Origin of the sequence: Pseudomonas sp. S49 (assembly GCF_009866785.1) — a bacterium.
Taxonomy (GTDB): domain Bacteria; phylum Pseudomonadota; class Gammaproteobacteria; order Pseudomonadales; family Pseudomonadaceae; genus Aquipseudomonas.
Genome location: NZ_CP019432.1, coordinates 4,436,295 through 4,666,980 on the forward strand (window position 1 = coordinate 4,436,295; position 230,686 = coordinate 4,666,980).

A 230,686-nucleotide genomic window follows, 5' to 3' on the forward strand; every position below is an offset into this window, starting at 1 on the left:
CGGCGACCGCTTGCCGTGGGCGCATGATGGTGAGGGAGACAATTACGAACCGCTCAGACAGCCATGCTGGCAGGTGCATGTGTACGGTGACACCAGCGACGAAATGATCGCCTGGTGCCAGGAACATCATTTGCCGCTGCATGTGTTCGACTGGCGCCCGGCGTTTGAAACGGCGGGGTTGGGGCGTAATGGCTTTTATCTGCTGCGCCCGGATACCTATGTGGCGATTGCCGAGAACAGCGCGGACCCGAAAGTCATCGAACGCTACTTCCGCGATCACGGCATCCGGCCTTACTTCAACTGCCCCTGACACACTACAAATCAAATGTGGGAGCGAGCCTGCTCGCGAAAGCGTCGTGTCAGTCAACACTAATGTCAGCTGATAAACCGCTTTCGCGAGCAGGCTCGCTCCCACAGGGGTAACACGTTGGTCGTCAGATCCCGGCCAATGCCAGATCCATCGCAAAGTAAGTGAAGATCAAATCAGCACCCGCACGCTTGATCGCGCCCAGGCTTTCGCGCACCACACGATCCTCATCGATCGCACCGGCCTGTGCGCCGAACTTGATCATCGCGTACTCGCCGCTGACCTGATACGCCGACAACGGCAAGTTCGAGGCTTCGCGGATGTCGCGGATGATGTCGAGGTACGCACCGGCCGGTTTGACCATCAGCGCGTCGGCGCCTTCCTGCTCGTCGAGCAGCGATTCGCGCAGGGCTTCGCGGCGGTTCATCGGGTTCATCTGATAGCTTTTGCGATCGCCTTTCAGCGCGCTGCCACCGGCCTCGCGGAACGGGCCGTAGAGTGCCGAAGCAAATTTGGTCGAGTAAGCCATGATCGGAATCTGGGTGAACCCGGCCGCATCCAGCGCCTGCCGAATCGCCCGCACCTGACCGTCCATCGCCGCCGACGGCGCGATCACATCAGCACCGGCACGCGCCGCCGCCACGGCTTGCTTGCCGAGGTTGATCAGGGTCTGGTCGTTGTCGACTTCATGGTTGTGCATCACGCCGCAGTGGCCGTGATCGGTGTATTCGCAGAAGCACGTGTCGGACATCACGATCATCTCCGGCACTGCGTCTTTGGCAATGCGCGACATGCGCGAAACCAGGCCTTCTTCGCGCCAGGTGTCACTGCCGTTGCTGTCCAGATGGTGGGACACGCCGAAGGTCATCACCGACTTGATGCCAGCACGGGCATAACGCTCGATTTCGCTGGCCAGTTTGCGCTCGGGAATGCGCATCACACCGGGCATGCTTTTGATCGGGACGAAGTCGTCGATTTCTTCCTCGACGAAAATCGGCAGCACCAGATCATTCAGACTGAACTCGGTTTCCTGGAACAGGCTGCGCAGGCTCGCATTGCGGCGCAGACGGCGGGGACGTGCTTCGGGGAACTGACTGGACATGGGGCCTTTCCTGAAAACGGCAGATGAGACGAAAGTCGTAGGGGCGAAGCTTATGCCTTGCGGGGGCTGGCGTACAAACCTGGATCAATCAAGAGTGCATTACCGGGGGTGTAATAATCCCTCGGACTTTGCACATTCCCTTGTAGGAGTGAGCCTGCTCGCGATAGCGATGTGTCATTCGACATCAATGTTGACTGACACATCGCTATCGCGAGCAGGCTCACTCCTACATGGGGTTTGTGTTTAGTCAGGAAGGAATGGTCAGGCCTCGAACCACGGCCGGACGCGCGAGGAATCGCTCCAGCACACGGGTAACGTTCGGGAAGTTGCTGATGCCCACCAGATCACCGGCCTCATAAAACCCGATCAAATTACGCACCCACGGAAACGTGGCGATATCCGCAATGGTGTAACGCTCGCCCATGATCCAGTCACGGCCCTCGAGCCGGCCATCGAGCACTTTGAGCAGGCGTTTGCTTTCATCGACATAACGATCACGCGGACGTTTGTCTTCGTAGTCCTTGCCGGCGAACTTGTTGAAGAAACCGAGCTGGCCGAACATCGGGCCGATGCCGCCCATCTGGAACATCAGCCACTGGATCGTTTCGTAGCGCAGCACGCCTTCCTGCGCCAGCAACTGACTACTTTTGTCGGCCAGATAAATCAGGATCGCCCCCGACTCGAACAGCGGCAGTGGCTGGTCCCCGGGGCCGTGCGGGTCGAGGATCGCCGGGATCTTGTTGTTCGGGTTCAGCGAGAGAAACTCAGCGGACAACTGATCCTGGGTATCGAAAGCAACCTTGTGCGGCTCGTACGGCAGGCCGATTTCTTCGAGCATGATCGAGACTTTGACGCCGTTGGGCGTCGGCAAGGAATAGAGCTGAATCCAGTCTGGGTACTGCGCCGGCCATTTCTGGGTGATCGGGAACGCGGACAGATCGGTCATGGGAAGCATCCAGTCACAAATTAAGGGCTGATCATAATGTAGGCGCCGCGCAGGCCGCGATCTTTTGATCTTGAGCCTTTGCAGCCTGCAAAAAATCGCAGCCTGCGCCAGCGCCTCCATGAACCGTAACATCCTGTCGTTAACCTGCCACCAGGCCGCTGAACATAGCCGTTAGAGTGCTGCGCACTCTGACGATCGAACCAAACGGCCCTCAGGGGACTCTGAGCTATGCCTTTATTGCAAAGGAAGCCGTTCACGACAGGGAAAACACCCGGTGCTGGGAGCCCGTGGTGTAAAGGTTTGTCAGCCTTAATTGAATCAGCTGAAGAACTTTCTATTTCATGACGAACCTTATGCGTTTCGCCAAACGCTTCAAACATCGCGCGTATGTGGCCCTGCCTTCCCTGCTGGCTGTCAGTGCGCTGTTCCTGTCGCTTGAGTCCAGCGAAAGCCGTGCGCAACCGGTGGACGGCACCCAGACGCTGGTGTTCCTGCGCCACGCAGAGAAACCCGAGGGCGGTCTTGGTCAGCTCAACTGTCAGGGCCTGAACCGCGCCATCGACCTGTCGACCCTGCTGCCGGAAAAATTCGGCAAGGCCGATTACGTGTTTGCCGCCAATCCGACGCGCAATGTCGAGGAAGGTGAGCTGGACAACTCCTACAGCTACATCCGCCCGCTGATGACCATCAGCCCGGCGGCGATCAAGCTCGGTCTGCCGGTGAACATCGAGTTTTCGGCCAATGACACCAGCGATCTGGCCCGCGAACTGCTGGAAGACAAGTATCACAACTCGACGATCTACACCGCCTGGTCGCACGGCTATCTGCCAGAGTTGATCAACAAGGTGGCGGGCAAAGCAGTCGGCGAGAAGCAGAACATCACCGAGGACTGGGCGGGCAACGACTTTGACTCGCTGTATGTACTGACCCTGACCTGGCACAACGGCAAGGCCAGTCTGCAAAGCCACAGCTACAAGCAGGGGCTGGATAACGGCAAAGATACCTGTCCGACCTGAGTTTTGTGTGGCCTGGCCCGGCCCTTTCGCGAGCAGGCTCGCTCCCACAGGGGATTTGTATTTCACGCAGATCCAATGTGGGAGCGAGCCTGCTCGCGAAGGGGCCCGCCGCTACAACCTCAAAGCGTCTGATTCACCCGCTCACGCAAATACTCAAGCACCGCCTCACGCTCCCCGGCAAACTCGATCCGCCCGCCCTTCTTCTCACGCTGAAACACATACATCGGGTCGTAATAGTCGCGCAGCAATACACCGATCCACTCACGGAAGAGCTCGACCGAACCGTTGCGCGCCTGTTCGGACAGCGCCGCTTCCATCTGCAAATACATGCGTTGATAGCGCTCGCCACCCAGTCGTCGCTGAATATTGTTCAGGCTGGAAATCAATCGTTCCGCATACAAAGCAAAACCGAGCTCGCCATGCACAGCGACGAACTCGGCATGCAGGTCGATTACATAATCCTGCAGGATCCGCTCGACCCGATTGTCGAGGCTGTCTTCTAGCCAGACCAGAGGCGCCGCTTGCATGCCCCGATAAAGTGACAATGGCAAAGCACAGCTACCGACCACCCGACTCTCGTCTTCCAGGACAAATTGCCTGATCCCGCCGGCACGTTTTTTCAGCACATCAACGGCCAAGCGATTTTCGAAATCGATGTTCGTCGGTTGCCCGGTGGCACGCTTGCCAAAACTCGAGCCTCGGTGATTGGCATGGCCTTCCAGATCGAGACTATTGCTCAACTGCACCAGCGCCTCAGTCTTGCCCGTGCCAGTCATACCACCGAGCAAGACCAAGTCGCATTCGGCCACAGCCTGATCGACCGTCTCCAGAAGGAACGTGCGCATTGCCTTGTAGCCACCGCCGACACGCGGGTAATCGATGCCACCCTCATCCTTGATCCATTGCTGGACGATCTGCGAACGCAGGCCGCCGCGAAAACAATACAGATAACCATCGGGATTGTTACGGGCAAACTCGACCCAGCCTTGAATGCGTTGCTCCCGTATCTCGGCGGACACCAGCCGCTCACCCAAGGCTATCGCGGCTTGCTGCCCATGCTGTTTGTAACAGGTGCCAACCTGTTCGCGTTCACGGTCGTTCATCAGCGGCAGATTGACTACCCCGGGGAACGCACCGTGGGAGAACTCGATCGGCGCACGGGCGTCCATCATTGGCCGGTCGTTGAGAAAAATGTCACGGTAGTCAGTGCAGTCGCGGAGCATCAAATCACCTCGACTGCGTTCGTCTGTCGCTCAACCAGTTCGCCGATTGGCGCAAGGTTCAGGCCCAGTTCGGCGGCGACAGCAAGGAATTCTTCATTGCCTTCAGGCGTCACGGCGATTAGCAGACCACCGCTGGTTTGCGGGTCGCAGAGCACGCGTTTATGCAGCTCCTGCACACGGCCGACCTTGCTCGCGTAGCTGTCGAAATTGCGCAGCGTACCGCCGGGCACACAGCCCTGATCGAGGTAATACTCGACGCTGTCCAGACGCGGCACCCGGTCATAGGCAATGCGTGCGGTGAGCTTGCTGCCGTCCGCCATTTCCACCAGATGCCCGAGCAGGCCAAAACCGGTGACGTCGGTCATTGCCGTGACACCGGCGAGTTTGCCGAAGCGGCTGCCGGGTTTGTTCAGGGTGCACATCCAGTCGCGGGCCACGCCGACATCAGCGACACGCAATTTGCCCTTCTTCTCGGCGGTGGTGAGGATGCCGATGCCCAACGGTTTGGTCAGGTACAACAGGCAACCGGCGGTGGCGGTGTCGTTGCGCTTCATGTGGCGCTTTTCCACCAGTCCGGTGACGGCGAGGCCGAAGATCGGCTCCGGCGCATCGATCGAGTGCCCGCCCGCCAGCGCAATGCCCGCCGCGTCGCAAACGGCACGGCCGCCGCGAATCACTTCACGCGCCACTTCCGGCGCCAGCACATTGACCGGCCAGCCGAGAATCGCGATGGCCATCAGCGGATCACCGCCCATTGCATAGATGTCGCTGATCGCGTTGGTCGCGGCAATGCGGCCGAAATCGAACGGGTCATCGACGATCGGCATGAAAAAGTCCGTGGTCGACACCACGCCGCGCTCGGCATCGATCTCGTACACCGCCGCGTCATCGCGCGAGGCATTGCCGACCCACAGTTTCGGATCAAGGTTCTGCGCACCGCTGCCGGCCAGAATCACTTCCAGCACCTGCGGGGAAATCTTGCAGCCGCAACCGGCGCCGTGGCTGTATTGGGTCAGACGAATCGGCTCGCTCATGGGGGAGTCTCAGGCTGTTGATGGGGGCGATTCTAGCAGAGGTCCAAATCAGTCCGGCGGTGTCAATCCCTCTTAAGATAACTGAAGGCATATTGACATCACCCTTCAACCAGGGAGAATCGCGCAACGCTTCATTCAAAGTCAGGGACTACTATGAAACAACGCGCCTCCAAACCAACCGAAACTGGCTCCTTTATCGATTCTTGGCGACGCGAACCCGAGCCCTTTTGTCCAGAAAGTTTCAACACGACATTTATTTTCTCCTCTATCACCAGCGCGGTCGGCCGCGCATTCGATGCGACCCGCGAGACCGTTGCAGAAGCCGCTGACATCGTTGGAGACAAAGTCGGCGATCTGTATGGCGCCACCGTCGAAACGATTTCCGATGCCGCCGATGCGGTGACTGACGTCGTGACTGAAGCAGCCGAAAAGGTTGGCGATGCCGTATCCGATGCCTACAACTCCACTGTCGAAACCGCCTCCAACGCCGCCGACGTTGTGGCAGACGTTTACACCGCGGCCGTTGAATCCGTTGTGGACGCTGCTGACAAAGTGGGCGATGTCCTGAGTGATGCTTACGATTTCACCCGCGAAACCATCACCAGCGGTTACGACAGTTCCCGGGACTATGTAGCCGACTTCGGAACCTCGATGGCGACCTATTGGAATGCCAAAAAAGAACTGGAAGAGCGCAAGGAAAAAAATGCTGAAACTCGCGGCGAGAACCGCGAAAAGGCGAAGAGTGAGGTCAGGGAAAGGCGCTTCTGCGAGGCGCTCGCAAAAGCCAAGGCATGCATTGACAGCCATGAAGCCTATTTCCGCATGCTGATTGCCATGCAAGCCGTTGCACAGGCGAGCGCCGCGTGCAATGGCGGCGCCAGTGAAGAGGATAAGCAGCAAATCAATGAGTTCCTGCTGGGCATGGGTAGCGACTTCCTGCCCGCCAAAGTTCAAGCAGCGATGAATCTGCTCGCTAGCAATCCTCCGACGCTCAAGGAGGCTTTCATCCGAGCGCGAAAAACCGGAATTGAGGCGCAAGCGTTGTTCGATGAAATCATCGATTTCGTCACGACGCTGAACGGTGAAATGAGTGAGCCGCAGAAAGCGTTTCGCTCGGGATGGGCGCAGTTGTCTGCCGCTGCTTGAAAGGAGAACTGCCATGACGGATCGAATCGAACGTTTCAAAGCCCGGCAACGCCAGCAAGCAACGGTTGCCAGTGCGACCCGCCTCGTCGGGTTGCCCGAGGCTGACCTTGCTCGACAATTGCTTGAGGAGCCCCTGAGCCCTCTGCTGTTGGAGGGCGATTTTCTTGCCGCTGATTTTTCGGTGGAGCTTGACGTCACGGATGATGAAGCCCAGGAAGCGCTCAAAGGCTACTCGCAAGCGTTCAATCAGGAACGTTTCGAGCAACTCATCGGGGACAGTAGACGCGAGGTGTTGCAGGCTATTGCGGTACCTTTCGGGTTGGGTCGAGTGCTCGCGGTTTACGATAAAAAAGGCGGCAACGTCGACACCATCAATAACGCGAGGAATGAGGTGTACGCCAGCGATGCTGCTGCCAGGAAGTACACCGACTTGCCTGCTTATGATTCGGACAAATTTCACAAGGACAAGGCTTACACCGACAAAAACGCCAAAGACACGCTGGCTCAGCAATCGGGCACCCTCAAGGACGCCTACACAAACGAGACCTTCGGCCAGAACAAGAAGCAGGATCCGCGCAACCTCGACCACACCATTTCAGCCAATGAAATTTATACCGATCCGGGACGAGTGCTGGCCGATCTCGATGCACCGAAACTGGCAAATGTCGACTCCAATCTGAATCCGACGAAGAAAGCGCTTAACCAGTCAAAAGGTAAATTGAGTGCCACCGAACTTGTTGAAAAGCTGCAGACGCAGTCGGTCAGTCGTCGGGAGGAAATGCAGCGGCTGTCGGAGAAAACCGAACTGACGCCTAAAGAAGAAAATCGCCTCAATCTGCTCAAACAGCATGAAGCCATCGCGCAGAACCCTGATCTGCTGCTGGCGAAGGACAAGGCAGCACGTGCCGAGTATGAAAAGAAACTCAACGACGCCTATTACAAAAGCGACAAGTTCAAAGCGGACCTTGCCAGGACCAGCCTCAAGGAAGGCGGCAAAATGGCGTTTCAGCAAGCCTTCGGCGTCATGCTGATCGAGTTTTTCAGCGCAACGTTCGACGAACTGATGGACCTGTACCGCCATGGCCGAAGCCACGAATCGTTGGTCCCGGAGCTACGCGCGCGCCTCGGGCGCGTTGCCAAACGAGTCGGCAATCAATGGCAAACGGCGCTGGCTGCCGGTGGCGCAGGCTTCGTGGCCGGCGTACTGGCCAACCTGGTCACCACCCTGATCAACGTCTTTGTCACCACGGGCAAACGTGCTGTGCGCATGTTCCGTGAAGGATTCCTGTCGTTGCTCAAGGCACTGAAGACACTGTTGCTGCCTCCTGAGGGACTCACCCTGCGTCAGGCAGCACACGAGGCGATCAAGATCACTTGCGCCGGAGGTGTGATCATTGCCGGTGTCGCACTTGAAGAAGTCATCGAAAAACAAATGCTGCTGATTCCCGGGCTCGGCACTGTGGGGGCGATTTTGTCTGCGGTCATCGTCGGCGCACTGACAGGGCTGGCCAGCACTTTTGTTGTTTACCTGGTGGACAGGCTTGATCCTCTAGGCGTGAACCGCGACCGCGAAATCGTCGAGGTGGGTGAAAGGCTTGACCGGAGTCTGGCGCAGGCGATGGAAGAAAATGACCGGTTGCTGCTTGAGTTGGAAAGCAGTCTGGCGACTTGATCCAAGACGTAGCTAACGCCTTCTTTTAAAGAGTGGTGAAGTACACCATCCACCACAAGGTAGTTGTAACCATCCAACTACCTTATAAATATATCCAGGGATATACGTGTCCGAACTAATTGAGAATCTCGCAAAAGCCGGTTCGTTTTCAGTCAAGCTCATCATCGCACTTGGAATTTTCATTACATGGGGATATTGCGCTTTTCTTATCAACTTCTTCCCTACCGGACTTAATCTTGCCGACAGTCTTGTCTTTATCTTTATTGCTTTAGGATTTGGCTTCTTGTATTCCTACTGGCTAGGAGCAAGCTTTCTGGCTTTTAATTTTGCCTATTCAGCAATAAAAGAAAAAAACGGATTCGAAAAAATATTCGCTGCAATCTTCAGCTTCATATTTTTTGCCGCACTGGGACTCGTTGCCTATCTTCTCGCTGACTGGACGGCACTCGCAGCATCCGCTGCAAGCGGCTTTATGCTGCACATTTCTATCAATTTGTGGAAATCCGACTTACCAGGTGAAGACGCGGCTACCAAGCGAAAAAGAACATGGCAAAGAGTGCTTGTGTTTTTCCTGGCGTTCATCATACCTGCAGCATTGGTGCCTCCTCTTCTGGGAAAATTCATTGATGGCACTTTTGGCTTCATTGGTGTGCAGCAAAAAAATGTTTCCCTCGTGCTAAGTGAAGACAATCAGAAAATTGTAAGCGATGTCGCAAAAGAGCTTAATCTTTCAGTGTATGGCTGTACGAAAGACGGCAACCAAACCAACATTGTTCATCACTTCAATGTTCTTTGGCATGGATTGGGAGAACGCAGCTTGGTCCAGTTGCTTACCTACAATAACGAAAGCCAAAAATGGGATAAAAAAGTTGCAAAAATCGAGCTTGATCGCAGCGGCGTGAAGGTATTGACGCAAGAAAACAAGAACGACAGTTTCAATACCTGCGTGACACTCAATACCGATACTCTTTTTGACATTTATGTAGACAAAATCAGCGACGATGGAAAAGCCCGGCTGGGTGAATTCGCTACGGATACAAGAAACAAGCTTGAAACCGATCATCTGAGAATACTGTCGGCCACCATTACTGGTCACACCGACAGGCTACCAGTGCTAAAGGAAAACGATTCCAATGTCGCTCTCTCCCTGCGTCGCGCTAACAGCGTGTATATGGAAATCAAAGATCTGTTTAACGCAGACAAAAATGTTCACGTGAAAATGTTGGGTCAAGGTTCTTTGCAACCCAAGTCAGAATGTCCGCGAAATATAAGTATTCCCGAACAGAAGGAATGTCTGGCAGTGGACCGTCGCGTTGAAATCGAACTGAAAGTGCAAATGAAAGAAAAAGATCCAGTGCCCGCCGAGAATGACGCATTGAGCAAGGCTAAGGCGGCTGACCACTCGGATACGAAGACGCAAGCGTGCACTGACGAAAAAATTTCTGCCGACGCGTCTCCTGCCGCTGCCAAGCAGAACCCCACGAACTGCGGACCGGCACCCGTCACGCCATAGCAAACCATGCGATGTTTTGAACCCCAAAAAAAACCGCCCTTACGGGCGGCTAAAAGTGCTTCGACCCTAAATCAGAAGCCAAGGCTGAAGCTGATGGTCATCGCATGGTCATTGCTGTCGTTCGACAGTTGTCCGGAATAGCCGACCCCGAGTTTGCCGGTCGGGCTGATCTGGAAGTCGACTCCCGCTTCAACGATGGCGCTGTCCTTGGCGATCGGCACACCTTGGGTGCTGAACGAGGCGCCGCCGTCGATGAAGGTCAGATCAGCATCAGGCTTGGTGTCGCCGAAGGCATGGCGCCAGCCGATGGCCGCGCGCGGGGTGAATTGCCCGCCGTTGGCCAGGGTGATGACTTTGCCGGCACGTACGCCGAGGGTCGAGAAGGTGATGTCTTGGTCGGCATCGGCCTCCAGGCGCCCTGCTCCGCCTTTCTCCTTGGCTTTGTCGGTGTCGTAGTTGACGTAGGCGAGCCCTGCGAACGGCTCGAGGGCAATGCCACCGGCTTCAATGGTGTAACCGACTTCACCGAACACCTGCGCGCTGCGTGCGTCGTAGTTGGCTTTCAAGCGGTCGTTGTAGCTGCCGACGCTGACGTTGCGTTTGGTCTCGATGTCGTGCCAGCTGTAAGCCGCGCCGAGGCGCACCGCCAGGGCATCGAACTGCGAGTTGAGGTACGCCGCCAGGTGGTAGCTTTCGACGGTGGCATCCGAGCGACGGTCATGGGCATCGAGGTCGCTGCGGGTGTAACCGGCGGCCATGCCCACGCGCCACTGGTCATCGAGTTGCTTGTCGGTGCCGAGCATGAAGCCGCTGAGGTTGCGGTCGAGCTTCGCCGCGTTGCTGTCGCCATCCGACTCGCCCCATGCGCCGAGTGCACGGGCCCAGCCGACCATTTCGCCGTGGCAACCGTTGCTGCTCAGTTGGTTGCCACTTGGCGCCAGGGCGCGGCGTGGATCATCCGCCGCGCTGCATGACGGTTGGCGCATGCGATCGTTGACCGCGTCACGCACGTAGCGCGAATCCTCAAGGATGGCGCTGGCGGTGCTGGCGTGGATCTCACCGGACAGACTGTCGAAGGCGTTACGCGCACCGGCGACACTGAGGTTGACGATCTCGTTCTGCAACGCCGCGCCGGCCGGGCCGTTGTTCGACAGCGCGGTGGCGGTTCTGAACTGGTTGTCAGTGGCGGCGACATCGGCAAAGGAATTGCCGTTGCGGCTGACCACCAGATTCACTGCGTTGGCGTCATACACCAGTGCGGTATTGAGGAACGCGTATTGCGGCAGATCCGCAGCGCTGAAGGTGCCATTCACGCCACCGCCCGCGGTGATCAGCGAGTACGTGGTGTTGCCGGTGAACGGTGCCAGCGAGTTCACTTGCAAGGCGCCGCCCAGATTTGCGGTGCCGCCGATTGCCAGTGGCGTCGCGGTTGGCGAACTGACGGTCAAGGCCAGCACACCGTCGCTAGCGTTGGTCAGGTTACCGGCCACGCTCAGGGTGCCCGCTTCGGAGCCCGAGGCGACAACGCCATGGTTGACCACCGAGCCGACACTGCCGTTGCCGCTCAGACCGGCGCCGTTGGCCACGGTGACTTGCCCACCCAACGAAGCGCGCGCCGCAAGGCTGCCGACTTGCAACACACCTTGATCGACCGCGACCGTGCCGCTGAACGGATTATCACCGGTCAACAGCAAGGTGCCGGTACCGCGTTTGAGCATCGCGCCAAGTCCGCGCAGCGATCCATTGAACTGACCATTGAAGTTCTGCAAGAAGAGCAGCGATGCGTTGTTGAGGATATTGCCCTGCAGGCTGGTGGTGTTACCGACCAGCGTACCGCCGCTGACCGTGGTGCCACCGCTGTAAGTGTTGGCGCCACTGAGCACCAGCGTGCCGGAGTCGAGTTTCTCGATCCCGCCAGTGCCCACCAGCGGCGCGGAGATTTCCGCACTCGCGCCGGCGTTGACGCGCACCGGTGCGAGGCTGCCGTCCGTCCCGTTGACCGGGGTCAGCGTACCGCCAGCCCCCGGAACCAGGCTGTAGCCGCCGGCGAGGAATTGCAGGCCGGTGAAGTTCTGATTGCCCTGCACGGTCACCGTACCTGCCTGACCGCCGAACACCGCGAACTGCCCATTTGAAGCCAGGGCCTGAGTACCGCTCGGATCGGTCCAGTTGGTGTCCGGTCCCCACACACCGCTGCCGCCACCGATGCTGCCGTCTGGATTGGTGGTGCCACCGTTCCAGAACTGCACCTCACCCGGGGTGCCTTGCACCAGCAGGTTGATCTGATTGGCAATCGCAGTTTGCAGGGTCAGATTGGCCGCCGACACCGGCAGGCTGCCATACACCAGACCGTTGTCGGTCAGACTGCCGCCGTAGCTGAACAGTTGATAAACCCCGGTGCCGAAGCCGCCGGCGTTGCTGATGTTCAGCGTACCGTCGAGGGTCAGATTGCCGGCGACATTGACCACGGTGGTCGAACTGGCCGCCGAGCCGAGGCTGAAGTCCAGATTGGTCCCTGAGGACAGTGCCAGCGAACCGACCGACAACGGCGTCGCGGTGCCGCCACCGGCCAGCGTCGCACCGTCAGCCAGTTGCACAGCGCCACCGAGCTGACCGCCACCGCCGATGCTCGCGCCGCTGGCGACACTGACGTTGGCGCTGTTGAGCACACCATTGACGATCAGGTTGCCGGCCTGCACCGACGTGTTGCCGGTAAAGCTGTTGTTGCCAGCCAGCAGCAACTCACCGGTACCGGTTTTGTTCAGCGTGCCGGTACCGGTGAGGTTACCGGTGTAGCTGCCGTCGGCGTTTTGTTCGAAGGTCAGCGTTGCGTTGTTGACGATCGCACCTTGCAGGCTGCTGGTGTCACCGCGCGTAGTGCCGGCATTCAACGTGGTACCGCCGCTGTAGGTGTTGGCGCCGCTGAGCACGAGATCGCCGGCACCGTTTTTCACCAGACTGCCGGTGCCGGTCAGAGCACCGATCAGCGTGGTGTTCTGATTGCCGGCCAGGGTCAGTTGCGCGCCAAGGTTGACGGCGTTGGCCAGTTGCAGCGCCGAGGTGCTGTCGAGCGTGCCGTCACCGGTCACGTTAAGCGCAGCGCTGCTGATCGCACTGTTGTTGCCAAGAACCAGCGTGCCGCCAGCGAGCTGAGTGCCGCCGCTGTAAGTGTTGCTGCCGTTGAGGGTCAGGCTCGATGCGCCGGCCTTGATCAGGCTGCCGCTGCCGCTGACCACGCCGTCGAGGGTCAAGGCATTGGAGCCGGCAACGGTCAGACCACCGTTGACGACCACGTCGTTACTGAGGCTGACGGCCGCGTTGCTGTCCAGCGCTGTGCCGTCGGCAGCAGTCAACACGCCAGTGCCGAGCGCCGCGTTGTTGCCGACCACAATCTTGCCGCCATTGAGCGCCGTGCCGCCGGTGTAGCCGTTGGCCGCGTTGAGCACCAGCGTACCGCTGTCGTATTTGCCCAGCGTGCCGCTGCCGTTGAGCGCAACGCCGATGGTTGCCGTGGCGTTCGGGTCAACCCGCACCGTGGCATTGCCCAGCGAACCGTTGACCAGATTCAGCGAGCCCGCCGTGCCATTCACCAAGCTGTAGCCGTCAGTGACGAACTGCATGCCAGTGATGGTTTGTGCGCCGTTGACAGTGACCGTGCCGGCCGCGCCCTGGAACACCGCGAAGCTGTTGGTCCAGGCTTGGTTGGTGGTGCCGTTGACGTCGGTCCAGTTGGTGGTGCCGGTGCCCCAGGTGCCACTGCCGCCCTCCACCGAACCGTTGGCCACCAGTTGATTGCCGTCCCAGAACTGCACGGTGACGCCCGGTGCAGTCACCAGCAGGTTGATCTGATTGGCCAGTGCGGTTTGCAGTTGCAGATCGCCCGGGCTGACGCTACCCGGCAACGTGCCGAAGAGCATGCCGTTGTCGGTCAGGCCGCCGGTGTAGTCGATCAGGCGATAGACGCCGCTGCCAAAACCACCGATGTCGCTGACATTGAGGGTGCCGTCGAGGGTCAGGTTGCCGCCGACATTGACCAGCGCATTGCCGCCACCGGACACCGGTGTGCCGAGGCCGACGTCGAAGTTGGAATTGCCGTTGAACAGCAGCGAACTGACGCTCAGCGTACTACCGGTGACGCCCGCCAGATGACCGCCATCGGCCACCGTCACGGCACCGGTCAAGGTGCCGCTGCCACCGAGATTGCCGCCGCTGTTGACCAGCACGTTGCCACTGGCCAGTGAGCCGTTGACCTGCAAGGTGCCGGCGTTGACGTTGGTGTCACCGGTCAGGTCGCTGATGCCGCTGAGGGTCAGGGTGCCGCTGCCGAGTTTGCTCAGGCTGCCGTCGCCGCTGAGGATGCCGGCGAAGGTGCTGCTGACATTGTTGCCGCCGAGGCTCAGCGTATTGCCCGTGCCGATCAGCGCCGTGCCGCTGCCAGTAAGGCTGGCGAGGCTGCCCGATACACCGAGATTCAACGCCGCGCCGCCCGCGAGATTGACCGTGGCGTTGTTGCCCAGCGCCGCGCCGCTCAGTGTGGTCAGGCTGCCGGACGCCACATCGAAGGTGCCGCTGAAGGTGTTGTTGCCGCTCAGTGTCACGTCGGCCAGACCGTTCTTGGTCACCGTGCCGGCGCCGGCGATCACGCCGCCGAGGGTCAGGTTGTTGTTACCGGCCAGGGCCAGATTGGCATTGACGTTGAGGTTGTTGGCCAGCACCAGTGGCGCGGAGTTGTCGAGGGTCGAAGCGCCGGCCACCGTCAGCGCGCCGCTGCCCAGAGCGCCGCCAGTGCCAAGGGTCAGCGTACCGGCATTCAGTGTGGTGCCGCCGGAGTAAGTATTGATGCCATTGAGCGTCAGGTTCGACGCGCCGTCCTTGATCAGCCCGCCCGCGCCGCTGACGACACCTGCGAGGGTCAGGTTGTTGCTGCCGGTGTTGCTCAGATTGGCGTTGAGCACGACGTTGTTGCCCAGGCTCAGCGCGCTGTTGCTGTCCAGCGCCGAGGCGCCGGCTACGGTGAGGTTGCCCAGACCCAGCGCCGAGTTGCTGCCGGCGGTCAGGGTGCCGGCGTTGAGGGTGGTGCCGCCGAGGAAGTTGTTGTTGCCGCTGAGGGTCAGATTGGCGGCGCCGTTTTTGCTCAGGCTGCCGGCGCCGTTGACCGTACCGGCCAGGGTCAGATCCGCCGTGCCACCGACGCCGAGGTTGCCGGCCAGGTTGACCGCGTTGTTTACCGAAACCGCAGTGCTCGCATCCAGCGTGGTGCCGCCCGCCGCGTTCAACGTGCTGGAACCCAGCGCCGAGTTCGACGCCAGAATCAGTCCGCCGGCGTTCAGCGCCACCGGCCCGAGGAAGGCGTTGTTGCCGCCGAGGGTCAGGTTGGCCGTGCCGGTTTTGATCAGGCCACCGGTGCCGCCAATCACGCCGTTGAGGGTCAGTGCATTGCTGCCGACCACGGTGAGGTTGCCGTTCAGCGTCGCGGCGTTGGCCAGTGTCACCGCCGCGTTGCTGTCCAGTTGCGTACCGGCATTCGCCGTCAACGTTCCGGTGCCGAGTGCGGTGTTGCTGCCGACGATGATTTTGCCGCCGTCCAGTTGCGTGCCGCCGGTATAGGTGTTGGCACCACCGAGCACCAGGGTGCCGGCGTCGAGTTTATTGAGGATGCCGCTGCCATCGATATTGGCATTGATGGTCGCCGTCACGCCCGGATCGACGCGCAACGAAGTGGTGCCGCCGGTGCCGTTGACCGCTGTGAGTTGCCCCGCTGCACCGTTGACCAGGTTGTAACCGTCGGTGAGGAATTGCATGCCGGTGAACGCTTGCGTGCCGTTCACCGTCACCGTGCCGGCGGTGCCCTGGAACACCGCAAAATCACCCGCCCACGGCTGGTTGACCAAACCATTGGCGTCGGTCCAGTTGGTGCCGACCGCATTCCACGTGCCGCTGCCGCCATCGACCACGCCGTTGGCGATGGTCTGGCTGCCGTCCCAGTAACGGATGTTGCTGTTCGGCGCGGAGACTTGAATGTTGATCTGATTGGCCACGCCGGTCTGTACCAGCAGATCGCCGAGACCATAACCGACCGGCACGCTGGCCACGTCCAGACCGAGGTTGGTCAGGGCGCCGGTGTAGTTGAACAGGCGATACACGCCGACGCCGAAACCGCCGGCATCGCTGACATTAAGATTGCCGTCGAGGGTGAGGTTGCCACCGACATTCATCAGCGACGCGGTCGACGGTGTGCCCAGTGCCACATCAACGTTGCTGCCGGCGCCAAGCGTCAGAGCACTCGCCGACAAGGTGTTGCCCGACGACAACGCCAGATGCCCACCGTTGTTGATGTTGACCGCGCCGAGCGCCGAGCCGGTACCGGTCAGCGTGCCACCGGTATTGACGTTGACTTGCGCACTGCCCAGCGAACCACTGAGGTTCACGATACCGCCATCGATCGCGGTGTTGCCGGTAATGCCGTTGATCCCGGTGAGGTTCAAGGTGCCGGTGCCGACTTTGACCAGGCCGCCGCTGCCGCTGAGATCGCCGTCAAACGTACTGGTGACGTTGCCGCTGCCGACGGTCAGGGTATTGCTGCCGGTCAGTTGCACACTGCCGCTGCCGGTCAGCGCGCCGAGGCTGGCATCGCTGCCCAGATTCAGCCCGGCGCCGGCGCTGATGTTGACCCCGGAAGTGCTGCCCAGCGCATTGCTGTTGAGCGTGGTGACGCTACCGGACACGATATTCAGCGCACCGGTAAAGGTGTTGCTGCCAGCGAGGGTCAGATCCGACAGACCATTTTTGGTCAGGCTGCCAGCGCCGTCGATGATGCCGTTCAAGCTCAAATCGTTGTTGCCGGCGACGGTCAGGCCGGCGTTGAGCGTGATCGCATTACCGATGCCGAACGAGGCGCTGTTATCCAGAGTCGCCGCACCGCCGACGATCAATGTGCCGCTGCCCAGACCGTTGGCATTGCCCAGAGTCAGCGTACCGGCATTGAGCGTGGTGCCGCCGCTGAAGGTGTTGTTGCCGTTGAGGGTCAGGTTGGCTGCGCCGTCCTTGATCAACTGGCCGGTGCCACTGGTGACGCCGCCGAGGGTCAGGTTCTGCGTGCCACCCACGGTCAGCGCCGCATTGAGGGTGACGGCGTTGTTGAGGCTGACCAGCGGCGAGTTGCTGTCCAGTGTCGCGGCGCCACCGACGGTCAATGCACCGGAACCCAGCGCCGAACTGTTGCCGACGGTCAGGGTGCCGGCGTTCAGCGTGGTGCCGCCGAGGTAATTGTTGGCGGCGTTGAGAATCAGATTGGCCGCGCCGTCCTTCACCAGACTACCGGCGCCGCTGACCAGACCGGTCAGGGTCATATTCGCCGTGCCACCGATGTTCAAGGCGCCGGCAAGTGCCACGGCATTGTTCAGGCTGACCGCCGTGTTGGCGTCCAGCGTGGTGTTGGCCGCCGCGTTCAACGTACCGGAACCCAGCGCGGTGTTGCTGCCGACGGTCAGTTTGCCGGTGTTCAACGCGGTGTTGCCAAAATAAGTGTTGGCGCCATTGAGGGTCAGGTCGGCAGCGCCGTTCTTGGTCAGTCCACCGATACCGGCGACCACGCCGCCGAGGGTCAGCGCATTGGTCCCGCCCACAGTCAAGGTGCCGGCGAGGTTGACGTTGTTGGCCAGCGTCGCGGCGGCGCTGGCATCGAGGGAGGTGCCGTTCGAGGCGTTCAGTGTGCCGGTGCCGAGGGCGGTGCTGGAACCGACAATCAGTGAACCGGCATTCAGCGCCGTGGTGCCGGTGTAGGTGTTGTTGCCGTTGAGGGTCAGGCTCGATGCGCCGGTCTTGATCAAACCGTTGCCGCCACTGATCACCCCACCGAGGGTCAGCGCATTGGCGCCGCCAGCGGTGAGGTTGGCGTTGAGAATCACGTTGTTGTTCAGGGTCACGGCCGAACTGCTGTTGAGCGTGCCCGCACCTTCCACCGACAAGGCGCCGGTGCCCAGTGCCGCGCCGTTGCCGACCGTCAGGCTGCCGGCATTCAGCGTGGTGCCGCCGCTGTAAGTGTTGGTGCCGTTGAGCGTGAGGTTGGCGGCGCCGTTTTTCACCAGTTGGCTGGCGCCGCTGATCACCCCGCCGAGGGTCAACGCGTTGCTGCCGCCGATCCCCAGGCTGTTGTTGAGAATGACCGCGTTGTTCAGCGTCACCGCCGCATTGCTGTCGAGGCTGGCCACGCCGCCAACGGTGATATTGCCGCTGCCGAGCGCCGCGTTGGCACCCGCCGTGATCGTGCCAGCGTTCAACGCGACGGCACCGAGGAAGGTGTTGGCGCCGTTGAGAATCAGGTTGGCCGCGCCGTTTTTGGTCAGCCCGCCGCTGCCGCTGACGATGCCGCCGAGGGTCAGGTTGGCGCTGCCACCGACGGTGAGGTTGCCGCCGAGCGAAACCGCGTTGGTCAGCGCCACCGCCGTGCTGGCATCCAGCGTAGTGCCTGCCGCCGTGGTCAAGGCACCCGTGCCCAGCGCGGTGTTGGAACCGACAATCAGCGTACCGGCGTTAAGCGCAGTACCGCCAGAGAAGGTGTTGTTGCCACTGAGGCTGAGGTTCGCGGTGCCGTTTTTGATCAGATTGCCGGTGCCGCTGATGACGCCGCTCAGGCCCAATGCCTGCGTGCCGCCAAGGGTCAGATCGCCTGCCAACGCGACGGCGTTGGCCAGGGTCACCGCCGTGGTCGCATCCAGTGTGGTGCCAGCCGCCGCATTCAGCGCGCCGGTCCCCAGCGCGGTGTTGCTGCCAACGAACAGGCTGCCGGCATTGAGCAGCGTGTTGCCGCTGTTAGTGTTGTTGCCGCTCAAGGTCAGGCTGGCGCTGCCGGATTTGGTAATCCCGCCGGTGCCGGACAACACGCCACCGAGGGTCAGCGCATTGCTGCCGAGCACGTTGAGTGCGCCGGTCATCGCGATGTTATTGGCCAGGGTGACGTTGGCGGTGCTGTCCAGACTGGTGCCGGCGGCGGTATTCAGCGCACCACTGCCCAGCGAGTTGTTGTTGGTCACCAGCAGGCTGCCGGCGCTCAACGTGGTGGTGCCGGTGAAACCGCTGTTGGCGCCGCTGACGGTCAGGCTGCCAGTACCGGTTTTGGTCAGGCCACTGCTGCCGCTGATCAAGCCGCCGAGGGTCAGCGCGCCAGTGCCACCGGCGGTCAAGGTGCCGCCGAGGCTGATGGCGTTGGCCAGGCTGATGGTGCCCGGCGCGCTCAGTGTCGTCGCGCCGGTGACGTTGAGGGTGCCAGTACTGAACGCCTGATTGTTGCCCAACTGCACGGTGCCGCCATTGAGCGTGGTGTTGCCCAGATAGGTGTTGGCGGCGCTGAGATTAAGCTGGCCGGTACCGGCCTTGGTGAAACCGCCGCTGCCGGAAATCACCCCGCTCAGGGTGGTGGCGTTGCCGCCTTGCACGGTGACGCCGCCGGCACCGAGGGAAATCAGATTGCTGATGTTCAACCCGGCATTGCTGGCCTGCAGAGTACCGCCGTTGGAGGTGATTACGCCGCTGCCGAAGGTGGCGTTGTTGTTGAAATTCGCGATACCGCCGTTGAGCGTGGTCGCGCCACTGACCAATGGCCCCTGCAAGGTCCAGGTGCCGCTGTTGAGGGTCAGGTTGTTGAAGTTGATGTAGGTGGCGCTCGATGCCGTGCCAGTCCCGGTGATACCGCCGCCGACGCCAGCCGGGTTTTGCAGGATCAGGCTGTTGGTGCCGCCCGCACCGCCATCGACCGTACCGGTCGGGGCGAAGGTCAAGTTGATGCCGATCAAACCGCCGAGGCCGACGCTGATCTGTACACCGTCACCGACGTTGACGCTGGAGCCGGTCACCGCAGTGAAGGTGTTGGTGCTCGCCGCGCCCATCGACACACCGCCGGTAATCGCACCGGCGTTGGTGAAGGTGTTGCCCGCCGCCGAGGTTTCGAACGCGATCCGGCCGTTGATCACACCGGTGCTGCTGTTGGTCATGTTGACCTGCGAGCCACCGTAAACGCCTATCACCGGGGTATCCGCCAACGTGATGCCGCCGATCGAGAGTCCGGTCGAGGTGATGGTGCCGTTGTTGGTGATGCTGGTGGTGCCGGTTGCCGCGTTGTTAACCGAAAGGGCCAAGCCGTCGATGCTGGTCAGGTTGAGCCCGAGCAGCATGCCCGTACCACGGATGATTCCGCTGGCGTTGTTGAGCACACTGACCGTGCTTGTTGCGCCAGTGCCGATGAATGCACCGCCACTCAATACCGAAACCAGACCCAGCAGCGCCGGGTCAATCGTCCCGGAGTTGTTCAGCGAGATATTCACCCCGGTCAGGTCCATCACGTGGCCGCCGAGGGTCGCGTTCATCTGCGCCCCGCTGTTGACGTTGACCGTCAGGCCACTGGTGGCACTGGAGAAGTTGTTGAGAAACAGCGGCAGACTCGGCACGCCGGTACAGGTCACCGTCGAACCCGCCGTGGAGCACGTGGCCAGCGCAGGTGCGCTGACCCCGCCGAACAGCAGCCCGGCGACGCTCAAGTGCACAGCAAGGGAAAGAGGGGAAAAGCGCGAAACGAGGGCGACACCAAACCTTGCTTCCACGGGCTACTCCTTGTCGTGGCCAATTTCTTCCTTGAGGGCGCGCAGAACCGTGCTTATTCCACACGCGAATCAAGACTGCGACGGTCATCACAAAACCGCGTTATTGGGGACAACGCTAGTAGACGCCCGGCAATGGGGCACGGATTAAATGGTGTTAATACTTTAATACTAGAGGGGTCTGGAATCGGTGTTTCAGCCAGCCAGCACTGGTCTTGAGGGCGATACAAAACCTGTGGGAGCGAGCCTGCTCGCGAAAGCGGTGGGTCAGCTGAGAGCTACTTTTCTGATATTCAGCCTTCGCGAGCAGGCTCGCTCCCACAGGGGGCTTGGGGTGCGCAAAACCGTACCTGACCGCCCCATCAGCAAATGCTGCGAAACCTTCGAAATTTCAGAGCATTGAGAAAACTGGTACGCCTTGTGCAAACGTTTGCGTAACGTCAATACCAACGTTTTCGTAACAAAACCGTACAAGCCCACGGAACACGGGCCTCGATCCGCAAAAAAAGGACTTTGAATGCCCATCGCATGCCCTTTTCGCGCACCGTTTGCGCGCACGCTTGCTGTTTCCCTGCTACTGACTGGCGTTACCGGACTTCTCAGCCACAGCGCTGTGGCGCAACCGGCAGCCAAAGAAGAATCCGCCCAGGGCGAAGCCCTCAGCCCCGAAGCCAGTCCGCCGAAAAAAGGTGCCTATCTGTCGGACTGGTATAACCAGGACCTGATGTTGATTGGCAGCAAGGACATCAGCTTCGGCCCGCAACCGGCCGACGATATCTATCTGGAATACGAGTACTTCGGCCGCAAAGGTCCGTTCGAACTGTACGGCTATGTCGACATTCCGAAGATCTTCAACATCGGCAACAGCCACGACAAAGGTGTGTGGGATCACGGCTCGCCAGTGTTCATGGAGCACGAACCGCGTATCTCCATTGATTACCTCGCCGGCCGCAGCCTGGCCATCGGTCCGTTCAAGGAATGGTACGTCGCGTTCGACTGGATCTACGACCACGGCAGCCGCAAGGAGAACCGCGCCAACACGCTATACAGCGGCTTCGGCACCGACATCGACACCCACTCGCGGGTCAATCTGTCGGCCAACCTGTACGGGCGCTATCAGTGGGAAAACTACGGCGCCAGCAACGAATATTCGTGGGACGGCTACCGCGCGCAGCTCAAGTACATCGTGCCGATCGACAAATTCAGCAACGGCGCTTCGCTGACCTACATCGGTTTCACCAACTTCGATTTCGGCTCGGACATCCATAAAGACAACCCGGCACGCACGGCCAATGCGACGGTGGCGACCAACGTCCTGCTCTACTCGTTCACCCACTTGCGCTTCACCCTGGTCGGCCGTTATTTCCACAACGGCGGCAACTGGGAGGACGGCAGCGAGCTGAATTTTGGCGATGGCAATTTCCGTGCGCGTTCAAACGGCTGGGGTTACTACGCCGGCGTCGGTTATCAATTCTGAATCGAGGAGTTTTCCATGCAAGCAATGATGCGTTTGACCCTGGCCGGCGCGGCCCTGCTCTCTTCCACCGCGTGGGCCGCAGAGGCGCCGATTCAACCGAAAGTCATGCTGATCACCATGTTCGCCCCCGAGGCACAAAACTGGATTGATCGCCTGGAGTTGAAGCAGGAAATCCGCGTGCCGGGCCTGTCCGCCGAGTACCCGAGCATCCGCTGCAACACGCAGCAGGTCTGCCTGCTGACCACCGGTATGGGCCAGACCAACGCGGCCGCTTCGACATTGGCGTTGGCGCTGTCGCCGAAATTCGACCTGCGCAAAAGTTACTTCCTGATCGCCGGCATTGCCGGGATCAGCCCGAAACACGGGACCATCGGCACGGCTGCGTGGGCGCATTATCTGGTGGAGTTCGGCACGCAATGGGAGATCGATTCGCGCGATGCGCCGTCGAGCTGGCCGACCGGGTATCTGGGCATCAACACCAAGGGTCCGAACGAAAAACCGCCGCTGGACTACAAGACCGAAGTCTTCGAACTCAACCCGAAATTGCAGGCCAAGGCCTTCGCCCTGAGCCACAAGGTCGAGCTGAGCGAAAGCAAAGAGTCCGCCGCGTGGCGTCTGAAATACCCGGCGGCCCCGGCCAACCAGCCGCCGGTGGTGACGCGCTGCGACACACTGGCGGGCAACACCTGGTTTTCCGGCACGCGCCTGAGCGAACGGGCCGAGGTCTGGACCAAACTGCTGACCGACAACAAGGGCGAATACTGCACGACGCAGCAGGAAGACAACTCGACCTATGAGGCGTTGCTGCGTGCCAGTCGTGAAGGTCTGGTCGATGTGCAACGCCTCGCCGTGGTGCGTGCCGGCTCCGACTTTGACCGCCCGGAGCCGGGTGGCAGTGAAGTGGACAACCTGCTCAAGTACGCCGATCAGGGCGGTTTTGTGCCGGCGCTGGAGAACCTCTATCGCGCGGGTAATCCGCTGGTGCAGAACATCCTCAAGCATTGGTCGGCATGGGAAAACGGCGTCCCGCAATCCTGAGCCCGACACCGATCTACTGTAGGAGTGAGCCTGCTCGCGATAGCGGTGTGTCAGTTTAATCATGAGTGACTGATACACCGCTATCGCGAGCAGGCTCACTCCTACACGGGTTTGCGGTGGGTCAGGGAATTAGGATGACCTTGTCGCCGCTGCCCTGATTCACATCCGCATAACGCTGTAGTCCCTCGGTCAACGGCGCTTCGACCAGCCCTTGCGGCAACGGCAACAACCCTTCATCAAAGAACCGCCCGAACTGCTCCAGCATCGCCGCACAGGCTTCTACGCCATACAGCAACGAATTGATCCCGACCACCGAACCGCCCTTGCGATACAGCGCCAGTGCCGGCAATTGCACATGCCCGTCCACCGGCGCGGCGATGATCGCGATCCGTCCGAAGGTGGCCAATGCCGCCACCGACGCCGGCAGCCAGAAACCGGTGGTGTCGAAGATCACATCGGCGCCGCCGCGATACACCGCATTGACTTGCGCACCGAGGTCTTCCGGCTTATCCAGCTGAATCGTCTGATAACCCTGTGCCTGCAAATCCGCGATCTGCTCCGGGCGCCGCGCCGCCGCCAGCAACTGCGCACCACGCACCTTCGCCAGCGCCAATGCTGCGGTCGCTACTGCCCCGCCGCCGATCACAAGCAAACGCGTTTCGGCCGTCACCAGACTGCGTTCCAGCGCATCCCACGCTGTGGTGTAAGGCACGCCGAGGCTGGCGGCCTGAGTAAAACTCAGGTGCGACGGTTTGTGCGCCACACCATTGGCCGGCAGTTTGACGAATTGCGCGTGAGTGCCGTCGGCGAAAAAGCCCAGCTCACGGCCAGTGCCCCAGACTTCCTGACCGATCAAGGCCTGCGGGCCTTCGACGACAACGCCGGCGAAATCGCGGCCGGGAATCCGTGGCAGCGTGGTGTACGGAAAACGGCCGAGGACGTTTTTCACATCGCTGGGGTTGAGGCCGGCCGCCTTGATCTGCACCAGCACTTCGTCAACGCCGGGTACCGGGGTCGGTACATCGACGTAGCGCAAGGAAGACAGGTCGCCGGTTTTATCGAATTGCAAAGCTTTCATGGACACATCCACCGAAGGAGAAAAAGGGAATTCAGGACAACCAGCCCGCGACCAGTTGCCGGCCCATCGGCCACAGCTGCTCACCGGCCAACATGCCGAGTAAACCGACCAACGCGATGGCCGGTGGCGCCGGAGAACGAAAATCCAGCGCGCCGTACAACAGGCCGACGCCCAGACCAATGGCCAGCGAAATCAGGTAGTTCATGGGGAGTAACTCCGCCCGTTGAAAGGAATGGGCAAAGTTTAGGGAACCGGCCGGGATGGCATCGGCCAAGGACTTCTGAATTTCGGACAAGTATCGGATGCACACCACAGAACCCTGTGGGAGCGAGCTTGCTCGCGAACGCGGTGTGTCAGTGAAGGATGAGTCAGCTGACCCACCGCATTCGCGAGCAGGCTCGCTCCCACATTGGATCTGCGCTGGTTTGATTAATCCTGTTCCACTACGAATTGTGAGGGGGCGACACCCAATTCACGGCGGAACATGTCGCTGAAGCTACTGGGTGAATAGCCGAGCTCCCGGGCAATCACACTCACCGCCACGCCCTGAATCAACTCCGCCACCGCTGTCGCCAGTTGCACCTGCCGCCGCCATTCGGCGAAACCCATGCCGAGGCTGTCCTTGAACAACCGCGCCAGGGTGCGCACGCTGGCTCCGGCATTTTCCGCATGTTGCTCGAATGGAATCTCCAGCGACGGCGCCGCCATCACCGCCTGACACAGATTCATCAAGCGCCGGTCGGAGTCGTCCGGCAGCGGGATCTTCAACTGCGAACGCCTTGCGCGTTTCAGCTCCAGTAACGCCAACCCGACCAACGCCTCGTAATACGCCGGATCACCGCTATCACCCTGCTCCACCAGCCCGACAATCAACTCACGCAGCAAACCGCCGACCTCGATCACCTGCACCGTCGTGTCCAGCGTCGCCGCCAACGCCGGGCGCAGGTAGATATTGCGCATCTGCAGATCCGACACCACCCGAATCCCGTGCGGCACGCCGGGCGGCAACCATACCGCCCGCTGTGGCGGCACCACCAACGCTTCGTGCGGCGTCTCGACCCACATCACCCCGCTCATCGCATACAGCAACTGGCCCCAGACATGCTCATGCGGCTCGATAAACAAGCCACGCGGATAGGTACGCGCCACACGTTGCACGGGCACATCGGTATCACTGAGATCGGGCGGTGCGGCAAGGGCCATGGCGAGCATTCATTGGGGTTGGCGGGAACGCCATGGTAACCAGTGCGCCACGGCGTCGCCAACGATAGAGACCGTCGGACAATCCGAATGAATTTTCCCGGTGCGCCGCGATCCCTCTATTACCACAGGGAGGAATACGGGCTTTATGAACAACGCAAAACTCTATGTCATCGAATACACCCTTCACGGCACGCCCAAGTCGTTCATTATCCGCTCGGACAAGATGGACAACGCTGAGGCGTGGCACTGGGCGAGCTGCGACGCCGGCGTCGGTCGCATCCCGCGTTTTGGCCGTGAAAAAGTACAGAAAACCAGCAAACCGATGGCGGAAAAATTCGGCGTCGAAAACGTGGTCTGGCGAACCACCAGCTAAGCTCTGCCCAGCGATCGGCATCATTCGGGGGAATGCACCATGACCAACATCATCAGCCCGGCGCATCTGGACTACGGCCTCGATACGCTGTTCGGGCGTATTACCAAAAGCGTGGATTGCCGCGTCGGGCTGGAGGCGGTCGAAGGTGACCCGTTTCGCTTTGCCTTGCGAGTGCCGGCGCCGCTGCCTGAAGATCTGGACCAGGCGAAAACCGTCGTGGTCAGGGTTGAAGGGCGACGGCTGCAAGGCACCGTGAGGCATACAGAGCGGCTGGATGATGAAAGTATGAAACTGGAAGTGGAGCCTGATTAGGCTCCACTTTTTTATGCGTCGTTCGTCATCCGGGGGCGCATTTACAGCCCTTGGTTGAGCATTCTTCGCCACTCTTGTGGTGGTGAGCGCAGGCCTCGCAGCAATAGTGTTTGCCGTGAACTGCGTAGGAATGATCGCCTTCCTTGATGGTGCATTTGCAGTTGGGACAATCGCATTTTCTATCGGGCATGGGACAGACTCCTTGGGTGGGGGTTGTCTGGGGCTTGAAGGGCAAGCCGTGATAACCAGTGTAGAAGCTGCCGGAGATTTGGGGGGTGGGGGCATATCCGTTGCTGCGGGTGCTGCCGCTGGCGGTTTCGCTCTTACAGCGAGTCCCTTTTTCAAACGCCAAAAAGGAACCAAAAGGCTTTGCCCCGGCGTACGGCACTTCGCTGAGGCTCAGTGTTCCCTCGCTACGGTGTCCATCCGGGGGCATCGCCTACGGTTTGCTTCGCTGCACCTCCTCTCGATGTGTGCGGCTTCGCCGCACGGCGCTACGCGCCTACCCCCGGATGAACACCTTCGCTCGGCCTGCCGAAGGGGCAAAAGATCAAAAGCCAAAGCCAAAGCCAAAGCAGGATCAAAAACCAGATCAAGAGCCCCTCACCCTAGCCCTCTCCCCAAGGGAGAGGGGACTGACCGAGGTGTTTGGGAGAGCTACGCCGACGTGCGATACCGAGTTGAACTCAAGCTTTGAAAAGCCCAAAAATCGGCCCCCTCTCCCTCGGGAGAGGGCTGGGGTGAGGGGAAGCACCACCACAAATCCAAAGCCGACCACGCCCCGCTCTTCACCACTCAATAGGCCGAGTGTCAGCTCGCCTGCTCTTGATCTTGACCCACGGGCGACGTCGGAAGGCTGAGTGGAGGGATTGATCCGGGCGTGGGAGCGTAGCGACCGTTTGGCGCAGCCAAACACAGCGAGAGGAGGTGCAGCGAAGCAAACCGTAGGCGCTGCGCCCGGATCGATCCCGCAGCGAAGGAACCCCGAGCCCCAGCGAGCGGGCCGCACGCAGGAGCAAGCGTTTTTTTGCTTACTTTTTTTAGGCGTTTGTAAAAAAAGTGAGTCGCCGTAAGGGCGAAACCCTAAGCAGCCGTTACCGCAGCAACGGATATGCACTCAACCCAGATCAACCCAGGTCACCCAGCCTGACGCGAACTCCTATACATAAACACCAAAGCCACCCCCAAACACACCATCGCCAAAATCCGCGAACCAGACAGCTCAATCGCCGGATTCCCCAACCAGCCAAAATTATCAATCAACATCCCCATCCCCAACTGCCCGACAATCACCGCCACCGTCGCCACAGCCGTCCCCACCACCGGCACCGCCCCCACCATCACCATCATGTAGACCACGCCAAACAACGCCCCGGTCAACTGCCACTTCGGCACATCCAAAAGACTCACCGCATGCGCCGGCTCAAAAAACAGAATCAACAACCCCGTCGAAACAGCACCAACGACGAATGTCAGCAAACTACTGCGCAACACCCCGACGCTCTCGCCCAGACGCCCATTGATCGCCGCCTGCACACTCAACACCGCACCGGCCAACACCACCACCGCCAACAAAATAATCAGACTCATCACTCACCCCCGCGCAATCAAAACCAAAGCCACCACAATCAACCCCAACGCCAGCCACCGCTCGGCATTGACCTTCTTGCGAGTCGCGCCGAACCAACCGAAATGGTCGATCAACACACTCTTGCCAACCTGCCCGGACAAGATCGCAATCATCGTCATCGCAATGCCGATATGCGGTGTTGCCAGGGTCAACACCACCACATACATCGGCCCCAGAAACCCGCCGATCAACTGCCAGCGCGGCAGATCAGTCAGGGCCGGGCCTTTTTGCGGGCCAGCGAACAACAGCAGCAAAAACAGAATCGCCGAGCCAACCCCGAAGATGCTCAATGTCGCCCACAGATTCCCGACCTGCACACCCAACGGCCCGAGCAACCCCGCCTCCACCGATAACCCCATGCCCGCCAGAATCACCAGCGGCAGTAACAACAGGCGCAGCCCGGCCTTCTTCACCGGCGCCGCAACGGCGACCTCATCCAACGTCTGCATAAACAACCTTCCACTCAAGTAAACGATGGCGCGGATTATCGGCTGGCGAAGCTGTGCGATAAATGGGAGCATCCGGACAACACTTTTGCGCAAGTCGCACAGCAGGACGAACGATGCACGGGCTAAACGAACTCGGATTCAAGGCACTCAGGCTGTTTGTCGCGGTACTCGACCACGGCAGTTTTTCCGAAGTCGCCCGTCGCGAAGGCGTGGCGCCCTCGTCGATTTCCCGGCAGATCCAGTTGATGGAGCAGGCGCTGAACCAGCAATTGCTTTACCGCCACACTCGCGCCGTCACGCCGACCGAAGCCGGGCGCATGCTCGGCCATCATGCGCGGCTGGTGCTGGTGCAACTGGAAGAAGCCGAACAGGCGTTGCAGGAACAGCAAAGCGAACCCACCGGTCTGGTGCGCATCAATGCCCCGGTGGTGTTCGGCCAGCGGCATCTGACGCCATGGCTGGGCAAGCTGTGTGCGCGTTATCCGAAGCTGCAACTGGATATCCAGCAGACCGACCACTACGTCGATCCATTGCAGGAAGGCGCCGACCTGCTGTTCCGCATCGGCCCGTTGCACGACTCGAGCATGCAGGCGCGGATTCTCGCGCCGCATCGCTTTCAGGTCGCGGCCAGCCCGGCGTATCTCAAGCGCCACGGTACGCCGCAAAAACCCGAAGATCTGGCGCAACACCAATGCCTGGCTTACAAAGGCGCGACCGGCCAGCAACGCTGGTTTTTCCGCCGCGACGGCGAGGACTGGACGCCCTATTCGGTCAAAGGCCCGATCACCGGCAACCACGCCGACACCCTCACCCAAGCCGCTGAACAGGGTTTGGGGCTGGTGATGTTTCCGTCTTGGCTGATTGGTGAAGCGGTGCGCGACGGCACGCTGGTGCCGGTGTTGGGGGAATATCAGGTGTCGAACAGTCTGGAGCCGCAGCAGATTGCGGTGTTGTGGCCGGGGAGCCGGAGGTTGTCGGTGAAGGTGCGGACGGTGATTGATTTCTTTGTCGAATGCTTTGGTGAAGTGCCCTACTGGGATCGACCTTGAGGGGCTGAAGATCAAGAGCCCCTCACCCTAGCCCTCTCCCGGAGGGAGCGGGAACTGATTGGGGGATGCTGTGGAACTACGCCGACCTGGAACAGCTTTACCGAATCCATAATCGACTGAATCTTTCAGGTCGATGTATGACGCAAGACACCTCGGTCAGTCCCCTCTCCCTCCGGGAGAGGGCTAGGGTGAGGGCCTTTTCAGGCTGTCAGATCCGGAACTGACCCACGAGTTTGCCCAGCCGCTGCCCCAACTCCGCCAGACTGCGCGAAGTCTGCGCACCCAACTGCGTTTCATCGGCCACGCTGTCCACCGCCACCGCAATCTGATGCACGCTGCGGTTGATCTCTTCGGCCACCGCCGTTTGCTCTTCCGCCGCACTGGCAATCTGCGCGTTCATCGAGTTGATCGTCGCAATCAACGATGCCATCGCATCCAGCGACGCCCCGGCCTGATTGGCCTGTTGCGAAGTACCGTCACCCGCCTCGCTGGAACGGCGCATCGCCTCGACCGCCGACTGCGTGCCCGCCTGCAAGCGATCGATCATCCCTTGAATTTCCTGAGTGCTGATCTGCGTGCGGCTGGCCAATGCCCGCACCTCATCCGCCACCACGGCAAAGCCGCGCCCGGCTTCACCGGCGCGCGCCGCTTCAATCGCGGCGTTCAGCGCCAGCAAGTTGGTCTGTTCGGCGATCGAACGAATCACCCCGAGCACACCAACAATCGAGGTCACGTCCTGCTGCAAGCTATCGAGCGACACGCCGCTGCTGCGAATGTCATCGACCAAGGCATGAATCTGTTTGATGCTGCCCGCCACCACACGCTTGGCGCTCTGGCCTTCTTCGTCAGTCTGCTGGGCGGCGACGGCGGCGTTCTGCGCGCTCTTCGCCACTTCCTGTGCGGCGGCGGACATTTCATTGATCGCCGTGGCGACCTGATCGGTCTCATGGCGCTGACGCTCCATCGCCTGATCGGAACGCTGGGCCTGATCGGACACCTGCGTCACCAGCCCGGTCAGTTGCGTGGTCATCTCGGTGATCTGTCGCACCAGGCCATGGATCTTGTCGACGAAGCGATTGAACGAGCCGGCCAGTTCGCCGAGTTCATCCTGGCTGGTGATATTCAGTCGACGGGTCAGATCGCCCTCGCCTGCCGCGATGTCATCGAGGTTGGCTTTCATCAGGGTCAACGGACGCAAAATGGTATTGGCCAGCAGCATTCCCGCCGCCGCGATCACCAACAGCACTACCACGGCCACGCCGACGATGCTCAGCACCACGCCTTGCATGCGTTCCTGCACTTGGGTTTCGACCTGTGCGACTTGCGCTTCAATGCCGTCAAGGTTGACCGACGTACCGACCGCCATGTCCCATTTCGCCAGATATTCGGTGTAACCGAGTTTCGGCACCAGCACCTGCGCGTTACCCGGCAGCGGCGAGCTGTATTGCAGATAGTGCGTGCCGTCCTTCGCCACTTTCACCAGCCCGAGATTGACGTAGACGCCGTTCGGGTCGCGGTTGTCCTTGAAGCTTTTGCCCACGCCTTCGGGGTCATTGGCCTTGAACAGGCGCACGGTCTCGGAGTCGTAGCCGAAGAAGTAGCCGTCCTTGCCGTAGCGAATACCCGAAAGCAACTTGATCGCCTGCGCCCGCGCCTCGTTGTCACCCGGCGCGGCCGCGTCGTACAGCGGTTTGATCGTGGTCATGGCCACGGCGACGTAACTTTGCAGGGTGGCTTTGGCATCGCCGAGCAGGCGCTCGCGGGTCTGTTCGACCTCTTTGTGCGCTTGTTCCTGGAGGATGAACAGCGTGGTCAGGCTGATGACCAGCGCAAAGAGCAACACCGGGAGAACGGCGAGGGACAGGACTTTAGCCTTGAGGCTCAGGCGCATTTTTGGGGCTCACTCTTTTGGTTTTATTGGCGTGGTTAAAGGCTTTAACGGCACGCCAGATCAAAAGTTGAGCTTCGATATGAGGATCGTTCCCACGCTCTGCGTGGGAATGCAGCCCCGGACGCTCCGCGTCCAACAACGTGACGCAGAGCGTCACAAGAGGCATTCCCACGCAGAGCGTGGGAACGATCACCGGCGGGGTTCAGAGGACCATCGCGGCCACCCAGCCGAACGCCAGCAGCGGCAGGTTGTAGTGCAGGAACGTCGGCACCACGGTGTCCCAGATGTGGTGATGCTGGCCGTCGATGTTCAGACCGGAGGTCGGACCGAGAGTCGAATCCGAGGCCGGCGAACCGGCGTCGCCCAGCGCACCAGCGGTACCGACGATGCACACGATAGCGATCGGGCTGAAGCCCAGTTGCACGCACAGCGGCACGAAAATCACCGCCAGAATCGGTACGGTCGAGAAGGATGAGCCAATGCCCATGGTCACCAGCAACCCCACCAGCAACATCATCAAGGCACCGATGCCCTTGCTGTGATCGATCCACGCCGCCGACGTTTGCACCAGCGTCTGCACTTCGCCGGTAGCCTTGATCACTTCGCCGAAACCGGAAGACGCGATCATGATGAAGCCGATCATCGCCATCATCTTCATGCCTTCGGTGAACAGATCGTCGGTCTCACGCCACTTGACGATGCCGGACGCCGAGAAGATCAGGAAGCCAGCCAGCGCCCCGATAATCATCGAGTCCAGCAACAACTGAATAATGAACGCGGCGGCAATCGCCACACCGGCAATCATCAGGCTGAGCGGGTTGTACTGCACCGCCACCTGTTCAACCTGCTCGATCTTCGCCAGGTCGTAAACGCGTTTTTTGCGATAACTGATAAACGCAATGCCCAGGCCCACCAACATGCCCAGCGCCGGAATGCCCATGGCGTGGGTGACATTGATGCCGCTGATGTCGACGCCGCTGCGCGCAACATTCGCCAACAAAATCTCATTGAGAAAAATGTTACCGAAACCCACCGGGAGGAACATGTACGGGGTGATCAGACCGAAGGTCATGACGCAGGCGATCAGGCGGCGGTCGAGTTGCAACTTGGTCAGTACATAGAGAAGTGGCGGCACCAGCAGCGGAATGAACGCGATGTGGATCGGCAGGATGTTCTGCGAAGCGATCGCCACGACCCACAGCAAGCCGATCAGCAGCCATTTGACGCTGCCACCGCCGGTCGCATGCTGGCGATCAACCATCGCCAGCGCCTTGTCAGCCAGAGCGTGGGCCAGGCCCGACTTGGCAATCGCCACGGCGAACGCGCCGAGCAACGCGTAGGACAACGCCACCGTCGCCCCGCCGCCCAGGCCGCTATTGAACGCCTTGAGCGTGGCTTCGATGCCCAGACCACCGGTCAGGCCGCCGACCAGCGCGCCAACGATCAAGGCGATCACTACGTGCACGCGGGACAGGCTGAGAATCAGCATGACGCCGACTGCCGCTATGACTGCATTCATTTCACTACCTCAAAAAACACTGCGGTGGAAAACACACCGCCAGACAGGATGAGTCCGCCAGCGTTTGATTGGCGGATTTGCAAAGAGGGTCTTATTAGAAGGGCGCGCACTGTGCCGCAGCGAACTTCCCTTGTCAAAGCCGACACCGCCTCCAGTGATCGTTCCCACGCTCTGCGTGGTAACGCCTCAATGGACGCTCTGCGTCCGCTTTGGGACGCGGAGCGTCTCGGGCTGCATTCCTTTGCTGCGCGTGGGAACGATCAAGAACAGGGTTTCCAGCCCCCGGATGCGGCAATTGGTCATATTGTGTTTCAAGGATAAAGAATGCCGAAACGCGGCCGTTACAGTGCAAAGTCTCAGATATTTATCGAATAAGGACGTCTCCATGTCGCTCAGACAACTTTCCATCCAATGGAAAATCACCCTGCTCGCCGGCCTCTGCCTGGCCGGTATCGTGACCCTGTTGGTCGGTCTTTCGCTGTATCGCATGGAGCACAGTTCTGCACTGGTGAAAGCTTCGAGCATGGAAATGCTCACCGAGTCGGCGCAAGCGCGCATCGAGTCGCAAGGCGAAGTGCAGGCTGCCGGCATCCGCCAGCAGTTCATGGACGCCTATCAGTACGGCCACGGTTTCTCGCGCCAGGTTTTGTTCCTGCGCGAGCAGGCCGAGAAGCGTTTTCTCGATGCTTTCGATCTGCGTGAAGACATGACCCGTCAGGTCAAATCGGCGTTGCAAGCCAACCCGGAGCTGCTCGGCCTGTCGCTGGTGTTCGAAGCCAACGCACTGGACGGCAAGGATGAACTGTTCGCCGATCAGGCTGAACTGGGCAGCAACGACAAGGGCCGCTTCGCCCTGTACTGGTCGCAACCGACCCCAGGCAAAGTCACCTCGATGGCCCTGCCGGAAAGCGACATGGCCGACACCAGCACCGGCCCCAGCGGTCAGGCGGCCAACGCCTGGTTCACCTGCCCACGCGCCACGCTCAAGCCGTGCGTGATCGAACCGTACTTCTATGTGATCGACGGGCAGAAGGTGCTGATGACCAGCATCGTCTTCCCGCTGATGGTCAACGGTAAAGTCATCGCCTCGCTGTCGGTCGACATCAACCTCAACAGCCTGCAAGCGATCAGTCAAGGCGCGAGCAAGAAGCTCTATGACGGCCAGACCGCCGTGAGCATTATCAGCCCCGCCGGCCTGCTCGCCGGTTACAGCCCGGATGCCGGCAAACTCAGCCAGCGTCTGGATGCCGTGGACACGATCAGCGGCGCCGAACTGCTGAGCAAACTCGCGTCCACTTCCAGCGTGAGCAGCCTGCACAGCAAAGGTCAGTTGAAAGTGCTGTCGCCGTTCCCGCCGATTCCCGGCGGCCCGTCGTGGGGCGTCTTGCTCGATGTGCCAGAGAAAGTGCTGGTCAGCCGTGCCGAAGCGCTCAAGCAACAACTGGATGCCAGCAACACTTCCGGCACGCTGATCGAATTGAGCCTGGGCGTATTGGCCGCATTGATCGGCCTGCTGCTGGTGTGGCTGATGGCACGCAGCGTGACCAAGCCGATCCTCGGCGTGGCGCACATGCTCGAAGACATCGCCAGCGGCGAAGGTGATCTGACCCGTCGCTTGGCCTACGACAAAAAGGACGAACTCGGTCAACTGGCCGGCTGGTTCAACAAGTTCCTCGACAAGTTGCAGCCGATCATCGCCGAAGTGAAGCGTTCGGTGCAGGATGCGCGCAACACCGCCGACCAGTCCTCAGCGATTGCGACCCAGACCAGCGCAGGTATGGAACAACAATACCGTCAGGTCGATCAGGTCGCCACCGCGTCTCACGAAATGAGCGCCACCGCGCAAGACGTCGCCCGCAGCGCCGCACAGGCTGCCGAAGCGGCCAAGGATGCTGATCGCGCTACCCGTCAGGGCCTGACCGTGATCGACCGCACTACCGCCAGCATCGACACCCTCGCCGCCGACATGAGCGCAGCCATGGTGCAAGTCGAAGGCCTCGCCGCCAACAGCGAGAAAATCGGCGCGGTGCTGGAAACCATCCGCGCCATCGCCGAGCAGACCAACCTGCTGGCGCTCAACGCCGCGATCGAAGCGGCCCGTGCCGGTGAGGCCGGCCGTGGTTTTGCCGTGGTCGCCGACGAAGTGCGCAACCTCGCCCGCCGCACGCAAGAGTCGGTGGAAGAAACCCGTCAGGTGATTGAGCAGTTGCAGAGCGGTACGCAGGATGTGGTCGGTTCGATGGGCAACAGCCATCGTCAGGCTCAGGGTAGCGTTGAACAGGTTGGCCAGGCAGTGACTGCGCTGCGTCAGATTGGTGATGCGGTGACGGTGATCAGCGACATGAACCTGCAGATTGCCAGCGCCGCTGAGGAGCAGAGTGCGGTGGCCGAGGAGATCAACAACAACGTGGCGACGATTCGCGATGTCACCGAGTCGCTGTCCGGGCAGGCGAATGAGTCGGCGCGGGTGAGTCAGTCGCTCAATAGTCTGGCGAATCAGCAGCAGAGTTTGATGGATCAGTTTCGGGTGTGATTCGAAGGTTGTGGGGTGTCAGTTGGATTCCCCCCTCACCCCAGCCCTCTCCCCCCAAGGGGGGCGAGGGGGAAAGGGAGCCGATCTCCATGTCATTCAAAACCTGAGTTCGACTCCATATTTCAGATCACGATGATGCTTTCAAAACCTGAGTTCGGCTCAGCATTTCAGATCACGAGGATGCTTTCAAAATCTGAGTTCGGCTCGGTATTTCAGATCACGAGGATGCTTTCAAAGCGTGAGTTCGACTCGGTATCTCACGTCGGCGTACCTCTCCCAAACAACGCGGTCAGTCCCCTCTCCCTCCGGGAGAGGGCTAGGGTGAGGGGCTTCTAGAAGGCTCACCGCCGAGGCAACTCGATCACCACCTTCAACCCGCCCCACTCACTCTCGCCCAACACCAGCAACCCGCCCCAAGTGTCGACGATGTCGCGCACAATCCCCAATCCCAAGCCATGCCCGTGAGTCTGTTCATCCAGCCGCGTGCCACGACTGAATACCTGAGCGCGCTGTTCTTCGGGAATCCCCGGGCCGTCATCTTCCACGCTCAAGGCAAAGCCATCCGTGCGTTCGATCACACTCAGGCGCACCTCGGCATCCGCCCATTTGCAGGCGTTGTCCAAAAGATTGCCGAGCAATTCGAGCAAATCCTCACGATCCCACGGCAACTGCAACCCCGCCGGCGCGACATAACTCAACGCCAGATGCTCGCCGTGAATCATGTTCAACGTAGCGAGCAACCCCGGCAGTTCCGCGTCGCAATCAAACAGCGCGCCCGGCAACGCATCCCCGGACAGCCGCGCACGGTTCAGTTCGCGATTGAGCCGTTGCTGCACCTGCTCCAGCTGTTCCTTGAGCACCTTGCGCAACTCAGGATGAGCATCGAGTTTTTCACTGGACGCCAGGCTCAACAACACCGCCAGCGGCGTTTTCAACGCGTGCCCGAGATTGCCCAAGGCATTGCGCGAGCGCTTGAGGCTGTCTTCGGTGTGCGCCAGCAAATGGTTGATCTGCGCCACCAGCGGTTCCAGCTCCACCGGCACCTGATCATCGAGTTGTGAACGCTGGCCCTGCTGCAACTGCGCGATCTGTTCGCGAGCCCTTTCCAGCGGTTTCAACGCGCGGCGCACGGTCAAGCGCTGCAAGAACAGAATCAACAACAATGCCGCCAAACCGAGGCCGAGGCCGATCTGACGCATGCGCTGAAAGCTCTCGCGCACCGGCGTGTAATCCTGCGCGACGCTGATCGAAATCGACTGGCCCAAGCGTCGATAATCCGAGCGCAGCACCAGCAACTGCTGACCGTCCGGGCCCAGTTGCAGATTGCTGTGCAGCCCGGGATGGTCGAGCAACGGCAGATCCTGATCCCACAACGAACGCGAGCGCCAATGGCTGTCGGCAAAATCGATACGGAAATAATGCCCGGAAAACGGTCGCTGATAGGCCGGCGACAGATGCCGCTCATCCAGTTGCAAGCCTTGCGGTCCGCGCACCAATGCCACCAGCAGACTTTCGCTGTCGTTGCGCAGACCCGCTTCGAGATAGCGCTGCAAACCCACTTCGAACAACCACAGACTGGTTTGCGCCAGCACCACGCCGACGATCACCATGACGCTGATCAACCCCAGGCTCAAGCGGCGCTGGATTGACCTCACGAAGCTTGCCCGCCGAACAGGTAACCCTGGCCGCGACGGGTTTCGATCACGCTTTTGCCGAGCTTGCGGCGCAGGTGATTGACGTGCACTTCGAGGACGTTGGAGTCACGTTCGGTTTCACCGTCGTAGAGGTGTTCGGCGAGGTGGCTTTTGGAGAGGATCTGTTCCGGGTGCAGCATGAAATAGCGCAGCAGGCGGAATTCAGCGGCGGTCAGTTGAATGTCGGCGCCATCGCGAACCACGCACTGACGGCCTTCATCCAGATGCAGCCCCGCAGCCTGCAAGGTCGGTTGATTGGACTGGCCCTTGGAGCGGCGCAACAGCGATTGAATGCGCAACTGCAACTCTTCGGGGTGAAACGGTTTGGTCAGGTAATCATCGGCACCGGCCTTCAGGCCTTCGATGCGCTCGGCCCAGGAATCGCGCGCCGTGAGGATCAGCACCGGAATCGCCAGGCCGCCGGCACGCCACTGCGCCAGCACCTCAAGCCCCGGCACACCGGGCAGGCCGAGGTCGAGAATGATCAGGTCATAGGGCTCGCTGCTGCCCTGATACAACGCATCACGACCGTCCGCCAGCCAATCCACCGCGTAACCCTGGCGTTGCAGGCCGGCGAGAAGTTCGTCGGCCAGCGGTACGTGGTCTTCCACCAATAGCAAACGCATCGATCAATCTTCCTTGTCTTTCACAAGTTCGCCGGTATCGGCCTTCAAGTGCAGCTCACGGGCGACACCTTCGACGGTCAGCAGCTCGACTTCATAAATGTAGACGTCGTGTTTTTCTTCCAGCTCGACTTCCAGCAGTTTTGCGCCGGGATAGCGATCCATCGCCTGCTGCAGCACTTGCTCCAGCGGCAGGATCACACCCTTCTCCCGCAGACTCAGGGCCTCGTCCTGATCGAGGTCGCGGGCCATTGCTGCCGAGCAGAAAATCACCAGCGCCAATGCCGTACGGCTAGTGGCGCGAACATTAACCTTCATTACTTATCCTGATGATCCTTGAGAACCTGCCCAGTCACCGCGTCTAATTCCAGATCCCAATCGACGCCCTGCGCATCGCGCATTTCGATCTGGTAGATGTACTTGCCGTACTGCTCTTCCAGCTCGGTGTCGGTGATCGTCGAACCCGGATGTTTGGCCAGCGCGGCGGCGTTGAGCTTCTCGAAGGAGACGATAGTACCAGCGTCGCGCAGACGCAGGGCTTCGTCAGGGCCGAGATCGCGGGCATGGGCGAGGCTGGCGGTGCAGCCGATGATCGAGGCAATGGACAGGGCAGTCAGGGTTTTCATGGAGTCTCCGTATTTTTATGTGTTGCTTACGGTGGGCACCTTAGCGGGATGAACTTAACTGAAACTGAATTGCCATCATTGCTCCAGCTCAACACATTAACTCCTGTGGGAGCGAGCCTGCTCGCGAAAGCGGTGTGTCAGCCGGCATTGATATCGACTGACACGCCCTCTTCGCGAGCAGGCTCGCTCCCACAGATGGCCGCAGTGGTTCTATAATCCTTCGCTTGCTAACGATCGAGACCGGTATGACCGCCATCCACATCAAATTCCCCGCCCTCACCCTCAAGGCCGGCCCGCGCGCCATGGCGCGTATTCGTGCGCAAGGCCTGAACGCTGCCGACGTCGGCACCCTGCCCGGCGCCGCCGGTGGGCCGAAGGCGTTGGGGATTCAAGGGCTGGATCTGGCGTTGTTCGGCGAATGGCTGCCGAGCGCACCGCGTGAACGCTCGCTGATCGGCGCCTCGGTCGGTTCCTGGCGCTTCGCCAGTGCCTGCCTGCCGGACGCCGCCGAAGGCATCCGCCGTCTCGGTCATCTGTACGCCGAGCAGAACTTCAACAAAGGCGTGACCATGGCCGAGATCAGTCAGAGCTCGCAGCGCATGCTCAACGACCTGCTCGACGACCGCGACGCGAGCATCCTCGACAACGCCCATTACCGCTTGAACATCATGGTGGTGAAAAGTCAGGGGCGTCTGGCCGATGACCATCGCGGGCGCCTCGGTCTGGCGCTGGGCTCGGTGATTGCCGACAACTTGCGCGGTCGCGCGCGGCTGTCGCGGCACTTCGAACGCCTGATCATCCACGACCCGCGCCTCGCCCCGCCGGTCAATGCGCTGAACGATTTCCCGTCGCGCTTCGTCGCCCTGAACACCGGCAACCTGCGCCAGGCCCTGCTCGCCTCGGGTTCGATCCCGATGGTCATGGAAGGCGTGCGCGATCTGCCGGGCGCCGGTGCCGGCACGTTCCGCGATGGCGGTCTGCTCGATTATCACCTCGACCTGCCGTACAGCGGCGACGGCATCGTGCTCTATCCGCACTTCACCGATCGGGTGATTCCGGGCTGGTTCGACAAGACCCTGCCATGGCGCAAGGCCTCAGTGGAACGCTTGCAGGACGTGCTGTTGCTCGCGCCATCGAAGGAATATCTGGCGCGCCTGCCCTACGGCAAACTGCCCGACCGGAATGACTTCAAACGCTTCATGGGCGATGCGCCGGGCCGGCAGAAATACTGGCACGCGGCGATGGACGAGAGCCGTCGCCTTGGCGATGAATTCCTTGAACTGACTGCCAATGGTCGCCTCGCCGAGCGCTTGCTGACCCTTTAGTCAGCACGGCCAAACACAAGCTGGTAAACTCGCCGCCTGCCCGAATCGCTGCGGCGAACGCCATCTGAACAGAGCCAAAAATACCGTGGAAATCTTCAAAGAGTTTACCTTCGAATCCGCCCACCGCCTGCCGCACGTCCCGGACGGCCACAAGTGCGGGCGTCTGCACGGTCACTCGTTCAAAGTGGCGCTTCACCTCAGCGGCGACCTCGATCCGCACACCGGCTGGATCCGCGATTTCTCCGAAATCAAAGCGATTTTCAAGCCGCTGTACGAGCGTCTCGATCACAACTACCTGAACGACATTCCCGGTCTGGAAAACCCGACCAGCGAAGTACTGGCCAAATTCATCTGGAATGAAATGAAGCCGTTGCTGCCGGAACTGAGCGCGATCCGTATTCACGAGACCTGCACCAGCGGTTGTATCTATCGCGGTGAGTAACTTCTGACACCCCAACTATCCCTGTGGGAGCGAGCCTGCTCGCGAAAGCGGTGTGTCAGCCGACATTGATATCGACTGATACGCCCTCTTCGCGAGCAGGCTCGCTCCCACAAGGAAACAGTGATTTGCCAGAGAACAGCCTTCACGGCTGTTTTTTACGCCTATGCTTTTTGGCTCCCACCCGCCAAGAGGACAGGCCCATGACGGACTGGCTGCTGGATCAGGTCTTTGACTTCAACGGGCACCACATTCGTTACGCCGTGCGCGGCGATGGCCCGCCGCTGGTGTTCGTGCATGGCACGCCGTTTTCGTCATACGTGTGGCATCGGATCGCGCCGCACTTTTTCGCCACGCATCGCGTGCATTACTTCGACCTGCTGGGTTATGGACGCTCCGAACAACCCGACGCCGACGTCTCTCTCGGTGTGCAGAACCAACTGTTGGCCCAACTGCTCGATCACTGGAATCTGCAACGCCCGGACGTGGTGGCCCACGACTTCGGCGGCGCCACCGTGCTGCGCGCGCATCTGCTCAACGGCAAGGATTACCGCAGCCTGACCCTGATCGACCCGGTGGCGCTGACGCCGTGGGGTTCGCCATTCGTGCAGCATGTGCGTCAGCATGAAGCGGCCTTCAGCGGCCTGCCCGACTACATCCAGCGCGCCATCGTGCCGACCTATATTCGCGGGGCGATTCACCGCGATATCCCCGACGACGAACTCGCACCCTACGTGCAGCCATGGCTCGGCGATCCCGGGCAAGCGGCGTTCTATCGGCAGATTGCGCAGATGGACGAGCGCTATACCCGTGAGGCCGAAAGTTTGTACCCGACGATCCGCTGTCCGGTACAGATTCTCTGGGGCGAAGACGATCAGTGGATTCCCATCGAACGTGGTCGAGCGTTACATCAAATGATCCCGGGATCACAATTCCACCCGATTGCCAACGCCGGCCACCTCGTCCAGGAAGACGCCCCCGAAGCCATCGTCGCTGCCCTGATGCGATTTCTCTCACCTTGATCGTTCCCACGCTCTGCGTGGGAATGCCTCAACGGACGCTCCGCGTTCGGCTTTGGAGTGGGACGCGGAGCGTCCCGGGCTGCATTCCCACGCAGAGCGTGGGAACGATCTACCAGAACGCCTTCGCGAGCAGGCTCGCTCCCACATTGGGCTTGGGTGTATTCAGGTGCACCGCTTTCGCGCCAATCCGCGCGACTCGTCTATACATAACCCGCGCCACACGGCATTTGGCACGACCGCTGCAACCCTCCCCCGCGTCTCCTCTCTTCCAGCAAGGACCGCCCCATGACGCAGAACGATCCCGGCAACGATTACCCCCTCAGCGAAGTCCCCATGCATGCGCGCAAAGGCCTGGCCTCCACGGCGATGGTGTTACTGGGCTTCACGTTTTTCACCGCGACCATGTTTGCCGGCGGCAAGCTCGGTGTGGCGTTCAGCTTCGGCGAGATGATGGCGGTGATCATCGTCGGCAATCTGTTGCTGGGTCTGTATGCGGCGGGCCTGGGTTACATCGCTTTCAAGAGCGGCCTCAACTCGGTGTTGATGGGCCGTTTCTGTTTCGGCGAAGTCGGCAGCAAGCTCAGCGACCTGATCCTCGGTTTCACCCAGATCGGCTGGTACGCCTGGGGCACCGCGACTGCAGCGGTGGTGCTCGGCAAATACTTCGATCTCGACGAAGGCACGGTGCTCGGGCTGATGGTGTTGTTCGGTCTGGTGTTCTGCGCCACGGCCTATGTCGGCTATCGCGGACTGGAGATTCTGTCGTACATCGCCGTGCCGGCGATGATGTTGCTGCTGATGCTATCGATGTGGGTGGCGACGGTGAAAGTCGGTGGTTTCGAAGGCTTGCTCAGCGTGGTGCCGAGCGGTTCGCTGGACTGGTCGACCGCAATCACCCTGGTGTTCGGCACCTTCGTCAGCGGCGCCACGCAGGCGACCAACTGGACACGTTTCTCGCGTTCGGCGCGGGTCGCGGTGCTGGCCAGCCTGATCGGATTTTTCATCGGCAACGGTCTGATGGTGTTGATCGGCGCGTACGGCGCCATCGTCTATCAGCAACCGGACGTGGTTGAAGTGCTGCTGTTGCAAGGATTCGCCATGGCGGCGATGGCCATGCTGTTGCTGAACATCTGGAGCACTCAGGACAACACCATCTACAACTTCGCCGTCGCTGGTTGCAACCTGCTGCGCACCGGCCGACGCAAAACCGTGACCCTCGCCGGTGCGGTGATCGGCACTCTGCTCGCGCTGCTGGGCATGTACGACATGCTGGTGCCCTATCTGATTCTGCTCGGCACGGTGATTCCACCGATTGGCGGGGTGATCATGGCGGACTTTTTCTACCGCTGGCGCGGGCACTATCCGCGTCTGGCCGACGCACGGTTGCCGGCGTTCAACTGGCCGGGGCTCGGGGCCTATGCGGTCGGCACCGTCGCCGCGTTCAACTCGCCGTGGGTCGCGCCACTGGTAGGGATCGCCGCTGCCGCGCTAACGTATGTCATCGTCACCGGCGTGCTCGGCGCTCGCAGCGCGAGCGCGCCACTACAAGACTTATAAAAAAGGATTCGCCTGATGCACATCATCAACGCCCGTTTGCGCAACCAGGACGGTTTGCACGAATTGCACCTTGAAGACGGCCTGATCCGCAGCATCGCCCGGCAGACCGAAGCGCCCACCCTCGGCCCGGATGACCTCGACGCCGGCGGCAACCTGGTGGTGCCGCCCTTCGTCGAACCGCACATCCACCTCGACGCCACCCTCACCGCCGGCGAGCCACGCTGGAACATGAGCGGCACGCTGTTCGAAGGCATCGAATGCTGGGGCGAGCGCAAGGTCACCATCACCGAAGAAGACACCAAGACCCGCGCGAAGAAAACCATTCAGGCGCTGGCCGCCCACGGCATCCAGCACGTGCGCACCCACGTCGATGTCACCGACCCGCAACTCACCGCACTCAAAGCCATGCTCGAGGTGCGCGAGGAAAGCCGTCACCTGATCGATCTGCAAATCGTCGCGTTCCCGCAGGAAGGCATCGAGTCGTTCCGCAACGGCCGCGAGTTGATGGAGGAAGCGATCCGCATGGGCGCGGACGTCGTCGGCGGGATTCCGCATTTCGAGTACACCCGCGATCAGGGTGTCAGTTCGGTGAAGTTCCTGATGGACCTGGCCGAGCGCACCGGTTGCCTGGTCGACGTGCACTGTGATGAAACCGACGACCCGCATTCGCGCTTTCTCGAAGTGCTCGCCGAAGAGGCCCGCAGCCGCGACATGGGCGCCCTCGTCACCGCCAGCCACACCACGGCGATGGGCTCCTACGACAACGCCTACTGCGCGAAACTGTTTCGTCTGCTCGGCCATTCCGGAATCAGTTTTGTCTCCTGCCCGACCGAAAGCATTCACTTGCAAGGGCGCTTCGACAACTTCCCGAAACGCCGGGGCGTGACCCGCGTGAATGAATTGCTCGAAGCCGGGATGAACGTGTGTTTCGGTCAGGATTCCATTGTCGATCCGTGGTATCCGCTGGGCAACGGCAACATCCTGCGGGTGCTCGAAGCCGGACTGCATATCTGCCACATGCTCGGTTACCGTAACCTGCAAAGTGCACTGGATCTGGTCACGGATAACAGCGCCAAAGCCATGCACCTGGGTGAGCGATATGGCCTGGAACAGGGGCGTCCGGCGAATCTGTTGATTCTGTCGGCGGACAGCGATTACGAGGTGATCCGCAGTCAGGGCTTGCCGTTGTATTCGATTCGCGGCGGCAAGGTGTTGATGAAGCGGCAGATGCCGGTGGTGGAATTCAGTGGTGAGCTGAGCTGAGAGGCGCCCCGTAAATCCAATGTGGGAGCGAGCCTGCTCGCGAAGAGGTTGGCAGATCCGGCATCACCGCCTCAGACATAGCGCTTTCGCGAGCAGGCTCGCTCCCACAGGGTTCGGTGTTTGAACATGATATTTGTATTCAACACAAAACCCTGTGGGAGCCGGGCTTGCCAGCGATGGCGTGTTTGAATTCAGCCCATCAACCGCGCCGTACCGAACAATCTGACCCTCAGCAATTCACCGTCTGCTGCTTCGAGCAAAATCGGCGCCGTACCGCCGGGCATGACCACCTGCACTTCTCCGGCCACAACCCAACCCACCCGCCACGCCGCCGATGCCACGGCACTGGCGCTGGTGCCGGATGAGGCCGTCGGCCCTTCGCCACGCTCGAACACCCGGGCGAGGACCCTCTGCGGTGACTCCAGCACGACCCATTGCAGATTGACGCCTGCCGGGCATGGATCACCGGCACCGACGGGTGTGGCGTAGGCAATTTGGGTCAGGCCTTCGTTCAGTGGCGATTCACGCATCTGTTCATTGCTTGGCAACGCCGCTGCATCACCGAGCAGCGTGACGCAATGCGGGTTGCCAATGCGTACGAATTGGCTGTGCGCCCAGTCGGGATCAAGTTGTGCCAAGGGGTGGACGTGGCTCACGTCTCGAGTGTTGAACTCAATGCCCTGAACCGTCTGCGCAGCGACGGCATCCGGCCCGAAACCGGGTTGGCCGAGATCGAGCCAGAAGCCTTGAACGCCTTCGACAACAGCCGGTTTTACTGAGGTTTCCACCGCGTTGCCCCTGTCATGATGCACGCGTAACAAGGCGCCCTCCTCCGGCATCAATCCTTGCTCGGTCAGTGCCTGCGAGAAAATCGTCAGGCCATTGCCACTGCGCTCGGCGAGCGTGCCGTCGGTGTTGACGATCAATACGTCGAACGGCGCCGACGTCTGGAACGGGCCGATCAGCAGGCCATCGCTGCGGTGGGATTTGCTGTTCGCCGGACGTTGGCCTTCGGGCCAGTCGCAGCAGAGTTTGATTGCCGCTGCGCTCCAGGACTGACGCGACGAGGCGCATTCGGTGGCGCTGGCGGGCAAGGCAATGCCCTCTGAGCGCAGCGCTTGCGGAGAAACCACGCCATAAATATTGCCCCGTGCATCGTAGAACTGAGTCATCCGTGTTTGCCCCTGTCACCGAAGAAGGCCACTGTAAAACGCAATCCCTTGTGGGAGCGAGCCTGCTCGCGAATGCAGTGTGTCAGTCGATATATTTTTCAGCTGACACTCCGCCTTCGCGAGCAGGCTCGCTTGTATGGTAGGACTTGAAGGGAGGAGGAGGGACAAGGCTCGATTCTGACTGTTGACGCAGCACAGACCGTGGGAGATTTCGCCCCTCCTCCTTTCACCCAAGCGCCGATAAAGAATGCATCTGGCTAGACCGACGATAGGAACAAGCCTGCGCCTCTGGGTGAGCCCTTCAAGTGCTCAAACCTTATCCCGGAGGAAATCCTGTGGCAATGCCAGTCGCTCTATCAAATCCGATCGTTGGCGTGGATGTCGCCAAAAATGAACTGGTGATTTATCAGGCCGATAGCGATCTGCTTGAAGCGATTCCCAACACCAAAACATCCATCAAGCAGTGGCTGAAGGCCTTGCTCGGCCCCGTGTCTATTGCCATTGAGGCAACCAACATCTACCACCTGGAATTCGCTGATTTGGCCTATGCGGCCGGTTGCACGATTTACATGGTGGGCGGCTATGAACTCAAACATTACCGCGAAGGCGTGAAGATCCGCGCCAAAACCGACGCCTTGGACGCCAAGTTGCTGGCCCGTTACCTGAAGAACGAAGCCGAGGAGTTGCGCCCCTGGACCCCGCCATCACCGCTGTACCGCCAGCTCCTGAGCCTTTTCCGCCGCCGCGCGGCTTTGGTCCAGGCAAGGGTCGGCCTGGTGCAGAGCTGGTCGAATGAGCCGCTGTTGAAGGCAGCTTTTGCTGAACAAATAAAATCCATGCAGCGGCTTGAAACGATGATCGAAAAGACGATCAACGATCAGCTCAAACAAGCCGGTTTGCTCGGCCAATTGAAGCGTTGCCTGAAAGTTGAGGGCATTGGATTTCTGACCGGAGCGCGCCTGCTCACGGCGTTTCAGCGGGGGGAATTTAGCAACGCGGATGCGTTTATCGCCTTCCTGGGCATGGATTTACGGGTATCGAAATCAGGGCAAAAGGACGGTCGCCGCAGCTTGACCAAGCGCGGAGACCCCGAGGCCCGCCGACTTTTGCACAACGCAGCGATGTCGGCTAGCCGTACGATAGCCTGGAAAGGGTTTTACGAAGCCCAAAGAGCACGGGGTTTCAGCACCACGCAGGCGTTGGTGATGCTGGCTCGCAAACTTGCTCGGGTGGTATTCGCCTTGCTGAAAGGGCAAAGCGAATATCAGACAAAAGTCAGTTGAGGGCTTCCCCTCAACCATAGAATCTCCCACAGGGGGATGTGCATGACCGCTTATTGGTGAGTCTCTGTTCCCACAGGTTAGGATGTCGTCTGCACATCCCCGAACACCCGCGATCGAACCTCATCGCTGAATCACTGTCCTTCGGGGACGCGAAGTTTTTTGCCAAGGATCGATATGACCAGCCTCAACCCTCAAGACACCTTCGTCCCCGGACGCCTGCAACAGATGTCCACGCGCATCGCCTTTTTCATCGCCGGACTCGGCATCGCCGCGTGGGCGCCCTTGGTGCCGTACGCCAAGGCCCGTGCCGGACTCGACGAAGGCACGTTGGGGTTGCTGCTGTTGTGCCTCGGCGTCGGTTCGATTCTGGCGATGCCGCTGGCGGGGATTCTGGCCACGCGCTTCGGCTGCCGGCGCGTCGCCACCGGTGGCACCTTGTTGATCTGCGCGGCGCTGCCGTTACTGGCGACGGTGTCGTCGATACCGGCGTTGATCGCCACACTGTTCATGTTCGGCGCCGGCCTGGGCACGGTGGATTCGACGGTGAACCTGCAAGCAGTGATCGTCGAACGCGCCAGCGGCAAGAACATGATGTCGGGTTTCCACGGTTTGTTCAGTCTGGGCGGGATTGTCGGCGCGGCGGGGGTCAGTGCCTTGCTCGGCCTTGGTTTGACGCCTCTGACCGCCATGCTGGTAGTGGTCGTCGTGCTGATCGCGGCATTGTTCAAGTGCGTGCCGCACATGTTGCCTTACGGCAGTGAAAGCTCCGGCCCGGCGTTCGCCATCCCTCACGGGATCGTGCTGTTTATCGGCGGGATGTGCTTCATCGTGTTCCTGACCGAAGGCGCGGCGCTGGACTGGAGCGCAGTGTTTCTGGCGCAGGAACGCGGGATCGACACGGCGTACGCGGGATTGGGTTATGCAGCGTTTGCATTGACCATGACGGCCGGACGTTTGATGGGTGATCGGATTGTGCGGCTGGTCGGTGCAACGCGGATCATTCTGTTTGGTGGTCTGTTGGCGGCGGCCGGTTTGTTTCTGGCGACATTTGCGCCGAGCTGGGAAGCGGCACTGGTCGGTTACGCGCTGGTCGGTGCAGGTTGTTCGAACATCGTGCCGGTGCTGTACACGGCGGTGGGCAAGCAGACGGTGATGCCGGAGAGTATCGCGGTACCGGCGATTACCACGCTCGGTTATGCAGGGATTCTGGCCGGTCCGGCGGTGATCGGCTTTGTGGCGCATGCCAGCAGTCTGAGTTTTGCCTTTGGCTTGATGGCGGTGTTGTTGGTGGCGGTGGCCATTGGCGGCAAAGTCCTTAAAGTCTAAAAGCTTCGCGAGCAGGCTCGCTCCCACAGGATTTCAGTGATCCATGTGGGAGCGAGCCTGCTCGCGAAGAAGGCGCCGCGGTTTATCAAAAACCGACGCTAGCCTGCACAAAGAACGTACGCGGCGCGCCCACATACATCCCCGAGTTGTTGTCGCTGGAGCGGGTGAAGTACTGCTTGTCAAAGACGTTTTTCACCCCGGCGCCCAGCTTCAGGTTCGACACCTGCGGCCCGAAGTCATAACCCCCACGCACGTTCCAGGTCACGTAACCCGGAATGTCGCCATACTGCCCGTCCGCCGTGCCTTCGGTGATGTAGTTGCCGTTGAAACTGCCATCGGCATTCACACCGGTACCCGGCGAGCGCTGTTTCGACTGGGCGAAACCGTCGAGGTTGTAGGTCCAGCGGTTGATGTCGTAACGCAAACCGACGGTCGCCACCTGCCGCGAATAGAACGGCAGATCACGCCCCTTGAAGCCCGGAATCTCGCCCTCATAAGTCGCACGGGTGTAAGTGAAACCAGCATTGGCGGTCAAGCCATCGAGGCGTGGATCCAGTGCCGCCATGTCGTAGTGCACCGACGCTTCGATGCCTTGGTGCTTGGTCGCGCCAAGGTTGGTCCAACCCACGTCGTTGCTGATGTATTGCAGTTCGTCGTCGAAGTCGATGTAGAACAGCGTCACTTCCCCGCCCCACACATCGTCGTTGTAGCGTGTGCCGATCTCGTAGGTCTTGGCCTTTTCCGGCTCCAGACCATTGGCGGTCTGATCACCCGAACCACCTTGGCCGAGCTGGAAATACTGCAGGCTGCCAAACGAGGTTTCGTAGTTGGCGAACAGTTTCCACGCGTCCGACAGGTGATACATCACGCTCAGCGCCGGCAGCGGTTCGTTGCTTTCGATGCTGCGGTTTTTCGCCTGCACCGGTTTGCCGGCCGTGTCGAGCACCGCGCGGTCATGCCAGTCGGTGCTGATATGTTCAAAGCGAATGCCAGGGGTGATGGTCCAGTTGCCGACGTCGATTTTGTTGTCGAGGTAGACCGAGTTGGCCTCGGTGCCGCCCGTGCGGTCCTGGAACACATGGCCGTCGGAGGTCGGCGTGAGCACCGGCTGATTGTTGACCAGCGCCACACGGCTCGACGATTCGTGCATCGCCTCTTTCAAGTAACGGTAACCGACGCTGACTTCCTGGGTGGTCGGGCCGACATCGAATACCCGCGACACCCGTGGCTCGATGCCCAGCGTGTAATACGAACGCGGGTAAGAGCTGAGGGTTTTCTGATCGCGGGCGGCGATGGTGCTGCCACGGAAACTGTCGGTGTAATAGGTGAGGATTTCCGCCTGGGTGCGTTCGTCGATCTGACGGATCCATTTGAACGACACGTCTTTGCGCCGACCGGTGAATTGGTCGTAGTCACGCACCGAGTCATACGGTTTGTCGTCGTACTGCTTTTGCGTCAGACCGCCGGGCATGTCCGCCGTGGCGTCGTAGTAGTGAAAGTTGAGACTGAAATCGTCCTGATCGGTCGGTGCCCAGTGAGTCTTGAGCAGCACGTCGTCGATGTCGTTGCCGTTGTTGCGCTCGCGGTAGCCGTTACCGTTGACGCCGGAATACAGCAACGCCACGCCCATGCCGTTGTCGGCGGTGCCGCCTAGGAACGCGGTGTCGATGTGTTTCCAGCCACCGTACTGAGTGGTTTCCAGGGTAGTGCCGATTTCACCGGTGGCTTTTTCGGGAATTGCGCGGGTGACGAAGTTGATCACGCCGCCAACGTTCTGCGGCCCGTAACGCACAGAGCCAGCGCCACGGACCACGTCAATGCTGTCGAGGTTGCCCGAGGAAATCGGTGCCATCGACAGTTGCGGCTGGCCGTACGGGGCAAACGCTGCCGGCACCCCATCGATCAACACCGTGGAGCGCGGCGACAGACGTGAAGTCAGGCCGCGCACGCCGACGTTGAGGGAAATATCGCTGCCGCCGGTGCCGTTGGAATCCTGCACCTGCACGCCCGGCACACGCTTGAGCACGTCGCTGACGTTCATCGCGCCCTGCTCGACCATCGCTTCGCGGCGGATCACCGTGCGCGCGCCGGGGTGGTTCTGCACCACGGCGGCATTGGCATCGCCGAGCCAGTCGCCGACCACCTTGATGTCGGTCACGCCCAGTTCGAGCGGGCCATTGTTGGCGGCGGAAGTTGCCGCTGGCGACAGGGTCACCGAACCTTCGTTGATCTGATAATCCAGACCGCTGCCCTGCAGCAATTGGCGCAACGCCTGCTCCGGCGAAATATCGCCGTCGACTGCCGGCGCCTGTTTGCCGGCGACCAGGTCCGGGCTGAAAAACACTTGCAGCGATGTCTGCTGGCCCAGTTCGCTCAGGGCCTGGCCCAATGGCTGCGCACGGATATGAATGGCTTCACCGGCGAACGCCAGTGGCATGGCTGCGTTGACCGCCAGCGCAAGGGCCAGCGGCAGCCAAGGGGATTTTTTGTTGTTGGCAGGGGTGTTTTTCACGTCGTACGTAGTCCTGTGGATCGCAAGAGTGTGCGGCTGTTAATGCAAACCAGTTGCAGTTGAACAGGAAGACGATGAACTCGAAAAAAACCTGAATTTTATTTTGCGATTATTTCCTGACTGCCATCCGCAAGGGTGCGAACGGCCACCGGGAGGATGCTCGGCAAGGCTTTGAGCAAGGCGTCGGTGTTGTCGGATTTGAACACGCTGGTCAGGCGCAGACTGGCCACGGCCGGGTTGGCGACGGTCAACGGTTTGTCGCGATAACGCGACACTTCGGCTGCGACTTCACTGAGGCTGGCATTATTGAAGACCAGTTTGCCGCTGCGCCACGCCGTCAGTTGCGTCGGGTTGACTGCATAGACTGCGGCGACTTTGCCTTGCGCATCGACGTGAGTGCCGAGGCCCGCGGTCAGGCTGATGAACTGATCATCCGCTGCATCACGCCCCTGCACTTTCACCGTGCCCTGCTCCACCGCCACGCGGGTTTGCGTGAAGTCGCGGCGCACATCGAAACGCGTGCCAGTGACCGTGACTGTGCCGTTGCCCGCCTCGACCACGAACGGTCGCGAGGTGTCGTGTTCAACGCTGAACATCGCTTCGCCTTCGGTCAGCTCGATGACGCGACGATCCTGTTCATAGCGCACCTGCAAGCGACTACGGCTGTTCAGATCGATCACCGAACCGTCCGGCAGCGCCACATGTTTACGTTCGCCCAGCGCCGTGGCGAACTCGGCGCTGTAGCCACCCGGATGATTCAAGCCACTGAACAGTCCCAGCCCGAGCGCGACCGCCAGCACACTGGCAGCCACGGCATAACGCAGCAATGGACGGCGTTCGCGGCGGTTTGGCGGGGTTTCAACAAGGGCTTTGAGGCGTGGCGCCGGGAGCAGATCGGCGGCCGACCACAAGCCTTGCAGCAACTGGAATTCGTCACGGTGCTGCGAATGTTCATTCAGCCAGGCGTCGAAGCGCTGTTGCTCGTCGGCATCAATGGCCGGCTCCTGCAAACGCACAAACCAGCGAGCCGCGTCATCGCGCACCGTTGTTTGCCCGCACGCGCAATCATGAGTATCCATCATGGAATGTCCTGTCTGGCCGGGAATATAAAGACACACAGCCCCCTGTAGGAGCTGCCGAAGGCTGCGATCCTTTTGCCATGACGCACATTCACGATTGCAACCCGTCCAGCCGATCACGCAGATGCCGCAGGGTGCGGATCATATACTTTTCGACCATGTTCTTGGACAGCCCGAGGCGTTCGGCGATTTCCGCCTGGGTCAGGCCTTCGATCTTCTGCCAGACGAAGATCTTGCGGCAGTTGACCGGCAGCTCGGCGAGCGCTCGTTCAATAGAGTCGGCCAACTGGATCGCATGCATGTAATGCTCCGGGTCGCCGGACGACGACTCACTGTGATCAAGGGCCTGCGACTCCATGGCGCCGCGCCGATCCTCACGCCGATAACCGTCGACCGCAATATTGCGCGCGGTCTGGTGCAAATACGCCCGTGGCTGCTGCACCGCCGCCGAATCGGACTCAAGGACCCGCACAAAGGTGTCGTGCGCCAGATCCTCGGCCTGCGCGCGATTGCGCAGACGGCGAGTCCAGGTGCCGATCAACTCTTCGTAATGCTCGAAAAAGCCGGGTCTGCGGGGACGCATGGGGGTTTGGGCGGCGTGCTGAGAAAAGGGCGTGAATAGTAATGCTTCGTATTAAGGCAAGGCAATGCATTCCTTGCCGTACCGACGATGTAGTGTTTCAAGAAAAATTACAAAAATGGCAAATAAATGATCCATACAGATTCGCTAAATAATTGTTTTTTCTATCGAAATCCTATTACCGAAATGCAAAAAAACATGCGAAAGCATGCTCCTGCGGCGTGCTGGAAAGGGGATTCAACATAACCGATGACCTAAAAAACGAACCATCTAACCTGAACGGCTACTTGGATGAGTAACGAATAGGTGTGTGCACTGCGCATTTCCCTATCGATAAACACTTAATAAAAATCTGCCGGAATGTCAGGCCGCTCAACCGTCGCTTGTTTGTAGGCATGTAATCCAGGTTGTTTGCTGACCAACTCCAGTTCCCGCATCAGGCCTCGCACCTTGAACCGCCCCATTTGCTCGCCGTCTTCTTGCATCATCGACACGATGCTGCGGCTACCGGCGGCGCTTCGACTTTGCGTAAACAGTTCGTTAACCCGGCTGCGCAACCGAAGCCGCTCAACGTCGGGATTTCGCCTGAGGCGGTGGGCGTAGTCACACGAACGAGTGACATCAAAGACTGCGCAACGCGGACTCGAGCACTCCAAGCGAACGGCTTGCTTCGGTATGGCTATAGCCTTGATCGAGCACGAGGCCTGCGGCCTCGCGTTTGAATTCAACGGAAAAGGAACGACGTTGTTTGGTCATCAGACACCTCTATCTGGCGAGCATTCTCGCCTGAATGGGTGTCCGGTTTCATTAGACCACTGCATTGCCAACTCGGAATGAGACAGTTAGTCGCATACCGAGGCAATGGGGCCAAAGATGAAATCAGATGATCAACTGATCACTGCGCCTTTCGGGCCGCTTGCAATCAGCGCAGCACCACAAGCGGTTTTCATACCGTCTAGAGCGATGGGCGTGCCATCAACGGTGTAGGTGCTGCTGCCTTCAGCAATAGGGAAAACACCCTTGCAAAGTGGGCAACTCACCTTGTGACCGACCCCGGCAATCGGCTTGCCGTTGAGGTCGGTCCGGGAGAACGCTTCGAGGACCTTTCCACCGTGAGTGGTGGAGTCGCCCAAGCGAATAGCGTCTTTCATGTTGTCACTCCTTTGACTTGTCAGATGGCTCAAGCCATCAGCACGGTCGACGAGCTGGCGACTCGTATTCAGCAGTCCCTCGTCAGACCCTGCGCACTAGCTCGAGCTCGTCCCAATCCGGCTCAAGATTACGCTCTGTCAGGAAGTCGGAGACGTCCAGAAATGTTTCGCCGAGAGGCTCCGCCTCAACTGTTTTCCACAGTGAATCGCACTCGGTACAGACGAGGACTTCTTCGCCTGTTTTTTTCACTTTAACGATGGCCAGATCGCCGTACTCGCCACAAGTTGGACATTGCATATCAGTTCCTATTTCACTGGAAAAGCAGTGATGACTTTGTTGGTGTTGTGCTTTGTAACGATCCTGACTTTCGTCTCGCCCTGAGTTCCGACTACCCGTCCCATGTTCGCGTGGTATACATCGTTTTTACCAGACGGCGTCGCAGCTCCCCGCTTACCCCACGCCTCGTCGACAATCGCCAGCGATTCGCCGGTCTTACACTTGAATACCGAGTGTTTAGGTTTGGTTGTATCGACCTTCTCATGGGCCAATACGTGTTTTTTACGATGTCCGTCTACAGAACCTGATTCATAGACCAACCCTCCCGGACTGGTCCATGGACCTTTCTTCTTCGCCAGCCCCAGCGGATCGACCCATTCAATCGGGTTGGGGGCGTATTGGTAAAGATTCAGTCCACCATTGAAACCGATCGGATCCTTGCTGAGGAAACGGCCAACCGCGGGGTCATAGTATCGGTATCGGTTGTAGTGCAGGCCCGTCTCGTGATCGTGGTATTGCCCTTGAAAACGAAACGGATTGGTCAGCCCATGCTGCTGCGCCGAAACCGAACGCTGCTCCTGTATCTCGCCCCAAGCCTTGTACTGGCCACTCCAGGCGATTTCGCCATTCTGGTCGGTGAGTTCCAATGGCGTACCCAGATGGTCGCATTGATACCAGGCGAGTCCATCGATCGGCAGCACATTGGGGCTGTAAGCCCAAAGCGGGTCGTCGTCGACGTTGTATTCGCCTCGGTTTTCAGGCAATCCACTGAGAACAATCGCGGCATTGCGATGAGCCTGGACCACCGGGACATGACTACCGGGCTCATAAACATAATGCACCGTGCACCCAAGGTTGCCGTCAATCTGACCGGGACTGCTTTCCCAGGCAAGATTGTCACCGTCCCAGCCGTACAGGGTAAAACCACATCCAATCTCACGCTGTATGCGAGCGTGTTCGTTACGGTTCCACTGAGAACCCGCTTCCGGACGGGCCTGATGATGCGCCTGCGAATGCTTTTGAATGCGGCGCCCCAAGGCGTCGTATGCAAACTCCACCGATAGGCGCGCATCTTCGAAATGCACCAGGCGGTCGAACAGATCCCAACGCATCCGACAGCGACTGCCATTTTTCCAGCGCTGGATCTGATTACCACGCCCGTCGTACTCGTAGTGAGTACCCGCGTACTCGCGCAACAAATTATCGAGCCGTCGGCTTCGCAAGGGTGCCTGATCCAGCGGACGACGCACCTCTGCATGTTTTTCATCAAGAAGATTGCTGGCGGGATCGAAGGAAAATGTTTCGATCCCGTAACGGGTCGTCGCGCTGAGCAATCGTCCTACGGGATCATAGGCATACTCGCGCTCTCCACGACGGGTGTCACTGGTTTGGGTCAACTGGCCTGCGGCATCGTATTGGTAATCACGCTTGAACAGCGTTGATTTATCGCCACTACGTGACAGCAACTGCTCCTGCAGGCCCCCCATTGCGTCCCATTTCTGAGCTTGCAGCAAATGATTACCCTGATGCCGAGCGACTTCGCGATGCAGGTCGTCCCGCTCGTAGCCGATCAGATCATGCTCGTCGAGACGCAGTCCTGCCAGATGACCACTGCCGTAGGTCAACCAGCTGACACGATGACCATCGGGGCGAATCGTGGCAACACGCTGATTAAGTGCGTCGTACTCATGCCTCCAGACGGCAACCAGCGGTTTTTCCAGACGCAGGTAATACTGGTGCTCTTGAAGCACGTTGCCCGCCGGATCATGAAACCACTGCAACCGGCTATCGGCGTTGCCGGCCATGATCAGGCTGCCATTTGCGTCATAGGCAAAAGTTTCGCTCTGTGACTGACCGCCCGATGTGGCGCAGCGTTCTATCAGGCGCCCCATTGGGTCGAAGCTCACAGCAATGACACGATCATCGTTCAGAACACTGGACAATCGCCCTGTTTCAGAATCGTACTGATAGCGAGTGCCGTGTCCATCAAAGCCGGTCTCCTCCAGCAAGCGCCCAAACGGGTCATAGTGGAAATGTGCACGTCGCTCGTTCTCGTTTTCCAGTACAACCAACCGACCGAGTTTGTCCCAGCGGTAACGCAGTGTCTGTTCAGCGGCATCGACTCGCTCGGCGATCAGACCCGCAGCCGTATAGCTCCAGGTTGTGCAGCGATCCAGGCCATCGGTATGCGCCAGTAGACGCCCCTCGGCGTCGCGCTCAAAACGCTCCTGCGTTTTGTCCGGGTTCTTGATCAATACCAGTTGGCCCAAGCTGTACTGGTACTCAGTGCAGTGTCCGGCGGCATCGGTAAAACAACTCACCTGTCCAAGCGAGTTGTATTCCCAGGTACTGGTCTTGCCCGAGCAGTCAACATGTTCCAATAACTGACCAGCATCGTTGTAATCCAGGGTTTGTTCGTTGCCGTTGGCATCCTTGATTGCCGTGGGCAAACCCGCCGCGTTATAGGCGTACTCGGTTTTATTACCGAGCGGATCGATGGCTTCCACCAGATTGCCGTGATCATCGTAAGCGCGTTGCCACTGACCACCCTCTGCATCACTGATTTTGATCAGTTGATCCTGATCGTCGTAGGCAAAGTGCACCACGCTGTTGTCAGCACGAATATGCTCAAGAACGTTGCTGCGCTCGTCATAACTGTAACGATCAGTCGTTCCATCAGCATGAACATGGCGTATCAGGTTTTTCGCCTCATCGCGGAAAAACCACTCAGAACGTTCATCCGGATGTCGAATACGGTACGTGTATCCGAGGATGTCGTAGTAATGCCACGTCTCATTGCCGTAAGCATCCGTGACATAGGTCAGGCGAATGTTCTCATCCCACTCCAGCCGGGTATCGAAGCTGCCATCGTCGGCCCATTCACGTACAGCCTTGGCATCCGCACCCTGGCCCTGCCACTCAATGTTCATGCCGCGGTCAGTACGGTCGGTGTAACGGGTGATCAAGTGCGACTGGTATTGATATCTCCAGGCTGCACCATTTTCGTCTTGAGCCTGGACCAGATCGCCAGAAACATCATATTGGTAAGCGCAGAGCTGACGCTGGGGTTCGCCTTCACGAATTTCCCAGAGCCCCATCAATCGACCATGTTCATCAATCAGAGTCCCTAGATGGGTTTTAACGTCAGCAATATCGTCCTGGTAGGTGATGAGGTCGGACAAGACCGGTCGCTCACCATGGCGATGCTCATAATGCAGCATGATCCCCGCACCGTTACGCAACACCACTTGAATCAGTACAAAGTACTTGCCTCGGCGCAAGTAGGTCTCATGGCGCTCGAACCCACGAGACAGAAGCAACCGATCATCACTGACTCGCGTCAACGTCATGTTTTCAATGGCGTTGTAGTGCAGCCCCGCAATCTTCGGTAATGGAAAGACGTGGGTGCGACCGTCAGCGTCATGGAACATCAACCCATCATCACGGCAGTCAAAACGGGTTGTCAGCGCCGTGATCCACCGAGAGCCCAACTCACTGTGATCGTAGGCATCGAGCCGCGAGCAATAGGTACGTGTCCACTCAATCGCAAATGCACCAGGCAGGCTGAAGTCAGTATGACTGACCGACTCCGAGCCAAGCGCGAAGCTGATGCTGCGCTCAGTGCTGGCAATAACTCCGTTCTTGCATTCCTCACAGTGATTGGTCGCGGGAGCTTGCTGACTTGTGACTTCCAGACGCCCCTCAGCCGCCAGATGTTGAGCCTTGGACGTTGCATCAGGCTTGACACTGGTACCCTGACCGTGCCCTTTACGCTTGCGCCACGTCACAACAGAACCTGCGAGCATCTGCAGCAGCCAGCCGATGGAGTGCTGCACGCCCGGATCGCCGAGCTTCTTCATTTGGACTTTCAGATCCACACCCAAAGTGCGAAGCATGGACGTGTTGCTCAGCACCAAAGCCTTGGCACTCTCCGGCAGCAGGTTTTTCGCCGCGCTGTTGGCAACACCTTTGCCGGCTGCTTTGTACGCGCTGAAAGCGGCGCCAAAGATATTACTGATGGCTGCCTTCGGATCGTGCAGTAATTGCCCGCCGGCGGCACTCATCTTGACGCTCGCCGCATGCATATCGCCTTTCGCGTCGAGTTTGCCGTTGACCACCGTCTCCAGCCCTTTGGCGATCTCGTTTACCGCTTTTTGGCCGAGCTCGCCGGCGTCGTCCAGAATGCTGGCAAGCTTGGGCTTTGCCTGTTCGACAAAGTCATCGATCGTACCGACGATGGTGGCATTCAAGTGTCCGATCAGGACTTCAATCAGCGAATCACCCAACAACATTTTCGCACTGTTGCGCAGTTCTTGACGCACCAGGGACAACGTCGGACGCAAGGTCATCCGCGCGGAGGCCATCGTCGGTGGAGCCGGCAATACGCCGATCAGATTGATGCCAAGACTGACCCAGTCCAATATCTGACGTTGCTTGCTTTTGGCTAGGGTGACAACGTCCCCGAGCGCATCAACCAATGCCATGATATTGCCGACTACCGGGAGCGCCCCAGCGACGTTCTTGACCCGTTCGAGCGTGACTACACCTCCACTGATCGATTGCAGCCAGGCGTCGAACCTGGCGGCACCGCGCCCGACATCCTTGATGTCGATGGCGTTCAGTGGAACGATGGCAACCTGAGGTTCACGTTTTACAGCAGCTACTTCATTAGTCATGACAGCATCTCACCCGCCAACAGGCCCGGGGTTTTCAAGGAAGGTTTAGGCAGACTCGGTGCAGGCAGGCTCGGCAAGTTGCCCGCCTTGCTCGCCGCCCCAAGAACCCCCGACGCACTTGGCATTGCCGCACTCGCCAGCTTCGGCAACCCGGCCACCCCGCCCTGCACCACGCCTTTCACTTGCTGCGCCGTTTGCATCGCACCTTGCGCGGTCTGCATCGCACTCATCCCTGTTTGCGCCATGTCCTTGCCCTTCTCCAACATGTCCCAACTCTTGCTCGGCAACACCTGCGCGACCATCGCCTGCACCTGACTCGGCACGTCTTCGGCCCCCGGCGGATTCAACGGCCATTCAGGCTTGCCGATGTAGCTGCCATCGCTCCAGGTGTCTGCTGGATCCTTGCCGAACAGCACGCGCGCCGGCCCCGGTGCAGCGCCGGCGACGCTGGCGAAACCTTTGCCATCAAGCTTGCCTTTGATGCTTTTGCCCAGGGCATCGATGACTTCGTAATCGCCCTCCTTGATGCCTTGGCGCCCGGCGTATTGGTTGAACAATTCCAGATTGCCCTTGCCCGGTTTCGGCGGTTCCGGGAATACCCCGGCGAGACTTTTCGCGCCGGTGTAGGCGAAGTTCGCCGCGTGTGCGGTGTACGGGCCGCTGGTGGCGTGGGTGATGCCGCCGGCGTTGTAGGTCGTGGCGCTGCCGCCGCCCTGGATCACCAGTTCGGTTTTCGCGGTGATGGTGATGCGATCGGCGTTGGCGGTGATGTTGAGTTTGGCCAGCAGGTTGATGCTGTCCTTCAGCGCACGCACATCGATGTCGCCGGACGCCGCGACCAGACGCCAGCCCATGCTCTGCACGAACAGGCGCATGCCACGACTGGCGCTGGCCAGCAGGCGTTTGCCGATCGACAGGCTGGTGTGGCCGGTGCTGCTCAGCGCCAGGTGTTCGCCGGTGGCAATGTGGCTGGAGCGTGGCGTGGTCAGGGCGATGCCGGCCGGGCTGGCGAGGACCAGATGCGGCTCGGTGAATTCCGGGAATTCGTTGGCGGTAAGGTTCGCCGGTCCGCTGCCGAGTACGCCTTGATGCTGGGCGTGCAGTGCTTTGGCGACGTCGTCCTGATCGCCAGCCTCTTGGGCCTGTAACTCTTTGGCCTGAACGGCAAAACCGTCTTGCTGATCGCTGGCCGTCGCTAGGCGCTCGGCGGTTTCCGGCAAGTCCTTGTGGTGTTTGGATTCGTTCGGCCGCGGCTCGGTGGTGATGAGCAGACCGGCACCGGCACGCACGGCACCGTGGCGGTCGGTTCTTAGCTCAAAACCTTCACCGCGCGGCTGACCGCCGCTCGGGCGCGGATGGGTCAGGTAACCAAGGTTGATCGCACTCGCGCCGTGATCACTGCGCAGCGCGATGCTGATCTCGCTGGTGGTGTCGTCAATGCGCAGTTCGTTGGCGCGACTACCCTTGTATTCCTTGCTCTTGACCGTGGCCAGGGTCTTGAAATCCGGCAGTTTGTACGGCGGCAGATTGGCGCCGTGGTACAGGCAACCGGTGATCAGCGGCTGGTCGGGATCGCCTTCGAGGAAGGTGATCAACACCTCCATGCCGACCCGTGGAATGTTGATCGAACCGAAGGTTTCCGCCGCCCAACTCGACGCGACGCGCATCCAGCAACTGGTCATGTCGTCGTGTTTGCCTTCGCGGTCCCAGAAGAACTGCACTTTCACCCGGCCGTACTGGTCGCAGTAGATCTCTTCGCCTTCCGGGCCGCAGACCACGGCACTTTGGGTGCCGAGTACTTTCGGTTTCGGGTGATCGAGCGGCGGACGGTACGGCACGTCCCACGGGATGGCGCTGAAGCGGTTGCGGTAGCCCTGGTGGAAATCGTCCTTGAGGTCGGTGGTGTCGCTGGTCACCGACTCCTCCAGCACTTGCGGTTGCTTGCCTTCGTGGCAGATTTCGGTGAGCAGCCACAAGTCATTCCACGTCGGGTTGGCGTGCTCGGTCAAGGCGAGGAAATGCCCGCTGACCAGAATCGGCTGATCGCTGTTGCCCTCGGCCAGACGATAGTCGCTGCGATGGCGTTCCAGCGCGCGATTGGCCAGATGCTTGCCGCGCTCGCGGTCAACGAAACGGCCCGGGTAATCGTAGTCTTCGAGGTCCGGTTGCGCGCTGCTTTTGGCGTCGCTTTCCAGCTCGATCTTCGGTTTGACGAAGTCGTAATCACGCCGCGTGGTGCGGCTGGTGCGGGTGGCCAGACGCAGGCCGAAACGCTTGACCACCGGTTTGTCGGCGACCAGTCCGGAGTCCTGCTGATAGGCCACTGGCGCGAGTTTCGGGAACACCGTCTGGTCATCGCCGAAGGTCAGTTTGTGCCCGCTCGACGTGTGCTGGAAGTGGTAGTGAATCCCCTCCTCCTCGCACAAGCGCTGGATGAAATCCAGGTCCGACTCGTCGTACTGCACGCAGTAAATGCGCTCGGGATAAATCGCGCTGAGCTGGAAGTGGTAATCGCTGGCAAGGATGCCGTGTTCTTCCAGCACCTGGCTGATGATCTGCTGCACCGTCATCTGCTGGAAGATGCGCTGGTTGACCCGATGCGCGAGGTAGGCCAGTTGCGGGCGCAGGGAAATCTTGTAGCGCGTCAGGCGTTTGCCCGCCTCGCCCTGGGCGATGCTGTAGACCAGCCCGTGGATGCCCGTGCCGGTTGGCGACAGCTGAAGAAACGCCAGTTTGTGCAGCACGCTTTCGAGGTTGATCGAGGCCTTTTCGCTGACCAGTTCCAGCTCGAATTCGAACGGCGTGTTGAGTGCCTCGCGACCGGTGAACGACAGCACTTGAAAGTCGCTATCGCCGCCATCGACGGTCAGGTTGAAATGAGGCTGGTTGGCCGGTGAGAACATCCCTTGTTCCTCGCGCAGTGCTGCGACGGTCGCCAGCGCTTAAAGGAGCCGGCAACGTAAATTCTTTAAGTAATGAAGGTGCCTCGACCGGCATAACCGGTCGAGGCGGTACAACCATCAGCCGTGATTAAACAACTGGAGCACGCCAGTCATCGGAACCCGAAGTACCGGATACTTCGTGGGTCCAGGTGATTTTGCGGTAGGTGAACTGCACTTCTTCCAGGTGGGTGAAGTGCGAGTTGCCTGGATCCTGGCAGTTGTGCATTTTGTTGTTGATGGCGACGATGATCGCGTCTTCCAGTTTGGTGGTGTAGTAGTGCTCTTGGGTGCCTTGAGCAGAAGTACGGAACCACTGGATAACGATTTCGCTCATGCGCTCGCCGGAGGTCAGCGCCGCTTGCAGCAGAGGCGAAGCCTTGTCGTAGACCTTGGTGATCACCACTGGCTTGTGCACGCGCTGACCGGTTGGCTGACCGGATTGTGGATCACGCGGGATGATCACGTCGTGGGTGAAAGCCTGAACCATAACCTGGTCTTCGTGGCCTTCCTGGTAGGTGTTGCCTACGGAGTCAGCGGTGAATGCGCCTGCAGTGATCAGGCCTTGTTTTTCGCCGGTAACCGACATGTACGCTGGTGTTGCCATGGGAGGTGCTCCTTGCTGGATCAGCGGATGAGTCATAGGTGAAATCACCTAGGAGGCGGCTATTTGCCACCAAATTACATGCCAACTTTTTTCGGGCCTTATAAACCGGGGCTTGCGAGAAATTTCCTCGCGAAAGCCGGGTTAAATCCGCGGAAATAATCGAAGAGTGCGCAAGAAGTTGCGCAGTGGTGTGCAAGAAGTTGCGCACTTTGCTGCAGACCGCGACCTGATTGGGCTGCAGCGATTTATCGAGCCAAATATGCGGAACAAGTGCGCAAGAAGTTGCGCACTTTCAAAAAAGCTCCCCCAACACATCAACGGCTGAAATTTTGATGGACGCAATCCGCATGGGGCTGACGAAAACAAATCAGGATTTGCGCCGTGATCTGAAAAGCGTTGCACTAGCACTCGAAGACGCAGCTCAAGACATGTTCAAAATGGCCAAGCAGTACGGTGAGGCCGAGTTGCTTGCAGCCATGCAGAAAATTGAGGCGTTGCATGTCGAAGCGGATCGAATGTCTCAATACGCAGACGAAGTGAAGGCCGGCAAGATTTTGCGTAGACCGTCAGAGTAATGCCCGGCAGAAACCTGCAGAGATACACATCTTTCTCAGAGAGCAAGTATCGATCACTCGCATCGAATATCCCTGTCTAGTCCTGAAACAGGTGTAAACCTTATTCAGGACGGGACACCCTCAACAAAAAAGGCCCTCTCGGGCCCTTTTGCACTCAACCCAAAATCACTTCTTCAGCCAGGACTCAACAGTCGCGGAGCCATGCTCTGCTTTCCAATCCTTCAGCGCTTTATGATTGCCGCCTTTAGTTTCGACGACTTCGCGGGTGTGAGGATTCTTGTAAACCTTAACGGCGCGAGCCTTTCAAACCAATAAAAGCCTCATTGCCAAAGAGGCAAGAGGCTTTCGCATGGATTTGCGAACGGGCGAAAACAATCGGAATCGTTACACCTGGTCGCCCCCATCACCGCAAGCACTCAGCAGGCCAACCGGCACTGGTGCGGTGTTTTCCTCGCCACCCTCCATTCCTCGGCAACCAAAGGTCGGATAAGCAATGCATGCTCTCTCATTCAGGCGGCCTGGTCGTGGAAATCCCGAGCGCTGTTTGCTGCCTGTCGCTGACGCGCAACCATCAACGCGACAAAGCTCACCAGTGCCGCCGCCAGCAGGTAGTACGCCGCCATCATCGGGTCACCGGTGTGGCGATACAGCAAGGTCACCAATGTCGGGGTAAAACTGCCGAACAGCACCACCGAACTGGCGTAGGCCACGCTGATCCCGGTCGAGCGCACGGCCACCGGGAACAACTCCGCCAATGCCGCCGATGCCGGTCCGGCGTACAGCACCATTAACATCGCGAGGCCCGCCTGCAAGAGCATCAATCCGCTGTCCTGCGGATTCTGCTTGAGCGCCAGGAATGCCGGATACGCCAACAACAACACCCCCAGCGCCCCGAGCAGCATGACGTTGTACCGCCCCCAACGATCCGACAACCAGCCGCCCAATGGGCTGAGCAAGGTAATGAAACCGACCAGGGTAATGCCGTAATAAGCCTTGCCGGCATCAAGATTGAGCATGGCCTGGGCGTAAGCCGGCATAAAGTTGATCAACTGGGTGCACACCGTCCACAGGGCAACGAATGCGATGCCCAACACAAGGCTGCGCCAATGCTGGAGGATTTCTTTCGCGGGGACTTCGATCCCCTGTCGGGCGTGAGCCTGGAATGCGCTGCTTTCATCAATGGTGCGACGCACGTATACGCCGACGAAGTAGATCAGCACCCCCAGGACAAACGGCACACGCCATCCCCAACTGCCCAACTGCTCAGGCGTCAAAACGGTCGCCAGGATGCTTGCAAACAGGCCACACAATAAAAACGAGCCTGCTTGTGCCACCTGCTGGATCGAGGTGAAAAAGCCTCGCCGCGAGGCCGGTGCCGATTCGCACAGGTAGGCCAGCGCGCTGCCAATTTCGCCACCCGCCGCCAGCCCTTGAACAACCCGCGCCGCCACCAGCAGCACCGTGGCGCCATAGCCCAGCACGCTGTAGCCAGGACAAAAAGCAATCAGCACAGTGCCGACAGCCATCATGTTCATGGTCAGGATCAACGCTTTCTTGCGTCCGTGGCGATCGGCGTAGCGGCCGATGAGAAACGCACCAAGCGGTCGCGCCACAAAACCCACCGCCAGGGTGACGAAGGTCGCCAGCAGCGACATCAGTTGATCCTGGGCGGGAAAAAAAGTCTTGGCGATGTGCAGGGAAAAGATCGCGAACAAGGTGAAATCGAACCATTCCAGGGTCGTGCCTATTCCTACAGCCAGCAGTATCCTGCGCTGCTGCCGCGGCGAATCCGTATGCTTCATGGCGATGCTCTTCCAGACGTAGACGCGCAGGCCCGCGCGCACGGAATGCTTGGGTGCGGATGAGCACCAGACCCGTTCAGGCCTGGTGCACGGTCACTCCCGCAGGCTTACTGGACGCTGAACAGGCGCGAAGTGCGCTCCCATTCGCGTACGGTCTGATAGTCAGCATGGAGCACATTGCTGTCGGCATGGCTCATGAAGACGATGCCAGGGCTGGAGAACAAGTCGACCGTCTTGACCACGGCGTCCCCTTCTTTTGGCGCACGCTGCAGCCAGGCTTTGCTCTTGAGGGTCTTGAGCAACTCATCGTAGGAGGAACGAGTGACAACACCTTCCTGGCTGGAGATGAACTGCACCTGCCACAGCGGGTAATGGTGACCCTGCTGCGCATCGACGATGGAGTCGATGGCCGACTCCCCTTCCCTGACCAGCTTGCCCACCAGATCCAGCTGACTGGCACCGACCGCGTAGTTGGCCGCCGGACGATTGAGTCCCCCCGACAGACGCGAGGCACATTCGATCAAGGTCGGGCCTGCCTCGGTCACGATCAACTCGGTGTGGTTGGCACCGTAGCGGATACCCAAGGCATTCAGTACGCCGTGAACGTACTCGACGATCTCCTTCATTTCAGGAGACGTCGGGTCGAACAGCACGGCACGGTCATAGATCCAGCCACCGTCCGGTGCCGGCAGCTTGTCGGCGCGCCAGATCTCGGTGATCACATGCTTGCCATGGCCGCTGACGCCATTGATGAAATACTCCGGCCCTACCAGCAAGCGCTGCGCCAGCACCGCATCATTGCGCTCGCCCAATTGGTTGACCGTGCCGAAGAGCTTGTCGAAGCTGTCGACGAGTTCACCTTGATCGGCGCAGAAGGTCACCGAGTCGGTCCCGGCACTGGCCTGAGGCTTGATGACCACCGGCCAGCTGCCACTGGCGGCCCACTGACTCAGCCCATCGCGGTCACGGGCCAGATAGTGATCCATGCTGCGCAGGCCAACGGCCTTGAGGCGCTCGTGCATGGTGTATTTGTCGCGGCGCGCCAGGCTGGTGGACGGATCGTTGCCCGGCAGTTGCAAGGCCGCGGCGAGCAGGTCAGCGACAATCACCCCGCTCTCGGTGCCCGGCAACACGGCGCTCGGGTGCAAAGCGTTGATTTCATCGGCCAGGCGCTGGATATCACCGTGGTACTCGAAGTGCGCTATGTATTCGTCCTTGTGGTAGGTGCGCAGGTAGTACTCCGGCGGATTGGGTGAACTGCTCACGTGAATGCACTTCCAGCCAGACTCGGCCATCAGCGCCGGCAATTGTGAGCCTGATGAATAACCATCGACTACAACGAGGATTTTTTCCTTGGCTTGTGTCATTTGCTGTCTCCCTTGAATTTCATCCATGTGCCAAACACCGTAACCAGAGCGATCACGGAACAGCCCAAAGCAGAGGTCATCGACCACTGGATTCGGGCATCAAATACTTGAAAGACGTAAGTGAGCAACGGCGCCCACGCCAGCAACGCCGCCACGGTAAAGGGTTCGGAAAGAAGGATGCCGCGCTGCAGCAGCCACAACGGAATGATGACCCCGAGCAGCGTGGCAATGGCCAGGCCACCCAATTGCGTACTTGAGGCAAACGCGAAGCCGGGACCGCTCCAGGCAAGCACCGCCGCGACGATGATCAGCAAGTAGAACCGATGCGCCATGATCCGTGTGGCAGTCCAACTGCGCTCGCCCAATTGTTTGGTCGCGATGGTGTTCAGCGCTTGCGATGCACCGCCGGCCGCGGCGGCGGCGAGGCCGATAACCGTGTCGCTGAAGTTGATCGGGCGAATCCCCGCCAACCCCACCAGGGACGCCCACGCCAGCAACGCTGTGCCGGAAAGAATGCCCGCCGCGACCGCGTAGGTGTAAAGCGGCAACTGACGCCGCCGAACGATGCGCTCCAGCAGAATCGTGCTCACCGGCCCAAGCCCGCCCATGATGGCGCTGACGATGGCGGGTTCGATGTAGCGCAGGGCATAGAAGTAGCCGATCCAGTTCAGGGCGCTGGTGAAGTTCAGGACGGTCAGCGGGCCGGCAGCATCGGCACCGATTGCCAGGCCTTTGGTACCGGAACTCAGCAATAACCGCGACAGAAAGAAGCCGCTGGTGATTACAAAACTCCAGAACAGAAAGGTGAACGGATGCAGTTGCTGCAGCAGGTTGCCCGAGAACACCGCGTTGGCGTTGGCCAGAATCAGAAAGGCCGCCACATACAGAATGCCGGCCCGCACCACACCACGGCTGACAGGCGTAGCCATGCCACTAAGGCTGACTTCAGGCTTGTTCATTGACGGTCTTCTCCATGAATACACTCAGCGGGTCTTCCCGGTAATCAGCGAACGGGCCGCGATCGCGAAAACCTGCGCGGCGGTAGAGCGAAATAGCCTCCGGCTGGCTGACCCCGGTCTCCAGCAACAAGGTACGGGCACCATTGCGATGGGCGAGCTGTTCAAGCCGCTTGAGCAACCGCGCACCCACGCCACGTCGACGGGCATTGTCGGCGACAAACATGCGCTTGAGTTCTGCCTGCCCTTCGCCGATCGCCACCACCGCTCCGCAACCCAGCACTTCGCCGCTATCCAGCTCGCGGGCGACCACGAAGCTCACCCCCGGAGCCTTGAGCTGTGCGACGTCGAGCATGTGCACGCTTTCATCCGGGTACAGGGAACGTGCGTAATCTTCCGAGCGTTGAAGCAGCTCGGCGGTCTGCAATTCCTCGGGGTCACCCTCGTCGATGCTGTAGCCAGACTGCCCGGTGGCCGGCGGCGATGCGTAATCCTCCAGCACCATGGCAGCGCCTTTTTCGCCAATCATCAGGGATGCGGCGTTGGTATTGCCCGACACCATCGTCGGCATGATCGACGCGTCGATCACCCGCAAACCGTCGAGACCGCGCACGCGTAACCGATGATCAACCACGGCCAGCTCATCGTTGCCCATGCGGCAGGTACCCACGGGGTGATAAGAGGTGTCGCCCTGAGTACGGGCATACGCCAGCAATTCTTCATCGCTGGCGACCTGGGTGCCGGGGGACAACTCGTGATCACAGTAGGGCTGCAGGGCCGCTTGGGCAGCAATGTCACGGATAATGCGCATGCCCGCAATCATCCGCCGGCGATCATCCTCATGTTCAAGGAAGCGCGACTCGATGACCGGTGCCTCGCCAGGGTCACTGGAGCAAATGTGAATACTGCCGGTGGATTCGGGCCGTAACGGATACAGGCCCACGGTCATGCCGGGCAAGGTGTCCAGACGACGACTGGAACCAGGGCCGTAACTGGCCGGGGCGAAATGAAACTGCAAGTCCGGCCGTGGCTCTTCCTCGCGTGATTTGACGAAGCCATGGCCCAGAGCAATCGGCAAACTGAGTACGCCGCGACGGCGAAAGACGTAGTTGAGCGTTTCCCTGAACAACGCGAAACCACGGGTGCGTTCGTTAAAGGTGATTTTCTGGCGAATGCGCCACTTCAGTCGGGACGCGAAGTGATCGCGAAAGTTCTCACCCACGCCAGGCAGCGCATGTCGCAGCGGCACGCCGGCCTTCGCCAGTACCGCTGGCGCACCAATGCCGGACAACTCGAGCAACTGAGGCGACTGAATGACACCGGCACTGAGGATCACCTCACGCCGGGCCGTGGCCGATTGCAACGTGCCTTTGAGGTACTCCACACCCACACAGCGCTTGCCTTCCAGACGCAGTTTTTGCACCGCGGCCTCGGTAATCACCGTCAGGTTTGCCCGCTTGCGCGCCGGCAACAGGTAGCGGCCATAAGCCGAGGAACGACGGCCCTGATCATGGTTGACCTGGTAATAGCCAAAGCCCTCCTGATCGCCGCTGTTGTAGTCGCGATTGCGTCGATACCCGGCTTCGCCGGCTGCCGCCAGAAAGGCATCGCACAACTCGTCATATTCGCGTGGCAATGCCACATGAATCGGCCCGTCCTGGCCACGACTCTCGCCGCTGACGTCCACGCTCGACTCCAGGCGTTTGAAGTACGGCAACACTTCGTCCCAGGTCCAGCCCGGGTTGCCTTGACTGGCCCACTCGTCATAGTCCTCGCGCTGACCCCGGACAAAGATCATCCCGTTGATCAGGTTCGATCCGCCCAACAGGCGCCCCCGTGGAATCTGCAGACGGCGTCCGCCCAGCGTCGGGTCCGGGCGGGTCTCGAAGCACCAGTCGTATTTCGGATTACCCATCAGCAGCACTTCACCGACGGGGATCGACAACAATGGACTGCGGCGTTCGGCCCCCGCCTCCAGCAGCAGTACCTTGATCGCCGGGTCTTCACTCAAGCGTGCAGCCAATACGCAGCCAGCCGCGCCGGCGCCGACGATGATGTAGTCATACTCGCTCATGCCCGTCGGTTCCTGTCCTGATTGTCGGCGGTGCGCGCACCGATGGTGGTGCGATGCAGCAGGCGACGATATTTGTCGTCATACACCGTGGCCTTGTGCATGGCGCTGCGGTTGTCCCAAAGAATGATGTCGCCCGGGGTCCAGCGATGCCGATAGGTGAATCGCGGCTGCACCGAGAACTCCTGCAGGAACGTCACCAGTGGCGCACTTTCCTCCAGCGGCAAACCTTCGATCCGCCACGGCACGTTGCCGCCGGCATACAGCGCCTTGCGCCCACTGACTTCATGGCGACGCACCAGCGGTTGCGGCACGTCGATCCACTCAGCCAGTTCCTGGGCAGATGGCGCAGGCCGGTCGGGGTAGTTGTAGGGCCGTGACTGAGTCCGGCTGATGACCACCTTGAGGTGTTCGATACGATCCTTGACCGCTTCCGGCAATGCTTCATAAGCGGCAAACATATTGGCGAACCACGTGTCGCCGCCTTCCGGCGGGATTTCCAGCGCATGCAGCATCGATCCGGCTGGCGGCACGTCCAGATAATGGCCATCGGTGTGCCAGACCCGACCGCTGACCGGCGAGCCGATCAGTTTTCCATCCTTGGTAATGTTCGACAGGATGAGGATTTCCGGCTGGGTCTGTTCGCTGAACTGCGAGCGGGTATAGCTGACCAGCTCACCAAAATTGCGGCTGAACGCCAGTTGCTGATCAGGACTCATCGACTGGCCACGAAACAGCAGGATGGTGCTGCTGATCCAGGCGTTGTAAAGCGCTTCGATCGTGTCGTCACTGAGCCTGGCATTGACGTCGATGCCACGGACTTCGGTGCCGATAAACTCAGTAACGGGGACTAACTCAAGCATGCTGCCTCCTTGGTCTTCTTGGGATCAGACTTCCGTGCTGACCGTGTCTTACACCGCGATATCGTTGTCGACGATCCAGCGATTCATCTCCACCAACTGGATCAGCAGATGCGCGGGACTGGCGCCGCCCGGCAGCATCGAAGCATTGAGCTGGTTCGCGGCGATCTGCTCGATCAGTGCGCTGAGACGCGGGGTATCGAACATCCAGGCAATCGGCGATTTGGGATCAGTCGCAATCCAGCGCGCTTCGCTGATGAGTGCCCGGTCATATTCAGAGTCCTGAATGTGCGGGTACGCGCTTTTCTTCCGATTCAAGGTAGTCGGCGGCAGGATGTCGTGCATGGCAGCCTTGAGCAAACCTTTCACGCCGCCACGGGACTTCATTTCCCACGGCACGTTCCATACGTACTGGATCAGTTCCGGATCGCAGAATGGCACGCGCACCTCCAGGCCTTGCGACATGCTCATGCGTTCCTTGCGATCCAGGATCACCGACAACGGGCCGGACATGCCGAGGAACAGCACCTCGCGCATGCGCGCCGCGTCGCCGCTTTCGCCAGGCAGGCGTGGCACCTGACTCAGCCAATAGTCGTAACGGGCACGTTCGTCCTCTGCCACGCGCTGTGCACTGATCAGGCTCGGCGACAGATAGTGGGCCAGCTTCGGGCCATCGCCCAGCCACGGAAACTGAGGACGGGCCAGCAGCTCGGGTTTGAAATAATAAGGGTAGCCGCCGAAGATCTCGTCGGCAGCCTCGCCAGTCAGCGCCACGGAGCAATTGCCGCGCATGCGTTCGAACAGCAGGTACATCGAGGCATCGAACTGCCCCCAGCCAGGCAGGCCGCGGGCCTTGCGCGTAGCCGGAATGACGCCGAGCAGATCCTGCATGGTTGCACTGAGTGTCGTGTGACGGGTACCCATGTATTCGGCGGCCAGCGCGGCGAAGGGTGCATCGATGTCAGGCCGCAGTTCAGTGGAGGTAAAGGCATCCTCGTCACTGTCGAACTTCAGGCAGAAGGTATCGAGTGCTGCGCCGCCGCCCTGGCTTGCCAGTTGCTTCATGACCAGCGCGGCGACCGACGTGGAATCAATACCGCCGGACAACATCGCCGCGCAAGGCACTTCATGCACGTACTGGCGCGCCACGACGCCTTCAAGCAGTTCGCGGACGCGGTCCTTGGTCTGCTCGAAATCATCGGTATGCGCGGCGCTTTCCAGTTTCCAGTAACGATGCAATTCATGCCCACGTTCGTCAAAGGTCAGCACACTCGCGGGAGGCAACTCGTGCAAGCCTTGCAACGGGGTTTCGCCAGGCAGCGCCATGCGCGGCTGAAGCACGATGGCCAGCGCGCTCGTGTCCAGCCGGGCGGTAAAGTGGGGATGGGCTTTGATGGCGGTAGGTACGCTGCCAAAAATGACGCCGCCGTCACGCAGGGTGTAGTAAAGCGGTTGCAAGCCGAGGCGGTCTCGCGCCAGCAATAATCGGCGCTTCTGGCCGTCCCAGATCGCGATGGCAAACATGCCTTCGAGGCGTTCAACGAACCCGACACCCCACTGGGCATAGGCACGGCGAATGATTTCAGCGTAGGACCAGCGATCAGGTGCCGGACCCAGGCCAGCGAGTTGCTGCTGCAACTGCGCAGCGTTGTACAACTGTCCGGTGTACATGATAGCCACGGTGGCACCATGGATCTCGCCAATCCACGGTTGCTCGTCCCAGTCATAACGCGAAGTGACTGTACGGCAATGTCCCAGTGCAACCTCAGGCCCCAGCCATACCGCATGCCCGTCCGGTCCACGCCCGGACATCGCAACGATCATTGCCGAGACAATTTCGGCGACTTTCGAACGAGGAATGTTTGCTTGCTGCCCAACACCGTGACGCAGGTCGACCCAACCGGCCATGCCGCTCATATAACACTCCTTGTCGAATTACCTACGGGCAACGCCTTTATTGGCGAAACCTGTTCCATGTAGATCAATGTGCCGCCTGGACTGACTAAAGCAATTTCATGCTTCGTTTTTAATATCTCTGTTCAGCCGGGGCACAAGCTACTTCAAGCAATACATCCCTGACAAGTGCCTTGTTAATCACAAATAACCTAATTGAAGGTGCTTATTACCTAATGTAATTTGCGCAAACTCAAAGCAACTCGCAGGCGCACCAGAACGGCGCAAAACAGCCACACCACCTAGATTGACGCACTAAAAAAGCGCACAACTAAGCACCCTTGTTATTTCGCTCCTTATCATCCGGACGCGCGTAACACAGCCTGTCCCGAGGGCTCAAAACAAATCAATAAAAATATTATTCAGTAACCAACTACATAAAATCTATAGAGTTTTTAGTTTCGCCATCGCCGTTCTTTCGGCTCTTTGAGTTTTTTTTAGTTCTCCCTACTTGTCGTAAAAAAAAATTCGCTGTTATGCTCCACGGCAAGCAGCGTGGTGCCCTGTGTGCCACACCTTCACATGGAATGTGATTCAAGGAATGTATATGGATATTCATCTGCCGGTCATCTACCCGTCTTTATTGCTGCGCCGTCCAGTTGCCATTGCACCTGGACGTTAGTGCCAGCACGGCTATCGATCAGCCAGTCATTCCAGGTCAAGCCTAACTAATCAACGCACTTGGCGCGCTGTTACCGACATGCGCCGCGACTATTAGTCATGCCCGCCCGGAACATCGTCCAGTTACTGAGTCCGTGCTTACTTGCGCCTGTTTGCAGGCTGAGTGGGCGCTGCCGTACATCAATAAGTAGAGGGAGTAATGAGCGTGAATCGGTTCGACTATTCAGGCAATCTTGCCAAGGCCACCTCCTACCGCGGTTATCGCAGCCCTTTCTGGCCGCCGGCGAGCAACTACAACCTGACCCTGCTTGATCTTGCGCCGACGAACCCTCGTCAAGACGCTGCCTGGCAAGAACGACTGGACGCGCTGAAGGCCGCCATCGATGAGCAATGGCGCAGCGCCAAGCTCGATGGCGTGGCAGAACGCACACGTTTCAGCAACCCCGGCGCCGTGGCGCAAGCCCTGCGCGCGCTGGAAAACGACCTCGAGCGAGCTCATGATCGCCAAGCTGTACAGCTCAGGGCCAAGGCCATCGAATACGGCTACAGCGACGAGATACTCAAGACCCTGGCCGGCCTGCAAGAAGAGGTTTCCCTGGTCGCCGGGCAGATCGCTACCTGGTACGGCAAGCAACCGGGAGGACTGCCGACAGCCTTTGGCTGCCGACGCAATCCGGCGCGACAACAGGACGTGGAACTGGCCATGAGCCTGGTGGATCAGATCCCCGCCTATCTCAAGCAGTTGCACACCAACCTGCGCCTGGGGGAGTTGCCGGCCTTCGCCGCCACTGATGTTTTTTTCATGGCCGGTGAAGGCAATCTGCACCCCAAGCATGTCGCCTACTTCCTGCCCGAAGATGAAGGCGTCAAACGTTCGCCGTTCAAGAAAACCTACTACTTCGCCAATACCCACGCGGCCATGGTCGAGCATTTGGCGGCGCCGCTGGCCCGGCAGTTCCTGTCAACCGGCAAACACTATGACCCGACTGGCGAACACCTGCGACGCATTCCTGCGTTGGGCGTGCTCAGCCATGAGCTGGGCCATTTCGTCCATCGCCCGGCCACTCAATACGGCCCGTTGAACACCCTTGACCGCTGGGCATCGGTGGTGCTGCAAGAGGTGGCAGCGGATGTCTATGGCATCCTCATTCTTGCCCAGGTATGGGCGCCTGCCCTGCAGATTCCGCCCGAGCAGGTGCTCGAGTACTACCTGGGCGAATGTCTGCGCTACCTCAACCGCGGACTTGGCCTTTTTCCCGATTGCGACGGCATGTACCTGCAGCTGTCGTACTTCGTCCAGCTCGGTGCCCTGACCCTGCGCCAGGACGACCCGCAACATCCACAACTGGTGGTCGATCACGGCGCCCTGCTGGCCGGTTTGCGTTCGCTGGCCAGAGTGCTGGCGGATGCCCTGCTCGGCGGCGACCCTGATGCCGCCGTTGCCTTTTACCAGTGCTACGGACCCGCACGGCCCCAGCCGTTGCAGGCACTGGTTGCTGCGCTGGCCAACGCGCCGGCGCAGTCCATCGAATACGTGCAAGAGCCTGTGCGTGTACCCACGGACTGCGACGCAACTCGCGCGCAAGCCCGACTCTAGACAAGGAGAGACAGAGATGACGAAGCCGATGCAGGACCTCCAACAGGTGACAGATTACTACGGCACCGCCCGCAAGTTTGGCGACAGCAACGCCACCATCTATGAGATATGGGAACAGGGTGGGGCCTTCAACGACTCGATTACGCCTTCTACCTACAGCCCGGAATATCGCTCGCACCTGGGTCTCAAGCTGAAATCGCTCACCCAGGAAGGTGCAACGATTTTCTCCATTGGCTGCGGCAACGGATTTGTCGAGGGCGATCTGGTGGAGGCCAGACGTCAGGTCAGAGCCATCGACTTCAATGACGAAGCCGTGATCCTGAGTCGCAAAAAAGGCGTCGATGCGCACAAGGTTGACTTCTTCAAGCTGGAGCCCGGCTCCCTAGCCGGGGTCAAGTCGGTCTACGCCGATGGCTTGCTGGGCCACCTCTTCCATCCCGAACTGGAACTCAAGCCGACCTTCGACAAGCTCAAGGAACTGAACCTGGACTCCGGCACGGTTCTGGTGTTCTCCAATGACTCGCCACGCGATCCCGAGGCGCTGTTTGCGGCCCACGATAAGGTCGATGGCTTCTGGTTCATTTCCAGGGACTATCTGCGTGATGCGCTGATCGAGGCCGGCTTCGAGATCCAGGAGTCGTACTACTTTCCCTACACGCGTCCGATCAGTGGCCTGCGCAATCGCACCATGTGCGTCGCTCTGGTGCCCTGAACCCGTCCACCCCCTGCGCCGCGAGGAGAAACCTGCTGTGCCAATATCCGAAAGCTTTGCCCGACGTTTGCTCCCCCTGCTTGATGAGTTGACGACACGTTACCCGACGCCCTTTCATCTCTACGATGAGCGCGCCATCGTCCAGACTCATCGACGCGTCGCGCAGGCTTTCGCCGACAGCGCGTTTCGTCAGTACTTCGCGGTCAAGGCGCTGCCTACTCCGGCGATTCTGGCCCTGTTGCTCAAAGAGGGCAGCGGGCTGGATTGCTCCTCGCCGGTCGAGCTGATGCTGGCCGAGCGACTGGGTGCGCGGGGCGACGACATTGTCTTCACCTCCAACAATACGGCGCTCGGCGAGTACCAGATGGCGCTGGACGCCGGAGCCCTGATTACCTTCGATGACCGCAGCATGCTCGACCGAGTGAAGACCTTGCCCGAAATTGTCGGGTTTCGCGTCTCACCTCATGGGGTCATCGCCCGCTCGTCACAGATGGGCAATGCGCAACAATCGAAATTCGGCGTGCCCGATGCCGATCTGGTGCAAAGCTATCGCCAGGCCTACGACCTCGGTGCCCGACGTTTCGGGATCCACGGCATGATGTGCGCCAATGAGCTGTCACTGGAGGCTGCAGTGCAGGCCGGTGTGCAAGTCATCGAAGTGGCTGCGCGTGTAGCGCGCGAAGCCGACATCGAATTCGAGTACATCAATATAGGCGGAGGCCTGGGGATTCCTTACCGCACCGATGACCAGGCACTGGATCTGGACGCCTACGCCGCCGCGCTGAAACAGGCGCTCAAGCAAGCCTTCCCGCGCAACACGCCGAAACTTCTGATGGAGTTGGGCCGTTTCATTACCGGCCCGCATGGGGTGTTGGTGTCGCGGGTGATCAACCGCTGCAGCAAAGGCCGGGAAATCGTCGGTCTCGACGCCTCGATGTCCGCGCTGATGCGTCCCGGACTGTACGGCGCCTACCACCACCTGACATTGCCTTTCGCCGGCCAACGCCGCGAAGGCGTGTTCGATGTGGTGGGCGCGCTATGCGAAAACTTCGACAAGTTCGCCATCGATCGCCCTTTGCCGACGCCGGCCATCGGCGACCTGGCGCTGATTCATGACACGGGCGCCCACGGCCATGCCATGGGTTTTACCTACAACGGCCGGCTGCGCCCGGCAGAACTGATGTTGACTGACAACGGCGATGTCGTGGAAATCCGTCGCGCGGAAACCTTCGACGACCATACCGGCCCGGTTCAATGGCAACCCGTCGACGTCTTCAACCCTCACAAGGATCGTTAAATGAGTAACCGTGCATTGATTGAAGAAGCCTTTGAACGGCGTTCGCAACTGACGTCTGCCGAGCTGCTGGCGCTGATGCCAGTCATCGAAGACGGCCTCGCCAGACTGGAAAGCGGTGAACTGCGCGCAGCGCGCCTGGAAGAAGGCCAGTGGGTCGCCGATACGTTCGTCAAGAAACTCATCCTGCTGTCGTTCCTCACCCGCGAAAATCATGTGGGCGAAACCGCTCCATGGCGGCCGAAAAGCTACGACAAACTGCCCCTCAAATTCGAGCACTGGGATGATGCCGCGTTCCGCGATGCACGTATCCGCGTAGTGCCCGGCGCGGTGGTCCGGGCGGGCGCATACATTGCTCCAGGTGCGGTGCTGATGCCCTGCTTCATCAACATCGGCGCCTATGTCGGCGAAGGCACCATGATCGATACCTGGTCGACCGTCGGATCCTGCGCTCAGGTCGGCGCACGTTGCCATATCTCCGGTGGCGTGGGTCTGGGCGGCGTGCTCGAACCGATCGGCAACAACCCCGTGGTCATTGAGGACAACGTGTTCATCGGTGCCCGCAGCGAGGTCGCCGAGGGGGTGATCGTGCGCAACGGTGCAGTGATCGGCATGGGCGTCTATCTTGGTGCCTCGACCCCGATCATCGATCGCGAAACCGGCGACGTGCGCTTTGGCGAAGTCCCGGCCAATGCAGTGGTGATCGCCGGCAACCGCGCCGACCCGAAATTGCCGGGAGTATCCCTGGCCTGTGCGGTGATCGTGAAATATGTCGATGAGCGCACTCGATCAAAAACCTCACTCAACGATCTGGTCAGAGAGCTCAGCCGATGACCCCCGCAGGCAATGCCTTCGCCAGACTGCAAAGCCTGCTGGATGACCTGCCGCCCGCGACCGGGCAGCCGGTCATCGCCCTGCACCTGGGCGAAACCCGGCTTGGCGACCCGACGCCACTGCTGGCACCACTGTGCGAACTCGAGCAGTGGACGCGCTATCCGCCTCTGCCTGGCACTCCCCAATTGCGCGAAGCCTACAGTGGCTGGCTACGGCGTCGCTTCGGCGCTGGCGCCTGTCTCGATGAAGAGCGTGTTGCTATCGAGCCTACGCCCGGCACCAAACAGGCCGTCGCGACCTGCATCGCCCTCGCTGTGACACGCGCACGGGCACGTGGCGTAAAAGCACCGGTGGTGGTCCTGCCCAATCCGTTTTACCCGACCTATGTCGCCGCCACTGATGCCGCCGGTGCGCAAGCACTGTTTTATGACGTGAACGACGCTGACCTGTTGGCCAGCCTCGCCCGCCAACTGGATCAGGCCGGTGACAGCATCGCGGCGCTGGTGCTGTGCAACCCCGGCAATCCGCTTGGCAACATACTGCCTGCAAGCACATTGATCAGCCTCAGCCACATGGCCTTCCACGCCCAGGCGACGTTATTGGTCGACGAGTGCTACACCGATCTCGTCCCGCACTCCCCCCCCCCCGGCTATCTCAGCCTGGTGGAAGCCGATGCAGTTGCGCCGTGCCCGTTCGTGGTTTTACACAGCCTGTCGAAGCGCTCGGCGGCGCCGGGTTTGCGCAGTGGTTTCATTGCCGGCGATCCGTCCAGCGTCGCCGCTTATGCCGGCTTCAATCGCAGTTGCGGGGTCTCGCTGGCCTGGCCGGCGTGCAGCGCCAGCGCAGCGCTTTGGCACGACGAAAAGCATGTGCAGCGTCAGCAACAGGCACTGCAATGCAATTGGGACCTGGCCGATGAGTACCTCGCCGCAGTGCCCGATTACCGGCGCGCCGATGCCGGTTTTTTCTTGTGGCTGGCGGTCGGCGATGGTGAAGGGATCGCGCGCCGACTCTGGAGCGAACAGGGTTTGCGCGTGATGCCCGGTCGCTACCTGTGTCATGAAGACGCCGAGGGCAGCAACCCCGGCAAAGCGTTCGTGCGCATTGCACTGGTTCATCAGGAACCGGTCATGCGCCAGGCCCTGCTGCGCCTCAGGGCCGGGCTTGCAGTTCGTTAACGTTCGACGGGCTGCAGGCGTTGGCGGGCCAGCGCGACCCAATAGGCAACGCCCAGTGGCATGATCTCGTCGTTGAAGTCATAACGCGGGTTGTGCAACGAGCAGCCGCCTTCAGCGGAGCCATTGCCAATCCAGATGTAAGCGCCGGGTTTGCGCTCGAGCATGAAGGCGAAGTCTTCTCCGGTCATGCTCGGTGCGACCCCGGTACCCACGTTTTCGCGGCCCGCCACAGCACTGGCGGCAGCCACGCAATGGTCCGCGTGCTCGGCACTGTTGATCAGCGGCGGCGAGCCAAACTCGAAAAACTTCAGCGACGCTCGAACCCCCATCCCGGCGGCCAACTGCTCGACCATCTCGGCCATTCGACGCGATGCGATCTCGCCGGCCTCGGGGCGGAAGTAACGCATGGTGCCGCCCAGCCGTGCAGTGTCGGGCACAATGTTGTGGGTATCGCCGGAGTGGAACTGAGTGACACTGAGAACCAGCGCATCGGCAGGGTCGATATTGCGCGAGACGATGCTCTGTAACGCGGTCACCAAATGGGCCGCGGCCAGCAACGGATCGGCGCCCTGGTGAGGCATCGCCGCATGGCAACCACAACCGCTGACAACCATTTCGAACGGCCTCGCCCCCGCCATCGCCGCACCGTGATGAACCACGAATCGGCCGGTCGCAAGACCGGGCCAGTTGTGCAGACCGTAGACGCACTCAGCGCGAAATTTCTCGAACAGGCCCGCCGTCATCATCGCCTTCGCACCCGTGCCGATTTCCTCGGCCGGCTGAAACACCAGATGAACCTTGCCGGCGAAACTGCGATCTGCCGCCAGTCGGCTGGCAGCGCCCAACAGCATGGCGCTATGGCCGTCGTGGCCACAGGCATGCATCCAGCCGTCGTGGACTGAGCGATGGGCGAAGGTGTTTTCTTCCTGGATGGGCAGCGCATCCATGTCGGCGCGCAGGGCTATCTCGATACCTGGTTGCTCGCCTTCGATGGTGGCGACAACCCCCGTACCGCCGATGCCGATATGCGGTTGCAAATCAAAGCTGCGCAATATTTCTGCGATGAAGGCGCTGGTCTTGCGCTCGGCAAAACCCGCTTCCGGATGTTGATGCAGCCAGCGACGCCAACCGATCATTTGTTCCTGCAGTGCGAAATCCGTTTCCGATGCCATCCTGACGTTCCTGTCCCTGGAGCTGCTCTGAGTCGCCACACTATTCTGTGTCATTGAACTTCGCAACTGGCACGGATGCACGTCATGAACACTGCCGCAGGGTGAGCTCACCACGCTTATGTGGGCGTCGGGCTTACCCGCTCCTGCAGGGTTTGGTGGTGGATGCCGATTCGCCTGCAACCACCACCCCTCGGGTTTAGCCTCGGTCGTCAATCCCCGCTTGCAGTGACTGGCCGTGCAGATGCCCGCTCAGCGTGACGGGGCCGACCTTCAGGTTGCCGTTTTCAAGGGAAACCTTCGGTGCGTTTTCTTCCTTCTTCTGTGGCAGGTCCAACCCGGCCTTCACACTGTAATCGAGGTTGCTCAGGTCAGTGCTGACGACCTTCGAGTTCCCCAGATCAACGTTGCCTTGCGTTGCCGAAATGCGTGCACCGGTCAGCTGCGTGGCACCACCGACCGTAAGGTTCACGCCTTGGCTGGCGCTGATTCCGGACGCCTGCGCCACGCTGTCCTTGTGCGCATATTCGCCCTGTGCTGTCAGCGTTGGCTTGTAGTCGGTGCCGGCGAGTTTTTCCTTGTCGCTCGGCGGATTTTTCTTCGCGGTCAGGCCCAGATCGACATCGACCTTGGCGTGGTTGCTCGAGTCCTGACGGCTTTCGACGGTCAGATCACCCGCGACCTTGCCGCTGACATCTTTAGCGTCGATCCGCGCCCCCGCCAGCTGTGCATCACCGGCACTGTTCAACACCACGCTGTCAGCCTTGATCTGGCTGTTCTGCTGGGTGCTGCCTTGCAGGTAATCCACGCCCACCTTGGCCCCGGCGTTGAAACCGTGATCGCTGCTGGCCTTCTCCTCAGCGGCGGTCGGGGTTTTGCGGCTCAGGTTGCCGCCGGCATTCAGCGCGACATTCCAGTTATTGCGGTTGTCGGTGGACTGCGCCGACTCCTGCACATAACCGCCCTTCTGCGCGTCGATGCTGACGTTCGGTGCGCTGACTTGCGTGCCTTGCAGGTGAATCGAATCACCGCTCAGCGCGATGCCGTTCTGGCTGTTGAGCTGGCCACCGCTGAGGGTTTTCGACTCCTCGTTGAGCCGACCGATATTGAAATTGCCGCTCAGATTACCGCCCTGATCGCGGCTCTTCTCGCTGCTGGTTTTACTGCCGCCGCCCTTCAAGCCGCCGCCGAGATTATTGCCGGTGGCGGTGTGAGTGTCGGTGGCTGCTTGCAGATCGAGCTTGCCGTCGGCGTGCAAATCGATGCCGCCAGCGCTGTCGATTTTCGTGCCTTGCTGCACCTGATTGCCGCCGCTGCGCAACTGCAGCGGACCGTTGCCTGAGATGTTGGCAACGTGGGCCTGCGTATCAGTGGTCTGCTTGCCGGTGTGATCGAGCTGGAACCCGGCGCCGAGGTCGACATTGGTGCCATCGGTGCCCGGCAAGGTGCCGACCGTCAGCGAGCCACTGCCACGCAGGCTGCTGTCGTTGCTGTTCTGCCGGTCATTGGCCTGATTCAGCGCCAGATCCCCCCCGGTGTTGATGCTCACACCGCCCTGCCCGCCGTCGAAACGACTGCCGACGAACTGCGCATCGCCGCCGACCTTGATGTTCACACCCTGGCTGCCGGCATAAGCGCCGACCACGGCGGTGGAACTGTCCTTGCTCGAGGCACTGCTGCCACCCGCGCCGCTGCCGGCGACGTTCACGTCTTCACCGGTCTTGGTGTAGACGCGCACGTCGACCTTGGCGTCCACCGCGTTAGCGCTGTTGCTGTGAGTGTTGCTGGCGGCATCGGCAAGCAGTTTGTCAGCGCTGATGTTCACTTGGCCGGCGCTGGCGTTGTATCGGGTGCCTTGGTCGTGCAGCGTGCCGGTGGTTTTCACATCGACAGTGCCGCCGTCAAAACGGCTGACCACAGCGTTGCTGCTCTGCTCGGTTTTGCTGGCGTTGCCGTGACCCACCGCAACGTCGATACCGACGTTCGGCTGACCGAGATTGGCCAGCGAGTCCTTGTCCGGCACCTTGTCGTTGAGCACGTCCTTGACTGCGCCCGCGATCGGCCGGGCGATGTCCTTGTACTCGACGTTGGCACCGATATCCGCCGACCAGTTGCTGTCGTTGTGCGTGCTGCTTTCGCTGTTGCTGGCCACGCGATTATCGATCTCGTTGGCGGCGACGTTCAGACCGTTGCCAGCCTTGAGTTGCGCACCTTCAGTGGCGAGTTTGTCAGCATTGATCGTCAGGCCACCGCTGCTCTGCACACTGGTGGTTTGTGCGGTGGTTTTGCTGGTCGAATCCTGCGCCGTGCTATGGGCGAAATCGACGCCACTGCCAGCACGGTCGAGGCCGCCGGTGTAGTAGAAACCACCGCCGGTGCTGGAGGTGTCGGTGGCGGTTTTGTGGTTGTCTGCTTCAGCCAGCAACGACACGTTTTTACCGCTCAACGTCGTGTCGCCAGCAGTGGATTTCACCTCCGCGCCTTTGAGCGTGACATCACCGCCAGCCTTGACCTGCACACTGCCGCCGCTGAGGCTGGAGCCTTGTTGAGTGACGTCGTTGCTAGTGACGGTTTGCTGTTTGTCTTGGTAGTGAATCCCGGCGCGATACTGCTCCGGCGTTTGCTCTTTCGCATAAGCATCGAAGCCACGGATTTGCGTGGTGTCAGTGCTGTCGTGAGTGTTCTGCGCGGTGGACACGTTGACGTCGCCCGCTGCATCGGCGGTCAACGCACCATCAGCCTTAACGGTCGAGCCCGCCACAGCAATGTCCTTGGCGCTCTTGAGCTTGAGGTTGCTGTCCGACACCAGTTCGCTGCGCACAGTGCTGCTGTCTTTGCTGTTCTGCCGCGACTCGTCTTTGGTGATGCCGAAGAACTTGCTGTCCTTGTCGTGGTTGTTACTGTGCGAGGTGTCCTGCACGCCGTCGATCACCAGCGAACCCTTGTCGCTGATCACGCTGGCGTCGGTGCCGCCACGTACCTGACTGCCGCTGATGCGCACATCGTCAGCCTTGACGATCAGTTTGCCACTGGCGTTGACCTTGCTGCCCTGATGCAGGGTCTTGCCCTTGTCGGCATCACCGGTCTTGCCGAAGAAACCACCGCCAACCAGATCACCGGAGTAACGGTTGTCGCTGCTGCTATTGGTCCGTGTGGCGGTGGTGATTTCCACCTGTTTGCCGGCCAGTTGCACGTCGCCCGCGCTGCTCAACTCGGCGCCTTCGGAGCGCAAAAGTGCGGCGGTTTGCAGGGCGATGTTACCGGCCTTCAACTGGCTGGTGATGTTGCGCTGTTCCTCGCTGCTGCTGTTCCAGTCGGCTTTCCACAGGTGCTTGCGGTGGTTGCCTTGATCGGTCTGCGTGTGGCTTTCGGTGGCGGCGGTCAGGCGCAGATCGCCGCCGCTGTGCACATCGAGATTTTTCGCGGCTTCGATCTTGGCGGCTGTCAAATCGGTGTCTTTGCCGGACGACAGTTTGGCGTCGCGGCTGGCGATAATCTGGCTGCCATGCTGACGCGTTTCACTGTCAGTCTGGGTACGGTCGTAGGTTTCCCAAGTGATGCCGATGGTGCTGTTGTTCCAGTTTTCACGCTTTTCCTGAAGCTTGCGGCTTTCGACCGTGGACAGGGTCAGGTTGCGTTTCGCGTCAACGGCGACGTCGCGAGCGCTGACATCGGTAGCCGCCAACGTCAGGTCCTTGCCGCTGTGCAAAGCGACATCGCCCTGACTGCTGCGAATACCGGCGCGGGTCACGTCGAGGCTGTTGGCCACGGCCTCACCGCTGACACTCAAGTCACCGGCGGAACGAATCTGCACGCCGTCACGCCCGGCCACTTGCACCGCGCCAACCCGTACGCCGGCACCTTCGGCGGTGCTGACAATATTGATGCGCCCGGCCTGCATCGCGCCGAACAGGCTGGCGTCGATGCGTTGATCGCCGGTGTTGCCCGCCGGATCAACAGTTTTCACCTGGCCGCTGGCGTAATCGACCTGATTGCGCCCGACCGTGAGATTCAATTGATCGCGTGCAGTGATCGCGCCCTGGCTGTCGATACGCGGAGCGATCAGGTTGATCGAGCCCTCGCCGTTACGCAGGCCGCCGCTCTGAATCTGCAACTGACCGCTGGCGTCGCGGCTGTTCAGGCTTTGCAGTTTGCCGTCATTCAATTCCGGGTGACCGACCACCAGATTGGCGTTCGGCGTGTTGATGAAACTGCCGCCATTGACCGAGATGCCGTTAGGGTTGGCCAGCACGTAATCGGCGGGCCGGCCGAAGATTTCCTGCGCGCCATTGATGGCTGACGGGTTGCGGCTGATCACTTCGTTGAGGATCACGCTCGCCGCCTGGCCTTGCAGTTGCGGGTTGGCTGCCAGTTGCCCGGCCAGTTGCGATTGCCCGGCCTGCAAGGCGTTGTTCAGCACCAGGCCCTGACGGTCGACGTTGTAGTCGAGGAACTGGTTGTGCGACAGGCCCGAACCGTTGGGCGCGACGATGTTGACGATGGGCACACCGCCCTGGGTCTGCAATTGCGCGGTGCCGCCGGGTCCCGGTGCGACCACGACACCGCCGGCGAGCGCGCTCGGCAGGTGCACGGCGAAGAACAGGCTGGCAATCGCCCAGCGCAATTTGCCCCGAGGCGAAAGATGAAAAGCAAAAGTGTGTGCTGGCATAAAAACGTCTCCATGTGAGTACGGCATCACGTCGCGCGTTTAGTCTTGGCCGTGGCTGACGCGCTCAGATCCGACGGCTGTTTGTTCACTGCGTTGTTCAGATTTGCAGGCCCACGCGCATCAGCCAGGTTTCAGGCTCGTGCTGCAGACCATTCGGGGTGTTGAGGGCGCGCTGGTAATCGACGTCCACTTGCAGATTCTTCCAGCCCAGATTCAGGCCGACACTGGCACCACTCAGGCGCTGGCCCTGAGCACCGTGATCAGCCTTGATCCAGCCGTGGTCGAGGCCCACGCGCGGGGTGATCTGCACCGGCCATTCGCGGCGCAGTGGCAGGCGCAAGGTGTTGCGCCAGATCGCGCCGCTGGCGCCGGAGGCACTGCTGACCCGGTAGCCGCGCACCGCCGAATCGTCGGTGCCGAGCAGTTGTTCGATGGCCGGCAGCGGATCCGGGCTGTACTGCACATTGAGCTGGCTCTGCCACTGCCAGGCCTGCGCGCCGAACTGACCGTTGCGCCATTGGCTGAGGCCGGCGCGGTACTTGCGGAACTGCGCCTTGGGCAGATTGTTGATCTGATGCTGCGAGTCGTCGTCGGCGCCAAACCAGCGCAGACCCTGGGCGTAATTGACGTCGAGGTTCCATACCGCGCGGTCGAGCCAGAACAGATTGAGTCCGGCTTCGGCCACGGTCAGGGTCGGGCTTTGAATGCCGAGGCGAACATCTTGCAGATAGCTGTCGACATCCTTGTGCGCCAGTTGCAGGTTGGCGCTGAGCTGACGGCTCTGATCGCGCCACAACACGCGGTCGGCGCGCAGGCTGACCTGATCGGTAATGCCGGTGCTGTGAAAGGTCACGCTCGGCAATTTGAACGGCGCGCGATATTCGGCGTGGCTGGCGAACACGCTGTAGGTCCAGTAGCCGTAGGGGATCGCGTAATACAGGCTGGCATTGCGGCTGTAGCGGTCGCCCTGATTGAGCGTGTCGCTGGCGCTGAGGCTCAGCAGGTCGTTGAGTTGCAGCGGGCTGTCGAGGCTCAGGCTGATCGTGTCGCGATCACGTCCGGTGCTGGCGCTGCCGAGGTTGTCGACCCCGGCATTCAGGGCCCAGCGTGACGGCGCAGCGCTGCGCGAGCGCAGGATGATTCGCGAGGCGCCGGGCTGGCTGCCGGGGGCGATATCAGCGGTGAGATCGATCGAACGCAGGCGATTCAACTGATCGAGGCCCTGCTCCAGATCGCGCAGGTTCAGCGGCTCGCCGAGCATTCCCGGGAACGCGCCGCCCAACGAAACCGGCAGACTTTGATCAGCCAGTTCGATGGACTCGATGTAACCTTCGTCAACGCGGATATCCAGCGACTGCCCGGCGGCCGGAGCGCTGAGCAGATACGGGCGGCTGGCGATGTAGCCCTTGTCGACGTAGATCGCGGTGATGGTCGCCAACAGATGATTGATCTGGCCGACGCCCATGCACGGTGCCAGCAGCGGTTTGATCCGGGCGTTGAGCTTGTCGCTGTCGACCAGCGTGACGCCGCCAATGCGCGTGCCGCTCAACGGCCAGCAACGATCATCGGGGGTGACGGTTTGCGGGATGGCCGGAGTGATCGGCGTCGGACCGAATGCACCGCGCTCCAATTGCCGTTTTCTTTGCTCAAGTTGCAGTTGTTGCAGATCGCGCTGTTGCTGTTGTTGCTGGCGCAACACTTCCTGACCCGGCGCGGCAGGTTCGGCCGCTTCAATCGAGGAGGCACACACACTCAACACAAAGGCCGACAGCAGCGGGCAAAGCGCGGAACGACGGCGAAAAACAGCGCGAAACGGAAACGGCACGCAACATCCTTGCGATCATCAAATGGCGTAATGCCATGTCATCAATAACCGTGATAGTCGGAGCCCTCCTACACAAATGCAAGACGCTTCCTACAGCGCTTACATTTCTTAAACAATTGCTTTGCCTGGCTTTATTGTCAGCAGCAAGGCCACGGCGCTGCACGCTATCAGGGTTTCCCCGAGGGCCTGAGAGCCTTCGACGAGCGTCAGTCCGCCCTGACGGGGGTCAGGCAAACCTTGATTTCTGCCGTTGATAGATGCTTGGTGCCCCACGCTCCAAAACCCGAGCCCAGCACGAGCCGTCCTCGTTCAATCAAGCAACTGACGATCGGCACCAGAAATCATTTGCGACTAAATATTACCTACGTCATATTACCGCCGTAATAACGCCCCGTTGACTCAGGTAATCCGCCATGACCAGCATGCCCACCCTCGAACCTGTTGTGGTGAAGACCAAGCCGCCGCTGCTTAAACGCTTGCTGCTTCCCGGCGCCGGATTGCTCGCGCTGATCTTCGCCGGGGTCTACTCCGTACATTGGTGGGGCGCCGGGCGTTTTCTCGAAGAGACCGACGATGCTTATATTGGTGGCGACGTCACGGTGATCGGGCCGAAAGTCGCTGGTTACATCGACGAAGTGCTGGTCAGCGACAACCAGCACGTGAAGGCCGGCGACGTGCTGATCCGCCTCGACGCTCGCGACTATCGCGCCAATCTGGCCAAGGCTGAAGGCGCCGTCGCTGCCGAAGAAGCGTTGCTGGCCAACCTCGACGCCACCGAACAACTGCAGCAAGCGGTGATCGGTCAGGCTCGCGCCGGCATCGATGCCGCCGGAGCGGAAACCGCGCGCTCGCGGGATGACAATGCGCGCTACAAGCGCCTGGTCACCACCAATGCCGTGTCGGTAGAAAGCGCGCAACGCGCCGACGCCACCTTCAAAACCGCACAAGCCCTGAGCGCCCGCGCCCAGGCCGAACTGCTCGCCGCGCAACGCCAACTGGCGGTGATCGACACCCAGAAACAACAGGCCCGCGCCGCCCTCCAGCAAGCCCGCGCCGAACGTGATCTGGCGCAGTTGAACCTCGGCTACACCGAACTGCGCGCGCCGGTCGATGGGGTGGTCGGCAATCGCCGCGCGCGGGTCGGCGCCTATGCCCAGGCCGGTTCACAACAACTGTCAGTGGTGCCGGCCAGCGGTTTGTGGGTCGATGCCAACTTCAAGGAAGACCAACTGGCGCGGATGAAACCCGGGCAACGTGTGAGCATCCGCGCCGACGTCCTTTCCGGTCAGGAATTCCACGGCCGCCTCGACAGCCTTGCGCCAGCCACCGGGTCGCAGTTCAGCGTGCTGCCTCCGGAAAACGCCACCGGCAACTTCACCAAAATCGTCCAGCGCGTACCAGTACGGATCCTCCTCGACCCGGCCGACGGCGTGCTCGGTCACTTGCGTCCGGGGCTGTCGGTGACGGCGGAAGTCGACACCCGCGCGCAACCGGAAACCACTGCCGTGGCCGTCGCGCCATGAGCTCCGCCCTCGCCGCCCCGGCGCAGCCGTTCAACGCCGCCGATATGGCGACCGCGACCAAAGTGTTCGCCTTCGCGACCATGTGCATCGGCATGTTCATCGCGCTGCTGGATATCCAGATTGTTTCGGCGTCGCTGCGTGATATCGGCGGTGGACTGTCCGCCGGCACCGACGAAACCGCGTGGGTGCAGACCAGTTACCTGATCGCCGAAATCATCGTGATTCCGTTGTCGGGCTGGCTGTCACGGGTGTTCTCGACGCGTTGGTTGTTCTGCGCTTCGGCGGTCGGTTTCACCCTCGCCAGCCTGCTCTGCGGCGTGGCCTGGAACATCCAGAGCATGATCGCCTTTCGGGCGCTGCAAGGTTTTCTCGGTGGTTCGATGATCCCGCTGGTGTTCACCACGGCGTTCTTTTTCTTCACCGGCAAACAACGGGTAATCGCCGCCGCGACCATCGGCGCGGTCGCGTCATTGGCACCGACATTGGGGCCGGTAATCGGCGGCTGGATCACCGATATTTCCTCGTGGCACTGGCTGTTCTACATCAACCTGGTGCCAGGAATTTTCGTCGCCGTGGCGGTGCCGATGCTGGTGAAAATCGACCAGCCGGAATTGTCTCTGCTCAAGGGCGCGGACTATCTGAGCATGGTGTTTCTCGCGCTGTTTCTCGGCTGCCTGGAATACACCCTCGAAGAAGGCCCGCGCTGGAACTGGTTCAGCGACCAGACCATTCTGACCACGGCGTGGATCAGTGGCCTCGCCGGATTGGCGTTCATTGGCCGCACCTTGCACGTGGCCAATCCGATCGTCGATCTGCGCGCTTTGAAGGATCGCAATTTCGCCCTCGGCTGCTTCTTCTCGTTCGTCACCGGCATCGGCCTGTTTGCGACGATTTACCTGACGCCGCTGTTCCTCGGCCGCGTGCGCGGCTACAGCGCGCTGGACATTGGTCTGGCGGTTTTCTCCACCGGCGTGTTCCAGATCATGGCGATTCCGCTGTATGCCTTTCTGGCCAATCGCATGGACCTGCGCTGGATCATGATGATCGGTCTGGGTTTGTTCGCGGTGTCGATGTGGGAGTTCAGCCCGATCACCCACGACTGGGGTGCCGGCGAGTTGATGCTGCCGCAAGCCTTGCGCGGGATTGCCCAGCAACTGGCGGTGCCGCCAGCGGTGACGCTGACCTTGGGCGGATTGGCACCGGCACGTCTCAAGCATGCTTCCGGCCTGTTCAACCTGATGCGTAATCTGGGCGGTGCGATTGGTATTGCGGCCTGCGCGACCATTCTCAATGACCGCACCAATCTGCATTTCACGCGGCTGGCCGAGCATCTGAACAGCCGCAATGAAGCGATGAATCAGTGGCTGGCGCAGGTCGGCGGCAACCTGGCGAATCTGGGCCAGAGCGGCGACGTCGGCGTCACTGCCAGCCTGCGCCAGTTGTGGCTGCTGACCTACCGCGAGGCGCAGACGCAGACCTACGGCGACACCTTTTTGATGATCGGCGTGTGCTTCGTCATCGCCACCGCGATGGTGCCCTTGATGCGCAAGGTGCAACCACCGGCGGCGCCGAGTGCGGATGGGCATTGATCACTATTTTCTGGCCATACCCATTTCCCTTGTGGGAGCGAGCCTGCTCGCGAAGGCGTCGTGTCAGTCACCATGGTTGTTATCGGACACTCCGCTTTCGCGAGCAGGCTCGCTCCCACAGGGGTTAAGCGTTGAGGCTTAAGCCTGTGGGGTTTTGCGGAAACCGACGGCCAGACGGTTCCAGCTGTTGATGGTGTTGATCGCCACGGTCAGGTCGACCATTTCTTTCGGCGTGAACTGCGCCGCAACCACGTCGTAATCTTCGTCCGGGGCATGGGTCAGGCTCAGTTGCGTCAGCGATTCGGTCCACAGCAGCGCGGCGCGTTCGCGGTCGCTGAAGAACGGCGCTTCACGCCAAGCGGTGACCGCGAACAAGCGACGCGGGGTTTCACCGCCCTTGATCGCATCGGTGGTGTGCATGTCGATGCAAAAGGCGCAGCCGTTGATTTGCGAGGCGCGCAGCTTGACCAGTTCGATCAGGTTTTTTTCCAGCGGCAGTTTGGAAACGGCGGTTTCCAGCGCGATCATCGCTTTCAGTGCGTCTGGGGAGGCGGTGTAGAAATCGGTACGAGGTTGCATGGTGGCTCCGGGCAGCAAGTGAAGGTGTGGCTACGTTAGTCCTCGCACCCGGTTCGGCAAATAGCCAATATTCCAGAAGATCAGGAGGCCACTCGGTTTCCCCGCTGACCGCTCGTCAGCCACTGGGCACCAAGGGTTCTGTGCGTCAGACCAATATCAGGTACAGACCCTTTGTGGAGACGGATCATGATCACGCGCAAACTCACCTCGTTACTGCTCGCCGGCCTGTTGGCCACGGCATCGGCCGCCAGCTTCGCTGCCAATGATGGCGCTGACGCCACCGGCACCAAATCCGGTGGCCCGACCAGCACCACCACGCCGCCAGACAACACCCCGGGCGCGCCTTCGGGTGGTAGCGGTTCTTCGGGTATGGGATCCGGGACCGGCACCAATGGTGGCGCCAGTGGTTCCGGCTCGGGGGCTGGCGGCGGTACCGGATCGGCCGGCGGCGGCACTGGCGGTGCGGGCGGTGGCACGGGCGGCTGAACGAACAAGAGCCATCCCGATTAGACAAGGTCCCTTGTGGGAGCGAGCCTGCTCGCGAAGGCGTTGTGTCAGATAACCTTTATTCGCCTGACACGACCTCTTCGCGAGCAGGCTCGCTCCCACAGGTTTTGTGTCAGCGTTTGGGTTAGCGATCAGAGCGCATCAACTCGGCCAAACCGCTATCCAGTGACAACACCGCCGCGCGATTGCGCCCGGCATTTTTTGCCTGATACAGCGCCGCATCGGCGCGCTGGATAAACACTTCCGGGCTGTCATTGCCACTCGGGATAAACGAATAACAGCCCAGACTCACCGTCAGGTAACCGGTCGGCGAGCCGCTGTGGATGATGTGCTTGTCGATCACGCTACGGCGGATCTGCCCGGCAATCGCCAGTGCGCCGTTGATGTCGGTGTCCGGCAACAGCACCGCAAACTCCTCGCCACCATAACGTACCGCCAAATCAGACTTGCGCTGGCAGCACGTCTGCAGTACCTGTGCGACCTGAGTCAGACAGTGATCCCCGGCGACATGACCATAGGCATCGTTGTAGCGCTTGAAGAAATCGATATCGAGCATGATCAGGCTGACCGGACTGACCTGCCGCGCGCCACGGGCGAATTCAACCTCCAGCGAACGCTCGAACAAACGTCGATTGGCCAGCCCGGTCAGGCTGTCGTGGGTCGCGATCTGCTCCAGCGTGCGCTGGGCCTTGCGCAAGTTTTTCTCGATGCGCTCGCCATCGCGCACCTGATGAATGAACACCCAGCCAAACAGGCCGATACCGAGAATCACCAGCGCGACAATCACACTCGACTGGAATGCACGTGCGTACCAACCCTCGAGAATCGTATCGCGCGACGTCGCCGCCGACACCACCAATGGATACGCCGAAAGGCGTCGATAACCGTACAGACGCACCACGCCATCGACCACCGAATCGATCATCGCCGTGCCGGCAGCGGCCTCGGGCAGCAACGTACGATAAATCCGCCCTTGCGCCAGCGACGTGCCGATCAGCTTTTCATCAAACGGTCGGCGGGCGAGCAAGGTGCCGTCGCTCAGGCCAAGGAACATGATGCCTTGGTCATCGAGGCTGAAGCTTTCGAAAAAGCGGTCGAAGTACGACATCTTGATCCCGGCCAGCAGCACGCCCTGGAAATTGCCCGCATGATCATTGATGCGTTTCGAAATCGGGATGATCCACTCACCGTTCTCGCGACTGCGAATCGCCGGTCCGATGTGCGCCAGCGTCGAGACGTTCTGCTGGTGAAACTTGAAGTACTCGCGGTCCGCCACGCCATTGCCACGGGGCAGATCGGCAAACGAAGTAATCATCCACTGACCCTGCGTGTCGAAGAGAAAAATACCGTGCAACTGATCGAGTTGCTGCACGCGCCGGGCAAAGGTTCTCTGCAAGCGTGGCTTCTGCGCGGCGCCGTAACCGTCGTCCTGAATCCAGTCGACCAGGCTGGTCATCACCAGATCGGCGGCGAGGAACGTGTCCTCGGCCTGCTGCGCCATGGCCCGGGTCAGATTGCTTGAGGCTATTTTCGCCACTGCCAGATCCTGCCTTCGCGACTGCTCCAGTTGCAGGTACAGCAAACCGGACAGGCACAACCCCACCGCAACGATAAACAGCACCGCCGCTTTGCGCAGCGGCAGGCGTTTAAGAGTGCCTCCGGGGGCCTGATGCGGGTCGTGAATGGGGATAGGCAAAAGCAAGTCCTGGGCAGGTACGACAAGGGCGCCAGCGGGTAAACCCTTATGTTTGTGAGCGTAGCCCACCGGGATGTACGGGGCAAACGCCCTGGTCCCGCCCAGTTATATCGGCGCGCAGCGAGATAGGATGATCGCTGTTCGTCGATTTATTTTCGATTGCCTCTTTAGGGTTAGTCAGTTGTGAAGGGCCAGGCGCCGTATCGCACTGTGCAGATGCGCCCGCGCACTTTGCGCATCGCCCTCGCGCATCTGCTCACAGGCCCGTTGCGCAATGGCATGAGGCACAGGCTTCAGTTCCCGTTGCGTGGCCATCGCCAGCAGTTGCACCTGGGCGGCGCGCTCCAGGTAATAGAGGTCATCCCAGGCTTCGGCGATGGTCGGGGCGGCGACGATCACGCCGTGGTTTTTCAGGAACAGAATGTCGGCGTCGCCCATGACTTTGGCAATCCGGTCACCTTCGGATTCGTCCAGCGCCAGGCCGTTGTAATCCTCGTCCACCGCCGTGCGCCCATAGAACTTCAGCGCGGTCTGCCCCAACCACAACAGCGGCGGACCTTGCAGCAGACACAACGCCGTGGCGTGGGGCATGTGCGTGTGAAACGCGACTTTCACCCGGGGCAGTTGCTTATGCAGACGCGCGTGAATGTAGAACGCCGTGGCTTCCGGCTGGCCTTCGCCCGCCACCACGTTGCCCTCGAAGTCACAGACCAGCAGGTTCTGCGCGGTGATTTCGGCAAAGGCATAACCGTAGGGATTGACCAGAAACAGATCATCATGCCCCGGTAGCATCGCCGAAAAGTGATTGCAGATGCCCTCCTCCAGGCCGTGCAGCGCGGCCAGTTGAAAGCACGCTGCGAGTTCGTTGCGGGCGGTGATGATCGCTTCCGTGTCGAGGTTCAGCGCTGTCGGACGTGATGCCCGAGCACTGGCAGTCAGGGTGTGAGCCATGACGATTCTCCGTGATTACCAACCGAGGGATTTGAACAGCGGCAGCACTTGATCGAGGCTGTTGAGGATCGCGTCGGGGCGATAGTCCGGCAGCAACTGGCGACCGGTGCCGCGATCGATCCACACACAGCGAAAGCCCATGTCCCGCGCGGCCGTGTGGTCGAGCATCGGGCTGGCACAGATATGCACCACTTCTGCGCGGCTGACGCCCAACTGCTCATGAGCGTAGTCGAACAGCCGTGGCGCCGGTTTGTAGGCGCCGGCCTGCTGTGCGGTGATCACCCGGTCGATGTAACCACCGAGTTGCGCGACGTTGCCGGCAATGATGTCGTCGTCGGTGTTGGAGACGATGCACAGTTTGAAACCCATGTTTTTCAATTCACCCAGGGTCTCGATCACCTCGGCAAACGGCGGCATTTTCGGGATGGCGGCGGCCAGACGCTGGCTGTCTTCGGGCAGGCTGGGCAGGCCCAATTCTTCCAGGGCCAATTGCAGGCCGAGGGTGCTTAGCTCGCGGAACGAACGGTGCGGCGGGGTCTGTTCGAGGCGATGTTCGTGGCGGTCATAGACGTCGATCAGCTGCCCGACATCGATCTGATGCTCGCCCTTCTCGCTGAGAATTTCCCCGACGACGGCTTTGAGGCCTTCGTCCCATTGAATCAACGTGCCGTAGCAATCGAAGGTCAGCCATTGCGGGCGTGGTGTGTGAGTCAGTGTCATTGGTCGAGTCCTCCGGGGTAAGGACTTCAGCTTATGAGCGCCCGGTGATAGTGTGAAATTAAATAAATAGCCAATCGTCAGTTGAATAACCACTATCGAGAGCACCGCCATGCTGGATCTGGAACTGCTGAAAACATTTGTCTGCGTGGTCGACGAAGGCAGCTTCACCCGCGCCGCCGATCGCGTGCACCGCACCCAGTCGACGGTCAGCCAGCAGGTGCGCAAACTCGAAGAGCTGGTCGGCCACGCTTTGCTGCTGCGCGACCGTACCGGGCTGAATGTCGCCGTCACCGAACACGGCGAACTGCTGATCCACTATGCGCGGCGTTTGCTGGCGCTTTCGGCAGAAGCCACTGAAGCGCTGGCCAGTGACCTCGACCTGGAAATCCTCCGTATCGGCATGCCGGAAGACTTCGACGCGCGGCGCATGGCGCTGATCCTTGCTGGCTTCACCCGCAGCCATCCGCAAGCACGGCTGGAAACCCTCAGCGGCATGAGCCTCGATCTGCGCCAACGCCTCGATGCCGGCGACATCGACATCGCTCTGATCAAACGCGAACCCGACAGCGGCCCCGCGTGGGCGACCTGGCCGGAACGACTGGTGTGGGTCAAAGGTGCGGAGTTTGATTCGTCCACTGGCGTGTTGCCGTTGGCGTTGTTTCCGCAAGGCTGTCTGTATCGGCAGCGCGCCATTCGTTTGCTCGATGTTGCCCAGCGCCCCTGGCGGGTCGCGTTCGGCAGCCACAGCCTGACCGGGATTCAAGCAGCGGTGGCCTCAGGGTTGGGAGTGTCGGTGCTGCCGATGTCGGCGGTGTTGCCTGAGCATCTGGTGTGTACGGATCTGCCGGAACTGGCGCCGACGGAATTGGCGTTGGTCAGTCGTGAGGGTGTGTTAAGCGGGTTACAGCGCGGTCTGGTGGAGTTTTTGCGTGGGGAGTTGGGGGTGGATGCCGCTGGATTTGCCTGATAGCTCAGGCTTGTCGAAACCCCTGTGGCGAGAGAGCTTGCTCCCTCGCCACAGAGTCAGTGTGGTCCTTTCGACCTCGAGTCAGATCAACGCGACGGCGGCACCCGGATATCCCCCGCGCGGCACTGGGTTTTCACACCCTTGCCACAGGCGCCGAACTGCAGATCCTTGCCCATGCACACGCGTACTTCCGACAACTCCGGGCCACTGCAAATGACAGCGATGCCATCCGCCGGAATGCCCGGGTTGGCCTTGCGGAACAGGTCGGCGATTTCCTGGGCTTCGAAGTAATAGGAACTGCTGAACGGTTGCAGTTCATCGGGGATTTTCACCGCCGCCACGGCTTTGTCCGCTTCATCCAGATAGCCCATCGCGCCGAGGCCGCTGCAGGTGCCGTGCTTGGCCCATTCGTGGTCGAGCAGTTTTTTCGTCGGGAACAGCGTCAGGCCCTGGCTGGTTTGCGCCGCGTTCAGCGTGGTCAGCGGTGGGCAGGATTCCGGCCAGCCGCCCTTGGCGTATTGCGGCCACAAACCGTGCAGCACGAAGCCGTAGCCCTTGCCCGTGCACTGCGAGTCGTCCTTGTGGGTCAGACAAAAGGTCGGCGACCAGGACAACGCCAGCAGGTAGTAATCGAACACCCCCGCCACCGATTCCGCCTGGGCCTTGCTCGACTGCGATTGGCGCGCCGAACTCAAACCGATGCTACCGGCCGTCAGCGCAATCACTGCCAAAATTGTAAACAGCTTTTTCATCTACCCGCTCCTTGGGACGCCTGCGTCCGTGGTTTTCAATCCTGACCCGACTTGGCCAGCGCTGATTTCGACACGCTTGTGTTGCAAGCGCATGACGCAAGGCAACGCCGTACACAGTTGAAAGGTCTACGATTAACAGGCAGACATCAAACCAAGGGATTCGAAATGAGTAAAGCAGACGAACTCGCCGCCAAACTCAAGCAAACCCGGCACACCCACGCGGATGCCGCGCTGGAGATCGATTGCTGGCCGGCGCAGGTGTACGACCTGTACCACCGCATCGAGGCGTGGTTGCAGCCGGTCACCGAAGTCGGCCTGAAGATTCGCCGCAATCCGACCCACGTTTGCGAAACCTCACCCGATGGTGAGCCTCACGATTACGCCATCGACCAACTGGTGATCGAAGCCAATGATCGAAGCCTGACATTTGATCCCATCGCACGGTTTACCGAGGATGGCGCCGGCCGGGTGCAGATCACCCTGGAAGACAGGAACACCTATCTGCTGCGCACCGTTGATGAACACCATGAGAGCCACTGGTGGTTGCAAACCGTCGAAACCGGTCAGGAGCTGGATGCGATTGCGCTGACCGAGAACAACTTGTTGCAGGTAGTGCAGGAAGGGCTTGGCCTCTAGGGTCAACAACTCCGGCAGAATTTCTTTTAACCCTCTCAGAGTTGTACTGATGACACGATTGATTCAAAACCAGCAACAACTCGCTCAATGGGCGCGCGAAGTCAAAGGTTCACTGGATATTGCCGTAGCCTTTTGGGGCGAAGGCGCCATTTCGGAACTGGGTCTTGATCAACGCCAGGGGGACGTCCGTATTCTGCTTGATCTGTCCGCGGGGGCAACCAACCCCGCAGTGGTAAGACATCTGCTCCAACTGCATCCAGAGAAAGTTCGCAGCCTCCCCCGACTCCATGCCAAGGCTTATATTGGCGAAAACGAATTGATCGCAGGGAGCGCCAATGCGTCAGCCAATGGCTTGGGCATTGAGGGTCAGGCAGCCAATCACTGGATTGAACTCGGCATCCTCACAGACGATACAGTGGCGTTACAGGACGCCAAGCGCTGGTTCAGTGAACGCTGGTCTGAGGCGCGGACCATCGATGTCGGCAGTGACTACTTCAAACGTGTCGAAGCGGCTTGGGCAGCTCGGCAAAAATTCCGGCAGGTGCAAGACACCCAGCCTGACTCGCTGATCGCGGCGGCAATTAAAAACCCTGAAGCTTTCGGCTCAGAACGCTGGTTTGTCACTGTCGACATTCACGATATGTCCACCAAAGGCAAAAAGGCTCTGGCGCAAAAGTCGAAGGAACTGGGGCAACCAGCATTTGGCTGGGAGAGCTGGAGCGATATCCCGCAGAATGCACACTTCATCAGCTTCCATCACGATGGGGAGCAGTTCTGTTTTGCTGAAGAGGACGGTGCCAATGAACCCGTCTTTTACTCGGCTGCCGGCCAACCCGAGTTCATGCAGTATGTGAGCGCCAGTCATATTCCAGGTTTCAAAAACAACCTGGGAGCGCTGCACGAATGGCTACCGCTGTTACACAAAGCCAAAGCGAGCACTTCCAACTGGAAGTCCGAGGGTGGAATGTGCATGGATCTCGGGACGTTTGCCGCGTTAAACCTGTCAAAACTGTAATCCCCGCCTCAGCCAACTGAAAGCCGGCGCTGGTTAGCCTTCCCGTCATGAGTCAAACGGGGATTTCCAGCGCATGCCTTCCAACCCATCACGACGTACCTTCGTCAAAGGCCTCGCCGCCGGCAGCCTGCTCGGTGGCCTCGGCCTGTGGCGCACGCCGGTCTGGGCGCTGAATGCGCCCGGTCAATTGCATGAACTGAGCGGCAGCGACTTCGAACTGTTCATCGGCGAAACCCCGGTCAACTTCACCGGCAACCCACGCACGGCGATGACCATCAACGGCAGCCTGCCCGGCCCGCTGCTGCGCTGGCGCGAAGGCGACACGGTGACGCTGCGGGTGCGCAACCGGCTCAGCGCCAGCACCTCGATTCACTGGCACGGGATTCTGCTGCCGGCGAACATGGACGGCGTACCCGGCCTGAGTTTTCACGGCATCGAACCGGGTGGCGTGTACGTCTATCAATTCATGGTGCGGCAGAACGGCACCTACTGGTATCACAGCCATTCCGGGTTGCAGGAACAGGCCGGCGTTTACGGCCCGCTGGTGATCGACGCCAAGGAACCGGAGCCGTTCCAGTACGACCGCGAGTTCGTGGTGATGCTCAGCGACTGGAGCGACGAAGACCCGACCAGCCTGATCAAGACCCTGAAAAAACAGTCCGACTACTACAACTTCGACAAACGCACCGTCGGCGATTTCATCAACGATGTCAGCGAGAAAGGCTGGGGCGCCACCGTTGCCGATCGCAAGATGTGGGCAGAAATGAACATGAATCCCACCGACATTGCCGACGTCAGTGGCGCCACCTACACCTTTCTCATGAATGGCCACGCGCCGGACGACAACTGGACCGGCCTGTTTCGTCCCGGTGAAAAACTGCGTCTGCGCCTGATCAACGGCTCGGCGATGACCTACTTCGATGTGCGCATTCCCGGACTGAAAATGACCGTGGTCGCGGCGGATGGCTTGCACGTCAAACCGATCAGCGTCGATGAACTGCGCATCGCCGTGGCCGAGACTTACGACGTCATCGTCGAGCCGGATGCCGAGGCGTACACCCTGTTTGCCCAGGCCATGGATCGAACCGGTTATGCCCGTGGCACCCTCGCCCCTCGCGCCGGGTTATCTGCGCCCGTACCGGGTCTGGACCCGCGCCCACTGGTGACCATGGACGATATGGGCATGGGCGGCATGGATCACGGTTCGATGGACATGAGCGCCATGGATCACTCGACGATGGGCCCGATGCAATCCCATCCCGACAGCGAAAAAGACAATCCTCTGGTGGACATGCAAGCCATGACCACCGCGCCAAAACTCGACGATCCCGGCCTCGGTCTGCGCAACAACGGCCGTCGCGTGCTCACCTACGCCGACCTGCGCAGCACCTTCGAAGACCCGGATGGCCGCGATCCGAGCCGCACGGTCGAACTGCACCTGACCGGCCACATGGAGAAATTCGCCTGGTCGTTCAACGGCATCAAATTCTCCGACGCCGAGCCTTTACGCCTGAAATACGGCGAGCGCATCCGCCTGGTGCTGGTCAACGACACGATGATGACCCACCCGATTCACCTGCACGGCATGTGGAGCGATCTGGAAGATGAAAAAGGCGACTTCCAGGTGCGCAAACACACCATCGATATGCCGCCCGGCACGCGCCGCAGTTATCGCGTCACCGCCGACGCACTCGGCCGCTGGGCCTATCACTGTCACCTGCTGTACCACATGGAAACGGGCATGTTCCGCGAAGTGCGGGTGGAAGAATGAAGGGGCCGCTGATGACTCGATTTACCGCTTTTTCCTTGTTGCTGATCGGCAGTTCGGCAATGGCCGCCGGCGACATGCCGGGCATGGATCACAGCCAGATGTCCGGCATGGATCATTCCGCGATGCAAAGCATGGACGACGGCATGATGCAGCCCGCCGCGCCGACCGAAAGCCGCACGCCGATCCCGCCACTGACCGACGCCGACCGTGCCGCCGTGTTCACCAGCCCCGGCGGTCATCGAGTCCACGACAACGCGATCAACACGTACTTCCTCGCCGACAAACTCGAATGGCAGGACGCCGATGACGGCAGCGCATTGGCTTGGGATCTGTCCGGCTGGATCGGTGGCGACATTGATCGCCTGTGGCTGCGCTCCGAAGGTGAACGCAGCAACGGCAAGACCGAAGACGCCGAGATTCAAGCACTCTGGGGCCATGCGATATCGCCGTGGTGGGACGTGGTCAGCGGCGTGCGTCAGGACTTCAAACCCGGCGCACCACAGACCTGGGCCGCGTTCGGCCTGCAGGGCATGGCGCTGTACAACTTCGAAGCCGAGGCCACGGCGTTTATCGGTGAAGGTGGCCAGAGCGCGCTGCGGTTCGAGGGTGACTACGACATCCTGCTGACCAATCGCCTGATCCTGCAGCCCACCGCTGAACTCAATGTCTACGGCAAAAACGATGCGCAACGCGGTATCGGTTCCGGGCTTTCCAACAGCGAAGTCGGCTTGCGCTTGCGCTATGAAATCCGCCGCGAATTTGCGCCGTACATCGGCGTGACGTGGAACCGTACCTACGGCAACACCGCCGATTACGCCCGCGCAGAAGGCGAGGATCGCAGCGAAGCGCGCCTCGTCCTCGGCGTGCGGCTGTGGTTCTGAATCCCCTAAAAAAAAACCGGAGCTCTTGCATGCGCACCTTGAACATCACCCTTGTACTCGCCAGCGGCTTGCTCCTGAGCAGCCTCGCCCAAGCCCACCCGAAACTGCTCTCGTCGAGCCCGGCCGAAGGTGCCGACGGCGCCGCGCCCGGCAAGATCGAACTGCATTTTTCCGAGAACCTGCTGACAAAATTCTCCGGCGCCAAACTGGTCATGACCGAAATGCCCGGCATGGCCCATTCGCCGATGCCGATGAAAGCCAAAGTCAGCGCCGGCAGCGACCCGAAAAGCATGCTGATCACCCCGCTCGCACCGCTGCCCGCCGGCACCTATCAAGTCCAATGGCGCGCGGTGTCTTCCGACACGCATCCGATCACCGGCAACGTCACCTTCAAAGTGAAGTGAGCGATGGCTGACCTGATCAACATCGTCCTGCGGTTTGCGTTGTATGTGGATTTGCTGCTGGTGTTCGGGCTGGCGTTGTTTGCGCTGTACAGCGCTGATGCGTTGCTGCGGTGTCGACCGCTGTTGCGGGGGATGGCCTTGATCGGGGCGCTGCTGTCAGTGGCGGGATTGGTGCTGATGACCCGCGCCATGAGCGGCGAAACGGCGCTCGCGGCGCTGTGGCCGCACCTGCAAATGATGCTGCTGGAAACCGACGTCGGGCTGGCGTGGGCAGTGCGGATGATCGCGCTGATCGTGGTGTTGATCAGGCCGGGCGCGTGGCTCGCATCGGTGGCTGGCGCCATCGCCCTCGCCTCTTTGGCCTGGAGCGGACACGGGGCGATGGACGAAGGAACACTGCGGTTCTGGCATTTTCTCAGCGACATTCTGCACCTGCTCGCGGCGGGCGCGTGGCTGGGTGCGATGCTGGCGCTGGTGTTGATGGCGCGGGGGCCGCTCGATGAAGCTCGCATTCGTTCGCTGGCGTTTGCGGTTCGGCGCTTTGAGTGGATCGGTGCAGCGATTGTGCTGACGCTGTCGATCAGCGGCGTGGTGAATTATCTGTTCATCGTCGGCCCGAGGCTGGATGAAGTCTTGCTCGGCACTTACGGGGTGCTGCTCGCGATCAAGGTTTTACTGTTTGCCGGGATGTTGGTATTGGCGGCGTTGAACCGCTTTCATCTTGGTCCGGCGTTGGCGCAAGCGTTGAGCAATGGACACTCTGTCATCGCGGCAAATGCGCTAAGACGCAGCGTTGTCGTTGAACTGGCAATCGCACTGCTGATCGTGGCGCTGGTGGCGTGGCTAGGCACGTTAAGCCCGGAAGCAGGGTGACACCCGGGAAAGCCTTTCACTACACTGGGCCACCGTCCTTCTCAGAAGCCCCGATCGCAATGACAACACTAAAAAGCACGATGATCCTCTGCGGCCTGCTGACCCTGGCCGCCGGCGCCCATGCCGAGCAAACCCCTTCGCACCTCGACAGCATCCAGCAACAAGGCCAGTTGCGCGTGTGCACCACCGGCGACTACAAGCCCTACACCTTCAAACGCCCCGACGGCGATTTCGAAGGCATCGACATCGCCATGGCGCGCTCGCTGGCCGACAGCCTCGGCGTCAAAGTGCAATGGGTGCAAACCACCTGGAAAACCCTGATGCCGGACATGCAGGCCGGCAAATGCGACATCGGCATGGGCGGCATTTCGGTGACCCTCGAAAGGCAGAAAAAAGCCTACTTCAGCAACACCCTCGACACCGACGGCAAGATCCCGCTGGTGCGCTGCGCCGATATCAGCAAGTACCAGACGGTCGAACAGATCAACCAGCCCAACGTACGCCTGGTCGAACCCGCCGGCGGCACCAACGAAGCCTTCGTCCACGCCTTCCTGCCCAAGGCGCAACTGGCCCTGCACGACAACGTGACGATCTTCCAGCAACTGCTCGACAATAAAGCCGATGTGATGATCACCGACGCCTCGGAAGCGCTGTATCAGCAGAAACTCAAACCGGGCTTGTGTGCGGTGAATCCGCATCAGTACATGCAATATGGCGAGAAGGCTTACCTGCTGCCGCGCGATGACATCAGCTGGAAACTGTATGTCGATCAGTGGCTGCATCTGAGCAAAGTCACCGGCAAGTATCAGCAAACCCTGAGCGAATGGATCGCCGTACCTGCCGCGCAGTAATCCTTAATCGTCATGCAGCATGCCGGAGCTGTACTGATTGAGGCTGCTGCCGATACTGTTGCCACCGAACTTCAACGTATTGGCGTTGCGCCCCTCCGGCGACTGACAGTCGCTGGAGAAACAACGGGTGGTGGTCAAACCACCCGCGCCGGAACAGGCACTCAACACCGATACTGCAGCAGCGATCAACAGCACTTTGACGACATTCAGGCGCATGGCACGATTCCCCTCGGGATGAACAGCGACGATCTTGTCTCAGCAGACTAGGCCTGCTTCGCACGCGGCAAGATGAAACTTTGCTGATCGACAGCAGCGGTTCAGCATTGCCCGCCCGTTCAATCCTTTCCCGGTTTAGGGATTGCAATCCGGCTACCGGTCTTGACCTCGCGCAACGCCAGGCTGGACTGAATGGAGGCAATCCCCACCTGACGCCTGAGCACCTGCTCGATGAAGTCGCTGTAGCTATCAAGATCCTCCGCCAGCACCTGCAACACATAATCGGCATCGCCGGTGATCTTGTGACAGGCCACCACCTGCGGCAATTGCGCAATCACCGCCTCGAAGGCGTCCGGTGCGTGGTCGGCGTGGGTGGAAAAACGAATGTGCACGAACGCCATGATATCCAGCCCGAGCATTCGCCGATCAAGGTTGGCCTGATAGCCCTTGATCACCCCGGCCTCCTCCATGCGCTTGCGCCGTCGCCAGCACGGCGTAAGGCTCAGCGACAGCCGCTCACTGAGTTCAGCGTTGGAAATACTGGCGTCTTCCTGCAACAACTCAAGAATCGCCAGGTCGGTTTCGTCGAGACTGATGCGTTTGGATATTTTTTTCTGCACGACGCCATTCCTGAGTAAAAACGCCCGAATAATCCACTGAATCCCGAACACAAAGCAAAGATAGCGCAGCCAAGCCGGAACAGAATATTTGCACTGGCTCACAATAACGGATGCGCAGAATGTTTACAGTTTTCAGTGATTCCCACCGTTTGCACCACGGCACCGAATTGAAGGACGGCGTGCTCAAACCCTCGTTCGAACAACCGAGTCGGGCCGACACCGTGCACAACCGGGTCAAACAGGTCGGCCTCGGGCAGATCGTCGAACCGCGCGCGTTTGACCGCTCGTGCTACGTCAACGCACACAGCGAGCGCTACGTCAGTTTTCTCGAAACTGCCTGGGGCGAATGGTGCGCAACCGGTCGCACTCACGACGCCTTGCCGCTGGTCTGGCCGGTGCGCGATCTGGCCAACGAAGAGGTGCCGACGTTCATCGACGGCAAGCTCGGCTTCTATGCCATGGATGCCGGCTCACCGATCACCGCGACGACCTGGCAAGCGGTGAAAACCAGCGCCGACATCGCCCTCACCGGCCTGGCCCTGCTCGATGAAGGCCACGACAGCGCCTTCGCCCTGTGCCGCCCGCCCGGCCATCACGCCGCACGCGAATACATGGGTGGTTATTGCTACCTCAACAACGCCGCCATTGCCGCGCAACAAGCCATCACCCAGGGCGCCAAACGTGTCGCGGTGCTGGATGTCGACTTCCATCACGGCAACGGCACGCAGAACATTTTTTACCAGCGCAGCGACGTCATGTTCGTCTCGCTGCACGGTGAACCCGCGGTGTCCTATCCGTACTTCTCGGGTTACAGCCACGAAGTCGGCGCGGGTGTCGGCGAGGGTTACAACCTCAACTATCCCCTGCCGAAAAACACCACCTGGGAGAGCTATCGCAACGCCCTGCTCCACGCCTGCAAAAAACTCCAGCAGTTTGCGCCTGAAGTGCTGGTGATTTCCCTCGGTGTCGACACGTTCAAGGACGACCCCATCAGCCATTTCCTGCTGGAAAGCGAGGACTTCATCGGCATCGGTGAACTGATCGCCAGCGTCGGCTGCCCGACCCTGTTCGTCATGGAGGGCGGCTACATGGTCGATGAAATCGGCATCAATGCCGTCAACGTGCTGCACGGTTTCGAGAGCAAACGCAGCTGAGCGAGCCCGCGCTCTACAACCTTTCAATGACTGGATCGGAGAACAAGAACATGACGCTTTTTATTGATGTCGATGAGGCTGCACGCCTGTTCACCCAAGTCGGTATCCGCCGCGCCATCCGCGAAATGGCCGGCTACATCGAAGCGGACTACGCACGCTGGGCGCAGTTTGATAAATCGCCGCGCACGGCCAATCACTCGGCGGACGGCGTGATCGAGCTGATGCCCACCGACGACGGCCAGCAGTACTCATTCAAATACGTGAATGGCCACCCGAACAACGGCCAGCAGGATTTGCTCACGGTCATGGCTTTCGGTCTTCTGGCGGATGTGCAGAGTGGCTATCCGACGCTGCTCAGCGAACTGACCTTGACCACCGCCGTGCGCACCGCAGCCACCTCCGCGCTGGTGGCGCAATCGCTGGCTCGCCCGGATTCGACCTCGATGGCCCTGATCGGCAACGGTGCGCAAAGTGAATTTCAGGCGCTGGCCTTTCATGAAATGTTGGGCATCAACGAAATCCGCATCTTCGATATCGATCGCGACGCTTCACTCAAGTTAAAGCACAACCTCGCGGCGTTCCCGGACATCGAAGTGATTCTGGCCGGCTCGGTGAAGGACGCGGTCAAGGGCGCGGACATCGTCACCACGGTCACCGCCGACAAAGCCTACGCAACCATTCTGACGCCGGAGATGATCGAGCCCGGCATGCACATCAACGCGGTCGGGGGTGACTGCCCGGGTAAAACCGAACTGCACGCCGACATCCTGCGCAACGCCCGGGTCATCGTCGAGTTCGAGCCGCAAACGCGCATTGAAGGCGACATTCAGCAACTGGAAGGCGATTCCCCGGTGGTCGAGTTTTTCCGCATTGTGCAGGGCGAAGTCGCCGGACGCGAAAACGATGCGCAGGTGACGGTATTCGATTCGGTGGGTTTTGCCCTGGAAGACTTTTCCTCACTGCGCTACTTCAACGACCTGGCTCAGGCGCAGCAAATCGGCCAACGCATCCACCTGGTGCCGACGCCAGCCAACATCAAAAACCTCTTCCAACTGCTCGATCCGCAACCCACCAAAGCCTCGCGTCTGCGGACCGTCAGTTGATGGGTAATGACCGCCCCCAAGCCACAGGGGGCGACTCACCTTGTGATTAGCCGCAGCACCTCTAACAAGAACGCTCGACACCTACTTTCTGCCAAAACTCAAAAACATAAAATCAAGAGGTTTTGCAATGAAATCGACCCCTTCCGGGCTGCCTGAACAGCCCGCGCTGCAGCGCACGCTCAGCAATCGTCACATCCAGTTAATGGCCATGGGCGGTGCCATCGGCACCGGCCTGTTCATGGGCTCCGGGAAGATCATCGCCCTCTCCGGGACGTCGATCATCCTCATCTACATGATCATCGGCCTGTTCGTGTTTTTCGTCATGCGCGCCATGGGCGAAATGCTCCTGTCCAACCTCAACTTCAAAACCTTCGCCGACTTCGCCGGCGCCTACCTCGGCCCGCGCGCGGCGTTCTTCCTCGGCTGGTCGTACTGGCTGAGCTGGAGCGTCGCGGTGATCGGCGACGCCGTCGTGGTCGGCGGATTCTTCCAGTACTGGTTCCCCGACGTACCGGCGTGGATACCCGCCGTCGGCATGCTGGCGACCCTGTTCGCCCTCAACGTACTGACCGTCAGGCTGTTCGGTGAAGTGGAATTCTGGTTCGCGATCATCAAGATCATTGCCGTCGTGACCCTGATCGGCGTCAGCACCGTGCTGATTGCCAGCTCGTTCGTCTCGCCCAGTGGCGTCACCGCGTCCCTGAGTCACCTGGTGGACAAACAGGCCGCGTTCCCTAACGGCTTGTTCGGCTTCTTCGCCGGATTTCAAATGGCGATCTTCTCCTTCGCCGGCACCGAACTGATCGGCACCGCCGCCGCCGAAACCCGCTCGCCAGAGAAGACCCTGCCCAAAGCAATCAACTCGATTCCGCTGCGGATCATCCTGTTCTACGTCCTCGCGCTGACCTGCATTATTGCCGTGACCTCGTGGCAACAGGTCTCCCCAGTCAAAAGCCCCTTCGTCGAACTGTTCCTCGTCGCCGGTTTCCCCGCTGCGGCCGGCATCGTCAACTTCGTGGTCCTGACCTCGGCGGCCTCCTCGGCCAACAGCGGGGTGTTTTCATCGAGCCGCATGCTGTTCGGACTGGCCAACCAGGACAACGCACCTGGCATATTCCGCCGACTGTCGAGCAACAGCGTGCCGCTGCTGAGCCTGGCGTTCACCACGTTGTTGATGCTGGTCGGCGTGCTGGTGCTGTTCATCGTGCCGGAAGTCATGACCGCATTCACCATCGTCTCCACCGTGTCGGCGATTCTGGTGATCTTCACCTGGTCGACCATCCTCGCGTCTTACATCGCCTACCGGAAAAAACGTCCGGATCTGCATGCGAAGTCGGCTTACAAGATGCCCGGCGGCGTGCCGATGGCTTGGTTCTCGTTGGCGTTTTTGGGATTTGTGCTGGGGTTGCTGGCGTTGAGGCCTGATACGCGGATTGCGTTGATGGTCATGCCGGGGTGGTTTGTTTGGTTGGGGATTGCTTATCAACTGACGCGGTTGAGGAAGCCGAAGTCTGCGGTTGAGTCGGCGGGTCAGTTTGGTTAGATCTGCGAGCGAAAGCCGTCACCCTAAAGTGACGGCTTTTTGTTTTCAGTGAACGAGCATTTCACCTGCCCATGGCGGGACAGGCTTCACGCCTTCACCTCAACGTTATCCAACGCCTGATTCACCGCCAGCTCCCCCAACATCACCACCTGCGCGATCCCCAGCGCGGTTTTGCGGTGTGAGGGATCGAGTACTGCGGCGAAGTTGTTGAGCATTTCCGAGGCGGAACTCAGCGTTTCACTGGCATTGGCCAATAGGGATTCGGAGTCGTACTTGGGGTTGGCGAGATACATGCGCTCGGGCTCGTTGACGCTGGCCATGATGTGGCTGGTGGGAAGGAGATAGTGATCGAGCGCGCGCTCGGCGGCTTCGTGGAGTTCTTTGGAGTTGAGGGATTCGTAGGGGGATGCGGGATCGGTTTCTGGTGGGTTGGGCGTTACTTTGAACATAGATGGAACCTCTAGCGCGATTACTAAAAGGAGCCATCACCCACGCTACCAAACGATGGGTGGCGGCCATACGCGGGTTGGTAGACCGGTCGCACTAGAACCCGGCGCCCACGAATGGGCCCCACGCATGACCACCATGAAATCCGAGTCCTAGGGAAGCGACTGAAATTGGTGATGCGATGCATCTAGACACGAAGCGGGCTACCAAACCCGATCACTGGGTTTCAGTGATGTGGGGACGATAGAACGTGCGGGCTAGACGCACAAGCCGGCGGATTCTGTCTTAGGTGTAGGGGGTGGCGCAAGGGAGTGTAGGCTCAGGACTGCAGCAACAGGCTTAATTTAAACAGACGCGTTTTTTCTGTTTGGAAAGGCTCTACGAGCAAGGTGATCGATTCAAAACTGTGCAAAGAGCACTGCGTTCCGTTTTCAAGCGCTGCCCGTTACTCCGATGATGGATTGGACGTGTTTCTCTTATAGGCCTTGATTTATAAGGCATCCAGCCACATCTTGAAATAGCCGTACCATTTCCGCACCGCCAACGCTCTAAATCTCTTACTTTTTAAACAATAGATGTCGCCTGATGTGCCTTAAGAAGGCAAAATGCTACCCATCCTGAGATATCACCAGATCCGTACAATCTATTTCTCCGGCCGAACCGATTCATCAAATACCACCTCGTTCGAGCCGATATGAATTTATATTTGTGAGCACTAAATGAATATTTTCGATTACAACGAACTTGAAATTGCCGAGCTTATCGCCATTACTCTTCGCTGCGAGGTAGCAATTGAGAGCGGTAATGCCACATACAAAATTAGAGATCGTGAATATATACTTCCTTTAAGCTCAATCGTTACAGCCATGACTTCAATTGCAAAAAAATCTGTGAGCGATGAAACAGCACTTCATTCAGAAAACGAATATGAAATTATAGTCCACGTCGAAAGCCCGCAGCCCTTTTCAATGCGCAGCGAGCCTTTAATACTAGAAGACACCGACACTCAGGTTACATATGAAATTTCCGGATCTAGCGAAGAATATCTAATCTGGCTTATTTGCTCTGCGAACAAGAGCGGATCACTACGCGATCTTATATCAGGCCCCCTTGGTCGAGATAGGTTGATCCGACTCTCAGACGACACAAGTGCGCTAGATGCCCTAAGAACAGTCTTAGGACGCCAATTAACCTTAAAAATACAGTCAACCCACAAAACAAACATCAAACGTTTTCAGTCTCTGTCAAACTCACTATTGTTCCATCTAGCCTACAACCTAGATCTAGCTGTAGTACCACAAAGATTTTTATTAGAAATATCTAGACGTGGCCGAATTACTCGCATGCGGCGCTCAGCCATAAGTGAAATGGATCCACCCCGCCGCGTATACAATGAAGATCTAGTCAATCACTATGTATTGGGAATCTCTACAGACAACCCAACTGTACAATTCCTTTCTTTCTATCATGTTTTAGAGCACTTCTTTGAATCCGTATTCAACGACGAACTAATCGAAAACATAAAAACAGCAATAACACAACCTAGCTTCTCATACAAAAGAAAAAAAGATATTGCAGGACTGGTTACCACCATCAAGAAAAACTTGCAAATTCGTAGTGAAACCATAACTTTTAGCGAGTTTCAAGCGCTATGCATCACGCTGACAAGATTCATGGAAAAGCAAGAAATCGTTGATAAGCTCAATGAATATGATGCTTCACTCGTAGAATACTACAAGAACGAACAAGTTAATTTTTCAAATGGATCCAAAGTCAACCTTAGTTCTACCGAAAACGAAACAATAATAAAAAATCTAGCCGGCCGAATATACTCAACAAGAAATGCATTAGTTCATAGCAAAGATGGGGATAGAGCGAAATACACACCTTTCCGAGATGAACGATTTTTAGTTAAAGAAATTCCGCTTCTTCGCTTTATTTCTGAGTCAGTAATACTTGCAGTTTCGGAACTCTCATAAAAAGCACCCCTTCCATGACCATCTGCCGGCGCCCACTTCATACAAGAAAGTATTAACATAACAAGGCGCCCAACTTCACCACTAACGGAGTTGGGCTCCTTTTATTGAAAAAGGGGGGACGGATTTGTTTACTGCCAAGCCCCATCCATCTAAATAAATCCGTCACCTTTTGCCTTTTTTAAAACGGTCACAGTTAAACGCTGCAACCGTCTCAATCAGAATTGCAATCAGTCAGAACTATCTTTTGATGGCTCAGCCGCAAGAGCTACGGAGCTATGTTTTCTATAACCTTGAATTGCTTCTGATCTTTTTCTCGCCCCAACTGTAGCCTCTACAATTTTCTCGGCCAATCCGTCAACCTTATCGGTCTTTAAGACGGGAACATCCAAAAGTCGTGCGATACTATCTAAGCTTTTTTTAGTTCTAAAATTGGAATTTAGAAATGCCAGAGCCTGATCTCTACTCTCGGTAGAAATCAGCTTTTCAGCCAAATCCCTAATATTCTCTTTTGAAACTTCGACTTCAGGAGCCCCTTTACCTCGACGACGCAAAAACTTCACTTCCACGGAATACGTTTCGTCTGCAAGCTTGAGCAAATCGTCGTCACTTAAAGATGCTATAGCCTCTGCATAACGACGTAATGCAAATGCTAAATCGTATCTCTCCTTCACCATTACTTACACCTCCTCCAAAGTACCCTCAAACTCTTCAACAAACTGCCCCAACTCCTCAACTATGTTCGCATAGGTTCCAGCAGAATGATATTGCAGCACTGCAGGAATCAAGCTTTCAGGCGCACTCGCAAACATTGTCTTGTTTTCTCTGAAAAATTTTTCATACGTAAAAATACCAGAACGTTTCGTCTGAGCAATATACTGACGCTGAGCAGATATTGGCATACCGCTTGTAATTTGAATCATTGTAAAAACAACACCAAGTATTTCCGGCGAAATATTTCCAACCTTCGAATCCATGTTTGCATATTCATTAAACTCTCGCACCAACTGATCAACACTTTGGCGAAGATAGTCTATACCTAACGTTGACAGATAGTCTGGCTTCGCCGGAATCAATATTTTCTGACTAGCCACAATCGCATTTTTTGTTACAATATTAAAATTGGGAGGGCAATCAATTAACAAAACGTCGTAATCTGATTCCCGCTCCAATCTTTCGATCGCGTCACGCAACTTCCCGTGAACCTTTATATAGTTCAGCTTAGACTGTTGAAGATTAGCGCCTCCCAGTAGGGTTGCCAGCTCCAAATCAACATTAATCAAGCCCAAGTGCGAACATATTAAATCTATCTGCCCAGTAGATCTGGCACGTTTCAAGTATGCATTTACATGCGGAGGTGAAATAATAAATTTATTTAGAGGAGGAGGCTCTTTTCCTTGAGAAATTGCGTCAAACCAAGACTTAATAGTAAGAGACTCTTTGTATTTTTCATCCCATACATCCGGCTGAACAAATGAAAACGTCAAACTTGCCTGCGCATCCGTATCAAGCAAGAGCACCTTCTTTCCTTTGAAAGCCAACTCTGCCGCTATATTCGATGTAACCGTTGTTTTTCCAACACCACCTTTATAATTAATAACCGCAACCACATCCATTCTTTGCTCCTTGCAACTCAGTTGCACACGCGATGTCACCACGACATCATCCCTGTGTAAGCTAGCAGCTTTTATACTTAAAAATCTAATTGAAATATATCTCATTGAAAATTAAAGAATAAATATTTTCTTCAAAGTATGGGTCGGTCCATCAGGTTTTCCTAAAATCATCAGCAAATCCAGTTGCAAGACTCATCTGAGTACTCGTGCTCATTCTGATAAACTCCCCACCCTGCCTCCACTAACACCAGAACCGCCAATGCCCCCTATCATCGCCACACCCGCCCCACTCTCCCGCCGCTTCTCCGTCGCTCCGATGATGGATTGGACTGACCGCCATTGCCGTTTCTTCCTACGCCTCCTATCGAAGAACGCGCTCCTCTACACCGAAATGGTCACCACCGGCGCGCTGCTCAACGGCGATCACGAGCGTTTCCTACGTCACAACGAAGCCGAGCATCCTCTCGCGTTGCAGTTAGGCGGTAGCGTTCCGTTGGATCTGGCAGCCTGCGCGCGCATGGCTCAGGAACACGGCTACGACGAGGTCAACCTGAACGTCGGCTGCCCAAGCGATCGTGTGCAGAACAACATGATCGGCGCCTGCCTGATGGGTCATCCGCAACTGGTGGCGGATTGTGTGAAGGCGATGCAAGACGCAGTGACGATTCCAGTGACGGTAAAGCACCGCATCGGCATCAACGGTCGGGACAGTTACGCGGAGCTGTGTGATTTCGTCGGCACCGTCCGCGATGCCGGGTGCACCAGTTTTACCGTGCATGCGCGGATTGCGATTCTGGAGGGGTTGTCGCCGAAGGAGAATCGTGACATTCCGCCGTTGCGCTATGACGTGGCGGCGCAGCTGAAGGCGGATTTTCCGGCGTTGGAGATTGTGCTGAATGGCGGGATCAAGACGATGGAGGCTTGCCATGAGCATTTGCAGACATTCGACGGTGTGATGTTGGGGCGTGAGGCTTATCACAATCCGTATTTGCTGGCGGAGGTGGATCAGCAGTTGTTTGGTAGTTTAGCGCCGGTGATCAGTCGGGCTGAGGCGTTGGCGCAGTTGCGTCCTTATATAGCCGAGCATTTGCTGGCCGGTGGCGCGATGCATCACATCACGCGGCATGTGTTGGGCCTGGGCACGGGGTTCCCGGGGGCGCGGAAATTCCGTCAGTTGTTGTCGGTGGATATTCACAAGGCCAAGGATCCGTTGGCGTTGCTGGATCAGGCGGCTGAGTTGCTTGAAGGTCGTTGATTGAAGTTTTGAGTGTGCGGGCGACGCATGAGTGTTGCCCGCTGTTTTGTTGTACTGACAGGATGTCTTTCGTTTATGCCCGCGTTTAGTTTTTCTGCTTTCAAGCGTTACGCCTTTCTTGCCTTGTTCAGCTTCACTTCCGACGTTTATGCGCACTGCGATGGCTTTTGCATGGGCCGTACCGATACGCCGTGGGAGGTGACGCAGTTTTCCGGCCTGTCGATCATGGTGCTGTTGCTGACGCCCTTCTCTGCCACCAATAACACCACGGAAAGCTTTAAACGCGTTTACTCCGCCGAGGAGCAAGAAGATGCGCGACTCTATCTCGCCAGCGACGGCATGCTGCAGGCTGCGTATTTCACGTCGGCCTTGCAGCGCTATCGCCAGGAGTCGCCGGATTCGGCGTTAAACGATCTCGCCGTTGCGGCGTTGATCAGCGCTCAGTGATCAGGCGGCCGCTGCTGCGGTCCAGTTCACCCAGCCAAACAGCCACGTTGCCAGAATCAACAAACCAAACGCGATCCGGTACCAGGCGAACGCGGCGTAGCTGTGGTTGGCAATAAACTTGAGCAAGCCACGCACGGCGATCATCGCGAAGATGAACGCGGTGACGAAGCCGAGGGCGAAGACTGGCAGGTCGTTGGGCTGGAACAGGTCGCGGTATTTGTAGCCGGAGTACACGGCGGCGCCGACCATGGTCGGCATGGCGAGGAAGAACGAGAACTCGGTGGCGGCTTTGCGCGACAGGCCGAAGAGCAGGCCGCCGATGATGGTCGAACCGGAGCGCGAGGTGCCGGGAATCATCGCCAGGCATTGTACGAAACCGACCTTCAGTGCGTGAGACCAGCGCATGTCGTCGACGTGTTCGACGCTGATCACATGGCTGCGCTGTTCGGCCCACAACATGATGATGCCGCCGACGACCAGTGCCACGGCGACGGTGATCGGGTTGAACAGGTATTCGTGGATCGCATCGGCGAACAACACGCCCAGGACCACGGCGGGCAGAAAGGCGATCAGCAAGTTGACGGTGAAGCGTTGTGCATTAGGTTCGGTGGGCAGGCCTTTGATGATTTCGAAGATCTTCGGTCGAAACTCCCAGACAACGGCAAGAATGGCACCCAGTTGAATAATGATGTTGAAGGCCATGGCGCGTTCGCCGCCGAACTCCAGCAAGTCGGCTACGATGATCTGGTGGCCGGTACTCGAGATCGGCAAGAACTCGGTCAAGCCTTCTACCGCACCTAATATCAACACCTGGAAAAGGGTCCAGAAATCCATTAATCCTCCGTCAGAGCGCTCTTGGCGAGCGACCGGGTAATAACACTCAGGGGTTGAGTATCTGAAGTTACACAATTGGCGTATATGAAGATCAAAAGATCGCAGCCTTCGGCAGCTCCTACAGGAGAATGCATTTCAAATGTAGTAGCTGCCGAAGGTTCGGGCCGCGATCGGACGATCTTTTGATCTCAAAGAATAGGTCTTATGAATTGCCACACTCAAGCCATGTTAATAATCGTCGGCTGACGAACTACGCAGGAAATATTTAGTCCTTCTGCAGAAAAAAGTTGCTCCGACAATAAAGTGTGATCAATATCACATTATCCTGAGATGGCCAGACAGTGGCAGATAGACATAGACAAAGCCATCGCAATAAGCTCAAAATAGTGGCACCATTGCATATCGCCACCATCTAAGCAGTAGTTCACCCCTCCGAGAAAATCAACTAAAAGCTTGAAAAGCTTAATTATTGTTAGAAAACTCGCGAGACACGTCTAAAATCCGCGCAAATGTTACCAATTGTCAGTCACAGATGAGAACCGGTGCTTTAACATCCCGATGTCAGCACTTAATTCGAGTCAATGCATGATGCTCTCAGGGAACTTAGCGACTAGAAGTCCGCGCCCGACAAACGACGAACCTGGTGTTCTTACTCTGGGTCGTACCCGTGGCGTGGCTGAACATTTCAAAGCGCTAGTCGCCCAGCATTTATGCACTGATATGGCGCTCGAAGCCGATGCGTACACTAGTTCATATCAGTTGAATGAACAGTCTGGTTCGTATCGAGCGATATTCCTGGTGATCGACAGCCCACAGGCCCTCGAAGACAATCTTGCACTGGTCGAGAATCTGCGCAGCGACAACTTGAAACCGATCATTTGTGCGGTCATCACCGGTCGTGGCGCCTTCAACAAGATCAAATATTATCTGGCTGGCGCGGATGTTTGTATCAAGCTCAATACCCTTTCCGACGATGGCGCCGAGTTGCTGGGCGAGTTCTTCAACAGTGAAGAATGGCAACGCGATATCAACCTGACGCTTGATCCGACGCGCATCTGCCTGATGGACACCCACCGGAAACTCGACATCTCGTTTGCCGAAATGAAGATCCTCGAAGCCTTCGCGCAAACCAGCAATCACATTCTGAGCCATGATGAAATCGCCAGCATCATGGGCCTCAACAGCAATTTCTACGACCCTCGAGCACTGGAAAAATCGATCAGTCGCTTGCGTGGAAAAATCAAGGAGATGTATGGTACAAACGCGATTCAGAGTATTCGCGGCTATGGCTATCGCCTGCTGCGGGGTCTGATATCGACTGCCTGACTCTCGGGCAGCCATCCCATTTGCATACGTACGAAGGATCGTCTGATGCAACCATATAGCTCCAGTTCTGCTTCACGCCTGTTTGAAATCAAGCAATTGAATGAGCGCGACAACACGACCCATAACAATAAAACTCCATAACATAGCAGCAGTTCGAGTGGAATTTATCGAGGGCCATTCTTGGGCCCAGACCCTGCCTATCGATTACTTCCGAGGAAGTCATTGCTCGCCTGCCGATTTTTCTTTTAGCCAATTTTGGTATGTATTTAGGAGAGAGACATGGAAACTAGTACAACCCTCCCAAGGAAATATTTTGTTGTCGTGACTCACAGTACAACGTCGCAACGCGAACTGGAGAGCATGCTGTCCAGTGAACGTTTCAATTCGTTTGAAGGGGTTGATTCGCCCTCTTCCGCTCCAATGGTGATGGAGTTCACATATCCAGGCATTAGTCGGAAAAATGTCGCGCGCAGTATCGAACACGATACTCAGCGAATATTGGCCACGCTTGAGTCCGAGTGGCTGGCAGCGCAATCGGCCAATCCTTTCCAGAATGTCCCGGCCATTACCGGTGAAACCCGCAACATGCCTCCTGCCGTTGAAGGTGATATGCCTGGCAATGAAACCTGGCATCTTGACCCTGACCAGGGTGCATTGATGAAAGAAGGTGTCGAGATCAGTCTGACGGGCCTGGAAACAGCACTGGTCAGGAAAATGCTCAGCCATGAAGAGCGTGTTGTCAGCCGTGACGAGCTGATTCTCAGCATCGGTCGCGAGCCTGAACAATATCGCGGCCTGGAAATGTGCCTGAGTCGTTTGCAAGATAAATTCAAAAGCGCCAGTCAAGGTGAGCGACTGTTTCGTGCCGTCAGAAACCGCGGTTATTGCCTGATTCAGGAAATCGTCGCATAACCACGAAAACCTCCACGAACAGAACAAACAGATAAAAGTGCGATTACAAAAACAACAAGAGCACTCTGTTTGGCTTCATCTTCCTCCCTGAAATCAAAAACTCCCTGCCTCCACCCCTCCAACAGTAACAAATACAACATCATTAATTCACCCCCTCCTCTGCGACCTTTTCTAACAGTCTTATATTTAATTATTAAAAAGTTGGCACTGTGCCATCTTGTTAGAACTCGTCAGACACCATTCCCGGCAATAACTTAGTCTATTGACTGACGACAGTTCGGCATATCGATGTTGTTACCTCAGGGCACTCGCTACAACAAAAACAATAAGTCTGGATAACAACTCGGCTTTCAACTGTTGAAACCTGAATGGACGTCTTTTGGGGATACCGTATGGATCTTTCTTTAAGTATCAATCGAAGCACAGGCCTCAAGGGACTGACCTTTTGGGGCCAATGGGCGCTGGCACAGGGCTTTGTCGTGACGCTGTTGTTCATACTCGCTGAGCAGCACACCGGGACGGTCGCGTTCTACTACCGTATGTGTGCGACGCTGGCGGTACTGGCGTCGGTGCCGGCTTATACGTTTAGCGGTGTGTATCGCAAGCGTGACAATTACCTGACCGGTCTCGGTCGGCTGTTCATGGGTTGGTCGATGACCATGGCAGCGCTGGCGTGCATCGCCTTTGTCTGCCAGGCCGATGAGCTGTTTTCGCGGCAGGTGATTCTGAGCTGGGCGGTGTATGGCTTCCTCGGTCAGGCGTTTCTGTACGCTCCGCTGCATGCGTTTTCCAAGTACTACCAACGGTCGCGTAAAAGCGAGCACAAGACGCTGATCGTCGGCACCGGCGAACTGGCATTGGGTCTGGCGAAGAAGCTCAGCCAACTGGAAAATCTGCCGTTGGTAGGTTTGGTCAGCAATGGTGATGTGTCTGCGCTGGGTTCGGATGCACCGCGTGTAGTTGGCGATCAGGAACAGTTGCTGGAGCTGATCGAGGCGCATGACATTCGTCGTTTGTACATCACCCTGCCGCTGTGTGAGGCAGCGAAAATCGAGGCGATTTATGGTGACTTGCTAGGGGCCAACGTTGATGTGGTGTGGGTGCCGGACTTGAACAGTCTGACCCTGCTCAATCACTCGGTGAAGGTCGTGGACGGTCTGCCGGCGATCTACTTGAACGAGAGCCCGCTGACCAGCCGCCCTACTGCTGCTTTGAGCAAGAGTCTGGTCGAGAAAACCGTGGCGTTTCTGGCGATCATCGCGCTGAGTCCGATCCTGCTGATCATCGCGCTAGCGGTGAAGATCAACTCGCCCGGCCCGGTGTTTTTCAAACAGGATCGTCATGGCTGGAATGGCAAGGTGATCAAGGTCTGGAAGTTCCGCTCGATGCGTGTTCACGATGACCGTGATGTGAAGCAGGCCAGCCGCAATGACTCGCGCATTACCGCAGTCGGTCGCTTTATCCGCCGTACTTCGCTGGACGAATTGCCGCAACTGTTCAACGTGTTGCAGGGGCATATGGCTCTGGTCGGCCCACGCCCGCACGCCGTCGCGCACAACAACTACTACTCGGGGAAAATCCTCGCGTACATGGCGCGTCACCGGATTAAACCGGGGATCACCGGATTGGCCCAGATCAGCGGCTGCCGTGGTGAGACGGACACCATCGACAAGATGCAGAAACGTGTGGAGATTGACCTGCAGTACATCAACAGCTGGTCGTTGTGGCTGGATCTGAAGATCCTGGTGAAGACGCCGTTTACGTTGCTGTCGAAGGATATTTACTGAGGTTCGAAGCTGCATACCGCAAGGGGACGAAAGTCCCCTTTTTTGTGCCTGGGATTTGGGAGCGAGAGTGGATTGTGGAGGGATGCAAAGAACTTGTGGGAGTGAGCTTGCTCGCGAAAGCGGTGGGTCAGGCAACGATGATGCTGACTGTGCTGACGCCTTCGCGAGCAAGCTCGCTCCCACAGGGATTCGGGAATGGTTCGGGATTTATGGCGTGACAGATAGCTAATGTGGGAGCGAGCCTGCTCGCGAAAGCGGTGGGTCAGGCAATGATGATTCTGACTGTGCTGACGCTTTCGCGAGCAGGCTCGCTCCCACAGGGATTTGGGATGGCATCGGGATTTTTGGCGTGACAGATAACCAATGTAGGCCTTCGCCTGCTCGCGATGGCGGTGGGTCAGGCAACGGGGATGTCGACCGTACGGACGCTATCGCGAGCAGGCTCGCTCCCACAGGGATTTGTGGTTGGCTCGGGATTTATGGCGTGACAGATATCCAATGTGGGAGCGAGCCTGCTCGCGAAAGCGGTGGGTCAGGCAACATTGATGCTGGATGTGCTGACGCCTTCGCGAGCAGGCTCGCTCCCACAGGGATTTGTGGATGGCTCGGGATTTGTGGCGTGATGAAAATCCAATGTAGGCCTTCGCCTGCTCGCGATGGCGGGGGGTCAACTGTACGGACGCTATCGCGAGCAGGCTCGCTCCCACAGGGATTTATGGTTGGCTCGGGATTTGTGGCGTGACAGATAGCTAATGTGGGAGCGAGCCTGCTCGCGAAAGCGGTGGGTCAGGCAACAGTGATGTCGACTGGTCGGACGCTATCGCGAGCAGGCGAAGGCCTACAGGTTCCAGGGTGTTCGGGAGATCCGCGCTTACTCCGTAATCTTCTCGAAATTCCGATAAAACATATCCCCTTCCCGGCTATCGGTCATCGAGTGCAGTTGGTAGCTGCGGCTCAGTCGCGCACCACCGTCACGGGTCAGTGGGGCCCAGACCAGGTTGGCGCGGCGCATGGTCGACATGCTCATCATTTCGTCGAACGGGATCGACAGGTAGATGCCTTTGTCGAAACTACCTTCGCCATACTCGGCACTGCCCGCCGTGGTGATCGTCGCCCACGCGCCAAAACGCACGCCATTGAAAAACTCGCGCGAGATGTCCAGCGTGCCGCCCCAGTCACCGGCCAGATAACGCCCGACGCTCACCGCCGCCAGCGTATCAAACGGCAGATCGGTATAACCGGTGATATGCCCGGTCACCACCGAGTAATCACGCAGGGCAAAACCCTGATCGAAATCGCGCTGACGCACCCAGTTCAGATCCGCGCCCACCGACCAGCGCTCACCGGTCGGGCGGAACAACACTTCACCGCCGACACCGGCAAACATCGATTCCAGATAACCGCCATACACCATGCCGTACCAGTCTTTATCCAACTGCTCGGCATGACTCATCTGAAACAACGGCATGGTGGTGTTAGACGTGGTCAGGTACTGACGCAAATCCGTGCGCACACGCGGCAAACCGCTCGGCGCGTCGTAGGTGAATTTGTCGAAGTTGTTGGCCAGGTTGGCGCTGAGCAAACCGCTCCACCAGGTGTTGCGGTTGAAGCGATATTCGGCGTCGGCATCGGCGCTCAATTGATAGAGCAAGCCATCCGGGCCACCGACGTTCTGCTTGAAGCCCAGCCCCACGCCATAGCTGAAATGCTGCGGTGCTTCGGTGTAGAGGGTCTTCTCGTTGTGCGGCATCGCCGGGTTGATCTCGGTGGTGCGGTGCAGCGATTCAAGTGGCTCTTCGTTGTTGATCACCTCGCGGAAGGTCTGACGCGGCACGCTGGTTTCTTCCAGCGGCAAGTCGTAGCGCTTGTTGACCACGGTGAACCAGTCGATGTCGTCGTTGACGCTGTTGTCGAGAATCCGGCTCGCCCGCCCCACAGCCTTGGACGAATGGAAGTAACGCTGCTGCTCGCCATAGACGATCAGCTCGGAATCACGCTGCGTGATGCGCTCGACCTTGTAGCCGGCATTCTGCTGCAAACGCTGCGAGACGTTGGCCCAGTTGACCTGATCCATCGCCGTGGCCGGAGCCTTCGCCGGCAGCGGTTCCGGGGTTGGATCGTAAGTCTTCGCCGGTGCCTTGCGGCTGACGAAATTGGTGTGAAAGGTCACGCCGAACATCGCCGTATTACCGCGCTCCCACGCCGCGCTGACATCGACCGAATCGGTGACTTTGAACACCGCGCCAAGGTTGATCGGCGAGTCCTGCTTGATCTCGTTTTCCTTCGGCTCATGCTTGTAGTCGTTGCCTTCGAATTCGAGTTTCAGGCTGAGGCGATCCCACGGCGTCTGATAACTCACGCCACCGAAGAACGACGGCCGCCCACGAAAGTACGAACCCGAGTTGACGTCACCGGTGCCTTCAAGCGCCGGACGGGTATCGAAGCGATCGCTGACGTAGCCCAACGGGTTGTCGATATCGCCGCGATTACCGAGATAACCCCAGGCAATCCCGGCGCTGAAATCGAAGTTGTCGTAACGCTTGTTGGCGACGAAAAATTCACTGGAGAACAAACCGGTACCACCGATATCTCGGAAGCCCAGCGCCACGTCGGGCAGCCAGTGACTTTCCTGCCACAGCCGGACTTTGACGTCGACCGCCTTATCCTTATAGCTTTGGCTGCCGCTGAGGGCCTCCGAGCCGTACGGCCGGTTGGTGATCGCGGTGTAGCGAAACGAGCCTTCGAGCCAGTCCAGCGGCTGCAACGACACGCTGTAGCGACTGTACGGATCGGTGCGGTTGGCGTTGACGCTCAACTCGCCGGCCGGGGCCATGCGCGCGGTTGGCGTCTGCAACAGACCGGTGCCACCGAAGTCATTCTGGGTAATGCGCGGCTCGGCATGCGCCAGACCGCAGGGCAATAACAACACAGCTGCAAAACGTAACTTCAACGAACCACCTCGGCCAGCTGCGTGGCAATAAATTCGGCCAACTGCTGATTCAGTTCAGGAAGAGGCGGATCAAGATCATCATTTTTCAACGGCACCAGAATCTTGCTGCCGGCCACGGGAAAGTGCCCGCTCTCGCGATTCCAGTGGGCGATGCCGACACGTTGCGAAGCGCCGTTGGGCTGGATCAGCCACAGATAATCGGCTTCGGCATCGCTCAGAATCGAACAGCCTTGCAGATACTCACGGGCCTCCTGCAACGGCTGATACGGCAAGTGGCAAGGCTCGGCGACGGCACCGAGCACTTGCACTTCGTCGACACGTTTCGGGTAGATCAGACGATCGCCGTCATCGAGGCGAATGTTGCGCGCGAAGCCAACCTCCAACGCGACCGGATCGAGGTCGGCGATCTGCCGTCCAGTCACCGGCATCTGCCGCACTTGTTCGGCAATGCGCTGCGCCAGTGCCGCCCGACTCGGCCGGTCGAACAGCATCGACATGCGTTGCAGCACATCCAGATCAAACAGCACACCGACCTTGAGCCGTGTCTGCTGCTCAATCAGCGACTGCCGCAGCAAGCCGCCCGCCAGCCAATAGCCTTCGGCATTCGGCACCGCTTCGCTGATCACATCGAGCAAGCGTCCGCCCGGTGGCAACGGGACTGGCCCGGGATTGGCGACATCACCCGACACCGTGACGGCCGCCTGACTCACACTCGCGACCAGCAACAAACTCGCCGACAACATTTTCAGGCGCATCACGGCAGGTGCCTGCGATCAGGGGTCAGTTGCACAACCTTGACGCGCAACTGCGACGTCAGTTGCTGCTCGCTCTGCAAGATGAAACCGTCACGCGGGTCGACCCAGTAACGATTGGTCGCGCTCAGGCCAATGGCCGGGGCGTCAATGTGTTCATCGACACGCAGCACCGTGTATTCCTTGTCGAGAATCGTCAGGGTCTGTTCCGAGCGACGGGAGAAACGGCTGTTGACGATCACCCCGACTTCCTGACCCTTGTAAAGGTCGATCCAGCGCCGCGTGGTAAAACCGTCCGCGACGTGGTGCAGGCCTTGCTTGAACGGCGAGTCATCGGCCAGCCGCGTGCCATCGAGATCGCCTTCCAGGCCCAGACCAATGGTGCGCACGGCGAGGCCATTGCGCAGCAACAGCACTTGTTTGCCCGAGGCGACCCAGAACTGCAGGTCTTCACGCTCGCGCACCAGCGCCAGCACCCCGGAGCCGGACGGCGTGGTCAGTTTCATTTGCGGGTAATTGACCCCGGCGACTTCAGCCGCCGACACGTCGACTTCATCCGGGCCGACGACCGCCGCTTTAAGGTTGTTCAACGAAGCGCTCATCAACGGGTTACAGCCGCACAGCAACGAGGCCGCCATCAGGCAGACGCCAACTTTCAAAATATTCAAAGTCGGCGGCCTTATTTGCTGTTGTTACTGTATTCGCTCCAGTTCTTCGCAGCGGAAGCGCCAGTGCCGACAATCGATGCCGACGGCACCAATTGACTGATCAAGCGATTCCAGCGAGTCACGTTGGCAGGCCCGACGTACACCACGTCCTGAGGACGCACTTCGAAGTGCGACGCGAGCGCCATGGCAGTCGGCGACTCGGCTTCCAGCTGGTAGATCTTCGCCGGTTCGACATCGAGGTTTTCTACGCCGCGAATGACGTACACCGCGTTGCCGTTGGAGGTGGTCTGGCTCAAGCCACCGACCGAACCGAGCACGTCGGTGAGGTTCATCGTCGCGGTCTTGAAACTCAGCGCACGCGGCTGGTTGACCTCGCCCATCACGTAGATGCGCTTGTTGTCGTTGTACGGCAGGTACAGCTGATCGCCGCCCTTGAGGAAGACGTTCTGCAACTCGGAATCCTGCTGATTGAGCGAGTCGAGATTGAGCGGATAGGTGCGGCCATTACGCGTCAGCAGCAGCCCGGACAGATCGGCGTTGTTGGTATCGATACCGGCGGAACCGAGGGCTTCGACCACGCTCAGCGGGTTGGTGGAAATCGCTTGCGGACCGGCCTTGGCCACCGCGCCAGTGACCACGACTTTCTGGCTGGCAAAACGCAACACCGCGACATCCACCTGCGGCTCGGCAATGAATGCCGACAGCCGCTGTTCAATGTCCGAGCGCAGTTGCTGGATGGTCCGGCCGGCGGCCTGGACTTCCTTGATGAACGGGTAATAGAGCGTGCCATCGGAACGCACCAGACGGCCGTTGGCATCGATCTGTTGTTGCGCGCCGGAGGGGGCCGTCAGCTCAGGGTGATCCCATACGGTGATGTACAGAACATCGTTGTTGCCGATGCGGTATTCGGCCGGGGTCGCCAACAGCTCCGGCGGCAGCGACTCACGCTTTTGCGTGGAGCGATTCATGGCGATCAGCTTGGGCGTGATCGGAATCAGCTCGACCCGGCTGCTTTCGCTGGCACCCTGACGGGTGATGCTGCTGGTGCTGAGGTATTGACCGGGGGAAAACATGCAACCTTGCAAAGCGAGACTTGCCAACATTAAAAGATAAACACTACGAGTCATAATGGCACTACGCTATTCAAGGGCGAATCCAAAAACAAAGTCACCCGACTTGCGTCGGGCGACCCTGTACTGCACTAACAGAACTTCCTGTTAGTTATGCGTGCCGGTTGTACCGGTGGTACCCGTCGTACCGGTGGTACCGCCGTTGGCACTGCCACCGCTGTTAGACGCCGCTACAGCACTGGCAACCATTGCAGTACTGGCTGCGGGCGCTTGAGAAGCCGCCACGTTGCCACCTACATTGGTTACCGCTGTCAGCGGTGCTTCAGCGGCGGCAGCCCAGTTGCTCAACATCGTCAACAGGGCAACTGCCATCACTTTTTTCATATCAACTCCTTTCTAACATTCGACCTGTTAAAAAACCGGCCTGAGTTAGCGGTGGTGAGTTCAAGTCCGCAAAAAGCGCGAACAAGATCCGTTGTTCTTTCACAGTCTTACCCAACTGATAAAAGTCGAACGGCAGGTTTATATCTACGGACTTGCAAAAGGCATTGCCAGTGTAATTTCCCGACGTTATCTAACAAGCTGACTGAAAATAACATTGGGTTAAATGGCCATCATCGCAAGTAGCCTTTGGGATGGTTCGATTGCCAGCGCCAAGTGTCGGTGACCATGTCCTGCAAGTTGCGCGTGGCTTTCCAGCCAAGTTCCTTAGCAGCCTTGGAAGCATCGGCCCAACTCTCGGCGATATCCCCGGAACGGCGCGGCATCATCCGGTACGGCACCGGTTGCCCGCAGGCCTGTTCGAAAGCGTGAAGCACTTGCAGCACGCTGTAGCCATCGCCGGTGCCGAGGTTCCAGGTGTGAATGCCGGTACGCCCGGAGATCGACTGCAACGCCTTCAAGTGCCCGTCCGCCAGATCGACGACGTGGATGTAATCGCGCACGCCGGTGCCGTCCACAGTCGGGTAATCATTGCCGAAGATCGACAGCTCTTGCAGGCTGCCGACCGCCACCTGACTGATGTAAGGCACCAGATTATTCGGAATGCCGTTGGGGTCTTCGCCCATATGGCCGCTGGCGTGGGCGCCGATCGGGTTGAAGTAGCGCAGCAAGGCGATGCTCCAGCGCGGCTCGGCCTGGCTGAGGTCACGCAACACGTTTTCGACGATCAGCTTGGACTGGCCGTAGGGATTGGTCGGATTACCAGTGGGAAAATCCTCGCGGATCGGCATCTGCTCAGGCTCGCCATACACCGTGGCTGACGAGCTGAACACCAGGCGGAACACCCCCGCCGCCGCCATTGCCTGGCACAACGTAATGCTGCCGCTGACGTTGGTCTCGTAGTACTCAAGTGGTTTGCGTACGCTCTCGCCGACCGCTTTCAGGCCGGCAAAATGCAGCACTGCCTCGATGTTGTGCTCGCGGAAAATCCGGTCGAGCAGTGCGCGGTCGCAGACATCGCCGCGGATCATCCAGGCACTCTTGCCGCAGATGGTTTCAACGGCGTGCAACGCGGCTTCACTGCTGTTGCAAAGATTATCCAGCACGACAACTTCATAACCTGCTTCAAGCAATGCAAGTGTGGTATGCGAGCCGATATAGCCGGCACCACCCGTTACCAGAATCTTCATAGCGCGGTCCGTCTTTGGATAAGTGACAAGTTAGCGTGTCAAGCCTTATTGAATAGATATGTGTCACAATCCACACAAACGAGGCGACAACAACCGAAAACAAAACTAGTTCAATGACTGGCAATAAATATTTTTGCAGGTCAGACTGTATTGTCCGCTACTTATTAGCACTCCCCGCGCACTCATCACTATCATCAGATACCGACTAAAAATAACTATCAAGCAACTAACCGACATCTCATAACATTGTCGTGTTTTACCGTCACTGGCATTTGCCATTAATAACCTGACTCGGGTATTAAAGTAAGCCTTCAATCCCACATTGAAACTTGCACGCCCTGTATTAGTGCGCGCATCCGTCGCCTGTGTTCCATGACTGTCCAGGATACTTTTATGATTCGTAAATGTTTGTTCCCCGCTGCCGGCTATGGCACGCGTTTCTTGCCGGCCACCAAAGCCATGCCGAAAGAGATGCTGCCGATCGTCAACAAGCCGTTGATCGAATACGCCGTTGAAGAAGCGCGGGACGCCGGTCTGCAACACATGGCCATCGTCACCGGTCGCGGCAAGCGTGCGCTGGAAGACCATTTCGACATCAGCTACGAACTCGAACACCAGATCCGTGGCACCGAGAAAGAGAAATTCCTCGCCGGCACCCGTGAACTGATCGACACCTGCACCTTCTCCTACACCCGTCAGGTGGAAATGAAGGGCCTGGGTCACGCGATTCTCAGTGGCCGTCCACTGATCGGCGATGAGCCGTTCGCCGTGGTGCTGGCCGATGACCTGTGCCTGAACCTGGAAGGTGACGGCGTGCTCACCCAGATGATTGAGCTGTACAAGAAATTCCGCTGCTCGATCGTCGCCATCCAGGAAGTCCCGGCCGACCAGACCCACAAGTACGGTGTGATCGCCGGCGAACTGATGTCCGAAGGCATCTATCGGGTCAACAACATGGTGGAAAAACCGGCCCCGCAAGACGCGCCGTCGAACCTGGCAATCATCGGCCGCTACATCCTCACCCCGGATATTTTCGACCTGATCGCCGACACCCAACCGGGCAAGGGTGGCGAGATCCAGATCACTGACGCGTTGATGAAACAAGCGCAGAACGGTTGCGTGCTGGCCTACAAGTTCAAAGGCCTGCGTTTTGACTGCGGTGACGCCGAGGGTTACTTGCAGGCGACCAATTTCTGCTACGAAAACGTCTATCTCAAGGGCCGCTGAGACGGCTCCCTTCACCCAACGAGGCCACCATGAACATTGCACAACATTCCGTAGAGATTGAACGCGAGGTGGGTAACCTCGGGGTGATGAGCTGGTTGTCCCGCCATCAGCCGTTGCCCAGCGCCAACGAAACCTGGCTGGGCACGATTCTGCTGGTGGAGCGGATTGGCGTGTTTCCGGCGTCCGGTGATATCCGCCGGCCGCTGCGTGATCCCTATCCGCTGCTTGCGCATTTGAAAACGCTCTATGGCGAGCAGGCGCTGGAGATGGATGATCGCGATGGTCTGAAGGTGATCTTCAGCGACTGGCGCTTCCGGGTGCGGATCTGCTGCAATGACCCGGCGATCATCATCAACGTTGAGACTCGGTGCGATACGCGGCTGATGCCGCAGAAGATTGCGGAATTGCTCGAGCAGGTCGACGCCTTCGAATAACTCCCCTCACCTGATCGTTCCCACGCTCTGCGTGGGAATGCATCCAGCGACGCTCTGCGTCACCCAGCGAAGGGACGCGGAGCGTCCCGGGCGGCATTCCCACGCGGAGCGTGGGAACGATCACCGCCCGGGGTTTGCGTGTTATTTAGGGGAGGCGTCGCAACGATCCTTGGCGCCGGTGATCCAGCCATAGAAGTAGTCAGCAATCACCTTCCCGCCCGTGGCCGGTACCGGATGAATCTTGTCCGGGCCGATCATCGCAGCGGCGTAGCGTTTGACGTCCGGCCCGAACGCGCACTGCAGATTGGCATACCCCAGACGCTGCTCAAGCGCCCACGGTTCAAGCACCTGCGCGTACGCCGACATCGGATACGCACTGGAGCGCGTGGTGTCCTGACGCATGATCAGGTTGATGCTCGCCTGCGGCTGAATCTCACGCAGCATGCCCACCAGCCCCTGAACGTTCTGCAGATACTGCGCGGGCTTCACGCCGAAGCCCTGATCATTGCCACCGAGCATGATCAGGTAAACATCCGCGGGGATCTTCGACACGGCAGCTTTCCACTGCACCTGCCACTGCGGATCCTGGTGATAGAAATCCGCAGAAGCCGCACCCGATGCCGCGAGCTTCGAGACCCGCACGCCATTCTGATCGTTGCTCATCCACAGGCCGAACAACGTCGGCGCGCCCTTCACCACTTCCAGTTTGAAGGACCAGTCTTTCGCTGCCGAGAGGCCTGTCAGCGGTACTTCCTGCACGCCCGAACCTTCAAGCTTCAGGGGTTGCCAGTCTTGCGCGGGAGACCAGCGATAGCGGATCTCGCTGGATTCGCCGTTGCCCAGATAAAGCAGTTTCGCCTGAGTGACAGCGGTATCGATGCGCGGCGTCGGACTCGCATCCACTTGCAACCATGCGCCGGGCCGGCCTGTCACCGTGCGACTGTCCGGACTCGCCTGGCCCAGGTCTGAAACCTTCCAGTCGCCGCCAAAGTACTTGTCACTGCTGCGGGTGTATTTGAAATGGGTGCCGCCCAGCGCCGCGCCGTGGTTGAAACCGACGTAACCCGGCCCGGCAAAACCCACTTCCCCGGCCACGCGCTGCACCAGTTTGTTCAGGTAAAAATCCTGCCCGGCGCTGTAGCTGTCGCCGATCACCGAGACCGACAAAACCTTGCCAGACTTGCCTTCACGCCACTGCGCAAAACGCTCGCGGGCATCGCCCACCTGAACCACCGACGCCGCGACGGGTTGAGCGTCATCTACTGCCAACATGCAAAATTTCCTTCAGTCTGAAATGGCCCACTGAATGCTTGGGTGTACAGAGATCAACTGTAGGAGTGAGCCTGCTCGCGATAGCGGTCTGTCAGTCAGCATTTCATTACCTGACCCACCGCTATCGCGAGCAGGCTCACTCCTACAGGGATTGTGTTCGACAAAGATCCGCTGCTCGCGAAGCTCTTAGCTGCTTTGGGTTTGCGGCACCGGGGTGATGGGCACCGCCGGTTTCTTCTTCGCCGCCCGCTCCCCAAGGAACAACACCGAAGTGAAATTGAACCGGCTGAAAACCATCGACAACACCACCGGCCCAAGCAAGCCACAACTCAAGCCACCGAGTACCAGCAGGCTTTCATCCTTCACTCCCAACCGTCCCAGCACAAACCGCGACGTCGCCGCAAACAACACATGAAACAGGAAAATCGCATACGAATAACCACCGAGCCACGTCAGCGCCTTCGACCGTACATCACTCGACAGCAACGCGATGCAAGACACGCAACCCACGGTCAACCCGATCAGACTGCGACGATCGACAATCAGCTCACGATCAATCGCCGCGACATACAACAGCGTCAGCGAAATCAGCACAAACACCAGCGGCCCGATCACCTTGAAGCGCTGCTTCAACACGTCGACATTTTCCTGGCCAATCATCCCCGCCACGAAAAACGGCAACAGGTAAATCGCCCCGTTGATCCCGAACGCATCGAACTTGAACGGCGACAACAAAAACAGCAGCGCCGCAAACGCAAACAGCCCATACAGCCGCGTCGCCGAACGCAGCATCCCGCGCCACTCCAGCAGCCCGACGAACATGAAAATGATGAACACCGCCTGCAGGAACCAGAAGTGGTTGATCGGCACCCAGAACGACAACAACGCGTCGATCACACCGACATCCTTGTTCACCCCCGGCCCGACAGCCTGCAACACCGAGAATGGTACACCGACGCAAAACAGCGGCACGATCAAGCGGCGCACCTTGCCGCTGAAGAACGCGGAAAAGTCGTTGCCACGAATTTTGTAGATCGAATAGATGTACCCGGAAATGAAGGTGAACAGCGGCATACGCACGTACACCATCGAGTCGGCGATGACCCGGAACGGCGAGCCGATATCGATCTTCAACCCGCCGCCCAACGGCCCGATGACGTGATAGAGCACCAGCAACAGGCACGCCAGGCCACGCAGGGTTTCAATCTCCAGGGACTTTTTCTTGCTCGACATAAAGCACCTGCCTCAATTCAGAATTCTTGATTCAACCTGCACCGGTTTGTTCGCCCGCAGCATCAAGCCCAGGCCGACAAACAACACCGGCACCACCATCGAGAAGTGTCGGGCGAAGGAGCCGAAGTCCGGCTCGAACAGCCCTTGCACCAGCAGAAACGCCAGCGGAATGGCGATCAGTTCCTTGGGTTTGGTCTGGATCGGCGCGCCCTTGTAATCGGTCGAGGTGATGACTTTGAACAGCAGCAACGCGGTCATGATCATCAACGCCACGAAGATCACCTGACCCGGGCCGGACAGCAGAATCAGCTCCACCGGGAATGACAAGCGGAAGAAAATGATCATCGAGTCCAGCGCCTGCGAAACGAAGTCGCTGCCGCTGAGCCACGACACGATCAAGGATTTCGAGCCCTCCTCGCCCGCCGTGCGCAGTTCGTTGTTACTGGCGCGAATCGACGACACCGGGAAGCCCAGTGCGAGCTGAATCGACATGGCTACCGCCAGGTAGAACAGAAACAGCATCAGAAAGAACGTCGTGCGCGACACATACTTTTTCATCACGCAGACGCCGACCCACGACAGCGAAAACAGAATCCAGTAAGGCCGGATCAGCACACCGTAGATCACCGCGGAAAGGAAAAAACCACCGCGATATTTACGCGTCAGCGAGCTGAGCAAAATGCTCAACACCGCCACCGACACAATGATTTCCTTGGTCAGATTCTCCAGGAAGAACGAGCGCACAATCCCCCACAGACACAGCGTGCCGAAGATCGCCAACGGCATGCGCCGAAACACCACCACAGGAATCGCCGTGAGGAAAAAGTTGCAAAACATGCCGTAGGCCCAGGCATTGGTCAGGTTGATCCCGGTGGGCCGCAGCAGGAACGCCGAACACTCGTAGGACGAGCGATCGGGCGAGAACGGGTTCCAGAAGTTGCAGTTATCGGCACGGGCGTAGGACGACCACAAGGTCATCGCATCCGGGCCTGGATCACGCGGAATCAGCAGCGGCATCGCCACCGACAGAAACAGCCCGGTGAAAAGGATCAGGAACGAGACATACGAATCGAGTCTCTTGCCACGAAACTCGATGCACGGCAGTTTCAGGCCCATGACAACGCAGCCTTTTTCGCAGCGGTTGCGCGAGTCAGCACGGCAATCACCACGAGCTGCACGATGATCGCGAAGACGTTGCCCCACGCCGCGCCGTAGATCGAATAGTGCTTGATCAACAGATAGCTGACCGGCACCGAAACCAACAAGCAAATGGCAGCGCTGGCCAATGACACCCGGCTGTTTTTCGAAGCAATCAGACCACCCCAGACGATGTCGCCAATCGCGCGCAAGGCGAAGGAGAAAATCAGTACGCCGAGGATCGCATTGTCCGGACGCGGCACGCTGGTGGCGACGTAATCGAGCACCACGTTGAAAAACACATAGATCGCCACCGCCACCGCCGCCGACACCAGCAGCGAGCGCATCACCCACTTGTTGATGAACAGTTGCTTGACCGTGAACGCCTGTTGCTCAGCCTGAAAACGCTTGGCCAGCACCGGAATCCCGACCACCGCCACCACCGCATAGGACAACGCCTGCAAAGTGTTTGCCGCCGACCATGCGTACACGTATTTACCGAGGCTGGCGTAGGGTTCCAGGTCGATGATCAGAAAGCGCTCGGCGTACTGACTCAGCGCGATCAGCCCGGTGCCGAGGTAGAACGGCAAGCCGGCCTTCCATACGGTGCCCGTGGCCAGCGTCCCGGCAACCCGGCCCTTGTGCACGTTCACCACGATCAGATAACCGGCGATGATCACCAGCACGTTGGCAGCGACCCACAGCCACAGCACGCTGGCGATTCCCGAGACCCAATCGAGCATCATCCCGCCCACCGCCAACAGCGCCCACAGGCCGGTCTTGATGAAGAACAGCAATGCGCCCGCCGTGGCTTTCTGCGCAGAAAACACGAAAGAGTTGATCTCGAACGACAGGTGCTCAGTGAGCAAAACCAGCGTCACGCAAAGGATCAGCGCGGCCGGCGCTTCAACTGTCTGGAACAGTGAATAAATCAGCACCGTCGCTACCGACAACAACAACCCCACCGCCAGATACAGCAGCAGGACTTTATCGACCACCCGGCGCGAACTGCCGCCGACGCTGATCAAGCGATTGATCTCGGAACTGAAACCGACGCTGTAGAACTTCGACGCAATCAGCGATGCCGCGACCACCACGCCGTAGAAGCCCAGCGCCTCATAACCGAGGTAATGGGTGATCGCCAACACCAGCAAAAACTTCGCGCCCAACGCTCCGCCGCGAAGCAGCAGCCGAAATATCATCGAACGACACCTTTGATGATCTCGTCCATGGCCACGGTTTTCGCTTCGATTTCTCGGCAGGTATCGGTCAGGCGCTTGCCGAAGTTCGACAGCGCATTCGGCGCATAAACCGTCTCGATAATGGTGTCGACATTGATGTCGCCGCCGTTGATCACCCAGTCCTCGACCCCCATGTCCTGATAGGCGCCGAAGCCTTTGCGTTCATAGCTGATGTGGTACGCCGGCACGCCGGAAAGCAGCGACTCGATGGCGCCGTGCAAGCGTACGGAAATCACCAGATCCGGTTGGTATTTGGCAATCGTCGCCTTCAGCGACAACAGGTCTTCGGTGATGCCCAGTTCGCGATAGAACGCGCCGTCATCGTTGCCGCGTACCGCGCTCTGTACGGCGCAGACCACTTTGCTTTTGTTCTTCAAACGCTGCAGCAGCACTTTCAGATTGGCCACGTAAGCGACTTTCTTTTCCTTGCTCCACTCCGGCGGCTTGCGCAGTACCACGCACACGGTGGCTGGCGAAGACGCGCAGCGGGTGAATTTTGCCTGCTGGAGGATTTTGCTCGCCAACGACTGCACCGCCAGATCCGGCGCGCGGTAGACGTTTGCACAGGCATCGAAAATCGCCGAGGAGCGATTGTCACGCACGAATACCGCATCGGCGCTAGCGTAGTGCTCGACGATCTTGCTGCTCTCGCCGTGGAACGGGCCGATGCTTTGCGGCAGGTACACCGACGGCACTTTGCTGAGGATCGCGGTTTCCAGTTGCTTGGCGTGGCCGAGTTTCAGCTTGATGTGTTCGAAGGCACTTTTCGAGCGCATGTAACCGCCGCCGACGCCGACGATCAGATCGGTTTTCTTCAGCAGATCCGCCAGCCCGGCGTAGGACTGATTGAGGAACACCGCTTGTTTGACCCGGCCCAAACCCTTGGCCGCCATCACCGGCGCGTCGAAACGCGGGTGCGGCAAGTAGCTGAAAGATTCCGGGTCGGAGGCCACGACGCTGATCGCGGTGTCTTCGCCAAAATTGCGCTGCACCAGCGCGATGGCCAGATCGACGAGCAAGCCGTCACCGGAGTTGGACGCACTGTAGCCATGCAAAATCGTTACGTTCATATGCTTGAGTTCTACTTAAAAAGTGGGAGCGCGATACAGGTCGTAGGTCTGGCGAATCATCAACGCGGCACTGAAGCGCTCGCGGACAATGCTGCGTCCTTGGTTGCCGAGGTCGAGCAAACGCGGCTTCTGGATAATCGTCAGCACATCGGCCAGCGCTTGGTGATCACCGGACGGAAAGACGTAGCCAGACACTTCGTTGGTGACCAGTTCGGGCAGTGACGTGCAATTGCTGGCGATCACCGGCAAGCCCATGGCCATGCCTTCCAGCGGCACCATGGCGAAACCTTCCCAGCGACTCGGCACGATCAGCGCATCGGATTGTTGATACAGCGCCTGCACTTCGCTCGGGGTGACCCACGGCAGGTACTCGACGCCATCCATCGGCGGGCACTCGACCGCGTCCTCATTGACGGCACTGCCAACCACGGTCAGTTTCATGTCGCTGCGCTGCACCTTGGCGTAAGCCTTGAGCAGCACATCGAAGCCCTTTTGATAATCGAGGCGACCAACGAACAGCAGATGAATCGGCTCGTTGCCAACCGCTTTCTGCGCGTCTTCCTTGCGATGAATGCCGTTGTAGATCAGCGTCATGCGCTTGCGCTCGATGCCGAAGCGCGCGGCTTTGTCGAGTTCGTACTGGCTGACGCAAATGATCACGTCGGTGACTTTCTGCAGCACCCGCTCGATCCACGCATAGACTTTCTGCTTGGTCGGCGAGCTTTCCATCAAGAACGAAAACGCGTGCGGGCAATAGACGATTTTCGGCTTGCGCCACGGTCGCAGCAGCACACACACGCACCGCCCGATCACCCCGGAAAAGGTGCTGTGCAAATGCACCACGTCGGGTTTTTCCTTGAGCATCACCTGGGTCAGGCGCCAGGCGAAACGAAGTAGCGACGGCACATTGCGCCCGGTACGCGGGAAGGTGCGGATCTGTTGCGCGCCGATGCCGTGCAACTCTTTGGCCTGATCATCCGGAACCAGATACACCAGCTCGTAGTTCGCCGCATCGCCTTCAGGCGAAGCCGAAATCGTCCGGATCACCGTCGCTACGCCACCTTTGATCGTCTCTGCCACGTGCAGTATTTTCTTCACAAATCACCCACTTCAAACAGGAAAAAACAGTCGCTGACAGTCAGGATTTGTCGGACGCGTATTCGTAGTTGTAATAGCCGTAGCCGCCGTTGCCGTAATAACTGGCGGCACGCTTCTCGACGCCGTTGAACACCGCGCCTTTGAGCTCGATGCCGTTCTGCGCGAAGCGGCGAATGGTCAGTTCGATCTCTTTGGCCGGGTTCACCCCGAAGCGCGTGACGATCAGGCTGATCCCGGCTTCACGGCCGACAATCGCGGCATCGGTCACCGCCAGCAGCGGCGGCGTATCGATGATCACCAGGTCGTAGCGCTCACTCAGTTCGGCGAGCAAATCGCGGAAGTTGGCGTGCATCAGCAGCTCGGAGGGATTGGGCGGTACCTGGCCGCGACTGATGAAGTGCAGGTTGTCGACTTCAATTTTGTTGATCGCCTGATCGATGCTGCAGCGCTTGACCAGCAGGTCGGACAAACCGTTGGTGATCGGCGTGTTGAGGGTTTTGTGCAGGTGACCTTTGCGCATGTCGGCATCGATCAGCACCACGCGCTGGCCGCTCAGGGCCATGACGGCGGCAAGGTTGGACGAGACGAAGGTTTTGCCGACCTGCGGGCTCGGCCCGGAAATCATGATGCGGTTGTTGGTCGAATCGAGCCCGGCGAAGTGCAGGCAGGTGCGCAGGCTGCGGATCGATTCGATCGACAGATCCGTCGGATTACGCAGGGCCAACAGGTACGCCGGTTTGTCGACACCGTCGCGGGCGCGGCCTTTTTTGTTGTCTTCTTCATCCTGCAAGGCGCTGTACGGAATCGACGCGTACACCGGCAAGCCAAGTTGCTCGATGGCTTCCGGGCCTTCCAGACCGCGGCTCAGGGATTTGCGCAGCAGCACCAGCGCCACGCCGACAAAGGCGCCTAGGAACGTAGCAATCAGCACAATCAGGGCTTTTTTCGGTTTGACCGGGCTGGTCAGATCGACATCTGCTGCATCGACCAAACGCACGTTACCGACGGCACCGGCGCGGACGATGTCCAGTTCCTGGGATTTGTTCAGCAACTGCGTGTAGATCTGCGAAGCGACTTCGACATCGCGGGTCAGGTTGAGCAATTCCTGCTGTGTCGCGGGCAGATCGCCGACTTTGCCTTCCAGCGATTTCTGTTGCTGGGTCAGCTCGCCGATCTGGCTCATCAACGCGCGATAGGCCGGATGCTGTTTGGTGAATTTGCGGTCCATCTCCGCTTGCTGCATTTTCAGCTCGGAAATCCGCGTTTCCAGCGCCACCGACTGACCGAGCACCGACTGGGTTTCCAGCGAGATGTTCACGGTCTTGCCGTGGGTCTGATAGGCGTTCAACGCATCGCTGGCCTTGGCCAGATCACGCTTGACCTGCGGCAACTGGCTTTGCAGGAAAGCCAGACTTTGCGCCGCTTCCGCCGAGGTGCGGCGCACGTTCTGATCGACATAAAGCGCGGCGATCTTGTTGAGAATCTTCACCGCTTCAGCGGCGTCGCTGCTGGCCAGCGCCAGTTTGATAATCCCCGATTCCTTGCCCTGCTCGGAGATATCCAGTGCGTCCTGATAACCCTGAATCGTCACGATCCGTGGGTTGCGCACCACTTCGAAACGCGTGCCGGGATTGGCCAACAACTGGGTGATCTGCCCTTCTACACCGTCCTGCGCGAACGCTTCGCCGGCGACGCCTTCCACCAGCAGGTTGTCGTTGTCATCGAGTAACTGGAAGTGCTTCTGTTCGCCGGCAATCAGGGTGAGTTTCTTGCCCAGCAGTTCTTTGGGCAGATTGAGCCGGGCAAACTCCAGGCGCTCGCCGCCCCACGCATAGCTGTTCAGGCCGAAACGCGGCGCAGCAACGCTGGTTTCGGTCTCGCCGCGATAACGCCGGGCGAGAAAGCCGCCAATCATCGGGAAGGTGTTGGGGGTGACATCGATGTCCAGGCGCAGGTCGTCGACGGTTTTGCCGATCACCGCGCGCGATTTGATGATGCCGATTTCGGTCACCGACGGCGATTGCCCACCGAGCATGCTGTTGAGGTCGGAGAAACCGAGCATGTCGTTCTTTTTCGGCTCGACCTGCACCAGCGCATTCGCCAGGTACACGGGCGTGGCCAATACCGCGTAGGCCACACCGGTGACCATGAAGGCCCCGGTCAGTGCGCCGATCAACCATTTCTGGTCGATCAAACTGCCGAATATACCGAGCAGATCAATACTGTCTTGATCATTGTCGCGGGTGCCGATTACGGACGGTAACTGCATAAGTCTGTTCTTACCATTCATTGATCTGAAGAATATTCATCAACGCGCGAGGCGTTGTGCCCATGAGCTGACAGCATCTTCAATCAATGCATGGGCATGAATAAAAGCGGCCTTGCCTTGACGATACGGATCTTGTATTTCGCGCTCGCTCTGCCATTTACCGAGCAGAAATACTTTGCCTCGGGCATGAGAGGCAATTTTCAGCACCTGATTTACATGCTGTTTTTCCATCACCAGAATCAAATCCGATTCATTGACAATGTCGGCTGTGAGTTGCCGTGCCTGGAACGTTTCGGCACTGTGTCCGTGATCTTCGAGGACCTGCCGGGCCGAAGCCTCGACACCTTCGCCGACCCGGGCAGCAAGCCCTGCGGACGCCACGGTGATGGGCGAGGAGCCCAGCGCATTGCGCAATAACAGTTCTGCCGTCGGACTCCGGCATATATTGCCAACGCAAACAACAAGGATCTTTCTGAACAAGGTTTTACTTTCCTGTGTAATGTCAAACGGCCAACATCCCGAGAGCATTTGAATGAACCCTCAAGATCTTCCTGCACTCAGAAATAGATTCGCCCTGTTAGTACTGGAGCATTAAGTACCACAGCGTCTAAAAGTACCCCAACCACAATTAGCGGACTAAAAATAACTGTGATTTTCGGCTGTTTGATTTCCGACAAAAAATAACATTCACGCACTAAGTGCCATCATCTTGTTCGAAAACCGGGTAACGAGATCAATATTCGTAGTTGTCACTTCTCTTCGGGAGAGCAGACATGAAATCAGCACATCTCAAACGACTCGGCGCGCTGGCGCTGATGGCAATGGGTGCAACAACCCCGCTGCACGCCAGCGAAACGTTTCCAAACCTTCCGGCGAAGAACATCGGCGTTCAGGTGAAGATCCAGAACTTCACGGCTGCCGACGCCGCGCAGATCAAATCGGCCGGCTTCGGTTTTGTCCGCTTCGGCGTGTGGAGCGACAGCCTGACGGCCAAGGCTTATCAGCAACAAGTCAGCGATGCTTTTGCGGCGGCCAGGTCCGCCGGGCTGCCGGTTCTGCTGACGGTTCGCGCGATCAAACCCTTGCCCGCCGGGTCTACTGCCGATCTGGCCACGGCCGGTGAAGGCTTTGGCAAAGCGGTGACCGGATTGCAACAGTCGTACAGCGCGCAACTGGTAGCGATCGAACTATGGAATGAACCCGATCTGGAAACCTATTGGCCGACGGGCAAGTTCGACACCACGTTTGTGCCGTTCATGAGCGCGGTGTGCAAGTCGCTGCAAGGACAACCGCCATCGACGCCGGTGATCGGCTACGGTTTCGCCCGGCCACCCAGCGCAGGCTCGGCTTCCACCGTGGCACTGAACCGCATCGTCAGCGAATACCCGAAATGCTTGAGCGCCGTGTCCTATCACCCGTATGGCATGACGGCCGCGCAGATCAGCAACGCGCAGGCGTTTATTCAGCAGAACTTCCATCTGCCGGGCGTCATCAGTGAATGGGGAATCTCGGCACTCGCGTCCAACGGCGGTGCCGAAGGTCAGGCGAGCAAGATCAATGCGTTTATCGGCGATGTTAAAAAACTCAACATCCCGCTGACCTCCATCTACGAATGGAAGAACAGCGAGACGGGCAGCAATGAACGTGAGAAGAACTTCGGCCTGCTGATGTCCGACGGGCAACCGAAACCGGCGCGCATGTCGGTCGAAGCCCTGTTGAACGCCCAGTAGCACAGATACAACCGGCCTGTTCGCAGGTCGGTTGCTTTGAACCTGTTGGCTGTTTTGGCATCGTATTCATCGATAGCCCGCCCCACCTTTCAAACAATCGTTTTCAGGTTGTTGCCGCAGGGGCCATCGATACACGTACACGCCCTTGAGTGACCGTCAGCGCTCGGGTAATGTCATCAGACCCATAGGATAGAGCACGCCCATGACTTCCAAGCTGGAACAACTCAAACAATTCACCACCGTTGTTGCCGATACCGGCGACTTCGAAGCGATCTCCCGAGTCAAACCGGTCGACGCCACAACCAACCCTTCCCTGCTGCTCAAAGCGGCGGCCATTCCGGCGTACGCCGAGCTGCTGAACGCTTGCGTCAGCGACTGCAAGGGCGATGTCGGCCTGGCCAGCGACCGATTCGGCGTTGCGGTGGGTCAGGAAATTCTCAAAGTGATTCCGGGCCGCATCTCCACCGAAGTGGATGCGCGCCTGTCGTTCGACAAGGATGCCGTGCTGAAGCGCGCGCATCGCCTGATAGAACTGTACGACAAGGCCGGCATTGGCCGTGATCGCGTACTGATCAAGATCGCCTCGACCTGGGAAGGCATCCGCGCCGCCGAAGTGCTGGAGAAGGAAGGCATCCAGACCAACCTGACCCTGCTGTTCTCCTTCGCTCAGGCTGCCGCTTGCGCCGACGCCGGCGTGTTTCTGATTTCGCCGTTCGTGGGCCGCATATACGACTGGTACAAGAAGGCCAACGGCAACGACTACACCGGCGCCGATGATCCGGGCGTGCAGTCGGTCACCCGCATCTACAACTACTACAAGGCCAATGACTACAAGACCGTGGTCATGGGCGCGAGCTTCCGTAATCTCAACCAGATCGAGCAACTGGCCGGCTGTGACCGCCTGACCATCAGCCCGGACCTGATCGACAAACTGGCGGCCGACACCGGCAAGCTGGAGCGCAAACTCGCCCCGGGCAACGCCGGTGAAGCCCGTCTGAGCCTCAACGAAGCGCAATTCCGCTGGTTGTCCAACGAAGACGCGATGGCCACCGAGAAACTGGCTGAGGGCATCCGTCAGTTCGCTCGCGACCAGGAGAAGCTTGAGGCGCTGTTGCAGGCCAAGCTGTGATTTGAGTTAGGGAAATGCGAAAAGGGCGAATCCTGGTGGATTCGCCCTTTTTTATGGCTGCTGGATAATTTCAGTGTTCTTGCGACCGCTTTCGCGAGCAGGCTCGCTCCCACAGTGGGATTTGTGATCGACGCCGCGTCAGTGTGGGAGCGAGCCTGCTCGCGAAGAGGCCCGTCCGGCCGGCATCACTCAATGCCGCTCGAGGGCATTCACCAGATCATGGAACGCTTCACGATTGGAATCGTTGAGGCCCATGAGGATCTTGTGCGCTTCGAGCACTTTGATCCGCACCACTTCTTCCGACTGGTCCTGATCCGGTAGATCGTCCAGGCACTCCGGGCACGGCACCGGGTGGTTGACGATGTTGAACACCTGCTCGAACCCCATCGATTGCAGCAGACGGGTGATGTCTTCGTGGGTGGTGACGACGGTCGGCAGCAGGCCGACCTTCTGCCGCGACAGGATCGACAGTTTGGCCAACAGGCCCAACGTCGTGCTGTCGATGCTGCGGGTTTCGGTCAAATCGATCACGATCGCGTTGAAATTCAGCGCGGTGAAGATTTTCTCAATAGTCGCATCCAACGCCGAACACAGGGTCAGGCGAACTTCACCGACGAACTTCAGGACAAAGGTGCCGTCCTGCTCGGCGAACTGGATTCTACCGGTACTCATTAAAGATTCCTGCTCAACACCAACAGGGCGATATCATCCGGCATCTCCCCTAGCGTGGCCAATCCAAACACTTGCCGCAGACCATCCAGGCTGCCGCCCGCCGACTTCACCCGTTGAGGCAAAGCGGCTTCTTTTTCTTTGAGCGTAGGTTCTGGCAAAAGATCCAGAATGCCATCGGACATCAGCGTCAGGCTGAACGTCGGCGGCAGCTCAAGCACGTGGTCTTCGTAGGTGGCTTCATTGAAGAGGCCCACCGGCAGACCACGCCCTTCGAGATAACGAACACTGTCAGGCGTGTACAACACAGGCAACGGCAGATGGCCGCCGATGCTATAGGTCAACAAACCGGTCTCCTCGTCGATGACTCCACCGACCATTGTGACGTGTTTACCCAGCTTACAACTGATCAGCCCCCGGTTGATATGACCAAGAACTTCCGAAGGCTTGAATTCCGGCAATGTGCCGTTGCGCTTGGATTCGAACAGCAAGCGCGTGGTCATGAACTTCAGCAGCACGGTGACGAAGGCTGAAGAGGCGCCATGACCGGAGACATCCGCCAGGTAAAACGCGACCCGGCGCTCGTCGACACGGAAATAGTCGACAAAATCACCCGACAGATACAGCGACGGGATGATCTGGTGGGCAAACTTGAACTCGTCGATGCTCCACGGGCTTTCCGGCAGCATGTTCATCTGTACCTGGCGACCAGCGTTCTGGTCTTCCTGGAGCAGGTTCAGGCTGGCCTCGAGCTCGCGGTTGGCCTTTTCCAGCTTCTCGCGGTAGCGCTGGTTTTCCAGCAGCAGGCGCGCACGATCCAGGGCCCGGCGCACAGAGTGCTCGAGCACAGCCAGATCTTCGAGAGGCTTGATCAGGTAATCCGCTGCGCCCAGGCGCAGGGCTTCGACCGCGTCGTTCATCACGCCGGCACCCGACACCACGATTACCGGCGTCTGCGGTGACCGCTCGGTGACCTGACGGATCAGTTCGAGACCGCCCATCTGCGGCATGCGCAGATCGCAGATGACCAGGTCGGGCGTGTCTTGCTCGAATACCTGAAGACCCTGTTGGCCGTTGCTGGCCTGCAGGACGCTGAAACCACTGTCTTCCAAATAGGCCGCGAGGCTCGCGCGCACTACTTCGTCATCATCGATTATCAGCAGCGTGGCACTGGTTTTTGGCATGTGGGCAAACGGCGCCAGAATTAGGTTGGCGTAGTTGGCGGGGCATCGGGCCCTGCGCAGACTACTGGATTCGCTTTCTAGCCTCTCTGCTGCACCGCTTTCGAGCATTGGCTGCAAACGCGGTTACACCAGAGGTGCCCTTCTAAGGCGCAGACGGTACTCCCATCCGCAGAGCGTTTCAAGCATGCGCCGATGGTCGCTTGACGACTTTACTTGTCAAATCACCGAGAGTTATAAGAACAGCTCAAACCGTAACCCAATGGAAGGACGAACCTATGAGTCAAACCAGTCGGGACTACAGCGAAAAGCGCGATTTCATCCGCATGCGGGTCGATGCCGATGTCGTGTTGATTCATGAAGGGGATGAGGTTTCAGGGGTGTGCATCGACCTCTCCAGCAGCGGCATGCAGGTCGCAGCGCCGCGCCAGTTCGCGGTCGGCGACCGTTTGAGCGTGCGCATCGATTCCGAACACGCGGCGCTCAGTGGGCTTGAAGCCGAGACCGAAGTGGTCTGGATCAAGCCACAAGATGGCGGCGGCCAGAAGCTCGGCCTGACTATTCTGGAAATGAAATAGCTACACACAAAAAAGGCGACCCTGGGGTCGCCTTTGTTTTTACCGGTCGAGATTAAAAATCGTCTTCGACCTGGCCATCCTTCACTTTGAACTCGCGGTTCTGCAAGTAAGCATTGCGGATGAAGGTGTACTTGTCGCCGCTGATCAGCTTTTCGCTCGACAGCAGGCTGGCGCGGGTGTCGACGATGTTCAGACCGAAGATCGAGTTACGCGTAGGTACGTGGTCGATGTAGCGGTACATGCCGGTGTAGCTGTCGACGTATTTTGACGGTGCGTCACGCAAAGTGCTCGGCCCCATCAGCGGCAGCATCACGTACGGACCGCTACCAACGCCCCAGTAACCGAGCGTCTGGCCAAAATCTTCATCGCTGCGGTTCAGGCCCATTTTGGTGCCGACATCAAAGAAGCCGAGCAGACCAAACGTGGTGTTGAAGATCAGACGTGCAGTGTCGACGCCAGCGGCAGCCGGTTTGGCTTGCAGGATGTTGTTGGCAAGGTTGGTGACATCACCGACGTTGCGGAACATGTTGTGGATGCCGTCTTCGAGGAACTGCGGCGTGACAAACTCATAGCCTTGGGCCAATGGCTTCAGCGCGTAAGTGTCAACGAAGTCGTTGAACTGGAAAATCGGGCGGTTAACGCTTTCCCAAGGGTCTTCTTCCGTTGCCGCCTGAGTGGCGAACGGCGCCAGCAACAGGCCGGCACATACACTTAGCTGAGCGAGCGGATAGCTCCAGCGCATAGAAAAACTCCTTGGATATGTACTGTCGCGGGCATCGGGGCCCGGGCATTAAGGCCGCTAGTATAAGCGCAAAAGCCCGTTTGGGCAGTCGGCCAATTGTGCAAAGTTGTAGGACCCCTCCCACGCCGCGGTTCACATAGCCGTCACGCAACTGTCACCTTGAATGACTAGCCTTGTCGCTATTTCAGGGACGCTGCCATGACACACGCCGAAACCTTGCCCGTCGCCGCGTCCAGCCTGACCGCCGTACTGTTTGGACTCAGCGGTTGTCTGGTGGATTTCGGTGCTCGCGCTCGTCTGAATACCGTCGCCCGTCCCGAATATGCCGAGGCCACGCCGGGCGCGCTCGACAGTCTGCACAGTTTGCAGCGCCAGCAGATTCCCTGTGCCTGGCTGGATGAACTGCCCCCTGCCCTCGCCCAATCGTTGTCGGCCTCACTGCCGGCGTCAATCAAACCCGCGCAACATTCGGCAACACTCAATCCGTGGCCTGCGCCGAATGCCTGCTGGCAAGCCTTGATGGACCTGAACGTCGGTTGTCTGGACGGCTGCGTGCTGGTCAGTGGCGAACCGCGCCTGCTGCAGGCCGGCCTGAACGCCGGGCTGTGGACCATCGGCCTCGCCTCCTGCGGCTCGCTGTGCGGCCTGGCACCGGGCGAATGGCAAGCGCTGAGCCAGAGAGAACGCGAACAACTGCGTGGCAAGGCGACGATGCAGCTATTCGGCCTCGGCGTGCATTCGGTGATCGATCACTTGGGCGAGCTCGACACCTGTCTCGCCGACATCAGCCTGCGCCGGCTCAAAGGCGAAAAGCCCTGATCGGGATCATGCAGGTTTGCCGGGAGTGGATTAATCTAAAGGTCAGCCATAGACCTTTGGCGCGCGGCTGCGGTCAATGCCAGTGCCTATTGATAAAAGGAAAACACCATGCCCGCCCAAGAACTGCAAAAACAGCTCGATACCCTGCGCGAGCAGCTGGAGCAGAATCCGCCGCTGTCGGAAGTCGAACGTGAAGACCTGCGTGTGCTGATGGCGCAAATTGAATCCGAAATTCAACTGGAAAATGCCACTCAAGACGCCAGCATCGCCGATGGCGTGAATCTGGCGGTTGAACGCTTCGAAGTCGAACACCCAGCGATTGCCGGCACCCTGCGCAATATCGTCAACGCGCTGGGCAGCATGGGGATCTGATTGCCCGCCACACAAAAAAAGCCCTGCCATCGTTGGCAGGGCTTTTTCATGTCTACGATTTGCAATGCAGTCCCCTGTGGGAGCGAGCCTGCTCGCGAAGGCGTCGTGTCAATCGACATCATCCTTGAATGACACACCGCATTCGCGAGCAGGCTCGCTCCCACATTGGACATCGCACATTCTGGATCTTTATTGGCGCACCAGGCGGTGATTCGGCAGCTGTACGCTTTCGGTGCTGCGATACGGGTTGATATCCAGACCACCGCGACGCACGTAACGGGCAAATACCGTCAGCTTTTCTGGCTTCAGCAGTCGTTGCAGATCAAGGAAAATCCGCTCCACACACTGCTCATGGAAGTCAGAGTGCTGGCGGAAGCTGACGATATATTCCAGCAGACTGGCATGATCCAGCGCCGAGCCGCGATATTCCACCACCACGCTGCCCCAGTCCGGCTGACTGGTCACCGGGCAATTGGATTTGAGCAGGTGGCTATAGACCGTCTCTTCGACAACCCGCGATTCATCGCAACGCAACAGCTCCGGGCGCGGATGCTCATAGTTGCTCACGCTGATATCCAGATCATCGATGCACACGCCCGGCAGCGCCACGACGCCCTCCGCTTCAACATCCTTCAGGCTGCGAACCCGCACGCCCACCGGTTTGCCGGCGGCGGCCGACAAATCCTTGACCAGTGTTGCTTCCAATGCGGCAACGTCGGCAAACGCGGTCTGGTTCAGCGAGTTCAAATACAACTTGAACGACTTCGATTCGATGATGTTCGGCGAGTCCGCCGGAATGCTGAATTCGCCAATCGCCACCACCGGTTTGCCCGACGGCAACAGCCACGACAGCTCGAAGCAGTTCCAGAAATCCACACCTTTATACGGCAGGGTTTCGGCGGTCAGACCCAGCTCGGCCCATTTCGCGGTGCGCGGAATCGGGAACAGCAGGGACGGCGTGTACGTGGCGATGTATTCGCTGGATTTGCCCAGCGGCGAGTGTTCGGCTGCGGGATGCATGGCGGAAACCTGACTGAATAATCAGCGGATTCTACCAGCCTTTGCCCGCGCCTTTGAGTGCTTACTGACTGACAGTCAGTTTGCCGACCATGCCCGCCTGATAATGCCCGGGAATATTGCAGGCGAATTCCAGGCTGGTGGCCTTGCTGAAGGTCCAGGTCAGCTCGGCGGTTTTACCTGGCTCGACCAGCACGCTGTTGGGGTCGTCGTGCTTCATGCCATGGCCCATCGCTGCGTGATCCATGCCGGCCATATCGTGGGACATTTCCTTCATGCCGGTAGGCGTAAGCATGCCGCTTTGCTGCATCTGCAACATTTCCTGCTGGTGTCTGGCGTGCATCGACGCGTCGCCGAGGTTGAATTCGTGCAACAACTGGCCTTTATTCACCAGCACAAAACGAACGGTCTCACCGGCCTTGATCTGAATGGCTTTCGGATCAAACGACATATCACCCATCACCACTTCTATGCTGCGCGTGGCTTTGGCGGCAGGCGCTGGCTGGCCGAAGTCGTAATTGTGTGCCGGCGCGGCCCACACTGGTGAACTCAGCGCCAACAGACAGGCAGCCAACGTCAGGGATTGGCGTAAAAACATGGTCGTTCTCCAACAAGATAAGATTCAGCTTATGGGAAACTTTAGCCGGCCTGCGCTGGCATCTACCTGACAGGGAGATTACAACTTTGTCAGGTTGGCGTTTGTCGCCAGCGCTCACGGTATAAAGCTTTCGTGACTACAACACCCCCGAACCCACCCGAGTCGCCCATGAAACTGTTGATCGTCGAAGACCAAGCGAAAACCGGCCAATACCTGCGCCAGGGCCTGACCGAGGCCGGGTTCAACACCGAACTGGTGGCCGACGGCAACAGCGGTCAGCAACTGGCTTTGAGCGGTGATTACGCGCTGCTGATCCTCGACGTGATGCTGCCGGGTCGCAGCGGCTGGCAGATTCTGCAAGCGGTGCGCAGCGCCGGGCTGGATACGCCGGTACTTTTTCTCACGGCCAAAGACGCCGTGGAAGACAGGGTTCATGGCCTCGAACTCGGCGCCGACGACTATCTGGTCAAACCCTTCGCCTTCTCGGAACTGCTGGCGCGGGTGCGCAGCCTGTTGCGTCGCGGCAGCGCTACAACCCAGGAAACCAGTCTGCAACTGGCCGACCTGCGTCTGGATCTGATCCGCCGCCGGGTCGAGCGCAGTGGCCAGCGCATCGACCTGACCGCCAAAGAATTCGCGTTATTGGAGATGCTCCTGCGCCGTCAGGGTGAGGTGCTGCCGAAATCGCTGATCGCCTCACAGGTCTGGGACATGAATTTCGACAGCGACACCAACGTCATCGAAGTGGCGATCCGCCGTTTGCGTCTGAAAATCGACGACGAGTTTCCCAACAAATTGATCCACACCGTGCGCGGCATGGGTTACGTGCTCGAAGAGCGTGGCGCCTGATGCGTCGTTTGTCCCTGAGTTCGCGCCTGGCCTTGTTGTTTGCCGCTTGCACCGCTGTGGTTTCGCTGTTCGCCGGGCTGTTGTTCAACCGCGCCAGCGAGGCGCACTTTATCGAACTCGACCAGCAACAACTGGACGGTAAGCTGATTGGCCTGCGCCGCGCCTTGCAGGATCTTCAGCCTGGCCAACGTGAGGCGCGGCTGGCGGATGAGCTGAGCCGTCAGGCCGATCTGTCGTTGCGCATTACCGGCACTGACGGCCAGCGCTGGTATGACAGTTCGACGCAAATCCCCAAGGATTTGCCGCAACAATCCGGCCTGTCGACCATAAGCCATGACGGCACCGATTACCGCGTGCTCAACGCCCCGCTCTACCCGGAAAAAGCCGATTCCCCGCAACTGACAATGCTGCTGGACATCACCCATCACCAGCACTTCCTGCAACGCATGCAGCATCTGATCTGGCTGACGGTCGGGCTGTCAGCGCTGGCCACCGCTTTGCTCGGTGCCTGGGCTGCACGCAGCGGGTTGCGTCCGTTGCGGCGCATGAGCGCGGTTGCTCGTGGGATTTCCGCACAATCGCTCAACGCCCGACTGCCGGAAGCGCAAATGCCACCCGAGCTTGCAGAAATGGCCCACAGCTTCAACGCCATGCTCGCACGCCTCGACGACTCGTTTCAGCGGCTCTCGGCGTTTTCCGCCGACATCGCCCATGAACTGCGCACCCCACTGTCGAACCTGCTGACCCACACTCAGGTCACCCTCACCCGCCCACGGCCGATCGAGGATTACCGCGAAGCGCTGCACAGCAACCTCGAAGAACTGCAATGGATGGCGCAACTGGTCAACGACATGTTGTATCTGGCCAAGGCTGACCACGGTTTGCTGATGCCCAAGCGCGAGCCGCTGGAACTGGCGGACGAGACCGATGTGTTGCTGGAGTTTTTTGCGCCGCTGGCGGAGGACGCCGGGGTCAGGCTGAGTCGAGGAGGCAACGCGCGGATCGAGGGTGATCGCAGCATGTTGCGCCGGGCCTTGTCGAATTTGCTCGATAACGCGCTGCGGTTTACCCCGGTCGAGGGCTACGTGAGCTTACGGATCGTTGATCAACCGAACGCGGTACGCATTTCAGTCGAAAACAGTGGCGAAGGGATTTCTGCGGAGTTGTTGCCACGCCTGTTTGATCGATTTTATCGGGCCGATCCGGCGCGGCAGGAAGGCAGCAGTGAGCATGCAGGGTTGGGGCTGGCGATTACTCAATCCATCGTCCGCGCCCATGGTGGGCAGATTCATTGCGAATCTGAAGAAGGATGGACGCGGTTTGTGATTGAGTTGCCTCGAACCTGATCGTTCCCACGCTCTGCGTGGGAATGCAGCCCGGGACGCTCCGCGTCCCTTCCAGAGCCGAACGCGGAGCGTCCGTTGAGGCGTTCCCACGCAGAGCGTGGGAACGAGCATGGAGTCGTTTACGAATATCTCAGGGCGTGAGCCGGTTCGATCTTCGCCGCCCGCCAGGCCGGATATACCGTCGCCAGGAAGCTCAGAATAAAGCCCGCCGAGCAGATCAACAGCACATCCCCACCCTGCAATTCCGACGGCAGATTGCTGACGAAGTACACGTCAGAACTGAAGATATGCTGCCCACTGACTCGCTCGATCCAGCCCACGATCTGACTGACATTCAACGCCGCAATCACGCCCAACACGCCGCCAATGATCGTACCGACAATGCCGATCACCGTGCCCTGCACCATGAAGATCGCCATGATCTGCCGTGGCGTGGCGCCGATGGTACGCAAAATCGCGATGTCCGCGCCCTTGTCGTTCACCACCATGATCAGGGTTGCGATGATGTTGAACGCCGCCACCGCGACGATCATCAGCAACAGCAGGCCGATCATGGTTTTTTCCATCTTCATTGCGCTGAACAGGCTGCCCTGGGTGTGGGTCCAGTCGTCAGCCTTGAAATCGGCGCCCAACCCGGCAGCGATGTCCGAGGAGACTTTCGGTGCGGCGTACAGATCTTTCACCGCCAGACGCACGCTCTGCACCTGATTCGGTTCCCAATGCTGCATGGTCGCGGCATCGGCGACGTGGATCAGGCCCATCGAGCCGTCCAGTTCAGCACCAACCTTGAACACGCCCACCACGTTCAGCCGCTGCATGCGCGGGGTGATGCCACCCGGCGCAGTGCTGACTTCCGGGACGATCAAAGTGATCTTGTCGCCGACATTGAGGCGGAAACGTCGTGCGGTGATTTCACCAATCACCACGCCGAACTCGCCGGGTTTCAAGGCATCCAGACGCCCCTGCACAATGTGCTGGGCAACAATCGACACCTTGCCTTCCTGCGCAGGATCGACGCCACTGATCTGGATCGGCTGCATCAGGCCCTTATAGGAGAGCATGCCTTCCATTTCGGTGAACGGCACGGCGGCAGTCACTTCGGGGTTTTTCATTGCAGCGGCGGCGACGGGCTGCCAGTCATCGATCGGCTTGACGCCAACGATGGTCGCGTGCGGCACCATGCCGAGGATGCGCGAGCTCATTTCACGCTGGAAGCCGTTCATCACCGACAACACTACGATCATTGCGAGCACGCCGAGGGCGAGGCCGATCATCGAGGTCATCGAAATGAACGAAACGAAGCGATTGCGGCGCTTGGCGCGGGTATAGCGCGTGCCGATAAAGATCGATAACGGTCTGAACATTCGCTGGGGCACCGTATAAAAATAAAAGACCCGACGCCTTTACAGACGCCGGGTTTCAGCCAATCAGATAGGCGTGAGGCAACCTTCTTGCAGGTGCAATACGCGATCCATCTGGCGGGCCAGGTTCATGTCGTGAGTCACCACCAGGAACGCGGTGCGCATGGAGGTGCTGAGTTCCAGCATCAAATCCTGAATGCCTTGCGCGGTGTGCGAGTCGAGGTTGCCGGTCGGCTCGTCGAGCATCACCAGACCCGGCTTGTTCACCAAGGCGCGGGCGATGGCCACACGTTGACGCTCGCCACCGGACAGTTCCGCCGGTTTGTGCTCCAGACGATGACCGAGGCCGACGCGTTCCAGCAATGCCGTGGCGCGCTGACGGGCTTCGGGGATCGGCGTCTTGCCGATCAGCAGCGGCATGCAGACGTTTTCCAGCGCAGTGAATTCCGGCAGCAAGTGGTGAAACTGATACACGAAACCGAGCGCACGGTTACGCAGCAAACCACGCTTCTTCTCGCTCAGTGCCGACAGCTCTTCACCGTCGAGCCAGACGCTGCCCTTGGTCGGCGTATCGAGACCGCCCAACAGGTTGAGCAACGTACTTTTGCCCGAACCCGAGGTGCCGACGATCGCCACGCGCTCGCCCGGGTGCAACTCCAGTTGCAGGCCGGCCAGTACTTCTACCGATTCCGGGCCTTCCTCGTAGGATTTGCCCAGGTTGCGGCAGCTCAAGATTGCTTGTTCACTCATGCCCGACTCACTCATAACGTAGCGCCTCCGCCGGCTGGGTGCGCGCGGCACGCCAGGCGGGATACAGGGTGGCGAGGAAACTCAGAACCAACGCCGCGGCACAGACCATGACCACGTCCTGGCTCTGCACCTGCGACGGAAGATAATCAATGAAATACACGTCAGCATTAAGGAATTTGTGGCCGATGAGGCCTTCCAGTGCCGAGATCGCTGCGCTGACATTAAGCGCAGCGAAAATGCCGACCACCGCGCCAATCGCTGTGCCGACCACACCGATCACCGTGCCTTGCACCATGAACGTGCGCATGATCGTGCCCGGCGTCGCGCCCAACGTACGCAGAATGGCGATGTCGCCCTTCTTGTCGTTCACCACCATCACCAGCGTGGAGATGATGTTGAACGCTGCGACGGCGACGATCAGCAGCAACAGCAGGCCGATCATGGCTTTTTCCATGCGGATTGCCTGATACAGATTGCCGTGGGTGCGGGTCCAGTCGCGGGCGTAGTAATGATCTTCGCCGAGTTGCTGGGCGATGTTCCATGCCACACGCGGTGCCTGGAACAGATCGTCGAACTTCAGGCGAATGCCCTGCACCTGATCAGGCTTCCAGCGGTGCATCTTCGCCAGATCCTGCAGGTTGGTGACGCCCAGATAACCGTCGAGCTCACCGGCGCCGACATGGAAAATGCCGACCACGGTGAAGCGCTTCATGCGCGGGAACATCCCGGCTGGGGTCACGCTGACCTCCGGCGCGACAAAAGTGACTTTGTCACCGATGCCCACGCCGAGCTTGGTCGCAGCCTTGTCGCCGATGACGATGCCGAAGCTGCCCGGCGTCAAATCGTCGAGTTTGCCCTGCTTCATGAAGTTGTCGATGATCGACACATTGCGCTCGAGCGCAGGGTCGATGGCATTGAGCAGCACCTTGGACACCTGACCGTTATTGGTCAGCAGGCCCTGCATCTGGGTAAACGGCGCAACCGCCGTCACCTGCGGGTTCTGCTTGACCTTGTTGGCCAGACTTTGCCAATCGTTGATCGGCTCAGTGGATTCAATGGTCGCGTGGGGCACCATGCCCAGCACACGGGTGCGCATCTCATGATCGAAGCCATTCATCACCGACAGCACGACGATCATCACGACCACGCCAAGGGCGAGCCCGATCATCGAAGTCAGGGAAATGAATGACACAAAATGATTGCGACGCTTTGCACGGGTATAACGCGTGCCAATAAATACGAAGAGAGGTCTGAACATGTCGGGGCTTGTTCGGAGGGAAAAGGAACGTCCTTGTGGCGGGGGTCGATAACCAGCTTTACACTCAGACCACCGCCGCTACCATGGGTTCGCCATGTCGACATTAGATGAAGAAGATCGCCGCGAATACTACCGTATCGAGGACACGATCGCACTGGAAATTCGGCCCCTGTCCGCTCCCGAAGCCGCAGGCCAGGAAGTGTTGCAGGATGCTTCCCCACTGTTCAACCTGCTCAGCGAACTGCACCTGAGCGAATTCGAGTCGCAGCACCTGTTGCGCCAGATCAGCGAGCGCGATCGGGCCATCGCCGCGTTCCTGAAATCGCAGAACAAACGCATCGACCTGCTCAGCCAGGTGGTCGCCCTGACCGTGCTCGGCCATATCGGCGAGCCGCAACCGGTGATCATCTCCGAAGGCGGGATCGACTTTCAGTATCCGACGCCGATTGCCACCGGTGCACACCTGTCGGTGAAACTGGTGCTGATGCCGCAAGCGCTGGGCCTGTTGCTGCGCGCCCGTGTCACCCATTGCGACCGCAAGGGCGAGGGTTATGACGTCGGCACCGAGTTCGAACACTTGACCGACGCCCAGCGCCAGTTGCTCGCCCGCTATATCTTGCAGAAGCAGGCCCAGGAACGACGTCTGGCCCGCGAACAGAACGAATCTGGCATTTAACTTAAGGAAGCACCGTGACCCTCATCTACGGCCACCGCGGCGCCAAGGGCGAAGCACCGGAAAACACCCTGAGCAGTTTTCAGGAATGTCTCAAGCACGGCGTGCGCCGCTGCGAACTGGATCTGCACCTGTCCAAGGACGGCGAGTTGATGGTCATTCACGATCCGACCCTCAAACGCACCACGGAACGGCGCGGCAAGGTTGTCGAGCACACCGCCGCCGAACTGGTGACCTACGACGCGCGCAAGGGCGGCCCCGGCTGGATCAAGCCGTGCCCGATTCCGACGCTGGAAGAGTTGTTCGAGAAATGTGATTTCGAGCACTGGCAGTTGGAGGTCAAAAGCGCTTCGCGTACTCGCGCGGCAACCACCGTGCTGGCGATTCGTGAAATGGCTCAGCGCCATGGCCTGCTCGACAAGGTGACGATCACCTCGAGTTCGCGGGAAGTGCTGAAAGCGGCGCTGGATCTGGTGCCGGATGTGTCACGCGGACTGGTCGCCGAATACGCCTGGCTCGACCCGTTGAAGGTCGCGGCCAGCTATGGCTGTGAGATTCTCGCGTTGAACTGGACGCTGTGTACGCCGGAACGCCTGCAGAAGGCGCAGCGTCAAGGGCTGCATGTGTCGGTGTGGACCGTCAACGAGCCTGCGCTGATGCGCAGACTCGCCGACTTCGGCGTTGACAGCCTGATTACAGACTTTCCCGGTTTGGCCACTGCCACCCTCGAGAATTGCTGAAATCGGTCTCCCCGGCCGGCTCAGGCCACCGGCCGGAGCCCGTCAAAAAAGCCGGTTGAGACCGTCGTACGCCGCTACCCGATAGGCTTCAGCCATGGTCGGGTAGTTGAACGTGGTGTTGACGAAGTACTTCAGCGTGTTCAGTTCGCCCGGCTGGTTCATGATCGCCTGACCGATGTGGACGATCTCCGACGCCTGATAACCGAAGCAGTGAACGCCCAGCACTTCCAGGGTTTCACGGTGGAACAGGATCTTCAGCATGCCTTGCGGCTCGCCGGCGATCTGCGCCCGCGCCATGCTCTTGAAGAACGCCTTGCCGACTTCGTACGGCACTTTGGCCTGGGTCAGTTCCTGCTCGTTCTTGCCGATCGAGCTGATCTCCGGAATGGTGTAGATACCGGTCGGCACGTCATTCACGAAACGCCAGCTACCGTTATCAACGATGCTGCCAGCGGCCGAACGGCCCTGGTCGTGGGCGGCACTGGCCAGGCTCGGCCAGCCGATCACGTCACCGGCACCGTAGATGTTCGGTACGCAGGTACGGTAGGCCTCGTCGACTTCGATCTGGCCACGGCTGTTGACCTTGACGCCGATGTTTTCCAGACCGAGCTGATCGGTGTTGCCGGTACGGCCGTTGCACCAGAGCAAGGCGTCGGCCTTGATCTTCTTGCCAGACTTCAGGTGCAGGATCACGCCGTTATCGACGCCTTCAACGCGATCGTAATCTTCGTTGTGGCGCACGGTGATGTTGTTGTTGCTGAAGTGGTAGCTCAACGCCTGGGAGATTTCCGAGTCGAGGAAGCTCAGCAACTGACCACGGTTATCGACCAGCTCGACCAGCACACCCAGACCGCTGAAGATCGATGCGTATTCGCAACCGATCACGCCGGCGCCGTAAACGATCAGTTTGCGCGGGGTGTGGTTGAGGCTGAGGATAGTGTCGCTATCGTAGATACGCGGGTGGTGGAAATCGATGTCCGCCGGGCGATAAGGACGCGAACCGGTGGCGATGATGATGTGCTTGGCCACCAGTTTTTCGACCACACCGTTGGCGCAGACCACTTCGATGGTTTGCTCGTCGGCAAAGCTGCCGGTGCCGAAGAACACGTCGACGCGGTTACGGGCGTAGTAGCCGGTGCGCGAAGCGACTTGTTTGGAAATGACTTTCTCGGCGCTTTTCAACACGTCCGGGAAGGAGAACCAGCGCGGCTCGCCGATCGCCCGGAACATAGGATTAGTGTTGAACTGCATGATCTGCCGCACCGAGTGACGCAGTGCCTTGGACGGGATGGTGCCGAGGTGGGTGCAGTTGCCGCCGACCTGGCGACGGCTGTCGACCATCGCGACCTTGCGCCCTGCTTTGGCGGCGTTCATTGCCGCGCCTTCTCCCGCCGGGCCGGAACCCAGCACCACCACGTCGTAGTTGTAGACAGCCATGCGTACTCCTCAGAACAGGCCGCGGTGCCAGCAGCACCTACGGCTAAATCACGCCGAACGGCGGCGCGAAGGAACAATTGGGGGTCAATCAAGAACCCGGACACAGTCTATAGAAGCGTCAACGCCGCGCACATTAACCCTTGGTCGCGTCGTAGGCTACTTTTGCCTGCACTACAACGCCAGCTTTCGTATTGTTCTCAGTCAGTTTTCTTGCCACTGAGGCGTTCGAAAGCCGTGTTGGTACGGACGACAAAACCTGTATCGGCACGAATCACAAAGAATGCACCAATGTCATGTTTTTCGGCATAGTCCCAAGCCCTTTCCGGGCCGAGAATCAGCAACAGCGTCGATAGTCCATCGGCCATCAACGCTGAAGGATGAATCACCGTGACTGACGCCAGATCGTGTAGGACGGGTGCGCCAGTCCGCGCATCGAAGGTGTGGGAATAACGCCGGCCGCCCTGCAGGAAATAGTTACGGTAGTCGCCGGAGGTGGAAACGCCGTAGCCGTCGACATCGATGATGCGCTCGGCGACCTGCTGATCGTCACGCGGTTCTTCCAGAGCGATGCGCCACGATGAGCCGTCAAGCTTGCGACCCTTTGCCTTTAACTCACCCGTGGCTTCAGCGAGGTAATCGTGAATGCCCAGCGCATCGAGCCTGGCCGCGATGGTGTCGACGGCATAACCGGCGGCGATGCTATTGAAGTCGACTTCGACGGCGGCGTCTTTGCACAACTGATCACCATTGATGTGCAAGTGCTGATGACCGACGCGCGCCATCACCTCGGCCAGTGCGTCGGCACCTGGGACTTTCCCTTCGCGCCCCTGCGGGCCGAATCCCCAGAGATTCATCAACGGCTCGACAGTGAGGTCGTAGGAGCCTTCGCTTTGCACTGACAGTTGTTCGCCAACGCGGACCAACTCAAGGACCGATGCAGGCATTTTCTGACAGCTGTTCGCGGGCAAAGCGTTGAAACGCTCGATGTCCGAATCATTGCGGTAGGTGGACAACTGCCGATCGACTTCGCCGAGGACGCCCTCCACTTCACTGCGAACCTGCTTCACCCCAGGCATGCCAGCGTGACGCACGTACTTGATTGAATACGTGCTGCCCATGGTCGGCCCACCGAAATTCTCCATGGAATCGCCATTGCCGCAGCCCACCAAAAGACCTGCCAACACCACAAGCCAAAGCCATCGTCCAGTGAACAATTATTCATCTCCCTGCAAAACCGCGACGGCCATTATGAATTAAAGGATCTGCAACATCTTTATACAAAATCCAATAGTGAGTACCTGAACATGTCCTCCACCACGGGCAAAGGCAAAGCGATCTTTCGCGTTGTCAGCGGCAACTTCCTCGAAATGTTCGACTTCATGGTCTATGGCTTTTACGCCACGGCCATCGCCAAAACCTTCTTCCCGACTGACAGCGCCTTCGCTTCTCTGATGCTGGCGCTGGCGACCTTTGGCGCTGGCTTCCTGATGCGTCCGCTGGGAGCGATTTTCCTCGGCGCCTACATTGACCGCCATGGTCGTCGCCAAGGACTGATCATCACCCTCGCGCTGATGGCTGCCGGTACAGTGCTGATTGCCTGCGTGCCGGGCTACGCCACCCTCGGCGTCGCCGCACCGCTGCTCGTACTGTTTGGCCGTTTGCTGCAAGGCTTCTCGGCCGGCGTGGAGCTGGGTGGCGTGTCGGTGTATCTGGCTGAGATTGCCACACCGGGCCGCAAGGGCTTCTTCGTCAGTTGGCAGTCTGCGAGTCAGCAAGCGGCGGTGGTCTTCGCCGGATTGCTCGGCGTCGGCCTCAACCATTGGCTGAGCCCGGAACAAATGGGCGATTGGGGCTGGCGCGTGCCGTTCCTGATCGGCTGCATGATTGTGCCGGTAATCTTCGTCATTCGCCGTTCACTGGAGGAAACACCGGAGTTCCAGGCCAGGAAACATCGCCCTACCCTGCGGGAAATTGTCCGCTCGATCGGTCAGAACTTTGGCATCGTCATCGCCGGTATGGCGCTGGTGGTGATGACCACGGTGTCTTTCTACCTGATCACCGCGTACACCCCGACCTTCGGTAAGGCTGAGCTGCACCTGTCGGACTTCGATGCGCTGCTGGTGACGGTGTGTATTGGTCTGTCGAACTTCTTCTGGTTGCCGGTGATGGGTGCAGTGTCTGACAAGATCGGACGTAAACCCCTACTGCTGGCGGCGACGATTCTGGCGATCCTCACTGCCTATCCGGCGCTGTCGTGGCTGGTGGCGAACCCGAGCTTCAGCCATTTGCTGATCGTCGAATTGTGGTTGTCGTTCCTGTACGGCTCGTACAACGGCGCGATGGTGGTGGCACTGACCGAGATCATGCCGGTGGAAGTGCGTACGACCGGGTTCTCGCTGGCTTACAGCCTGGCAACGGCAACCTTCGGCGGGTTTACCCCGGCGGCGTGCACGTATCTGATTCATGTGCTGGATAACAAGGCTGCGCCGGGGATCTGGCTCAGTGGCGCGGCGGTGTTGGGGCTGATTGCGACGCTGGTGTTGTTCCGGGGCAATAAGCACGAGTTACGTACTGCGCAAGCGGCCGTGCCCGGCGGCGCTCGATAGAACGCTTTCGCGAGCAGGCTCGCTCCCACAGGGGATTTTCTAAGCGACACAGATCCAGTGTGGGAGCGAGCCTGCTCGCGAAGGGGCCGGTACTGACAACACAGCTCTAAAAGGCACACAAACAAAAACGCCCCGACCAAAGCCGGGGCGTTTTCATGTGCAGCTATCGCTTAGCGCGGGAACGCTGGCGGATTCACATCAGCCATGTCTTCCATCACGCGGATCACCTGGCAGCTGTAACCGAACTCGTTGTCGTACCAGACGTACAGAACAACGCGGTTGTCCTGAACGATGGTCGCTTCAGCGTCGACCACACCGGCGTGGCGCGAACCAACGAAGTCGGTCGAAACCACTTCCTGCGAATTGACGAAGTCGATTTGCTTGTGCAGATCGGAGTGCAGCGCCATGTAGCGCAGGTACTCGTTCATCTCTTCACGGGTGGCGGCTTTCTCAAGGTTGAGGTTGAGAATGGCCATCGACACGTTCGGCGTTGGAACACGGATCGCGTTACCGGTCAGCTTGCCAGCCAGCTCAGGCAGGGCCTTGGCAGCAGCGGTGGCAGCACCGGTCTCGGTGATCACCATGTTCAGCGCGGCGCTACGACCACGGCGATCGCCCTTGTGGAAGTTGTCGATCAGGTTCTGGTCGTTGGTGTACGAGTGAACGGTTTCGACGTGACCGTTGATGATGCCGAACTTGTCGTTGACAGCTTTCAGCACCGGCACGATGGCGTTGGTGGTGCAGGAAGCGGCGGACACGATCTTGTCTTCAGCGGTGATTTCACCGTGGTTGATACCGTGAACGATGTTCTTCAGCTTGCCCTTGCCAGGCGCGGTCAGAACAACGCGGTCGATACCCGGGCACTGCAAGTGCTGACCCAGGCCATCGGCGTCACGCCATACACCGGTGTTGTCCACCAGCAGCGCGTCTTTGATGCCGTACTGGGTGTAATCCACTTCAGTCGGGTTCTTCGCGTAGATCACCTGGATCAGGTTACCGTTGGCGGTGATGGTGTTGTTTTCTTCGTCGATGGTAATGGTGCCGTTGAACGAACCGTGTACCGAATCGCGACGCAGCAGGCTGGCGCGTTTGGTCAGGTCGTTTTCGGCGCCTTTGCGCACGACGATGGCACGCAGACGCAGGCCGTCGCCACCACCGGTTTTTTCGATCAGGATGCGCGCCAGCAGACGGCCGATACGACCGAAGCCGTACAGCACAACGTCAGTGCCTTTACGTGCGGAAGCGTTTTGCTGGCCAACCACGTCAGCCATTTCTTCACGAACGAATTGCTCGGCGCTGCGGCCATTGCCTTCGTTGCGGAATTTGAACGCCAACTTGCCCAGATCCACCGAAGCCGCGCCGAGCTTGAGCTCGCTCATGGCTTTGAGCAGTGGGAATGTTTCGTGGACGGAGAGTTCGCTGTCGTCGGAAGAACGGTGGCGAGCAAAGCGGTGAGCTTTGAGAATCGCGATGACAGACTGGTTGATCAGGCTGCGGCCATAGATCGAGCTCACCACGTTGTTATTGCGGTAGAGCTGACCGATAAGCGGAATCATCGCTTCTGCGAGTGCTTCACGGTCGATCCATTCACCAAGACACTGGTCGGGCTTCTGAGTCACGGTAACCTTCCACATGTAGGGGCAGAAAAAAGGGGCTACATTATGCCGCTGACAACCTCCTGTAGCAATGCGCGCTTGTCGCGAAATCGGTAACAAAATTCCGTTCAAAAAAATTACGCCCCTCTCAAGCCCAGTAAAACCGGGGCTTTCAGCGCAGTCAATTTTTCGACGACTGTTAGACGATGTCTGTAACCCTCCGTAACACCAGCCACTTTCGGCACTACATAACCACAAAAAAACGCCTGCTTTTTATGGTTACCACTACATTTCGTCCAAACAGCGAAGATAGACGTAGTCTGCAACTGACAGGCGGCACCCGACGCCGCTACAATTACCGACTTTGTCGCAAAGCCTGGAGCTCAACCTTCCGTGCCCGTTCTGCGTCTACCGCTACTCCCTGCCGAGGCAGGTAAACAGCATTGGGGCAATTTGCCCGGTGCTGCCCTCAGCCTGGCGATTGCCGAGGCTGCCAGCGCTGCCAAGCGCTTCACCCTGCTACTGACCGCCGACAGCCAGAGCGCTGAACGACTGGAACAGGAGCTGAGTTTCTTCGCCCCGGATTTGCCCGTTCTGCATTTCCCTGACTGGGAAACCCTGCCGTACGACCTGTTCTCGCCGCACCAGGACATCATTTCCCAGCGCATCGCCAGCTTATACAGGCTGCCCGAGCTGGCACATGGCGTGCTGGTGGTGCCGATCACCACAGCGTTGCACCGCTTGGCGCCGACCAAGTTTCTGCTCGGCAGCAGTCTGGTACTGGATGTCGGCCAGAAACTCGACGTTGAACAGATGCGTTCGCGACTCGAAGCCAGTGGCTATCGCTACGTCGACACGGTTTATGAGCACGGTGAGTTCACCGTGCGCGGTGCGCTGATCGACCTGTTCCCGATGGGCAGCAAGTTGCCGTATCGCATCGACCTGTTCGATGACGAAATCGAAACCCTGCGCACCTTCGATCCGGAAAACCAGCGTTCCATCGACAAGGTCGAATCGGTCAAGCTGCTGCCGGCCCGCGAGTTTCCACTGCAAAAAGACGCGGTGACCCGCTTCAAGGCGCGCTTCCGCGAGCGTTTCGACGTCGACTTCCGTCGCTGCCCGATCTTTCAGGATCTGAGCAGCGGGATTACCCCGGCCGGCATCGAGTACTACCTGCCGCTGTTCTTCGACGAAACCTCGACCCTGTTCGATTATCTGCCGCAAGACACCCAAGTGTTCTCGTTGCCGGGCATCGAGCAAGCAGCGGAGAATTTCTGGAACGACGTGCGCAATCGTTACGAAGAACGTCGCGTCGATCCTTCACGTCCATTATTGCCACCGGCGGAATTGTTCCTGCCGGTGGAAGATTGCTTCGCTCGCTTGAAGAGCTGGCCACGTGTGGTCGCCAGCCAGCAAGACGTGGAAACCGGCGTCGGTCGTGAGCGCTTTCCCGCACAAGCACTGCCGAATCTGGCGATTGAAGCCAAAGCCACGCAACCGCTGGCCGCGCTTTCCGCCTTCCTCGATGAATTCCCCGGCCGCGTGCTGTTCACCGCCGAATCCGCTGGCCGTCGCGAAGTGCTGCTGGAGTTGCTCGAACGTTTGAAGCTGCGGCCGAAAACCGTCGACAGCTGGCCGGACTTCGTCGCGAGCAAGGATCGTCTGGCGATCACCATTGCCCCGCTCGACGAAGGCCTGCTGCTGGATGACCCGGCGCTGGCACTGGTCGCGGAAAGTCCGCTGTTCGGCCAGCGCGTGATGCAACGTCGTCGTCGCGAGAAACGCAGTGACGTCAGCAATGACGCGGTGATCAAGAACCTCACCGAACTGCGCGAAGGCGCGCCGGTGGTGCACATCGATCACGGTGTCGGCCGTTATCTGGGCCTGACCATTCTGGAAATCGACAATCAGGCAGCCGAATTCCTCACCCTCGAATACGCCGAGAACGCCAAGCTTTACGTACCGGTGGCCAACCTGCATCTGATCGCACGCTACACCGGCAGCGACGACGCCCTGGCCCCGCTACACCGCCTCGGCTCCGAGACCTGGCAGAAAGCCAAACGCAAAGCCGCCGAACAGGTACGCGATGTTGCCGCTGAATTGCTCGACATCTACGCCCGTCGTGCCGCTCGCGAAGGCTACGCATTTGCCGACCCGAAAGCCGATTACGCAACGTTCAGCGCCGGTTTCCCGTTCGAAGAAACCCCGGATCAGCAATCGACCATCGAAGCCGTGCGCGAAGACATGCTCGCGCCGAAACCGATGGATCGACTGGTCTGCGGTGACGTCGGTTTCGGCAAGACCGAAGTGGCCATGCGCGCCGCCTTCATCGCTGTGCATGGCGGTCGTCAAGTGGCGATTCTGGTACCGACCACCCTGCTCGCCCAGCAGCACTACAACAGCTTCCGTGATCGCTTCGCCGACTGGCCGGTGACTGTGGAAGTGATGAGCCGCTTCAAGTCGGCCAAGGAAGTGAATGCGGCGATCGCCGATCTCGCGGAAGGCAAGATCGACATCGTCATCGGCACGCACAAGCTGCTGTCCGACGATGTAAAAATCAAAAACCTCGGGCTGGTGATCATCGACGAAGAACACCGCTTCGGTGTCCGTCAGAAAGAACAGCTCAAGGCCCTGCGCAGTGAAGTCGACATTCTGACCCTGACCGCCACGCCGATTCCGCGCACGTTGAACATGGCGGTGTCGGGCATGCGCGACCTGTCGATCATCGCCACGCCGCCGGCGCGACGCCTGTCGGTGCGCACCTTCGTCATGGAGCAGAACAAGAGCACGGTCAAAGAGGCCCTGCTCCGCGAACTGCTGCGCGGCGGTCAGGTGTACTACCTGCACAACGATGTGAAAACCATCGAGAAGTGCGCCGCCGATCTCGCCGAACTGGTGCCGGAAGCGCGTATCGGCATCGGCCACGGGCAGATGCGCGAGCGCGAACTCGAACAGGTGATGAGCGACTTCTATCACAAGCGCTTCAACGTGCTGATCGCCTCGACCATCATCGAGACCGGCATCGACGTGCCGAGCGCCAACACCATCATCATCGAGCGCGCCGACAAGTTCGGTCTGGCGCAACTGCACCAGTTGCGCGGTCGCGTTGGCCGTAGTCACCACCAGGCTTACGCTTACCTGCTGACGCCGCCGCGCCAGCAAATCACTTCGGACGCGGAAAAGCGTCTGGAAGCGATTGCCAATACGCAGGATCTCGGCGCCGGTTTCGTGCTCGCGACCAACGACCTGGAAATCCGTGGTGCCGGCGAGTTGCTTGGCGATGGCCAGAGCGGGCAGATTCAAGCCGTCGGTTTCACGCTGTATATGGAAATGCTTGAGCGCGCGGTGAAATCGATCCGCAAGGGCGAGCAACCGAACCTTGATCAACCGCTGGGCGGTGGCCCGGAAGTCAACCTGCGGGTGCCGGCGCTGATTCCGGAAGACTATCTGCCGGACGTTCACGCGCGCCTGATTCTGTACAAGCGCATTGCCTCGGCCACCGACGAGGAAGGCCTGAAGGATCTGCAAGTCGAGATGATCGACCGTTTCGGTCTGCTGCCGGAACCGACGAAAAATCTGGTGCGCATCACTGCATTGAAGTTGCAGGCCGAGCAGTTGGGCATCAAGAAGGTCGATGGCGGCCCGCAAGGTGGACGTATCGAGTTCGAAGCCCAGACGCCGGTCGATCCGATGACGCTGATCAAGCTGATCCAGAGCCAGCCAAAACGCTACAAATTCGAAGGTGCGACGATGTTCAAGTTCCAGGTACCGATGGAACGTCCGGAAGAGCGCTTTAATACTGTAGAGGCGCTGTTTGAGCGCCTTCTCCCGAAAACTGTTTGAAGGACGCCCAATGCGCCTGTTTCGTTCGCTGACTTTGTTGCTGATCTCGCTTTTGATAACAGTGTCAGCACCCTCGGTTTTCGCCGATGACCTGTATCAGGTCGAAATGATTCTGGTCCGCCAGAACGCCGTGCCGGCGATCGTCAGCCGTGCCGCGCCGGAAGACTGGGCCGCTGGCGCCCAGCGCCTGGCCGATGACAGCCAGCGCACACCTGCGCTGAATGACGTCGTCACCAAGCTCACCGCCAGCGGCGACTACACAGTCTTGATGCACAAGGCCTGGCAGCAAACCCTCGGTGAGACGCCAGCCAAAGTCGCGGTCAGCGACGGCCAGGAGCAATTCGGTCAGTTCCCGATCGAGGGCACGCTGGAGATGAAGCTCGGGCGCTTCACCGATGTGAACGCCGACTTCTGGGTCAATCAGATCGACGCCAATGGCCTGGTCACCGCCAGTGAGCGCCTGAAGCAGGACAGCCACACCAAGAATGGCCAGCTCAACTATCTCGACAACGGCCATCTGGCCCTGCTGATCAAGATCACTTCCCTGACCGCGCCTGCGCCACGGGAAGCGCCTGAAGCGATTCCGGACTGATCGAAGTCCTTATGAACCCGCCGCTGAGTAAACCGTTGGCGCCCTCATGGGTCAGCCGATTCAAGGAACAGAGCCTGGAGCGTGGCCGCCGCTACGCCCTGGAAAACCGGGTACGTATCGCCCAGGTCGGCGATGCAACGATTACCGCCAGTTGCGAAGGCTCTGGCGGTAACGTTTACCGTCAGACCATTCATCTTCGCGAGTCAGCCAAAGGCACTTTGTTGCTGGTGGACGCTGGCTGCACCTGCCCGGTGCGCACCAACTGCAAACACTGCGCCGCTGTTTTACTGAAAGTCCAGGAAACCCTCGACTACCCCGCCGCCGCCAAAGACGCCGAGCTGCTGGAGAAACTCCAGGCCGTGCTGGAAAACCGTGGCCCGAAAGCACCGCCGCAAGTGCTGGTCGACAATGTGCAGCCGATGCCGCGCCTGTGGCTGGCCAGCGTCGAGTTCAGCGCTTTCGAACCGCGCAACGGCAAGATGCAGCGCTACATCCAGCATCGTGCGGCGCTGTCGTTCAGCTATCTCGACGAATACGTCAGCGGGCAGAAGAACAGCGACATCCTGATTCGTCAGGAAACCCAGACGCTGCGGATAAAACGTCACCCGGAAGTCGAACAGTCCTACCGCGAACAGTTAAGAATCCTCGGCTTTCGCATCGCCACGCGACAGAGCAAAGCGCTGCCGGAAAGTGCCGGCGAGCTCTACGAGATGGTCAATGACAGCGCCTGGCTGACGTTCACCCTCAACGAACTGCCGAAGCTGCGCAGCCAAGGTTGGGAGCTGCAGATCGATGAGGAATTCGGCTTCGATCTGACCGCCGTGGATGACTGGTATGCCACGGTCGAACAGGTGCCGGATCGCGACTGGTTTGATCTGGAGCTGGGGATCATCGTCAACGGTGAGCGCCTCAGTCTGCTGCCGATTCTGCTCAACCTGATGCGCTCACACGCGGAAATCCTCAACCCGGAACGCCTCGCGCGCCGCCGCGATGACGAGCTGATTCTGGTCAACGTCCCGCAACGCAACATTGAGCACGGGCCACTGCAGGTGGCGTTGCCACTGGGTCGGCTGAAGCCGGTATTGATGACGCTCGGCGAGTTCTATTTGCAGGAGCCGGGCGAAACCACCCTGCGCCTGAGCAAGGCCGACGCCACGCGCCTCAATTCGCTGGAAGGCCTGCCGCTGCTGTGGGAGGGCGGTGAGCAGATCCGCACGTTCGCTCAACGCCTGCGCGACATTCGTGATTTCAGCGTTGAAGCGCCGGAAGGCTTGAATGCGACGCTGCGCCCTTATCAGCTCGAAGGTTTGAGCTGGATGCAATCGCTGCGGCAACTGGAAGTCGGCGGGATTCTCGCGGATGACATGGGGCTGGGTAAAACCCTACAGACCCTGGCGCATATTCTCAGCGAGAAGAACGCTGGACGCCTGGATCGGCCGTGCATGGTGGTGATGCCGACCAGCCTGATTCCGAACTGGCTGGATGAGGCGGCGCACTTCACGCCGCAACTGAAAGTGGTCGCGCTGTACGGCGCCACTCGCAAAAAGCACTTCGACAATCTGGCGGATTACGACCTGATCCTCACCACTTACGCACTGCTGCCCAAAGACGTCGAGCGTCTGGCCAAGCAGCCGCTGCATGTGTTGGTGCTGGACGAGGCGCAGTACATCAAGAACCCCAACAGCAAAGCCGCACAAGCGGCTCGCGAGTTGAATGCGCGCCAGCGCCTGTGCCTCAGCGGTACACCGCTGGAAAACCACTTGGGCGAGCTGTGGTCACTGTTTCACTTCCTGCTGCCGGGCTGGCTCGGCGACGTGAAAAGCTTCAATGCCGATTACCGCGTGCCGATTGAAAAGCGCGGCAGCGAAGTCAGACTTCAGCACTTGAACGGTAGGATAAAACCGTTTCTGCTGCGCCGGACCAAGGAACAGGTGGCTACCGAGTTGCCGCCGAAAACCGAGATCATCCATTGGGTCGATCTCAACGAAGCGCAGCGTGATGTGTACGAAACCATGCGCCTGGCGATGGACAAGAAAGTCCGCGACGAAATCACCCGCAAAGGCGTGGCGCGCAGTCAGATCATCATTCTTGAGGCGCTGCTCAAGCTGCGTCAGGTTTGCTGCGATCTGCGCCTGGTCAACGACGCCACCCTGCCCGCTCGCGGCAGCACCTCGGGCAAGCTCGACAGCCTGATGGAAATGCTTGAGGAGTTGTTCGAGGAAGGACGCAGGATTCTGCTGTTCTCGCAATTCACGTCGATGCTGTCGTTGATCGAGGAAGAGCTGAAAAAACGTAACGTGTCCTACGCGCTACTGACCGGCCAGACCCGTGATCGACGCACGCCGGTGAAGGAATTCCAGAGCGGCAAGCGTCAGATCTTTCTCATCAGCCTGAAGGCTGGTGGCGTCGGCTTGAACCTGACTGAGGCGGATACGGTGATTCACTACGATCCGTGGTGGAACCCGGCGACGGAAAATCAGGCAACCGATCGCGCGTACCGGATCGGCCAGGAAAAGCCGGTGTTTGTCTACAAGATGATTGCCCGGGGCACGGTGGAAGAGAAGATTCAGCACCTGCAAAAGGAAAAATCCGACTTGGCGGCAGGCGTGCTGGATGGGCGTAAGGCCGGAGACTGGAAGTTGCAGAGTGATGATATCGAAGCGCTGTTTGCGCCGTTACCGGACAAGCTCGACAAGCGTTGAGATATTTGTCGCCTGTTAAATAGCTTTCGCGAGCAGGCTCGCTCCCACAGTTGGAATGCATTTCCCATGTGGGAGCGAGCCTGCTCGCGAATAGGGCGCCTCGGTCTAACGGTTAAAACCCAAGCTCAATCCTTGGAAACCGGCAACGGCGCAAACAGCGCCTCGATGTCACTCTGCTCCAGCTTCCAGCCACCCGTCGTCCCGCCTTCAAGCACCGCCCCGGCCAGCGCGGCTTTCTCCTGCTGCAACGCCTGTATTTTTTCCTCTACCGTGCCGCGAGCGATCAGCTTGTAAACGAACACCGGGTTGTTTTGCCCGATTCGATACGCACGATCGGTTGCCTGATTCTCCACCGCCGGGTTCCACCAAGGGTCGAAGTGGATCACTGTGTCCGCAGCGGTCAGGTTCAAACCGGTCCCCCCGGCCTTCAGACTGATCAGAAACAACGGCACCTTGCCGCCCTGGAAATCCTTCACCGGCGTGCGTCGATCCGTGGTGTCACCGGTCAGCAGCGAATAGGCAATGTCACGTTGCCGCAATTCTTCCTCGATCAAGGCGAGCATTGAGGTGAACTGCGAGAACAGCAGAATCCTGCGACCTTCGCCGAGCAGCTCTTCGAGCATCTCCATCAAGCTCACCAGCTTGCCACTGCCGGAGCGCAGCGCCTTCGCCGTCAGCGGCATGTTGATCAGGCGCAAGTCGCAACAGACCTGACGCAGCTTGAGCAAGGCATCGAGAATGATGATCTGACTGCGCGCCACGCCACTGCGGGCTATTTCGTCGCGGACTTTTTTGTCCATCGCCACGCGAACGGTTTCATAGACGTCGCGCTGGCCGTCGCTGAGATCCACCCAATGGACAATTTCGGTTTTCGGTGGCAACTCGGGGGCGACCTGGTCCTTTTTGCGACGCAGCAAAAACGGCTTGATGCGCGCTGTCAGGTGCTGCATGCGCTGAACATTGCCGTGCTTCTCGATTGGCGTGCGGTAATCGCGATTGAAGGATTTGCTGTCGCCGAGCCAACCGGGCATGAGGAAATGAAACTGCGACCAAAGCTCGCCCAGGTGGTTTTCCAATGGCGTGCCGCTCAGGCACAAGCGCTGGCGGGCCTGCAGGTCACGGGCCGCTTGCGCCGCTTTACTGATCGGGTTTTTGATGTTCTGCGCTTCGTCGAGAATCAGCACGCTCCACGTCTGCGGCTGCAAGGTCTCCAAATCCCTTGGCAGCAACGCGTAAGTGGTCAGCACCAGATCGTACTCAGCCAGATTGGCGAAATCCTTTTGCCGCCCCGTGCCGTGCAGCGCCAATACTTTCAACTGAGGGGTGAAACGCTCGGCCTCGTCGAGCCAGTTGGGAATCAGGCTGGTCGGCATCACCGCCAGAGCCGGGCAATCGAGGCGACCGGCGTGTTTTTCCGTGAGCAGATGCGCCAGGGTTTGCAGCGTTTTGCCCAGCCCCATGTCATCGCCCAGAATGCCGCCGACCTCAAGCTCGCGCAGGGTCTGCATCCAGTTCAGCCCTTCGAGCTGATACGGGCGCAGTTGCGCGTTAAGGCCGGCCGGCGCAGCGACGTGGGAGTGACTGGAATTCTGCAGGCGCTTGGCAAAGGTGCGCAGCCGCTCGCCCCCCTGCCAATCCAGCGGCACGCCATCGAGCATACTCAAGCGCGCGGCGTCCGGGACACTCAAGCGCAGTGCATCGCCCTGATGACCGCCCAAGTACAACTCGCCCAGCGTGGCCATCAGCGGCTTGACCCGACTCAGCGGCAGCGCGACCTTGGCGCCCGAAGAGTCACCAAAACCGCTGGGTTTCAGTTCGATCAGGAGTTTTTCGTCATCGCTGCGTTGTGCCAGATTGACCGGGTCAAGCAAGCGCGGCTGGGTGCGCAACAAGTGCAGAAGGATTGGTAGCAAACTATAGCGCTGGCCATTGACGACGATACCCAACTGCAAGTCAAACCACTGATGCCCAGCCTCTTCTTCGACCTCGGCGTACCAATGCTCAACCGGTTGCACATTGAAATGAAAGCCGGGACTCATCTCCACTTCCCAGTTCGAGGCGCGCAACGTGGCAAGCCCTTCGTGCATAAACCCGAGCCAGGCGGAATCATCCGGCAACGTGAACATCTCGCCGGGACGATCCAGCGAGCTCTTGCGCGTGGCTTTTTTGAAACCGAGCTTTTGCAGGATCTGGCGCAGTTTCTTTTCCACCGCAGGCTGGCGTTGAATGCGCTGGGTTTCGGTACCGTTGAGGATCATTACTTCCGGGTTGCGATCCACCGTCGGCTGGCCGTTGTAGGTAAACACCAGAGCGGCGCGGTGCTCAAGAATGTACTCCCAGCGCGAGCGCTCCCGACCGCTGACGAGGGTGAGTTGCGGCTGCGGAAGTACGTCGTCGATGACTCGTTCGGTCAGTTGGTGTGGCGGCGGGATTCTCGTCGCGGCGCTCATGCGATGGCTGAACTGCATGGCCTGACGCGCCGGAATGTCCGGCGCCAGAGTCAAATGGCTGGCCAGTTTTTCTTCCAGCTCATTGAACAGAGGGCCAATCTGCCGCTGTTCACGATCCAGGTAATAAAGCGGCTCCAGCGCCAGCACAGTTTCCTGCGCAGCCTCGGCACTGCTCCACTGCGCGCGGAAACCGCCGTCGGCCTGCTCGGCCCAGGCGAACTGACCGATGCGCTTCGCGCCCGGCACCAACGGTCGCAGATCCTCGAAATCGAGGAACAGCCGCGAGGTGCGCAGGAGCATTTCCAGCAGTTCGGCGCCGCTGCTGCCTTCCAGCGGATAGCCGCTGTAATAGGCGTGGTGAGAGTGCATGGCAACCAGCAGCCTGGCAACGCGCAGATCCAGCTCGGACAGGTAGCCGGGCTGACGCATGAGCATTTCCGCTAGCGAATACATCGGTTTGACTTCGCGTAACTCGCCGCTCTTGAGCTGGGAAACCTTGAAAATATCGAGCAGCCACTTGCCGCTCACAGGCGTTGGCTTGAGCTTGTAAAACAGGCGCGTGCCTGCGGTTTGCGCGCCTTCTTCAGCAGGCTTGGCCGGCACGGGAATGGTCGAAAGCCAATGCTCCAGCGCCCGCCCCAAAGGGATCTGTGCGTCACTTTCAGACGCATCATCAGCACTGCCCTGCAGGTGATAGAGCACCGCAGCGCAGTGCTTGCAGTCGATTACGACAGGACAGCTGCACAGGCAACGCAAGTTGACGGAACCCAGCCGATCTTCGGACAGGTAAATGCTTTGTTCATACGCCTGATTTTCCGAACCGACGCAGAACGCCTCGATCTTTTTGTCATTGATCTCAATGATCTCTACCCGGTCCTCGGCGGCATAAGCGCGAGCCTTGGCCAGCGCCTTGCTACTGAATGCCTGAGTCCAGGCCAACGACTTGAGCTGTTCGATGAAAATGCTCATGGGCAGCCCTTAGCCGGCCAACACCCGCGCCAATGAAGACTTCACCTTGCCCATGCCGTCATGCAAGGCCTGCTCGATCTCGGCCATGGTGATCACTTCGGTGGTCTTGCCCGCTGCCGGGTTCACCACCAGTGCCAGACAGGCATAATCCAGATCCAGCTCGCGGGCCAGTGCCGCTTCCGGCATACCGGTCATGCCGACGATGTCACAGCCATCACGCTCAAGACGCACGATCTCGGCGACCGTTTCCAGACGCGGGCCCTGGGTGCAGGCATACACGCCCTGATCGCTGTACTCGCAACCTTCGGCGGCCACAGCGGCGATCAATTGCTGACGCAGCGGTTCGCTGTAGGGAAAGCTGAAGTCGATGTGGGTGACGTGCTCCAGATCATCGGCGAAAAAGGTGTGCTCGCGGCCGCTGGTGTAGTCGACGATCTGGTGCGGCACGCAGAAGTGCCCGGTGCCCATGGCCGAATGGATCCCGCCCACGGCGTTCACCGCGATGATTGCCTCGGCACCCGCCTGCTTCAGCGCCCACAGGTTGGCGCGATAGTTGACCTTGTGCGGCGGAAAACGATGCGGGTGGCCATGACGGGCGAGGAACAGCACTTCCTTGCCGGCGTATTCGCCAATTTGCACGTCGGCCGATGGCGCGCCGTAGGGCGTGTCCACCGCCAGCGATTGGCGAATGGTCAAGCCTTCGAGCTGGGTCAGGCCGGTGCCACCGATGATTGCGTAAACCGTCATAGCAAAATCCTTAATCGATCAATTGAGCGTCTTTGAGCGCGCCGATGGCGGTGAGCCAGCGCGGATCCTGCCGGTAATCAGTACTGGCGAATGCCTGGCCGCGCATGCGCGCGATGCGCGCGGACGGCTTGACCTTCATGCGTTGTGCGGCGCTCAGGGCCAGTTCGGCAGCGGCGCGGTCGTTGCACACCAGGCCCATGTCGCAACCGGCAGTCAAAGCGGCTTCGATGCGGCTGGCGGCATCGCCAACCACGTGGGCGCCGGCCATCGACAGATCGTCGCTGAAGATCACGCCGTCGAATTGCAATTCGCCGCGCAGGATATCTTGGAGCCAACGCCGGGAAAAACCGGCAGGCTGCGAATCCACCTGCGGATAGATGACGTGCGCCGGCATGATCGCGGCCAGTTGCTTGCTGAGCTTGGCGAATGGCACGAGGTCGTTGGCGCGGATCTCGTCGAGGCTGCGCTCGTCGTTCGGGATCGCGACGTGGGAATCCGCTTCTGCCCAGCCGTGGCCGGGGAAATGCTTACCGGTCGCAGCCATGCCGGCGCTGTTCATGCCGCGAATGAATGCACCGGCGAGCAGTGCCGCACGCTCGGGATCACCTTCGAACGAACGGGTGCCAACGACTGCACTGCGTTGATAATCCAGATCGAGCACCGGGGCGAAGCTCAGGTCGAGCCCGACCGCCAGCACTTCGGTGGCCATGATCCAGCCGCATTGCTCGGCGAGGTATTCAGCATTCGGGTTGTCGGCGATGGCGCGCATGGCCGGCAGACGCACGAAGCCCTGACGCAGACGCTGCACGCGACCACCCTCTTGATCCACTGCCAACAGCAGATCCGGACGAATCGCGCGAATCGACGCACTGAGCTCACGCACCTGGCGCGGATGCTCAATGTTGCGCGCGAAAATGATCAGGCCGCCCACTTCGGGCTGACGCAACAATTGGCGATCTTCAGCCGTCAGCCAGGTACCGGCGACGTCCACCATCAACGAGCCTTGCAGGCCAGCAGTCATAGAGATTCCTTGAAAACGAAAAACCCGACCCGCAGGAAATCGCTACCGTGAGCCATGCTCGGCAGGTCGGCAATTTCTATGAGGATCGGGTTCAGAACGTGAGTCGGCATGGGCGGCTAGCTTAGCGGATACAAGCTGCCACGCCCACCCGTGCGCGGTTAAACCTTGGCGGCGACCGGCGTTGATTTGCTGCGCGGACGCAGTTGTGCAGTAGCCATCGCCGCGTCGGTGACACCGGTCTCGGCACGCATGCCGGCAGCGAGGAACGGCACCATCAGGCGCATCACTTGCTCGATGGAGGTGTTGACGCCGAAATCCGTCTCGGCGATCGCCCGCAAAGCCTTGATCCCGGACATGCTGAACGCGGCAGCACCGAGCATGAAGTGCACGCGCCAGAACAGCTCGATCGGCGGAATGCGTGGTGCGGCTTCGTTGACCAGCAACATGTAGCGACGGAAAACCTTGCCGTACATGTCTTCCAGATAACGACGCAAGTGGCCCTGGCTCTGGCTGAACGCGAGGCCGAGCAAACGCATGAAGATCGACAGGTCGTTGCCGCTGCGTGGCTGAACCACGAGAGCCTGTTCGACAAGGATTTCCAGCAGCTCTTCTAGGGTTGGCTTGTTTTCAGGCTTGGCCTGACGCCGCTCCAGCTCTTTATCGAGACTGATGCAGAACGGCCCGAGGAAGCGCGAAAAAACCGCCTGGATCAGGGCTTTCTTCGAACCGAAATGATAGTTCACTGCTGCCAGGTTGACGCCAGCCTTGCTGGTGATCAAACGCAATGAGGTTTCAGCGAAACCTTTCTCCGCGAACAACTGCTCGGCAGCATCAAGAATGCGTTCAACGGTTTCCGACTGGGCCATGGCTACTCCGCCTGACAAACACTTGTTTGAAACATACGTTTCAGCCTGTGCCTTGTCAAGCCTGCCGGTTCGTTTTGGGAATGGTCGGTCAGCTATTTAACCACACAAGACCGATGCATTAATAAGCAAGGCTGCCGACCGTCTGGCGGCCGACAAAAAAACGGGCATTGCCAAGGGCGCTTCACTGTATATAATCCCAGTCACTGTATAAAAAGACAGAGCGATCAATATGCTAAAGCTGACGCCACGCCAAGCCGAGATTCTGGCCTTTATCAAACGTTGCCTCGAAGACAACGGTTATCCGCCAACCCGTGCGGAAATCGCTCAGGAACTGGGCTTCAAGTCGCCGAACGCGGCTGAAGAACATCTCAAGGCACTGGCCCGCAAAGGTGCCATCGAGATGACCCCTGGCGCTTCTCGCGGTATTCGCATTCCCGGCTTCGAAGCCAAGGCCGACGACTCCACCCTGCCGATCATTGGCCGGGTCGCTGCCGGCGCGCCAATCCTCGCCCAGCAGCACATCGAAGAATCCTGCAATATCAACCCGGCCTTCTTCCATCCGCGCGCCGACTATCTGTTGCGCGTGCACGGCATGAGCATGAAGGACATCGGCATTTTCGACGGTGACCTCCTTGCCGTGCACACCACCCGCGAGGCGCGTAATGGCCAGGTCGTCGTCGCCCGCATCGGCGATGAAGTGACCGTCAAACGCTTCAAGCGTGAAGGCAGCAAGGTCTGGCTGATTGCCGAAAACCCTGAGTTCGCCCCTATCGAAGTCGACCTGAAAGATCAGGAACTGGTGATCGAAGGTTTGAGTGTCGGCGTAATCCGCCGCTAAAGGAGGCTTTATGCAGTTCCCACACACCCCTCAGCAAACACAACTGCCTTTATTCGAAGCGTTTCTGGCGCAACCGATGGCGCCGATCCTGAAAGAGGTCGTCGAGCGCCCATGGAATGCCGAACCCGAAGTATTCAGTGAGCTGTCACTGCGGGGTGCTGCCGGGAACTGCCTGAACCTGCTAGCCCCGATCCTTCGCGAACTCAGTGAAGATCAGGACGCGCGCTGGCTGACGCTGATAGCGCCTCCTGCAAGTCTGACCCAGACATGGCTGCGGGATGCCGGCTTGAATCGCGAGCGTATTCTGCTGCTGCAACCAAGAGGCGCTCAAAGCGCTCAGCAACTGGCATGCGAAGCTCTACGATTGGGTCGCAGTCACACCGTCGTCACCTGGCTCAACCCGCTGAGCGCGAATTCGCGGCAACAACTGATCAGCGCCGCACGCACGGGCGACGCTCAGAGCCTGAACATTCGTTTGGGTTGATTGGCTGACAACATGCGCTGTGTGAAGCGCAGGGCTTCTCCAGGGACAGAGAAGCCGATCTGAAGCAGTAACGCTAAAAGAAAAAGACGGGGATCAATGAAGAACCCGCGGCCCCTCTTCCTTATCAAACTCGCCTTCGACCATGCGACCGGCCATTTGCACGCCGACGCTTAACATCGCCTTGGCGATCTCCACATGCTGACCTTGCAGGAACGCCTTGGCATCCTCGGAGAAATCCAGCGTCACCAGAGAACCCTCGTCCTCGGCCCTGCGCAGCTCAATTCGGCCGTCGGGTAACTCGACAATTTCTAGAAAGGACGTTGGCATAAAGGTCTGTTCTCCACGAAAGGCAGGGATTATATAGACATCATTCAGGCTTCGCTCGGGATCTTGACCAGCAGCATGTTTCAGATTGCCACCGTGTCAATCGCCCTCAGCACTCGTTCAAGCCTTCGCGGAAACGTATCGCCAGACCTTTCAAGTTCTGCCGCCAGCTCTCCAGCTCCTCTCGACTCAACTCTTCTGGCGCTTCTTCTTCATCCAGATTAATCGCCTGAATCAACGGTTGCGTCACATCACCCTTCGGCTTGTGCGGCACTCGTGGCGGTTGAAACAGCGCCGAATGCGCTGCCAGCAGTTTTGCCAACCAGGTTTCAGAATTGCCCGCCAACTCAACCATTTCGGCCAGTTCGGGAATCGCAATCGACTCCAGCACTTCACGCGTCAGCAGCATCTCGGCCCGCGGCGCATTGGCCTGCGGCAGACGATAGAAACCCGCGATCTCATGACAAAGCCCCAGCAAGGCACCGTACAGGTGAAACAGCGCCGATTCACGCCCAGCCTGAATCAACGCCAGAGAATTCATCGCCCGCCCCTCTTCAGCGCGAGCCAAGGCTTCGAGCGACAGGCCGGCGAAATAGATCTTCTGGTTGGTGCGGGTATAGAGTTCGTGAGCCATGACGGCGCTCTCCACAACGAAATAATTGCTTCACACAGGCCGGACAGTGTCGTGGATCAGCCGATCCCACCGCAAGCACAAAACAAAAAGGCCGCATGAAAACCCAAGGGTTCTCATGCGGCCTTTCAGTGTCGGACTAACGCTTACTCAGCTTTGGCCTTCGCACGCTTGTCTTCAACCGTCCACTTGCCACCGTCGAAGTACGCCTTCCAACCGGTAGGCTTGCCGTCGACTTCGGTCTGCACGTACTGCTCCTTGGTCTTGCGGCTGTAGCGGATGACCGCTGGCAGACCATCAGGATCCTTCTTAGGCGCGTCGCAGAGGAAGTGGTACTTCGGATCGATTTCGTCCTTGTGCGGCACAATCTCGATCACCAGCGGAGCACGGGTCTCACGGTTTTTCGGGAACTGGCTGGCAGCCAGGAACAGACCAGAGGCCCCGTCACGTAGGATGTAAGTGTCGTTGACCTTTTCGCATTTCAGCTCAGGCATCTTCACCGGATCCATCTTCGGCGGCGCTGCATCACCGCTTTTCAGCAGTTTGCGGGTGTTCTTGCACTCAGGGTTGGTGCAACCGAAGAACTTGCCGAAACGGCCAGTCTTGAGCTGCATCTCGCTGCCACACTTGTCGCATTCCAGGCTCGGACCTTCGTAGCCCTTGATGCGATAGCTGCCCTCTTCGATTTCGTAGCCAGCACAATCCGGGTTGTTACCGCAGATGTGCAGCTTGCGCTTCTCGTCGAGCAGATAAGCGTCCATCGCCGTGCTGCAGATCGGGCAACGATGCTTGCCGCGCAAAACCAGAGACTCCGACTCACCCTCATCGTCCGCAGCGATCTCGTCGCCCGGCACCAGGTTGACGGTGGCTTTGCAGCGTTCTTTCGGCGGCAGGCTGTAGCCTGAGCAACCGAGGAACACGCCGGTCGACGCAGTCCGAATCTGCATCGGACGCCCACAGGTCGTGCACGGAATGTCGGTCATGACCGGCTGATTGGCGCGCATGCCGCTTTCAGGGTTTTCGGCTACTTCGAGTTTCTTTTTGAAATCGCCGTAGAACTCGTCCAGCACGCTTTTCCAGTCGCGCTCACCCTGTGCCACGTCATCGAGGTTCTCTTCCATGCCGGCAGTGAAGCCGTAGTCCATGAGGTTGGAGAAGCTTTCCGACAGACGCTCGGTAACGATGTCGCCCATCTTTTCCGAGTAGAAACGACGGTTGTGCAGAGTCACGTAGCCGCGATCCTGAATGGTCGAAATGATCGCAGCGTAAGTCGAAGGACGACCGATGCCACGTTTTTCCATTTCTTTAACCAGGCTGGCTTCCGAGTAACGCGCCGGCGGCTTGGTGAAGTGCTGCGATGGATCAAGCTTGATCAGCTTCATCACGTCGCCCTGCGCCATATCAGGCAGAACGTCGTCGTCGCCTGGCTTGGCAATTTGCGGCATAACGCGGGTGTAACCGTCGAACTTGAGGATACGGCCCTTGGCGCGCAGCTCGAAGTCGCCAGCGCCGACGCTGACAGTGGTCGACAGGTATTGCGCCGGCAGCATCTGGCAAGCGAGGAACTGACGCCAGATCAGCTCGTAGAGGCGCTCAGCGTCACGCTCCATGCCTGCGAGCTTGCTCGGCGTGGTGTTGGCGTCGGAAGGACGGATCGCTTCGTGAGCCTCTTGCGCGCCTTCTTTGCTGCTGTAGACGTTCGGCGTTTCCGGCAGGTACTTCTTGCCGAACTCGTCTTCGATGTAGGTGCGCGCCATCGCCACGGCATCAGCCGAAAGGTTGGTCGAGTCGGTACGCATGTAAGTGATGTAGCCAGCTTCGTACAGACGCTGGGCCATCATCATGGTTTTCTTCACGCCGAAGCCCAGGCGGTTACTCGCAGCCTGTTGCAGGGTCGACGTGATGAATGGCGCCGAAGGCTTGCTGCTGGTCGGCTTGTCTTCGCGCTTGACGATGCTGTAGCTGGAAGACTTGAGCTTCTCCAGCGCAGCCATGGCCTGGGCTTCGTTGAGCGGCTTGAAGGCTTCGCCTTTCTCGCGAGCTACTTCGAAACGCACGGTCGAGCCTTTGGCGGTGCCGAGATCGGCATGCACTTCCCAGTACTCTTCCGGGTTGAACGCACGAATTTCGCGCTCACGCTCAACCACCAGCTTCACGGCTACCGATTGCACACGACCGGCAGAAAGGCCACGAGCGATCTTCGCCCACAGCAGCGGCGAGACCATGTAACCCACAACGCGGTCAAGGAAACGACGCGCCTGCTGTGCGTTGACACGATCGATGTCCAGCTCGCCCGGCTCCGAGAAGGCTTCCTGAATCGCCTTCTTGGTGATTTCGTTGAACACCACGCGCTTGTAGCGGCTGTCGTCACCACCGATGGCTTCGCGCAGGTGCCAGGCAATGGCTTCCCCCTCGCGATCCAAGTCGGTTGCGAGATAGATGGTGTCAGCATCTTTGGCGAGCCGGCGCAGCTCTTCGATGACCTTCTCTTTACCCGGGAGGATCTCGTACTTGGCTTTCCAGCCATGATCGGGATCGACACCCATACGCGAGACCAGCTGCTTGCGCGCTTTCTCTTTCGGCGAGAGCACCGGACCTTCGCCCGCAGCAGCCTTGCCGCGCTTGGCGGCTGGCTCTTTGCTGGCGCTAGCCGAACCGCTGGTGGGCAGGTCTCGGATATGGCCGATACTCGACTTCACCACGTATTGGTTACCCAGATACTTGTTGATGGTCTTGGCCTTAGCCGGGGATTCCACAATGACCAGCGATTTGCCCATGGATCAGAAAATTCCTGAATTCTAGAAGTGAAAGGCGGTTGGCGCCTGACGCGGCACCGCTATATATAGTTGATACAAGGTGAGGTCAAGCACAGGGTTCTGTGCGCACTCGCCTTATGCCTTGGAAAAAAGGCTCGGTTCGGCTTGCACCAAAGCAAAGCGTGGCACCTGCTCGCCGTCAACCTCGACTGACTCGAGAAACATGCTCAGAGGGCGCACCCAAAAGCCGTAATCGCCATACAGGGCTTGGTAAAAGACCACTTCTTCTTCGGTCTCGGAATGCCGCGCAACACTGAATACGCGGTACTGCGGACCTTTGTAATGTTGGTAGAGCCCAGGTTGTATCGGCATGTGTTGGCCCTCACTCAAATTTTTTCAAAATAAAAACAAAATAAATCCACAAAAACAAAAACCGGGGCACTTGGCCCCGGCTTCCATCAACGAGACGCTTAGACGCGTTCGAAGACGGTGGAGATGCCTTGGCCGAGACCAATGCACATAGTAGCCACCCCGAAGGTGCCGCTATTCTGCTTCATCACGTTCAGCAAGGTGCCGGAAATACGGGCACCGGAGCAACCGAACGGGTGACCCAGGGCGATCGCGCCGCCGTGCAGGTTAACCTTCTCGTTCATCTTGTCGAGCACTTTCAGATCTTTCAGCACTGGCAGAGCCTGTGCGGCGAAAGCTTCGTTGAGCTCGAAGAAGTCGATATCGTTGATGCCAAGGCCCGCACGCTTCAGGGCTTTTTGTGTAGCCGGAACTGGACCATAGCCCATGATTGCCGGATCCACACCCGCCACTGCCATCGAACGGATAACCGCCATTGGCTGGATACCCAGATCCTGTGCACGTTGCGCCGACATCACGATCATGCACGAAGCACCATCGGTGATCTGCGACGAAGTACCGGCAGTCACGGTGCCGCCCTTTGGATTGAAGGCAGGCTTGAGGGCCGCCAGACTTTCCAGGGTGGTTTCCGGACGAATGGTTTCGTCGTAGTCGAACAGTTTCAGGAAACCGTTCTCGTCGTAGCCCTGCATCGGGATGATTTCATCTTTGAACTTGCCTTCCACGGTTGCCTTGTGGGCCAACTGGTGGGAACGCACGCCGAAAGCGTCCTGTTGTTCGCGAGTGATGCCGTGCATTTTGCCAAGCATTTCAGCGGTCAGCCCCATCATGCCCGAGGCTTTTGCCGCGTACAGCGACATGTGCGGGTTCGGATCGACACCGTGCATCATGCTCACGTGGCCCATATGCTCGACGCCGCCAACCACGAACACGTCACCGTTGCCGGTCATGATCGCTTGTGCAGCGGTGTGCAACGCGCTCATCGACGAGCCACACAGACGGCTGACGGTCTGGCCGGCCGAAGTGTGCGGAATCTGGGTCATCAGCGACGCCATGCGCGCGATGTTCCAGCCCTGCTCCAGGGTCTGGTTGACGCAGCCCCAGATCACGTCCTCGACTTCAGCAGGATCGACCTTGGCGTTGCGTTCCAGCAATTTGCTGATCAGGTGCGCCGACATGTCTTCGGCGCGGGTGTTGCGGTGCATGCCGCCCTTGGAGCGGCCCATCGGAGTACGACCGAAGTCGACAATCACGACGTCTCTAGGATTCAAGCTCATAAGTTCACTCTCACTCTAGTTGGGGGCGCTTAACCGAAGAAGCTCTGGCCGTTTTTGGCCATTTCGCGCAGCTTCGCGGTTGGGTGGTACAGCGCGCCCAAATCAGCGTACTGGTCAGCCAGGGCAACGAACTCGGCAACACCGATCGAGTCGATGTAGCGCAGCGCACCGCCACGGAATGGAGGGAAACCGATACCGTAGACCAGACCCATGTCGGCTTCGGCGGCAGTTTCAACGATGCCGTCTTCCAGGCAACGCACGGTTTCCAGGCACAGCGGGATCATCATCCAGTTGATGATGTCTTCGTCAGTGACTTCGCGCTGCTCGTAAACGATCGGCTTGAGCACTTCCAGCACCGATGGATCGGCAACTTTCTTCTGCTTGCCTTTCTTGTCGGCCTCGTAGGCGTAGAAGCCCTTGCCGTTCTTCTGGCCCAGGCGCTTGGCTTCGTACAGCACGTCGATGGCCGAACGACGGTCATCCTTCATGCGATCCGGGAAACCTTCAGCCATCACGTCGCGACCGTGGTGACCGGTGTCGATGCCGACCACGTCCATCAGGTACGCCGGGCCCATCGGCCAGCCGAATTTTTCCATGACCTTGTCGATACGGACGAAGTCCACACCGGCGCTTACCAGCTTGGCGAAACCGCCGAAGTACGGGAACAGTACGCGGTTAACGAGGAAGCCCGGGCAGTCATTGACGACGATCGGGTTCTTGCCCATTTTCTTGGCGTAGGCAACGGTGGTGGCAACCGCCAGCTCACTCGACTTCTCGCCACGGATCACTTCTACCAGCGGCATCATGTGCACCGGGTTGAAGAAGTGCATGCCAACGAAGTTTTCCGGACGCTTGAGGGCCTTGGCCAGCAGGCTGATGGAAATGGTCGAGGTGTTGGACGCGAGGATGGTGTCCTCTTTGACCTGAGCTTCGACTTCAGCCAGTACGGTTTGCTTGACCTTCGGGTTTTCGACCACAGCTTCGACAACCAGATCGACGTGACCGAAGTCGCCGTAGGACAGGGTCGGACGAATGGCGTTGAGCACTTCAGCCATTTTCGCAGCCGTCATGCGACCTTTATCAACGCGGCCAACCAGCAGTTTGGCGGCTTCGGCCAGACCCTGCTCGATACCGTGCTCGTTGATGTCCTTCATCAGGATCGGCGTACCTTTGGAGGCCGACTGATAAGCGATACCGCCACCCATGATGCCGGCGCCGAGTACAGCGGCCTGCTTCACGTCTTTGGCGATTTCGTCGTAGGCCTTGGCCTTTTTCTTCAGCTCCTGATCGTTCAGGAACAGACCGATCAAGCTCTGCGCGGCAGAGGTCTTGGCCAGCTTGACGAAACCGGCTGCTTCGACTTCCAGCGCCTTGTCACGACCGAAGTTCGCGGCTTTCTGGATCGTCTTGATCGCTTCAACCGGCGCCGGGTAGTTCGGGCCAGCCTGACCGGCGACGAAACCTTTGGCGGTTTCGAATGCCATCATTTGTTCAATGGCGTTCAGCTTGAGTTTTTCAAGTTTGGGTTGACGCTTGGCCTTGAAGTCGAACTCGCCGGAGATGGCGCGTTTGATCAGCTCAAGAGCCGCTTCCTGCAGCTTCTCCGGAGCAACCACGGCGTCGACGGCGCTGACTTTCAGGGCGTCTTCAGGGCGGTTTTCCTTACCGGAGGCAATCCATTCGATGGCGTTGTCGACACCAATCAGGCGCGGCAGACGCACGGTGCCGCCGAAGCCTGGGTAGATGCCCAGTTTGACTTCCGGCAGACCGATCTTGGCCTTGGTCGACATGACGCGATAGTCAGCCGCCAGGCACATTTCCAGACCGCCGCCCAGTGCGATGCCATTAATGGCCACTACGGTTGGGACATTGAGGTCTTCGAAATCGCTGAAGATCTTGTTGGCTTCGAGATTGCCAGCAACCAGCTCGGCATCCGGCAGCTTGAAGTTGTCGACAAATTCGGTGATGTCGGCGCCGACGATGAACACGTCCTTGCCACTGCTGACGATCACGCCCTTGATCGAAGCATCTGCCTTGATGGTGTCTACGGCCTGACGCAGTTCGTTCAGGGTTAGACGGTTGAACTTGTTGACGGACTCACCCTTGAGGTCGAATTTCAATTCGACGATGCCACTTTCAAGAGCTTTAACCGTGATGGCTTTACCTTCGTAAATCATCAACTGATCTCCACGATATGGAAGCTGAACAGTACACGTCGGACGCAGGCGAATGGCTCGGCAGGACGTTTTTTCGTCGATGCTGACGCCAATCCACCCGGCACACCCGCCAACGCGATAGTCGGGATTCTGTAGGAGCAGTCTGTAAGACAAACGCTCAATTCATACGCCCGTTTGATTTGGGTACGTCACCTTCACGGAATTTCCGACAATTGTCAATCGCCCAAAATACGGGTTGAAATGCGACTTTGCGGTCATTTCTGTAAGACGAAGACCCGCAACACGCGTCTGCATGTAAAGCCATTCATAGAATCAATAGTTAGAAAAGTCGCCCTAATTCGCCGCAGCCCCTGTTTAAAGGGCTACGCTGGGTGGACGACAGGAAAATGCGCTGACTGAACCTGCATCAGAAAAGATTTCCGGCCTGCCTGGCCAACCCCGCCCGATGAATCATGTCGGGCTTTTTATTGCGCGTCTGCCGGACCTTCCCCACCGTTGCAGTGGGAAAAGTCCGCGCGTCACGCCAGCGCTTTCAGAGTGGCATCGATATCCAGCAAAACCGTCGCTTCACCCTTCTCACCCCAATACAGAGCGATCATCTGCTTGTCCGCCTCGATTTTGAAAACATTGCCCGGCAACTTTTCGAAATGATTGAGCAGCGCCCGATCTTCACAGACTTCCTGCCACTGATTAACCCAGATACCCGGCGATTTCTGCCAGTAAGTCCAGCAGACAGGCTGCTTGCTGCGACGTGGCCGATGATACTGCGCACACGGATTCGGCGGCTCTTGCGCCAGCCAGTGCGGCCATTCCTGAGGCGCCAGCTGCATGGCCAGACCGATGCGTCGTGCCTCCATACGCAAAGCGATGCGACCGCTTTGCGCGCGCGATGGGCGCAACCACGCCAGCGGACTTAAAACCACCAGCAGGATTGACACCACCAACCAGACCGTCATATCTCTATTCCCAATTCTCGGTGAGCGCATTGTGTCACTTTGGAACCAATGCGCTTGAAACCAGCCATACTTAACAATATTGAAACCTCACGAGGAGCACCTCATGCCCTACCACCACATCCTGGTCGCCGTAGATCTGACCGAAGAGTGCGACCCTGTGATTCACCGCGCCCGCGAGCTGTCGGTGAGCAATAACGCCAAGCTGTCGCTGGTGCATATTGTCGAACCGATGGCCATGGCATTCGGCGGCGACGTGCCGATGGATCTGTCACAACTGCAACAACAGCAGTTCGATCAGGCCAAGGAGCGCCTGGAGCGTCTGAAAGCCAAATACTCAGAGCTTGAGGGCGCCAACTGCCACCTGACCTATGGCCAGCCACGCCAGGAAATCCATCATTTCGCCAAAGAACAAACGTGCGATCTGATCGTGGTCGGCAGCCATGGCCGTCACGGTCTGGCGCTATTGCTGGGCTCGACCGCCAATGACGTGCTGCACGGCGCGCCATGCGATGTATTAGCGGTACACCTGGTCAAACGCTGAAGCACTGATCATTGTGGGAGCGAGCCGGCTCGCGAGGCGCCGGCACATTCAGCATTAATGCCGCCTGACACACCACATTCGCGAGCAGGCTCGCTCCCACATTGGGTCTCCACCCGCATATGAAAAGCCCGGCGTTCATCACTGAACGCCGGGCTTTTTCACATCCGGATCAATCAGGCATCCAGCTCGGCCCAACGTTCCATCAACGCATCCAGCTCAGCCTGCAACTGCTCCAGCGAAGCAATCACCTTGGCCGTTTCTGCCGCAGGGCGCTGATAGAAGCCAGCTTCAGCCATTTCGGCTTCCACGGCAGCAATCTGCTGTTCCTTGGCGTCGATATCGCCCGGCAGCGCTTCCAGCTCGCGTTGCAGCTTGTAGCTCAGTTTTTTCTTGGCAGCCGGGGCAGCGGCGGCAGGCGCAGCAGCCACAGCCGGTTCAGCGGTGACCACAGCCGAATTCAGGTCAGCCTTGCCGGATTTGCTTTCGGTCACGCCCAGCAGACGCGGCGAACCGCCCTGACGGATCCAGTCCTGATAACCGCCGACGTATTCACGCACCTTGCCTTCACCTTCGAAGACCAGCGTGCTGGTGACCACGTTGTCGAGAAATGCCCGGTCGTGGCTGACCATCAGCACCGTGCCGTTGAAAGTCAGCAGCACTTCTTCGAGCAGCTCGAGAGTCTCCACGTCGAGGTCGTTGGTCGGTTCGTCGAGCACCAGCAGGTTCGCCGGTTTGCTGAACAGCTTGGCCAGCAACAGACGCGCACGCTCACCACCCGACAGCGCCTTGACCGGCGTGCGGGCACGCTGCGGGCTGAACAGGAAGTCGCCGAGGTAGCTCAGCACGTGACGGCTCTGCCCGTCGATATCGATGAAGTCGCGACCTTCGGCAACGTTGTCGATCACGGTCTTTTCCAGATCCAGTTGATGGCGCAACTGGTCGAAGTACGCCACGTCGATCCGCGTACCCTCTTCCACTTTGCCGCTGGTCGGTTGCAGACCGCTGAGCATCAGTTTGAGCAGGGTGGTCTTGCCGGTACCGTTGGCGCCGAGCAGACCGATACGGTCGCCGCGCGTCAGCACCATCGAGAAATCCTTGATCAGGAACGGGCCGCCCGGGTGAGCGAAACTCACGTTCTCGAGGACCATCACCTGCTTGCCGGACTTGTCGGCAGTGTCCAACTGAATGTTGGCCTTGCCGGTGCGCTCACGACGCTCGCTACGCTCGACGCGCAACGCTTTCAGGGCACGGACGCGACCCTCATTACGGGTGCGGCGCGCCTTGATACCCTGACGGATCCAGACTTCTTCCTGGGCCAGTTTCTTGTCGAACAGCGCGTTGGCGGTTTCTTCGGCGGCCAGCGCGGCTTCTTTGTGCACGAGGAAACTGGCGTAGTCGCCGTTCCAGTCGATCAGGCCGCCGCGATCCAGTTCAAGGATGCGCGTGGCAAGGTTTTGCAGGAAGGAACGGTCGTGCGTGATGAACAGCACGGCGCCCTGGAAATCTTTCAGCGCTTCTTCGAGCCAGGCAATCGCACCGATGTCCAGGTGGTTGGTCGGTTCGTCGAGCAGCAGCAGATCCGGCTCGGACACCAGCGCCTGCGCCAGCAGCACGCGACGACGCCAGCCGCCGGACAACTGGGCGAGGGTCTTGTCGGCCGGCAGTTGCAGGCGGCTCAAGGTGCTTTCGACCAGAGTCTGCAAGCGCCAGCCATCACGGGCTTCGAGGTCTTGCTGAACGTGCATCAGCTTGTTCAGGTCGTCTTCAGTGACGCAGTTCTGCGCAAGGTGATGGTACTCGGCGAGCAACGCGCCCACGCCATCAAGGCCCTCAGCGACCACGTCGAACACCGTCCGATCGTCGGCCACTGGCAATTCTTGCGGCAATTCGCCGATTTTCAGACCGGGGGCACGCCACACCGAGCCTTCATCGGGCTTCTGGTCGCCCTTGACCAGTTTCATCATGCTGGACTTGCCAGTGCCGTTGCGGCCGATGATGCACACCCGCTCACCACGGGCGATCTGCCAGGACACCTTGTCCAACAACGGCATAGCGCCGAACGCAAGGGACACATCGCTGAATTTGAGCAGGGTCATGAGCTTCTCCAAAAACCGGGCGCGCATTCTACCTGAGTTAGGGCTTCAGCAGGCCGGCAATTTGTCTGTCGAAGCACTCTGCACAACATTTGTTGCGAACTTGTGCTGCGAGGCCCGCAAAGCTTTCGCCGCTTGCTGGCAAAAGGCTAAGCTACAGACAATTCAGTGCTGATTCGTGTCGGCACTTGTCATGATTTCTCTGCCCGGATGTCTCATGCGCAGTCGCCTTTTCAGTGTTTTGTCCTGTTTGCTACTTACCGCCACTGCCGCTCAATCCGCCCAGGCGGTGGACCTGTCCACCCAACGCCAGTATTACGATGAAGCCAAGCGCGCGCTGGCCAAGGGCGATACCGGCCCGTACTTCCGCTACAGTCAGGCGCTGGCCGATTATCCGCTGGAACCGTATCTGGCCTACGACGAACTGACCGCGCGCCTGAAAACCGCGAGCAACGCCGAGATCGAGAAGTTTCTCGCCGAGCACGGTGACTTGCCCCAGGCCAACTGGATGAAGCTGCGCTGGTTGCGCTGGCTCGCCGACCGTGGCGACTGGGCGACTTTCGTCAAATACTACGTCCCGAAACTCAACTTCACTGAACTGGACTGCCTGAATGCGCAGTACCAGATCACCCATGACAAAAAAGCCGAAGGTTACGCCAACGCGGACAAACTCTGGCTGACCGGCAAATCACAACCCGCCGCGTGCGACGCGCTGTTCGGCATCTGGGCGGCCGATGGCCAGCTCACCGAGCAGAAACGCTGGGAGCGCACCAAGCTCGCCGCTCAGACGCGCAACTATCCACTGGCCAACAGTCTGGTCAACGGCCTGACCACCCTCGCCCCGCGCGGCCGTTTACTGGTGGATGTGGCGCAAAAGCCGGAACTGCTCAATCAGCCTTCACGCTTCACCCCGGCCGACGAGCCGATGTCCGATGTGGTCAGCCTTGGCCTGCGCCGCCTCGCTCGTCAGGATCCGGACAAGGCCATGGCGCTGCTCGACGGTTATGCCAGCAGCATGCATTTCTCCCGCGATGAAAAAGTTGCGATCGCCCGGGAGATCGGCCTGACTCTCGCCCGGCGTTTCGACAGCCGCGCGCTGGATGTGATGACCAAGTACGACCCGGAACTACGCGACAACACTGTCTCGGAATGGCGTTTGCGCCTGCTCTTGCGTCTGGCCCGTTGGGATGACGCCTATCAGTTGACCCGCCGTCTGCCGCAGGATCTGGCCACCACCAACCGCTGGCGCTACTGGCAGGCGCGCAGTCTGGAACTGGCCCAGCCGCAAAACCCGGAAGCACAGACGCTGTACAAAGGCCTCGCCCGGGAACGTGATTTCTACGGCTTCCTTGCCGCCGACCGCTCGCAATCGCCCTACTCGCTGAACAACAAGCCGCTGGTCCTCAGCCAGGCGCTGATCAACAAGGTGCGCAACACCCCAGGCGTGCGCCGCGCGCTGGAGTTCCATGCTCGCGGGCAGATCGTCGACGGTCGCCGCGAGTGGTATCACGTCAGCCGCCATTTCAATCGCGATGAAATGGTTGCCCAGGCGAAACTCGCTTACGACCTGAAATGGTATTTCCCGGCGATTCGCACCATCAGTCAGGCGCAGTACTGGGACGATCTGGATATCCGATTCCCGATGGCCCACCGCGAAACCCTCGTGCGTGAAGCCAAGGTACGTGGTCTGCATTCGAGCTGGGTGTTTGCCATCACCCGTCAGGAAAGCGCTTTCATGGACGACGCGCGCTCCGGCGTTGGCGCCAGCGGCCTGATGCAGTTGATGCCCGGCACCGCCAAGGAAACCGCGCGCAAGTTCAGCATCCCGCTGGCCTCGCCGCAGCAAGTGCTCGATCCAGACAAGAACATTCAACTCGGCGCCGCTTACCTGAGTCAGGTGCACAGCCAGTTCAATGGCAACCGCGTCCTCGCCTCCGCCGCCTACAACGCCGGCCCCGGCCGTGTGCGCCAATGGCTGCGCGGCGCTGATCACCTGAGTTTTGACGTCTGGGTGGAAAGCATCCCGTTCGATGAAACCCGTCAGTACGTGCAGAACGTGTTGTCGTACTCGGTGATCTACGGCCAGAAGCTCAACTCGCCACAGCCGCTGGTGGATTGGCATGAGCGCTACTTCGACGATCAGTGATCAAGCAACTGACGCCAAGGAACGAAAAATGCCCGTATCGCAAGATACGGGCATTTTTATTTACACAACCTGATCGGTGACTTAGTGAATGGCAGGGTCGGTGACAGGACTCGTTGAAGCGCTCTTGCCATCATTGAACTGCAACGCCGCCAACCGCGCATACAGCGGATTGCTGGCAATCAGTTCCTGATGAGTACCTATGGCCACAAGCTTGCCCTGATCCATCACCGCAATCCGGTCAGCGTTTTTCACCGTGGCCAGTCGATGCGCGATCACCAGCGTAGTGCGGTTCTGCATCAGACTCGGCAAGGCTTCCTGAATCAGGTGTTCACTCTGCGCATCGAGGGCGCTGGTGGCTTCGTCCAGCAGCAGGATCGGTGCGTCGACCAACAACGCCCGAGCGATCGCCAGACGTTGGCGCTGGCCACCGGAAAGACCAAGGCCACCATCGCCGAGATGGGTCTGGTAACCGTTGGGCATTTTCTCGATGAAGTCGTGGGCGTGAGCAATTTTTGCCGCTTCCTTGACTTGCTCCAGCGTCGCCCCCGGGTTGCCGTAACGAATGTTTTCTTCAACGCTACCGAAAAACAGCGCCGGTGACTGTGATACCAAAGCGAAGTGACGGCGCAGGTCCAGCGGGTCGAGACTGGTCAGCGGCACACCATCAATCAGGATCCGCCCTTCCACGGGGTCATAAAAGCGCAATAGCAAATCGTACACCGTGGACTTGCCGGCGCCGGATGGCCCCACCAGCGCCAGTGTCTCGCCAGCCCGGATGGTCAGGTTCAAGCCGTTGACGGCATAGCTTTCAGGCCGCGACGGATAGGAAAAACGCACGTCCTGTAATTGCAGTTCACCCCGCACGCGCTGCGGCAGGGTCACCAGCCCGGTAGTGGGCGGCTGAATGATATTTTCCGAACCCAACAGCTCAGCGATGCGCTCGGCGGCACCCGCCGCGCGTTGCAGTTCGCCGATGACCTCGCTCAACGTGCCTATCGCACTGCCGACAATCAGGCTGTAAAAAACAAACGCGGCCAGTTCGCCACCGGTGATGCGCCCGGCGATCACGTCCATGCCGCCGACCCACAACATCACTGCCACCGCGCCGAGCACCAGCACGATCACCATGGTGATCATCCACGAGCGCTGAAAGATGCGTTTGCGCGCCGTGTCGAAGGCGTCTTCAACCGTTGTCGCAAAACGGTGCTCATCCTGAACCTGATGGTTGTAGGCCTGCACGGTTTTGATCTGACCAAGGGTTTCCGAGACATAGCTGCCGATATCGGCGACCCGGTCCTGGCTCAGCCGTGACAGATTGCGCACGCGCCGGCCGAAAATCAGAATCGGGGCAACCACAAACGGCAAGGCGATCACCACGATGCTGGTGAGTTTTGCGTTGGTGACGAACAGCAGGATGACGCCGCCGATAACCATCAGCAGGTTGCGCAGGAACATCGACAGCGACGAGCCGATCACCGATTGCAGCAGCGTTGTATCGGCCGTCAGCCGCGACTGGATTTCCGAACTGCGGTTGTTCTCGTAAAAGCCGGGGTGCAGATAGACCAGATGGTTGAATACCTCACGGCGGATATCGGCCACGCAACGCTCGCCGATCCACGACACCCAGTAAAACCGCGCGAACGTGCCGACCGCCAGACCCAGCACCATCAGCATGAAGATGCCGATGCTCTGGTTGAGCTGGTGCGGCGACTGAGTCATGAAGCCGCGGTCGACCAACAGTTTGATCCCCTGCCCCATCGACAACGTAACGGCAGCGGTGACGATCAATGCCAGCAGCGCAGCGATGACTTGCCAGCGGTAAGGGGCCAGAAATCGACTGGTCAGACGCAGGGCGCGCCGGTGCCTGGAAGAAAGCTTCGGGGTCATTCAGGTACACATCCGTGTTGATGAAAGGGCTAGCGTAAACCTTCTTGCGGCGGAACTCTGTAAATCACAATGAGTCAGGTTAAATATGCCCCCAAAGACTAGGCCATAGTTACTATTGGTCTAAAGTCCCGGTTGAGACGAGCGGTCGTTTCTGTTTGAGTGGAGATGCCCCCACTGACAGACCGCAGGGAGTTGTCACAGCCCGGTCACGTGGCGGTTTTACCCTAGGCGCACAACCTGATGAGGAGACAGGCCATGTCCTTGCAACACAGCAGCGAAGACAAGATTGAAGTGATCCGCACCAAGCCCGGCCAATCTCTGGGTTGCTCGATACTGGACAAGGATGGGCGTGAAGTACCGATCACTGAAGAAATGATCCAGCAAGCGTGCAGCGAACTGGAAAAGCGATTGGTCAAGCCTGCCGAACAAGAGTGATATAGCCACCGTCTTCATGACCCGGCCCCTTTGGCCGGGTTTTTTCTGTCTGCAGATCAGGTATTTGTGGCGCGGCCTTCGCGAGCAAGCTCGCTCCCACATGGACCTCTGAAGATCTCCTGTGGGAGCGAGCCTGCTCGCGAAAGAGCCGACCCGGTTTCTAGACGGCCACCGCCCCCAGCGCCGCCACGATCTTCGCCAAAGCCGGCGACTCCCCTTCAACCCGCACCTTCAGTCCTTCAATCTCGCGTCGCACCGGATACTGCTTGCGCAACACATCGAACGCCGCTCGCTGCTCGCCGACATTGCCTACGAGGCTGCGGCGAAAATCCGCATCATCGCGGCGCGGGTCGTACACCCCACGGCATAACATCGCCAGCGCCCAGGCCGGATCGCTGTCAGCATGCAGGGTCACTTCAGACAACCACGGTGCCGGCAAAAGATCACTGAGTTGAATAACTGCCGGTTGGCCGCTGAATTCGCAATACGCCTGATAAATCTGCGCCGTTCCGCGCTGTTTACCGTCGAGGCTGTAACCGGCAATGTGCGGCGTGGCCAATACGCAGAGCTCGGCCAGCGCCGCGTCAACCTCAGGCTCGGCCTCCCAGACGTCGAGAATGGCTTGCAGGTCTTCACGCTCCAGTAGCACTTCGCGCAGGGCAAGGTTATCCACCACTGGACCACGCGCCGCGTTGATCAACCACGCACCGGGCTTGAGCTGCTGCAAACGCTGCTGATCAAACAGATGCCAGGTCGCGCCGGCACCGCTGCGGGTCAACGGCGTGTGCAGACTGATCACGTCGCACTGCTCGATGATCTGCTCGAGGCTGACGTAATCTCCGCCCTCGGCAGCCTGACGTGGCGGATCGCAGACTTTGACGTTCCAGCCCAGACCTTTCAAAACCCTGATCAGCCGTCCACCGACTTCACCGGCCCCCACAACACCGTAGGTGCGTTGAGTGAGATCGACACCTTCGATTTCGGCAAGCGTCATCAGACTGCCCAGCACGTAATCGACCACGCCCCGAGCGTTACAGCCAGGCGCACTGGACCAGGTAATGCCGGCCTCACTGAAGTACTCGAGATCCAGATGATCCGTCCCGATGGTGCAGGTACCGACAAAGCGAACCTTGCTGCCCTCAAGCAACGCGCGGTTGACGTTGGTCACCGAACGTACGAGCAAAACGTCAGCCTGCTCGACCGTCGCACGGTCGATGGAACGGCCCGGCACCCGGCGGATCTCGCCGAAACCGGCAAAAAAGGCATCGAGCAGCGGGATATTTTCGTCGGCAACAATCAGCATGGCGGGCTCCTTTGGCGGATCGGCAGTTTAGGTGCAGATCGGTCGCCGGGCCAGCAGGGTTTGCGCTTACAAATCCGCAACAGAGGATTTTTCCTGACCAAGGCGTCAGCGGCGTAGAATGCGGCGCCTTGCGCATCAACACCTGTGGACGCTTTGCCCGTGAATTCTGTAACTGATCAACCTGTCGCCGTCTCCCTCACCCGCCCCGCGCGTATTCGCCTGGAGTTCAAGAACCTGCTCGCCCTGGCGTTGCCGATCATCATCGCGCAACTGGCGACCACGGCCATGGGCTTCGTCGACGCCGTCATGGCCGGGCGCGTCGGGCCAAAGGATCTGGCGGCCGTTGCCTTGGGCAACTCGATCTGGGTGCCGGTATTCCTGTTGATGACCGGCACGCTGCTGGCAACTACGCCGAAAGTCGCCCAGCGTTTTGGCGCTGGCACTCACAGCGAAATCGGCCCGCTCGTCCGTCAGGCATTGTGGCTGGCACTGGTGGTCGGGCTGATTGCGACGGCGATGCTGGTCGCCGCCGAGCCGGTGCTGCACCTGATGAAGGTTGATCCCGAGCTGATCGGCCCGTGCATGCAATACCTGCATGGCATCGCCAGCGGCCTGCCGGCGGTGGCGTTCTATCACGTGCTGCGCTGCACCAGTGACGGCATCGGTCGCACGCGTCCGGCAATGGTATTGGGCCTGTGCGGTCTGGCACTGAACATTCCGCTGAACTACGTCTTCATCTATGGCCACTTCGGTGTGCCGGCGATGGGCGGCGTCGGCTGCGGTTGGGCCACGGCCATCGTGATGTGGGTGATGGCGCTGGGTCTGGCCGGTTATGAGCGCTGGGCGCCGGCCTATCGTTCGAGCGAAATTTTCAGCCGCTTCGACTGGCCGCAATGGGCGGTGATCAAGCGACTGCTGGCGATCGGCCTACCGATCGGCATCGCGGTGTTTGCCGAGTCGAGCATTTTTGCCGTGATCGCCCTGCTGATCGGCAGCCTCGGCGCCACTGTAGTGGCCGGGCACCAGATTGCGCTCAACGTCAGCTCGCTGGTGTTCATGATTCCGTACTCGCTGGGCATGGCCGTTACCGTGCGCGTCGGTCAGGCGCTGGGCCGCGAAGAACCACGCGAGGCACGGTTTGCCGCGGGCGTCGGCATGGGCACCGCGCTGGCTTACGCCTGCCTGTCGGCAAGCATGATGCTGTTGCTGCGCGAGCCGATTGCGGCGATCTACACCGCTGACCCGACGGTGATTCACATCGCGGCGATGCTGATCGTGTATTCGGCGCTGTTCCAGTTTTCCGATGCGATTCAGGTGACCGCCGCCGGCGCACTGCGTGGCTATCAGGACACTCGGGTGACGATGATCCTGACCCTTTTCGCCTATTGGGGCATTGGTTTGCCGGTGGGCTATGCCCTCGGTCTAACCGACTGGCTCGGCGAACCACGCGGCCCGAGCGGTTTGTGGCAGGGTCTGATCGTTGGCTTGAGCTGTGCGGCGTTGATGCTGTCGATTCGCCTGACGCGCAGCGCACGCAAACGTATTCGGATCAGTCGTTCGGCGGGCTAAACCCTGACGCAGGACAAAAAATGTGGGAGCCAGCCTGCTGGCGAATGCGGTGTGTCAGTCGCCATCAACAGTGACTGAGATACCGCTTTCGCGAGCAGGCTCGCTCCCACATTTGGTTTTGCGTTCGCCTGGGGTTCAGGCGTGTTTCTTGCGAATCCAGTACAGGTAGGTACCGGCCTCTTCGTGCTGGCTCACCAGTTCATGGTCGAGAAACACGCAGAATTTGGGGATATCGCGTTTGGTCGATGGATCGGTGGCAATGACCTTGAGCAGGCCGCCGGGCACCAGGTCACGGATGTGCTGGTGCAGCATCATCACCGGCTCCGGGCAATTGAGACCGGTGGCGTCGAGCGTGCCGTCGACCGGGGTATCGATCATTTCACTCATGATTCACTCCTGAAACTGGCCGGCATTGTCGCCCATTGCCGGGTATTCGGTCATCTGTGGCGTTACGCCACACCCCCTGTGGGAGCGAGCCTGCTCGCGAAGGCGTCGTATCAGCCAACATCATTGCTGGATCGGATTGCGCTTTCGCGAGCAGGCTCGCTCCCACAGGGTTTTGTGTTGTGTCAGCGCGATTTGGGCTTCTTGATGTCATGCCGGCGCAGGTGGCAGGTCACTTCCTCACGATCGTGATACAGCTGTTTGCAGCCGATATCGACCTTGATCCCGCGCGCCTTGAAACCATCGGCGATACGTTCGAGCAAACGCTTCACCTCGGCGTAACGCTGCTTCATCGGCAGTTTCAGATTGACCACTGCTTCGCGGCAATGCCCCTCGCCGATCCACTCTTCGAGCATCGCGGCGTTACGCGCCGGTTTCTCGACGATGTCGCAGACCATCCAGTCCACCGGTTGCTTGGGCTTGAAGGTGAAACCGTCGGCCATCAAGTGCTGCACCAGACCGGTATCCATCAGGCTTTCGGCCATCGGGCCGTTGTCGATGGCGGTCACCAGCATGCCGCGGTTGACCAGTTGCCAGGTCCAGCCGCCCGGCGCGGCGCCGAGGTCAACGCCAGTCATGTCGCTGTGCAGACGATCTTCCCACTGATCACGCGGAATGAAGTGGTGCCACGCCTCTTCCAGCTTCAGCGTCGAACGGCTCGGCGCTTCACGCGGGAACTTCAGGCGCGGAATGCCCATCGGCCACATCGCCGAGTTACCAGCGTCCGCCATTCCCAGAAACACTTCACGACCACTTTTGAAGGTCAGCAACAGACGCGGCTTGCTGGCGTCTTCCACCAGTTTGCCGGCGCCGGTCAGCGCCTTGCGCAACGGGCCTTCGAATTTCTTGCAGAAGTTCGACAGTTCCTTGCCGTCGTTGGTGTCGACGACTTCCAGCCACAGGCTGCCGCACACCGGAAAATCGGCCATGTGCGCGAGGATCACGCTGATGCGATCGTTTTCCGGCAGATCGATAAATACGCCGCGCGCCCACTGACGCGGGAAGATCAGTTCGGCAAAGCGCTGCCCGCGCATCAGGCGCTCGGCGCCGTCTTCTTCGGTGCAGACAAACTCGGCGCACGCAGTGGCGGCTTTGGCTTTGGCGTAGCCGGCCACATTGAGTTGCGCAGCGAGGTCGGAAATTTCCGAACAGACTTCGCCTTCGAAGCCGGGCCGGCAATGCATGAATAGGGTGTTCATTCTTACTCCTGGGCAGCGGGCGATCATTCGGCCGCTGCGCGATGCTCAGGCCTTGCGTTGAAGCAAAGCCTGTCACGAAAACCGGCGCATGATAGCCGATGTCGGAACCTTGGACTTGCCCATAGAGTCCAGTTATTAGCCAGCTACCTAAAACAGGGCTAGGTTTAAAGCTCTATTCGTCCCCCGATCCGTAGCCGTGCGGATTCAAAGGAGTGATTGTAATGCCGTCCCTCGATAGCCTGAAAACGCTCAAAACCCTGCAAATCGACGACAAGACCTACCACTATTTCAGTTTGCCGGATGCCGCCAAGAGCCTGGGCGATCTCGACAAGCTGCCAATGTCGCTGAAAGTCCTGCTGGAAAACCTGCTGCGCTGGGAAGATGAAAAAACTGTCACCGGCGCCGATCTCAAGGCGCTTGCCGCGTGGCTCAAGGAGCGCCGCTCCGACCGCGAAATCCAGTACCGCCCGGCCCGAGTATTGATGCAAGACTTTACCGGCGTGCCCGCCGTGGTCGACCTTGCCGCCATGCGTGCGGCGATGGCCAAGGCCGGCGGCGATCCGCAGCGAATCAACCCGCTGTCGCCGGTGGATCTGGTGATCGACCACTCGGTAATGGTCGACAAGTTCGCCACCGCCAGCGCATTCGAGCAGAACGTCGACATCGAAATGCAGCGCAACGGCGAACGTTATGCCTTTCTGCGTTGGGGCCAGAGCGCCTTCGACAACTTTAGCGTGGTGCCGCCGGGCACCGGTATCTGCCACCAGGTCAACCTCGAATACCTCGGGCGCACCGTGTGGACGAAAGATGAAGACGGACGCACTTACGCGTTTCCCGACACCTTGGTCGGCACCGACTCGCACACCACCATGATCAACGGCCTCGGCGTTCTTGGCTGGGGCGTCGGCGGGATCGAGGCGGAAGCGGCGATGCTCGGGCAACCGGTGTCGATGCTGATTCCGGAGGTGATCGGTTTCAAACTGACCGGCAAGCTCAAGGAAGGCATTACCGCCACTGACCTGGTGCTGACTGTCACGCAAATGCTGCGCAAGAAAGGCGTGGTCGGCAAATTCGTCGAGTTCTACGGTGACGGCCTCGCTGATCTGCCGCTCGCCGACCGCGCGACCATCGCCAACATGGCTCCGGAATATGGCGCGACGTGCGGCTTCTTCCCGGTTGACGACGTGACTTTGGAATATCTGCGCCTGTCCGGGCGGCCGCCGCAAGTGGTCAAACTGGTCGAGGCCTACACCAAGGCTCAGGGCTTGTGGCGTCTGCCCGGTCAGGAACCGGTCTTCACCGACAGCCTGGCGCTGGACATGGGCAGCGTCGAAGCGAGTCTGGCCGGACCGAAACGTCCACAGGATCGCGTCTCGCTGCCGAATGTACCGCAAGCCTTCAGCGACTTCATCGACTTGCAATTCAAACCCACCAGTAAAGAAGAAGGACGCCTGGAAAGTGAGGGCGGCGGCGGTGTCGCGGTGGGCAATGCCGATCTGGTCGGCGAAACCGAATATGAATACGAAGGCCACACCTATCGCCTGAAAAACGGTGCGGTGGTTATTGCTGCGATCACTTCGTGCACCAACACCTCTAACCCGAGCGTAATGATGGCCGCCGGGTTGCTGGCGAAGAAAGCCGTGGAGAAAGGCCTGACGCGTAAACCGTGGGTGAAGAGCTCGCTGGCACCGGGTTCAAAAGTGGTTACCGACTACTACAAGGCAGCGGGATTGACGCAATACCTCGACCAGCTCGGGTTTTCCCTGGTCGGCTATGGCTGCACCACCTGCATCGGCAACTCCGGGCCGCTGCCCGAGCCGATCGAGAAAGCCATCCAGAAAGCCGACCTGACCGTGGCGTCGGTGCTGTCCGGCAACCGCAACTTCGAAGGCCGCGTGCATCCACTGGTGAAAACCAACTGGCTGGCCTCGCCACCGCTGGTCGTCGCCTATGCTCTGGCCGGCAGCGTGCGCAGCGATATCAGCAGCGAACCGCTGGGCGAGGACAAACAAGGTAATCCGGTATACCTGCGCGATATCTGGCCATCGAGCAAAGAGATCGCCGATGCGGTCAGTCAGGTCAACACGGCGATGTTCCACAAGGAATACGCCGAGGTGTTTGCCGGTGATGAACAATGGCAGGCCATTGAGGTGCCGCAAGCGGCGACGTATGTGTGGCAGGATGATTCGACTTACATTCAACATCCGCCGTTTTTCGATGATATTTCCGGCCCGCTGCCGGAAATCAAGGACGTCAAAGGTGCGCGGGTATTGGCCCTGCTCGGTGATTCAGTCACAACCGACCACATCTCCCCTGCCGGTAACATCAAGGCTGACAGCCCGGCCGGGCGTTATCTGCGCGAAAAAGGCGTCGAGCCAAGGGACTTCAACTCCTACGGCTCAAGGCGTGGCAATCATGAAGTGATGATGCGCGGCACCTTCGCCAATATCCGCATTCGTAACGAAATGCTTGGCGGCGAAGAAGGTGGCAACACGATCTACATTCCCACCGGCGAGAAACTGGCGATCTACGATGCGGCGATGAAGTATCAGGCTTCGGGCACGCCATTGGTGGTGATTGCCGGGCAAGAATACGGCACCGGTTCCAGTCGCGACTGGGCGGCCAAAGGCACCAATTTACTGGGCGTGAAAGCGGTGATCGCTGAAAGCTTCGAGCGAATTCACCGTTCCAACCTGGTGGGCATGGGCGTGTTGCCGCTGCAATTCAAGCTTGATCAGAACCGCAAGAGTCTCAACCTGACGGGCAAGGAAACCTTTGAAATCCAGGGTTTGACCGGCGTCGAGCTGACACCGCGGATGAACCTGCCCCTGGTAATCACCCGTGAGGACGGGCGTCAGGAGAAAATCGAGGTGTTGTGCCGCATCGATACGTTGAACGAGGTTGAATACTTCAAGTCGGGCGGGATTTTGCATTACGTCCTGCGCCAGTTGATCGCCTCGTAACGCACATACCAATGTAGGAGCTGCCGCAGGCTGCGATCTTTTGATCTTGCTGTTAAAAGCCAAAGTCAAAAGATCGCAGCCTGCGGCAGCTCCTACATACAGGCGAAAAAAAACCCGCCGAAGCGGGTTTTTCCCAAGACCATTATCGACTCCCTGTCGGCAGCGATCCTTGCAAATGGTCGATCATCCGTGATCCTGAAACACTCCCTGTGTCTCAGTTGATGTGTGTAGATTACGCAGTGGATCCAATCGGCAATAGTCGTAAAAGCTACCAGTGCGTGTAAGACATTCGCCATAGCAACCCTTCCGAAAACCCTTAGCCCTGTCAGGCATCAAGCATCGAAGCCGCAATCTGCGCGACTTTCAGCTGCCCTGAAGCTTGTTCCAGCGCGTCATCCTCCAGAAACCACGCAGCGGACAAACCGGCAAACGCCAGCACCCATTGCAGCAGCCTCCGCCGATCCAGTCCGGCAGCCTCGACAATCACAGCCAGCTGCCGACGAAAGCGTTGGGGATCGGTGGCTGTCGGCAAGTCCGGGTTGCAAATCAGGTTGGCGTAGTCAAAACCGCGCTCGCCCCTGACTCGTTTCGGATCAATAGCCAGCCAGCCGCGCGATTCGAAATCCAGCACATTGTCGTGATGCATGTCGCCGTGCAGCACTACGACATCCTGTGGATCGGCGAGCAGGGCTTCGGCGGTTTGCAGGCTCAGGGTATAGAGGCCGCCATGTCGGGCCGCTGCGATGCGCAGCGACGCAAACCATGGCCCCAACTCCAACAGCGGCGGTGGCTGTGTCGGACGTGGCGCATGCAATCGCGACAGCGCCGAACAGAGAATCCGGCTTGCCTCGTCGTCTTCGCCATTCTGCGCCATGTGCATCAGCGAGCGTCGGCCCATGGCACGCTCCATCAACAGGCCATCCTCGTGGTGCGCCAACACTTGCGCAGCGCCGTCACCCTCCCACCAGGTCATCAATCGATTGCCGTGCTTCTCGTCGACATCCAGCGCCACCTTGAGCATGGCAGGCTTGTCGTTCAGGCGTACCGGCAGCAGTCGGCTGCCAAGCGTGATGATCGGTGCGCCGTCCGTCACTAATGACCAGCGTTGCAGCCACGGCTGGAAAAGATCAGCCGCCATCACGCTCCCTGGCTTTGGCGCTCTCGGCAAGAAACTGTTCGAGTCGGCTCAACTGTTCTTCCCAGCCACGGCTGTCCATGTAATACGCCTCTTTCTGGCGAATGTCGGGAATGTGCGCGAAGCCTGATTCAGACACCTTGAGCAACGTTCCCTCCTCGAAATCCTGCAGCTCGAACCTGACCAGCGTGGTCGGCTCCTGGGAGTAGTCGATTTTCGGGTTCACCGCATACGGATGCCAGCGAAACGAAAACAACTGCTGCGGCTCGACCCGCTCGATCAGCACATTCCACAACACATGTTCATAACCCGGATACGTGACCTGCCCTTGCGTCCATTCACCAGCAATAAACCGCCGTCCTTCCAGCGCCACACCAAACCACTGGCCAAACGCCTCGGCATCGACCAATGCACGCCAGACATGCGAACGCGGCGCCTTGAGCGTGATCTTGCGTTCGAAACTATTGGGTACTGGTTTCATACGTCACCTCCTGTTCTGAACACTAGGCCTGTATGACCACATGTCCAATGTGAAGTTGTATCAGAGCGGTGCAGTCATTCATCAGCAAGGAAACATCAAGCTGCAGTTTTCTGACCGGTGCAGTGATGGATCCACCCCCCCCTTCGCCCAACGAAACTGTTACCTTTACCAGCGAATTTGAATCAACAAGGACGAATCATGCCGCCATCCCTCGCCGAACGTTACCGCGGTGCCCTGCTTGGTCTGGCATGCGGCGACGCTGTAGGTACTACGGTTGAGTTCAAACCACGGGGATCATTCCAACCGTTGACCGATATGGTCGGCGGTGGCCCGTTCCACCTCAAGCCAGGACAGTGGACCGATGACACCTCGATGGCGCTGTGTCTGGCGGAAAGCTTGCTGAACAAAAATGGATTCAATGCCGCTGATCAGATGGGCCGCTACCTCAACTGGTGGCAATGGGGCTATCTCAGCTCGACCGGTGAGTGTTTCGATATCGGCATGACCGTCAGTCAGGCGCTGGCGCAATATCAACAAACCGCTGATCCCTTCGCCGGCTCGACCGACCCGTACAGCGCCGGTAACGGCTCGCTGATGCGTCTGGTGCCGGTGGTGCTGTTCTACTTTCCCGACGCCCGGAAAATCCAGAGCTTCGCCGCCGACAGTTCGCGAACCACCCACGCAGCACCTGAAGCCATCGAATGCTGCCAATTGCTGGCCGGGTTGATCGCCTGCGCGCTTGAAGGCGCGAGCAAAGCAGAACTGCGTCAGCTGCCACGTGCCAGCTTCTCGCAACCCAAGGTTGCTTCCATTGGGCGTGGCGATTTCCTCGGTCTGTCCGAGGCAGACATCAAAGGTAGTGGCTACAGCGTGCAGTCGCTGGAAGCGGCGTTGTGGTGCTTTCACCACACGGACAGCTTCGAAGCGGCCATTTTGCGCGCGGCCAACCTGGGCGATGACGCCGATACCACCGCCGCGATCACCGGCCAATTGGCCGGCGCCTATTACGGCGTGCGGGGGATTCCTGAACACTGGCTGGAAAAGCTGCACGACGTTGAAGAGATTGCGGCGACCGCCGACCGTTTGCTTGCGGCTTCCCGAATGCGCGCGCCTGAATAAGCGCGACGCAGCCGCTACACTGCTCGGCACTTACTTTGATACAGCGAGATTTGACTATGTCCCCACGCCTGCTTCTGGCCCTGACACCCTTCCTGTTCACTCCCCTCGCCCACGCTGCCGTCGACTGCGCCAATGCCAGCGACCAGGCGACAATGAATCAGTGTGCCGGGCAGGACTTCAAAGCGGCGGACAAGGAGTTGAACGCGGTTTATCAGCAGATCACCGGACGTTTGAAGGACAACCCGGATGGCAAGAAGCTGTTGGTCAGTGCGCAACGGGCGTGGCTGGGGTTTCGGGATGCCGAGTGCAAGTTTTCATCGTCCGGGGTAACGGGCGGGAGCGTTTATCCGTGGGTTTACAGCAGTTGCCTGACCGGCGTGACCAAGGTCCGGGTTGAGGCGCTGAAACAGTATTTGAAGTGTGAAGAAGGTGACATGAGCTGCCCGGTGCCCGGGGCCTGATTTTTGCCGCGGTTTTGAGGGATCTTTCGCGAGCAGGCTCGCTCCCACATTGGAACGCATTTCAAATGTGGGTCAACGCCCGTGCAATGCGTTGCGCGTGATCATGTTCTGCTCAGGCCGATACGACTCGGCCCTGTGCACACTCGCGCACACGACAGGAGCACCACTGCGCAAACTTTCCTCAAGCACATGCCGTAGCCGCAACAATCCCTCACGTTGCATCGCCAGGTTGGCCTCGATCTGGCGTATCTCATCCATACGGATATCGATTTGCTCGATGGTCAGCGATTTCGAACAACTGCCATCCTGCAAGAACAGACCGCGAATGGTCTCGAGAGAAAAACCAAGCCGTTGCGCGTCGCGCACCAGTATCAATCGTGCAACAGCTGCCTCGGCGTAGTGGCGATATCCATTGGCGTCACGGGTAGAAGGCTCCAGTAACCCTTGTTCCTCGTAATAGCGAATGGCCGAAGCGGCAACACCGGTGCGCTTGGAAACTTCTCCAATCTTCATAAAAACTGCTTGACCTTCAAGTTGGCTTTAATCGTTAGCATAAGCCCAGGCTCAGCACGACAGCCAGTCGTTATTGACCCACCTGAACATCTTTCACCTTTACGGAATTTGATGATGAGCACACTGACAGACCTGCTGAAATGGCGCTACGCAACGAAAAAGTACGACCCTTCCCGGACGGTGTCCGATGAAAAAATCGAGCGCATTCTGGAAGCGGTGCGGTTAACGCCGACATCAAGTGGACTGCAGCCTTTTGAATTGCTCGTAGTGACTAACGCAGAGATTCGCGAAAAGATCAAAGCCGTCAGCTGGAATCAGCAGCAGGTTACCGACTGCTCTCATTTGCTGGTGTTCGCCGCGTGGGACGACATCACTGCGGAGCGAGTCAACATGATGTTTGACCTGACCAATGAAGTACGCGGGACGGTTAACGAAGGATGGGAAAATTACCGTCAGATGCTCTTGGGTATTGTCGCGGGACGTGGCAAGGAAGCCAATTATCAGGCGGCTGCGCGACAGGCTTACATCGGTTTGGGCTCAGCTTTGATCGCCGCAGCGTTTGAAGAAGTCGATGCCACACCGATGGAAGGTTTCGACCCGGCAGCCATCGATGAGATCCTCGGGCTCTCGGCTCGCAACTTGCGCAGTGTGGTGATTCTGCCGTTGGGGCATAGAGCCACTGAGGGAGACTGGTTGGTCAACCTGAAAAAGGTGCGCCGCTCGCGGGAAAACTTTGTTACCGAGATCAAGTAACCCCGGTAAGAGCGGGCGACTGAAGCATGCCTCTAGCGTGTGTGCCCGCTCTAATCAATCCCTGAACCCCTCATCGATACCAGCGGCCACCGAGTGGATCGCGTCCCTCCTCTGCGCTCGACTTGTTTTGAATTCGAGAGCAAATCGACATTGAAATCCCCCCAGATCGATGAAACAGAGGTTCACTCTGTGGCCCCCGCACTCGATTCCACCTGTGCTCTTAACAAAACAAGAACAATTTATTATTGCCATTCGATAATTTAACATCGAGAATTAGTCATTCCCAATGGCACCGCAAGGATTTTTCATGAGTACTCGTAACAACGGATTGGCACTGCAGCGCATGCATTGGGTCGGATTACTGGCAGCGATTCTTGTCTGGGTTTTAGGGGTGACCGAGGTCGGTGGCAACGCATCGATCTGGTTCTTCAAAACGGATGAAATGCTCGCGGCTCTGCTTTACGCCTTTGCTAAAAACTCACCGCAATTGCTTGACCCGTTTGTCGAAGGCGCACTACTTGCGCCCGACACATGGCTCTCACCACTGGTCACCGCACTGCTCATCTCTTTGGATTTCCTGCCCGTTCTGCTCTCGACTTACGTGCTCTGGCTGACAGGCCTGTTTTTCCTGCGCTTGTCCCGCGGTGAAACCTGGACCGAGCGCAATATCAGGGTTCTTTGGCGAGTGGGGATTCTGTGCATCATTTCTCCTGCAACCTACCCGCTGGTAGAGACCTTGCAAGGTTTGACGCTGTCTATCGATCTGCCCCCTGGGGAGCGCATTTTTCAGTTCTCGATTGGCCTGTCTTCCTCGTCGGCCTACGAGATCATCAAAGGGGTTTTGCTCTGTTTGTTTTCAATTATCATGCGTGACGCAAAAGTACTCAGCGATGAGCAAAGTCAATACATATAGAACAAGACAATGACCATTATCGTCCGCCTTGACGTTGTCATGGCCACGCAAAAAATTCGCTCGAAAGAGTTAGCTGCGCTGCTGGGCATTACCGAGGCCAACCTGTCGTTACTGAAAAATGGCAAGGTCAAGGGCGTGAAGATGGCCACCCTGGACAAACTCTGCGCCGCACTCGATTGCCAGCCTGGCGATCTGCTGGAATACCAGAAAGACTGAGCCTTGCGCATAAACGCGAGTTAATTACCGCCAGTCCCCACCGTTTACCTTTTATTCAATCCTTGGTTGTAAGGCGACTTTGTCATGACCCGGTTTTTACTTTGCGCGCTGTTGTTGCTGACAGCGTTGATCAGCGGCTGCGCGACACAATTGGACGTAGCGTTAAATGCGACACCTGATCCGGACTATCAATTTGATCGAAAGGCAACTGTGCTTGTGACATCAGCAGGCGGCAGCGACGAAAACTCTCTGAATGCCCGCTACTATCTTCGCGACATGGTTAACGCGCTGAAAGACCGGGGCTACCGGGAGGTCTACACCGACGCCAGCCTGCCAAAGAACCATGCGCCGATAAACATGACGGTCAGCCTCGATATTGGCAGTCGACAGGTGACTTATCGTTATACCGCCACCGAGTATGGGCACGTGCCGACCAGCACCTCTACCGTGTGCAAGAACAGCAAGAAAAAGGACGACCGACTGACCTGCACCAGTACACCCAACACGACCTACGGCCCGATAGGTACCTCGGAGCGAACCGGTTACACCACGCTCAGTACATTCAATGCCACGGCCCGGGATGAAGCCAGCAAACGCACGGTCTACCTGCTTCGGGCCTCGTCCTATAACGATGACTGCCAGTCCGCCAAGGTCGAAGCGTTTCTGGTGGAGCAAGGTTTGCAGAACCTGAGCTTTGAGGAGCGCGTACAGCGTAACTACAGCGTCACGATGCCCGAGGGTTACAGCTGCAAATAGGCTTTGCAGGACAACTCACAGTCTCGGCTCAAGCAGCATGAGCCGAGGCTGTGAACCGTTAAACGTGCGGGTCACCCGGCGCCTTGGTCGGCGCCGCATATTGCGGCTTGAGATGGCCGTCCTGATCAAGCAGCCAGGCGTCCATGATCTGCCGCACCACGGGACCGGCGACACGACCACCGGCCTCACCGTTTTCGATCATCACCGAAATCGCGATTTTCGGATGCTCGGCCGGGGCGAAACCGACAAACAAGGCGTTATCGCGGTGCCGTTCGAGGGTTTTCTCACGGTTGTAGCGTTCGCCCTGCTTGATCGCCACCACTTGCGCCGTACCACTCTTGCCAGCGATGCGATATTGCGCACCGGCCGCTGCCGCGCGGGCGATGCCTCGGGCATCGTGCATCACCATCTGCATGCCGTGGTTGACCTGCTCCCAGTCACGCGGATCCTTGAGCAGAATGTTCGGCATCGGATGCTCGTCAACCGGAGCGACACCGTCGACGGTCTTGGCCAGGTGCGGACGATTCCATACGCCTTTGTTGGCGATCAACGCCGTGGCTTGAGCCAGTTGCAACGGCGTGACCTGCATATAGCCCTGACCAATGCCGAGGATGACCGTTTCGCCCGGGAACCAGGCCTGGCGGCGCGTTGCGCGCTTCCACGCTTGCGATGGCATCAGACCGGGCGACTCTTCAAACATGTCCAGCGAGACTTTCTCGCCGAGGCCGAACATGGCCATGTAATCGTGCAGGCGATCGATACCGAGCTTGTGGGCCAGATCGTAGAAGTAGGTGTCGTTGGAACGCATGATCGCCGCGTCCATGTCCACCCAGCCGTCACCGCTGTGGTTCCAGTTGCGGTACTTGTGATCGAAGTCCGGGAGTTGGTAATAACCGGGGTCGAAAACGCGGGTCTGCGGCGTCACGACACCGGCGTCGAGGCCGGCAATTGCCACTTCTGGCTTGATCGTCGAACCTGGCGCGTAGAGCCCGCGCAGTACGCGGTTGAACAGCGGACGGTCGATCGAGTCTCGCAGTGCCGAATATTCTTTGGAACTGATGCCAGTGACGAACAGATTCGGATCAAAACTCGGATTGCTGACCATGGCCAACACTTCACCGGTCGAAGGATCGAGCGCGACCACTGAACCACGACGATCACCCAGAGCGGCTTCGGCCGCCTCTTGCAGCTTGATGTCGAGGCTCAGGACGATGTTCTGGCCGGGGACCGGGTCGGTGTGTTTCAAAACACGGAGTACGCGACCTTGAGCGTTGGTTTCCACTTCTTCGTAACCGACGTGGCCGTGTAACTGCGCTTCGTAGAAACGCTCGATACCGGTTTTACCGATGGATTGGGTACCACGGTACTCGACCGAGTCGAGGCTCTTGGATTCTTTCTCGTTGATCCGGCCGACGTAGCCGATCGAGTGGGCGAAATGTGCGCCGAGTGGGTAATGGCGGACGAACTGCGGCTCGACATCGAGGCCCGGGAGACGGAACTCGTTGACGGCCAGTACGGCGATTTGCTCTTCCGTCAGTTCATAGAACAGCGTCACCGGCGTGAATGGGTGGCGGGACTGCTTCATGGCCTTGTCGAAGACGGTGCGATCTTCTGCTGGCAGGTGCAGAAGGTTGATGACTTCGTCCAGTTCTTGATTGACGTCGGTGGCGCGTTCGCGGGTGATGGTCAGGTTGAAACTGGGGCGGTTATCGGCGAGCAGCACGCCATTGCGGTCGTAGATCAAGCCGCGTGTCGGCGGGATCGGCAAGACGTGGACGCGGTTGTTTTCGGAGATGGTCGAGTGGTAGTCGAACTCCACCACTTGCAGGATGTACAGGCGCACGACCAGGGCGCAGCTGACGGCGAAGACGAACATGGCGCAGGCGATCAACCGTTTGTTGACCAGACGCGTCTCTTTTTCGTGATCCTTGATCGGGATGGGTTCAGGCATTTCTACAGCAACTCTTTGACATAAATGAGTGCCGATCCGTGGGCATGACATCAGTCCGTTAAAAAACGAGCTGCACCATACCAAAAACTGCCCGGTCACTTCAGAAGGAATTTCCCCAATGGCGATTTCTTGCGACGGTTGGGACAGCGTTGTCCCGCGAACACTTTCCTGCGGGCAAAACAAAACCCCAACTGCTTTCGCAATTGGGGTTTCGGAATTTAATCTTGACGATGACCTACTCTCACATGGGGAAACCCCACACTACCATCGGCGATGCATCGTTTCACTGCTGAGTTCGGGATGGGATCAGGTGGTTCCAACGCTCTATGGTCGTCAAGAAATTCGGGTACTGAGTCGTGGCCTTGTGGCCTCGCTTCAGCAAATTGGGTATGTGACAGCTTTCGGTGTTTTTTGTGAGATTCGAACTTTCGGTTCGTTTCGTCTTCACACACCGCAATCTGGCCTTTCGACGCAAATTGCTTGGGTGTTATATGGTCAAGCCTCACGGGCAATTAGTATTGGTTAGCTCAACGCCTCACAGCGCTTACACACCCAACCTATCAACGTCGTAGTCTTCGACGGCCCTTCAGGGAACTCAAGGTTCCAGTGAGATCTCATCTTGAGGCAAGTTTCCCGCTTAGATGCTTTCAGCGGTTATCTTTCCCGAACATAGCTACCCGGCAATGCCACTGGCGTGACAACCGGAACACCAGAGGTTCGTCCACTCCGGTCCTCTCGTACTAGGAGCAGCCCCTCTCAAATCTCAAACGTCCACGGCAGATAGGGACCGAACTGTCTCACGACGTTCTAAACCCAGCTCGCGTACCACTTTAAATGGCGAACAGCCATACCCTTGGGACCGGCTTCAGCCCCAGGATGTGATGAGCCGACATCGAGGTGCCAAACACCGCCGTCGATATGAACTCTTGGGCGGTATCAGCCTGTTATCCCCGGAGTACCTTTTATCCGTTGAGCGATGGCCCTTCCATACAGAACCACCGGATCACTAAGACCTACTTTCGTACCTGCTCGACGTGTCTGTCTCGCAGTCAAGCGCGCTTTTGCCTTTATACTCTACGACCGATTTCCGACCGGTCTGAGCGCACCTTCGTACTCCTCCGTTACTCTTTAGGAGGAGACCGCCCCAGTCAAACTACCCACCATACACTGTCCTCGATCCGGATAACGGACCTGAGTTAGAACCTCAAAGTTGCCAGGGTGGTATTTCAAGGATGGCTCCACGCGAACTGGCGTCCACGCTTCAAAGCCTCCCACCTATCCTACACAAGCAAATTCAAAGTCCAGTGCAAAGCTATAGTAAAGGTTCACGGGGTCTTTCCGTCTAGCCGCGGATACACTGCATCTTCACAGCGATTTCAATTTCACTGAGTCTCGGGTGGAGACAGCGCCGCCATCGTTACGCCATTCGTGCAGGTCGGAACTTACCCGACAAGGAATTTCGCTACCTTAGGACCGTTATAGTTACGGCCGCCGTTTACCGGGGCTTCGATCAAGAGCTTCGCGTTAGCTAACCCCATCAATTAACCTTCCGGCACCGGGCAGGCGTCACACCCTATACGTCCACTTTCGTGTTTGCAGAGTGCTGTGTTTTTAATAAACAGTCGCAGCGGCCTGGTATCTTCGACCGGCATGAGCTTACGGAGCAAGTCCTTCACCCTCACCGGCGCACCTTCTCCCGAAGTTACGGTGCCATTTTGCCTAGTTCCTTCACCCGAGTTCTCTCAAGCGCCTTGGTATTCTCTACCCAACCACCTGTGTCGGTTTGGGGTACGGTTCCTGGTTACCTGAAGCTTAGAAGCTTTTCTTGGAAGCATGGCATCAACCACTTCGTGTTCTAAAAGAACACTCGTCATCAGCTCTCGGCCTTAAGATCCCGGATTTACCTAAGATCTCAGCCTACCACCTTAAACTTGGACAACCAACGCCAAGCTGGCCTAGCCTTCTCCGTCCCTCCATCGCAATAACCAGAAGTACAGGAATATTAACCTGTTTTCCATCGACTACGCTTTTCAGCCTCGCCTTAGGGACCGACTAACCCTGCGTCGATTAACGTTGCGCAGGAAACCTTGGTCTTTCGGCGTGGGTGTTTTTCACACCCATTGTCGTTACTCATGTCAGCATTCGCACTTCTGATACCTCCAGCAAGCTTCTCAACTCACCTTCACAGGCTTACAGAACGCTCCTCTACCGCATCACCCGAAGGTGATACCCGTAGCTTCGGTGTATGGTTTGAGCCCCGTTACATCTTCCGCGCAGGCCGACTCGACTAGTGAGCTATTACGCTTTCTTTAAAGGGTGGCTGCTTCTAAGCCAACCTCCTAGCTGTCTAAGCCTTCCCACATCGTTTCCCACTTAACCATAACTTTGGGACCTTAGCTGACGGTCTGGGTTGTTTCCCTTTTCACGACGGACGTTAGCACCCGCCGTGTGTCTCCCATGCTCGGCACTTGTAGGTATTCGGAGTTTGCATCGGTTTGGTAAGTCGGGATGACCCCCTAGCCGAAACAGTGCTCTACCCCCTACAGTGATACATGAGGCGCTACCTAAATAGCTTTCGAGGAGAACCAGCTATCTCCGAGCTTGATTAGCCTTTCACTCCGATCCACAGGTCATCCGCTAACTTTTCAACGGTAGTCGGTTCGGTCCTCCAGTTAGTGTTACCCAACCTTCAACCTGCCCATGGATAGATCGCCCGGTTTCGGGTCTATTCCCAGCGACTAGACGCCCTATTAAGACTCGCTTTCGCTACGCCTCCCCTATTCGGTTAAGCTCGCCACTGAAAATAAGTCGCTGACCCATTATACAAAAGGTACGCAGTCACAGAACAAAGTCTGCTCCCACTGCTTGTACGCATACGGTTTCAGGATCTATTTCACTCCCCTCTCCGGGGTTCTTTTCGCCTTTCCCTCACGGTACTAGTTCACTATCGGTCAGTCAGTAGTATTTAGCCTTGGAGGATGGTCCCCCCATATTCAGACAAAGTTTCTCGTGCTCCGTCCTACTCGATTTCATGACCAAGAGATTTTCGCGTACAGGGCTATCACCCACTATGGCCGCACTTTCCAGAGCGTTCCGCTAATCTCAAAGCCACTTAAGGGCTAGTCCCCGTTCGCTCGCCACTACTAAGGGAATCTCGGTTGATTTCTTTTCCTCAGGGTACTTAGATGTTTCAGTTCCCCTGGTTCGCCTCTTGCACCTATGTATTCAGTACAAGATAACCATCTTATGATGGCTGGGTTCCCCCATTCAGACATCTCCGGATCAAAGTCTGTTTGCCGACTCCCCGAAGCTTTTCGCAGGCTACCACGTCTTTCATCGCCTCTGACTGCCAAGGCATCCACCGTATGCGCTTCTTCACTTGACCATATAACCCCAAGCAATCTGGTTATACTGTGAAGACGACATTCGCCGAAAATTCGAATTTCTCAATTAAGAGAACTCACAAATTTTACCTTAGCCTGATCCGTTACCAGTGAAAGTAACGTTCAGTCTATCTTTCTATCACATACCCAAATTTTTAAAGAACGATCTAATCAAAAGACTAGAAATCAATATTCTCAATGGAATACTCATTTCTAAGCTTTCAGAAGCAGTTATATGGTGGAGCCAAACGGGATCGAACCGTTGACCTCCTGCGTGCAAGGCAGGCGCTCTCCCAGCTGAGCTATGGCCCCATAACAAAATTGGTGGGTCTGGGCAGATTCGAACTGCCGACCTCACCCTTATCAGGGGTGCGCTCTAACCAACTGAGCTACAGACCCAATTTCGAGCGCGTAACTGTTAGCTTGGAGCTATCAGCTTGGAGCTTAAAGCTGCTTCTATCGTCTTCTTCAATGAATCAAGCAATTCGTGTGGGAACTTATGGAGCAGCTGATGTCGTCGATTAAGGAGGTGATCCAGCCGCAGGTTCCCCTACGGCTACCTTGTTACGACTTCACCCCAGTCATGAATCACACCGTGGTAACCGTCCTCCCGAAGGTTAGACTAGCTACTTCTGGTGCAACCCACTCCCATGGTGTGACGGGCGGTGTGTACAAGGCCCGGGAACGTATTCACCGTGACATTCTGATTCACGATTACTAGCGATTCCGACTTCACGCAGTCGAGTTGCAGACTGCGATCCGGACTACGATCGGTTTTATGGGATTAGCTCCACCTCGCGGCTTGGCAACCCTTTGTACCGACCATTGTAGCACGTGTGTAGCCCAGGCCGTAAGGGCCATGATGACTTGACGTCATCCCCACCTTCCTCCGGTTTGTCACCGGCAGTCTCCTTAGAGTGCCCACCATAACGTGCTGGTAACTAAGGACAAGGGTTGCGCTCGTTACGGGACTTAACCCAACATCTCACGACACGAGCTGACGACAGCCATGCAGCACCTGTCTCAATGTTCCCGAAGGCACCAATCCATCTCTGGAAAGTTCATTGGATGTCAAGGCCTGGTAAGGTTCTTCGCGTTGCTTCGAATTAAACCACATGCTCCACCGCTTGTGCGGGCCCCCGTCAATTCATTTGAGTTTTAACCTTGCGGCCGTACTCCCCAGGCGGTCAACTTAATGCGTTAGCTGCGCCACTAAGAGCTCAAGGCTCCCAACGGCTAGTTGACATCGTTTACGGCGTGGACTACCAGGGTATCTAATCCTGTTTGCTCCCCACGCTTTCGCACCTCAGTGTCAGTATCAGTCCAGGTGGTCGCCTTCGCCACTGGTGTTCCTTCCTATATCTACGCATTTCACCGCTACACAGGAAATTCCACCACCCTCTACCATACTCTAGCTCGACAGTTTTGAATGCAGTTCCCAGGTTGAGCCCGGGGATTTCACATCCAACTTAACGAACCACCTACGCGCGCTTTACGCCCAGTAATTCCGATTAACGCTTGCACCCTCTGTATTACCGCGGCTGCTGGCACAGAGTTAGCCGGTGCTTATTCTGTCGGTAACGTCAAAATTGCAGAGTATTAATCTACAACCCTTCCTCCCAACTTAAAGTGCTTTACAATCCGAAGACCTTCTTCACACACGCGGCATGGCTGGATCAGGCTTTCGCCCATTGTCCAATATTCCCCACTGCTGCCTCCCGTAGGAGTCTGGACCGTGTCTCAGTTCCAGTGTGACTGATCATCCTCTCAGACCAGTTACGGATCGTCGCCTTGGTGAGCCATTACCTCACCAACTAGCTAATCCGACCTAGGCTCATCTGATAGCGCAAGGCCCGAAGGTCCCCTGCTTTCTCCCGTAGGACGTATGCGGTATTAGCGTTCCTTTCGAAACGTTGTCCCCCACTACCAGGCAGATTCCTAGGCATTACTCACCCGTCCGCCGCTGAATCCAGGAGCAAGCTCCTCTCATCCGCTCGACTTGCATGTGTTAGGCCTGCCGCCAGCGTTCAATCTGAGCCATGATCAAACTCTTCAGTTCAAACATCTCTGGGTTTTTAAGAAACCCTAAACTTGGCTCAGCAATCGTTGGTTACACCTTTGATTTCTCGCGGAGTAACTTGTGATGCTGATAATCTTGTTGACTATCAGTCTGACTCCACAAGCACCCACACGAATTGCTTGATTCAGTTGTTAAAGAGCGGTTGGTTAAGATCTTTCGTCTCAACCGAGGCGCGCATTCTACAGCAGCCTCATTTGCTGTCAAGTGATTATTTTCAGAAGTTTTCGAAGAATTCTTCAACAACTTCAACCACTTGCGCTTCCGATCTCTCGTCAGCGGGAGGCGAATTCTACAGCGTTACACGCTGCTGTCAACACCTCTTTTTCAACTTCCTTCTGGCTTCGATGAACTGAAGCAACCTGCTGCCGAAACCTACATAACTCATTGAATCTCAAGGAGTTTTCCGTTTCGACTGCGCCGGAAGTGGGGCGAATTATAGACATCTCAAATCTGCCGTCAACCGTTAATTTCAGTTTTCTATCGATACTGGGAAAAAGCCTTCTCTATATAGACGTAACCGCAACGAATGCGCAGTATATTGCCCAATAACAAAACAAAACCTTGTTCTTACCTCGGACGATGCCACGCAATGAATGACCAGCCACGCTCTCTTGCCTCAATGTTGTTCCCGGTTGGCCTGCTATTAATAGCCATGGCGTCGATCCAGTCCGGTGCCTCACTGGCCAAAAGCATGTTTCCCATCGTCGGCGCTCAGGGAACCACCACACTGCGCCTGATCTTTGCCAGCGTGATCATGCTGTTAATCCTGCGTCCCTGGCGAGCCAAGCTTACGGCCAAATCGCTGCGCACGGTCGTCGTCTACGGGATGGCATTGGGCGGAATGAACTTCCTCTTCTATATGTCATTGCGCACGGTTCCGCTGGGTATTGCCGTCGCACTCGAATTTACCGGGCCACTGGCCGTCGCCATCTATGCTTCCCGCCGTGCCATCGACTTTGTCTGGATCGCCTTGGCCGCTGTCGGCTTGATGTTGCTGATTCCAACAGGCGCGACCAGTGCTGGAATCGACCTGATGGGCGCCGGGTATGCGCTGGGAGCGGGTGCTTGCTGGGCGCTATATATTCTGTTCGGCCAGAAGGCCGGCGCCGATAACGGAATCACGACTGCAGCGTTGGGGGTGATGATCGCGGCGTTGTTCGTCGCTCCTATCGGCATCGTGCATGCTGGTGCAGCCCTTTTGACCCCCTCGTTGATCCCGATTGCCATTGGTGTCGCCATTCTGTCCACCGCCCTGCCTTACACGCTGGAGATGGTCGCCCTGACCCGGATGCCGGCACGCACCTTTGGCACATTGATGAGTATCGAACCGGCCTTCGGCGCGTTATCAGGACTGTTGTTTCTGCATGAATTCCTCACGCTGTCACAATGGATGGCGATCCTGTGCATTATTCTGGCGTCCGTCGGCGCAACCATGACGATGGGCAGTGCTGCGAAACCCGCAATCGCGGCTGATTGAAAGAGGTTTTGACGAAGGTCTGGCAATTGGCGCACATTTAGGCCATGTTTAGACCCGTAACCCAATGCCAGACATGGATTTTTTCGGACAGGGACTTCAAAAAGCTTAGAGCGCACGCGAACACAGGCAAACCCGAGCGTTAGACTCGTGGCCGCTATAAGGACGGTAATGAAACGAATTTTGATACTGATCGCCATACTGGCTGTTGCGGGTTGTGCGGCGACTTCGGAAACTCAGGTAAAACGCGGGAAAAAAGGGCTGCACATCAACTGTTCAGGGCTATCGTCCTCCTGGGACAAGTGCTACGCCAGTGCCGCCAATGCCTGCTTGCCGAAAGGCTACAAGGTCATCGCCAAGTCCGGTGACGCCGTGGAAGAACCCGGCGATTACCCGTTCGGTCTCAATCCTGCGGGTTACACCAGTCGCAGCATGATTGTCATCTGTAAATAGATCAGCGCTGCCCGGCAATCTGCCGGCCAATCTCTTCATGGCTGGACTTCAGCACCGCTTGCTGAACGTCCGGCGTGGCCAACATGCGCGCCACTACCAATGCTCCGACGCATTGCGACAGCACCGACCAGGCCAGGGTCTCGCTCTCCAGTATCTGTGCCCAACGCTCCTGGAGGCGACAAATCCACAGCTCGGCCTGTTCGCGCACCTGCACATCCGATCGGGCAATTTCCGCCCCCAGCGCTGGTAACGCACAACCGGCCTCAGGTTGTTCTACGTGGGCCATGCTCAGATAGTGTTTGAGACAACGCTCCAGTCGTTCACGATCCTGCGCCCCCTCTCCCCCCAACCGCTCAAGGCTTTGACCCAACTCTCGCTCGACGATAGCAGTGAACAACGCATCTTTGGACGAGAAGTGACTGTAGAACGCCGCCCCACTCAACCCGATAGCCTTCATCAAACCATCGACGCCCACCGTGGAAAAACCCGATCGCTTTGCTGACAACGCACTGCTCTGCAAGAGTTTTTCCCGGGTTTCCAGCTTGTGACTGGCGGAGTAACGCATGTGTTTGCCCTCGAATCGACTGCCTTGACGTTGCCCGGATCCTAGCATAACGTTCGTTCACTTAACGATCGTTTAATAAAGGGATTCACCCATGAACAACAAGAAGGTCGTATTGGTTGTCGGCGCCGGCGATGCCACGGGCGGAGCGATTGCCAAGCGTTTTGCCAAAGAAGGATTCGTCGCCTGCGTCACCCGCCGCAGCGCCGACAAATTGCAGCCACTGGTGGATGCAATCAAGGCTGAAGGCGGCGAAGCCCATGGCTTTGCCTGCGATGCGCGCAAGGAAGAAGACGTCATCGCCTTGATTGAAGACATCGAAACCCGCCTCGGTCCGGTCGAAGCCTTTGTCTTCAACATTGGCGCCAACGTGCCGTGCAGCATTCTTGAAGAAACCGCTCGCAAATATTTCAAGATCTGGGAAATGGCCTGCTTCTCAGGCTTTCTCAATGCCCGTGAAGTGGCCAAACGCATGGTCACGCGCAATCGCGGCACGATTCTTTTCACCGGTGCCACCGCAGGACTTCGTGGCGCATCCGGGTTCGCCGCTTTCGCTGGTGCCAAACACGGTATCCGCGCGCTGGCGCAAAGCATGGCGCGGGAACTGGGGCCGATGAACATCCACGTCGCCCATGTGGTGGTCGATGGTGCGATCGACACCGATTTCATTCGCAAAAGTTTCCCCGAGAAGTACGCCACGAAAGATCAGGATGGCATCCTCAATCCCGAGCACATCGCCGAGAACTACTGGTATCTGCACAGTCAGCCACGGGATGCCTGGACGTTCGAACTGGATCTGCGCCCCTGGAACGAACGCTGGTAACCCCCCGCCATAACAATAACGACAGAGACGCGAAAATGACGAAAACCGTGGAGTTCTATTTCGACCTCGGCAGCCCTGCCACCTATCTGGCCTACACCCAGTTACCGAAGATTTGCGCCGAAACGAACAGTGCACTGATCTACATCCCGATGCTGCTCGGTGGCGTCTTCAAGGCAACCGGCAACGCATCGCCGGCGATGATTCCGGCGAAGGGTCGGTATATGTTCGAGGATCTGGACCGCTACGCGAAACGCTACGGGGTGCCGCTGACATTCAATCCGCACTTCCCGATCAACACACTGATGTTGATGCGTGCGGTTACCGGCATCCAGTTGCGTCAGCCAGAACGCTTTCAGGCGTTTATCAATTGCCTGTTCACAGCACTGTGGGTTGACGGACGCAGCCTCGACGAACCCGAAACGGTTGCCGCCGTACTGAGCAAACACGGTTTCGATCCACGGGAAATACTGGCGTTAAGCAGTGACGAATCCGTCAAAGCCGTACTCAAGGACAACACCGAGACCGCAGTTAAACGCGGCGTGTTCGGCGCGCCGAGCATGTTCATCGGCAATCAACTGTTCTTCGGCCAGGATCGGCTCGACTTTGTTGAGGAAGCCTTGCGCCAAGGCTAAGCAATCATTCAGGCGCTGAACACAGCGCCTGAATCCCGGCCGATCAGATAGCCGCAGTACGGGTGTTCAGCCATTCCAGCGCCGCACCCTCAAGCAACGGACTCAAGCGCTCACGCACTTGCGCGTGGTAGGCGTTGAACCACTGTTTCTCTTCCTCCGACAGCAGCGCCGGCAGCAGGCAACGTGTGTCGATCGGGCACAGCGTCAAGGTTTCAAACTTGAGGAATTCACCGAATTCGCTGCTGCCCGCCTCGCGGTTCATCGCCAGGTTTTCGATACGCACGCCCCAACGACCCGGACGGTAAGTGCCCGGCTCGATCGAGGTGATCATTCCCGGCTGCATGGCCGTCTGCGGTGCCGGCACTGCCTGATAGGCAATCACTTGCGGGCCTTCATGGACGTTGAGGAAATAGCCAACGCCGTGACCCGTACCGTGACCGTAATCCACGCTGTCGGCCCAGATCGGCGCACGGGCAATGGCATCGAGCAGCGGCGAGAGAATGCCTTTCGGGAACTGTGCACGCGACAGCGCAATCACGCCCTTCAACACGCGCGTGCAATCGCGCTTCTGCTCTTCAGTCGGCGTACCGACCGGCACCATCCGCGTAATGTCCGTGGTGCCGCCGAGGTATTGTCCACCCGAGTCGATCAGCAGCAAGCCGTCACCCTCGATCACCGCATGCTCTTCTTCGGTGGCGTGGTAATGCGGCATGGCGCCGTTGGCGTTGAACGCGGCGATGGTGTTGAAACTCAGCGATACATAATCCGGACGACGTTCGCGGGCAGCGGTGAGCTTCTCGTCGATGGTCAGTTCGGTGATGCGTTCGCGGCCCCAGGCCGATTCCAGCCAGGCGAAAAACTCGCACAGCGCCGCGCCGTCCTGCTCCATCGCTTGGCGGATGTGCTGAGCATCGGCTTCACTTTTCTGCGACTTGGCCAACGTGGTCGGGTTCAAGCCTTCGACCAGCTTCACGCCGCTGTCGAGGTTATCCAGCAAACCGCTGGTCACTCGCGCCGGGTCAACCAACAGGCTCGCGCCACTCGGCACGGCACGCAGGGCATCAGCGACTTCTGTGTAATCACGTAGCGTTACACCATCCGTCTCCAGCACCGCGCGCAAATCTGCGTCGACCTTGCTCAGCGCTACGAACAACGTGGCCCGCTGCTGACCGATCAACGCAAATGAAACAAACACCGGGTTGAACGACACATCGCCGCCACGCAGGTTGAACAGCCAGGCAATGTCATCGAGAGTGGCGATGAAATGCCAGTCCGCCCCGCGCTCTTGCAAGGTTTCGCGCAGTTTGGCGAGTTTCTCGCCACGGCTGACCGTCGCTTGAGGTGGCAGATGCTGATAAATCGGTGCATTCGGCAGGCTCGGGCGATCGCTCCAGACTTCCTGCAACAGATCGATGTCGGTGCGCAGGCGCGCACCGCGTGCTTCGAGCTTGCTGCTCAGGGTACGCGCCGAGGCCACGGCCATCACCGCACCGTCGACCGCAACTACACCTCCTTCAGGTGTCTGTTCGGCAAGCCAGTCCAGCGGGCTCGGCTGACCGGGTTGCAGTTTGACCAGTTCGATGCCGCTGCCCTTGAGTTCTTTAGTCGCCTGCTCCCAGTAACGGCTGTCGGCCCAGACGCCAGCAAAATCAGCGGTGATGATCAACGTCCCGACCGAACCATGGAAGCCCGACAACCACTGCCGACCCTGCCAGTAACCCGGCAGATATTCCGACAAATGCGGGTCGGCGGACGGCACCAGCAGTGCGTGAATGCCTTCGCGGCGCATCAGTTCGCGGGTGTGCGCCAGGCGCTGGGGCACCGATCCTTCGGTCGAGGTCTGGGTACTCATCATGTCTCCTGCTAATCACTTCATCGTTATTGTTCGTAGCCGTGAGGTCGGCTCGTTTAAAGCCCTGTCGCCCAGAATGCCGGAGCACTGGCGCAGGCGGTCTTGATCAGTTGAACAGCCTTGTCGATATCTTCGGCGGTGGTGAAGCGGCCGAGGCTCAGGCGAATGGTGCGACCGGCCAGATGTGCGTCATGACCCAGCGCCAACAGCACGTGCGATGGCGTGTTACTGGCGGAGTTGCAGGCCGAGGTCGCGGAAAACGCGATCGAATGACTCAACGCCGCGCTGTTGAATTCGCCCTCACCGAACGTAAGGCTCAAAGTATGCGGAATGCGCTGAGTGGCGCAGCCGTTCAGGCTAACGCCCGGCAGGCTGAGCAATTGTTCGAGCAGGCGTTCGCGCAGTGCGACGATGGTTTTTTTCTCGGCCTCGAAGTTCTCGGCGGCCAAGGCAAACGCCGCGCCCATGCCGGCAATCTGGTGCGTCGCCAAGGTTCCGGAGCGCAAACCACCTTCATGACCACCGCCGTGAATCTGCGCCTGCAACCGCTGCTGCGCTCGTGGGCCGACATACAACGCGCCGATGCCTTTCGGGCCGTAAAGTTTGTGCGCCGAAAACGACATCAGATCCACCGGCCATTGCGCCAGATCGATGGCCACTTTACCGGCCCCCTGTGCCGCATCGACGTGGAACAACGCTTCACGACTGCGCACCACTTCGCCAATCGCTTGAACATCGTTGACCGTGCCCAACTCGTTGTTGACCAGCATCAGCGACACCAGAAAGGTGTCCTCACGCATGGCTTCACTGACCGCTTGCGGCGTGATCAGGCCATCGGCGTCCGGCACCAGATAGGTCACGGCGATGCCGGCGTCCTGCAATTGGCGGGCGGTATCGAGGATGGCTTTGTGTTCAATCTGGCTGGTGATGATATGGCCGCCGGAAACCCCGCGGGCCTGCGCCACGCCTTTGAGGGCGAGGTTATTGGACTCGGTGGCACCGGAGGTCCAGACAATCTGTTCAGCTCGGGCGCCGACCAGCTCGGCAACCTGCCGACGGGCTTGCTCGACCGTCTGCCGGGCCTGCTGGCCGAACGCGTGGGAGCTGGAAGCCGGGTTGCCAAAATTACCGTGAAACCCCAGACACTCGATCATCACCTGGATGACCCGCTCGTCGACCGGGGTGGTGGCGGCGTAATCGAAATACAACGGACGTGTGTTCATAAAAGACTCGCAGAGCGTGTTCCGGGATCAGGAGGCTCGTGTCTGCAAACGGTACGGCGCAGCCTTGTGAGCTGCGCGTCGGTTCGAGAGCGTCATCAATACCTGATCGGATGCCGTTAAAGAAGAACAACTTCATTTAAAAGTGCGTAGGAACGCTCCTGAAGCCGAGCTTAACAGGCATCCGGCCTGCGGTTGAAGCAATGCGTCAGCTAAAGCTTTCGAGAAGTAACGGGTACAGCGAAATCACCAGCAATGCCGCCATGCCCCAGTTGAACACGCGCAACCAGCGCGGATCCTTCAGCACATTGCGCAACAACGTACCGCAGGCGGCCCAGACGCCGACACTCGGCAGGTTGATGATGGCAAACACCGCAGCAATCACCACGACATTGGTGAAATAGCCCTGCATCGGCGTGTAGGTGCTGATGGCGCCGATCGCCATGATCCACGCCTTGGGATTGACCCACTGAAACGCGGCGGCGCCAAGGTAGCTGATCGGCTTTGCCTCGCCCTCGGCACTGTCACCGACGGGTCCCGAGTGAGCGATTTTCCACGCCAGATACAACAGATACGCCGCGCCGACATAGCGCAGAACCGTATAGAGAATCGGATAGTTCTGAAACACCGCGCCGAGGCCGAAGCCCACCGCGACAACCAGAACGAAGAAGCCACAGGTAATTCCGAGCATATGCGGGATGGTGCGGTTAAAGCCGAAATTCACCCCCGATGCCAGCAACATGGTGTTGTTCGGCCCCGGCGTAATCGAGGTGACAAGGGCAAACAGGGCAAAGCCCAACAGCAGGTCAAGCGAGAGGGTCATGGCAGGCAATCCATCAGGGTCATTCAGGTGTTGACCCTATCCCACACCGCCCGGCAAGCCCACGGACAGTTGGGTAAAACTTCTACCAGTACAGTTTGGTTTCAGCTAGGACGACCGTGCAGCTGTACGGCACGTTCGGCACTCATTTCAGCTTTCTTGTCGAACCGGGTCTGACCGAGCAATTGCGCTTTTTTTGCGTGATATTCGTCGAAGGACAAGCCGCTGCGATTCAGTGCTTCCATCGCCAACTCGCGGGATTCCTCATCGGTGTAGGGGCGCATTTCCGGCGAAACGTGTCCGGCACAACCGGCGAGTACGGAGACAGCGAGCAACAGGGAAACAGTCAGTAAACGATTCATGGGAGCGTCCTGGCGAGCAATGGGAGTCGATGGACAAAGGCTACGCCCGGGCACGCTCGCGCAGAAATCAACGCTCTCAATAGTGGCTATCAGGAAATCGACACGGGCCGGCATATATCTCCGAACGATCTATAAATATCGATTAACGTTCTTTTACGGAATAACAAACAGCCTTTATAACTTCATCCATGCGCTGAGCACTGTTGCTCCAGCAACTGTTGCTCAGCCAACACCGATTCAACAAAGCGCCTCGCTGCTCACAGGCGCGACCGCCACGCTAACGCTCAACGCCTTGTATACCGGGGCTTACAGGAATTGGTACAGCGCTTGCTCAGACTCGGTGACTCATTCACTGCTCGCTGAGCAACTGTTGAAAAAAGGAACTGATCATGTCGCGTCCCCTGAAAGTCGTCGCCCTCTCCGGCGGCACCTGGCGTCCGTCCCGCACTTTGGTACTGACCCAGGCCTTGCTCGCCGAATTGGCCGGGCATTTGACCATCGAAAGCCATTTGATCGAACTCGGTGATATCGCTCGCCCGCTCGGCGGCGCGCTGTCGCGTCAGGAGCTCAGTGCCGAGGTTGAAGCCGAGTTGCAGGCCATTGAACAGGCCGATCTGTTGATCGTGGCCGCGCCGGTTTATCGCGGCTCCTACCCGGGCCTGCTCAAGCACTTGTTCGACCTGATCGACCTCAACGCCCTGATCGACACACCGGTGCTGCTTGCCGCAACCGGCGGCAGCGAACGCCATGCGCTGGTGCTCGATCACCAGTTGCGGCCGCTGTTCAGCTTTTTCCAGGCCATGACCTTGCCGATCGGCGTGTACGCCACCGAAGCCGACTTCGCCGATTACCAGATCACCAGCGAACTGTTGAAGGCGCGCATCCGCCTGGCCGCCGAACGCGCCGCGCCGCTGTTCGCCACACAAATCAAACCCTTGCTGAAAATCGCCTGAGGAGCCGTTCATGGATGTTTTCTGGTTCCTGCCGACCCACGGCGATGGCCACTATCTGGGCACCACCCAAGGGGCGCGCCCGGTCACGCTCAATTATCTGAAACAGGTTGCGCAGGCCGCTGACAGTCTTGGCTACCACGGCGTGCTGATTCCCACCGGGCGCTCCTGCGAAGACTCGTGGGTGATCGCCTCGGCACTGGTGCCGCTGACTGAACGCCTGCGTTATCTGGTGGCGATCCGTCCGGGGATCATCTCGCCGACAGTCTCGGCGCGCATGGCTGCGACCCTCGATCGCCTGTCCAACGGGCGCTTGTTGATCAACGTGGTGACCGGCGGCGATCCGGATGAAAACCGTGGCGACGGCAGTTTCCTCAGTCACGCCGAGCGTTATGAAGTCACCGATGAGTTTCTGAAAATCTGGCGGCGTGTGCTGCAAGGCGAGGCGGTGGATTTCGACGGCAAACACCTGAAGGTTCAGAACGCCAAAGCGCTGTATCCGCCGGTACAGAAACCCTATCCGCCGCTGTACTTCGGCGGTTCCTCCGACGCTGCGCATGATCTGGCCGCTGAACAGGTCGACGTCTATCTGACCTGGGGCGAGCCTCCGGCCGCCGTCGCGGAAAAACTCGCCGATGTGCGCGAGCGCGCGGCGCGGCATGGGCGCAAGGTCAAGTTCGGTATCCGCCTGCATGTCATCGTGCGCGAGACCGCCGAAGAAGCCTGGAAAGCCGCGGACAAACTGATCGAACACATCAGCGACGAGACCATTGAAGCGGCGCAGAAGTCCTTCTCGCGTTTCGATTCCGAGGGTCAGCGGCGCATGGCGGCCTTGCACGATGGTCGTCGCGACAACCTCGAGATCGCTCCGAATCTGTGGGCCGGCGTAGGCCTGGTGCGCGGCGGTGCCGGTACGGCGCTGGTTGGCGATCCGCAGCAAGTGGCGGCGCGGATCAAGGAATACGCGGATCTGGGCATCGAGAGTTTCATCTTCTCCGGTTACCCGCATCTGGAAGAGGCTTACCGCTTTGCCGAGCTGGTGTTCCCGCTGTTGCCGGAGCCTTACGCCAGTCTGGCCGGGCGTGGCGTGACGAATCTGACCGGGCCGTTTGGTGAAATGATTGCCAATGATGTGTTGCCCACAAAAGCCTCGGCGTAAACCGGATCTCTTGTGTAGGAGCTGCCGCAGGCTGCGGCAGCTCCTACATGGGCAGTTTGAATTCAGGAGTGTTGGTGTGACCGCCAAACCACAAAGTACTTTGTTATCCCCGCTGCAGACCGCCCGCCAACTGGCCGCCGAATTTGCCCTGACCGCCGTCGAGCGTGATGAACGTGGCGGCACACCGAAAGTCGAGCGCGATGCCCTGCGCGACAGCGGACTGCTGGCCTTGAGTATTCCGACCCGCTACGGCGGCCTCGGCGCGAGCTGGAGCGAAACCCTGCAGGTCGTTCGCGAATTCGCCAAGGTCGACAGCTCGATCGCCCACGTTTTCGGTTTTCATCATTTGATGCTCGCCACCGTGCGCCTGTTTTCCCGGCCAGAACAATGGCAGCCGTGGTTCGAACAGACCGCGCGGCAGAACTGGTTCTGGGGCAACGCATTGAACCCGCTCGACACCCGTACCGTGGTCAAGAACCTCGGTGGCTGGCGCGAGTTTTCCGGGAAGAAAAGCTTCTGTTCCGGCGCCAGCGACTCACAAATGCTGATCGCCTCGGCGGTGGATGAAAGCGCCGGCGGCAAGTTGCTGATCGCGGCGATTCCCAGCGGACGCAGCGGCATCACCCTGCACAACGACTGGAACAACATCGGCCAGCGTCAGACCGACAGCGGCAGCGCCACGTTTGAACGGGTGCGCGTCGAAGAGTCGGAACTGTTGCTCGATCCCGGCCCACTGAGCACGCCGTTCGCCTGCTTGCGACCGTTGATTGCGCAACTGACCTTCACGCATATGTTTCTCGGGATTGCCGAAGGCGCCTTTGAAGAAGCACGGCAATATACCCTCAGCGAAACCCGCCTCTGGCACAAATCCACGGCGCGCGATGTGCGCGAAGATCCCTACGTGCTCGCGCATTACGGCGATTTCTGGGTGGCGCTGGAAGGCACTCGCCTGTTGGTCGAACGCGCGGCGGCGTTGCTTGATGAGGCTTGGGCCAAAGGCGCCAATCTCAGCGCCGAAGAGCGCGGCCATGTCGCCACCGCGATTGCCACCGCCAAAGTCGCCGCCAGCCGCCAGGGCCTGGAAATTTGCAGTCGTTTGTTCGAAGTGACCGGCGCGCGTTCGACCCACGCCTCCCTGCGCCTCGACCGTCACTGGCGCAACCTGCGCACGCAAACTTTGCACGACCCGCTGGATTACAAACTCCACGAATTGGGCGACTGGGCGCTGAATCAGTCGCTACCGGTGCCGACCTTCTATTCCTGACCTGCCTGCATTTGAACTAAAAAGAAGGACGAGCCCATGCAACTGCTGACCCTACCGCCCTCCCCCGCGCTCGCGACGTCGATCCGCGCCACCGCGCAGGTCTTCGAAGACCCGAAGTCCCAGGCCTTGCTCGCGCATTTGCAACAGGTCGCGCCGAGTGAAGCGAGTGTACTGATCATCGGCGAGACCGGTACCGGCAAAGAGCTGGTAGCGCGGCATATTCATAACCTCAGCAACCGTCGTCATCGGCCGTTTATCGCGGTCAATTGCGGGGCGTTTTCCGAATCGCTGGTGGAAGCGGAATTGTTCGGTCATGAAAAAGGCGCGTTCACCGGCGCGCTGAGCGCCAAGGCCGGATGGTTCGAGGAAGCGGATGGCGGCACGTTGTTTCTCGATGAGATCGGCGATCTGCCGATGGCGATTCAGGTCAAGTTGCTGCGGGTGTTGCAGGAACGCGAAGTGGTCCGACTGGGCTCGCGCAAAAGCATTGCCATCGATGTGCGGGTGCTGGCGGCGACCAACGTGCAGCTGGAAAAAGCCATCAACGCCGGCCATTTCCGCGAGGATCTGTATTACCGCCTCAACGTGGTCAATCTGGAACTGAGCCCACTGCGCGAGCGTCCCGGCGATATCCTGCCGCTCACGCGACATTTCATCGAAGCCTACAGTCAGCGCCTCGGTTATGGACGCGTGAGTATCAGCCCCGGCGCCGAGCACAAGCTGCGTGCTTACAGTTGGCCGGGCAATATTCGCGAGCTGGAAAACGTCATCCACCACACTCTGCTGATCTGCCGCAATGGTGTGATCGAGCGCGACGATCTGCGCCTGTCGAACCTGCGCATCGAACGACCCGACGATCATGCCGGCGCCGACGATTCACCGGAGGCATTGCTGGAACAGGCCTTTCAAAAACTGTTTGCGCAACAAGCCGGCGCTTTGCACGAAAAAGTGGAGGACGCCTTGTTGCGCGCGGCGTATCGCTTTTGCCATTACAACCAGGTGCACACCGCCGCATTGCTCGGTCTGAGCCGCAACGTCACCCGTACGCGACTGATCAAGATCGGCGAACTGGCAGTGAACAAGCGGCGACTCACGGAAAATCTGCAAGGCGAGCGTTTGATCCAGCTGTCGATCTAACCGACCAGATGGCAGTGCAGCGCATCGTCGTGACTGCGGGCGATGCTGCTCAGCACCTGGAACGAATTGAAGGTGATGGTTTTCGCCTGATGGGTGTGGATCAGTTGCCAGAAGTCCTGCTCGCCGCTCTCGAAGCTGCGAAAGGCCGCCTCCCCCGCCTCGCGGGTCTGCCATTGGAGAAAACTCAACACGCGCCGGCCGTCATCGCTGGCCTGCACACTGGCGCTGACAAAACCGGCATAACGCGCGGCCAGGCGCTCGGTCTGCATCGATAACGCGGTCACCAGGGCGGGTTGTTGGCGTGGTTCGATTTCAAATTCGATCAATTGGGTAAAACTTCGGTTGTTCATGGAAAACCCCCACTCAACGTAAGACGAGCCTTGCGACTCGAAGGCCTGCAGGGTAAAACCTCTAGTTAAGTCAAGGTCAAGAGCATTTTTGCAATGATCACCAAGGAAACCGTGCACAAGCAGCTCACCGTCGGTGAAGTCGCAGCACGCAGTGGCGTGGCCGTCACCGCCCTGCACTTTTATGAATCCAAAGGTTTGATCAAGAGCCAGCGCAATGCCGGCAATCAACGGCGCTATCCGCGCGAAGTACTGCGCCGCGTGGCGTTGATCAAAGTCGCGCAGCGGCTGGGGATTCCGCTGGCGGAGATTGGCGAGGCGCTGAAAATTCTCCCGGACGATCGCGCACCCAGCGCGGCAGACTGGAAAATCCTCTCGCAGCAATGGCGCCGGGAGCTGGATGAGCGGATCGAGCAATTGACGCTGCTGCGCGACCGCCTCAATGGCTGCATCGGTTGCGGCTGTTTGTCGATGGAGGCCTGCCCGCTGCGCAATCAGGGTGATGTGCTGGGCGAACAGGGACCGGGACCGCACTTTCCCAAGGATTGACTGCTCGTCGGGCAAAAATCTGCACCGCGAGGACAGTTCTATAGTGACTCTTCCACAAATCCGGTGGAGTCCTGTCTCAAAGAACAACAATTCAGGGAGAACGTCATGAGCGTAAAACCCATTCCCGAGGGGTATCACAGCATTACCCCGTATCTCGGCATCCACAAAGCCGCCGAAGCCATCGATTTCTATAAAAAAGCCTTCGGCGCCACCGAAGTCATGCGCCTGGCCATGCCTGACGGCGGCATCGGTCACGCCGAGCTGCGCATTGGCGACAGCGCGATCATGCTCGGCTCGCCGTGCGATCAAGGGCCTTTGAGCAATCCTGATAAAGCCGTATCAGTTGGATTGCATCTGTATGTGACCGATGTCGACAAGTCATTTCAACGAGCACTGGATGCCGGGGCGACCTCGGTGTCCGAGGTCAAGGATCAGTTTTACGGTGATCGCAGCGGGACGCTGAAGGATCCGTATGGGCATCTGTGGTTTCTGGCCTCGCGCAAGGAAGATCTGACTGAAGAGCAGATCAAGCAGCGGGCGATGGAGATGTTTCAGCAGGGTTGAGATTTTGAGTGTCTGGACTGGCCTCTTCGCGAGCAAGCTCGCTCCCACAGGGTTTTGTTGGGTGGCATAGATAATCGTCACACCGGAAATTACTGTGGGAGCGAGCTTGCTCGCGAAGGGGCCGGCACTGGCAACCCGAGCCTCATGAACACACTTCATGAACCGGCCCACCACGCTTTGCCCCTTGCCGCGAACGCCGGACGATTTCAGGATGCATCCAATCAGAACCCTGAAAAAGGATCAGCCCGATGTTTGCCGGATTCCTCAAAGATCAGCGCCATGTCAACGGCGTCGACATCGCCTACCGCCTCGGCGGCAGCGGGCCGGGCCTGCTGCTATTGCACGGGCACCCGCAGACCCACGTCATCTGGCACAAGATTGCCGAACAACTGGCCGAACACTTCACCGTGGTCGCCGCCGACCTGCGCGGTTACGGTGACAGCAGTCGCCCGGTCGCCGATGAGCAGCATGTCAATTACTCGAAACGCGAAATGGCCCGCGACAATGTCGAACTGATGCAGTCGCTGGGCTTCGAGCAGTTTTCGATCCTCGCCCACGACCGTGGCGCACGAGTCGCCCATCGCCTCGCGCTCGACCACCCCGCCGCCGTGCAGCGCATGATGCTGCTTGACATCGCGCCGACCCTGTCGATGTACGCGCAGACCAACGAAGCTTTCGCCCGTGCGTATTGGCACTGGTTCTTCCTGATCCGCCCGGCGCCGCTGCCGGAAACCTTGCTCGAAGCCGATCCCGAAGCGTATTTACGCAGCGTGATGGGCAGCCGCAGCGCCGGACTCAAGCCGTTTACCGATGAAGCCTTCGGCGAATACCTGCGCTGCCTGCGACAACCCGGCAGCGCCCGTGGCATCTGCGAAGACTATCGCGCCAGCGCCGGCATCGATCTTGCGCACGACCGCGCCGACATCGCTGCCGGGCATCACCTGAATCTGCCGTTGCGCGTGCTGTGGGGCGCCGAAGGCACCGTCGGAAGCTGTTTCGATCCACTCGAGGAATGGCAGCAAGTGGCGGCCAACGTCAGCGGTCAGGCATTGCCCGCCGGCCACTACATTGCCGAAGAAGTCCCCGAACTGTTGCTCGCCGAAGCACTGGCCTTTTTGCGCTGAGCCGAGCCGCCAGATCTCGGTGCTATGCTGGCGGCTTCTGCCGCCAGTGTTCGTTTTGACATGTCCCAGAAGAAAGACACCGTGCCCCTGCCCGAAGACCTGCGTGTGCTGCTCACCGTGATCCGCAAGAACGGCTTTGCCGCCGCTGCGGATGAACTGGGCCTGTCACCGGCCTATGTCAGCAAACGCATCCAGATTCTTGAAACCACCCTCGGTACTCGCCTGCTGCACCGCACCAGCCGTCGCGTCTCGCTGACCGAGGACGGTGAACGCGTGCAGCGCTGGGCGTTGCGCATTCTCGATGATTTCCAGCAACTGCACGACGAATTGTCCGACGCCCACGACAGCCCGCGTGGGCGTTTGCACATTTGCAGCAGTTTCGGTTTCGGTCGCAATCACGTGGCGCCGGCGGTGTCGTTGCTGGCCGAACGTTATCCAGAACTGGAGATTCGCCTCGACCTGTTTGACCGGGTGGTGGACATCATCAATGAAGGCTTCGATCTGGAGATCCGCGTCGGCGACGACATTCCCGGTCAGCACATTGGTCGGCGTCTGGTCAGCAACCGGCGCGTGCTGTGTGCCGCCCCGGGTTATCTACAACGCCGCGGTACGCCGCAAACGCTCGACGAGTTGCAACAGCACGATTGCCTGGTGATCAAGGAACGCGACAACGCCTTCGGTATCTGGAATCTGGATCGCGATGGCGGACAAGAAAACGTGCGGGTCAGCGGGCCGTTGTCGTCCAACAACGGCGAGATTGTTTTGCAGTGGGCGCTGGACGGGCGTGGGGTTTTGTTGCGGTCGTTGTGGGATGTGAAGCCACTGCTGGAACAAGGACGCTTGGTGCAGGTGCTGGAGGATTACAGCCAGAGCGCCAATGTCTGGGCGGTGTACCCGACGCGGCTGGCGCATTCCGGCAAGTTGCGCGCGTGTGTGGAGTTTTTGCAGGCGCATTTCAAAGGGCTTTCCGTTTAGCTGAAACAACCGATATCAAATGTGGGAGCGAGCCTGCTCGCGAAGGCGTCCAGTCAGTCAACATTGATCTCGACTGAATGACCGCTTTCGCGAGCAGGCTCGCTCCCACAAGGAATCAATGGTGGGTCAAGAGAGCCACGGGTTGTTGGCCAGGTGTTGGCGTTCGAAGGTTTTGATCTGCTCGCGCCGTTGCAAGGTACTGCCGATAGCGTCCAGACCGAGGAGCAACGCCGTCTTGCGCAGGGTGTCGATCTGAAAGTCGATTACGCTGCCATCCGCCAAACCAATCTGCTGCGCCTCGAGATCGATACTGATCCGCGCCGTTTCAGGCTCACCGACAAGCCGTCCGATGCGCTGCACCTGCGCCTCTTCCAGCGTGATCAACAACACCCCGTTACGCTGGCAGTTGTCGTAGAAGATCCCGGCGAAACTGCTGCCGATCAATGCGCGAATACCCATTTGCTGCAAGCCCCAGACCGCGTGTTCGCGGCTGGAACCGCAGCCAAAATTCGGCCCGACCAGCAGAAAACTTGCGCCCTGCCACGCTGGTTGGTTCAAAACGAAATCGGGGTTGGGGCTGCCATCGCGCAGAAACCTCAAATCGAAAAACAAGCCGCGATCGAGTCCCTGGCGATCAATGCCTTTGAGGAACTGCTTGGGCATGATCACGTCAGTGTCGACATTGGCCGCCAATAACGGCGCGGCCTGACCGCTGACTTGAGTGAAGGGTTGCAGGCTCATGGGCGTTCTCCAAAGTGGCGGATATCGGTGAGTCGACCACTGATGGCCGCAGCGGCGACCATTGCCGGGCTCATCAGATGAGTGCGGGCGCCGGCGCCCTGGCGGCCTTCGAAGTTGCGGTTGGTGCTGGATGCGCAACGGTCACCGGGCGCGAGCACGTCGTCGTTCATCGCCAGGCACATCGAGCAGCCGGACTGCCGCCATTCGAAACCGGCGTCGATAAAGATCTGCGCCAGCCCTTCGGCCTCGGCCTGCGCACGAACTTCGCTGGAACCGGGAACAATCATCGCGCGCACATGCCCGGCCACCTGCTGACCGCGCACGACGCTGGCGGCATCGCGCAGGTCTTCGATCCGCGCGTTGGTGCACGAGCCGATAAAGGCGTGGCTGATGACGATATCGCTGAGCGCCATGCCCGCTTCGAGCCCCATGTAGTTGAGGGCACGACGCATGTCCTGACGCAGGATCGGATCGCTGACCGCTTGCGGATCCGGCACCCGTGCCCCAATTGCGGCGGCCTGATCGGGGCTGGTGCCCCACGTGACCATCGGCTCCAGCACGCTGGCATCGAGGTGAATCTCGCGGTCAAACACCGCGCCCGGATCACTGCGCAATTCGCGCCACTTCTCCACTCCGCGCTCCCACGACTCACCTTGCGGCGACCGTGGCTTGCCCTTCAGATAAGCGAAGACCTTTTCATCCGGCGCCATGAATGCGCCCCGCGCGCCGGCCTCGACCGCCATGTTGCAGATGGTCATGCGCGCTTCAACGCTCAAGGCATCGATGGTCGAGCCGCAGAATTCAATGGCGTAACCGCTGGCCCCGGAAGCGCCGATGCGGCCGATCAGGGCCATGATCACGTCTTTGGAGGTCAGGCCCGGCGCCAGGTCGCCGTCGACAGTCACACGCAGGCTTTTCAGACGTTTGTAGACCAGAGTCTGTGAGGCCAGCAGATGCTCGATCTCGGACGTGCCGATACCGAAGCCGAAGGCGCCAAGCGCGCCATAGGTGGTGGTGTGGCTATCGCCAGCGGCGATCACCATGCCGGGCAGAATGAAACCCTGCTCGGGGGCGATCACATGTTCGATGCCCTGACGCTTGTCGAGAATGTCCAGTAACTCGATGCCAAAGTCCCGACAGTTCTGCGCCAGATACGACACTTGCCGCGCGCCACCCGCATCAGGCATTGCCGCGATGCGCACAGGCGTGGTCGGGTTGACGTGATCGACCACCGCCAGCGCCGTGCCCGGCCGCCAAACGTCGCGCCCGGCCGCGCGCAAACCGCTGAAGGCCTGCGGGCTGGTGTATTCGTTGATCACCTGGCGATCGATGTACAACAGGACATGGCCCTGGTCGTCGAGCCGGCACACGGTGTGCGAATCGATGTGTTTGTCGTAGAGGGTTCTGGCGGTCATCAAGGCGCTCACTCAGGCAATCAGGGTGATTTCCATCATAGGCAGCGCGCAGCGGCCATCAATTGCCTGACAGTGATGGCGTGGATCATGAATCGTGTTTGATCCCATGCAAGCAGCAAAACCCTGTGGGAGCGAGCTTGCTCGCGAAAGCGGTGTGTCAGTCACATTAGTTGCAACTGGCCGTCCGCCTTCGCGAGCAAGCTCGCTCCCACAAGGGGATTTGTGGTGATCGGGGAATTGGGAAACATTTGCTTTCATATCACCTTTCGGGATTTTCCTCACTCATCCGTCCTATAGAGATGCAGGCCGTTCGCGTAGGCAAAAGCCACGTCCGGCCTTTCGGGGACTCCCGTGCTGCGAAGCCCGTAGCCACGCGCCCTTTCACCGCTATCAAGACGCGCAATCATGTCGAAGAAATCCCGCTCCAAACTGTGGTTCCTCGTTCATAGCTGGCTGGCGTTACCGATCTGGTTTTTTGTCCTGATCGTCTGTGTCACCGGCACCCTGGCGGTGGTCAGTCAGGAAATCGTCTGGCTGGCCAACCCGCAGATGCGCGCCAGTCAGCCAGCGGACGATGCGCCGCGACTCGGTTATGAGGAAATCATAACGGCCATCAAAACCGCAGAACCGCTGGCACTGGTGCAACGCATCAGCCGCCCGGACGAATCCCATTTCGCTCTTGATGTCACGCTCAGCTATCCGGACGGGCGTTCGTTGGTGACCTACGTCAACCCGTATACGGGTGTTATTCAGGGTACGGCACCGCCATTCGATTTCCAGGCATTCACCCGCGCGCTGCATGGCTGGTGGCTGGTGCCTTTCACCAATGGTTATAGCTGGGGCTGGTATCTGGTATCGGCCCTGAGCTTTCCGCTGCTGGCATCGCTGATTACCGGGCTGGTGGTCTATAAACGGTTCTGGAAAGGCTTTTTCAGCCCCACGCTGCGTTTTCGTCACGGTGCGCGGATTTTCTGGGGTGACTTTCATCGCCTGAGCGGTATCTGGTCGATCTGGTTCATCGCGGTGATCTCCATCACCAGCACCTGGTTTCTGATTGAAGCGGTGCTGTCCGATAACCACATTTCCATTTCCAGCGAAGCGATCATTCCAGCCATGGCCCGTGACAGCGTGCCATTGACTGCCGATGGTCTGCCACCCGCCCGGATCAACCTGGATCGCGCCATCGAAATCGCCCAGCAAAAAATCCCCGGGCTGGAAGCCAGTGACATCAACATGCCGTTCAATGCCTACAGCCACCTCGATATCCGCGGTCGCGGCTGGTACCCCCTGATGTTCCAGAGTGCAACACTCAATCCTTACAGCGGCGATATGGCGTCCTCTCGAGTGCTGTCCGACCGCTCCTCGCTGGAATTTGTCACCGAATCCATGCGCCCGCTGCACACCGGTGATTTTGGTGGACTGTGGATCAAGCTGATCTGGTTCTTCTTCGGATTGATCCTGAGCATGATGGTGCTCAGTGGCTTGTTGATCTGGACCAAACGCACTGCCCTGGCCACCGCCAACGCGCTCAAGCGCGAGAACAAGAAACAACGCGCCAATGCGCAACCACTCATCAACCGTGAACCGTCGGAGGTCAACCTGTGAGCAAGATCACCACCGCCGTTCAACCTTCACGACTGAGCGTGTTCTGGCATAAATGGCGCTTTCACATCAACGTTCTGTTGCTGCTGATCCCGCTGGGGTTCATGCCCAAATACTTCTCCGACGCGGCGCTGTTTCGCGGTGACGCCGGCCTGGGCGAGCGCGAAATCGGTGAAATACAGGTCGGGCCGTGGAGCCTGCGCCTGGCCGAGCTGCGCAATGAAGCGCCACGCTCCGACGGTCCCGCCGGTTACCTGAAAGCCTTCAGCGCCGCGCTGTGCACCGCCTGCGTCGAACCGGTCAAGGCAACTTACCTGCGTATCGGCAAACCGCGCAGCCTGCGCGCCGCCGGGGTGATTTTCTTCGGCACGCCTTACCGCATGGGCACGCAACTGCCGGTCCCGGTAAAAACCCCGGCCGACGCCGAACTGTGGATCACCATGGAAGGCTGGGACGGCAGCATGCATCAAGCCTCTATCCCCCTGAGTCAGGCATCGCCCGCCACGATTGCCTGGCTGAACAAACAAGGAGCCAAACCATGAGCTGCTCTTATCGCCTTTTGCGCCGGCACCTGAGTGCTGCGCTGCTGGTGCTGAGCGCCGGCTTCAGCGCCAGCGCCCTCGCCCACAACCCGATGTGCGAATGCAAAGCCATCGATGCCGAACAGATCAAATGCACCGGTGGCTTTTCCGACGGCAGCGGTGCGCCGGGGGTGACCCTCGATGTGATCGGCTACGACGAAACCATACTGGTGCCCGGCAAGCTTGGCAGCGACTCGACCCTGACGTTCAAGAAACCTGGCGCCGAGTTCTATGTGCTGTTCGACGCAGGCCCAGGCCACGTTGTCGAAATCGACCAAGCGGACATCGAATCCCCATGAGTACGCCAACCACACAAATCGTGCGCCCGGCCGGTGCCGGTCATGAAACCCTTAATGTGCTGCTGTTGTGCCTGTTGATTCTGGCAGTCGCTGGCTCAGTCGTCGCGTGGCGCGGGGTTTCCCATGAGCCGGAGCCCGTGGCGACAAATCAACTCGACGCGCGCCGCGACCTCAGCGCTTCCGAGCAAGGCATCTACGCCGACCTGCGAGTGACCCTCGACGAAATCCGCTTGCTGCGCGAAGAACAGCAAGCCCTGCCGACACCGCAGAATCTGGCCGATGAAGGCTTCTCGCCGTTTGCCCAGGATGCGAGTTCGGTCAGCCGTGGCGGTCATGCCTGGCTGTTGCTGGCGGACACCGCCTATTTCGGCCATAGCCAAAACCCGGCCATCGCCGGTTCGTTCGTCATGCTGCTGAACAGCGATGACAAGGCTGCGCCAGACATCTGGCTCAACCGCGATGCCAGCCTGCAAGTGCCGACCGAATTGACCGAAGCCGCCCTGTCCGCCGCTGGCTGGAAACAGATCGTCGCGCAATACGATGCCGGGGTTACCCGCGAACATCGCCATTGATTCCTCGCCCTCATCCGAGAGAAGACCGCTTGCCCATGTCCATTTCATCGCCTCGCCGTCCGTTGTTACGCCTTTTTTTAGCAGGCCTGTGTGCCTGCCTGCTGAGTCCGCTGGCCAGCGCCGATCAGGCCAAGCGCCTGCGCATCGGCATTACCTTGCACCCCTATTACAGCTATGTGGCGAACATCGTCGGCGACAAGGCCGAGGTGGTGCCGCTGATTCCTGCCGGTTTCAACCCGCACGCCTACGAGCCGCGCGCCGAGGACATCAAACGTATCAGCGGGCTGGATGTGATCGTGCTCAACGGTGTCGGCCATGACGACTTCGCCGACCGCATGATCGCCGCCAGCGAAACGCCGAACATCAAAACCATCGAAGCCAACGAAAACGTGCCGCTGCTGGCGGCCACTGGCGTCGCCGCCCGCGGTGCCGGCAAAGTGGTCAACCCGCACACGTTTCTGTCGATCAGCGCCTCCATCGCCCAGGTCAACAACATCGCGCGCGAACTGGGCAAGCTCGATCCGGACAACGCCAAGACCTACACCCAGAACGCCCGCGCCTACGGCAAACGCCTGCGGCAGATGCGCGCCGATGCCCTGGCCAAACTGACTCAAGCGCCAAACGCCGAACTGCGCGTGGCCACGGTACACGCGGCTTACGACTATCTGCTGCGTGAGTTCGGCCTGGAAGTGACCGCGGTGGTCGAACCGGCGCACGGCATTGAGCCGAGCCCGAGTCAGTTGAAAAAAACCATCGATCAACTGCGCGAACTCGATGTGAAAGTGATCTTCTCGGAGATGGATTTCCCCTCCACCTACGTCGAAACGATTCAGCGTGAATCCGGCGTGAAGCTGTTCCCGCTCTCGCACATTTCCTACGGCGAATACACCGCCGACAAGTACGAAAAGGAAATGACCGGCAACCTCAACACCGTGGTGCGGGCGATTCAGGAGTCTGGCGCATGACTTCCAGAGAAAACCTTTCCCCCGAAAACACCGAGTCCCCTGTGGGAGCGAGCCTGCTCGCGAAGGCGCCGGATCAGCCGACATCTTTGTTAAATGACACACCGCTATCGCGAGCAGGCTCGCTCCCACAGGTTTCGGGGCCGACTTTGGATTTTGCGCAGGTTTGTCTGACGCTGGGGCGCACGACGATTCTGGACAAAGTCACCTTCCAGGTGCAGCCCGGCAGCGTGCATGCGCTGGTCGGCCCCAACGGCGGCGGCAAGAGTTCGCTGATCAAAACCTTGCTCGGGCAAATGCCCCATCAGGGCCAACTCAGCCTGCAATGGCCCGGCGAACCCGGCACCATCGGTTATGTGCCACAGGCGCTGGAGTTCGATCGCGGGCTGCCGATGACCGTCGACGATTTCATGGCCGCCATGTGCCAGCGACGCCCGGCGTTTCTCGGTTTGAGCAAGCGTTACGCCGGCGCCATTGGTGAGGCGCTGGAACGCGTCGGCATGCAGGACAAACGCAAGCGGCGCATGGGCGCGCTGTCCGGCGGTGAGCGGCAGCGGGTGCTGCTCGCTCAAGGTTTGATTCCGGCGCCGCAATTGCTGGTGCTGGATGAACCGATGTCGGCCCTTGATGAAGCCGGGATTCAAGTGTTCGAACGTCTGCTCGGCGATTGGCGTGCAGCGGGCATCACCGTGCTGTGGATCGAGCACGATCTGGAAGCGGTCGGGCGTCTGGCCAGCCGCGTCACCGGTCTTAACCGCCGCGTGCTGTTCGATGCCTCACCGCAAGAGGCGCTGACTCCGGAACGCCTGCTGACCCTGTTCTCGACCCATCCACGGAGCGCTGCCTGATGAGTTACGAAGCCTTTCGTTTGATGGTGCAAGGCTGGGCCTCGTCCGGTTATCTGCCGGAAGCGCTGGCCTACGGTTTCGTGGTCAATGCGCTACTTGCCGGGCTGCTGATCGGCCCGGTGCTCGGCGGCCTCGGCACGCTGGTGGTGGTCAAGCGCTTTGCGTTTTTCTCCGAAGCGGTGGGCCACGCGGCGCTGACCGGTGTCGCCATCGGCATCCTGCTCGGCGAACCTTACACCGGCCCCTATGGCAGCCTGTTCGGCTACTGCCTGCTGTTCGGCATTCTGCTCAATTACCTGCGCAACCGCACCGGTCTGGCACCGGACACGCTGATCGGCGTGTTCCTGTCGGTGTCGCTGGCACTGGGCGCGAGTCTGCTGCTGATTCTTGCGGGCAAGATCAATGTGCACATTCTCGAGAACGTGTTGTTCGGCTCAGTGCTGACGGTCAACGGCAACGATCTGGCGGTGTTGGCCATTGTCGGTTCGCTGGTCATGGCCCTCGCCTTGCCGCTGTACAACCGCATCATGCTCGCCAGCTTCAACCCGCAGCTGGCGGCGGTGCGCGGGGTAGCGGTGAAGACCCTGGATTATCTGTTCGTGATTCTGGTGACGCTGATCACCGTGGCGGCGGTAAAAGTCATCGGCGCGATTCTGGTCGGCGCATTGCTGGTGATTCCTGCAGCGGCGGCGCGTTTGCTCAGCCAGTCGCTCAAAGGTTTCTTCTGGTGCTCGGTGCTGATCGCCACCGTCAGCACGCTGTGCGGGATTCTTGCACCCATTGTGTTCGATCTGCCGATTCCGTCCGGCGCCGCGATCATTCTGGTCGCCGGCATCGCTTTCGCCCTCGCCGCCATCGCGCGCGGG

The 230,686-nt window shown here is 59.0% G+C and carries 190 protein-coding genes, 2 tRNA genes, 3 rRNA genes and 4 pseudogenes (2 of these 199 only partly in view); 92 read left to right on the top strand and 107 right to left on the bottom strand.

All coding sequences use genetic code 11. The annotated features are described in order from the left end of the window. Positions 1–310, top strand: the 3' end of a protein-coding gene (locus tag PspS49_RS19485) for an FAD-dependent oxidoreductase (RefSeq protein WP_160041097.1). Its footprint begins 1,226 nt before the window's first position; only the last 310 of its 1,536 coding nucleotides appear in the window; its start codon lies beyond the left edge, outside the window; it ends in the stop codon at positions 308–310. A gap of 124 nt (positions 311–434) precedes the next feature. Here PspS49_RS19485 and hemB read toward each other — a convergent pair whose 3' ends face one another. Then, a complete protein-coding gene (gene hemB, locus PspS49_RS19490) occupies positions 435–1,409 on the bottom strand; it encodes a porphobilinogen synthase (RefSeq protein ID WP_127929055.1) in 975 nt (324 codons plus the stop codon). 247 nt (positions 1,410–1,656) lie between these two features. Beyond that, on the bottom strand, positions 1,657–2,355 hold the full coding sequence (locus tag PspS49_RS19495; protein WP_160041099.1) for a glutathione binding-like protein: 699 nt from the start codon (positions 2,353–2,355) through the stop codon (positions 1,657–1,659). 341 nt (positions 2,356–2,696) lie between these two features. Between PspS49_RS19495 and PspS49_RS19500 the strand changes: the two genes are divergently transcribed. Further along, a complete protein-coding gene (locus tag PspS49_RS19500; RefSeq protein WP_150651608.1) occupies positions 2,697–3,371 on the top strand; it encodes a histidine phosphatase family protein in 675 nt (224 codons plus the stop codon). 119 nt (positions 3,372–3,490) lie between these two features. Here the strand turns inward: PspS49_RS19500 and mnmH are convergent, their stop codons facing one another. After that, entirely contained in the window at positions 3,491–4,594 is a 1,104-nt protein-coding gene (mnmH, locus tag PspS49_RS19505; protein ID WP_160041101.1) for a tRNA 2-selenouridine(34) synthase MnmH, read from the bottom strand. Beyond that, a complete protein-coding gene (gene selD, locus PspS49_RS19510) occupies positions 4,594–5,628 on the bottom strand; it encodes a selenide, water dikinase SelD (RefSeq protein ID WP_150775140.1) in 1,035 nt (344 codons plus the stop codon). The genes mnmH and selD overlap by 1 nt, the downstream gene beginning before the upstream one ends. A 153-nt stretch (positions 5,629–5,781) precedes the next feature. Here selD and PspS49_RS19515 point away from each other — a divergent pair, with 153 nt between their 5' ends. The 3 genes from PspS49_RS19515 to PspS49_RS19525 all read left to right on the top strand — a co-directional run bounded on the left by PspS49_RS19515 (position 5,782) and on the right by PspS49_RS19525 (position 9,959). Beyond that, positions 5,782–6,774, top strand: a complete 993-nt coding sequence (locus PspS49_RS19515; RefSeq protein ID WP_127929059.1) for a hypothetical protein — start codon at positions 5,782–5,784, stop codon at positions 6,772–6,774. Positions 6,775–6,787: 13 nt separating this feature from the next. Next, positions 6,788–8,446 carry a lactate permease gene (locus PspS49_RS19520; RefSeq protein WP_160041103.1) on the top strand — a complete coding sequence of 553 codons (1,659 nt, stop codon included), beginning with the start codon at positions 6,788–6,790 and terminating at the stop codon, positions 8,444–8,446. A 106-nt stretch (positions 8,447–8,552) separates the two neighbouring features. Beyond that, a complete protein-coding gene (locus PspS49_RS19525) occupies positions 8,553–9,959 on the top strand; it encodes a hypothetical protein (protein WP_160041105.1) in 1,407 nt (468 codons plus the stop codon). A gap of 71 nt (positions 9,960–10,030) precedes the next feature. Here the strand turns inward: PspS49_RS19525 and PspS49_RS19530 are convergent, their stop codons facing one another. Next, on the bottom strand, positions 10,031–20,554 hold the full coding sequence (locus PspS49_RS19530; RefSeq protein WP_160041107.1) for an autotransporter-associated beta strand repeat-containing protein: 10,524 nt from the start codon (positions 20,552–20,554) through the stop codon (positions 10,031–10,033). 514 nt (positions 20,555–21,068) lie between these two features. Between PspS49_RS19530 and PspS49_RS19535 the strand changes: the two genes are divergently transcribed. Both PspS49_RS19535 and PspS49_RS19540 read left to right on the top strand, forming a co-directional pair. After that, a complete protein-coding gene (locus PspS49_RS19535) occupies positions 21,069–22,028 on the top strand; it encodes a nucleoside-specific channel-forming protein Tsx (protein ID WP_150751176.1) in 960 nt (319 codons plus the stop codon). Positions 22,029–22,043: 15 nt separating this feature from the next. After that, complete coding sequence (locus PspS49_RS19540) at positions 22,044–23,066, top strand: purine nucleoside permease (RefSeq protein WP_160041109.1); 1,023 nt, start codon at positions 22,044–22,046, stop codon at positions 23,064–23,066. A 121-nt stretch (positions 23,067–23,187) separates the two neighbouring features. On the opposite strand, the gene PspS49_RS19545 is transcribed toward PspS49_RS19540, so the two are convergent. The 3 genes from PspS49_RS19545 to PspS49_RS19555 all read right to left on the bottom strand — a co-directional run bounded on the left by PspS49_RS19545 (position 23,188) and on the right by PspS49_RS19555 (position 25,356). After that, positions 23,188–24,144 carry a zinc-binding alcohol dehydrogenase family protein gene (locus PspS49_RS19545; RefSeq protein ID WP_160041111.1) on the bottom strand — a complete coding sequence of 319 codons (957 nt, stop codon included), beginning with the start codon at positions 24,142–24,144 and terminating at the stop codon, positions 23,188–23,190. Between the two features lie 31 nt (positions 24,145–24,175). Continuing rightward, positions 24,176–24,349: a DUF1427 family protein gene (locus tag PspS49_RS19550; protein WP_007969534.1), complete on the bottom strand. Its 174-nt coding sequence runs from the start codon at positions 24,347–24,349 to the stop codon at positions 24,176–24,178. A 224-nt stretch (positions 24,350–24,573) separates the two neighbouring features. Beyond that, complete coding sequence (locus PspS49_RS19555) at positions 24,574–25,356, bottom strand: helix-turn-helix transcriptional regulator (RefSeq protein WP_160041113.1); 783 nt, start codon at positions 25,354–25,356, stop codon at positions 24,574–24,576. Between the two features lie 136 nt (positions 25,357–25,492). Here PspS49_RS19555 and PspS49_RS19560 point away from each other — a divergent pair, with 136 nt between their 5' ends. Further along, positions 25,493–25,720, top strand: a complete 228-nt coding sequence (locus PspS49_RS19560) for a DUF6555 family protein (RefSeq protein ID WP_127929067.1) — start codon at positions 25,493–25,495, stop codon at positions 25,718–25,720. Positions 25,721–25,759: 39 nt separating this feature from the next. Then, positions 25,760–26,032 carry a hypothetical protein gene (locus PspS49_RS19565; RefSeq protein ID WP_127929068.1) on the top strand — a complete coding sequence of 91 codons (273 nt, stop codon included), beginning with the start codon at positions 25,760–25,762 and terminating at the stop codon, positions 26,030–26,032. A gap of 25 nt (positions 26,033–26,057) precedes the next feature. Here the strand turns inward: PspS49_RS19565 and PspS49_RS19570 are convergent, their stop codons facing one another. From PspS49_RS19570 to PspS49_RS19580, 3 genes are all read right to left on the bottom strand, one after another. Beyond that, positions 26,058–26,222 carry a metallothionein gene (locus PspS49_RS19570; protein WP_160041115.1) on the bottom strand — a complete coding sequence of 55 codons (165 nt, stop codon included), beginning with the start codon at positions 26,220–26,222 and terminating at the stop codon, positions 26,058–26,060. Between the two features lie 947 nt (positions 26,223–27,169). Further along, the gene (locus PspS49_RS19575) at positions 27,170–27,622 is read right to left on the bottom strand and encodes a DMT family transporter (protein ID WP_077573754.1); all 453 of its coding nucleotides are present in this window, start codon (positions 27,620–27,622) and stop codon (positions 27,170–27,172) included. A 3-nt stretch (positions 27,623–27,625) separates the two neighbouring features. Continuing rightward, on the bottom strand, positions 27,626–28,111 hold the full coding sequence (locus PspS49_RS19580; RefSeq protein WP_127929070.1) for a DMT family transporter: 486 nt from the start codon (positions 28,109–28,111) through the stop codon (positions 27,626–27,628). A gap of 113 nt (positions 28,112–28,224) precedes the next feature. Between PspS49_RS19580 and PspS49_RS19585 the strand changes: the two genes are divergently transcribed. Beyond that, a complete protein-coding gene (locus tag PspS49_RS19585; protein ID WP_127929071.1) occupies positions 28,225–29,160 on the top strand; it encodes a LysR family transcriptional regulator in 936 nt (311 codons plus the stop codon). Positions 29,161–29,368: 208 nt separating this feature from the next. Here the strand turns inward: PspS49_RS19585 and PspS49_RS19590 are convergent, their stop codons facing one another. Both PspS49_RS19590 and PspS49_RS19595 read right to left on the bottom strand, forming a co-directional pair. Beyond that, on the bottom strand, positions 29,369–31,051 hold the full coding sequence (locus PspS49_RS19590) for a methyl-accepting chemotaxis protein (protein WP_160041117.1): 1,683 nt from the start codon (positions 31,049–31,051) through the stop codon (positions 29,369–29,371). Positions 31,052–31,253: 202 nt separating this feature from the next. Then, positions 31,254–32,570, bottom strand: a complete 1,317-nt coding sequence (locus PspS49_RS19595; RefSeq protein ID WP_150776636.1) for a Na+/H+ antiporter NhaC family protein — start codon at positions 32,568–32,570, stop codon at positions 31,254–31,256. 385 nt (positions 32,571–32,955) lie between these two features. Between PspS49_RS19595 and PspS49_RS19600 the strand changes: the two genes are divergently transcribed. After that, positions 32,956–35,103 (top strand): methyl-accepting chemotaxis protein, encoded by a 2,148-nt coding sequence (locus PspS49_RS19600; protein ID WP_160041119.1) that lies wholly within the window; start codon positions 32,956–32,958, stop codon positions 35,101–35,103. 341 nt (positions 35,104–35,444) lie between these two features. Here PspS49_RS19600 and PspS49_RS19605 read toward each other — a convergent pair whose 3' ends face one another. Genes PspS49_RS19605 through PspS49_RS19620 form a run of 4 tightly spaced genes read right to left on the bottom strand, consistent with a single transcriptional unit; the run spans position 35,445 to position 38,046 of the window. Continuing rightward, positions 35,445–36,758 carry a sensor histidine kinase gene (locus tag PspS49_RS19605; RefSeq protein ID WP_127929075.1) on the bottom strand — a complete coding sequence of 438 codons (1,314 nt, stop codon included), beginning with the start codon at positions 36,756–36,758 and terminating at the stop codon, positions 35,445–35,447. Further along, a complete protein-coding gene (locus PspS49_RS19610; RefSeq protein ID WP_016986295.1) occupies positions 36,755–37,423 on the bottom strand; it encodes a response regulator transcription factor in 669 nt (222 codons plus the stop codon). The genes PspS49_RS19605 and PspS49_RS19610 overlap by 4 nt, the downstream gene beginning before the upstream one ends. 3 nt (positions 37,424–37,426) lie before the next feature. Further along, a complete protein-coding gene (locus PspS49_RS19615; protein ID WP_038362521.1) occupies positions 37,427–37,738 on the bottom strand; it encodes a PepSY domain-containing protein in 312 nt (103 codons plus the stop codon). Further along, positions 37,738–38,046 (bottom strand): PepSY domain-containing protein, encoded by a 309-nt coding sequence (locus tag PspS49_RS19620; RefSeq protein ID WP_127929076.1) that lies wholly within the window; start codon positions 38,044–38,046, stop codon positions 37,738–37,740. The genes PspS49_RS19615 and PspS49_RS19620 overlap by 1 nt, the downstream gene beginning before the upstream one ends. Before the next feature lie 245 nt (positions 38,047–38,291). Between PspS49_RS19620 and PspS49_RS19625 the strand changes: the two genes are divergently transcribed. From PspS49_RS19625 to codA, 5 genes are all read left to right on the top strand, one after another. Beyond that, positions 38,292–39,371, top strand: a complete 1,080-nt coding sequence (locus PspS49_RS19625; RefSeq protein ID WP_160041121.1) for a patatin-like phospholipase family protein — start codon at positions 38,292–38,294, stop codon at positions 39,369–39,371. 85 nt (positions 39,372–39,456) lie between these two features. Further along, entirely contained in the window at positions 39,457–39,813 is a 357-nt protein-coding gene (gene queD, locus PspS49_RS19630) for a 6-carboxytetrahydropterin synthase QueD (RefSeq protein ID WP_007915588.1), read from the top strand. Between the two features lie 200 nt (positions 39,814–40,013). Beyond that, positions 40,014–40,832: an alpha/beta hydrolase gene (locus PspS49_RS19635; protein WP_127929078.1), complete on the top strand. Its 819-nt coding sequence runs from the start codon at positions 40,014–40,016 to the stop codon at positions 40,830–40,832. Between the two features lie 285 nt (positions 40,833–41,117). Further along, positions 41,118–42,389: a cytosine permease gene (gene codB, locus PspS49_RS19640; protein WP_150751187.1), complete on the top strand. Its 1,272-nt coding sequence runs from the start codon at positions 41,118–41,120 to the stop codon at positions 42,387–42,389. Positions 42,390–42,404: 15 nt separating this feature from the next. Beyond that, positions 42,405–43,652 (top strand): cytosine deaminase, encoded by a 1,248-nt coding sequence (gene codA, locus PspS49_RS19645; protein WP_150751188.1) that lies wholly within the window; start codon positions 42,405–42,407, stop codon positions 43,650–43,652. A gap of 191 nt (positions 43,653–43,843) precedes the next feature. Here the strand turns inward: codA and PspS49_RS19650 are convergent, their stop codons facing one another. Continuing rightward, positions 43,844–44,824 carry a diaminopimelate epimerase gene (locus tag PspS49_RS19650; protein ID WP_160041123.1) on the bottom strand — a complete coding sequence of 327 codons (981 nt, stop codon included), beginning with the start codon at positions 44,822–44,824 and terminating at the stop codon, positions 43,844–43,846. Positions 44,825–45,165: 341 nt separating this feature from the next. Here PspS49_RS19650 and PspS49_RS19655 point away from each other — a divergent pair, with 341 nt between their 5' ends. After that, positions 45,166–46,107, top strand: a complete 942-nt coding sequence (locus PspS49_RS19655; protein ID WP_108227338.1) for a transposase — start codon at positions 45,166–45,168, stop codon at positions 46,105–46,107. Positions 46,108–46,281: 174 nt separating this feature from the next. Continuing rightward, positions 46,282–47,433: an MFS transporter gene (locus PspS49_RS19660; RefSeq protein WP_160041125.1), complete on the top strand. Its 1,152-nt coding sequence runs from the start codon at positions 46,282–46,284 to the stop codon at positions 47,431–47,433. 85 nt (positions 47,434–47,518) lie between these two features. On the opposite strand, the gene PspS49_RS19665 is transcribed toward PspS49_RS19660, so the two are convergent. The 9 genes and pseudogenes from PspS49_RS19665 to PspS49_RS19705 all read right to left on the bottom strand — a co-directional run bounded on the left by PspS49_RS19665 (position 47,519) and on the right by PspS49_RS19705 (position 61,254). After that, entirely contained in the window at positions 47,519–49,945 is a 2,427-nt protein-coding gene (locus tag PspS49_RS19665) for a TonB-dependent receptor (protein ID WP_160041127.1), read from the bottom strand. Between the two features lie 98 nt (positions 49,946–50,043). After that, positions 50,044–51,027, bottom strand: coding sequence for a FecR family protein (locus PspS49_RS19670; protein ID WP_160041129.1), 984 nt, complete (start codon positions 51,025–51,027; stop codon positions 50,044–50,046). Positions 51,028–51,115: 88 nt separating this feature from the next. Then, positions 51,116–51,607 (bottom strand): sigma-70 family RNA polymerase sigma factor, encoded by a 492-nt coding sequence (locus PspS49_RS19675; protein WP_127929085.1) that lies wholly within the window; start codon positions 51,605–51,607, stop codon positions 51,116–51,118. A gap of 353 nt (positions 51,608–51,960) precedes the next feature. Continuing rightward, a pseudogene (locus PspS49_RS19680) lies at positions 51,961–52,360 on the bottom strand (IS3 family transposase); the annotation flags it as partial. A gap of 131 nt (positions 52,361–52,491) precedes the next feature. Continuing rightward, complete coding sequence (locus tag PspS49_RS19685) at positions 52,492–52,755, bottom strand: PAAR domain-containing protein (RefSeq protein ID WP_102900435.1); 264 nt, start codon at positions 52,753–52,755, stop codon at positions 52,492–52,494. A gap of 82 nt (positions 52,756–52,837) precedes the next feature. Then, on the bottom strand, positions 52,838–53,053 hold the full coding sequence (locus tag PspS49_RS19690; protein WP_150776455.1) for a hypothetical protein: 216 nt from the start codon (positions 53,051–53,053) through the stop codon (positions 52,838–52,840). A gap of 8 nt (positions 53,054–53,061) precedes the next feature. Then, positions 53,062–57,708 carry an RHS repeat-associated core domain-containing protein gene (locus PspS49_RS19695; protein WP_150776456.1) on the bottom strand — a complete coding sequence of 1,549 codons (4,647 nt, stop codon included), beginning with the start codon at positions 57,706–57,708 and terminating at the stop codon, positions 53,062–53,064. Continuing rightward, entirely contained in the window at positions 57,705–60,611 is a 2,907-nt protein-coding gene (gene tssI / locus PspS49_RS19700) for a type VI secretion system tip protein TssI/VgrG (protein ID WP_160041131.1), read from the bottom strand. The genes PspS49_RS19695 and tssI overlap by 4 nt, the downstream gene beginning before the upstream one ends. Before the next feature lie 127 nt (positions 60,612–60,738). After that, positions 60,739–61,254: an Hcp family type VI secretion system effector gene (locus PspS49_RS19705; protein WP_123593248.1), complete on the bottom strand. Its 516-nt coding sequence runs from the start codon at positions 61,252–61,254 to the stop codon at positions 60,739–60,741. Between the two features lie 332 nt (positions 61,255–61,586). On the opposite strand from PspS49_RS19705, the gene PspS49_RS19710 reads away from it, so the two are divergent. Beyond that, positions 61,587–61,829 carry a hypothetical protein gene (locus PspS49_RS19710; RefSeq protein WP_224794690.1) on the top strand — a complete coding sequence of 81 codons (243 nt, stop codon included), beginning with the start codon at positions 61,587–61,589 and terminating at the stop codon, positions 61,827–61,829. A 165-nt stretch (positions 61,830–61,994) separates the two neighbouring features. On the opposite strand, the pseudogene PspS49_RS29745 reads toward PspS49_RS19710, so the two are convergent. From PspS49_RS29745 to asnB, 7 genes and pseudogenes are all read right to left on the bottom strand, one after another. After that, positions 61,995–62,132, bottom strand: a pseudogene (locus PspS49_RS29745) (histone-like nucleoid-structuring protein, MvaT/MvaU family); the annotation flags it as partial. A gap of 206 nt (positions 62,133–62,338) precedes the next feature. Continuing rightward, positions 62,339–63,631 (bottom strand): MFS transporter, encoded by a 1,293-nt coding sequence (locus PspS49_RS19715; RefSeq protein ID WP_160041133.1) that lies wholly within the window; start codon positions 63,629–63,631, stop codon positions 62,339–62,341. Positions 63,632–63,738: 107 nt separating this feature from the next. Continuing rightward, positions 63,739–64,998: an ATP-grasp domain-containing protein gene (locus PspS49_RS19720; RefSeq protein ID WP_127929087.1), complete on the bottom strand. Its 1,260-nt coding sequence runs from the start codon at positions 64,996–64,998 to the stop codon at positions 63,739–63,741. Next, a complete protein-coding gene (locus tag PspS49_RS19725; RefSeq protein ID WP_127929088.1) occupies positions 64,995–65,957 on the bottom strand; it encodes a DMT family transporter in 963 nt (320 codons plus the stop codon). Before PspS49_RS19725 ends, PspS49_RS19720 begins: the two co-directional genes overlap by 4 nt. Next, entirely contained in the window at positions 65,944–68,028 is a 2,085-nt protein-coding gene (locus tag PspS49_RS19730) for a GNAT family N-acetyltransferase (RefSeq protein ID WP_150776346.1), read from the bottom strand. Before PspS49_RS19730 ends, PspS49_RS19725 begins: the two co-directional genes overlap by 14 nt. Next, positions 68,025–68,888 carry a TauD/TfdA family dioxygenase gene (locus PspS49_RS19735; protein ID WP_150651580.1) on the bottom strand — a complete coding sequence of 288 codons (864 nt, stop codon included), beginning with the start codon at positions 68,886–68,888 and terminating at the stop codon, positions 68,025–68,027. The genes PspS49_RS19730 and PspS49_RS19735 overlap by 4 nt, the downstream gene beginning before the upstream one ends. 48 nt (positions 68,889–68,936) lie before the next feature. Further along, on the bottom strand, positions 68,937–70,802 hold the full coding sequence (gene asnB / locus PspS49_RS19740) for an asparagine synthase (glutamine-hydrolyzing) (RefSeq protein ID WP_160041135.1): 1,866 nt from the start codon (positions 70,800–70,802) through the stop codon (positions 68,937–68,939). A gap of 856 nt (positions 70,803–71,658) precedes the next feature. Between asnB and PspS49_RS19745 the strand changes: the two genes are divergently transcribed. Genes PspS49_RS19745 through PspS49_RS19765 form a run of 5 tightly spaced genes read left to right on the top strand, consistent with a single transcriptional unit; the run spans position 71,659 to position 77,074 of the window. Further along, positions 71,659–73,056: a hypothetical protein gene (locus PspS49_RS19745; RefSeq protein WP_160041137.1), complete on the top strand. Its 1,398-nt coding sequence runs from the start codon at positions 71,659–71,661 to the stop codon at positions 73,054–73,056. Positions 73,057–73,072: 16 nt separating this feature from the next. Continuing rightward, a complete protein-coding gene (locus PspS49_RS19750) occupies positions 73,073–73,768 on the top strand; it encodes an oxin biosynthesis protein (protein WP_127929093.1) in 696 nt (231 codons plus the stop codon). Positions 73,769–73,805: 37 nt separating this feature from the next. Further along, a complete protein-coding gene (locus tag PspS49_RS19755) occupies positions 73,806–75,065 on the top strand; it encodes a diaminopimelate decarboxylase (RefSeq protein ID WP_150651576.1) in 1,260 nt (419 codons plus the stop codon). Beyond that, entirely contained in the window at positions 75,066–75,896 is an 831-nt protein-coding gene (locus PspS49_RS19760) for a 2,3,4,5-tetrahydropyridine-2,6-dicarboxylate N-succinyltransferase (RefSeq protein WP_150751195.1), read from the top strand. After that, a complete protein-coding gene (locus PspS49_RS19765; RefSeq protein WP_160041139.1) occupies positions 75,893–77,074 on the top strand; it encodes an aminotransferase class I/II-fold pyridoxal phosphate-dependent enzyme in 1,182 nt (393 codons plus the stop codon). Before PspS49_RS19760 ends, PspS49_RS19765 begins: the two co-directional genes overlap by 4 nt. On the opposite strand, the gene PspS49_RS19770 is transcribed toward PspS49_RS19765, so the two are convergent. The 3 genes from PspS49_RS19770 to PspS49_RS19780 all read right to left on the bottom strand — a co-directional run bounded on the left by PspS49_RS19770 (position 77,071) and on the right by PspS49_RS19780 (position 84,737). Next, on the bottom strand, positions 77,071–78,246 hold the full coding sequence (locus PspS49_RS19770) for a M20 aminoacylase family protein (RefSeq protein ID WP_150651573.1): 1,176 nt from the start codon (positions 78,244–78,246) through the stop codon (positions 77,071–77,073). The two genes, PspS49_RS19765 and PspS49_RS19770, sit on opposite strands and share 4 nt — an antisense overlap. Positions 78,247–78,442: 196 nt before the next feature. Continuing rightward, complete coding sequence (locus PspS49_RS19775; RefSeq protein WP_160041141.1) at positions 78,443–82,912, bottom strand: hemagglutinin repeat-containing protein; 4,470 nt, start codon at positions 82,910–82,912, stop codon at positions 78,443–78,445. A gap of 97 nt (positions 82,913–83,009) precedes the next feature. After that, a complete protein-coding gene (locus PspS49_RS19780; RefSeq protein ID WP_160041143.1) occupies positions 83,010–84,737 on the bottom strand; it encodes a ShlB/FhaC/HecB family hemolysin secretion/activation protein in 1,728 nt (575 codons plus the stop codon). A 413-nt stretch (positions 84,738–85,150) separates the two neighbouring features. Between PspS49_RS19780 and PspS49_RS19785 the strand changes: the two genes are divergently transcribed. Together PspS49_RS19785 and PspS49_RS19790 are read left to right on the top strand one after the other, a co-directional pair. After that, the gene (locus PspS49_RS19785) at positions 85,151–86,260 is read left to right on the top strand and encodes an HlyD family secretion protein (protein ID WP_150751200.1); all 1,110 of its coding nucleotides are present in this window, start codon (positions 85,151–85,153) and stop codon (positions 86,258–86,260) included. Beyond that, positions 86,257–87,849 (top strand): DHA2 family efflux MFS transporter permease subunit, encoded by a 1,593-nt coding sequence (locus PspS49_RS19790; RefSeq protein WP_160041145.1) that lies wholly within the window; start codon positions 86,257–86,259, stop codon positions 87,847–87,849. The genes PspS49_RS19785 and PspS49_RS19790 overlap by 4 nt, the downstream gene beginning before the upstream one ends. A gap of 138 nt (positions 87,850–87,987) precedes the next feature. On the opposite strand, the gene PspS49_RS19795 is transcribed toward PspS49_RS19790, so the two are convergent. Continuing rightward, complete coding sequence (locus PspS49_RS19795; protein ID WP_127929102.1) at positions 87,988–88,428, bottom strand: carboxymuconolactone decarboxylase family protein; 441 nt, start codon at positions 88,426–88,428, stop codon at positions 87,988–87,990. Positions 88,429–88,614: 186 nt separating this feature from the next. Here PspS49_RS19795 and PspS49_RS19800 point away from each other — a divergent pair, with 186 nt between their 5' ends. Continuing rightward, the gene (locus tag PspS49_RS19800) at positions 88,615–88,914 is read left to right on the top strand and encodes a hypothetical protein (RefSeq protein WP_077573787.1); all 300 of its coding nucleotides are present in this window, start codon (positions 88,615–88,617) and stop codon (positions 88,912–88,914) included. Between the two features lie 145 nt (positions 88,915–89,059). Here PspS49_RS19800 and PspS49_RS19805 read toward each other — a convergent pair whose 3' ends face one another. From PspS49_RS19805 to PspS49_RS19815, 3 genes are all read right to left on the bottom strand, one after another. Next, positions 89,060–90,631, bottom strand: coding sequence for a diguanylate cyclase (locus PspS49_RS19805; protein WP_160041147.1), 1,572 nt, complete (start codon positions 90,629–90,631; stop codon positions 89,060–89,062). A gap of 177 nt (positions 90,632–90,808) precedes the next feature. After that, positions 90,809–91,582, bottom strand: a complete 774-nt coding sequence (locus PspS49_RS19810; RefSeq protein WP_160041149.1) for an aldolase — start codon at positions 91,580–91,582, stop codon at positions 90,809–90,811. 15 nt (positions 91,583–91,597) lie between these two features. Next, the gene (locus PspS49_RS19815) at positions 91,598–92,302 is read right to left on the bottom strand and encodes a haloacid dehalogenase type II (protein ID WP_160041151.1); all 705 of its coding nucleotides are present in this window, start codon (positions 92,300–92,302) and stop codon (positions 91,598–91,600) included. Between the two features lie 109 nt (positions 92,303–92,411). Between PspS49_RS19815 and PspS49_RS19820 the strand changes: the two genes are divergently transcribed. Next, entirely contained in the window at positions 92,412–93,269 is an 858-nt protein-coding gene (locus PspS49_RS19820) for a LysR substrate-binding domain-containing protein (RefSeq protein ID WP_127929106.1), read from the top strand. Positions 93,270–93,355: 86 nt separating this feature from the next. On the opposite strand, the gene PspS49_RS19825 is transcribed toward PspS49_RS19820, so the two are convergent. Continuing rightward, on the bottom strand, positions 93,356–94,021 hold the full coding sequence (locus PspS49_RS19825) for a ribonuclease T2 (RefSeq protein WP_095121098.1): 666 nt from the start codon (positions 94,019–94,021) through the stop codon (positions 93,356–93,358). Positions 94,022–94,186: 165 nt separating this feature from the next. Between PspS49_RS19825 and PspS49_RS19830 the strand changes: the two genes are divergently transcribed. The 7 genes from PspS49_RS19830 to PspS49_RS19860 all read left to right on the top strand — a co-directional run bounded on the left by PspS49_RS19830 (position 94,187) and on the right by PspS49_RS19860 (position 100,452). Beyond that, entirely contained in the window at positions 94,187–94,657 is a 471-nt protein-coding gene (locus PspS49_RS19830; RefSeq protein WP_095121097.1) for a hypothetical protein, read from the top strand. 49 nt (positions 94,658–94,706) lie between these two features. Beyond that, complete coding sequence (locus PspS49_RS19835) at positions 94,707–95,672, top strand: phospholipase D family protein (protein WP_160041153.1); 966 nt, start codon at positions 94,707–94,709, stop codon at positions 95,670–95,672. 73 nt (positions 95,673–95,745) lie between these two features. Further along, on the top strand, positions 95,746–97,443 hold the full coding sequence (locus PspS49_RS19840; protein ID WP_160041155.1) for a copper resistance system multicopper oxidase: 1,698 nt from the start codon (positions 95,746–95,748) through the stop codon (positions 97,441–97,443). A gap of 11 nt (positions 97,444–97,454) precedes the next feature. Then, positions 97,455–98,324, top strand: a complete 870-nt coding sequence (locus PspS49_RS19845) for a copper resistance protein B (RefSeq protein WP_160041157.1) — start codon at positions 97,455–97,457, stop codon at positions 98,322–98,324. A gap of 29 nt (positions 98,325–98,353) precedes the next feature. Then, on the top strand, positions 98,354–98,728 hold the full coding sequence (copC, locus tag PspS49_RS19850; RefSeq protein ID WP_137218718.1) for a copper homeostasis periplasmic binding protein CopC: 375 nt from the start codon (positions 98,354–98,356) through the stop codon (positions 98,726–98,728). 3 nt (positions 98,729–98,731) lie between these two features. Next, positions 98,732–99,601, top strand: coding sequence for a copper homeostasis membrane protein CopD (gene copD, locus PspS49_RS19855; RefSeq protein ID WP_160041159.1), 870 nt, complete (start codon positions 98,732–98,734; stop codon positions 99,599–99,601). Between the two features lie 59 nt (positions 99,602–99,660). After that, positions 99,661–100,452 (top strand): transporter substrate-binding domain-containing protein, encoded by a 792-nt coding sequence (locus PspS49_RS19860; protein WP_174245071.1) that lies wholly within the window; start codon positions 99,661–99,663, stop codon positions 100,450–100,452. A gap of 3 nt (positions 100,453–100,455) precedes the next feature. Here the strand turns inward: PspS49_RS19860 and PspS49_RS19865 are convergent, their stop codons facing one another. After that, on the bottom strand, positions 100,456–100,668 hold the full coding sequence (locus PspS49_RS19865; RefSeq protein ID WP_038362448.1) for a hypothetical protein: 213 nt from the start codon (positions 100,666–100,668) through the stop codon (positions 100,456–100,458). 119 nt (positions 100,669–100,787) lie between these two features. After that, entirely contained in the window at positions 100,788–101,288 is a 501-nt protein-coding gene (locus tag PspS49_RS19870) for an Lrp/AsnC family transcriptional regulator (protein ID WP_093433799.1), read from the bottom strand. A gap of 119 nt (positions 101,289–101,407) precedes the next feature. Here PspS49_RS19870 and PspS49_RS19875 point away from each other — a divergent pair, with 119 nt between their 5' ends. The 3 genes from PspS49_RS19875 to PspS49_RS19885 all read left to right on the top strand — a co-directional run bounded on the left by PspS49_RS19875 (position 101,408) and on the right by PspS49_RS19885 (position 105,088). Continuing rightward, positions 101,408–102,442 carry a histone deacetylase family protein gene (locus PspS49_RS19875; protein WP_160041163.1) on the top strand — a complete coding sequence of 345 codons (1,035 nt, stop codon included), beginning with the start codon at positions 101,408–101,410 and terminating at the stop codon, positions 102,440–102,442. A gap of 50 nt (positions 102,443–102,492) precedes the next feature. Next, the gene (locus PspS49_RS19880) at positions 102,493–103,545 is read left to right on the top strand and encodes an ornithine cyclodeaminase (protein ID WP_160041165.1); all 1,053 of its coding nucleotides are present in this window, start codon (positions 102,493–102,495) and stop codon (positions 103,543–103,545) included. 127 nt (positions 103,546–103,672) lie between these two features. Then, the gene (locus PspS49_RS19885) at positions 103,673–105,088 is read left to right on the top strand and encodes an amino acid permease (protein WP_160041167.1); all 1,416 of its coding nucleotides are present in this window, start codon (positions 103,673–103,675) and stop codon (positions 105,086–105,088) included. A gap of 86 nt (positions 105,089–105,174) precedes the next feature. Here the strand turns inward: PspS49_RS19885 and PspS49_RS19890 are convergent, their stop codons facing one another. After that, positions 105,175–105,537 carry a DUF6124 family protein gene (locus PspS49_RS19890; protein WP_160041169.1) on the bottom strand — a complete coding sequence of 121 codons (363 nt, stop codon included), beginning with the start codon at positions 105,535–105,537 and terminating at the stop codon, positions 105,175–105,177. Positions 105,538–106,254: 717 nt separating this feature from the next. Between PspS49_RS19890 and PspS49_RS19895 the strand changes: the two genes are divergently transcribed. Next, entirely contained in the window at positions 106,255–107,514 is a 1,260-nt protein-coding gene (locus tag PspS49_RS19895; RefSeq protein WP_160041171.1) for a hypothetical protein, read from the top strand. 227 nt (positions 107,515–107,741) lie between these two features. On the opposite strand, the gene PspS49_RS19900 is transcribed toward PspS49_RS19895, so the two are convergent. Together PspS49_RS19900 and PspS49_RS19905 are read right to left on the bottom strand one after the other, a co-directional pair. After that, entirely contained in the window at positions 107,742–108,188 is a 447-nt protein-coding gene (locus tag PspS49_RS19900) for a hypothetical protein (protein WP_160041173.1), read from the bottom strand. Positions 108,189–108,191: 3 nt separating this feature from the next. Continuing rightward, on the bottom strand, positions 108,192–109,127 hold the full coding sequence (locus PspS49_RS19905) for an AAA family ATPase (protein ID WP_160041175.1): 936 nt from the start codon (positions 109,125–109,127) through the stop codon (positions 108,192–108,194). A 259-nt stretch (positions 109,128–109,386) separates the two neighbouring features. Between PspS49_RS19905 and dusA the strand changes: the two genes are divergently transcribed. Together dusA and PspS49_RS19915 are read left to right on the top strand one after the other, a co-directional pair. Next, entirely contained in the window at positions 109,387–110,382 is a 996-nt protein-coding gene (dusA, locus tag PspS49_RS19910; RefSeq protein ID WP_160041177.1) for a tRNA dihydrouridine(20/20a) synthase DusA, read from the top strand. Between the two features lie 27 nt (positions 110,383–110,409). Further along, positions 110,410–110,829 (top strand): DUF2388 domain-containing protein, encoded by a 420-nt coding sequence (locus tag PspS49_RS19915; RefSeq protein ID WP_238786295.1) that lies wholly within the window; start codon positions 110,410–110,412, stop codon positions 110,827–110,829. On the opposite strand, the gene PspS49_RS19920 is transcribed toward PspS49_RS19915, so the two are convergent. Continuing rightward, a complete protein-coding gene (locus PspS49_RS19920) occupies positions 110,830–111,663 on the bottom strand; it encodes an undecaprenyl-diphosphate phosphatase (protein ID WP_160041179.1) in 834 nt (277 codons plus the stop codon). Between the two features lie 585 nt (positions 111,664–112,248). Between PspS49_RS19920 and PspS49_RS19925 the strand changes: the two genes are divergently transcribed. The 3 genes from PspS49_RS19925 (at position 112,249) to PspS49_RS19935 (ending at position 115,688) form a co-directional block, all read left to right on the top strand. Next, positions 112,249–112,989 (top strand): winged helix-turn-helix domain-containing protein, encoded by a 741-nt coding sequence (locus PspS49_RS19925; protein ID WP_160041181.1) that lies wholly within the window; start codon positions 112,249–112,251, stop codon positions 112,987–112,989. A 279-nt stretch (positions 112,990–113,268) separates the two neighbouring features. Further along, positions 113,269–113,901, top strand: coding sequence for a winged helix-turn-helix domain-containing protein (locus PspS49_RS19930; RefSeq protein ID WP_150751270.1), 633 nt, complete (start codon positions 113,269–113,271; stop codon positions 113,899–113,901). Positions 113,902–114,293: 392 nt separating this feature from the next. After that, complete coding sequence (locus PspS49_RS19935; RefSeq protein WP_007950006.1) at positions 114,294–115,688, top strand: undecaprenyl-phosphate glucose phosphotransferase; 1,395 nt, start codon at positions 114,294–114,296, stop codon at positions 115,686–115,688. A 90-nt stretch (positions 115,689–115,778) separates the two neighbouring features. Here PspS49_RS19935 and PspS49_RS29880 read toward each other — a convergent pair. From PspS49_RS29880 to galE, 7 genes and pseudogenes are all read right to left on the bottom strand, one after another. Next, positions 115,779–115,895, bottom strand: a pseudogene (locus tag PspS49_RS29880) (metal ABC transporter ATP-binding protein); the annotation flags it as partial. Between the two features lie 664 nt (positions 115,896–116,559). Next, positions 116,560–118,638 carry a YjbH domain-containing protein gene (locus PspS49_RS19940; protein WP_160041183.1) on the bottom strand — a complete coding sequence of 693 codons (2,079 nt, stop codon included), beginning with the start codon at positions 118,636–118,638 and terminating at the stop codon, positions 116,560–116,562. Then, on the bottom strand, positions 118,635–119,393 hold the full coding sequence (locus PspS49_RS19945) for a capsule biosynthesis GfcC family protein (protein WP_160042564.1): 759 nt from the start codon (positions 119,391–119,393) through the stop codon (positions 118,635–118,637). Before PspS49_RS19945 ends, PspS49_RS19940 begins: the two co-directional genes overlap by 4 nt. Further along, a complete protein-coding gene (locus PspS49_RS19950; protein ID WP_150776625.1) occupies positions 119,393–120,058 on the bottom strand; it encodes a YjbF family lipoprotein in 666 nt (221 codons plus the stop codon). The genes PspS49_RS19945 and PspS49_RS19950 overlap by 1 nt, the downstream gene beginning before the upstream one ends. Positions 120,059–120,069: 11 nt before the next feature. Then, positions 120,070–121,131: a polysaccharide biosynthesis/export family protein gene (locus tag PspS49_RS19955; protein ID WP_127929129.1), complete on the bottom strand. Its 1,062-nt coding sequence runs from the start codon at positions 121,129–121,131 to the stop codon at positions 120,070–120,072. Positions 121,132–121,275: 144 nt separating this feature from the next. Then, positions 121,276–121,512 (bottom strand): hypothetical protein, encoded by a 237-nt coding sequence (locus tag PspS49_RS19960; RefSeq protein WP_007910552.1) that lies wholly within the window; start codon positions 121,510–121,512, stop codon positions 121,276–121,278. A gap of 230 nt (positions 121,513–121,742) precedes the next feature. Beyond that, entirely contained in the window at positions 121,743–122,759 is a 1,017-nt protein-coding gene (gene galE / locus PspS49_RS19965) for a UDP-glucose 4-epimerase GalE (RefSeq protein WP_127929130.1), read from the bottom strand. Positions 122,760–123,152: 393 nt separating this feature from the next. Between galE and galU the strand changes: the two genes are divergently transcribed. Together galU and PspS49_RS19975 are read left to right on the top strand one after the other, a co-directional pair. Next, positions 123,153–123,986 (top strand): UTP--glucose-1-phosphate uridylyltransferase GalU, encoded by an 834-nt coding sequence (galU, locus tag PspS49_RS19970; RefSeq protein ID WP_108225788.1) that lies wholly within the window; start codon positions 123,153–123,155, stop codon positions 123,984–123,986. Positions 123,987–124,015: 29 nt separating this feature from the next. Next, positions 124,016–124,420 (top strand): mannose-1-phosphate guanylyltransferase, encoded by a 405-nt coding sequence (locus PspS49_RS19975; protein WP_160041185.1) that lies wholly within the window; start codon positions 124,016–124,018, stop codon positions 124,418–124,420. A 141-nt stretch (positions 124,421–124,561) separates the two neighbouring features. On the opposite strand, the gene PspS49_RS19980 is transcribed toward PspS49_RS19975, so the two are convergent. The 8 genes from PspS49_RS19980 to PspS49_RS20015 form a co-directional block, all read right to left on the bottom strand. Further along, on the bottom strand, positions 124,562–125,692 hold the full coding sequence (locus PspS49_RS19980) for a GDSL-type esterase/lipase family protein (RefSeq protein ID WP_160041187.1): 1,131 nt from the start codon (positions 125,690–125,692) through the stop codon (positions 124,562–124,564). Between the two features lie 186 nt (positions 125,693–125,878). Further along, positions 125,879–126,925 (bottom strand): acyltransferase, encoded by a 1,047-nt coding sequence (locus tag PspS49_RS19985; RefSeq protein WP_160041189.1) that lies wholly within the window; start codon positions 126,923–126,925, stop codon positions 125,879–125,881. Positions 126,926–126,937: 12 nt separating this feature from the next. Then, complete coding sequence (locus PspS49_RS19990) at positions 126,938–128,041, bottom strand: hypothetical protein (RefSeq protein ID WP_016986717.1); 1,104 nt, start codon at positions 128,039–128,041, stop codon at positions 126,938–126,940. Further along, entirely contained in the window at positions 128,032–129,264 is a 1,233-nt protein-coding gene (locus PspS49_RS19995) for a polysaccharide biosynthesis C-terminal domain-containing protein (protein ID WP_150751277.1), read from the bottom strand. Before PspS49_RS19995 ends, PspS49_RS19990 begins: the two co-directional genes overlap by 10 nt. Continuing rightward, positions 129,261–130,373, bottom strand: coding sequence for a polysaccharide pyruvyl transferase family protein (locus PspS49_RS20000; protein ID WP_150776689.1), 1,113 nt, complete (start codon positions 130,371–130,373; stop codon positions 129,261–129,263). The genes PspS49_RS19995 and PspS49_RS20000 overlap by 4 nt, the downstream gene beginning before the upstream one ends. Before the next feature lie 15 nt (positions 130,374–130,388). Further along, the gene (locus tag PspS49_RS20005; protein ID WP_160041191.1) at positions 130,389–131,471 is read right to left on the bottom strand and encodes a glycosyltransferase; all 1,083 of its coding nucleotides are present in this window, start codon (positions 131,469–131,471) and stop codon (positions 130,389–130,391) included. Positions 131,472–131,511: 40 nt separating this feature from the next. Further along, the gene (locus tag PspS49_RS20010; protein ID WP_160041193.1) at positions 131,512–133,740 is read right to left on the bottom strand and encodes a polysaccharide biosynthesis tyrosine autokinase; all 2,229 of its coding nucleotides are present in this window, start codon (positions 133,738–133,740) and stop codon (positions 131,512–131,514) included. Between the two features lie 39 nt (positions 133,741–133,779). Next, positions 133,780–134,220: a low molecular weight protein-tyrosine-phosphatase gene (locus PspS49_RS20015; protein ID WP_127929137.1), complete on the bottom strand. Its 441-nt coding sequence runs from the start codon at positions 134,218–134,220 to the stop codon at positions 133,780–133,782. Between the two features lie 293 nt (positions 134,221–134,513). Between PspS49_RS20015 and PspS49_RS20020 the strand changes: the two genes are divergently transcribed. Further along, entirely contained in the window at positions 134,514–135,470 is a 957-nt protein-coding gene (locus tag PspS49_RS20020) for a cellulase family glycosylhydrolase (protein ID WP_160041195.1), read from the top strand. 202 nt (positions 135,471–135,672) lie between these two features. Next, positions 135,673–136,599, top strand: coding sequence for a transaldolase (gene tal, locus PspS49_RS20025; RefSeq protein ID WP_038362268.1), 927 nt, complete (start codon positions 135,673–135,675; stop codon positions 136,597–136,599). A gap of 189 nt (positions 136,600–136,788) precedes the next feature. On the opposite strand, the gene rssC is transcribed toward tal, so the two are convergent. After that, positions 136,789–137,271, bottom strand: coding sequence for an anti-sigma factor antagonist RssC (gene rssC / locus PspS49_RS20030; RefSeq protein ID WP_003226553.1), 483 nt, complete (start codon positions 137,269–137,271; stop codon positions 136,789–136,791). Further along, positions 137,271–138,452: a two-component system response regulator RssB gene (gene rssB, locus PspS49_RS20035; protein ID WP_016986724.1), complete on the bottom strand. Its 1,182-nt coding sequence runs from the start codon at positions 138,450–138,452 to the stop codon at positions 137,271–137,273. The genes rssC and rssB overlap by 1 nt, the downstream gene beginning before the upstream one ends. Before the next feature lie 275 nt (positions 138,453–138,727). Here rssB and PspS49_RS20040 point away from each other — a divergent pair, with 275 nt between their 5' ends. Further along, on the top strand, positions 138,728–139,027 hold the full coding sequence (locus PspS49_RS20040; protein ID WP_127929139.1) for a PilZ domain-containing protein: 300 nt from the start codon (positions 138,728–138,730) through the stop codon (positions 139,025–139,027). A gap of 52 nt (positions 139,028–139,079) precedes the next feature. Here PspS49_RS20040 and PspS49_RS20045 read toward each other — a convergent pair whose 3' ends face one another. Continuing rightward, positions 139,080–139,769 (bottom strand): VacJ family lipoprotein, encoded by a 690-nt coding sequence (locus PspS49_RS20045; protein ID WP_038362262.1) that lies wholly within the window; start codon positions 139,767–139,769, stop codon positions 139,080–139,082. A gap of 198 nt (positions 139,770–139,967) precedes the next feature. Here PspS49_RS20045 and PspS49_RS20050 point away from each other — a divergent pair, with 198 nt between their 5' ends. From PspS49_RS20050 to PspS49_RS29885, 3 genes and pseudogenes are all read left to right on the top strand, one after another. Further along, complete coding sequence (locus PspS49_RS20050) at positions 139,968–140,588, top strand: HAD family phosphatase (RefSeq protein WP_150776370.1); 621 nt, start codon at positions 139,968–139,970, stop codon at positions 140,586–140,588. A 108-nt stretch (positions 140,589–140,696) separates the two neighbouring features. Next, the gene (locus PspS49_RS20055; RefSeq protein ID WP_077573823.1) at positions 140,697–140,960 is read left to right on the top strand and encodes a DUF4404 family protein; all 264 of its coding nucleotides are present in this window, start codon (positions 140,697–140,699) and stop codon (positions 140,958–140,960) included. Between the two features lie 64 nt (positions 140,961–141,024). Continuing rightward, positions 141,025–141,123: pseudogene (locus PspS49_RS29885) on the top strand (metal ABC transporter ATP-binding protein); the annotation flags it as partial. Between the two features lie 26 nt (positions 141,124–141,149). Here PspS49_RS29885 and queF read toward each other — a convergent pair. Together queF and PspS49_RS20065 are read right to left on the bottom strand one after the other, a co-directional pair. Beyond that, positions 141,150–141,980 (bottom strand): NADPH-dependent 7-cyano-7-deazaguanine reductase QueF, encoded by an 831-nt coding sequence (gene queF, locus PspS49_RS20060; protein ID WP_160041197.1) that lies wholly within the window; start codon positions 141,978–141,980, stop codon positions 141,150–141,152. A 61-nt stretch (positions 141,981–142,041) separates the two neighbouring features. Then, a complete protein-coding gene (locus PspS49_RS20065; protein WP_150776372.1) occupies positions 142,042–142,575 on the bottom strand; it encodes a cupredoxin family protein in 534 nt (177 codons plus the stop codon). A gap of 168 nt (positions 142,576–142,743) precedes the next feature. Here PspS49_RS20065 and PspS49_RS20070 point away from each other — a divergent pair, with 168 nt between their 5' ends. Beyond that, on the top strand, positions 142,744–143,424 hold the full coding sequence (locus PspS49_RS20070; protein ID WP_064392816.1) for a heavy metal response regulator transcription factor: 681 nt from the start codon (positions 142,744–142,746) through the stop codon (positions 143,422–143,424). Beyond that, the gene (locus PspS49_RS20075; RefSeq protein WP_160041199.1) at positions 143,424–144,770 is read left to right on the top strand and encodes a heavy metal sensor histidine kinase; all 1,347 of its coding nucleotides are present in this window, start codon (positions 143,424–143,426) and stop codon (positions 144,768–144,770) included. Before PspS49_RS20070 ends, PspS49_RS20075 begins: the two co-directional genes overlap by 1 nt. 119 nt (positions 144,771–144,889) lie before the next feature. Here PspS49_RS20075 and PspS49_RS20080 read toward each other — a convergent pair whose 3' ends face one another. The 3 genes from PspS49_RS20080 to PspS49_RS20090 all read right to left on the bottom strand — a co-directional run bounded on the left by PspS49_RS20080 (position 144,890) and on the right by PspS49_RS20090 (position 148,139). After that, complete coding sequence (locus PspS49_RS20080; protein ID WP_034156425.1) at positions 144,890–146,134, bottom strand: lipoprotein-releasing ABC transporter permease subunit; 1,245 nt, start codon at positions 146,132–146,134, stop codon at positions 144,890–144,892. 63 nt (positions 146,135–146,197) lie between these two features. Then, entirely contained in the window at positions 146,198–146,881 is a 684-nt protein-coding gene (gene lolD, locus PspS49_RS20085; RefSeq protein ID WP_162835970.1) for a lipoprotein-releasing ABC transporter ATP-binding protein LolD, read from the bottom strand. 7 nt (positions 146,882–146,888) lie between these two features. Further along, positions 146,889–148,139 carry a lipoprotein-releasing ABC transporter permease subunit gene (locus PspS49_RS20090; protein WP_007910504.1) on the bottom strand — a complete coding sequence of 417 codons (1,251 nt, stop codon included), beginning with the start codon at positions 148,137–148,139 and terminating at the stop codon, positions 146,889–146,891. A 94-nt stretch (positions 148,140–148,233) separates the two neighbouring features. On the opposite strand from PspS49_RS20090, the gene PspS49_RS20095 reads away from it, so the two are divergent. Then, positions 148,234–148,815: a PilZ domain-containing protein gene (locus PspS49_RS20095; protein ID WP_016986736.1), complete on the top strand. Its 582-nt coding sequence runs from the start codon at positions 148,234–148,236 to the stop codon at positions 148,813–148,815. 14 nt (positions 148,816–148,829) lie between these two features. Then, positions 148,830–149,552 carry a glycerophosphodiester phosphodiesterase gene (locus PspS49_RS20100; protein WP_007910500.1) on the top strand — a complete coding sequence of 241 codons (723 nt, stop codon included), beginning with the start codon at positions 148,830–148,832 and terminating at the stop codon, positions 149,550–149,552. 42 nt (positions 149,553–149,594) lie between these two features. On the opposite strand, the gene sthA is transcribed toward PspS49_RS20100, so the two are convergent. Both sthA and PspS49_RS20110 read right to left on the bottom strand, forming a co-directional pair. Continuing rightward, complete coding sequence (sthA, locus tag PspS49_RS20105) at positions 149,595–150,989, bottom strand: Si-specific NAD(P)(+) transhydrogenase (RefSeq protein WP_127929145.1); 1,395 nt, start codon at positions 150,987–150,989, stop codon at positions 149,595–149,597. A 197-nt stretch (positions 150,990–151,186) separates the two neighbouring features. After that, on the bottom strand, positions 151,187–152,131 hold the full coding sequence (locus tag PspS49_RS20110) for an FAD:protein FMN transferase (protein WP_238786297.1): 945 nt from the start codon (positions 152,129–152,131) through the stop codon (positions 151,187–151,189). 162 nt (positions 152,132–152,293) lie between these two features. Here PspS49_RS20110 and PspS49_RS20115 point away from each other — a divergent pair, with 162 nt between their 5' ends. Then, complete coding sequence (locus tag PspS49_RS20115) at positions 152,294–153,595, top strand: MFS transporter (RefSeq protein ID WP_160041203.1); 1,302 nt, start codon at positions 152,294–152,296, stop codon at positions 153,593–153,595. A 170-nt stretch (positions 153,596–153,765) separates the two neighbouring features. Here the strand turns inward: PspS49_RS20115 and PspS49_RS20120 are convergent, their stop codons facing one another. Beyond that, complete coding sequence (locus PspS49_RS20120; protein WP_160041205.1) at positions 153,766–155,229, bottom strand: glyceraldehyde-3-phosphate dehydrogenase; 1,464 nt, start codon at positions 155,227–155,229, stop codon at positions 153,766–153,768. A gap of 354 nt (positions 155,230–155,583) precedes the next feature. Here PspS49_RS20120 and mfd point away from each other — a divergent pair, with 354 nt between their 5' ends. Genes mfd through PspS49_RS20135 form a run of 3 tightly spaced genes read left to right on the top strand, consistent with a single transcriptional unit; the run spans position 155,584 to position 162,327 of the window. Next, on the top strand, positions 155,584–159,033 hold the full coding sequence (gene mfd, locus PspS49_RS20125) for a transcription-repair coupling factor (protein WP_160041207.1): 3,450 nt from the start codon (positions 155,584–155,586) through the stop codon (positions 159,031–159,033). Between the two features lie 10 nt (positions 159,034–159,043). Continuing rightward, positions 159,044–159,625, top strand: a complete 582-nt coding sequence (locus PspS49_RS20130) for a CsiV family protein (RefSeq protein WP_160041209.1) — start codon at positions 159,044–159,046, stop codon at positions 159,623–159,625. An 11-nt stretch (positions 159,626–159,636) separates the two neighbouring features. Then, the gene (locus PspS49_RS20135; RefSeq protein ID WP_160041211.1) at positions 159,637–162,327 is read left to right on the top strand and encodes a DEAD/DEAH box helicase; all 2,691 of its coding nucleotides are present in this window, start codon (positions 159,637–159,639) and stop codon (positions 162,325–162,327) included. A 125-nt stretch (positions 162,328–162,452) separates the two neighbouring features. On the opposite strand, the gene PspS49_RS20140 is transcribed toward PspS49_RS20135, so the two are convergent. The 4 genes from PspS49_RS20140 to PspS49_RS20155 all read right to left on the bottom strand — a co-directional run bounded on the left by PspS49_RS20140 (position 162,453) and on the right by PspS49_RS20155 (position 168,380). Then, on the bottom strand, positions 162,453–165,746 hold the full coding sequence (locus tag PspS49_RS20140) for a DEAD/DEAH box helicase (RefSeq protein ID WP_160041213.1): 3,294 nt from the start codon (positions 165,744–165,746) through the stop codon (positions 162,453–162,455). Positions 165,747–165,755: 9 nt separating this feature from the next. Continuing rightward, a complete protein-coding gene (locus PspS49_RS20145; protein WP_160041215.1) occupies positions 165,756–166,493 on the bottom strand; it encodes an S-methyl-5'-thioinosine phosphorylase in 738 nt (245 codons plus the stop codon). Positions 166,494–166,503: 10 nt separating this feature from the next. After that, positions 166,504–167,514, bottom strand: a complete 1,011-nt coding sequence (gene nagZ / locus PspS49_RS20150; RefSeq protein WP_007910482.1) for a beta-N-acetylhexosaminidase — start codon at positions 167,512–167,514, stop codon at positions 166,504–166,506. A gap of 158 nt (positions 167,515–167,672) precedes the next feature. Continuing rightward, entirely contained in the window at positions 167,673–168,380 is a 708-nt protein-coding gene (locus tag PspS49_RS20155; protein ID WP_007910473.1) for a TetR/AcrR family transcriptional regulator, read from the bottom strand. A gap of 229 nt (positions 168,381–168,609) precedes the next feature. On the opposite strand from PspS49_RS20155, the gene lexA reads away from it, so the two are divergent. Both lexA and sulA read left to right on the top strand, forming a co-directional pair. Then, on the top strand, positions 168,610–169,218 hold the full coding sequence (gene lexA / locus PspS49_RS20160) for a transcriptional repressor LexA (protein WP_003226590.1): 609 nt from the start codon (positions 168,610–168,612) through the stop codon (positions 169,216–169,218). A 10-nt stretch (positions 169,219–169,228) separates the two neighbouring features. Further along, positions 169,229–169,702 carry an SOS-induced cell division inhibitor SulA gene (gene sulA / locus PspS49_RS20165; protein ID WP_150751290.1) on the top strand — a complete coding sequence of 158 codons (474 nt, stop codon included), beginning with the start codon at positions 169,229–169,231 and terminating at the stop codon, positions 169,700–169,702. A gap of 93 nt (positions 169,703–169,795) precedes the next feature. Here the strand turns inward: sulA and PspS49_RS20170 are convergent, their stop codons facing one another. The 7 genes from PspS49_RS20170 to PspS49_RS20200 all read right to left on the bottom strand — a co-directional run bounded on the left by PspS49_RS20170 (position 169,796) and on the right by PspS49_RS20200 (position 178,192). Further along, complete coding sequence (locus PspS49_RS20170) at positions 169,796–170,029, bottom strand: hypothetical protein (RefSeq protein ID WP_003226592.1); 234 nt, start codon at positions 170,027–170,029, stop codon at positions 169,796–169,798. 106 nt (positions 170,030–170,135) lie between these two features. Next, positions 170,136–170,660 (bottom strand): DUF6586 family protein, encoded by a 525-nt coding sequence (locus PspS49_RS20175; RefSeq protein ID WP_007910470.1) that lies wholly within the window; start codon positions 170,658–170,660, stop codon positions 170,136–170,138. A gap of 143 nt (positions 170,661–170,803) precedes the next feature. Further along, positions 170,804–173,434: a type I DNA topoisomerase gene (gene topA, locus PspS49_RS20180; protein ID WP_160041217.1), complete on the bottom strand. Its 2,631-nt coding sequence runs from the start codon at positions 173,432–173,434 to the stop codon at positions 170,804–170,806. A gap of 114 nt (positions 173,435–173,548) precedes the next feature. Beyond that, positions 173,549–173,785, bottom strand: coding sequence for a DUF1653 domain-containing protein (locus tag PspS49_RS20185; RefSeq protein ID WP_007910467.1), 237 nt, complete (start codon positions 173,783–173,785; stop codon positions 173,549–173,551). Between the two features lie 98 nt (positions 173,786–173,883). Next, the gene (gene fadA, locus PspS49_RS20190) at positions 173,884–175,059 is read right to left on the bottom strand and encodes an acetyl-CoA C-acyltransferase FadA (protein WP_007910465.1); all 1,176 of its coding nucleotides are present in this window, start codon (positions 175,057–175,059) and stop codon (positions 173,884–173,886) included. 29 nt (positions 175,060–175,088) lie between these two features. Beyond that, positions 175,089–177,236: a fatty acid oxidation complex subunit alpha FadB gene (gene fadB, locus PspS49_RS20195; RefSeq protein WP_160041219.1), complete on the bottom strand. Its 2,148-nt coding sequence runs from the start codon at positions 177,234–177,236 to the stop codon at positions 175,089–175,091. 518 nt (positions 177,237–177,754) lie between these two features. After that, a complete protein-coding gene (locus PspS49_RS20200; RefSeq protein WP_127929156.1) occupies positions 177,755–178,192 on the bottom strand; it encodes a hypothetical protein in 438 nt (145 codons plus the stop codon). Between the two features lie 103 nt (positions 178,193–178,295). On the opposite strand from PspS49_RS20200, the gene PspS49_RS20205 reads away from it, so the two are divergent. Next, positions 178,296–178,733 (top strand): universal stress protein, encoded by a 438-nt coding sequence (locus tag PspS49_RS20205; protein ID WP_038369392.1) that lies wholly within the window; start codon positions 178,296–178,298, stop codon positions 178,731–178,733. Positions 178,734–178,906: 173 nt separating this feature from the next. Here PspS49_RS20205 and PspS49_RS20210 read toward each other — a convergent pair whose 3' ends face one another. Continuing rightward, the gene (locus PspS49_RS20210; protein ID WP_127929157.1) at positions 178,907–180,829 is read right to left on the bottom strand and encodes an ATP-binding cassette domain-containing protein; all 1,923 of its coding nucleotides are present in this window, start codon (positions 180,827–180,829) and stop codon (positions 178,907–178,909) included. A gap of 214 nt (positions 180,830–181,043) precedes the next feature. Between PspS49_RS20210 and PspS49_RS20215 the strand changes: the two genes are divergently transcribed. After that, positions 181,044–182,972 carry a transglycosylase SLT domain-containing protein gene (locus PspS49_RS20215; protein WP_160041221.1) on the top strand — a complete coding sequence of 643 codons (1,929 nt, stop codon included), beginning with the start codon at positions 181,044–181,046 and terminating at the stop codon, positions 182,970–182,972. A gap of 81 nt (positions 182,973–183,053) precedes the next feature. On the opposite strand, the gene PspS49_RS20220 is transcribed toward PspS49_RS20215, so the two are convergent. Beyond that, positions 183,054–184,859: an ABC transporter transmembrane domain-containing protein gene (locus tag PspS49_RS20220; RefSeq protein ID WP_160041223.1), complete on the bottom strand. Its 1,806-nt coding sequence runs from the start codon at positions 184,857–184,859 to the stop codon at positions 183,054–183,056. A gap of 255 nt (positions 184,860–185,114) precedes the next feature. On the opposite strand from PspS49_RS20220, the gene PspS49_RS20225 reads away from it, so the two are divergent. Beyond that, positions 185,115–185,294 carry a PA1571 family protein gene (locus tag PspS49_RS20225; protein ID WP_038369402.1) on the top strand — a complete coding sequence of 60 codons (180 nt, stop codon included), beginning with the start codon at positions 185,115–185,117 and terminating at the stop codon, positions 185,292–185,294. A 160-nt stretch (positions 185,295–185,454) separates the two neighbouring features. Here PspS49_RS20225 and pdxB read toward each other — a convergent pair whose 3' ends face one another. Further along, entirely contained in the window at positions 185,455–186,597 is a 1,143-nt protein-coding gene (gene pdxB, locus PspS49_RS20230; RefSeq protein ID WP_160041225.1) for a 4-phosphoerythronate dehydrogenase PdxB, read from the bottom strand. A 159-nt stretch (positions 186,598–186,756) separates the two neighbouring features. On the opposite strand from pdxB, the gene PspS49_RS20235 reads away from it, so the two are divergent. Beyond that, positions 186,757–188,166 (top strand): MATE family efflux transporter, encoded by a 1,410-nt coding sequence (locus PspS49_RS20235; RefSeq protein WP_127929161.1) that lies wholly within the window; start codon positions 186,757–186,759, stop codon positions 188,164–188,166. Between the two features lie 135 nt (positions 188,167–188,301). On the opposite strand, the gene tusA is transcribed toward PspS49_RS20235, so the two are convergent. Together tusA and rlmM are read right to left on the bottom strand one after the other, a co-directional pair. Beyond that, positions 188,302–188,553, bottom strand: coding sequence for a sulfurtransferase TusA (gene tusA / locus PspS49_RS20240; RefSeq protein WP_007910424.1), 252 nt, complete (start codon positions 188,551–188,553; stop codon positions 188,302–188,304). A 182-nt stretch (positions 188,554–188,735) separates the two neighbouring features. After that, a complete protein-coding gene (gene rlmM / locus PspS49_RS20245) occupies positions 188,736–189,809 on the bottom strand; it encodes a 23S rRNA (cytidine(2498)-2'-O)-methyltransferase RlmM (RefSeq protein ID WP_127929163.1) in 1,074 nt (357 codons plus the stop codon). A 221-nt stretch (positions 189,810–190,030) separates the two neighbouring features. Between rlmM and acnA the strand changes: the two genes are divergently transcribed. Further along, positions 190,031–192,772, top strand: a complete 2,742-nt coding sequence (gene acnA / locus PspS49_RS20250) for an aconitate hydratase AcnA (RefSeq protein ID WP_160041227.1) — start codon at positions 190,031–190,033, stop codon at positions 192,770–192,772. A gap of 325 nt (positions 192,773–193,097) precedes the next feature. On the opposite strand, the gene PspS49_RS20255 is transcribed toward acnA, so the two are convergent. Both PspS49_RS20255 and PspS49_RS20260 read right to left on the bottom strand, forming a co-directional pair. Continuing rightward, complete coding sequence (locus PspS49_RS20255; RefSeq protein ID WP_174245073.1) at positions 193,098–193,910, bottom strand: aminoglycoside phosphotransferase family protein; 813 nt, start codon at positions 193,908–193,910, stop codon at positions 193,098–193,100. Next, positions 193,900–194,388 (bottom strand): SRPBCC family protein, encoded by a 489-nt coding sequence (locus PspS49_RS20260; RefSeq protein WP_127929166.1) that lies wholly within the window; start codon positions 194,386–194,388, stop codon positions 193,900–193,902. Before PspS49_RS20260 ends, PspS49_RS20255 begins: the two co-directional genes overlap by 11 nt. A 198-nt stretch (positions 194,389–194,586) precedes the next feature. Here PspS49_RS20260 and PspS49_RS20265 point away from each other — a divergent pair, with 198 nt between their 5' ends. After that, positions 194,587–195,507, top strand: a complete 921-nt coding sequence (locus PspS49_RS20265) for an ADP-ribosylglycohydrolase family protein (protein WP_127929167.1) — start codon at positions 194,587–194,589, stop codon at positions 195,505–195,507. 56 nt (positions 195,508–195,563) lie between these two features. Then, a complete protein-coding gene (locus PspS49_RS20270) occupies positions 195,564–195,968 on the top strand; it encodes a lysozyme inhibitor LprI family protein (protein ID WP_016983718.1) in 405 nt (134 codons plus the stop codon). A 72-nt stretch (positions 195,969–196,040) separates the two neighbouring features. On the opposite strand, the gene PspS49_RS20275 is transcribed toward PspS49_RS20270, so the two are convergent. After that, positions 196,041–196,481 carry a MerR family transcriptional regulator gene (locus PspS49_RS20275; RefSeq protein WP_150776640.1) on the bottom strand — a complete coding sequence of 147 codons (441 nt, stop codon included), beginning with the start codon at positions 196,479–196,481 and terminating at the stop codon, positions 196,041–196,043. Positions 196,482–196,592: 111 nt separating this feature from the next. On the opposite strand from PspS49_RS20275, the gene PspS49_RS20280 reads away from it, so the two are divergent. The 4 genes from PspS49_RS20280 (at position 196,593) to PspS49_RS20295 (ending at position 199,119) form a co-directional block, all read left to right on the top strand. Beyond that, complete coding sequence (locus PspS49_RS20280; RefSeq protein ID WP_224794702.1) at positions 196,593–197,234, top strand: NAD(P)H-dependent oxidoreductase; 642 nt, start codon at positions 196,593–196,595, stop codon at positions 197,232–197,234. Between the two features lie 307 nt (positions 197,235–197,541). Next, positions 197,542–198,147 (top strand): hypothetical protein, encoded by a 606-nt coding sequence (locus PspS49_RS20285; protein WP_160041231.1) that lies wholly within the window; start codon positions 197,542–197,544, stop codon positions 198,145–198,147. 9 nt (positions 198,148–198,156) lie between these two features. Further along, positions 198,157–198,363 (top strand): helix-turn-helix transcriptional regulator, encoded by a 207-nt coding sequence (locus tag PspS49_RS20290; protein ID WP_003226632.1) that lies wholly within the window; start codon positions 198,157–198,159, stop codon positions 198,361–198,363. An 84-nt stretch (positions 198,364–198,447) separates the two neighbouring features. Further along, positions 198,448–199,119: a hypothetical protein gene (locus PspS49_RS20295; RefSeq protein WP_127929171.1), complete on the top strand. Its 672-nt coding sequence runs from the start codon at positions 198,448–198,450 to the stop codon at positions 199,117–199,119. A gap of 58 nt (positions 199,120–199,177) precedes the next feature. Here PspS49_RS20295 and mrdA read toward each other — a convergent pair whose 3' ends face one another. The 6 genes from mrdA to PspS49_RS20325 form a co-directional block, all read right to left on the bottom strand. Beyond that, positions 199,178–201,070, bottom strand: a complete 1,893-nt coding sequence (gene mrdA / locus PspS49_RS20300; RefSeq protein ID WP_116030939.1) for a penicillin-binding protein 2 — start codon at positions 201,068–201,070, stop codon at positions 199,178–199,180. 222 nt (positions 201,071–201,292) lie between these two features. Beyond that, a 5S ribosomal RNA gene (gene rrf / locus PspS49_RS20305) occupies positions 201,293–201,408 on the bottom strand. 153 nt (positions 201,409–201,561) lie between these two features. Beyond that, positions 201,562–204,455, bottom strand: a 23S ribosomal RNA gene (locus tag PspS49_RS20310). A 234-nt stretch (positions 204,456–204,689) separates the two neighbouring features. Beyond that, positions 204,690–204,765 (bottom strand) — tRNA-Ala (locus tag PspS49_RS20315). 10 nt (positions 204,766–204,775) lie between these two features. Next, positions 204,776–204,852 (bottom strand) — tRNA-Ile (locus PspS49_RS20320). A gap of 123 nt (positions 204,853–204,975) precedes the next feature. Beyond that, positions 204,976–206,512 (bottom strand): 16S ribosomal RNA (locus tag PspS49_RS20325). The 16S, 23S and 5S rRNA genes sit together here with 2 tRNA genes alongside, the layout of an rRNA operon. Positions 206,513–207,122: 610 nt before the next feature. On the opposite strand from PspS49_RS20325, the gene rhtA reads away from it, so the two are divergent. Both rhtA and PspS49_RS20335 read left to right on the top strand, forming a co-directional pair. Beyond that, positions 207,123–208,010 carry a threonine/homoserine exporter RhtA gene (gene rhtA, locus PspS49_RS20330; RefSeq protein WP_160041233.1) on the top strand — a complete coding sequence of 296 codons (888 nt, stop codon included), beginning with the start codon at positions 207,123–207,125 and terminating at the stop codon, positions 208,008–208,010. A gap of 168 nt (positions 208,011–208,178) precedes the next feature. Further along, positions 208,179–208,460 carry a hypothetical protein gene (locus PspS49_RS20335; protein WP_007917561.1) on the top strand — a complete coding sequence of 94 codons (282 nt, stop codon included), beginning with the start codon at positions 208,179–208,181 and terminating at the stop codon, positions 208,458–208,460. A 1-nt stretch (position 208,461) separates the two neighbouring features. Here PspS49_RS20335 and PspS49_RS20340 read toward each other — a convergent pair whose 3' ends face one another. Then, entirely contained in the window at positions 208,462–209,025 is a 564-nt protein-coding gene (locus PspS49_RS20340; protein ID WP_150750756.1) for a TetR/AcrR family transcriptional regulator, read from the bottom strand. Between the two features lie 91 nt (positions 209,026–209,116). On the opposite strand from PspS49_RS20340, the gene PspS49_RS20345 reads away from it, so the two are divergent. Both PspS49_RS20345 and PspS49_RS20350 read left to right on the top strand, forming a co-directional pair. Next, complete coding sequence (locus PspS49_RS20345; protein WP_160041235.1) at positions 209,117–209,845, top strand: SDR family oxidoreductase; 729 nt, start codon at positions 209,117–209,119, stop codon at positions 209,843–209,845. Between the two features lie 35 nt (positions 209,846–209,880). Continuing rightward, positions 209,881–210,477, top strand: a complete 597-nt coding sequence (locus PspS49_RS20350) for a 2-hydroxychromene-2-carboxylate isomerase (protein WP_127929175.1) — start codon at positions 209,881–209,883, stop codon at positions 210,475–210,477. A 43-nt stretch (positions 210,478–210,520) separates the two neighbouring features. On the opposite strand, the gene PspS49_RS20355 is transcribed toward PspS49_RS20350, so the two are convergent. From PspS49_RS20355 to PspS49_RS20370, 4 genes are all read right to left on the bottom strand, one after another. Then, complete coding sequence (locus PspS49_RS20355; RefSeq protein WP_160041237.1) at positions 210,521–212,329, bottom strand: aminopeptidase P family protein; 1,809 nt, start codon at positions 212,327–212,329, stop codon at positions 210,521–210,523. A gap of 56 nt (positions 212,330–212,385) precedes the next feature. Further along, on the bottom strand, positions 212,386–213,552 hold the full coding sequence (locus PspS49_RS20360) for an aminotransferase class V-fold PLP-dependent enzyme (protein WP_160041239.1): 1,167 nt from the start codon (positions 213,550–213,552) through the stop codon (positions 212,386–212,388). 205 nt (positions 213,553–213,757) lie between these two features. Beyond that, complete coding sequence (locus PspS49_RS20365; protein ID WP_095113070.1) at positions 213,758–214,372, bottom strand: LysE family translocator; 615 nt, start codon at positions 214,370–214,372, stop codon at positions 213,758–213,760. A gap of 101 nt (positions 214,373–214,473) precedes the next feature. Continuing rightward, complete coding sequence (locus PspS49_RS20370) at positions 214,474–214,731, bottom strand: hypothetical protein (protein WP_160041241.1); 258 nt, start codon at positions 214,729–214,731, stop codon at positions 214,474–214,476. A gap of 389 nt (positions 214,732–215,120) precedes the next feature. On the opposite strand from PspS49_RS20370, the gene msuE reads away from it, so the two are divergent. From msuE to PspS49_RS20390, 4 genes are all read left to right on the top strand, one after another. Next, positions 215,121–215,684, top strand: a complete 564-nt coding sequence (gene msuE / locus PspS49_RS20375) for an FMN reductase (protein WP_016985421.1) — start codon at positions 215,121–215,123, stop codon at positions 215,682–215,684. Between the two features lie 10 nt (positions 215,685–215,694). Continuing rightward, positions 215,695–216,840 carry an FMNH2-dependent alkanesulfonate monooxygenase gene (ssuD, locus tag PspS49_RS20380; RefSeq protein WP_007949711.1) on the top strand — a complete coding sequence of 382 codons (1,146 nt, stop codon included), beginning with the start codon at positions 215,695–215,697 and terminating at the stop codon, positions 216,838–216,840. 76 nt (positions 216,841–216,916) lie between these two features. Continuing rightward, positions 216,917–218,104 (top strand): acyl-CoA dehydrogenase family protein, encoded by a 1,188-nt coding sequence (locus PspS49_RS20385; protein ID WP_160041243.1) that lies wholly within the window; start codon positions 216,917–216,919, stop codon positions 218,102–218,104. A gap of 36 nt (positions 218,105–218,140) precedes the next feature. Further along, positions 218,141–219,241, top strand: a complete 1,101-nt coding sequence (locus PspS49_RS20390; protein WP_160041245.1) for a sigma-54 dependent transcriptional regulator — start codon at positions 218,141–218,143, stop codon at positions 219,239–219,241. Here PspS49_RS20390 and PspS49_RS20395 read toward each other — a convergent pair. Further along, positions 219,238–219,591, bottom strand: a complete 354-nt coding sequence (locus PspS49_RS20395) for an antibiotic biosynthesis monooxygenase (RefSeq protein WP_160041247.1) — start codon at positions 219,589–219,591, stop codon at positions 219,238–219,240. The two genes, PspS49_RS20390 and PspS49_RS20395, sit on opposite strands and share 4 nt — an antisense overlap. Before the next feature lie 93 nt (positions 219,592–219,684). On the opposite strand from PspS49_RS20395, the gene soxR reads away from it, so the two are divergent. The 4 genes from soxR (at position 219,685) to PspS49_RS20415 (ending at position 222,800) form a co-directional block, all read left to right on the top strand. Continuing rightward, the gene (soxR, locus tag PspS49_RS20400) at positions 219,685–220,137 is read left to right on the top strand and encodes a redox-sensitive transcriptional activator SoxR (RefSeq protein ID WP_150775672.1); all 453 of its coding nucleotides are present in this window, start codon (positions 219,685–219,687) and stop codon (positions 220,135–220,137) included. Between the two features lie 105 nt (positions 220,138–220,242). Further along, positions 220,243–220,701, top strand: a complete 459-nt coding sequence (locus tag PspS49_RS20405) for a VOC family protein (RefSeq protein WP_127929182.1) — start codon at positions 220,243–220,245, stop codon at positions 220,699–220,701. 248 nt (positions 220,702–220,949) lie between these two features. Beyond that, positions 220,950–221,825 carry an alpha/beta fold hydrolase gene (locus tag PspS49_RS20410; RefSeq protein WP_160041249.1) on the top strand — a complete coding sequence of 292 codons (876 nt, stop codon included), beginning with the start codon at positions 220,950–220,952 and terminating at the stop codon, positions 221,823–221,825. Between the two features lie 24 nt (positions 221,826–221,849). Continuing rightward, complete coding sequence (locus PspS49_RS20415) at positions 221,850–222,800, top strand: LysR substrate-binding domain-containing protein (RefSeq protein WP_160041251.1); 951 nt, start codon at positions 221,850–221,852, stop codon at positions 222,798–222,800. Positions 222,801–222,926: 126 nt separating this feature from the next. Here PspS49_RS20415 and leuD read toward each other — a convergent pair whose 3' ends face one another. Beyond that, positions 222,927–223,541, bottom strand: a complete 615-nt coding sequence (leuD, locus tag PspS49_RS20420) for a 3-isopropylmalate dehydratase small subunit (RefSeq protein ID WP_160041253.1) — start codon at positions 223,539–223,541, stop codon at positions 222,927–222,929. Then, the gene (gene leuC, locus PspS49_RS20425; RefSeq protein WP_160041255.1) at positions 223,538–224,956 is read right to left on the bottom strand and encodes a 3-isopropylmalate dehydratase large subunit; all 1,419 of its coding nucleotides are present in this window, start codon (positions 224,954–224,956) and stop codon (positions 223,538–223,540) included. Before leuC ends, leuD begins: the two co-directional genes overlap by 4 nt. A gap of 405 nt (positions 224,957–225,361) precedes the next feature. Between leuC and PspS49_RS20430 the strand changes: the two genes are divergently transcribed. The 7 genes in view from PspS49_RS20430 to PspS49_RS20460 are tightly spaced (at most 35 nt apart) and all read left to right on the top strand, a layout consistent with a single transcriptional unit that may run on beyond the window. Beyond that, the gene (locus tag PspS49_RS20430; RefSeq protein WP_160041257.1) at positions 225,362–226,561 is read left to right on the top strand and encodes a PepSY domain-containing protein; all 1,200 of its coding nucleotides are present in this window, start codon (positions 225,362–225,364) and stop codon (positions 226,559–226,561) included. Beyond that, a complete protein-coding gene (locus tag PspS49_RS20435; protein ID WP_127929189.1) occupies positions 226,558–227,100 on the top strand; it encodes a thiamine pyrophosphate-binding protein in 543 nt (180 codons plus the stop codon). Before PspS49_RS20430 ends, PspS49_RS20435 begins: the two co-directional genes overlap by 4 nt. Beyond that, positions 227,097–227,438 carry a hypothetical protein gene (locus tag PspS49_RS20440; protein ID WP_160041259.1) on the top strand — a complete coding sequence of 114 codons (342 nt, stop codon included), beginning with the start codon at positions 227,097–227,099 and terminating at the stop codon, positions 227,436–227,438. The genes PspS49_RS20435 and PspS49_RS20440 overlap by 4 nt, the downstream gene beginning before the upstream one ends. Continuing rightward, positions 227,435–228,010 carry a DUF6162 family protein gene (locus PspS49_RS20445; protein ID WP_160041261.1) on the top strand — a complete coding sequence of 192 codons (576 nt, stop codon included), beginning with the start codon at positions 227,435–227,437 and terminating at the stop codon, positions 228,008–228,010. The genes PspS49_RS20440 and PspS49_RS20445 overlap by 4 nt, the downstream gene beginning before the upstream one ends. A 35-nt stretch (positions 228,011–228,045) precedes the next feature. Beyond that, positions 228,046–228,975 (top strand): metal ABC transporter substrate-binding protein, encoded by a 930-nt coding sequence (locus PspS49_RS20450; RefSeq protein ID WP_160041263.1) that lies wholly within the window; start codon positions 228,046–228,048, stop codon positions 228,973–228,975. Continuing rightward, positions 228,972–229,820 carry a metal ABC transporter ATP-binding protein gene (locus PspS49_RS20455; RefSeq protein WP_160041265.1) on the top strand — a complete coding sequence of 283 codons (849 nt, stop codon included), beginning with the start codon at positions 228,972–228,974 and terminating at the stop codon, positions 229,818–229,820. The genes PspS49_RS20450 and PspS49_RS20455 overlap by 4 nt, the downstream gene beginning before the upstream one ends. Then, positions 229,820–230,686, top strand: the 5' portion of a protein-coding gene (locus PspS49_RS20460; RefSeq protein WP_007917717.1) for a metal ABC transporter permease. 33 nt of this gene lie beyond the right edge of the window; the window shows 867 of its 900 coding nt (coding positions 1–867); its start codon is at positions 229,820–229,822; its stop codon lies beyond the right edge, outside the window. Before PspS49_RS20455 ends, PspS49_RS20460 begins: the two co-directional genes overlap by 1 nt.

Bases quoted from the DNA above. Each gene is read 5' to 3' on its own strand.
- hemB (WP_127929055.1), bottom strand. From the start codon at position 1,409: ATGTCCAGTCAGTTCCCCGAAGCACGTCCCCGCCGTCTGCGCCGCAAT.
- PspS49_RS19495 (WP_160041099.1), bottom strand. From the start codon at position 2,355: ATGACCGATCTGTCCGCGTTCCCGATCACCCAGAAATGGCCGGCGCAG.
- PspS49_RS19500 (WP_150651608.1), top strand. From the start codon at position 2,697: ATGACGAACCTTATGCGTTTCGCCAAACGCTTCAAACATCGCGCGTAT.
- mnmH (WP_160041101.1), bottom strand. From the start codon at position 4,594: ATGCTCCGCGACTGCACTGACTACCGTGACATTTTTCTCAACGACCGG.
- selD (WP_150775140.1), bottom strand. From the start codon at position 5,628: ATGAGCGAGCCGATTCGTCTGACCCAATACAGCCACGGCGCCGGTTGC.
- PspS49_RS19515 (WP_127929059.1), top strand. From the start codon at position 5,782: ATGAAACAACGCGCCTCCAAACCAACCGAAACTGGCTCCTTTATCGAT.
- PspS49_RS19520 (WP_160041103.1), top strand. From the start codon at position 6,788: ATGACGGATCGAATCGAACGTTTCAAAGCCCGGCAACGCCAGCAAGCA.
- PspS49_RS19535 (WP_150751176.1), top strand. From the start codon at position 21,069: ATGCCCATCGCATGCCCTTTTCGCGCACCGTTTGCGCGCACGCTTGCT.
- PspS49_RS19540 (WP_160041109.1), top strand. From the start codon at position 22,044: ATGCAAGCAATGATGCGTTTGACCCTGGCCGGCGCGGCCCTGCTCTCT.
- PspS49_RS19545 (WP_160041111.1), bottom strand. From the start codon at position 24,144: ATGAAAGCTTTGCAATTCGATAAAACCGGCGACCTGTCTTCCTTGCGC.
- PspS49_RS19550 (WP_007969534.1), bottom strand. From the start codon at position 24,349: ATGAACTACCTGATTTCGCTGGCCATTGGTCTGGGCGTCGGCCTGTTG.
- PspS49_RS19555 (WP_160041113.1), bottom strand. From the start codon at position 25,356: ATGCTCGCCATGGCCCTTGCCGCACCGCCCGATCTCAGTGATACCGAT.
- PspS49_RS19560 (WP_127929067.1), top strand. From the start codon at position 25,493: ATGAACAACGCAAAACTCTATGTCATCGAATACACCCTTCACGGCACG.
- PspS49_RS19565 (WP_127929068.1), top strand. From the start codon at position 25,760: ATGACCAACATCATCAGCCCGGCGCATCTGGACTACGGCCTCGATACG.
- PspS49_RS19570 (WP_160041115.1), bottom strand. From the start codon at position 26,222: ATGCCCGATAGAAAATGCGATTGTCCCAACTGCAAATGCACCATCAAG.
- PspS49_RS19575 (WP_077573754.1), bottom strand. From the start codon at position 27,622: ATGAGTCTGATTATTTTGTTGGCGGTGGTGGTGTTGGCCGGTGCGGTG.
- PspS49_RS19580 (WP_127929070.1), bottom strand. From the start codon at position 28,111: ATGCAGACGTTGGATGAGGTCGCCGTTGCGGCGCCGGTGAAGAAGGCC.
- PspS49_RS19585 (WP_127929071.1), top strand. From the start codon at position 28,225: ATGCACGGGCTAAACGAACTCGGATTCAAGGCACTCAGGCTGTTTGTC.
- PspS49_RS19590 (WP_160041117.1), bottom strand. From the start codon at position 31,051: ATGCGCCTGAGCCTCAAGGCTAAAGTCCTGTCCCTCGCCGTTCTCCCG.
- PspS49_RS19595 (WP_150776636.1), bottom strand. From the start codon at position 32,570: ATGAATGCAGTCATAGCGGCAGTCGGCGTCATGCTGATTCTCAGCCTG.
- PspS49_RS19600 (WP_160041119.1), top strand. From the start codon at position 32,956: ATGTCGCTCAGACAACTTTCCATCCAATGGAAAATCACCCTGCTCGCC.
- PspS49_RS19610 (WP_016986295.1), bottom strand. From the start codon at position 37,423: ATGCGTTTGCTATTGGTGGAAGACCACGTACCGCTGGCCGACGAACTT.
- PspS49_RS19615 (WP_038362521.1), bottom strand. From the start codon at position 37,738: ATGAAGGTTAATGTTCGCGCCACTAGCCGTACGGCATTGGCGCTGGTG.
- PspS49_RS19620 (WP_127929076.1), bottom strand. From the start codon at position 38,046: ATGAAAACCCTGACTGCCCTGTCCATTGCCTCGATCATCGGCTGCACC.
- PspS49_RS19625 (WP_160041121.1), top strand. From the start codon at position 38,292: ATGACCGCCATCCACATCAAATTCCCCGCCCTCACCCTCAAGGCCGGC.
- PspS49_RS19635 (WP_127929078.1), top strand. From the start codon at position 40,014: ATGACGGACTGGCTGCTGGATCAGGTCTTTGACTTCAACGGGCACCAC.
- codB (WP_150751187.1), top strand. From the start codon at position 41,118: ATGACGCAGAACGATCCCGGCAACGATTACCCCCTCAGCGAAGTCCCC.
- codA (WP_150751188.1), top strand. From the start codon at position 42,405: ATGCACATCATCAACGCCCGTTTGCGCAACCAGGACGGTTTGCACGAA.
- PspS49_RS19650 (WP_160041123.1), bottom strand. From the start codon at position 44,824: ATGACTCAGTTCTACGATGCACGGGGCAATATTTATGGCGTGGTTTCT.
- PspS49_RS19655 (WP_108227338.1), top strand. From the start codon at position 45,166: ATGCCAGTCGCTCTATCAAATCCGATCGTTGGCGTGGATGTCGCCAAA.
- PspS49_RS19660 (WP_160041125.1), top strand. From the start codon at position 46,282: ATGACCAGCCTCAACCCTCAAGACACCTTCGTCCCCGGACGCCTGCAA.
- PspS49_RS19670 (WP_160041129.1), bottom strand. From the start codon at position 51,027: ATGATGGATACTCATGATTGCGCGTGCGGGCAAACAACGGTGCGCGAT.
- PspS49_RS19675 (WP_127929085.1), bottom strand. From the start codon at position 51,607: ATGCGTCCCCGCAGACCCGGCTTTTTCGAGCATTACGAAGAGTTGATC.
- PspS49_RS19685 (WP_102900435.1), bottom strand. From the start codon at position 52,755: ATGAAAGACGCTATTCGCTTGGGCGACTCCACCACTCACGGTGGAAAG.
- PspS49_RS19690 (WP_150776455.1), bottom strand. From the start codon at position 53,053: ATGCAATGTCCAACTTGTGGCGAGTACGGCGATCTGGCCATCGTTAAA.
- PspS49_RS19695 (WP_150776456.1), bottom strand. From the start codon at position 57,708: ATGACTAATGAAGTAGCTGCTGTAAAACGTGAACCTCAGGTTGCCATC.
- tssI (WP_160041131.1), bottom strand. From the start codon at position 60,611: ATGTTCTCACCGGCCAACCAGCCTCATTTCAACCTGACCGTCGATGGC.
- PspS49_RS19705 (WP_123593248.1), bottom strand. From the start codon at position 61,254: ATGGCAACACCAGCGTACATGTCGGTTACCGGCGAAAAACAAGGCCTG.
- PspS49_RS19710 (WP_224794690.1), top strand. From the start codon at position 61,587: ATGGACGCAATCCGCATGGGGCTGACGAAAACAAATCAGGATTTGCGC.
- PspS49_RS19715 (WP_160041133.1), bottom strand. From the start codon at position 63,631: ATGAAGCATACGGATTCGCCGCGGCAGCAGCGCAGGATACTGCTGGCT.
- PspS49_RS19720 (WP_127929087.1), bottom strand. From the start codon at position 64,998: ATGACACAAGCCAAGGAAAAAATCCTCGTTGTAGTCGATGGTTATTCA.
- PspS49_RS19725 (WP_127929088.1), bottom strand. From the start codon at position 65,957: ATGAACAAGCCTGAAGTCAGCCTTAGTGGCATGGCTACGCCTGTCAGC.
- PspS49_RS19730 (WP_150776346.1), bottom strand. From the start codon at position 68,028: ATGAGCGAGTATGACTACATCATCGTCGGCGCCGGCGCGGCTGGCTGC.
- PspS49_RS19735 (WP_150651580.1), bottom strand. From the start codon at position 68,888: ATGCTTGAGTTAGTCCCCGTTACTGAGTTTATCGGCACCGAAGTCCGT.
- asnB (WP_160041135.1), bottom strand. From the start codon at position 70,802: ATGAGCGGCATGGCCGGTTGGGTCGACCTGCGTCACGGTGTTGGGCAG.
- PspS49_RS19745 (WP_160041137.1), top strand. From the start codon at position 71,659: ATGAGCGTGAATCGGTTCGACTATTCAGGCAATCTTGCCAAGGCCACC.
- PspS49_RS19750 (WP_127929093.1), top strand. From the start codon at position 73,073: ATGACGAAGCCGATGCAGGACCTCCAACAGGTGACAGATTACTACGGC.
- PspS49_RS19760 (WP_150751195.1), top strand. From the start codon at position 75,066: ATGAGTAACCGTGCATTGATTGAAGAAGCCTTTGAACGGCGTTCGCAA.
- PspS49_RS19765 (WP_160041139.1), top strand. From the start codon at position 75,893: ATGACCCCCGCAGGCAATGCCTTCGCCAGACTGCAAAGCCTGCTGGAT.
- PspS49_RS19770 (WP_150651573.1), bottom strand. From the start codon at position 78,246: ATGGCATCGGAAACGGATTTCGCACTGCAGGAACAAATGATCGGTTGG.
- PspS49_RS19775 (WP_160041141.1), bottom strand. From the start codon at position 82,912: ATGCCAGCACACACTTTTGCTTTTCATCTTTCGCCTCGGGGCAAATTG.
- PspS49_RS19785 (WP_150751200.1), top strand. From the start codon at position 85,151: ATGACCAGCATGCCCACCCTCGAACCTGTTGTGGTGAAGACCAAGCCG.
- PspS49_RS19790 (WP_160041145.1), top strand. From the start codon at position 86,257: ATGAGCTCCGCCCTCGCCGCCCCGGCGCAGCCGTTCAACGCCGCCGAT.
- PspS49_RS19795 (WP_127929102.1), bottom strand. From the start codon at position 88,428: ATGCAACCTCGTACCGATTTCTACACCGCCTCCCCAGACGCACTGAAA.
- PspS49_RS19800 (WP_077573787.1), top strand. From the start codon at position 88,615: ATGATCACGCGCAAACTCACCTCGTTACTGCTCGCCGGCCTGTTGGCC.
- PspS49_RS19810 (WP_160041149.1), bottom strand. From the start codon at position 91,582: ATGGCTCACACCCTGACTGCCAGTGCTCGGGCATCACGTCCGACAGCG.
- PspS49_RS19815 (WP_160041151.1), bottom strand. From the start codon at position 92,302: ATGACACTGACTCACACACCACGCCCGCAATGGCTGACCTTCGATTGC.
- PspS49_RS19820 (WP_127929106.1), top strand. From the start codon at position 92,412: ATGCTGGATCTGGAACTGCTGAAAACATTTGTCTGCGTGGTCGACGAA.
- PspS49_RS19825 (WP_095121098.1), bottom strand. From the start codon at position 94,021: ATGAAAAAGCTGTTTACAATTTTGGCAGTGATTGCGCTGACGGCCGGT.
- PspS49_RS19830 (WP_095121097.1), top strand. From the start codon at position 94,187: ATGAGTAAAGCAGACGAACTCGCCGCCAAACTCAAGCAAACCCGGCAC.
- PspS49_RS19835 (WP_160041153.1), top strand. From the start codon at position 94,707: ATGACACGATTGATTCAAAACCAGCAACAACTCGCTCAATGGGCGCGC.
- PspS49_RS19840 (WP_160041155.1), top strand. From the start codon at position 95,746: ATGCCTTCCAACCCATCACGACGTACCTTCGTCAAAGGCCTCGCCGCC.
- PspS49_RS19845 (WP_160041157.1), top strand. From the start codon at position 97,455: ATGACTCGATTTACCGCTTTTTCCTTGTTGCTGATCGGCAGTTCGGCA.
- copC (WP_137218718.1), top strand. From the start codon at position 98,354: ATGCGCACCTTGAACATCACCCTTGTACTCGCCAGCGGCTTGCTCCTG.
- copD (WP_160041159.1), top strand. From the start codon at position 98,732: ATGGCTGACCTGATCAACATCGTCCTGCGGTTTGCGTTGTATGTGGAT.
- PspS49_RS19860 (WP_174245071.1), top strand. From the start codon at position 99,661: ATGACAACACTAAAAAGCACGATGATCCTCTGCGGCCTGCTGACCCTG.
- PspS49_RS19865 (WP_038362448.1), bottom strand. From the start codon at position 100,668: ATGCGCCTGAATGTCGTCAAAGTGCTGTTGATCGCTGCTGCAGTATCG.
- PspS49_RS19875 (WP_160041163.1), top strand. From the start codon at position 101,408: ATGTTTACAGTTTTCAGTGATTCCCACCGTTTGCACCACGGCACCGAA.
- PspS49_RS19880 (WP_160041165.1), top strand. From the start codon at position 102,493: ATGACGCTTTTTATTGATGTCGATGAGGCTGCACGCCTGTTCACCCAA.
- PspS49_RS19885 (WP_160041167.1), top strand. From the start codon at position 103,673: ATGAAATCGACCCCTTCCGGGCTGCCTGAACAGCCCGCGCTGCAGCGC.
- PspS49_RS19890 (WP_160041169.1), bottom strand. From the start codon at position 105,537: ATGTTCAAAGTAACGCCCAACCCACCAGAAACCGATCCCGCATCCCCC.
- PspS49_RS19895 (WP_160041171.1), top strand. From the start codon at position 106,255: ATGAATATTTTCGATTACAACGAACTTGAAATTGCCGAGCTTATCGCC.
- PspS49_RS19900 (WP_160041173.1), bottom strand. From the start codon at position 108,188: ATGGTGAAGGAGAGATACGATTTAGCATTTGCATTACGTCGTTATGCA.
- PspS49_RS19905 (WP_160041175.1), bottom strand. From the start codon at position 109,127: ATGGATGTGGTTGCGGTTATTAATTATAAAGGTGGTGTTGGAAAAACA.
- dusA (WP_160041177.1), top strand. From the start codon at position 109,387: ATGCCCCCTATCATCGCCACACCCGCCCCACTCTCCCGCCGCTTCTCC.
- PspS49_RS19915 (WP_238786295.1), top strand. From the start codon at position 110,410: ATGAGTGTTGCCCGCTGTTTTGTTGTACTGACAGGATGTCTTTCGTTT.
- PspS49_RS19920 (WP_160041179.1), bottom strand. From the start codon at position 111,663: ATGGATTTCTGGACCCTTTTCCAGGTGTTGATATTAGGTGCGGTAGAA.
- PspS49_RS19925 (WP_160041181.1), top strand. From the start codon at position 112,249: ATGATGCTCTCAGGGAACTTAGCGACTAGAAGTCCGCGCCCGACAAAC.
- PspS49_RS19930 (WP_150751270.1), top strand. From the start codon at position 113,269: ATGGAAACTAGTACAACCCTCCCAAGGAAATATTTTGTTGTCGTGACT.
- PspS49_RS19935 (WP_007950006.1), top strand. From the start codon at position 114,294: ATGGATCTTTCTTTAAGTATCAATCGAAGCACAGGCCTCAAGGGACTG.
- PspS49_RS19945 (WP_160042564.1), bottom strand. From the start codon at position 119,393: ATGCGCCTGAAAATGTTGTCGGCGAGTTTGTTGCTGGTCGCGAGTGTG.
- PspS49_RS19955 (WP_127929129.1), bottom strand. From the start codon at position 121,131: ATGTTTTCCCCCGGTCAATACCTCAGCACCAGCAGCATCACCCGTCAG.
- PspS49_RS19960 (WP_007910552.1), bottom strand. From the start codon at position 121,512: ATGAAAAAAGTGATGGCAGTTGCCCTGTTGACGATGTTGAGCAACTGG.
- galE (WP_127929130.1), bottom strand. From the start codon at position 122,759: ATGAAGATTCTGGTAACGGGTGGTGCCGGCTATATCGGCTCGCATACC.
- galU (WP_108225788.1), top strand. From the start codon at position 123,153: ATGATTCGTAAATGTTTGTTCCCCGCTGCCGGCTATGGCACGCGTTTC.
- PspS49_RS19975 (WP_160041185.1), top strand. From the start codon at position 124,016: ATGAACATTGCACAACATTCCGTAGAGATTGAACGCGAGGTGGGTAAC.
- PspS49_RS19980 (WP_160041187.1), bottom strand. From the start codon at position 125,692: ATGTTGGCAGTAGATGACGCTCAACCCGTCGCGGCGTCGGTGGTTCAG.
- PspS49_RS19985 (WP_160041189.1), bottom strand. From the start codon at position 126,925: ATGTCGAGCAAGAAAAAGTCCCTGGAGATTGAAACCCTGCGTGGCCTG.
- PspS49_RS19990 (WP_016986717.1), bottom strand. From the start codon at position 128,041: ATGGGCCTGAAACTGCCGTGCATCGAGTTTCGTGGCAAGAGACTCGAT.
- PspS49_RS19995 (WP_150751277.1), bottom strand. From the start codon at position 129,264: ATGATATTTCGGCTGCTGCTTCGCGGCGGAGCGTTGGGCGCGAAGTTT.
- PspS49_RS20000 (WP_150776689.1), bottom strand. From the start codon at position 130,373: ATGAACGTAACGATTTTGCATGGCTACAGTGCGTCCAACTCCGGTGAC.
- PspS49_RS20010 (WP_160041193.1), bottom strand. From the start codon at position 133,740: ATGCAGTTACCGTCCGTAATCGGCACCCGCGACAATGATCAAGACAGT.
- PspS49_RS20020 (WP_160041195.1), top strand. From the start codon at position 134,514: ATGAAATCAGCACATCTCAAACGACTCGGCGCGCTGGCGCTGATGGCA.
- tal (WP_038362268.1), top strand. From the start codon at position 135,673: ATGACTTCCAAGCTGGAACAACTCAAACAATTCACCACCGTTGTTGCC.
- rssC (WP_003226553.1), bottom strand. From the start codon at position 137,271: ATGAGTACCGGTAGAATCCAGTTCGCCGAGCAGGACGGCACCTTTGTC.
- rssB (WP_016986724.1), bottom strand. From the start codon at position 138,452: ATGCCAAAAACCAGTGCCACGCTGCTGATAATCGATGATGACGAAGTA.
- PspS49_RS20040 (WP_127929139.1), top strand. From the start codon at position 138,728: ATGAGTCAAACCAGTCGGGACTACAGCGAAAAGCGCGATTTCATCCGC.
- PspS49_RS20045 (WP_038362262.1), bottom strand. From the start codon at position 139,769: ATGCGCTGGAGCTATCCGCTCGCTCAGCTAAGTGTATGTGCCGGCCTG.
- PspS49_RS20050 (WP_150776370.1), top strand. From the start codon at position 139,968: ATGACACACGCCGAAACCTTGCCCGTCGCCGCGTCCAGCCTGACCGCC.
- PspS49_RS20055 (WP_077573823.1), top strand. From the start codon at position 140,697: ATGCCCGCCCAAGAACTGCAAAAACAGCTCGATACCCTGCGCGAGCAG.
- queF (WP_160041197.1), bottom strand. From the start codon at position 141,980: ATGCATCCCGCAGCCGAACACTCGCCGCTGGGCAAATCCAGCGAATAC.
- PspS49_RS20065 (WP_150776372.1), bottom strand. From the start codon at position 142,575: ATGTTTTTACGCCAATCCCTGACGTTGGCTGCCTGTCTGTTGGCGCTG.
- PspS49_RS20070 (WP_064392816.1), top strand. From the start codon at position 142,744: ATGAAACTGTTGATCGTCGAAGACCAAGCGAAAACCGGCCAATACCTG.
- PspS49_RS20075 (WP_160041199.1), top strand. From the start codon at position 143,424: ATGCGTCGTTTGTCCCTGAGTTCGCGCCTGGCCTTGTTGTTTGCCGCT.
- PspS49_RS20080 (WP_034156425.1), bottom strand. From the start codon at position 146,134: ATGTTCAGACCGTTATCGATCTTTATCGGCACGCGCTATACCCGCGCC.
- lolD (WP_162835970.1), bottom strand. From the start codon at position 146,881: ATGAGTGAACAAGCAATCTTGAGCTGCCGCAACCTGGGCAAATCCTAC.
- PspS49_RS20090 (WP_007910504.1), bottom strand. From the start codon at position 148,139: ATGTTCAGACCTCTCTTCGTATTTATTGGCACGCGTTATACCCGTGCA.
- PspS49_RS20095 (WP_016986736.1), top strand. From the start codon at position 148,234: ATGTCGACATTAGATGAAGAAGATCGCCGCGAATACTACCGTATCGAG.
- sthA (WP_127929145.1), bottom strand. From the start codon at position 150,989: ATGGCTGTCTACAACTACGACGTGGTGGTGCTGGGTTCCGGCCCGGCG.
- PspS49_RS20110 (WP_238786297.1), bottom strand. From the start codon at position 152,131: ATGGAGAATTTCGGTGGGCCGACCATGGGCAGCACGTATTCAATCAAG.
- PspS49_RS20115 (WP_160041203.1), top strand. From the start codon at position 152,294: ATGTCCTCCACCACGGGCAAAGGCAAAGCGATCTTTCGCGTTGTCAGC.
- PspS49_RS20120 (WP_160041205.1), bottom strand. From the start codon at position 155,229: ATGTGGAAGGTTACCGTGACTCAGAAGCCCGACCAGTGTCTTGGTGAA.
- PspS49_RS20130 (WP_160041209.1), top strand. From the start codon at position 159,044: ATGCGCCTGTTTCGTTCGCTGACTTTGTTGCTGATCTCGCTTTTGATA.
- PspS49_RS20135 (WP_160041211.1), top strand. From the start codon at position 159,637: ATGAACCCGCCGCTGAGTAAACCGTTGGCGCCCTCATGGGTCAGCCGA.
- PspS49_RS20140 (WP_160041213.1), bottom strand. From the start codon at position 165,746: ATGAGCATTTTCATCGAACAGCTCAAGTCGTTGGCCTGGACTCAGGCA.
- PspS49_RS20145 (WP_160041215.1), bottom strand. From the start codon at position 166,493: ATGACGGTTTACGCAATCATCGGTGGCACCGGCCTGACCCAGCTCGAA.
- nagZ (WP_007910482.1), bottom strand. From the start codon at position 167,514: ATGACTGCTGGCCTGCAAGGCTCGTTGATGGTGGACGTCGCCGGTACC.
- PspS49_RS20155 (WP_007910473.1), bottom strand. From the start codon at position 168,380: ATGGCCCAGTCGGAAACCGTTGAACGCATTCTTGATGCTGCCGAGCAG.
- lexA (WP_003226590.1), top strand. From the start codon at position 168,610: ATGCTAAAGCTGACGCCACGCCAAGCCGAGATTCTGGCCTTTATCAAA.
- sulA (WP_150751290.1), top strand. From the start codon at position 169,229: ATGCAGTTCCCACACACCCCTCAGCAAACACAACTGCCTTTATTCGAA.
- PspS49_RS20170 (WP_003226592.1), bottom strand. From the start codon at position 170,029: ATGCCAACGTCCTTTCTAGAAATTGTCGAGTTACCCGACGGCCGAATT.
- PspS49_RS20175 (WP_007910470.1), bottom strand. From the start codon at position 170,660: ATGGCTCACGAACTCTATACCCGCACCAACCAGAAGATCTATTTCGCC.
- topA (WP_160041217.1), bottom strand. From the start codon at position 173,434: ATGGGCAAATCGCTGGTCATTGTGGAATCCCCGGCTAAGGCCAAGACC.
- PspS49_RS20185 (WP_007910467.1), bottom strand. From the start codon at position 173,785: ATGCCGATACAACCTGGGCTCTACCAACATTACAAAGGTCCGCAGTAC.
- fadA (WP_007910465.1), bottom strand. From the start codon at position 175,059: ATGAGCTTGAATCCTAGAGACGTCGTGATTGTCGACTTCGGTCGTACT.
- fadB (WP_160041219.1), bottom strand. From the start codon at position 177,236: ATGATTTACGAAGGTAAAGCCATCACGGTTAAAGCTCTTGAAAGTGGC.
- PspS49_RS20200 (WP_127929156.1), bottom strand. From the start codon at position 178,192: ATGACGGTCTGGTTGGTGGTGTCAATCCTGCTGGTGGTTTTAAGTCCG.
- PspS49_RS20205 (WP_038369392.1), top strand. From the start codon at position 178,296: ATGCCCTACCACCACATCCTGGTCGCCGTAGATCTGACCGAAGAGTGC.
- PspS49_RS20210 (WP_127929157.1), bottom strand. From the start codon at position 180,829: ATGACCCTGCTCAAATTCAGCGATGTGTCCCTTGCGTTCGGCGCTATG.
- PspS49_RS20215 (WP_160041221.1), top strand. From the start codon at position 181,044: ATGCGCAGTCGCCTTTTCAGTGTTTTGTCCTGTTTGCTACTTACCGCC.
- PspS49_RS20220 (WP_160041223.1), bottom strand. From the start codon at position 184,859: ATGACCCCGAAGCTTTCTTCCAGGCACCGGCGCGCCCTGCGTCTGACC.
- PspS49_RS20225 (WP_038369402.1), top strand. From the start codon at position 185,115: ATGTCCTTGCAACACAGCAGCGAAGACAAGATTGAAGTGATCCGCACC.
- pdxB (WP_160041225.1), bottom strand. From the start codon at position 186,597: ATGCTGATTGTTGCCGACGAAAATATCCCGCTGCTCGATGCCTTTTTT.
- tusA (WP_007910424.1), bottom strand. From the start codon at position 188,553: ATGAGTGAAATGATCGATACCCCGGTCGACGGCACGCTCGACGCCACC.
- rlmM (WP_127929163.1), bottom strand. From the start codon at position 189,809: ATGAACACCCTATTCATGCATTGCCGGCCCGGCTTCGAAGGCGAAGTC.
- acnA (WP_160041227.1), top strand. From the start codon at position 190,031: ATGCCGTCCCTCGATAGCCTGAAAACGCTCAAAACCCTGCAAATCGAC.
- PspS49_RS20255 (WP_174245073.1), bottom strand. From the start codon at position 193,910: ATGGCGGCTGATCTTTTCCAGCCGTGGCTGCAACGCTGGTCATTAGTG.
- PspS49_RS20260 (WP_127929166.1), bottom strand. From the start codon at position 194,388: ATGAAACCAGTACCCAATAGTTTCGAACGCAAGATCACGCTCAAGGCG.
- PspS49_RS20265 (WP_127929167.1), top strand. From the start codon at position 194,587: ATGCCGCCATCCCTCGCCGAACGTTACCGCGGTGCCCTGCTTGGTCTG.
- PspS49_RS20270 (WP_016983718.1), top strand. From the start codon at position 195,564: ATGTCCCCACGCCTGCTTCTGGCCCTGACACCCTTCCTGTTCACTCCC.
- PspS49_RS20275 (WP_150776640.1), bottom strand. From the start codon at position 196,481: ATGAAGATTGGAGAAGTTTCCAAGCGCACCGGTGTTGCCGCTTCGGCC.
- PspS49_RS20280 (WP_224794702.1), top strand. From the start codon at position 196,593: ATGATGAGCACACTGACAGACCTGCTGAAATGGCGCTACGCAACGAAA.
- PspS49_RS20285 (WP_160041231.1), top strand. From the start codon at position 197,542: ATGAGTACTCGTAACAACGGATTGGCACTGCAGCGCATGCATTGGGTC.
- PspS49_RS20290 (WP_003226632.1), top strand. From the start codon at position 198,157: ATGACCATTATCGTCCGCCTTGACGTTGTCATGGCCACGCAAAAAATT.
- PspS49_RS20295 (WP_127929171.1), top strand. From the start codon at position 198,448: ATGACCCGGTTTTTACTTTGCGCGCTGTTGTTGCTGACAGCGTTGATC.
- mrdA (WP_116030939.1), bottom strand. From the start codon at position 201,070: ATGCCTGAACCCATCCCGATCAAGGATCACGAAAAAGAGACGCGTCTG.
- rhtA (WP_160041233.1), top strand. From the start codon at position 207,123: ATGAATGACCAGCCACGCTCTCTTGCCTCAATGTTGTTCCCGGTTGGC.
- PspS49_RS20335 (WP_007917561.1), top strand. From the start codon at position 208,179: ATGAAACGAATTTTGATACTGATCGCCATACTGGCTGTTGCGGGTTGT.
- PspS49_RS20340 (WP_150750756.1), bottom strand. From the start codon at position 209,025: ATGCGTTACTCCGCCAGTCACAAGCTGGAAACCCGGGAAAAACTCTTG.
- PspS49_RS20345 (WP_160041235.1), top strand. From the start codon at position 209,117: ATGAACAACAAGAAGGTCGTATTGGTTGTCGGCGCCGGCGATGCCACG.
- PspS49_RS20350 (WP_127929175.1), top strand. From the start codon at position 209,881: ATGACGAAAACCGTGGAGTTCTATTTCGACCTCGGCAGCCCTGCCACC.
- PspS49_RS20355 (WP_160041237.1), bottom strand. From the start codon at position 212,329: ATGAGTACCCAGACCTCGACCGAAGGATCGGTGCCCCAGCGCCTGGCG.
- PspS49_RS20360 (WP_160041239.1), bottom strand. From the start codon at position 213,552: ATGAACACACGTCCGTTGTATTTCGATTACGCCGCCACCACCCCGGTC.
- PspS49_RS20365 (WP_095113070.1), bottom strand. From the start codon at position 214,372: ATGACCCTCTCGCTTGACCTGCTGTTGGGCTTTGCCCTGTTTGCCCTT.
- PspS49_RS20370 (WP_160041241.1), bottom strand. From the start codon at position 214,731: ATGAATCGTTTACTGACTGTTTCCCTGTTGCTCGCTGTCTCCGTACTC.
- msuE (WP_016985421.1), top strand. From the start codon at position 215,121: ATGTCGCGTCCCCTGAAAGTCGTCGCCCTCTCCGGCGGCACCTGGCGT.
- ssuD (WP_007949711.1), top strand. From the start codon at position 215,695: ATGGATGTTTTCTGGTTCCTGCCGACCCACGGCGATGGCCACTATCTG.
- PspS49_RS20390 (WP_160041245.1), top strand. From the start codon at position 218,141: ATGCAACTGCTGACCCTACCGCCCTCCCCCGCGCTCGCGACGTCGATC.
- PspS49_RS20395 (WP_160041247.1), bottom strand. From the start codon at position 219,591: ATGAACAACCGAAGTTTTACCCAATTGATCGAATTTGAAATCGAACCA.
- soxR (WP_150775672.1), top strand. From the start codon at position 219,685: ATGATCACCAAGGAAACCGTGCACAAGCAGCTCACCGTCGGTGAAGTC.
- PspS49_RS20405 (WP_127929182.1), top strand. From the start codon at position 220,243: ATGAGCGTAAAACCCATTCCCGAGGGGTATCACAGCATTACCCCGTAT.
- PspS49_RS20410 (WP_160041249.1), top strand. From the start codon at position 220,950: ATGTTTGCCGGATTCCTCAAAGATCAGCGCCATGTCAACGGCGTCGAC.
- PspS49_RS20415 (WP_160041251.1), top strand. From the start codon at position 221,850: ATGCTGGCGGCTTCTGCCGCCAGTGTTCGTTTTGACATGTCCCAGAAG.
- leuD (WP_160041253.1), bottom strand. From the start codon at position 223,541: ATGAGCCTGCAACCCTTCACTCAAGTCAGCGGTCAGGCCGCGCCGTTA.
- leuC (WP_160041255.1), bottom strand. From the start codon at position 224,956: ATGACCGCCAGAACCCTCTACGACAAACACATCGATTCGCACACCGTG.
- PspS49_RS20430 (WP_160041257.1), top strand. From the start codon at position 225,362: ATGTCGAAGAAATCCCGCTCCAAACTGTGGTTCCTCGTTCATAGCTGG.
- PspS49_RS20440 (WP_160041259.1), top strand. From the start codon at position 227,097: ATGAGCTGCTCTTATCGCCTTTTGCGCCGGCACCTGAGTGCTGCGCTG.
- PspS49_RS20445 (WP_160041261.1), top strand. From the start codon at position 227,435: ATGAGTACGCCAACCACACAAATCGTGCGCCCGGCCGGTGCCGGTCAT.
- PspS49_RS20450 (WP_160041263.1), top strand. From the start codon at position 228,046: ATGTCCATTTCATCGCCTCGCCGTCCGTTGTTACGCCTTTTTTTAGCA.
- PspS49_RS20455 (WP_160041265.1), top strand. From the start codon at position 228,972: ATGACTTCCAGAGAAAACCTTTCCCCCGAAAACACCGAGTCCCCTGTG.